Origin of the sequence: Streptomyces viridifaciens (assembly GCF_001888885.2) — a bacterium.
Taxonomy (GTDB): Bacteria; Actinomycetota; Actinomycetes; order Streptomycetales; family Streptomycetaceae; genus Kitasatospora; species Kitasatospora aureofaciens.
On the sequence record NZ_CP090840.1, the window covers coordinates 1209888 to 1439016 of the forward strand.

Below are 229129 nucleotides of genomic sequence, written 5' to 3' on the forward strand. Positions count from 1 at the left end.
GGGGGCGGTGCGGGTCCGGTGGCCCCGTGCGGGGGCCGGGGCGTACGGGTCAGGACGCGCCGTGGAAGGCGCGGACCCGGTCGATGACCCGGTCCTGGTCGGTCGGGGTCAGCGCGGTGTAGGTGGGCAGGTAGAGGCCGTCGGCGGCGAACCGGGTGGCGTTGAGGCCGGGCCAGGCCGGGTCGAGGTAACCGGGCTGGCGGCTCATCGGCTGGAAGAACAGCCGGGTCTCGATGCCTTCGGCGGCGAGGAACTCGCGCAGCTCGGCGCGGCGTTCGGTACGCAGGTCGTACATCCACAGCACGTCCCGGGGCGGCATCAGGGTGAGGCCGGGGACGTCCTTGAGGCCCTGGTCGTAGCGGCGCTCGATCTCCCGGCGGGCCGCGAGGATCTCGTCCAGCCGCTCGGTCTGGGCGAGCGCGACGGCGGCCTGCATGGCCGTCATCCGGAAGTTGTAGGCGAGCTTCTTGTGCAGGAAGCTGTGGTCGGTGGTGAACGCCATGGCCCGCAGGTGGGCCAGTTGACCGGCCAGGCGGGGGTCGTCGGTGAGGCAGATGCCGCCCTCCCCGGCCGTGATGATCTTGTTGGCGAACAGCGAGAAGCAGGCGATGTCGCCGGTCGGGCGGACGCCGTGGGCCTCGGCGGAGTCCTCGACCACCCGCAGGTTGTACTGGTGGGCGAGGTCCATGACCGCGGCCATGTCGCAGCGGCGGCCGTAGACGTGCACCGGCATGATCACCTTGGTGCGCGGGGTGATCCGCTCCTCGATCCGGGCGACGTCGATGTTCAGGTCGTCCGCGCAGTCGACGAAGACCGGGGTGGCGCCGGTGTAGGTGACCGCCCAGGCGGAGGCGATCATGGTGAACTCCGGCACGATCACCTCGTCCCCGGGGCCCACGCCGAGCGCGCGCAGCGCCAGGGTGAGCGCGGCCGTGCCCGAGGAGCAGGCGACGCCGTGGGCGGACCCGTTGTACTCGGCGAAGGCCTCCTCGAAGCGGCGGACGTACGGGCCCTGGGACGAGATCCAGCCGTCGCCGATCGTGCGGGTGACGTACTCCAGTTCCCGCCCGTCGAGGCTGGGGCGGGACACGGGGATGGTGAAGGGCATGGGTCCTCACTCTGGGACGTGACGTGACGTGGCGGGCCCCCGGCGTCGTTCGCGGCCGGGGGCGGGCCGGGGGCGCCGGGCGGGGCGGTCAGGCGAGGGCGGGCAGCCCGAGCAGCAGGTCGGCCGCGGCGGCCCGGCCGCCCGCCGTGCGCTGCGCGCTGCCGATGCTCTCGGCCCGCTCCCGGAAGGAGCGGTCGCCGAGCACCCGGGTGAGCTTGTCCACGACGTCGGCGGGGTCGAAGTCGCGCGGCCGGTCCAGGGTCAGGCTGATCCCGAAGTCCCGCCCGCGCACCGCCTGGTCGTAGCAGTCCACCCAGAGCGGCCGGACCACCAGCGGCTTCCCGAAGTACACGCCCTCGTGGAAGCCGTTGCCGCCGCCGTGGGTGAAGAACACGTCGACCTTGGGGTGGGCGAGCACGTCCAGCTGGGACGGCAGCCAGCTCTCCACCCGGAGGTTGCCGGGCAGTTCGGCGCTCGGCGGAAGCAGGTGCTGCTGCTCGGCGGGCAGCCGCCACAGCACCTGGTGCCGGCCGTCCAGCCGGCGGGCCACCTCCACCAGGTCCCGGACCTGTGGCGCGGTCAGCCGGGTGATGGTGCCGAAGCCCATGTAGACCACGGAGGACTGGGCATCCAGCCAGTCCATCACGCCGCTGCCGTCGTCGGTCGGCGAGGACTCCGGCAGTGGCGGCACCATCGCCCCGACCAGCCGTACCTTCTCGGGCAGTTCGAACGGGTAGTCCAGCTCCGGAACGGAGTTGCAGAGCACCAGCTCCGCGCGGTCGATCCGGGTCATCGGGCTGGGCTTTGGCAGGCCCAGCTCCTTGCGCAGCCGGGCGTCCTCGGAGAGCACCCTGCCCATCGCCGGGTTGAGGAAGAGCGCGAGCGTGCGGAGCTTGAAGAGCCGGTTGCGCAGCCGCTGGCCGGCGGACATCGGGTAGGGCAGGCCCGAGTGCGGGACGGGGAAGTCCTTCGGCGTGTAGGACGGCCCGAACGGGCTGTGCGAGGTCAGCACGTTGCTCGGCAGGAACGGGACGCTCAGCACGAAGGGGATTCCCCGGGCCAGCGCCAGGTCGACGGCGAAGGAGCTGACGCAGTCGATCACCATCAGGGCCGGGTCGCACTTGTCCACCACGGCGGCGAGCCGGCGGAACTTCTCGGCCTGGAGGTCGGGCCGGTAGGACTGGCGGATCACCGCGCGGTGCGCCTTGAACCGCGATTCCTGGGTCACCTGGCGGTACACGTCGTCGCTCCAGCTGACCGCCGACAGCTCGGAGAACACGTCGCCGAGGGAGGCGAACTCCACCGCCGACCGGTCGGCGAGGGCCGTCACCTCGGCGCGCCGCGGTTCGTCCGTGGCGAACCACAGGTCGGGCACGCCCCGCCGGGCCAGCTCACCGGCCAGCACCAGCAGGGGGTTGAGCAGGCCGCTCTCCGGAAGGCTGACAAACAGGATCGGCCGGCGCGCGGCGCTCGGCCGGGGCGGGGTGCTCATCGGACTCCCTCGGGGCGGGGTGGCGGCTGGGTCTGCACCCCACCTTGGTCCCATGCCCGGTTCCGGGAATTCCTTAGTTCTGACCGGGCCCGGCCGGGAGCGGGGGTTGATCATCCGCTTGTGTCCCGTTTTGGGCGGCGGGCGAGGGCGAGGACTCCGGCGCCTGCCACGAGCAATTCCCCCGACGGGTTCATCGGTTCGAACGCAGATGCGACCGCTGGCCGGATCGCCTCCGTTCCGGACCGGGATCGTTCGGTTGCTTGCCCACTTCTTGACGTGTCCCATATATTCTTGCTCAGAACTGGCCGGGTACGCTGATGCCCGGTCAGCCGCTTTAGTGGTTCGCTCTCCGGGGCCGCCTCGGAATATCGGGTCCGTCTGCGCTTCGGAGGTGCAGGAGTACGTGTCGTTCGCAGGGGGAATTCCGGCATCAGTCGTCGGTCCGGCGTCCGGGGGGACGGTGCCGGGAGTCCGGCGGGCGCGCTTCGGGAGATCCGGTGGGCGGCGGTCCCCTGTCGTGAAACCGGTCCGCCGGGGCTGACGACACCTGTACCTGCAGCTCTGAGCTGCGGAGAAACCGACTTCACCGACCATTACCGCCCTGTGGAGGGGCGGCGGTCCGTCCCAGCCCGACCTGTCCCAGGCCGGGGCCCGACCGGTGTCGCGCCTGTCGTGGCCGGCCGGTAACCCGGCCGATTCCTGGATTTCGCGCACAGTTCCATGTGCGGATGCGGGTCACCCGTACGAAGACCCGGGTAGTTCGAACACTTATCCATCCGCACTTTCGCCTCGAAGGGAACGGACTTTCCGTGGTGATTTCTCAGTCTGTCCAGCCGAATTCCGCCCGGACCGTCACACCCGAGCGGGATCAAGTCGGCGGCGCGGCGGCGCGGCACCAGCAGTCGGTCGGTCAGGCCGGCCTGACCATGGCCCAGCTCGACCGGGCCCTCACCATCCGCCAGGCCAACGAGGCCTTCTTCTGGCAGTTCGGCCGCTCCTCGGCCGACCTCTGCGGCCGGACCTTCAGCGAGCTCGTCCACCCGAGCGTCCAGCAGCCGCTGCTGCGCCAGTTCTCCGGGCTGATCGAGGGCCGGCGCGACCGCTTCGCCACCGACGTCATCGCGGTCGGTCCGGGGGACGAGACCTTCACGGTGCCGCTCACCGCCGTCATGGTGCGCGGCGGCCTGCCCGACGAGTCCTCGATCCTGGTCATGATGCCGGACGGTCGTCCGGAGCAGGGCGGGTCCGAGGTGGTGGCGGGCCGGAAGAAGCTGCTGAGCGACGTCGACGCCAGGATCCTCGAGGGCATAGCGGCGGGGATATCCACCGTCCCGCTGGCCGCCCGGCTCTACCTGAGCCGCCAGGGGGTCGAGTACCACGTCACCTGCCTGCTGCGGAAGTTGCGGGTCCCGAACCGCGCCGCGCTGGTCTCCCGGGCGTACTCCATGGGCGTCCTCAAGGTCGGTGTCTGGCCGCCCAAGGTGGTCGAGAGCTTCGTGAAGTAGCCGCGGCTGCCGTCCGCGCAGGCAGGCCGACCGCCCCAGCCCGGAGAGGCTCTTCCGCACACCGGAAACCTCGTCCGGCACCACGGCCGTGTCGTGCGTCGCCCACCGGCGGCCCAGCAGGCCGCGGACGTCCCCCACCGGCGGCGCAGCACCCCGCAGACGCCCCCCACCCGTAGATGCTCCTCCGATTCACCCGGCCCCGCCCCGCGGAAGGCCCGGAGCCGACCGGACGAACACGTCCACGGGCCGGGTCCTGATGCGGTTCCGGGACGGGCGTGGGAGGTTGGGTGTTCGGGGGCGGACGACCGTGCAGGGCGGCCGCCCGAGACGCGGCGCTCCAGTGGACGCCGTGCCGTCGAACCCGTTCGGAGGTGCCCGATGACCGTGCCGATGGGAGTCGAGGAGGAGTTCCACATCGTCGATGTGGAGACCCGAATGCTGGCGGCACGGGCTCACGAGGTGCTGGACGGCTTACCGGACCGCGGCTTCACGACCGAGTTCCTCCAGTCGGCCGTCGAGACCAACAGCGGTGTGCACACCTCGCTGGACTCCCTCCACGCCGACCTGGCCCGGTCCCGGCGCACGCTGGTCGACGCGGCCGCCCCGCTGGGCCTGGCCGTGGTCGCAGCCGGCACGGCGCCGCTCGCCCGGATGGGGTCGGTGGACGTCACTTCGGACCCGCGGTACCTGCGCATGGCCGAGGAGTACCGCACCGTGGCCGACGAGCAGCTGATCTGCGGCGTGCAGTTCCACGTGGACGTGCCCGACCGCGACACGGCCGTCCGCGCGATGTGCCTCGTCTCGCCCTGGCTGCCGACCCTGCTGGCGCTGTCCGCCAGCTCACCCTTCTGCCTCGGCGCGGACACGGGCTACGCCAGTTGGCGCACCATGCTGTGGCAGCGCTGGCCCACCAGCGGTCCGGCCGGCTGCTTCGGTTCGGCAGCGGCCTACGACGCGGCCGTGGCCCGGTTGATCCGCTCCGGGGTGATCACCGACGCCGGGATGGTCTACTACGACATCCGGCCCTCCGCGCACCAGCCGACCCTGGAGCTGCGGGTGTGCGACGCCTGCCCCCGGGTGGAAACGGCAGTGATGATCGCGGGGCTGTTCCGCGCGCTGGTGGTCGACGCCTGCGAGACGGTGCGGCGGTTCAGCGGCTGTCCGCACTCCCTCCAGCCCTGGCTGCGCGCCATGACCTGGCGGGCCGCCCGCTCCGGGCTGGACGGCCGACTGGTCGATCCGGTCACCGGCCTGGAGCGGCCTGCCTGCGCCGTGGTCCGGTCGCTGCTGGCGCGGTTGCGGCCGGCCCTGGAGGAGTTCGGCGACTGGGAGACCGTCTCCGCACTGGCCGAGCAGACGCTGGGGCTGGGCGATGTCGCTCACCGGCTCCGGCGGGTCGCCGCCGACGGCGGCTTGACCGCGGCCGTCGACTTCCTGATCGCCCGGACCCGGGCGAACCCGGCCGTGATCGGCCCCCGCGCGCGGATCGACGGCAGGAGCCTGTCCGCGCGCTGCCGGAGGACCCGGGCCGCTCGGCTCGCGGCGCACCGATCCGGCGCACTGCTGCGCCGCACGAGCCGGATCCGCGGCCGGACGGACCGGACGCCGGCCGCGGACGGCCAGTCGTACGCGGGCAACGGCGACCCGACGACCGCCACCGTCCTCCCGGCGCCGCTCGAACGGAGGTGAGGCGGCATGTGCGGGCTGAGCGGAGAGATCCGTTTCGACGGCGGGCGTCCCGACCTGGCCGCCGTGGAGCGCATGACCGACCGGCTGGCGGCCCGCGGGCCCGACGGCCGCGGATTGTGGTCGCAGGGCGCCATGGCGCTCGGCCATCGCCGTCTGAAGATCATCGACCTGTCGGAGCGCGGCGCCCAGCCGATGACCGACCCGGAGAGCGGCCTCACCGTCGTCTTCAACGGCTGCGTCTACAACTACCGGGCGCTGCGGCAGGAGTTGGAGGACCTCGGTCACCGCTTCTTCTCCACCTCCGACACCGAGGTGCTGCTCAAGGCGTACCGGCAGTGGGGCACGGCCTGTGTGCGACGACTGTTCGGCATGTTCGCCTTCGCCGTGGCCGAGGCGGACACCGGTCGGCTGGTGCTCGGCCGCGACCGCCTCGGGATCAAACCCCTCTACCTGGCGCGGCGGCCGGGCCGGCTGCGCTTCGCCTCCTCGCTGCCCGCCCTGCTCGCGGGCGGCGGGGTGGACACCTCCATCGACCCGGCCGCACTGCACCAGTACCTGACCCTGCACGGGACGGTGGCGGCGCCGCGCACCGTGCTCAGCGGCGTCCGCAAGCTTCCGCCCGCCACCGTGCGGGTCGTGGAGCCGGACGGCGGGCAGCACGACGAGTGCTACTGGCAGCCGTCCTACAGCCGTCGGCCGGAGCACGCGGGCATGGACGCCGCCGACTGGCGCGATGCCGTGCTCGACGCCCTGCGCACCGCCGTCCGCCGCCGCACGGTGGCGGACGTACCGATCGGGGTGCTGCTCTCCGGTGGCCTGGACTCCAGCCTGATCGTGGCGCTGCTCGCCGAAGCCGGCCAGGACGACCAGGCCACCTTCAGTGTGGGGTTCGAGGCGGAACGCGGCGAGCAGGGCGACGAGTTCGCCTACTCGGACCTGGTGGCCCGGGAGTTCGCCACCGACCACCACCAGATCATGGTCCCCTCGGACCGGGTGCGGGGGGCGCTGGACCGGGCGGTGGCCGCCATGAGCGAGCCCATGGTCAGCCATGACGTGGTCGCCTTCCACCTGCTGTCGGAAGAGGTCTCCAAACACGTCAGCGTCGTGCAGAGCGGGCAGGGCGCCGACGAGGTGTTCGCCGGATACCGCTGGCACCCCGCCCTGGCGGCCGTGCCGCGCGAACGGGAGCCCGAGACCTTCGCCAAGGTGTTCTTCGACCGGTCGCACGCCGAGCTGGGGCGGATGCTCCAGCCGGAGGTGCTGGTCGACCACGACGCCTCCGGCGAACTGGTGCGGGCGAACATGGCACCCCCAGGGGCGGAGACCGCCCTGGACGCCGCCATCCGGCTGGACACCCACGTGCTGATGGTCGACGATCCGGTCAAGCGGGTCGACAACATGACCATGGACTGGGGGCTGGAGGCACGCGTGCCGTTCCTGGACCACGAACTGGTCGAGCTGGCCGCCGCCTGCCCGCCGCAGTTAAAGCTCGCCCACGGCGGCAAGGGAGTCCTCAAGGACGCCGCCCGCAAGCTCCTGCCCCCCGAGGTCATCGACCGGCCCAAGGGCTACTTCCCGGTGCCGGCGATCCGCCGGATGGCTCCGCCGGTGCTGGGCCGGATCGAGCAGGTCCTGTCGGCCCCCGAGGCCCGGGCCCGGGGGATCTTCCAGGAGGCCTATCTGGCCGGGCTGCTCGCCGCCCCGGACGCCCACCGCACGGCGCGCGGGGCGAACGCGCTGTGGCAGGTGGCCCTGCTGGAGATGTGGCTGCAGTCCCACGGGATCAACTGAACGGGAGGCGTAACCGTGGTGGACCAGCGCTCCGATCCCGTGGCCCCGCCGCCGGCGGCCCCCCAGGCCGTGGTCCTCCCGGACGCCCACGACAACCGGGAGGGCCACAGCCCGGTGACCGCCCACGGGTGCTGGTACCCGTCGGCGGACCCCACCGGCGGGCGGGTGGCCTTCATCTGCAACCGCGGCGGCGTACCGCAGTTGTGGACCGGAGCGGCCGACGGCGACGACGTGCACCTGCTCGACACCGGCACCGACCCGGTCATCGAGGTCTCGTGGTCCCCGGACGGCCGCTGGATCGCCTACACCACCGCCCCCGGCGGGGGCGAGCACACCCGGGTGCTCTGCGTCCGGCCGGACGGCGGCGACCGCCGGATCCTGGCCGGTGCGTTGGCGGGCAGCACCGCCTACCTCGGTCGCTGGACCCGGGACGGTTCGGCCATCGCCATCACCACGACGGACCCGCTGGTCGGCCTGCCCGCCACCGAGCCCGGCACCACCGCACCCGCCGAGCCCTACCAGGAAGTCCCCCCGGGCGAGTGGATCAGCCGCGACGGGCGCGCCGTGCTGCTCGGCGGCGCCCACCACGGCGAGGTCGGGACGGTGCTGCTGGACACCGGCCTGCCGGGGGCGGTACCGACGGTGTTGCGTCCGCCGAGGCCGGCCCCCTACGAAATCGCCCCCGAGCCGCATCTCACCGGCGGGGGCCTGGCCGCCTACCTGGCCGATCCGAGCGGCGTGCGGCCCCCAGAACTCCTCGCCACCGAACCGGCGGGCGCCACCCTGCGGGTGTGCGACACCACCTCGGACGGCCGGCTCGTGCTGCTGCTGCGAGGGCCGCGCGGCCGGCGCGAGGCCGTGGTGCTGCGGACCGACAGCGGCGAGACGGCCTGCACCGTGCCGGTGGCCGACGGGGACCCCTGGATCGGCCGGTTCTCGCCAGACGGCCGGACGCTCTATCTGCGCAGCGACGCCGACCGTGAGTTCGCGGCCCTGGTCACCGCCGAGCTCGGGCCGGACGGCCACTGCCGACATCGTCAGGTGATCGCCCAACGGGACTGCGTCGACCTGGAGTTGCTGTCCGTCCGGGACGACGGCCGGAGCGCCGTGCTGGCCTGGAACGTGCGTGGCCGCAGCGAGCTGGAGGTCGTCTCCCTGCCCGCCTCGCGGCGGCGCCGGACCGGCGCCGGCATCGGGGCGGAGGTGGACGGCTCACCGCCCGAACCCGCCCCGCGTCCGCTGCCCCTGCCGCACGAGGTGGTGACCCGGATCAGCCCGGCGGGCCCGGTGGGCTTGGCGCTGGCCGTCTCCGGTTCGGTCCGCCGCCCCGGCGTCTGGCACGCGGCCGACGGCGGGTCGCCCGTCCGCACACCGTGGTCCTCGCGGGACGAGGACGCCGTCGCACCCGGCCGCCCGCCGCCGCAGCGGCCCGAGCACCTGCGCGTGCGGGCCCGTGACGGGCTGGAGTTGGGCGGCTGGTACTACCGCGCACCCGGCGGCGGCCCCGACCTGCACGCGCCGTGCGTCGTCCATCTGCACGGCGGGCCGGAGCAGCAGGAGCGACCGGTCTTCGATCCGCTCTACCACGAGCTGCTGGGCCACGGCCTGGACGTCTTCGCACCCGACGTGCGCGGCTCGCTGGGCGCGGGCCGCTCCTTCGTCAACGCCGACCTCGGCGCCGGGCGGTTCGCGGCGATCGACGACGTCGCGGACTGCGCGGCGCACGTGGTCGCCCTCGGACTCGCCGACCCCCGCCGGCTGGCCGTGATGGGCCACTCCTACGGCGGCTACCTCACGCTGGCCTCCCTGGTCTGGCATCCGGAGCTGTTCCGCACCGGTGTCTCCGTGTGCGGCATGTCGGACTTCCTGACGTTCTTCGCCGGCACCGAGCCGTGGATCGCCCGATCGGCCGCCGCCAAGTACGGCCATCCCGAACGCGACCGGGACCTCCTGCACGCGCTCTCCCCGATGAGCCGGATCGACGCCCTCCGGGTGCCGCTGCTGGCCGTTCACGGTGAGCACGACACCAACGTGCCGCCGGGCGAGTCCGAGCAGATGGTCCTGGCGGCCCGCCAGCGGGGGATCCCCGCCGAACTGCTGGTGCTGCCCAACGAGGGCCACGAGTTCAGGAACACCCGAAACCGGGTCCTGTTCCGCCGTACCGCGGCCGCCTGGATCGAACGCCACCTTGCCGACTGAGCGGTGCGCGGTCCCGCGGGTCGGGCAGGAGGTATGTGGTCGCACACCGATCCGCGCCATCGCGCACGGCCGACGTACCGTCAGGCCATGACCGACCTGGCCGTGCCCAAGCCCGGTGGCGGGGAGCGGCCGCACGCACCGGCCGGGTCGTACCCGGTTCACCTCTCGGTCGTCGGGCCGGTGGAATCCGCGGCTGACAGCCCGACTTCGAGAACGCGGGTGTTCAGCGGGGGCGGTACATCCGGTGGCGGACGTACAGCACGATGCAGGTGATCGCGCCGACCGCGCACACCGGCAGTCCCAGGCCGACCGCCATGGTCACGCCTTCGCTGACGTTCTGAGCGTCCTCGTCGGCGTGGCTGACGAGGTAGGAGACCATGGAGACGCCCACGGCCAGGAAGACCACCGCTCCGGCCAGGAACCAGCCGCCGGCCCGGTCCTGCCACTCGTCCCCCTGCAGCCGCCGCGCGTGGGGGCTGTGCGCCAGCACCGCGCGGCCCAGGCCGGACGCCCCGGGGGTGTGCCCGTCGATGTGCAGGCGTGTGCCGCCGTCGAGGACGAGGCGGCAGCGGTAGTCGTTGCCCAGCCGACGGGCGAGGCCGTGGATCCTCGGGGTGCCGGGGATCGTGATCGAGACGACCTGGCTCCACTCCCAGCCCCGCACGCCGCGCCGCGAGCCGTGGACGAGGCCGCGCTCGTGGACCTCGAAGTACTCGCCCGGTCCGCCCCGCACCGCGCGCCAGGCCTGCGTCACGGCGACGAAGAGCGCGCCGAGGGACAGGCCGATCACCAGACCGATCGCCCGGCCGCCGCCCGAGTGGCCGTCGTCCGCGCTGAACAGCGCCCACAGCCCGAGCCAGCCGGTGGGCACCGCCAGCAGCAGTGCCCACATGGCGTTCTGCCACCGTGCACCGGTGTTCACCCGGTGCCTGCTGAGCACCGCGCCGAACAGCTCCGTCATCTCCGTCTCGCCGGTCATCCACACAGTGAAGCACCACCGTTGCCGCCGCTCAAGGGCGGGCGCCCACAGCCAGATCGGCTACGTCGCGCGCGAACGCGGCCGCGCGGAAAGTACGTTGGGACCGCAGGAGCGTCATCGACGCCGGACGGACCCGCGCGCACCACGCCGACGCGGTCAACTCGCTTACGGGACAGGCGAGATGCCTGTCGACGGGCCGTTCGCCACCGCTGCGCCGCACGCGTTCGCCCGGGGAGCGCCTGACCCGCCGGTAGGCGCAGCACCGCGCCACCGTACGTCGTGGCGTTCGACCGCGGGTTGCCGTCCCCCGTCGTCGCGGCCAGGCGATCCGAGGGCGCCGGCGAGGTGGCCGGGCAAACCGCTCAGCTGAAATGTGGTCATTCGTGTGGCGGAGTGCCGCGTGCGTCGGCTTGCGGAAACGGGCCGCGCCCGCTTGTCTGACGCAACGTCAACCGACATGTCCGCTGTCGACCAGCGTGTTCGCAGGCGGGCTGCTACTTCGGGAGTTGTTGTGCGTTCACGAATCCTCGCTGTCGCGGCCGCAGCCGCTGCTCTCGTCGTGGTCCAGCCGGGCCCTGCCGGCGCCGCGGGCGACCCCAGCACGACGGAGACGTTCACCGTCACGTCCGGCGCACTGACGCTGACGGTACCGGCCAGTGCCAACCTCGGTTCGGGAGCGCCCGGTACCGTCATCAGCGCGCCGATCGGCCCCTGCACCGTCACCGACGATCGCGCCCTCCTGTCGGCCTCCTGGACGGTGACCGCGGCGGAGACGGACTTCGTGAACGGTACGGCGACGATTCCCGCCACCAACGCCACCTACACGGTCGGGTCGGTGACGACGACCGGTACCATCACCGTCACTCCCACGAACGTGACGCTGAGCAACACCGCGCAGACGGTGCTCACCGGGACCGCCGGTGTCGGAGACAACACCGCGAGCTGGGACCCGACGATCTCCGTCAACGTGCCCGCCGGTGCCGTCGGCGGGACCTACACCGGAACGCTGACCCAGTCCGTTGCCTGATGGAATGAAGGGGGCACGCCGGTACGGGGTCCTGCTGCTGGTGCTGGCCTTCGTCCAGGCGGCCGGGGTGATGCCGGCAGCGGGGCACGGGGCGCCCGGGGTGTCCTCCCCGCAGGACCCGGTTGCGGGCAGGACCATCGGTGTCAAGCTGCTCGACGCTCCGGAGAGCCGCCGTGCCGATCCCAGGGCGCAGGCCTACATCGTCGACCACGTCGCGCCCGGCGCGACCATCGAGCGGCGGGTGGAGGTCACCAACAAGTCGTCCGCGCCGATGCACGTCAGCGTCTACGCCGCGGCGGCCACCATCGCGAACGGCAGGTACACCTTCGCGCCGCAGCGCACGTCCAACGAGCTGACCGGCTGGACGTCGTTCGACACGGCGGACCTCGAGCTGGCAGCCTCCGAAACGGCGCAGGTTCGCACCACCATCCGGGTGCCCGGGGACGCCGCCGCCGGGGAGCGGTACGGCGTCATCTGGGCGCAGACGGAGACCCCCACGGACCGCTCGCACACTCTGACGTTCCAGGGCCGGGTGGGCGTCCGCATGTACGTCGACGTCGGTCCCGGGGGTGAGCCACCCTCGGACTTCAGGATCGAGCGGCTCTCTCCGGCGCGAGCCGGCGACGGGCGGGAGGAGGCTCGCGCCCGGATCCACAACACGGGCAGCCGCGCCCTGGACATCAGCGGGGCGCTCTCCCTCGTCCACGGGCCGGGCGGACGGCGCGCTGGACCGTTCCCGGTCGAGCCGGGCACCACACTGGCTCCGGGCGACGTCGCGGAGGCGGTCGTCCCGTTGGATGAACGGCTGCCGGGCCCGTGGACCGTGGAACTCACGCTCAGGAGCGGCCTGGTCGAGCACACCATGCGTGCCACCACCACCTTCCCGACGACTCCGGGCAGCGTCGGAGAAGTCGCCACGTCGGCCGCCCAGCAGGGGCGCTTCCCCGCCCCTGTGGTCGCCGGGCTCTCGGCCCTCGCCCTCGCCGCTCTGTGCGTCCTGCTCTCCGCGTTCCGCCGGCGCCGCCGGTGACCACTCCGATCGGGCCCCGCCCCCGCAGCGGGCTGACCATATGCGCGGGCCCGCTTCCGAAGCAGTGAGGGACATTCATGTCCCGGTGAGTACCCATGGCGTGTTGTCGGCGGTTTGGAAACGGAGATGTCGGTGTTCAGGCACGGGAGAGGGCGGGCTGGAGCAAGCCGCGGCACGGGAGGTACGGGCGGCATGTTCGGGTCGTGGTTGAGGGCGCGGGCCCGCAGGGCGGGGTCGGTCATGATGGCCGGGGTGGCCGTCCTGGCGGTCGTGCTGGCCGCAGCCTGGACCGCCACGGTTCAGGGCGCCTCCGTCGCCCAGGTCAACGACGGCATGGTGCCGGCGATCGGCACCGGCATCACCACCGGACTCACCCGACCCGGTGGCACCGCCACCGCCGACCGCGCCGCCGCCGGCACCGGCAGTACCGGTCTCGCCTTCACAGTCGTTCCGGTCCCACCCTCCCTGACCGTCGCCAAGAGCCACGTGCACACCTTCGTCCGGGGCGAGGACGGCGTCTACACCATCACCGTGGGCAACGCCACCGCGGCCGGCCCGACCGATGGCACCGCGGTCACCGTCCACGACGTCCTTCCCGCGGGTCTCCGCGCCGAGAGGATCACCGGCAGCGGATGGAACTGCATCCTGGCCACCCTCACCTGTACCCGCAGCGACGTCCTGCCTGCCGGGCACAGCTACCCGCCCGTCATCCTGAAGGCCGACGTCGCCTGCGACGCCCCCGCACAGGTCACCAACACGGCCACCGTCACCGGAGGCGGTGACACCACCACCCACACCGCCACCGACCCCACCGCGATCAACAAGCACCACGAGCACGACGGTGACGGCGGCAGCGGGTACGACGGTGACAGCGGCGGCGGCCACGACGGGCACCATGACCACTGCGATCGCCACGACCACTGACTACCGGCGCCCGGACCCCGACCTGTGAGGGGCACGGGGGCACGGGGCCGCCTCGCGGGGTGGGCACGGCCCGGGAGCACGGGACTGTCGCACGAGACAGCCCCCCGGTGCCGGTCCGCAGCGCCCCGGGGCCGGCTCGGCCTCCGCTCACCCGGACCGGTGGTGTCCGGGTGAGCGGAGAAGAAGTGGGCGGCTTGTCGATGGCCGAGTCGATGGACGTCCTGACACGGCGGCCTTGAAGTCCTCCACCCGCTGCGCCCCCCGCAGAGGAGGTCAGTCTCGGCCGTCGCCGTGCTCGTCGTCCGGCCATGTGCGGGTGTCGCGCGGCGGCACGTACGGCTCCTCGCCGGGTGGCATGCCGCCCTCGATGGCGCGCTCGCGGGCGAGCTCGGCGTCGAACTCCAGCCCGAGCAGGATCGCCAGGTTGGACAGCCACAGCCACACCAGGAACACGATCACCCCGGCGAGCGTGCCGTACGTCTTGTTGTAGGAGCCGAAATTGGCCACGTACGCGGCGAACCCGCCGGACAGGAGCAGCCACAGCAGCACTGCCAGCACGCTGCCCGGGGAGACCCAGCGAAAGCCGCGGCCTCGCACGTTCGGCGCGGCCCAGTACAGCACTGCGATCATGAGCGACACCAGCGCCACCAGCACCGGCCACTTCGCGATCGACCACACGGTTACGGCGGTGTGCCCCAGACCGATCACGTCACCGGCGCGCTGGGCCAGCGGGCCGGTGAACACCACGATCACCGCGCTGGCCGTCAGGAGGATCATCATCAGCAGGGTCAGGCCGACCCGCAGCGGTGTGGTCTTCCACATCGGCCGGCCCTCGCGGATGTCGTACACGACGTTGCCCGCGCGGATGAACGCCGCGATGTATCCGGACGCCGACCACAGGGAGCCGGCCAGGCCCACCACCGCCAGCACCCCGCCGGTGCCGCGGCTGGCCTGCAGCTGGGTGACCGCGGTGTGCAGGATGTCGCGTGCCGGCCCGGGCGCGAGCTGTTGCAGGTTGTCCAGGACCGCATGGGTGGCGGAGGTGCCGAGCAGGCCGAGCACCGACACCAGCACCAGCAGCGCCGGGAACGTCGCCAGCACGCCGTAGTACGTCAGCGCGGCGGCCCGGTCCGACAACTCGTCGTCGAGGAACTCCCGCCACGTGCGCCTGAGCACTCCGAGCCAGCCCCGGCCCGGTACCTGCGTCGGTGCGTCCGGGCCCTGGTCCGTGGCCTCCTGCGGGCCGCGGACAGGCCCACCGTCATGTTCGCCGTGTGCTCTTCGGAACCATCCCATGGTGGGCGTGTTCCCACCGTCTCCCGCTCACACGCGCCCTGCCGTAATGAGCTCCGGCCTCGCTGCACGGCGCCGCAACGATGCTGCCCGAGGTGGGTCCGAAGGACCAGCGGTTGCCCTCGGCATCGCGCACGGCGAAGTCGCGGGAGCCGTAGCCGGTCTCGTGCAGCGCGGTGACGACTTCCGTGCCGACGACCTCGGTGCGAGACCGAGGGCCCCGGGAAGGGTGGCCATGGGTCGCCGTCCGTCGCTGGATCGCCGGTCCTGGCCGCGCTGTCGTGCCAGGTCTGGATGCGGGCCCGCCGGGGGCGGTGCATGGGGTACGGGTCAGCGGGCGATCGAGATCGCGAAGGGCGCGAATCCGCTGGACCGGATGACGTGCGGGACGAAGAGGATCGCGGCCTCCGTGGCGCGGGCGGTCTGGATCCGGCCGAGATCAGTGATCCACTCCTTGCGCCAGCCGAGGTCGGTGAGCAGTTCACCGACGGTCTGCTTGGCCTGCGGGTCGTCGCCGGAGAGGAACGCGGTTGGCGCCTGGGTGAGAGTGGCCGGCGCGGTCATCACCGGGAAGAGCATGGTGTTGAGGGTCTTGACGACGCGGGTTTCGGGGAGCGCGTCCTGGAGTTGCTCGGCGAGGCTCGAGCCGGGGTAGATCAGGCCGGCGGGCAGTCCGTCCGGTCCGTCGGTGGTGGCGTTGGAGACGTCGACGAGGATCTTGTCGCGCAGTTCCTCGCGCAGGGCGGCGAGCCGCTCCAGCGAGCCGGCTCCCGGGGTGGCGTTGATGACGATCCGGGCTGCCCGGGCGGCGTCGGCGGCGGCGCCCGGCGCGCGGTCCGCCACGGTCAGCTCATGCCCTGCCCGGGTGAGGGCTGTGGCCAGGTTGCCGCCGACACGGCCGTTTCCGAGGACTGCGATCGTGGTCATGGCGAGGTGGTCCTTTTCGTGAGTGCGGGTGGGTTGTGGTGCGCGGTCAGCGGGAGAGCGTGGCGACGGCCGTGGCGTGGACACCGGGCGCGGCGGCCAGGAAGCTCTCGCTCTGCGGGGTCCAGGGGCGGCCCTGGGCGTCGGAGACCTGTCCGCCGGCCTCGGTGACGAGCAGCGCCCCGGGCAACAGGTCCGCGCGGGCACCGGCGAACTGCCAGAAGGCGTCGATCCGGCCGGCGGCCACGTTGGTCAGGTGCAGGGTCGCGGGCACGGCCGTGCGGACGACGAGCGCGTCGAAGAGCATCGCGGTGATCGAGGAGCCGACGCGCCGCACGACCTTCTCGTCCTCGTCGGGGCGGGCCTGGCTGGTGGCCACGATGCTCAGGCCGAGGTCCGCGGTGGGGGAGACGCGCAGCGGTCGGCCGTCGAGGTGGGCGCCCCCGCCGGCGAGCGCGGTGTAGGTCTCGCCGGTCAGCGGCAGGTGGACCGCGGTGAGCACCGGCTGGTTCTCACGTACGAGGGTGGCGGTCACCGCCCACTCCGGCAGGGCGTGCAGGTGGTTGACGTTGCCCTCGGCCGGATCCACGACCCACCACTCGCCGGGCGGCAGCGCCCCGCGGTCCAGTTCGTCCTCCACCCAGCCGGCGTCCGGGCGCAGGCGTGTGAGGCGGGGGCCCAGGATGTCGAGGGCCGTCTCGTCGTTGACGGCGAGCGCGTGCAGCAGTTCTTCACGGCTCTGGTAGCGGACCACCTCGCCGAAGCGCTCGCGAAGCGCGGAGCCGGCCGCGCGCACGGCGATCGCGGTCTGGTCCAGCAGGTCCGCGTCGGAGGTGGCGACGTCAGTGGTCCGAGGCGTTTCGGGCATGATGAACTCCATTGTGAGTAAAGGGTGTTGGGGCCGTTCGGGCTGAAGTGTGCGCTCTGTTCGGTGCGCTGGTCTCGAAGGTATCCAGCCCGTTGATTAACTTCAAATGCATGTAAAGCACGCCTAGGATTACTCACATGCAATTGGATTTGAATCTGCTGGCCGCGCTCGACGCGCTGCTGGAGGAGGGCAGTGTGGCCGGGGCGGCCGCGCGCCTGCATGTCACCGCCCCCGCGATGAGCCGGAGCCTGGGCCGGATCCGGCGCACCACCGGGGACCAGATCCTGGTGCGCACCGGCCGGACAATGACCCCGACGCCGTACGCGATCGCCGTCCGGGAACGGGTGCACGAGCTGCTGCACCAGGTCCAAGGAGTGCTGGCGCCGAGCCGTGAACTCGATCTGGCAACGTTGGAGCGCACCTTCACACTCCGCTGGCACGATTCCCTGGTTGCCTTGAGCGGCCCCGCACTGCTCTCGGCCGTGCATGAGGAAGCGCCGGGCGTGCGATTGCGCTTCGTCGCGGAATCGAGCGTCGACACCCCCGAGCTGCGGCGCGCCGAGGTCGATCTGGAGGCGAACGCCAACCGGCCGAGCGCACCGGACATCCGTGCCGAGAACGTGGGCGAGACCCGCCTCGTCATCGTCGTGAGGCAGGGACACCCCCTCACCCGCCGCCGGACCGTCACCGTAGAGCGGTACGCCGCCGCTGAGCACGTCACCGTCTCGCGACGTGGAAACCTCGGCAATGTCGTCGACGACGCCCTCGCCCGGCTCGGCCTCACCCGCCGCGTGGTGGCGAGCGCGCCCACGGAAGCGGCCGCTCTGGAGTTCGCGCGCGGCTCCGATCTCCTGATCAGCGTCCCCGAAGCCACCACGCGCTCCGCCGTCGCCGACCTCGGCCTGGTCGTGCTCCCCCTGCCACTCGAACTGCCGTCGGCACCGGTGTACCTGTCGTGGCATCAGCGCTACGACACCGATCCCGCCCACGCCTGGCTGCGCGGGCTGGCGCGAACCGCGCTGGCCATGGGTGGAGCGTCGTCGTAGTCGGCGCCGGGCGGCCGTGCAGGCGCCGTCGGCACCGACCACCAGGTCGAAGTCCTCAGCGGTGCCGTCACCGAAGAGCAGCCGACAGGTGCCGTCCGCCAGGGGGGTGACGCCGCTGACGGCGCTGTCCCACCGCACAGTTCCCTCGGTGGGCAGCCCCCCGCACTGCGGCGACTACGCCGTCCTCCCTGTGAACGATCTTGTCGCTGCCAATCACAGGCTCAGCAGCAGGTCCCGGACTGTGTCGGGCTGGGACAGGAACGGGTGGTGGCCGGCGTCGAGTTCGACAACGCTGCTGGCTCGGCGGGCGAACTCGCGCTGCAGGCGTGGCGGGGTGCCCCGGTCCTGGGCGCAGACGAGGTAGGTCGAGGGCACCTGATGCCATGCGGCCGCCCGGACCGGCTGCCCGGTCACCTGCACGCTCTGCCGGGCGAGGTGGTCCGCCGCCTGCGCCTGGATCTCGGGGTCGCAGTCCTGCAGGAAGGTGTCCACGAGTAGCCCGGAGCGAACCCCGAAGGTGCCGGCGCCGGAGTCGACGTCGAGGAACGGGGCGGGGCTGCCGTCCCCGAACTCCGACAGGCTCTGCCCGACCTCGGGCAGGTAGCTGGAGATCAGCACCAGGTGGCGGACCGCCCCGACGCCCGCGGCGGCTTCCGCAGTGATGATGCCACCGTAGCTGTGGGCGACCACAACAGTGGGTTCATCGCCGTCCAGCAGCACCTGCCGCACCGCCGCGACGTCCTCGGCAAGCCCCGGACCGCCGCGGCCCCCGGGAAGGCCCGCCTCACCACAGCTCGGCAGCGCCGGCGCCACGCTCCGCATCCCTCGCTCCCGCAGCAACTCGGCAGTGCGATGCCACCACCACGACCCGTCCCGCACGCACGCCCCGTGCACGAACACGACCCTCACCGCTGCCTCCAGGACCGCCTTGGCTGCCTTTCGACCAACCATAGGAGTGGCCGCCGTCGCGGCAGGGACCCGAGGACCATTCACGGCATTTGCGGTCCGAGCCATCTCATGTGCGGTCCTCGGCCGAGGCACCGGGCCATCCGCTGACGGACTGCCCGTTCCGACAGCCGGCGGGGACGACGCCCGGGTACTCACACACGCGGGGCCCGGGCCGTCGTTCTCCCGAGTCGGCACCGAAGCGCCGAGGACCGTGCTGGTGTCCCGCAGGTCCTCGGGCAAGGTCCGCACGAGAGGCGCTGCTCTGGCGCACGGAGGTGACGGCCTCAGGGCGCGACCGGCTCCGGCCGGTAGGCGCGGTCGATGTTGTCCTCGACCCATGAGCGGAGTGCGTTGAGCGGGATCGCGGCGCTCCGGCCGAGCGCGGTGAGGGAGTACTCGACGTGCAGCGGGACGGCGGGGTAGACGGTGCGGTCGAGGATGCCGAAGTCCTCCAGGCGGCGCAGGGTCTGGGTCAGCACCTTGGGGCTGACGCCCTGGAGCTTGCGCTGGAGTTCGCCGAAGCGCTGGGGGCCGTCTTCGAGGGCGCCGATGGCGAGGGCGGACCATTTGTTGGCGAGCAGGTCCAGCAGGGCGCGGCAGGGGCACTGGGCGGCGTAGACGTCGTGGTGCGAGTGCTGGCCGCTGGGGCATGTGGTCGTCATGATCACCATCCTCACCAGGTTACTTCCCGATGGGAAGTACTAGACCTTGAAGGTAACCATACCCACGGGGATAGCGTCGCCGACGTCGAGGGAGGGCCGCCGACGGCCCTCCGCAGAGTGCTCTTTCAGGAGATGACGCATGTCCGCAGACATGATGCGCGCGGTGGTCCAGGACGGTTTCGGCGGGCCGGAGGTGCTGCGGATCGAGCGGGTGCCGCGCCCGGTGCCGCTGCCGACCGAGGTGCTGGTGCGGGTGCACGCGGCCGGGATCAACCCGGTGGACTGGAAGACCCGCGGCGGCACCGGCATGGCCGGCCTGCTGGGCGAGCCGCCGTTCACCCTCGGCTGGGACGTGTCCGGTGTGGTGGAGGAGGTCGGCTTCGGTGTGACCACGCTGAAGGCCGGCGACGAGGTGTACGGAATGCCGTGGTTCCCGCGCGTCGCCAATGCCTACGCCGAGTACGTGACCGCCCCGGCCCGCCAGTGGGCCCGCAAGCCGGCCACCATCGACCACGTGCACGCCGCTGCCGTACCCCTGGCCGCGCTGACGGCCTGGCAGGCCGTGGTCGACACCGCCCAGGTGCAGGCCGGCCAGCGTGTCCTGATCACCGCCGCCGCCGGTGGCGTCGGCCACTTCGCGGTCCAGTTCGCCCGCCACCTGGGCGCCCACGTGATCGCCACCGCCAGCGCCGCCCGCCACCCCTGGCTCAAGGAACTCGGCGCCGGCGAGAGCATCGACTACACCACGACCCGCTTCGAGGACGCCGTCGCGGACGTCGACGTCGTCATCGACCTCGTGGGCGACGCCCACGACCAGACCAGCACCCGCTCGCTGAAGGTCCTGCGCCCCGGCGGCCTGCTGGTCGCGATCCCGGCCGGCGTCTCCGCGGAGCTGGCGCAGGCGGCTGAGGCGACGGGCGTGCGGGTGACCCCGTTCCTGGTGGAGCCGGACGGTACGGCGCTGGCCGCGATCGCCGGCCTGATCGACGCCGGCGAGGTCGCTGTCGAGGTGGAGGAGACCTTCCCACTGGAGCAGGCCGGTACGGCCCACGCCCGCGGCGAGGCCGGCCGCACCCGCGGCAAGCTCGTCCTGACCGTTACCAACTGACCATCACCACAAGAAGTTCGGAGCAGGCCGTGTACTACGAGATCCGCCGCTACCAGGTCCGGGCCGGACGCCGCGAGGAGTGGGTGTGCTACATGGAGGACGTGGTCATCCCGTTCCAGGCCTCGCTGGGCATGGACGTGACCGCCTCCTTCGTCGACGCCCAGGACGAGGACGGCTACGTCTGGATCCGCCGCTTCGAGGACGAGGCCCAGAGCGAGGCCCTGTACGCGGCGGTCTACCAGCACGACCGCTGGAAGAACGAGATCGGTCCGGTCGTCCACGGCCTTCTGATTCCGGAGAAGTCCGTCGTCACCCGCGTGATCCCCACCCCGGCCTCACCGCTGCGGTGACCGGCCCCCGGCCGTCGCAGCGTCACCAACACCGCCCAGTCCCTGAGGAAACCTCCCATGAGCACTGACATCCTCCAGAAGTCAGCCCCCGCCTCCACGATCACCCGAGCAGCCGCCGGCGCGCTCATCGCGGCGGTGCACACCGCCGCTGCCCGGATCGGTTTCACGGCCGCCGTCGCCGTCACCGACCCGGGCGGACACCTGAAAGCGTTCGACCGCGCCGACGACGCGCTCTTCCTCACGGCCGAGGTCGCGCTCGACAAGGCCTGGACCGCGGCCTCCTTCCAGACCCCCACCCACACGTGGAACGACCACCTCGCCAACCCGCGGCTCTCGCCGCTCGCCGGACACCCGCGCCTGATGGCGGTCGGCGGCGGCTACCCGATCGTCGAGAACGGCCGGTGCCTCGGGGGACTCGGTATCTCCGGCGGCAGCTACGAGCAGGACCAGCAGGCCGCCGAGGAGGCCCTGACCGCCCTCGGGTTCGAGCTGCAGACTGCGATCGTGGCCTGAGCGGGTTCTCCCGTGCCCACGACGGAAGACCCCTGCTTCTGCTTCGCTAGCGTGGCCGCCCGGTCGAGGGATCTGCCCGAACTGCGGGCGTCACACGGGATCGTGACCGCGCCGTAGACGCCCTACGGCTCGCCGGCGGTGACGGCCGGCACCTCGGAGGAGCTCGACGCCGGAGCGGAGAGCGCCCTTTCGGCGCGGACGCAGGGCGAGTTGGCCGCCCTGGTGGCCGACCCGGCGAACTGGTCATCGTCGGCGGACCCGGCATCGTGATGCAGTCGAGGAGGCCGTGGCGCCAGGCGGGGAGGAAGGTGCGGGTCCAGTGGTCGGTGGGGATCCTGGTCGGTGGCCGGGGGGGTGGAGGCTGCCGCGAGGGTGTGCGGCGATGCCGTGCCGGCGCAGGGCGCCGGCTGCCGTCGGATCAAAACGTGTCGCTCCGGGCTGCAGTGGGTGGTTACGCTCGCGCGATGGAGTTGGACGAGGCGCTGGAGCCGTTGCGCCGGGTGCTGCTGGAGCGACGTACCGACGGTTGTCCGGAGTCGGTCGCCCAGGCGGTGGAGGCTGCCTGGGCGGCGCTGGCCGGCGGGGCGGACACCCCGAGTCTGTGGGAGCTCGGCGTGCTGTCCGACGGGGAGGTCCTGGAGACGCGCCGGCTGCTGGCCGAGGTGGAGCAGGAACTCTGGCCTGCGCTGCGGCTGCCCACCACCCTTGAGGGCCGCGACCTGGCGCTTGCCCGGTACTGCCTCAGGGACCTGGTGGACGGCCGTCTCGATCCGCTGGCAGCGGCCGAGCGGATCGGCTTTGAGCTGTGCTCCGCCGATGACCCCGGCTCGCCACTGTGGCCGGTCCGCGGATGGCTGTACCGCGCGGAGGACCAACAGGAGCACCGCGGCGGGCTGACGAAGGAATTGGTGGCCGAACTGCACGACCTGGCCGCCGGGCTGCTGGCCGGCCCGCTGTCCTGACGGCCGGGCTCCGACCGCGGCCGCCCACCATGCCGTCTCGCCGCCGCCCCGGGCGCCGTCCCCGTGCGGGGACGGGGTGTGGGTGGGGGCCGTCAGGCCGACCGTCCAGGAGGTGACGTGCCGCCTCGGGGGAGGCCACGGCGGTCAGGCTGCGCCCGGCGGTGTCGAACTGACGGCACATCGGTCGCCACGGTCCGGTTGCCTCGACGGCAACCCCAGGACGGGGCACGGGACGTACCGGTGGGGGCAGCGGGGCTGGAGGCCGCCGCCGGGCAGAACAGCGCGAATCCACTTCCCCCGACGCCGCCCGCGCGGGCGACGCTGCGGGAACCGCCCCGAATACCGCATCTCTGGAACGGCCGCTCTGCCGGGCACCAACGGCCCGGGCGTTCCGTCCAGGCCGCCGACGTCGCGCTCGGTCCGGCCGCGGGCAAGTCCGGTCATCAGCCGAAGCCTCGGCCGGCCCAGCTTCGGGGAGTCCTTGGAGAAGACGCCCCGGAACAGCGCGGTCTCGCCTGATCCCGGCGGCCGACCTTGTTCGCGGCTCGGCGTCCACCTGTCGGGCTGCGGCGGTAACTGCTGACACCTGGGGCCCGGGGCTGCCGGGCCATCGGGTACGGTCACGGTTTCACGTCCGCTCAGTTCCGGTGACGGCCCGTCCGGATCGCCACCAGGCGAGCGGCGAGTCCCACCCGAACCGTGTACAACCCCTAGGGAGCTTCCTCGTGCACCAACTCCTGCGCCGGAGCCTTCCGGCCCTCGCCGCCCTCGGCATAGCCGTCGGCGCTCCGCTGCTCACCGCCGGCGCCGCCCAGGCCCAGGCCGAGCACGGGTGCGGCACCGTCGGCGTCCAGTTCTCCGTCGACGGCGGCAAGGGCTGGATCTCCGACGGCCGGATGTCCCAGCCGCACGGCGTCATCCAGGTCCGCCTGGCCGGCGACGTCGTGGAGGGCTGCGACTACCGGATCTCGCTGGCCTCCTACGACACCGAGGGGCCGACCTGGGCCACCTCGGGCAAGCAGACCTTCCTCGGCTGGGCGACCACGACGCTGCGCAGCGGGAACCGCCAGGCGACCCTGGACGTCTCCGCCCACCTGCCGAAGTGCTACGGCCAGATCGACCTGTACAACGGCGACAAGAAGTTCGACGGCGTCGCCAACCCCGCGCCGAGGTACCCGGACGGCGTCTACTCGGACAACCTGATCTCGGCCTGGAACGGCGGCAAGGCCTGCGTGCCGACCCCGACCGGCACGCCGACCGTCCCGGTGCCGACCTCCTCGGCGTCGCCCACGGCCACCGCGACCCCGCACCCGACCGGGACGCCCACCGCCACGACGACGCCTTCGGCCACCGCCACCGCCTCGCCCTCCACCACCGCCAAGCCGTCGGGGCCGGCCACCACCGGGACGCCGTCCAGCGGCACCCCGTCGACCACCCCGGCCGTGCCGGCGCCGTCCGCCCCGGCGGACACGACCGGCCCGGTCGGCAAGCCGACCGCCAATCCGGTCTCGACCACGCCGGACAGCACCCTGGCCAGCACGGGTGGCAACAGCAGCCAGATGATCGTCTACGGCGCTGGTGGGGCCGCGCTGCTCGCCGTCGGCGGAGGCGCGCTGGTGATCGCCCGCCGTCGGGGCGCCCGCCGCTGACGCGGCACCGCTGAGGTACCCAGGACGCCCGCGGGTCCCGAACCCGCGGGCGTCCGTCGTGTGCGGCTACGAACCGTGGGGGTTTCCCACGCCCGTGCCCCGTTCGGATGAATCCCCGGGAAGGGGCACCGTCCGCCCCCGGCACCGGGCGAAGATGTCACCGCACCCGCACCCGCACCCGCACCCGCACCCGCACCCGCACCCGAGCAGCGGGCCCGCGTGCTCCCGCACACACCCATTGCTCCGCGCCTGCGCGGGCACGCACCACGAGGCAGGGGACCACGATGGCGAACGGCACCGTCCTGCTGGCACTGCGCAACGACCCCCTCGCCGCCGGCGTGAGCGCCGAACAGATGCGCCGGATCGGCAAGGAACTGGAAGACCGCGGCCTGGAGTTGCGCTGGGCCGGTGACAGCAGGGACGCCACGGCGACGCTTCAGATCGAGGCCGGTCTGGCCGCCGCGGTCGTGGCGTGGGGCCTGCCGCGCCCGCCCGGTGACAGTGGGGACGCCGGTGCCTCGGAGAGCGGGGTCGAACTGCCCACCGGTGGGGCCGAGGTGCTGGACCGCATCCGGCACCGGTTCAAGGACCTGCCGGTCTTCCTGCTCATGGCGGACGGCTCCGACCATGACCTGGAGCACCTTCCGCTGTGGGTCGCCGAGGCCGTCATCGGCTACATCTGGCCGCTGGAGGACACGCCCCCTTTCATCGCCGGACGGGTCGCGGCTGCTGCCGCCGCCTACCAGCGCGATGTCCTGCCGCCGTTCTTCAGCGCCCTGCGGCACTTCGACGACGCCCACGAGTACTCCTGGCACACCCCGGCGCACTCCGGCGGCGTGGCCTTCCTCAAGTCGGCGGCCGGCCGCGCCTTCTTCGACTACTACGGCGAGCGGCTGCTGCGCACCGACCTGTCCATCTCGGTCGGTGAGCTCGGGTCCCTCTACGAGCACTCCGGCCCGATCGGCGAGGCCGAACGCAACGCGGCCCGGGTCTTCGGCGCGGAGCGCACCTACTTCGTCCTGCACGGCGACTCCACCTGCAACCGCATGGTCGGCCACTACAGCGTCACCTCGGACGAGATCGCCCTGGTCGACCGCAACTGCCACAAGTCCGTCCTGCACGGCCTGGTCGTCACCGGCGCCCGGCCGGTCTACCTGGTGCCCACCCGCAACGGCTACGGCCTCGCCGGACCGCTGCCCCCCGCCGCCATCGACGCCGAGGCCGTCGCGGCCCGGATCGCCGCCAATCCGCTGACCGCCGACGCCCTCTCACCGCAGCCGCAGTACGCCGTCATCACCAACTCCACCTACGACGGCCTGTGCTACGACACCCTCGCCACGGCTCGGGCCCTCTCGCCCAGCACGCCGCGCCTGCACTTCGACGAGGCGTGGATCGCCTACGCCCGCTTCCACCCGCTCTACCGGGGCCGGTACGGCATGGCCGTCGGCCCGGACACCTTCCCGGAGCCGCAGCGGCCGACCGTCTTCGCCACCCACTCCACGCACAAGTTGCTCGCCGCCCTCTCGCAGTGCGCCATGGTCCATGTCCGCCCCTCGCCCCGCGCGCCCGTCGAGCACCACCGCTTCAACGAGGCGTTCATGATGCACGGCACCACCTCGGCGTTCTACCCCGCCATCGCCTCCCTCGACGTGGCGACCGCCATGATGGACGGGCCCCAGGGCCGCTGGCTCATCGACGAGGTCGTCACCGAGGCCGTCCGATTCCGCCAGGCCGTCGTGCGCACCGGGCGCCGGATCGCCACCGCCGGCGACCGGCCCGGCTGGTTCTTCGGCATCTGGCAGCCCGAGACGGTCACCGAACCCGACACCGGCACCACCATGGCGTTCGCCGACGCACCGGTGTCCCTGCTCGTCACCGAGCCCTCATGCTGGCAACTCGAACCGGGCGCCGCCTGGCACGGCTTCGACGGTCTGACCGACGGCTACAGCCTCCTCGACCCGATCAAGGTGACCATCACCTGCCCGGGCGTCACCGCCACCGGCCGGACCGAGCCCTGGGGAATCCCGGCGCGCATCCTGACCGAGTACCTGGCCGACCGCGGCATCGTCGTGGAGAAGACCGACAGCTACAGCACCCTCGTCCTCTTCTCCATGGGCATCACCAAGGGCAAGTGGGGCACGCTCATGGACGGCCTGATGGACTTCAAGGCCCTCTACGACGAGGACGCCCCGCTCCACCAGGTGCTGCCCGACCTCACCCGGAACCACCCCCGCCACTACCGGGACATCGGCCTGCGCGAGCTGTGCGCTCGGATGCACCGCCACCTCACCGACGGCGCGTTCGTCCAGTCCCTCGACGAGGCCTTCCGGAACCTGCCCACCCCGGTCCACCCGCCCCGGCACTGCTACCAGCAACTCGTCCGCGGGGGCACCGAACGCGTCCGCCTCGCCGACGCCGCCGGACGGACCGCCGCCGCGATGGTCACCGTCACCCCGCCCGGCATCCCGGTCCTCATGCCCGGGGAATCACTCGGCGCCCACGACGGCCCGCTGCTGCGCTACCTCACCGCCCTTGAGTCCTTCGACCGTGCCTTCCCCGGCTTCGGCAGCGAGGCCCACGGCGTCGTCACCGATCCCGACACCGGCGACTACCTCATCGAATGCCTGATCCCCGCCACCCGACCGCAGCCCTGAGGAGCCCCGGTCATGACGACATCACCGTCCGTGGCCTGGCCCGACGTTGTTTCGACATGCAGGGTGGAGGAGTGACAGCACCAACCAGCAGTCTGCGCGACCACCTCGGGTACTGGCTTCGCCGTCTCTCCGATGAGGTCCACGGCCGCTTCGAGAAGCAACTGGCCGAGCACGGCGTGACCGTCTCCCAGTGGGCGGTCCTGATCACCGTCTACCGCAGCGACGCCACCACCACCCGCGAGGTGGCCCGCTAGGGGTGCCGTTAACGAACGTGTCACCAGCCCCAAACGGTGGCTGATTGACCCCGTGAGCTGTGGGTTCATGTGTTGGTACGGGCGCGCTCCAAGACGCGGTACATCGTCGGCCGGCTGACGGAGAACAGCTCCGCGAGGTCGGCGATGGTGTGCTCGCCGGCCTGGTGGAGCTGGACAAGGTGGGCCTGCTGCCGGGAGCTGAGCTTGGGCTGCTTGCCCTTGAGCTTGCCCTTCGCTCGGGCGACGGCCATGCCTTCTCGGGTTCGCATACGCAGGAGGTCGACCTCGAACTCGGCGAAGGTGGCGAGGATGTTGAAGGCCCTGTGCTCCCGAAGCTGCCGCGAAGTGACAAGTAGCGCTCAGTAGCCGGGGCCGAAAAGGATCACGGTCTGCACTTCGGCTAGACCCCAGCACTAAACGGGCTGCAGGTCAGCGTCGCAGACAGAGTTCCTACAGGTTGAGCGCTGCGCGACCTCGCTGTTATCGAGATCGTTTCTGGCTGTTACGGTCCTGCCATGAATCGCCGTGGTCGTGCCCTGGAGCTGCTGCGTCAACACGGCCCTGTTCTCGTATAGCTACGGCAAACGGACATGTAGCGCAGGGTGATGCTCGCGGCTGGACCGGGCGCGAGGGCCGGTGTCAGTTCCGGAGTCGGCTGCATGTGTCCTGTCGCAGTGCAGCTGACAGATCGTGGGCCGCTGACCTGCTGGGTTGCCATGTCGTTTGAGAACGCCGCAGGCCGGTGTTCTCAAACGACATGGCCTTCACGGAAGCGCGCTGGTGGTGGGCGAGGGCAGCTCAGCCGTCTCGCTCTTCGGTAAGGCTGCCCGTGGCCGTCCGGAGACGGTGCCGGGCCGCTTCCAGACGTTCGGCGTAGTCGGCGGCGAAGTTTCCAGGGAGCGCTTTGTCCAGTGTTCCCACGATCTTGTGGATCGGGGCCCAGGCGGCCGGATCGACGACCAGGCGGCTGAGATCTGTCATCCGTACTCGCTCCAGCCAGTCCGAGAGGACCAGGCCTCGTCGGGGGCGAGCTTGATCGTGATGTCGCTGTCCTCCATGACCGGAATCTAATTAGTCGCGCTTGGGCCAGATCGGGCCCTGGTCGGTCCAGATGACGCCCTTGTTGCGGCACAGGCAGAAGGGGTGGCCGATCGGGTCGGTGTAGACCTGCCAGCCGTAGCCGTTGGGGCCGATGAAGCCCTGCCTTAGCGTCGCGCCGAGGTCGAGGACGCGGCGCTGCTCGGACTCGATCTCGTCCACTTCGAAGTCGAGGTGGAACTGCTTGGGGTGCTCGCTGTCGGGCCACTGCGGAGCGCGGTAGTCGTCCACCCGGATGAATGCCAGCTCGATCTCGCCGAACTGGATGCCAGCCCAGTCCTCGGAGCTGCCTTCCTTGAGCGGACGGCCCGTCACCTCGGAGTAGAAAGCAGCCAGCTTCATCGTGTCCGGGCAGTCGATAATGAAATCGGTGAGTCGCAGCATCCCGCGATCTTGTCACAAGCTCACACCACCGCGACCCCCAGCACTCACGTACATGCCGAAAGCGGCCGTGACAGGTGCAGTGAGAACGAGACCCGCGAAGTGAGATCAAACCCCACGAACGAAGCAAACGCCGCCGCTCAGCACGCACCGCAGTGAGAATCCGACAGAACGAACGAGAACGGGTGGGAATCCGACACCTTCAACGCGACAGGACAGCATGGATGACGGCCCTGCACTCCCGAAGCTGCCACGAAGTGACAAGTAGCTTTCAGTAGTCGATCTGACGTACTGCTGATTTAGTCGGGTCATATTGAGACCACGTCTTCGGTGGCGATGGGTACCAGGGTTGGGCTGTTCGTGGCGGGGATGTACTCGACAGTGCTCCGTGGTTTTCGGTGGGAACGGGCACCGTTTCGGCGAGTTCGGGAGCCACTGATCGGGTGACCTGCCGGTTGGGGTGGAGTGTCCGGGGGATGCCACCGCAGGAGTGTCGATAGCTTGTGGGTGCGGGCCCTGGGGCTGCCTCCCTGACAAGATGCGGCCCGGGGCTCGCACCTGGCCGTGCCCCGGGGCCGGATGCCGTAGAGCAGTCCGAAGCGGGGCCAGGACAGCCATGCGGGCTTCTCAATGCCTTTGTCAAAGCAGTTGGATGGTCCCGACGCTTCAGCGGGCGGGCCGGGCGCTCGGTCGTGGGCCCTGCTTCCCAGTCCATTCGAGCTTGCCCGGCTGAGTCGATGTCGCTGGTCCCGGTTAACCTCACGGCAGGCCACAGCATTCGTGGTGGCGATGACGCGGCGGCCTGACGCCCGAACCCGATGAGGAGAGCCGGTGCGCGACTATCTCGCTGAGGTCTTCGCCATGCTCGGCCCTGGCGAACAGCGCTTCACCAGCCCCGATGCATGGGCCGAGTTGGAAGCCGAGATCGGCACTGACTTCCCCGAGGACTACAAGGCGGTTGTTGATGCCTACGCCCCGATGCAGATCAACGGGCACCTGTATCTCTCGCATCCGGCTACCGAGCGCTGGAACCTCGGGAAGGAGATCCGCGAGACTTCCCAGGTCTGGGCCGGGCTCGACTGGGACCGGGAGCACTGGCTGGAGCCGGAGGAGAACATCCGCGTCGTCCTCAACCTGCAGGAGGTGAGGTTTGGGACGAAGGACGGCCTGATCCCGATCACCAACACCGATCGCGGCGAATACATCTTCCTGGCCCCGCTGCCCGACCGCACGGGACACCGGATCTGTGCGGTGGAACACGACGGATCCTGGTACGAGTACCGAATGAGCTTCTCCGAGTGGCTCTACCGCTATCTGGTCGGCGAGGACATGGTCGGCCCGAACAGCTCCGCCTTCTACCCCGGCCCGGTGCTGCTCGAACCGCTGCCGATGTCACCCGATGACCGCCCCGCGCCGATGTACGGCCCAGAGCGCGGCATGTGACTGACACAAGAGCCTCGGCCTGACGACGAACGCCCGCTGAAGCGCTCATTCACAATGCTGAAGCGTCACTTCGGTGCCGGGAAGAGAGATTCCTGGGTGGTCTGGAAGCGGTAGGACTCGGTGCCGGTCTGGATGAGGGTGCAGCGGAAGGTGATCCGGTCGGCGATGGCCGCGCAGAGGCGGGCGTCCCCGAAGGTCTTGTCCCACTCGGTGAACGGGGAGTTCGTGGCGACCGCGGTAGCCTTGCACTCCTCGCGTTCGGTGAAGATCTGGAACAGCAGCTTGGCACCTTTGCGGTCCATACTTCGAGGTCGACGCCGGCGGCTGGGTGACCCGACAGGTCGAGCTCCAGGGTTCCGAGCTGACCCCGATCGCGGCTGCGTCCCTGGAGCACTGCATCCACGTCGTCACCGGTCGGCCTGCCTCTGCGACAGGGCAATGCGGCGCCGTACGAGATCGACATCCATGATCTTCACGGTGAGAGCGTCGCCGACCTCGATGACGTCCTGCGGCGATTGATCCAGCTCGTCGGTGTGCACGAGCCCCTCGAAGCCGTCCTCTCGGTCTTCGATGCGGACGAAGACACCGAACGGCACGATCTTGGTGACCAGCCCTGTGACCACCTGGCCGATCCTCTGCGCTACCTGCGGCCATGGGTCTTCCTGCACTGCTCGAAGAGACAGCGGCACTCGCTCCCAGACCATGTCGACGTCGAGGACCTCAGCTGTGACCTCCTGGCCGACGCTGACGACGTCGGACGGGTGGTTGATCGGACGCCAGGACAGCTCCGGAATGTTGATCATCGCGGTGAAGCCGCCGATGTCCACGAAGGTGACGCCGAAACTGGCGATGGACGTCACCGTGCCGGTGACGACCTGGCCGCGCCGCAGGGTCTTCAAGAACGCCCAGTCCCGGTCGCTGGGTGTCGGCTCGGTCTGCCAGCGCGCGCGGAGTACCCCGTCGCTGTCGGGCAGTACAGCGGTGAACAGCGGGAGATCTTCACCGGCATACATGGATACGACGCCGGCAGCACTCGCGCTGGCAAGCTGGGAGGTCACGTCCTCGAACTGGGTCTCGTCCACGACCGTGCTGGTGATCTGCCCGTCTTCCTTCTCCCAGATGATCTCCACTAGGCCTTCGTCGGGCAGGGCGGCCACGGCCGTGTCGACGTCGGTGAGCAGGTCCGGCCAGACGGACAACTGTGCGCGTGGGGTCAGCTGGGAGCGCACGGTCTTGATGTTGTCGCGGCTCAGGCGGTGCCATCGGGAGGCGTTGAGGGCGAAGGTCTCCTCCAGGAACGTGGCGCGGTGGGCGCTGACGGTCCAGCCAAGGCGGGCCCAGAAGTCGGCGTCGGCCGGGCGCTGCACGTATGCGGGGTCGTCGGGGGCGAAGTCGTACGGCGATGTGTCCAGGCGTTGCGTGAACAGGCCGAGTGCTCGGGTGCGGGTCAGCGCGGCTTCGCAGGGCTGGCTGCTGCTGAGGTAGAGGTACTGGTCCCAGCCGACGTGCACTGTGAACTCTCCCTCCGCTTCCAAGCGGCACCAGGCGCCGTTGTCGCGGAGCATCGCTCGGACGAGTTCCAAGCCGACACCTATCGGCACCAGTGCCCCGTCGTGGAACCCGGCGGGGCCGGCGGGGAAGAGGCCGGCCAGGCCGTAGCCGTCGACCGGTGGCTCCAGGCCGAAGTGGACGAAGCCTCCGAGCTGCGGCTCGCGGATGGCCAGCTGGTCGACGCCGCTGTCCTCGGCGAAGGCGGCGGCGGCCTGCAAGTAGGCGTCTTCGACCGGCCCGTGGTCGCTGGTCGTGTCCTCAGTGCCGGCGTAGTGGCCGTGCTGGTCGCGGTCGGCGGGGTCGTACTTGGTGACCTGATAGACGTAGGGCAGCACGTCACTGCCCACCGGGAGTCGACGGCGTGGCTGCGTTCTGGTGGCGTTCAAGGACGCGGTAGACCGTGGCGCGGCTGACGGAGAAGAGCTCGGCGAGGTCGGCGATGGTGTGTTCGCCGGACTGGTGCTGCTGGACCAGGTGGCTCTGCTGGCGGGCGGTGAGCTTGGGCTGCTTCCCCTTGAGCTTGCCCTTGGCCCGCGCCACCGCCATGCCTTCACGGGTACGCATGCGCAGGAGATCGACCTCGAACTCGGCGAAGGTGGCCAGGATGTTGAAGAACATCTTGCCCATCGGGTCGGCGGGGTCGTAGAGCGTGCCGCCGAGCGAGAGCTTGACGCCGCGGGCGGTGAGGGAGTCGCCGATGTCGCGGGCGTCGGGTACCGAGCGCGCAAGGCGGTCGAGCTTGGGGACGACGAGGGTGTCGCCGGCGCGGACCGCCGCGAGGGCCTGGGCCAGGCCGGGCCGGTCGCGGTTCGTTCCGGTCAGCCCGTGGTCCAGGTAGATCCGGTCCTCCGGGACGTCCAGTCCGATCAGGATCCCGCGCTGGGCGGTGAGGTCCTGCTTGTCCAGACTGCATCTCGCGTAGCCGACGCGTTCGTTCATGCCGAGAGCGTACGGTAAGCCCCCGCTCAGCATACAGATCACCGGACACCCTAAATGAGACGCCGTCCGCGCAGGTAGGTCTCTCTCGCCAGGCAAGATCATAATTGTTCGCTGAGGGTTCCTCTAACGGACACCACCATCGTCAGGTTCCGTACCCCCGTCACCGCGGATGGCTGCCAGGATCTGGGCCGCACGCATGCGGGCGGAGCTGTCGAGGGTGATGTCATCGGCGAGCCGGGCGAGAAGTTGGGCAGCGCGGTCCTGGTGTCCGTCTACCTTGGCCAGGGCCTTGGCCGCCCATACTCGGTCCGCACCGTCGAGGCTGGTGTCGACGGCGAAGGCGATCAGCCGGTCGGCGCCCTCCTCCCGGTACTCGTCCAACTCGGTCATCTCCTTGGCCGCCCATATGCGGTCCCCACTGTCGAGGCTGATGTCGCCGGAGAGCCGGGCGAAGAGCTGGCCGGCGTGGTCCTGGTGTCCGTCTGCCTTGGCCAGGGCCTTGGCCGCCCATACGCGGGCGGAGCTGTCGAGAGTGCTGTCGTGGGCGAGCCGGGCGAGAAGTTGGGTGGCGCGGTCCGCGCACCCGTCCACCCCGGCCAGGCTCTCGGCTGCCTGTACACGGTCGACGCCGCCGAGGGTGGTGTCGTCAACGAAGGCGATCAGCCGGGCGGCGCCTTCCTCCCGGTACCCCTCCACCTTAGCCAGGCTCTCAGTCGCTGATAGGCGGTGGAAGCTGTCGAGGGTGGTGTCGTTAGCGAAGGCGATCAGCCGGGCGGCGCCCTCCTCCCGGTACCCCTCCACCACGGCCAGGCTCTCGGCCGCGAGCACACGGTCGACGCCGTCGAGGGTGGTGTCGTCGGCGAGCCGGCCAAAGAGCCGGGCAGCACGATCCCCAAACCCGTCCAGCTTCGCAAGGCATGTGGCCACCAACTCGAGCGAGTGGCTATCGAGGGTGGTGTCGTTGGCGAAGGCGATCAGCCGGTCGGCGCCCTCCTCCCGGTACCCCTCCACCACGGCCAGGAGACCGGCTGCGCGCACGCGGTCGGTACTGTCGAGGGTGGTGTCGTTGGCGAGGGCGATCAGCCGGTCGGCACCATCCTTCTGGCACCCGTCCACTTGAGCCAGGGCACCAGCTGCCTGTACACGGTCGATGTTGCTGAGTGTGTTGTTCTTCGTGAAGGCGATCAGTCGGCTCACACCCTCCTTCCGGTGCCCGTCCACGTTGGCCAGGCACAGGGCCGCCATTACGCGAGAAGAACCGAAGAGGAAGTCGAGGGCGGCTCCGAGGGTGGTGTCGTCGGCGAGCCGGGCGAGGAGTCGGGCAGCACGGTCCCGCTGCCCGTCGATCTTGGCCAGACGCTCGGCCGCCGAGACGCGGTAGTTGCCGTGGAGGGTCTTGTTCTGGGCGAAACGCGTGAGTTGTCTTGCGGTGGGGGCAGGGAGGAGGTTGGTCCTCAAGTCCACTTGATCCAGCAGGAAGCGGAGGGCGTGGTCTCCCGCCTCGCGGGTGAGCTCGTCGATCCTGTCGACGGTCTCGGTGGCGATGCCGTCGTCGGTGGCGAGAAGGCCGTCGAGAAGGAACCCTAGGTAGGACGGTTCGGTGGCTGGAGTGCGGGGCTTTCGTCCGGGCGGGAAGAGCTCGTCGAGGAGTTTGGCACGGGCGTGTGCGTCGCGGGTGGCGTGCCGGGCGGCGTGGAATTCGAGGAAGGTTCGATGAGGGAACTCCAGGCCGTTCGCGCGGTGGACGAGCAGACCGGTGTGCAGGAGAAGGTCATCCAAGAAGGCCTCCCACAGCGCCTGGCGGACCTTGGAGGGGCGTCGGACGGCCTCGTGCGCTGACAGCGCCTCGGCCGCGGGGGCCAGAGTGCCTGTGAGCCATTGGTGTGCCAGGTAGTCGATTAGCTTGGGCAGCTGTTTGTGGACCTGCCTCGCGGCAGCTTCTGCCTCCTCGCCCGCCAGCGGACTCTGGACGTGCTCCACGAGGCGCGCGAGCGCTTCTTCATGGCTCTTCGCGACCTTCTTCGGCTTGTTGTTCTCGTAGAGGAGGTCGGTGAATTCCTCGTACACCGCCGTGCGAGCGTTGGGGAGCGGGCGTTCGGGTCTCTCAAGGTGGAGCTGGCAGAGCATGAGCGCCATCAAAGGTGTGCGGGCCAGCTCGATCAGGGAGGCGGCGCGGAGCGCGTCGGTGAACTGACGGGCACGGCGGGCGGCTTCCTGCGGCCACCGGGTGCTGAAGTGCTTCTCGGCGTAGTTATGCAGGTCATCGACGGTGAAGGGCTGCAGCTCGTAGCGGGGCGCCGTGCCACCGAGGACATCGACTTCGTTCTCGTTCAGGGGGCGGGTTGCCACGACGCACCGGTACAGCGGCGGGTCTGCCGCAGCGGCGGCGTTGGCCAGCTTCTCGAGCACGGCGCGGCGCTCGTCCGCGTTGGGGAGCTCGTCCAGGCCGTCGACGAGCAACTGCCAGTGCGTCCCGGGGCACGGCTTTTGAAGGAAGCGGGCCGGGGTGAGTCCCGGCCCGTACCGGGCGAGCTTTCCGGTAGCGGCGGCGAGCGCATCGGCCACCTGCGTCTCCTCGCCGGCGAGGAGACGCGCGTTTACCAACACCGGGACTGCTGGCAAAGACCTCCCCACAGCCTTCGGGTTGTCGAGCCACCGATGGGCCGCATCACGCAGCCAGGCGCGCAGCAGTGTGGACTTGCCGCTTCCCGGGCCGGAGATGACCACGCACACTGGATCGGACTTCCGGAACACCGCGCCGGGTTTCGCCGCAGCAGCAAGCCCGTTTCCCGTAGGGGCGGCATCGTCGCCGCCGGGACCGGCGTGCTCATCCAAGGCCGGCATCGGGCGGATCCCCTGATCCACATAGACGTGGGCCAAGGAGGGTAGACTCGTGCGGCCGAGATATGGATCTTGCTGCTCTGCGAACTTGCGGGCGGCTTCGAGATAACCGAGCACGTCGTCGTCCAAGCCGGTCTTGCGCTGAGCCTCCCGGCAGAGGTTCGCCCAGTGCGCGCGGAGTCTCGACCGCTCGGACGGCCTTGTGAGCTGCCCGGTCCAGTCCAGCATCACCTCCACCACGTCCCACAGATCGTCGACGTCATTCGGCACGCTGAGCTTCTTCGAGCTACTCCCTCTCTGCCGGGGGAACCAGCCGTTGACCCTCGACGTGCTCAGGGGGCCGCGCTCGACCTTGTGCCGACGGATGTTGGCCTCGACGACCACGGCCTTTTGGTCCTTGCCCCTCTCGAGCAGCTTGGCCTGGAGCAGGTTGAGTTGTTCCGCCAGAGCCTCAGGTCCTGTCAGCTCATCCGTCACGCTGGCTTCCTCTCTCTTCTTGCTCGGGCGCTGCTTGCGATCCGGTGCGATCCGGCAGACCTCCACCGGCCGCGCCGTGGCCTGGGGTTTTGTGGCCGGAAATCCGGCGGTCCGGAATCCATGGCCGCGCCCTTGAAGGTCCCGCGATCGTTCTCGTGGCCGCTCCGTCCGGGCTGCCGAGGCCACTTGGGGAAGGACCGACAAACATGAACATCGCCGCCTGGGCCGCCGCGCTGGTGCCCGTCGCCGTCATGCTGCTTGCGGCCGCTGCTGCCGTAACGATCGTGATGGTCGCGCTCAAGGGCACGGCCCCGCGCGACCGCGCCACGGTGCTGAAGGCCGTGGCCGAGGTGATCCGCGCGGTACGCGGGAGCCGTAAGTGACGGGCCGCCATCCCAGTTCACCCGGCCTGTACCGGCACTGGGGCAGAGCCCAGAGCAAGCCGCGTGGCGAGGTCGAGGCGGACCTCACCGTAGGGCCGCACATGGGACCAGAACAGCGGGGTGAGGCCCCGGCGGTCAGCCGGGCCGAGCAACTCGGCCCAGGCCGGCTCGGCCAGGACGTCCTGGAGCATCAACGTGTTGACGTACACCAGGGACGCCTGGAGGATCCGCAGGCACAGCGCGGCCATCTCGACCTCTTCGCGGCGGTTGGTCGAGATCTCGCCGCCCTTTCCGTAGTAGATCACCGCGTTCGCCCGGTTCCAGGCCTCCACCACGTTCAGGCCCTCCTCGATCTCGCGCTGCAGGGCGCGGTCGCGCAGGTAGCGGGCGACGAAGATGGTCTTCTGGGCGCGTCCGATCTCCAGCATGGCCTGGTAGGCGGGGTGGGAGGCTGCCCGGGTGAAGCGGGAGAGGATCGCCTCGGTGGAGGCGGTGCCGGTGCGGATCGCGGTGGCGTACTTGATGACCTGGTCGTAGTTGGCGTCGATGACGTCCCAACGGATCGGGCGGGTGAGGGCGGCCTGGAGGTTCGGGTAGGCGCCCGGCTCGCTGGCGACGGGCCGGTAGAGCTTCACCCGGTTGATCTGCTTGATGCGCGGCAGCAAGTCGACGTTCAGCAGCCTGGTCACCGCGAACCCGATCTCGGACTGGCCATGGCTGTCGACGTAGTTGCCCTCCACGCTCATCGTGGTGCCGTGCCGGATCGCGCCCTCGACCATCGCCGCGACCTCCGACGCGGAGGCCCGCAGCGTCTGGGAGTGCACCACCACCGAGCCACGCTCGACGTGCCAGTACACCAGCACACCGCGCCCGCCGTAGCGCGAGTGCCACTCGGTGAACAGGTTCTGGTCCCAGGAGCGAAAGTGCGTGGAGTCCGAGGCCACCGCGGTCGACCCGGCGCCCCACAGGTCACTGTCTCGGGCGGCGAAGGTGGCGTTGGCGATCTCGACGGCGATCTGCCGGGCCGCCTCCAAGGTCAGGTAACGGCGCCGGGTGTAGCGGATCTCCTCCTCGCTGTGGCCGTGCGCGCCGCCGGCCACCGACCGGATTCCCGTGTTCGTCCCATAGGCGTGGATCGCCAGCATCAGCCGCTCGGCCAGTACCTCCTCCGGCAGGTTCCCGCTGCCCGCCACCGAGGTGACCGCCTTGAGGCAGCCGGTCCGCAGGATCGCCTCCTTGAGCATGTCGATCAGCGGGACGGCGGTCCAGCGGCGGCCGACCTCGGCCTTGATCCGGCGCAGGTTGCGCGGCTCCTCCTGGGCCTCCGGGGCGGTGAACTTGATCGACCCCGACGCCCGTTCCTTGATCTCCACCCAGTCCAGGCCAGGCAGGGCCACATCCAGCGTGGTCAGGGCCTCGGTCATCTCCCGCCGCAGCTGGCCGATGAACTCACCCGCGTCCAACGGCTTGCGCAGCTCCCGGTAGTGCTCGACACGGCGGGCCTCGAAGTCGCTGGGCAGGTCCTCGTCCGGGTTGCGCCACCGGCCGGCACCGACCACCCACACCTTCTTGCAGCGCAGTTGCTCGCGCAGGGCCTGGAAGGTGGCGACCTCGTAGATCATCCGTACCACCCGGCGCCGACCCCGCTTGTCGGCCCGGTAGACCAGTTCGGCCCACTGCCCCTTGGTGCCCCGGTGCTCGGGGGCTGTCTCGCCGAGCGGGTAGTAGGTGGTGTTCCCAGCCTTCGCGTACCGGGCCACCAGGTCGAGCGCGTCGATCACCGGCCGGTAGGCGGTGTTGTTCGAGCGGAACTCCAGCACGCCCAGCAGCTCGATCAGACCCTTGCGGTAGTGGTTGGTGTAGGACGCCTTCAGCGTCGTCTGCACCGTGCGCCGGTACACCGGCCCCTTCGTCCGGTACTCGTGCACCAGCTCCTTGAGCGTCTGCTCGCCCCCGCGCACGGCCGGGAAGACCACCTCGCGGACCTCGCCGCCCGGCTCCGCCAGCGACGCCTCGGCGATCTGGAACAGCAGGTTCTCCTTGCCCGACACCCGCTTGAAGGCGTTGATCAGCTCGTTGGTCACCTTCTGCTCCGCGCGGGCGCCGATCCGGTGCACCGTGGCGATCAACAGGTCCACCAGGCAGTCCGTCACCTCGCGCTCCCGCTCCACCAGCAGCGCGGCCAGCAGCGTCAGCGCGGACTCCGGCGAGCGCCGCCGCAGGTGGGAAGGGGACTCGACCACCGCCCGCTGCCGCCAGGACGCGAAAACCTTCGGCGCCACGTCCACGAACAGCCCGGACGGCAGGCCGATCGCCCGGATCGCCCTCAGCTTGCGGATCTCCTGCAGCATCGACTCCAGGCTCACGTTGCCCGGCATCGCCTTCACCAGAGCCAGGACCGACTCCCCGTCCTGATCGTCCCCCTCGGTGCCCTCGGTCGCGTCCGGGGCGGTAGCCACCAGGGCGAGCACCTTCTCCCGCGCCTCAGCCGGCAGCCGGGCCGCCACCGTCGTGAACCAGGTCTCCTCGGCGGTATGCAGCGCGGAGCGGACCATCCGTGTGATCCGCTCCGGCGCCGGCGGCTCGATGAACTCCTCCCGGCACAGCTTCAGCAGCTCCTCGCGTACCCGATCCGCGTTCCGCTCGGCGTGCGCGACGTTCGACGCCAGCCAGGCCGTCAGCTTCTCGGCGTCCTGCACGGAGCACGCCCGAAAGCCAAGGTGCTCGCGGATCTGCGACCGGTGGTACTCGATCGTGCTGCCAGACCACTGGTAGGAGTCGAAGTCGGCGGCCGACACCCGCATCTGCCGGGCGACGAAGCCCACCACCTCATCCGGGAAGTCCACCCGGCCTCTGGGGAACCGGCCGTGCCGGGTGTAGAACTTCAGCAACAGCGCGAAGCCCAGGCGCGTTCCGCCCCGCTTCCCCGCCACGAGCTCCAGCTCGTCATCGAGCACCGTCCAGTGCTCCACCAACTCGTCCATACCGACCGGCTGCCGCCCCATGGCCCCGCATCATGCCGGACAGGCCCAGGTCAGGGCGGCCGAACGGTCAAAGATCACCCGCGTTTGGGGCTGGTGACACGTTCGTTAACGGCACCCCCGCTACCTCGACATCGACGTCGGCGCGGTCTCCCGCCTGGTCGACCGCCTGGTGGCCAAGGGCCTGATGGCCCGCGAAAGCGACCCCAACTCCCGGCGCATCCTGCGCCTGACCCTCACCGACGCCGGCCTCGACCTCACGCCGCGCCTGGCGGAGATCGCCGACCGCAACGACGCCCACTTCTTCGCCCACCTCGACCCGACCCGGCGCCTCCAACTGGAGGACTGGATCCGCCGCCTGGTCGGCGACACCCACCCCGAAACCCCTGCCTCCGGAAGGGCCCCGTCATGAACGCCACTCCGGCCACGGCCCGTTCGATGACCAAGGCCGTGAGCATCCGGCGCCCCGTCGCCGAGGTCTTCGCCTTCCTTGCTGATCCCGCGAACTGGCCCGCTTGGGCCGTTGTCAACGTCAAGGCCGTGGAGCCCACCGACGACCCCGACTGGTGGCTGATGACCACTCCGCGCGGCCCCGCCAGGCTCCGTATCCGCGGCAACGCCGAACTCGGCATCCTCGACCATGACTACGTCGAGGACCAGGCGTCCTGGCAGGCCCCCGCCCGCGTCGTCGCCAACGGCACGGGCGCCGAATTCGTGATCACCTTCTTCCAGCCGCCCACCTTCACCGACGCCTTCTTCGACGAGCAGATCGCTCTCGTCGACACCGAACTGGCCACCCTCAAGCGCATCCTGGAAACCGGTGCGTGAGCCTGTCCCGAAGTCGGAAGGTCCGGGCCGGTTGAAGACCTGAAGGAGGCGCACGGCTTGGACTTTCAAAGTATTTGCTTTGAAAACCCAAGTGGTGGCGTTATGCTGACATGCCGTGATCACTCACAGGGACGACGGATACGAACTCTCAGTGGACCCGGACCGCCTCGATGTCGTTCTGGTCCACCACTGGCTCTCGACCGACGCGTTCTGGGCGCTGGGCCGTAGCCGGGAGACGGTCGAGCAATCCGTGCGCGCTTCACTGAACTTCGCCGTCTACGAGACAGCCGGTGGCGCTCAGGTCGCTTACGCCCGTGTCGTCACGGACTGGACGACGTTCGCTTGGCTGTGCGATGTCTACGTGGCGCCGGCACACCGCGGCAAGGGCCTCGGCACCTGGATGGCCGGCGCTGTTCGTGACCACCTTGCCCCTTACAGACTCAAACGAGTCCTGCTCACCACACTCGACGCGCACCACGTCTACGCGAAGGCCGGCTTCGAACCGTTCCCGAACCCTGAACGCCTGATGATCCTGAACCCGGCACCATGACGGAACCAGCTGGCCTCAGGCCGCCCGACCGCTGGTCACCCATGGTCACCGGACCCCCGGTCAGACCCGCCCCTGGCTGGACCTCGCGGCCTGATCGGCCAGTGCGCGGCCGACGGGCGCAAAAGCGTGGGAATCCGTCGGCCGCGCTGCGCGCCCGAGCAGCGGCCGACACACAAGAGCAGCTACTGACCTGGCTGGTCCGCCTGCCCGTCGGCGGGCTCCGCCCCCCTGACGCCGACCCGTGCTGACGCGCCCGGCCCGGTCGCCGCACGGGGGCGGTGACCGGGCCGGGGTTGGAGTGTGTGCAGCGGGGAGGGTCAGCTGATGCTCAGGTCGTCTGCATAGTACGTCCCCTGCGAGTACCAGCCGTGGACGTAGAGGGTGATGCTCGTGGTGTCGGCGCCGGTGGTGAACGGGACGGTGAGCTGCTGCCAGCCCCCGTTGGTGGAGGCCCAGGTGGAGGCGTCGGTGCTACCAGTCCCGCTGACGCCGAGGTAGGCGTAGCTGCCGTTGACCCAGCCGGACAGCTTGTACGACGTGTTGGGCCTGACCGTGACGGTCTGTTGGCATTGCGCGGTATCACTGCCGCTCGGCGTCGCGGACAGCGCGTACGAGCCGCTGTGCACGGTCGTCCCCTGGACGGACCCGGTACCGGCAGAGCAGGTCCACGGAGAGAGGGAGCCGGATTCGAAGCCGCCGTTGCCCACGGCGGTGCCGGATCCCGTCGCGGTGGGACTCGGGGTGGGCGAGGAGGACGGCGAGGACGACGGCGAGGACGACGGGGAGCTGGACGGGGAACCGGACTGGGAACCCGTCGGTGAGGGAGAAGGCGCCGGGCAGCTCCCGGCCGAGCCGTTGGTGTCGTTGACCGCCGCGTTGAAGAGCGTGGTCGCCGGGTCCAGGTCGTAGAGCGAGAACATCATCGTCCCGCCGAGGCCGTTGCAGTGCAGGTAGTCGGCCTTGGCCTGGATGGACTGGGCGCTCTCGCCGCTCCAGAAGTTGCTGCCGTCGTAGAAGTACGACGCTTTCGCGGTGTCGTCCCAGAAGGTGTCGGCGGAGTTGTCGACGACCCCGGAGAGCTCCTTGTACATCCGGATGCCTGCCACGTTGCCGGAGTCGGCCGCGCCGGGGGCGGGGCCGGTCGCGTTCTGGAACAGCCCGTGGTCGCTCCCGGCCGGCACGCCGGTCCAACCGCGGTAGTAGAACGGTATGCCCATGTTCAGCTTCTTCGCGGGGAAGCCGCCGGGGATGCCGTACTGCGAGTCGCCGGCCGTGAACGCCTTGATCGTCTCGTCCACCGAGTACTTGGCGGTGCCCGGTTTGACCGGGGCCATCGGATCGTTCGGCCCCGAGTACAGCGGGGACTGATGGTTGGTCGGGCCGCTGGGCTCCCAACCGCCGTGCATGTCATAGGTCATGGGGTCGCCGAAGGTGAGGTACTGGCCGATCTTGTCGGTTTCGACGTTAGCGATCTTGTCCTGACCGGCCGGCAGCGCCGCGGTGAGGGCGTAGGTCTTCCCGTCACTCGAACCCTGGGCGTCGAGTTCGGAGCGGAACTCCCCGAGCAGTGCCGTGTAGTTCTGCTTGTCGGAGGCACTGGCGTGGTTGCCGGTGTGACCGCCGCCGCCCGGGTACTCCCAGTCGATGTCGAAGCCGTCGAAGATGCCCTTCGCGGTGCCCGGGCCGCCGTAGCCGCCCTGGGAGGGCAGGTCGCCCTTGATGAACATGTCGATGCAGGAGGAGACCAGCTTCTTGCGCGCGAGGCGTCGGTGCCCGCGGCGTCCGAGAAGTACTTGGAGTAGGTCCAGCCACCGATCGACAGCAGCACCTTGAGGTTCGGGTACTTCTTCTTGAGCTCCTGCAACTGGTGGAAGTTGCCGACGACCGGCAGGGTGGAGGTGTCGGCGGTGCCGTCGACGCTGATGGCCGAGCCGAAGGACTTCTGGTAGTCAGCGAAGGCATCGCCCGCGCCGTCGCCCGCGTTGGGGTTGCTCTCGTCCTGCGAGGCGGCCGAGTTGGCCTCGAAGCAGGTGAGGTTGGTCGGGTCGATGTTCTCGAAGTCGTAGATCAGGTAGTCGAGCTTGCCCGCGATGCCCTCGGTGTCGACGTTCTTGGGGTAGAAGGCGTTCTGGTAGATCGACCACTGGTCGAAGTAGGCGACCTTCGTGCCGCCGCTGGTGGCCGGGGCGCCGGTGGTGTTGGTCGAGCTGGCGGAAGCGTGGGGGGTGCCGAACAGGGTGGCCGACAGGCTGAGCAGTACCGCTGCCGCCGATGCCGTCCAGGCCAGGCGTTTCGCACCGTGCATGGGGAATCTCCTCCCGTGGTGAGGGCAGGCTGCTAGGCCAGCGAGTGGACGTGGTTGCCGACCGTGTTGGCGATCCCGCCGCCGTTCTTGGCGTCCCAGTTGGTCGACCAGGTCATGGCGCCGCCGATACCGGGCCAGGTGCTGTCGGGCTTGAAGGAGCCGCAGTTGGTCCCGGAGGCCAGGCAGTCCAGCGCATTGTCGACCACGCTCGGGTCGACGTAGCCGCTCCCGGCCGCGCTGGTCGAGGCGGGGATGCCAAGACCGACCTGGCTGGGATTCAGGCCGCCCTTGAGCTGGATGCAGGCCAGGGCGGTGAGGAAGTCCTCGGTGCCCTCCGAGTAGACCTTGCCGTCGCAGCCGTTCATAGAACCCGAGTTGTAGTACTGCATGTTGACGATGGTGAGGATGTCCTTCACGTTCAGCGCCAGCTTGAAGTACTCGTTGCCGGTCGACTGCATGTCGATGGTCTGCGGCGCCATGGTGAGGACGAAGCCGCTGCCCACCTTGCCGGCCAGCGTGTGCAGACCCTGCGCCAGGTAGGTCGCGTTGAGTCCGTTCTCGAAGTCGATGTCGACGCCGTCGAAGCCGTACTGCTGGATCAACGAGTAGGCGCTGTCGGCGAAGTTGGTGGCGGAGGCGGAGTCGTTGACCGTGATGGTGCCGTTCTGGCCGCCGATCGAGAGGATCACCTTCTTGCCGGCCTGGTGCTTGGCGGCTATGTCGGCCTTGAACTGGGCGTCGGTGTAGCCGCCGAGCTTGCTCGCAAGGGTGCTGTCCAGCGTGAAGCCGATGCCGCCGGGCGTAGAAGTGGCGTCGGCGAAGGAGACAGCGATGATGTCGTACGCGTTGGGGACATCGCTGATCTTCTGGTCGGTGGCGCCGTTGTCGAAGTCCTGCCAGTAGCCGGTCAGCACGTGCTTGGGCAGACCGCCTCCCCCGCCGCCGCCGGTGGGGGTCGGCGACGGTGAGGAACTCGGCGAGGTGCTGGACGAGGAACTCGCGCTGGAACTCGGGGTGGGCCCGGCCGCACCGGTCAGCACGATGTCGTCGGCGCCGTAGGCGCCCTGCCCGTACCAGCCGTGGGTGTAGATGGTGACGCTGGTGGTCGACGCTCCGGTGGTGAAGGACGTGCTGAGCTGGTTCCAGGCGGAGTTGCTGGACCAGGTGCTGGGATCGGTCCCGCCGGTGCCGCTGGCACCGAGGTAGACGTAGGACCCCTGCACCCAGGCGCTGAGCGTGTACGACGAGTTGGGCTGCACGCTGACGGTCTGGGCGCACTGTGCCGTGTCGTTGCCGGTGGGCGTGGCCTGCAGCGCGTAGGAGCCCGTGTGGACCGGGCTGGTCACCACGGCGGCCGTGCCCGGCGAGCAGGACCAGTTGGACAGGTCGCCGCGCTCGAAGCCGCCGTTGGTGACCAGGTTGGCGGCGGCGGCCTGCGCTCCGGAGTCGAGGGTGGCCAGGCCGGCGCAGCCGAGGCCGACAGCGGCGGCAATGGCCACCAGGGACCGGGCGGCGCCAGGGCGCCGCCGGTGGCGTGTGTGTTCCATGGATGCTCTCCAAGGGGGCCGGGCGGCGCCCCGTCGTTGGGTGGGGAGCGCCGCAGGGCGGTGGGGGATCGATCGCCGAGGGCGGTCGGGCAGTGGAAGGGGCGGTGCGGTGGGGGAGCGCCGCCCGGGTCAGGGCGCATCTGAGGCTGTGGGTTGTGCCGGGTTGGGCTTCGTTCTTCCTGCTCCGGAGCTGGGCCCCTGCGAGCCATGAACAAGGTGGTACAGACCAATCCAGCTGTCAAGCAGTGCCAGGAGCGTGGCTGAGCGGGTCAATCCGCCCTCCATTCGCCGAACCCCGCGTCGCGCGGGCGGCTGCGTCCCCGGCCACCCGGCGATCAGGCGGCCGGCGTGCGGGAAGCGCGCAGGGGACCGCCGGCACCGCAGATGAGAGCCGACCCCGATGGTGAGAAGGTCGCGGTGCGCTCGTCCGGCCGCCCGTAGAGGGGCGCCGCCTCCGGCAGAACGAAAGACCGCGGTCTGAATGCCTGACGATCCATCAGTCGTCCATTCGTGACGCACCGCCGTCAGTGCGCGACGAGACGCTTCCGGATGGCCGCGGCCTCTGAGGGGGCTGTCGCGTCCAAGGCCTCGGCCGCCGCGGACCAGCAGGCCCGTGCGCGGTCCCGCTGCCCTGACGTGTCCAGCGCGGCACCCAGCCGGGCGAAGGCCTGCCCCGTGCCGTACGGGTCCCCGAGCCGGCGGCGGATCTCCAAGCCCTGCTCGGCGCAGTCGACCGCCTGCCGGAGTTCGCCCTGCCGTCGGTACGCCTCCGCCAGGTCCAGCAGGGCCAGCGCCTCGCGGTAGAGATTGCCCTGCATCCGGGCCAGGTCGCGGCTCTCGAACTGGAGGGCGATCGCCTCGTCGAGCCGGCCCTGCTCGCAGCGGACCAGCCCGAGGATGTTCAGGGGAGCCGAAGCCAGTTCGGCCGACGCACCGGCGCGGTGGAAGGCGATGCTCTCCAGGCAGTGCGCTGATGCCTCCTCCCGGGCACCCCGTCTGAGGTGGAGCAGGCCGAGGTTGTCGAGCGTGATGGCCGCGTCGAGCTCGCTGCCCCGGGCACGCTGGACGGCGAGCGCACGCTCCAGGCAGTCCGCGGCCTCCTGATGACGGCCCGTCTCGATGTAGACGACACCCAGGTTGTTCAGCGCCCGCCCCTGCCGCAGCTCATCCCCCGTCCGTCCGAACAGCTCGACACTGAGCCGCAGTTCGGCTACGGCCTGGGCAAAACGGTGCCGAGTTGAGGCCAGGGTGCCGAGCTCCAGGTGGCCGATCGCCGCAGCGCGGGCCCAGCAGTCACTGTCGCCCGCCGCCTCAACGGTGGCGGTGGCAAGCAGCTCCCAGTCCGTCCAGTGGCCACGCCGCTGCAGGAACGCGCGTAGTCTGGTGGTGAGTTCAGCCAACTGATCGGGCCGGACCGCACCGTGACCGGCAGCCTGCAGGGCCACTGAGACGATCGCTGCCCGCTCTGACTCCAGCCAGCGCAGTGCAGCTGACGGTCCGACGAACCGCTGGAGCGCTGGGCCCGCGGCCGACGCCTCGCAACCGGCCTCCCTCTGATGGCCGGGGCGCAGCAACTCGTCCGCGTCGACCACCGCGGTCAGGTGAGCATCCACCACTCGGGCAAGTGACTGTGCAATGTCCGCAGGGGTCTCGGTGGCGCCGCTGACCTCTTGAGCGAACAACCTCAACAGATCGTGGTACCGGTAGCGGTGGGCATCCTGCGCCGCACCGTACTGCAGGAGGTGGAAGTCGCAGAGCAGCTCCAGAAGGTCCTCGGCCCGCTCCTCGGTCAGGTCGAGCGCGGCGGCTGCCGTGCCGAGCCCGAGGTCAGGCGCCGCCAGGCAGCTCAACAGGCGGAACGCGCGGGCCGCTTCGGCCCCGACCGGAGTGTGCAACAGGCTGTCGTAGCTCACCTGGAAGCTCGCGGTCACGGCCAGTCCGCCGGCCCGCAGCTCGCCCAGCCGGTGCTCCTCGCGGAGCAGCCGACCGGCGAGCCGCCGCAGCGCCCCGGCGGGACGCCCGCCGGCCCGGGCTCCGACCACGCGCAGCGCCAGCGGCAATCCCGCACAGATCTCGACCAGTCGGGTGGCGGCATCGAGGTCGGCCGCGACCGTCTCGGCTCCGACGATCTTCTCCAGCAACCGGAGCGATTCGGCGTCGTCCAAGGTCGCCAGGGACAGCGTGCGGGCGACCGGGAGGTCTGCGAGCCGGGAGCGGCTGGTGACGAGCACTGTGCAGGTCGGCGAACCGGGCAACAGCGGCTTGACCTGTGCTGCGTCACGCGCGTCGTCCAGCACGACGAGCAGCCGGCGTCCGGAGGTGACCGTGCGGTACAGAGCCGTGCGCTGTTCCAGGTTGGCCGGGATCCGCTCGGCGGGAACACCGAGGTCCGCCAGTACTCGTTCCAGCATCTCGGCAGGCGGATGCGGACGATCGCGCAGGCCGCCCATGTGCAGATGGAGCTGGCCGTCCGGGAACCCCTCGCGCAGGCGATGAGCCACGTGAACGGCAAGGGTGCTCTTCCCGACACCGCCGGGGCCGGTGATCACCACCACCGGGACAGCCGACCCGCTCTGGTGCTCCTCGGCAGCGACGGCGTCGGGCAGCGTGTCGACGACCTCGCGGACGGCTGCCACCTCTGCCGCTCTCCCGGTGAAGTCAACTATGTCCGGCGGGAGCTGGGCAGGCACGTCACGAGTCCGGATCGGTTGGACGACCGGACGCAGGTCCAGCGCCGGATCCGCGTCGAGGATCGCGCGCTGCAGCCGGCGAAGCGCCGGACTCGGCTCGATGCCGGACCGCTCGGTCAGCGTCCGCCAGGTGTCCTGGAACACCGCGAGCGCCTCGGCACTGCGCCCGGAACGGTGAAGGGCCAGCATCAGCAGCTCGCGGACGCGTTCGCGGTGCGGGTGGGCGGCGGCGAGCGCGGACAGCTCGGCCGCCACCTCCTGGTGGAGCCCCTGGTCCAGGGCGACTTCACAGCGGTCCTCCTGCGCGGCGAGTCGCAGGTCGCCCAGGCGGCGGCGGTGGACCTCGGCGTAGGCGCCGGGCAGCCCTTCCAGCGGGGTGCCGCGCCACAGTTCGAGCGCCCGGCCGAGCGCGGCGGAGCAGCCCCGCAGATCGCCCCGCTCCCGCGCGCCTCTCGCCCGGACCAGCAGCTCCTCGAACACGCGCAGGTCCAACTGCTCGCGGGCAATCATCATTCCGTACGAAGTCCCGCGCGACACCAGTTCGTTGGCAGGGGAACGGCGGGCGCGAGCCGGTTCGAGGACTTTGCGCAGCCGCGCCACGTAGGTCGCGACCAGCCCGGACGCTCCGGCCGGCGGGCGGCTCCCCCAGACCGCGTCGATGATCTCCTCGCGCGCCAGCAGGCGGTTGTCGTTGAGCAGCAGGACAGCGAGCACGGCCCGCTGCTTGGCGGGCCCGAGCTCGAGCTCGGCCTGTTGGCGATGGGCCCGCACCGGTCCGAGAAGCCGGTACCGCACCAGCGCTTCGCCGCCTGTCCCAACCATCCTGCACTCCTCACCGGCCGGGTGTGAGGGGAAGCGTAGGGGATGGCTGGCGGACACCCCAACCTATCCGCCGGCTCGCAACGGCACCGCCACCCCGCGGTACCGGGATCCTGTGGCCGAGCCTTGCTGGTTCCTGCTGGGCAGTCAGTGGGCCTGGGCAGCGACGCCCATGTCGGGCGGCGGGACGCATGACGCGCGCAGATTCCCCTGACGCTCGTGAGAGACGGCTCGGGTGGGGTCCGTGTGCCCACGGAACGGCGGTAGTGTCCATGCCGCCGTCACGGCCTGGGAATCGTTACATCACTCGCCTGGGCCCCTTCCTGCGAGGGCACCTGGCGCGCCTGGAGCGGTGTATGACCCGCGCCCTGGAGAACGCCGTCCGCCGGGGCGAGGTCAGGGCTTCGCCGGATGCGGAGGGTGTCGCCAAATTGCTGGTTGCGGCGAGCTGCTGGGCAAGTGCCGGGACTTCCTGGCGGAGATCGAGGCGGAGACCGCCGGTGAGCACTTCACCTGCGCCGAGCAGGAGGAGAACGACGTGCCGTGCCCCGGGGCGCGGGCGCGCTACCTGGCCAACGAGACCCTGCGCGTTGGCCAGGTAGCGCGAAGGATCAGGCCGCTGTGGCGAGTGCCCGGGTGGGCCGCGTCTGCTCGTAGGTGTGACCGACCCGCAGGAGCACGGGCTCGCCGAGGGGCCGGCCGATCAGCTGCATGCCGATGGGCAGGCCCCCCGCGTCATGGCCGACCGGAACGGTCAGGGCGGGCATTCCGGTGATGTTGGCGGGGGCGCAGAGGCGCACGTAGGCGTCGGAGACGCTCTCGGCCGTGCCGTCGGGCCACGTGACCGTCTCCTCGTCGGCTCCGACTGCGGTCATCGGTACGCTCGGGGCGGCGATCACGTCGACCTCCTCCAGCATCCGTGCCCACTCGGCGCGCATGAGCGTGCGGGAGCGTTGAGCGCGTAGGTAGTCCCCCGCGCTCATCAACTCGCTCGCCTCCAGCAGGATGCGGACGTCGTCCTGGTACAGCTCGGGGACCGTGCGCAGGCTGCCTTCGTGGTAGGCGCCGGCCTCCGGCACCATCAGGCCCCACTGGGTGGCCTGGATGTAGCGGGTCATCGGGATGTCGACCTCGACGAGCTGGGCGCCCAGGGCTTCCAGCTGCCCGACGGCGTGCCGGACGGCGGTCTCCACCTGCGGGTGGACGTGGTCGAAGTAGTAGGTGCGCGGCACACCGATGCGCAGCCCCGTCAGGTCCGTGCCGACGCCGGGCCGGTAGTCCGTGGCGGGCACGGACAGCGAGGCGGGGTCGCGCGGGTCGTGTCCGGCCAGCGCGGTCAGGACCAGGGCGGCGTCCTCGACGGTGCGGGTGAGCGGGCCGACGTGGTCCAGCGACCAGGACAGGGAGGTGACGCCGTGCCTGGGGACGAGACCGTAGGTCGGCTTGAGGCCGACGACCCCGTTGAGCGCGGCGGGGACCCGGATCGACCCGCCGGTGTCGGTGCCCAGGGCGAAGGTGGCGGTGCCCGAGGCGACGGCGACCGCGGAGCCGCCGCTGGAGCCGCCGGCGACCCGGGTGCGGTCCCAGGCGTTGCGGGTCTGCGGGGTGGTCAGGCCGAACGCGAACTCGTGGGTGTGGGTCTTGCCGAGCAGGACGGCGCCGGCCGCGCCCAGGCGCGCGGCGACCGTGCTGTCCGCCGTCGCGCGATGGTCGGCACGAACCCGGGAGCTGGCCGTGGTGGCCATCCCGCCGACGTCGATCAGGTCCTTGAGCGCCATCGGGATGCCGTGCAGCGGTCCCCGGTAACGGCCGTGCGCCGCTTCGTGCTCGGCTTCGCCCGCCGCCCGGCGCGCCCGCTCGGCGGTGACGGTGACGTAGGCGCCGAGGTGCGGCTCCACCTCCTCGATGCGGTCGAGGACGGAGTCGACCAGTTCGACGGGGGACAGGCGCCGGGCCCGGATCGCGTCCGCGGCGGCGGCGAGGGACAGCTCATACGGCTGCATCGTGGTGCTCCTCTGCGGCGCGGTAGGCGGCGGCGGGCGGGACGTCCGCGAAGTCCAGTTCGCGCAGGACGGCGACGACGCTGTGGATGTGGTCGGCGACCGCGGCCACCGCGGCGTGGCGCTCGGCGGGCAGCACGAGTCCGGCGCGGGCGGCCCAACGGGCGGCCTCCGGCGGTGTGAGTTCGGCGGCGGACATGGATGTTCTCCCTTTCGGTGGAGGTTGGAGTGGCGGAGCCACCGACGCCCTGAAGGCCAGGGATTCGTCAGACAGCTGCAGACGCCACGGCAGTTCGGCGGCACGTGCGGGAGCGCCGAGCGGGGCAGGTCGCGGGGTCAGGCCGCAGCCGTCGGCATCACGCTGCCGTGCTCCGCGAGCAGCCGGTAGCGGCCGTTCTCCCGGCGGACGGTGCCGGCCGTGGGCTGCGGGAAGTGGGTGCCCAGGAGCAGCGCGTCGGTGTCCGCCAGGGCGTCGAGCAGCCGGGCGCGGGTGCGGACCGCCTGGGCGGGGTCGATGTCGACGCAGCTGTGCACGTGGGGGTGGGACAGCTGCACGGGGTGGTGGATGCTGTCGCCGGTGATCAGCGCCCGGCGGTCGCTGCCGCGCAGTTCCACGGCGACCTGCCCCGGGGTGTGGCCCGGGGCCGGGACCAGGAGGACGCCCGGCGCCACCTCGTGCCCCTGCTCGGGCACGTCCACGAGGTCGTACTGCCCGTTGTCGCGGACGGGGTGGACGGAGTCGCGGAACATCTGGCTGCGGGCCTCGTCCAGGTCGGTGGCGGCCCAGTGGTCCCATTCGGTGCGGCTGGTGAGGTAGCGGGCGTTGGGAAAGGTGGGGACCCAATCGCCGCCGACGAGGCGGGTGTTCCAGCCGACGTGGTCGGTGTGCAGGTGCGTGGTGATCACCAGGTCCACGGACTCGGGCGGGAAGCCGGCCGCCGCCAGCCGCTCCAGGAAGTCGGTGTCGAGACCGTTCCAGGCCGGGTTGGCGCGGTTCTTGCCATTGCCGATGCCGGTGTCCACGACGATCCGCAGCCCGCCGGCCTCCACCGCGAAGCTGTGGCTCGCCAGGCGGGGGGCGTCGGCGTCGGCGAAGTCGGGGCGCAGCCATGCGGCCTCGTCCAGCACCTCCTTGGTGGCGGCCGGCAGCAGCCAGGGGCCGGTCTGCCGCGGCAGTTCGATCTCGTCGACGCGGTGGACGGCGATGTCGCCGAGGCTCCATCCCGTACTGGTCGAGGAGGTGGTCGGACGGGTCGTGCTGGTGCTCATCTCTGAGTCCTTGCGTGCTGGTTGGGTCGAGTTTGAGATCGGTCAGGCGGTACGCGGCCGACGCACGGCGCGGGTGAGGCCGATAAGGGCCAGCAGGACGACGGTCGCGGCGTAGAGCGAGACGGCCTTCTGCAGGCCGTACAGGTTGGTCAGCAGGCCGGCGAGGACGGCGGGGATGCTCATGGCCAGGTAGCTGAGGACGTAGTAGGCGGCGAGCGTGCCGGCGCGTTCGCCCGGGGCGGCCGGGGGCAGCAGCAGGCGCAGGGCGCCCTGGGTGACGGCGCCGAAGCCCGCGCCCGCCACTGCGGTGCCGGCGAACAGCGCGGGCAGGCTGTGCAGTTGGGGGCTGCTCAGGGTCAGCAGGGCTCCCGGGATCAGGAGCGCGGTGCCGGCGAGGCTCACGGTGCGGGCGGGCAGCGCCCGGGCGGTGTGGCCGGCGATGCCGGCCGCGGCCGTGAGGGTGAAGAAGACCAGGCCGCCGGTCGCGCGGGCGGCGTGCGGGTCGATGAGTCGGGCGAGCGAGGGGCCGAGGGAGGAGTAGAAGCCACCCAGTGCCCAGGCGGCGACGATGCCGGGCGCGGCGAGCACCATGACCGGCCGGGAGGCGGGGGCGACGGTGATCGCGGGGCGCAGTGAGCGCCAGGCGCCGGGGTGGGGGCGGGCGGTCTCGGGGGTGAGCAGGACCGCGGCGGCCTGTGCGGTGAAGAGCAGGAGCAGCGGCAGGTAGACGGTGTGGGTGGGGGCGGGGGCGTACTGCACGAGGGCGGTGGCCGCCAGCACCCCGACCGCCATGCCGGCCACGGGGGTGATGCCGTTGGCGACCGTTGCCCGGCCAGGGCGGTCGGGGTCCTCGAAGTCGAGCAGGGCGGCTCCGGCGGCGCTGGTGGCCACGCCGGTGGCCAGGCCCTGCAGGATCCGGGCGGCGATCAGCGCCGGCACCCCCTGAGCGGTGGCGAAGACGGTCATCGCGACGGCTTCGGCCAGCAGCGCCCCGGCGAGGACCGGGCGCCGGCCGAGGTGGTCCGAGAGCGTTCCCGCGGTCAGCAGTGCCACCAGCAGGGCGAGCGCGTAGGCGCTGAACACGACGGTCAGCGTCATGGCCGAGAAGTGCCACGCGGCCTGGTAAAGCGCGTAGAGCGGGGTCGGCGCGCTGGAGGCGGCCAACAGGCCGACCAGGACCGAGGCGTGCAGTCGGAAGGCACCGCGGCGGCCCAGCGCGTTCAGGCGGCGGCGGGACGGCAGGACGGTGACGCTGAGCATGGAGCACCTCTCATGCCTAAAGGCAAACGCTTTGCGTTAGGAAGGGTAGGCCCCACGCCATTCAAAACGCAAACCTTTAGCTTTTGGGTGCCGAGGGAGCGGAATCCCCGCCGAGCGCCGCCGCCACCAGGTGGCCGGTGTAGCCCTCCGACAGGTCGGAGGGGCGGAACAGGATCCGGTACATCAGGGGGGCGACGACGACGTCCAGCAGGGTCTCCACGCCGGGCACGGCCTCCCCGCGCCCGGCCGCGCGCACCCCGATGGCCTTCAACTGCTCGGCGGCGTAGTCGGAGCAGCGGGCCGCGTTGCCCTGCTCGGGGTCGCCCAGCAGGGCGTCGCGGATGTAGGTACGGCCCGCCGCCGAGGACATCTCGTCGGCGAACTGCGCCGCCCATGCCTCCAGGTCCGCCCGCAGGCTGCCGTGGTCGGCCGGCAGGGCGTCGGGGCGCAGCCGCTCGACGGCCACGTCGGACAGCAGTTCCCGCAGGTCCCCCCAGCGCCGGTAGACGGTGGACGGCGTGACTCCCGCGCGGGCGGCGATCAGCGGCACGGTGAGCGCATCCCGCCCCAGTTCCGCCTCCAGATCTCGGACGGCCTGGTGCACGGACTGCTGGACGCGGGCGCTGCGCCCGCCGGGGCGTGTGGTGGCTCGGGCACTCATGAACCCAGCTTAACGCGAAGGAGTTGCGTCTGGTTCGACCAGGCGCCGGAGCTCCGGTTGAGGCCCTCGCAGGGCCACCCGCCAGCACGGCACCGCCCGACAGTCGGACCTCCGCGATCGGCGCTGTACAGCTCACCTGTTGCCCTCGCACAGCGGACAACGGAGGCCGCCCCGGGCGGCGGTAGCCAAGCCCGCCAGAGGCCCACAACTGTCGGACGAACCGGCTTCAGCGGACGACGCCGTGTTCCCAGGCCCAGGCTGCGATCTCCACACGGTTGCGGGCCGGCAGTTTGTCCTGGATCCGGCTGAGGTGGCTCTTGACGCTGCTGAGCGAGAGAGTCAGCTGTGCGGCGATCTCGTTGTTCGTGTGCCCGCGGGCGACCCGGCTCACGACCTTGAGTTCCTGGGGAGTGAGCCGTCGTGCGGCGGCGGCCGCGGTCTCAGCGCGTGACGGTTTGCTCAGGTGTTCCAGGAGCCGAACGGTGACGGACGGCGAGATGAGGGAGTCACCTTTGACAGCGGCATGCACTGCTTCGATCAGCAGCCGGGGGCCGGAGTTCTTGACCACGAAGCCACTGGCACCGGCGCGGAGCGCTCCGTAGACGTACTCGTCCATGTCGAACGTCGTGACGATGACGATCTTCGTACCGTCCGTCGCGGCTCCCTGTGCCTGGCGCAGGCGCCTGGTCGCCTCCAGGCCGTCCAGTTTCGGCATGCGGATGTCCATCAAGCAGACGTCCGGCCGCAGCCGGTGAACTGCCTCGACCGCCTCCGCGCCGTCGGAGGCCTCCCCGATCACGGAGATGTCGTCTTGCCCCTCCAGGATGAGGCGGAAGCCCATCCGCACCATCTCCTGATCGTCGGCGATCACCACAGAGACGCTCACTACGGGTCCCCACTCCCTCACTTCATGGGTATCGACGCAGCCAGCTCCCAGCCGCCCTCCGGCATGGGGCCGCTGCTGAGCTCACCGCCCAGCTCGACCACCCGCTCCGACAGGCCGACCATGCCGAAACCGCTGGGGCGGAACCACACCCGGCCGCGTTGCTGACCGCTCGCGTTGTCACGTACGCGGACGACCAGTCGGTCTCCGTCGGTTCCCAGCTTGACATGCACGGTGGTCGCGGTGTGGGCGTGCTTGCGGATGTTGGTCAGGCCCTCCTGGACCAGTCGTTCGACGGACTTGGCGAGTTGCGGCGACCAGACGGCACCGTCCACGTCGTCGGCTATGTCCAGCCAGGCGTGCTGGCCGGTGCCGCTGAACTGGTGGACGAGATCCTCGATCCTCGTCATGGCGGGGGTGACGGGTGCCTCCGCCACGGCTCCGTCCGCGTCGCGCAGGAGTCGGACCATGCGGCTCATCGCCACCAGCCCTTCCTGGCCGGTCCGCTCGATGTTGGCGAACAGCTTGCGTGCCGTGGCCGGGTCACGTTCCGCGGTGGGTTCACCAGCCTGAGCCTGGACGACCATGGCCGTGACGTAGTGGGCCACGTGATCGTGCAAGTCGCGGGCGAGGTCCAGGCGTTCTGCCTGGCGTACGTTCTCCGCGGCGGTCCTGCGTCTGCCGTCCTCGGCTCGCAGGTAGCCGCCCAGCAGCACGAAACCCACCGGCAGCAGGGTGAACAGGCCGTTGATGTCATTGAGCACCGGCAGATCCGACAGTGTTGGAGCGCGGCCCTCGATCCGTACGACCGCCACGAAGAGCGGGACCACCGACAACATGAGCGGCACAGGTCGTCCATACCGGCAGGAAAGGCACAGCAGCACCAGAAGGCCGAGGAGTTCGGCCCACCCGGGGGTGCGCTGGAGCACGGTGCCCTTCACCAGGGACGTGGTCAGCAACGAGACGGTCGCCACGACGACGCACAGCGCGCCTGCCGTCCACTGCCGTCCGAACCGGTACAGCCGCAACTGCGCGGCGGCGGCGCCCAGCGCCATGACCCCGCTGGCGATCACCGCCAGCCCGACGTAGCTGAAGCTCACCACGGATGCGTCGAGAAGCACGAGCAGCGCGCTCAGACACAATGCGGCGACCGTCCCGGGGGAGGGGCGCGGGAAAGAGCGGGGCATGGCGACGAGTTTAGACGCCCGTTCGCCGGCCCTCGGAACGGAGCAGGCCGATACGTACTTTCGGCCGATGCCGCCAGCTCGAATACCGTCTTTCGACGGCATCGCGACCCGTCGGCCGCTCCCACAATGATGCGTGTCCAGGCAGAAGATCCTCCCGTCACCAGGAGTCGCTGTGAAGTTTCCCGCGTTCCGTACGCATGTCAGGTCCCTGTTGGCGGCCGGATCCGTGGTTGTGGCAGCCGTGTCGCTCACCGGCTGCGGTGTGTTCGGCCACAGCTGGGACGTGAAGCTGGAGGTGACAGGTCCCGGCAGCGCCGACGTCGGCTACAGCTTCTCCGGTGACACCAGCGGGAAGACGGCGCTCAATCAGAAGCTGCCCTGGAACAAGGCCCAGAACGTCGGCTTCGGCTTCAACGATCTGGCCGTCAAGAACGCGAAACCCGGCACCGTCTGCCGTATCTACGTCGACGGCGAGCTCAAGGTCGAGCAGAACAAGCCCAACGCCGAGGGCGCCCTGTCGTGCTTCATCCAACTGAAGGGCTGATCCGATGTCTTTGACGAGTGTGGCCGCTCGCACGGCGGTCCGTGCGACCGGCGTCACCAAGGTGTACGGGGCGGAAAAGCCCGGCACCACCGCGGCGGTCGGCGTTCAAGCACTGCGCGGAGTCGACCTGGAGATCGACAAGGGAAGCTTCCTGGCCGTCATGGGACCTTCCGGATCCGGGAAGTCCACCCTGATGCACTGCCTTGCCGGCCTGGACCGTCCGTCCTCCGGCACGATCATCCTGGAGGACACCGAGATCACCGCACTGTCCGAACGACAGCGCACGGACCTGCGTCGCGACCGCATCGGCTTCGTCTTCCAGCAGTACCACCTGCTGCCAGAGTTGAACGGCTCCGAGAACATTCTGCTACCGCTGGATATAGCAGGCCGCCGCCCTGACCAGGACTGGCTGGACACGCTCGTGAGCGCCCTTCAGATCGGTGATCAACTCTCGCGCCGCCCCTCGGAGTTGTCCGGCGGACAGCAGCAGCGCATCGGCATCGCTCGCGCGCTGGCGGCCCGTCCCGCAGTCGTCTTCGCGGACGAGCCCACCGGCAATCTGGACGCCGGCTCCGGCCGGCACGTATTGGAGTTCCTGCGCTACTCCACCCGCGAGTTCGGGCAGACGGTGGTGATGGTCACGCACGACCCGGTGGCGGCCTCCTATTCCGACCGCGTCGTGCTGCTGCTGGACGGTCGCATCAGCGGCAGGGTCGACGGACCCACCCCCGAGTCCGTACTCGACGCGCTCCAGAACCCCGGCAAGCGGTGAGGGCGTTGAGGGCATCGGGGCTGACCAAGGCGGCGATACGGCAGATCGCGGCCAGGCCGTCACGGCTGCTGCTCACCGGCTGCACACTGATGGTGACGGCTTTCTTCCTGGCCGGTTCGATCGTCTTCACCGACACCCTGAAGCGGCAGTTGGCCGACGACCTCTCGCCGGTCGCCGCGGGCACGGCCGTGGTGGTCGGCACGGACGGCACCCAGCCGCTCGACGACAAGAGGGTCGAGGAACTCAAGAACGTACCGGGGGTGGCCGACGTCCAACCCGTGGCCACCGGCAGCGTGCTTCTGAAAGGCGCGGGCCGTGACCCCTACCCGCTGATCGGCACGGCGCTCACGGGGCCGCAGTCCGTCATCCGCCCGTTGCAGGGCACGCTTCCGGACGGGCCCGGTGAGGTCGTGCTCACCCGGATGCTGGCCGACCTCCCAGGCATGGGAGTCGGCAGCCGGATCACACTCGTTCCGCAGGCCGGCGTCGGCTCGGCGACGTCCCGGGACGCTCCTGCCCGAACGGTGACCGTGACGGTCTCGGGCGTCGTCCAGGCCCCGTCGGCCATGGGAACCGCCGTGCTCACCACGCCCACCAACGCCCGCTCGTGGCTGGGCACCGACGGCTGGCAGCAGACGCTGCTCCGCGTCCCGGACCGCCCCGCTGCCGACGTGGCGTCCACGGTCCAGGCCGAGCTGGGCAGAGGCTTCTCCGTACGCACCGCATCCAAACTGCGCGCGGAGAGCGGACCCAAGTGGTTCACCACCGTGTCCACCCTGCTCACGATCTTCGTCGCAGTGGCCCTGCTCGCCGGAACCCTGATCGTCTCCACGACGTACCGGGTGCTGCTCGTGCGGGACCAGACACGGCTGGCCCTGCTGCGCTGCGTGGGCGCACGGCCGGGGCAGGTCATGCGGTCCGTGCTGCTACAGGCCGCGGGTTCCGGGCTGATCGCCGGTGCGGTCGGAACGGTCGCGGCGATCTGCTGCGCCTTCGCGATCACCGGAATCACAGCTCTGCCCGGTCCCGCGATCTCGGCACCCTCACTGTCCGCAGGTGTGCTCGTTTCCGTGCTGGCCGCCCTGCTCGCGGCGATGCCGGCGGCGAGAGCCGCAACGCGCGTCGCACCGGTCGCCGCCCTGTCCGTGGCGGCCACCCGCCACGCACCGGACCGCATCGGCCGCACGCGCGCGCTGATCGGAGTGCTCTGCCTGGTCTGCGCGCTCCTGCTCATCGCCCTCGCGGGGCTCGGCGGCGCGGGCGGTGCCGTGGCGGCGGTCGGCTCAGTCGTCTCCGCGGTCGCTCTGTTCGGTTGCCTCCTCGCGCTCGGGCCGGCACTGCTGCGCCGCGCGACACTCGCCCTTCAACAGCCCGTGCGGGCGGTCGCGGGGCTGGACGGTGCCCTGGCAGTGCGCAACCTGGGCCGTGCCGCGCGCCGGACCGCGGCCTGCGCGACGGTCCTCACCCTGGGCTTCACCATGGTCGCCGCGGTGCTCGTGACACTGGCCTCGGTGGAGAAGGGCACGGACCGGCGGCTACGGGAGCGCGACCCGGTCGACGTCGTGCTCGACGCGTCGCGCACCGGCCCGTCGGCGCTCACCCCTGCCGTGGTGAAGGCGGTGGCGGCACAGCCCGAGACCGACGCGGTGGTGCCCGTCACCCGGGCGGACGGCGTCGCCCTCGGCGGCAACGGTCGCCACCAGGAGACGGAGATCCGAGGCCTTGATCCTGCCGCGATCCCCGCACTGCTGGCCGACAGCCAACGTGACTCCCACGGCGGAGACCTGCGGGGTGGCCAGGCAGCCATCTCCACGTCCGTGGCGCAGTCGCTCGGGGTCCGTCCCGGCGACCGGATCTCGCTGCGCGTGTCCGGCGGCGGGGAGTCCAGCGCCGAAGTGGCCCTGATCCATCCGGACGACGCCTACATGCTGGGCGGTGTCGCCGTCCTGCCGGGGGACTTCGCCCAACTGGCGCCTCTCGCCCCTGTACGGTCCTTGTACATCACCGCCGTCCACCGAGACAACCCGCTGTCGCTGCGCGCTCCGTTGGACAGGGCGCTGCCGTCGAACGCTTCGCTCCACCTGTCCTATCCGGGCGAAGACCGGGCCTCTCTGCGACAGTTGATCGGTCAGCTGCGGATCACGGCACTGGGGCTGGTCGGCATCACCGTGCTGGTATCGCTCGTAGGCGTGGCGATCACCCTGACCCTGTCCTCGATGGAACGCGAAAGAGAGAACGGTGTCCTGCGAGCGGTGGGTTTGCGCGGCTCACGCCTGCGCTCCGTGACGGCTTGGGAAGCCGGACTGCTCGGCTTGTACGCGGCCGTCCTCGGCGTCACGCTGGGCTCGCTCTACGGCCGGATGATGCTCGGTGCGCTGCCCGGTCTCAGCAGCCCCACGATCCCGTACGGGCAGTTGACGGCGACGTTGGTGGGGGCCCTGGCCCTCGTGCTGGGCGCGTCTGTGATCCCGGCCCTGCGTTCAGCGGCGGTCTCGCCCATGACGGCCCTGCGCGCGGACTGAGAACTCCTAACGCAAGGCAGTTCGCAAGCGTCGCCAGCAGATCAGCGAGCAGGCGAGTTTGAGGAATGCCTCGTGGATGTCGTCGCGAGCCTCCCGGCGGATGCGTAGGCGGCCGAAGCAGTGCAGCAGTGCAGTCTGTTCCACGACCCACCGCTTGGTTCCGAGTCCGGAGCCATGGGCGGTGCCGCGGCGGCGATGACGGGTTTGATGCCCTTCGCCCAGAGGTAGCAGTCGTGGTCATGGCCGCGGTCGGCGTAGACCTCTTTAGGCCGCCTGCGGGGCCGTCCGCGTTTGCCGCGGATCGGTGGGATCGCTGCGAGCAGGGGTATCAGCTGGGTGACGTCGTTACGGTTGCCGCCGGTCAGGGTCACGGCCAGCGGGATGCCGGTGGCGTCGCAGATCACGTGGTGCTTGGAGCGCGGCCCGCCCCGGCCGACCGGGCTCCGGCCGGTTTTTGGCCGCCCTTGAGCGCCCGCACATGGGAGCTCTCGATCAGGAGAAGGCGCCGGGCCGGCCAGGGTGGTGAGCACGCCGTCGAGGCAGGCCTTGACGGCGTCCCGATCCGGCCACGAGGAGGCCGGCAGGAATCCTCGGGTTCGCGGCAACCCTTTGCGGAGTCTGTGGCAACAAGAGGACGGATCCGGCCCGTTCCGGTGCCGGGATCCGCTCCCACCTCGTGCACGGTTCGCAAGGAGAACGTCAACCTATGAGCAAATCCCCCCGCAGTGGCCGCCGCGGACGTCACCGCCGTCGCCTGAGCGCCACCGCTCTGCTGCTCGCCGTACCCCTCGGCGTCGGGTCGTACTTCGTGCTCGTACACGGGGATTCCCAGGCCGCGACGGTCGACGGCGACGCGTACTACCGGCTGGTCTCGGTGCGCAGCGGCAAGGTGCTGGACGTCAACGGCTTCTCCACTGCCGACGGCACCCGTATCCAGCAGTGGACCGACCAGAACACCGCCAACCAGCAGTGGCGGCTGAAGCCGACCGGGGACGGCTACTACGAGCTGGTGAACCGCAACAGCGGCAAGGTGCTGGGCATCGTGGGCGACTCGACGAACCAGGGCGCCGTCGCCGAGCAGCAGACGGACCGCTCCGCCCCCTCCCAGCAGTGGCGGATCGGCGACGTGAGCGGGTCCGACGCGGTCACCTTCACCTCCCGCAAGAACGGTCAGGTCCTGGACGTCACGGGCAACTCCACGAACCAGGGCGCGCAGGTCATCCAGTGGCCCGGCTGGGGCGGTGCCAACCAGCAGTGGAAGCTGGTGAAGGTCCCCGGCACGGCGGTGCCCGGATCCGCGACCGGCGGCTCCCAGGGCTCCGGCTCGTACGTGTGGAAGAACGCCCCGGTGGCGGGCGGCGGTTACGTCACCGGCCTGGTCTTCAACCAGAAGGAGAAGGGCCTGCTGTACGCGCGCACCGACATGGGCGGCGCCTACCGCTGGGACACCGGCGCCGAGCAGTGGATACCGCTCACCGACTGGGTCGGCCAGAAGGACTGGAACCTGCTGGGCATCGAGTCGCTGGCCACCGACCCGGTCGACCCGGACCGGCTCTACCTCGCGGCCGGCACCTACACCAACGACTGGGCCGGCAACGGTGCGATCCTGCGCTCCACCGACCGCGGCCGCACCTTCCAGCGCACCGACCTGCCGTTCAAGCTGGGCGGCAACGAGGACGGCCGCGGGGCGGGCGAGCGCCTGGTGATCGACCCCGCGAACCACGACAACCTGCTGCTGGGCACCCGTAAGAACGGCCTGTGGCGCAGCACCGACGCCGGCGTGACGTGGAGCCAGGTCTCCTCGTTCCCGGTCAAGGACGGGGCGAGCTTCGGCACCGGCGTCTCCTTCGTGACCTACGGCCCGGCCGGCAGCAACGCGGTCTACGTCGGCGTCGCCGACAAGTCCGTCAACCTGTACCGCTCCACCGACGGTGGCAACTCCTGGCAGGCCGTCTCCGGGCAGCCCACCGGCCAGATGCCGCAGCACGGCGTGCTCTCCGGTGACGGCTCGCTGTACCTGACGTACACCAACGCCCCCGGGCCCAACGGCGTGACGGCGGGTTCGGTGTGGAAGTACAACACCTCCGGCGGCGGGTGGAAGAACGTCTCGCCGTCCCAGGGCGGCTACGGGTTCGCCGGTCTGGCCGTCGACCCGCAGAAGCCGTCCACGGTGATGGTCACCACGCTGGACCGCTGGTGGCCGCAGGACGAGGTCTACCGCAGCACTGACGGCGGTGCGACCTGGAAGACCCAGTCCGACAAGTCGGTGCGGGATCCCTCCATCGCCCCGTACCTCGGCACCGGCATCGGGCACTGGATGACCGCCCTGAGCATCGACCCGTTCGACTCCGGGCACGTGATGTACGGCACCGGCAACGGCATCTGGGCCAGCAAGGACGCCAACGCGACCGACAACGGCGGCACCAGCCACTGGACCATCGGAGCCCGCGGGCTGGAGGAGACCGCACTGTACGACGCGGTCTCCCCGCCCGGTCCCGCCGCCCTCATCACCGCGATGGGCGACCAGGGCGGCTTCGTGTACGACGACCTGACGAAGGAGCCGACCGGGCGGCTGGTCAACCCGACGATCTACAACAGCACCTCGGTCGACTACGCCCAGTCCAACCCCTCCCTGGTGGTCCGGGTCGGCCGGGGCGGCGAGCAGGACGGCGCCCTGTCCACCGACGGCGGCCACACCTGGAACGGTTTCAAGGGCGAGCCCGTGCCCAGCGCGGACAGCGGCCACATCGCCATCGCGGCGGACGGCTCCAGCATCGTGTGGACCGAGGCCGGCCAGGCCCCGTACCGCTCCACCGACCGGGGCGCGAGCTGGTCGAAGGTCAACGGACTGGGCAAGGACGCGCTGGTGATCGCCGACCGGTCCTCGGCCACCACCTACTACTCGCTGAACAACGGCACGCTCTACGCCAGCACAGACGGCGGCGCGAGCTTCGGTGCCCGCGCCACCAGCCTGCCCTCCGGCAAGCTCACCGCCGTCCCCGGCGTCGCGGGCGACCTGTGGCTCGCCACCGGCCAGGGCGTGCTGCACTCCACCGACGGCGGGCGCAGCTTTACCAAGCTCTCCTCGGTGCAGTCCGGCACCGCCGTCGGCTTCGGCAAGGCCGCACCGGGCACCTCATACCAGGCGCTGTACCTGATCGGCACGGTCAAGGATGTCGCCGGCGTCTTCCGCTCCACCGACCAGGGCGCCAGCTGGGTGCGGATCAACGACGACGCCCACCAGTGGGGCGGCTTCGCCGGACAGGGCATCATCACCGGCGACCCCGACACCTACGGTCGCGTCTACATCGGCACCAACGGACGCGGTCTCCAGTACGGCGACCCGTCCTGACACCACCGACCGTGCGGCGCCGCCGACCCTTGCTCAGGTTCTAGTAGTACTTCGTTAGGTCTGAAGTGGTTCGGTGTGCCCTCCTGACCGAATACACCAAACACCGCTGCAAGGTAGCTGGCGGCTTGTCCGGCTGGGGCGGGTCTGGTTGCTCGGCGGCGGCGCGTGCTGGCGTCCCGGGCCGACGGCTCGTCTAGCGGTCCACTACCGACAGCAACACGTCCACGAGACGGTCGGCGGCGTCCGGCCGGCCCGTGCTCGGCGGCCCGTCGCGCGATGTCCGCGCGGCGGGCCGGGTCCGTCAGCAGCGGACCGATCGCGTCCTGGAGTGTGTCGGGAGCGGGCCGGCCGAGCAGGGCCACTGCCGCGCCGGCATCCGCCAGGTGACGGGCGTTGTGCTCCTGCTCGTTCCCGGCCGAGGTGGCGAGCGGGATGAACACCGCGGCCCGCCCCAGGGCGGTCAGCTCGGCCAGCGTCCCCGCGCCGCTGCGGGAGATGACCACGTCGGCGAGGGCGAGCACGTCCGGCAGCTCTGGGCCGACGAAACCGGTCACCAGGTACCGGGAGCGCAGGTGCTCCGGCAGCACCGCCGCCCGCTCCCGAAGCCGCTCCTCGTGGCTGGGACCGCACTGGTGGACCACGTTGGCGTGGCCGAGGAGCCACGGCAGGATCTCGCTCGCCAGCTCGTTGATCTGCTGGGAGCCCTGCGCGCCGCCGGTGACGTGCACGGTCGGCCGGGAACGGTCGAAGCCCCACAGACCGAGCGCGTGGATCGCCTTGTCGCCTTGGCCGGTCAGCACCTCGGGACGTACCGGGTTGCCGGTCACCACAGCGGTAGCGCGGGCGGCCTCGGGCAGGAACTGGAGCGTCGACTCCGAGGAGACGGCGACCCGGGTCGCCATCCGGGCCAGGGCCCGGTTGCCCAGACCGAGCCTGACGGTCTGCTCGTGGACCACCAGCCTGTTCCGCGCGATCGGTTGACACGACGCAGTGACGGCTTCCGGCCATGTTCGGTCGCGGAGGTCGGTTCATCGCGTCCGCCCAGCAACGATGGCGAGACGGGGCGTTGCTGCAGGCAGGTGGGGCCTGCGATCCAGCTCTCGCAGTCGCTTCGGCTTGCTGTTCCCATGGGAACAGCAAGGGGCGGCCAAGCGGGCAGATGCGGGTCCAAGCGGGGAGGAACGGGGACCGTTCGTCAAGGCCACGAGATCGCCGCAGGTCAGAGCATGTATCGGTGGCGGGTCAGGAACCGGTGATGGCGGGGACGGGTGGCGGGTCGGTCGGGAGCGTGACGCCGGTGCACGGGTACTGCTGGGCGAACGCCTTCGCCAGCTTGAGCACGATCCGGGCGTCGGCCTGGCGCACCTCGGCGGGTGGCGGTGCGGGCGGGAAGCTGGGGTTGCCGGCCGCGTCGATGGAGATCCGGGCGTAGCCGATGGCGGACTGCCCGGTGTAGGGGTCGCGGAAGCCGCACGGGATGGCCAGGTCGAGTGAGTAGCCCTCGGCCGCTTGCCAGGCGGTGTTTCCGCTGCCGAAGGAGAGCGGCCGCACCGCGCCGCGGCTCGCGTCCAGCGCGCGGGCCTGGGTCAGCTGGCTTTCCGTGTGGAGTGCGATGGTGGGACCGTTGCCCAGGTAGGTCGGTGCCGAGCCGCCGTGCCAGGCCAGCTCGCAGTGGTAGCCGGCGCCGCCGGCCGACTGCCCCGGTTGCAGTGTGGGGGTGGTGGTCGCGGCGGTCAGGGTGCCGTTTCCGCCGCCCGCCAGGGGGCGGAGGTCGTCGGCGTCCAGCACCCCCCAGCAGGCCTGAGCGGGCAGGTGGGTGACGGGCTGCCAGGGCTGGCGGACCAGCAGCGTGACGCCGACGGCGACCAGCACCGCCGCCGCCGCGATGCCGGCCCGCGCCCGGAACCGCCTCCGACCGGGCCGGAGCCCGGTGGACGCGCCGCTCACTTGCCCGCCTGGTGGTAGGAGCTGTCCACGGCCAGTCCGCTGTTGTAGGCCTGCTGGGCCTGGGTGGCGGCGTTCAGGGCGCTGCTCCCGTTCGGGTCGAGACCGGCGTTGCCGAGCGCCTGCTGGACCGCCTGACCGACCGCCTTGTGGCCCTGGTCGACGAGCGCGATGTTCGCGGTGATGCTCGTCTGGGTGCTGTCGTGCTGGTACTGCGCGCCGATGTTCGTGATCATGTTGCTGACCTGGTCGTTCGCGATGTCACCGAGGATCGGGACCTTGCCGACCACGCTCCCGAGCGTCTGGCTGTAGATCGTGTTGGCGATGCCGGTGTTGGTGGTGATCGACTGGTTGTAGGCGGCGTCCGCCGCCCAACCGGCCTGCGAGACCGCGTTGGCGCGCGCGTTGCTGAGGATGCCGCTGACCGTGCCGGTCTGGGCGGCGACACGGTTGAGGTTGGCGCCGAGCTGGTCGGGGGTCTGCCCCGGTTGGTGCACCTGGGTCTCCAGCTGGGCGGCCAGGTAGCCGTTCTGGGCCTGCTGGAGGGTGCCGTAGGCGCCCGGGTCCCGGGCCAGGGTGTCCAGCAGGTGGTTGGCGTTGTCGGCGTTGAGGTTCGCCGGGGTGCCGAAGACGCTGAGCTGGTTGCCGACCGGCGCGTTGACGGCCTGGTTGACGTCGCCGATGTAGGAGGCGGTCATGTTCGCCACACTGCCGTTCATGCTGGAGAGCGGGCCCTGCAGCAGGCTCGGGTCCTTGCCGAAGGTGTTGACCACCTGGTTCATCACGTCGTCGGTGGCGGCGGTGTGCGGCGGCAGCTGGGTGCCGTTCGGCGCGTCCCACGGGACGCCCGTGGTGGCGGCCTGGAGCGCGTGGCCCAGCGCCGTCGGCTCGTAGGTGAGGGTCGCCTTGTAGTTGGGGTCCGTGATGCTGGTGTCGGTCAGGATCGGGTTCTTGCTGCCGTCGGTGAGGAAGCTCAGGTAGTCGTTGGGCGCCGTGTGGCCGGTCGGGGCGCCGCTGGCGTTGTAGAGCGTCTCCGGGTTGCGGAAGAAGTCCGTCGCCGCCGCCGGGCTGTGCCCCAGCGCCTCCAGCACGCCCGTCATGGGGTTGAAGCCGGTGCCGTTGCCGAGGAAGTTGGTCTTCAGGACGCCGTTCGACATGGGCTGCGGTCCGGCCTGCAGCCACATCTCGGGGTTCTGCCGCGTCAGCTGGGTGACGTGCTCCGCGATCGGGTCCAGGAAGTGCGGGTCGTAGTTCCCCGTCTGCAGGATGCTGGCCAGGAACTGGTAACCGTAGGGCTGCAGGCTCAACGGCCCGGAGCTGACCACCTGGATCCGCTGGGCGCCCGCCGCGCGCAGCTGGGTCTCCCACTGGTCGGAGAGGTGCGGCTGGTTCCGGGTGTTGGTCGCGCTGGCCAGCGCGGTGCCCAGTTGGCCCTGCAGGTCCTTCAGGATGGCGAGGCGGGCCGGATCCGGCGGCTGGGCCCGGCTGGACAGCACGGAGAGCTGGCCCCAGAACTTCAGCGTCTCCTGCGGGCCGAGGTCGTTGTAGAAGGCCGTGGCGAACGACGGGTCGTTGCCGTGCGCCTTCAGCAGCGCGTTCAGCTGGGTGAGCTGGGTGTTGGAGAGGTTGTTGCCCTGGGCGGCGAGGGCTGCCGCCTGGGCCGCCTCCTGCTCCGAGATCCCGCCGACCGGCGTCGCGTTGAACGACTGCTGGTTGGTGCCGGTGTCGGCGGCCAGCGCGGCCGCCGCGGCCTGGTCGGCCTCGGTGGCCTGCTGCAGCACGGAGGTGAGCCGGGCGCTGATCGCTTTCGCCGCCTCATCCATGGACTGCTGGTACTCCTGGCGGATCCCGGCGTTGCGCGGGAGGTTCGCCGGGATGCTCCAGGTGACCTGGCTGCCGTCGGCGGAGATGGTCAGGCCCTGGGTCTGTGCGTCCGTCTGGATCTGGCGCAGCGTGTTCTGGAAGGAGACGAACTGGTCATGGGCGGAGCGCAGCGCCTTGGCGAGCGCGCTGGTCTCCTCGAACGCCGCGTCGATCTGGGTGCGCGCCTGGTTGAGCTGGCCCGCGGCGGCCTGTGAGGCGGGACCGGACCAACCGCTGGCGGCCAGTGGGGTGACCACCCCGCTCTGGAAGTCGGATTCGTACTCCCACCTGCGGACCAGTTGTTCGACGTCGGTGGCGACCGTGTCCAGCGCCGAGAGGTTGGTGTTGGCGAGTTCGTCGTACGTGACCATGGCGGTTTTCCGCTTCCCCGTTCCCCGTTGGTCTTTCGCGTGCTGAGGCCGTGCCGTGCCGTGCTGATGCCGTGCCGTGCTGGTGCCTTGCCGTGTCAGCTTCCCAGGGCCCGGAGGTGACCCCGGTTGGCGTTCTCGGTGCCGGTGTAGCCGTTGGCGTTGTCCTGCAGGCTCTGTCCGATGTTGATCAGGTTCCCGCCGAGGGTGAGGAACTGCAGCTCCCAGGTCTGGTGCGCCGTGGTGATCGCACCGCCGATCGCCCAGCCGGTCATCGCCGTCGCCGCGGCGAACATGGCGTTGCCGGCCGGGTTCTGGCAGTCGGCGGTCATCTTGCTGCCCAGCTGGGAGGCGTTCTGCCCGGCGGTCCGCAACGCGTCGGGGTGCACCACCAGTTGCTGCCCGCTCGCGCCGGCGGGCGCCGTCGCGCTCCCGCCGGTGGTGATCGGGGCCGGCGTGCCGGCGAGGTCCGGGAACTGCTTCAGCGCCTCGGGCGTGAGATTCCCGGAGCTGTCGTACATCCACGGATTCAGCTCGCGGTTGAGATCCCGGTCGGCCATGGTCTCGCTCTCCCCCTGCCCCTGTCGGACACCGGGGTCGTCCTGGGAGTACCTGTCACCGGTGCCCGTCCTGTGGACACGGGACGATACCCCGCCGAAGGGCACGTCCACAGCCCCTGGAAGGTAAGGGAATTCCGGAGGTTCGGGGTGCGACTCCCGACGCCGGCGGCGGTCGTGGTCAGCCGGCCCGTCACCGCCCGGCCGGCGGCAGGGATCCTGGCTCCTGCGCACCCGCCGGTACAGCGCAGGTCGGATGCCGTGGGGACAGACGTACGGGCCCCGCGTCCGATGAACGAGGCTGCGGGGCCCGGTACGGTCCACAGGACCAGGCGGGTCCGGCCGTGGTCAGCAGCCGGACCCGCCCCGGACGACCACAACAACGCGCAGATGGTCCTGGAGGAGCGTGAGCGAGAGGTGCAGCGCCTGCAGGCAGGTGTTGCGGAGCGGGAACACCTGCCTGAACAGGCCAAACGCAAACTGCGTGACCCTTCGCCGGAGAGCGACCCAACGGTGAGCTCGTATGCGGCAGAGCCGGTCACGGTGGACAGACCGCAGTCACGATGGTGGCGCCGGAGGTAGAACGTCAGGGGCCCGGCCACCGCCGTTCCCCGGCGAGACGGTCCGCCAGGGCCGTCGGTCCGCCTCCACAGCGCCCGGCGTCTCACCGAAGGTCGACCGCCTCTCCGAAAGGCCGCAGCCTGGTTGACGCTGCCGGTCCGCGACGGCCTGGCGGTGCGGCGATGCTGGTGCGCCAGCGATCCGGGCCGCCGCCTCTGTGTGACCGTACGGTTACCCATCGCTATGATGGCGATCATGTTCATTCTTGAGCTGACCTACACCGCGCCGCTCGACCGCATCGAAGCGGCCCACCCCGAGCACGTTGCCTGGCTCGACTCGCACTACGAATCCGGCGTCTTCATCGCATCGGGCCCCAAGGACCCCCGCGATGGCGCGGTCATCGTGGCGGTCGGTGCCGACCGTGCGCAGATCGAGGACATCGCCAAGGGCGACCCGTACTCGGTGGCGGGGCTGGCCGAGTACACCATCACGAACTTCCGCGCGATGAGGACGTCGCCGGCGCTGGAGGAGTACAGGCACCAACGGCCGGCGTGACGGGACGCTCCGGGTCTCAGCGACTGCTGCTGCCAGGCACGAGCAGGCTGGTGACCTCGGCGATCGCCACGACCTGAACCGGTCACCGCTCCCGGCGGACGGCAAGCAGGGCCGCGTCGTCCGTCAACCCGGAGCCGACGTACGCCCGCACGTCCAGGAGCAGCTCGTCCAGCAGGGCGTCCGGCTCCCCGTGCGGCAGGGCGGCCAGGCGCTGGGCGAGCGGGTAGAACCGGTTCGCGGTGTCACGGGCCTCGGACACGCCATCCGTGTAGAGCAGCAGCAGATCGCGGCGTTCGAAGGCGATCGACCTGGCGTGGTAGTCCCCGCCGACCAGGCCGAGCAGCGCCAGCGGGGGCGCCTCGACGGGCGGCTCCACCGTGCTGACCTGACCGTCATGGCAGAGCAGTGGCGGCGGGTGCCCGCAGTTGACCACGACTGCCGGTCCCGGTGCGTCGGGGATGCTGACCAGAACCGCCGTGACGAACTCCTCGCTCGCCGGACGACGAACGAGCGCCGAGTCCAGCCGTCCGGCCACCTTCGCCAGATCCGGTTCGGCCCGCGCGGCCTCACGGAACACCCCCAGCACGTCGGCCGCGGTCTCCACCGCGGCCAGGCCCTTGCCGCACACGTCGCCGAGGAACAACCGCACCCCGTACGGGGTCGGCATCACCTCGTACAGGTCCCCGCCGATCCGTGCCTCGGCCTCCGCCGCCACATAGCGCACCGCGACCACCAGCGGCCCCATCCGCCGGGGCACCAGGCGCAGCAGGGCGCGCTGCGCGGCCTCGGCGACCGTGCGGACCCTGGCCAGCTCCCGCTCCTGGGCCGTCACCACCACGACGTTGGCGCAGCTGAAGAAGGTGACCACGACCACTGTGGCCGCTGCGGTCGCCATCACGACCGCGGGCACGTCGGCGTCGTAGGCCGCCAGGCCGACGACGATCGCGCAGGCGACCGCCCCGGCCGCCAGCGGGACCGAGGCCCGGCGGACGCCCACACCGGCCAGTACGGGGAGGGCGGCGAGCATCGGGGCGAAGGTGACATCGGGCCCGCTGGCGAGATCCAGCGCCACCGCGACCGCGACCAGCACATAGCCACCGATCGTGACCCCGTGCGACCACCTGGCCAGGAACCGCGGCGAACGCCACGCCCTCGTTCTCGGGACATCGGCCACCGGACTGCCCTTCTGTCCTGCTCCTCCCCACAGCTGCGTCGGTTCCCCCATTCCACAGTTAAGCGCCTCTCCTCTCCTGGATCGACCGGTAGTGCCACATCGACACCCCGGGCCGCCCGATGCGGCCCGTGCGGAGCTGGACGAGTGCGACGTACGTGGCGCGTGGACGCGGTGCCGGCGCAAGGCCGCGGTCGTCAGCCCTCGGAGGGCAGTGCCTGCTCGGTCCAGATGGTCTTGCCGTCCTCGGTGTAGCGGGTGCCCCAGCGCTCGGTGAGCTGGGCGATGATGTACAGGCCGCGCCCGCCCTCGTCGTCCCGGGCGGCCTGGCGCAGGTGCGGCGAGGTGTGGCCGGTGTCGGAGACCTCGCAGATCAGGCTGCGGTCCCGGATCAGCCGGACCCGGACCGGCCCGGGGGCGTACCGGATCGTGTTGGTGACCAGCTCGCTGACGATCAGCTCGGTGGTGAACACGAGCTCCGCCAGGCCCCATTCGTTCAGCCGCCCGGTGACCAGGCGCCGCGCCTGGGCGACCGCCGCCGGGTCGGGCGCCAGCTCCCAGTCGGTGACCTGCCCCGCGTCGAGCCGGCGGGTGCGCACCAGCAGCAGGACGGCATCGTCGTCCACCGGCCCGGGCAGCAGGGTCGCCAGCGCCTCGTCGCACAGGCTCTCCAGCGGCCGGTGGAACCCGGCCAGCGTCTCGGCGAGCCCGCGCCGACCGTCGACGGCCTCCACCAGGCCGTCCGTGTACAGGGCGATCAGGCTGCCGGCCGGCAGGTCCAGCGCGGCGCGCTGGAACGGCGGGCCACCCAGCCCCAGCGGCCGCCCGGCCGGCAGCTCCGCGTAGCGGACGCCGCCCGCCGGGTCGGCCACGACGGGCGGCGCGTGGCCCGCCCGGGCCAGGCTGCACCGGCCGTCGACCGGGTCGTACACCGCGTACAAGCAGGTCACGCCGCCGCGCGGGCTGTCCGGGCCGCCCTCCTCGCGCACCACGTCGTCCAGGCGGGCGAGCAGCTCCTCCGGATCCAGGTCCAGCCGGGCCAGCACCCGGACGCCGACCCGCAGCCGGCCCATCGCGGCGGCGGCCCGCAGGCCGTGGCCGAGCACCTCGCCGACCACCAGGCCGACCCGGCTACCGGACAGCGGGATGACGTCGTACCAGTCCCCGCCCACCCCGGAGCGGGTGTCGGCCGGCAGGTAGCGGCTGGCCGACTCGACCGCGCTCAGCGCCGGCAGCCGATGCGGCAGCAGGCTGCGTTGCAGCCGCAGCGCCGCGGTGTGCTCCCGGGTGACCACCGGCATCAGCGCCACGCCGACCAGCAGCGCGCCCAGCCCCAGTACGGTCACCCCGCCGACCCGGCCGAGCAGCGGCAGCCGCACGGAGGTCGCGCCGTAGTCGGGGGCGGCGTAGACGTTGAAGGCGGCGTAGCAGAACAGGAACAGCATGATCAGCCCGCCGATCCCGGGCAGCACGCCCTTGAACAGCAGGTCCCGGCGACTGCGGGTGAGCACCCGGCGGTAGTACCAGACGCAGGCGAAGCCGGTCAGGCCGTAGTAGAAGGCGATCGCCAGGCCCACCGAGCCGATGGAGTCGGCCAGCACGTTATGGCTGACCGAGGTGAGCACCACCAGGAAGGCGATCGACACCAGCCCCATGCCGACGGTCGACCAGGTCGGGGTCAGGAACCGGCGGTGCAGCCGGGCGAAGCCGGCCGGCACGGTCTTGTGCGCGGCCATCGAGAAGACGGTGCGGGCGGACGGCAGGATGGTGGTCTGGGTGGAGGCGACCGCCGAGATCAGCACCATCAGGATCAGCAGTTTGGTGAGCGCGTGGCCGAGCCCGCCGGTGCCGAACACCGCCCCGCCCAGGCCGGAGAGCACGTCTCCGGAGTTGTCCGGGTTGGCCAGCCCGATGCCCGTGGTACCGACCCCGGCGAAGGCCTGCGCCGAGGTGGCGACCAGACCGTAGATGACCAGCAGCAGCACGGTGGACAGCACGGCGGCCCGCCCGGGGGTGTGCCGGCTGTCCGCGGTCTCCTCGTTGACGGTGAGCGCGGTGTCCCACCCCCAGTAGATGAACACCGCGGCGAGCACCCCGCTGGTCAGCGCCTGAGGAGAGGGGATGTTCAGCGGATTGAACCAGGAGGCGGAGACGTGCGTCGCGGTCGGCGGGCCGCCGGTGTAGACCCTGACCAGGGCGGTGACGGCGAGCAGCAGCAGGACCGCGACCTCGAGGCAGAGCAGCCAGCGCTGCATGGCCGCCGACACCTCGATGCCCACGTAGCAGACCGCCGTCATCAGGGCGATCCAGACCATCCCGGCCACGGTGGTCCACACCCGGCTGGTCGCCAGCGACTCCAGCCCGACCAGCCGGAAGCCGTAGATGCCGGCGATCTCGGCCAGGTTCGCCATCACGATCACGTCGGCGGCGATCAGTCCCCAGCCGCCCATCCAGCCGGCCCGCGGGCCGAACGCGCGGGTGGCCCAGGTGAAGGTCGTCCCGCAGTCGGCGTCGACGGCGTTCAGCTCCCGGTAGGCGTACGCGATCAGCAGCATCGGCACGAACGCCAACATCGTGATGATGGGGGCCTGCAGTCCCACCCCGGCCACGATCACTCCGAGCGTGGCCGCCAGGCTGTACGCCGGCGCGGTCGAGGAGATCCCGATCGCCACCGACGAGAACAGCCCCAGGGCGCCCGACCTGAGCCCCTTCTCACCGGCGCCGGGCCCGGGTGCGAGCGGCGTGGCGAACTCGGTGGGGCTAGGGGAGCTCTTCACACCAGTTACAACTCCGCGTCTCGCGGCTGCAAGCCTTGCGATCACCATTCTCCCCGCCCGCCGGAAGGGCCGCCAGACGGGCCCGCCCCCAGCGACCGGGCGTGATCCGGAAGACCTGCCGGCCGATGAGGAGCAGGGGTGTATCAGCGCTGTTCCTCCGGGCGCCCCTCGACCTCCCAGCGGGTGTGGAAGGTCCCGTCCCGGTCGACCCGGCGGTAGGTGTGTGCGCCGAAGAAGTCCCGCTGTCCCTGCACCAGTGCGGCCGGAAGACGCTCCGCCCGCAGGCTGTCGTAGTAGGCGAGCGCGGTTGCGAAGCCGGGGGCGGGCACCCCCAGTTGGGCCGCCACCGAGACGACCCGTCGCCAAGCCGACTGCGCGGAGCCGAGCGCCTCCAGGAAGTGCGCGTCGGTCAGCAGCGTGGGACGCTCCCGCTCCGCCTCGTACGCAGCCCGGATCCGGTCCAGGAACCGAGCCCTGATGATGCAACCGCCGCGCCAGATCGCGGCCATCTCACCGGGGTCGATATGCCAGGAGTACTCCACGCTGCCCGCCTGGATCTGGTCGAAGCCCTGGGCGTAGGCCACCATCTTGGAGGCGTAGAGGGCCTGCTCGACGTCGTCCGCGAACCGGTCCGCCGCCGCACTGTCGAGCCACGTCTCGGTGGGGCCGGGCAGCCCCCGTCCGGCCTGCCGGAGCGGCACGCTGCCGGACAGCGCCCGGGCGAAGACCGCCTCGGCGATCCCGCTCACGGGCACGCCGAGCTCCAGCGCGCTCTGGACCGTCCAGCGGCCGGTGCCCTTCTGCTCGGCCTGGTCCAGCGCGACGTCGACGAAGGGCTTCCCGGTCGCCGCATCGGTGTGGGCGAGGATCTCGGCGGTGATCTCGATCAGGTAGGACTCCAGGCGCCCGGCGTTCCAGGTCCGGAAGACCTCGGCGATTGCGTCGGGCTGCAGTCCCGCTCCGTGCCGCAGCAGGTCGTACGCCTCGGCGATGAGCTGCATGTCTGCGTATTCGATCCCATTGTGGACCATCTTGACGAAGTGTCCGGCGCCGTCCGGTCCGACATGGGTGCAGCAGGGCTTGCCGTCGACCTTGGCCGCGATGTCCTCCAGCAACGGCCCCAGGAGCCGGTAGGCCTCCGGTGTGCCGCCGGGCATGATGCTCGGCCCCTCCAGCGCGCCCTGCTCGCCACCGGAGATCCCGCTGCCCACGAAGTGCAGTCCGCGTTCCCGCAGGGCCGCCTCCCGCCTCCTGGTGTCGAGGAAGTGCGCGTTCCCGCCGTCCACCAGCACGTCGCCCTCGTCGAGCAGCGGCACCAGCTCGTCGATGACCGCGTCGGTCGGCGCCCCGGCCTTGACCATGATCACGATCAGACGGGGGCGTTCCAGGGCCGCGACGAACTCCTCCGTGGTCCCCGCGGCCACGAACTCGCCCTCGTGCCCGAACTCCTCCAGCAGCGCCGTGGTCCGCGCCTGCGTGCGGTTGTGCACAGCCACGCGGTATCCGTGGCGGGCGAAGTTCCTGGCCAGGTTGCGGCCCATCACGGCTAGTCCGGTGACGCCGATCCGGGCAGGCGACTGCTCGGTCATGGCGGGCATCTCCAAAGGTCTCGGGGGCCTGGGGCTGTCGGGATCGAAGACGTCGGGTGCCGGGTACGCCCGTCGCCCTGTCCCTACTCCGCGGAGAGTGCGAGGACCTCGTCTTCGGGAAGCTCGACGTACGCCTGCCCCTCCACCTCGATATCCGATCCGGCGAAGCTGTTGAAGAGGATCTTCTCGCCGACCTTGACGTCCACCGGGTGCGGCTTGCCGCTCTCGAGCTGTCGGCCGGGCCCTACCGCCACCACCTCACCCTTCCGCCTCGCCGGGTCCTGCGGGGTCGAGCCCCCGATCGGCTTGACGATCAGGTGATCGTGCTTCGGGTGGAAGTCGGGCATGGCATGGTCCTCTCACGTAGGCACCCGCAGCGCAGCCGGGGTGGTCCCCCACACATCGATTCTGCTGAGGTTCGAGGTTTCCGCACCCGGACGGCAGCGGGGCACGGGGGAGCGGGACCCGTCCCGAGCGCGGGCCAGGAGCAGGGCCGGCGCTGCCGATCCGCGTCCGCATCACCGGTCGCTCGGAGTCCGTGCGGTGTGGCGGCCCTGTTGCCCGTCCGCCATCGCGGTCCCGTGCTCCTCGCCCGGCCGCTGCGGATGGCGGGGCGGGGGAGTTGCCGGGCGAGGTGTACTCCGTTCGGGTTTGGCTCGGCGATCCATACGGGCTCTGATCACGCCGACAGGGTGGGCGATTCACGTATCCGAGTGTGACGTGGGACTCAGGTCCGGGAAGATCGTCTGCACTCGGAGCAGCGGCGGCGATGCGGTCCGCGACCGACAAATCGGACAAACCTCGACATATGGAGTGAGCCCACTCACGCCGAAAAAGGTCCACGACGGGCGATAGTGGTCGCTCCCGGCGCCGCCCGCTACCCAGATCGCGACATTTGCCCAGCTCAGCATCGTGGCGACCGCGCAACCCGCCCGTGCGCGTCGAGGTCGGCCAATCCCCGAATACGACGGCGGATCGTAACAGGGGGGTCTTGTCGGCGGCCGATCCCACCTGGCAACAATTGCTGCATCGCCACACCGGCTCCTGTCTCGCCGGTGAACGGCCTACTGCCGAGTCACGCCCCGTGACCGTCATGGCCCCTGTCCGGCCACGGTCCAGGACGGGACGCGACTCGGCCCAACCCGATTGAGGTCTTGCTCTACATGCCCGCTTTCAAGCTCCGTATGCGTACCTCCGCCGCGATCCTGGCCGGCGCCGCCGGTGTGACCGCCCTGGGCGCCGCCGTGGTCCCCGCCGTCGCCTCGGCCGCGGACGCCTCCCCGCAGGCCGTCGCCGCCCGGATCGTCCCCGCGGACCAGCTGGCCTCCTTCAGCCAGGTCGTGTCGCACGAGTCGGGATGGAACGTGACGGCGACCAACCCGAGCTCGGGTTCGTACGGGCTGGGCCAGGCCCTGCCGGCCTCCAAGATGGCCTCGGCGGGCGCGGACTGGAAGACCAACCCCGCCACCCAGATCAAGTGGACGCTGGACTACATGAACACCCGCTACGGCAGCCCCAACGCCGCCTGGGCGTTCTGGCAGACCCACCACTGGTACTGAGCCACCCCTCGGCCGCCGGCACCGCGGCCGAGACCTTGACCACCCTCCCCCTCACCCCGGGGGCCGGACAGGGACCACTGGGATGACCCGAGAGGGCCCGCGCCCGCGCGATCCGCGTGGCACGGGCCCTCTCGTGGTCGTGTAGGCCCTTCGAGTGGATCCTGAGCGGTTGGGGTCGAGCCGGGCCTGGGCGATCTCGGCGACCGATCGGCTTCGATCGCTGGAAGGAAGATCTGCCACTGTAGTAATAGTCCAATGATCCGACTTTGAGGGGTGGGGCATGTCGACCGGCAGAAATAACGCCCGCGCCCCATGTCGTGCGCATACCATTCGACGGTGATCAAGGATACCGATCCTCTGGAGAATTCGCAGGCTGCTGATGTCGCCGAGAGTTCTCTGTCGAGTCGACGCGATCTGCTCAGAACCACGGTTGCGGCAGTCGGTGCCGTAGGTTTCGCCGGCGCACTTGCGGACGGGCATGCCTACGCCGTCAATTCTCCGTCCGGGCCGGGTGCTCTTCGAAACGGTCGGCGCCACCCGCATCCTTCACGGCCGCCGGGAGGCGCGCTCGATCCGTCATCCGTACCCAAGTACAGAACGCCACTCTTTCTTCTCGAGGCAATGCCCAGCGAGGGCCGGGACTCCTACCGCATCGCGATCCGTCAGTTCCGACAGCAAATGCTGCCGCTCGGGATGCCGGCCACCACGGTCTGGGGTTACGGGGCTGTGGGCCACCCGCAATCGTTTCATACGCCGGGCCCGACCATTGAAGCCCGTGTGGATCGGCCGATCTCCGTGACATGGGTCAACGACCTCGTCACCTCGCGCGGCTTCCACCTGCCCCATCTATGCGCTGTGGATCCCACATTGCATTGGGCGAATCCTCCTGGCGGAATGGCCGGACGTGATTCGCGGCCCACCTTCTCGACCACTCCGGGGCCGTACACGGGACCAGTCCCCATCGTGACCCATCTGCACGGTGGGTACAGCCGAGAAGAGAGTGACGGATACCCCGAAGCCTGGTACCTGCCGGCATCTCGTGATATTCCTCGTGACTATGCTCGCGTAGGTACCTATTACGATCGGTTCGCCGAGCAGTTCCGTGACCGTTACGGCGTCCGCTGGCGCCCCGGGTCGGCAACGTTCGCGTACGGCAATGATCAGCGTCCCGCAACTCTCTGGTACCACGATCACACCCTGGGCATGACTCGGGTGAATGTCTACGCGGGCCTTGCCGGTTTCTACCTGTTGCGAGGTGGACCTGCTGATCTCCCCCTGGGAGTGCTTCCTGGGTCGGCATCGGCTCGGGACGGGGCACACGGTGCCCACCCCTACGAAATCCCCCTGGTGGTTCAGGACAAGTCCTTCAACTCGGACGGGTCGGTGTTCTTCCCCAGCAGTCGCGGAGACTTCGGGGACACCCCGCCGGACGGTCCATGGATCCCCTACACCGATATTTCGCCCATCTGGAACCCGGAGTTCTTCGGGACCACGATGGTCGTCAACGGGAACACCTGGCCGGTCCTCAACGTGGAACCGCGGCGGTACCGCCTGCGCATCCTCAACGCGAGCAACGCCCGTACTCTCATCTTGAAGATCGTGGCTGACGCCACTGCCCCCCGCCCGGTCAGCCCTGAATTGCCCATCTGGCAGATCGGGAACGACCAGGGATTCCTGCCAGCCCCGATCCGGTTGGATCAACTCCTCTTGGCCCCCGCAGAGCGTGCCGACGTGGTGGTCGACTTCACCGGCACCCCAGTTGGCACCGGGCTCTACCTGATCAACGAAGGCCCGGACGAGGCGTACAGCGGCGGAACGCCGGTGACCGACTTCACGCCGGCGAATATCACGACCACAGGGCAGGTCATGAAATTCGCTGTCGTTTCCCTCGCCTCCACCGACACCAGTGTCCCGCCGTCGCAGATCGTGCTCCCTCCGGTGCCGGCGCTTCCCGAGAGCCGGACGGTCCGGAAGCTGTCACTCAACGAAGAGGACTCCGCGTACTTCACCGGCGCGCCCACGATGGACACACTCGGCACAGTCGCGCCAAGTGGCTCAGCCACCCCGCTCCTCTGGTCGGACCCGGTTACCGAGACGCCGGTGAAGGGCGACACCGAGATCTGGGAACTGTACAACTTCACCAGCGACGCCCACCCCATCCACATCCATCAGATCGGATTCCAGGTCCTCGGCCGCCGGGCAATCACGGGCGGCGAACTGTCACCCCCACAGCCGGGGGAAGCCGGATACAAGGACACCGTGATCGCATTGCCAAGCTATGTCACCCGAGTCAAGGTTCGGTTTGGCATTGCGGGACGGTACGTCTGGCACTGTCACATTGTGGACCATGAGGACAATGAAATGATGCGGCCGTTGCAAGTACTTGATCAGCGCAGCCCTTGAGGTCTTTTCAGCGGTGATCACTCGGCGGCGGCTCGGTCGCCCCCGCCCCCACTGCTTGGCGATTGCCGGCCGGCATCGACCCGGCCTCGCTCGGCGCCCTTCGCGCGGCCCAGGACGCCGCCCGCGCCTCCGCACGCGAGGCCGCCGTTGGCGGTGGGCTGGCGTCCGTAATCCGGTTACGTTGGTAGAGCACCTGGTCAAAGGGGGGTAACAAGCCGTAACCCACCGGGGACGCTGCATGACTGGCCTGACCGTCATCCTGCTGCTCGTGGTCCTGGCCACGGCAGTGGCGACCGGTGCCCGGCGCTGGCGCCTGCCCGCTCCCTCGCTCCTCGTCATCGCCGGTCTGGTCGCCGGGCTCATACCTTGGGTTCCCGAGGTCCGCCTGCCGCCTCACGTGATCAGCGTGTTGGTGCTGCCGCCACTGCTCTACGCCTCGGCCGGGGAAATCTCTGTCCGCGACCTGCGCAGCGTGTGGCGGCCCGTGACCGGCCTGGTCTTCGGTCTGGTCCTGGCCTCGGCCGTCGCCGTCGGGTACGTCGCCCGAGCGATCACCCCGCTCACCACCGCGACCGCGTTCATCCTCGGCGCCGTCCTGGCCAGCACCGACCCCGTGGCCGTTACCGCACTCGGCCGCCGCCTGTCCCTCCCACCGCGTGTGCAGGCCATGGTGCAGGCGGAAAGCCTGTTCAACGACGCCACGTCGCTGGTCCTGTACAAGGTCGCCGTGGCGACTGCGGTTTCCGGCAGCGCCATCACCGTGTCCGGGACCATCGAGCAGTTCCTGATCCTCGCGGGCGGAGGAGCCCTCATCGGCGCGGCGGTCGCCGCAGTGGTGACCCTCATCCGCAGACGGACCGAGGACCCCGTGCTGGAGACCGTCATCGCTCTGGTCACTCCGTACGCCTCGTACGTCATCGCGGAGGACTCGCACGCCTCCGGCGTGACCGCCGTCATCGTGGCCGGGGTCGTCCTCGGCAGCACCGGCCACAAGCTCAGCAACGCCCCCGTCCGTCTCCAGATCCACGCCGTCTACGACACCGTGACCTTCCTGCTGGAGAGCGTCGTCTTCGCCCTCATCGGTCTCGAGCTCCCCTCCGCCGTCCGTCACCTCACGCACGACGAGCACGGCTGGCCGCTGTGGGTGCCGGTGATCGCCTTCACCGTGCTGGCGATCCGCCTGCTGTGGATCTTCCCGCTGTCCGCCCTGATCCACTACCGGCACAAGGAGGGCGACAGCCGCCTCTCCTGGCGCGTTCCGGCCGTCCTGTCCTGGGCGGGCACCCGAGGCGTCATGCCGCTGGCCGCCGCGCTCTCCATCCCCCTGGTCACCAACACGGGGGCACCGCTGCCGCACCGGGCGCTCATCCTCACGCTCACCACCGGGACCGTCGCGCTCACCGTCATCGTCCAGGGCTTCACCCTCGCTCCTGTCGTCCGCCGCTCGGGCATCGCCCTGGAACCGGAGCACACCGCCCGCGAGGAGGCCCGGACCCGCCGACGCATCGCCCACACCGCTCTCGAAGAGCTCAAACAACTCGGCGATCTGGATGAGCTCGCCGAACTGGGCACCGCCGCCGAGACCGCCCTCAAACAGGCGCGTCGCGATCTGGAAGCGCGCATCCACCAAGCGGAAGACGCCCACTACAGCGACCCGGACGCCCGTCCCGCCGACGCCTACCGCGAGATACGCCGGACACTCATCGGCATCGAGGAGGCCGAGCTCCAGCGCCTCTACGAAGCGAACATGATCAGCAACACCACCCGGCGCCGGATCCAGCGCGAACTCGACCTCGAGGAAGCCAGCCTCCGTGCCCGCGACTGACGGGACTGTGCTGCACAGGCGGTGCCCGCATCCGGATCGGGCGGAGCTTCAACACGCGGCTCCACCCTTTGTGGAGGACGCCACGGATCGGTGGATCGGCGGGACTGGCGCCCAGCCCACGGTCGAGGACGCGCACCCCGCGGACTCGCTGGACCGCGCGCGGGCACCGACGCGGTGATCAACTGCGCAGGAGTAGGAGGGCGGTGTCGTCGCCCTGGTTGCCGGACGGGTGGGCTCGGTCGAGGAGCGCGTCGGCGATGCCGTCGAGGGTGTGGCCGGCGTGTGAGAGGGCCGTCACGAGTTCGGTGATGTTGGTGTCGTGGTCGGTGCCGGGGGTTTCGATGAGTCCGTCGGTGTACAGGGCGAGGACGGTGGCGGGGGGCAGGGCGACTTCGGTGGTGGGGTAGGACGCTGCGGGGTCCACGCCCAGCAGGGGCCCTGGCGGTACGTCGAGGATCTCGGTGTGCAGGTCGGGGCGGCGCAGCAGGGGCGGGTGGTGTCCGGCGGTGGCCAGCCGGGTGCTGTGGTGGGCGAGGTCGAGATGCGCGTACAGGCAGCTGGTGAGCAGGTCGGGGTCGAGGTCGGTCAGTAGTCGGTTGGTGCGGGCGAGGACCTCGCCGGGGGTGGCGCCTGCGATGGCGTAGGCGTGGACCGCGGTGCGGACCTGCCCCATCAGTCCGGCGGCGCTGACGTTGTGGCCTTGGACATCGCCGATGACCGCGGCGGCCTCGGTGGTCGTCAGGCGGATGAGGTCGTAGAAGTCGCCGCCGATGTCCACGCCGTGGCTGGCGGGCAGGTAGCGCGCGGCCACGTCGAGGCCGGGGATCTTCGGCAGGGTGTGGGGCAGCAGGCGCGCCTGGAGTCCGTGGGCGAGCTGGTGTTCGGCGTCGTACTGCCGTGCTCGGCCGAGGGCTTGTGCTATCAGGGCGCCGAGGGAGGTGAGGAGGGTGCGCTCGTCGGAGGTGAAGGGGTGCGGCTGCTGGTAGCCGAGCACGCAGGTCCCGATGGGGTGCCCGGAGACGATCAGCGGCAGGAACGCCCACGCGGCCATGCCGCCGTCGATGGCTGGGCTTGCTGGGTAGGCCGCGTGGAATTCGTCCCGGGTGGGGAAGAAGGACGGGACCCCGGCGGTCAGACCCAGCACGCTTGGGGTGTTCGCCGTCAAGGGCGTGTGGTTGAGGGAGTCCAGCAACTCGGGGGCGAAGCCGCAGTGGCCGACGACGTGGACCCGTCCGGCCTCGGGGACCAGCAGCAGGAAGCCCTGAGCGCGGAAGGGGACCATGAGGTGGTCCGCCACCAGGTCGACGATGTCGCGGACGGTCGCCGCTTCCGCCAGGGTGCCGGCCAGGCGTACCAGATGACGCATCGCGTCCAAACGGTCCGGCCCGGCGCCGCCATCAGTCGGTGCCGTCGCGGGGGGCGCGTTGTCGGTTGCGCTGATGCGCACGCTGAGGCCAGTGCGGTCAGGGTAGAGCTGGAACAGCAGGCGCCTGTCGGGTGGCCGTACCGCTGTGAACGAGGTCGGCAGTTGGCTGATGGCCGCGTCCTGAAGCCGATGCTCGTAGGCCGGATCATCCAGCCACGGCAGCGCCTCCCGCAGCCGGGTGCCGAGCAGGTGCGGGATGCTGGCGCCCAGCAGGTCGGCGGCGGTGGGGTCGACGAAGGTGATCCTCCCATTCGGGTCGAGGGAGCACGCGCCGTCAGGCAGGCGAGAGAGGAACGCGGCCGGGGGGTTGGCCGAGGCGGGGTTTGTCAAGGTGATGAACCGGGGCTCGGGTGCGGGGCGGAGGGGGTGTCCAGCGTCGGCGGCATCGTGCAGCACCTGCGCGATGCGGTCGCTGGCAGCGGTGAGCGTGCGGCGCTCGCAGGCGCTGAGCTCAGGCGACCGCTCAGGGGGCATCAGTACCGCAAGTGCGCCCCAGGCAGTGTGCCCGCTGGCGATCGGGACGATGGCGTGGGCCCGCGGGTACGGTAGGAACAGGGCGACGTGCGGATAGCGGCGTGCCAGGTCTTCGCTGGAGCTGATCCACACCAGGTGGCGTTCGCGCACCGCTTCAAGCACCGGATCCGGTGTCGCGGTGGCCAGCCGCATGTGCCGCAGCGGGCTGAAGAACTCCGGGGGAATCCCGGCCGTCACCTCAAGGCTCAGCACCTCGCCGCCGCGCTCCAGCAGCACGATCGCCCCTGAAGACGCGCCGAGGCTCCCCACCGCCCCGGTGAGCGTCTGGTCCAGTAGATCCTGGACGCCACCTTGTTCCAGGTCCTCGCCATCCGCCATGGCGGTATCCACTTCGCGAAGAAGACCGCGTGCATCTCCATGCTATGAGGAGGGCCGTGGCAGGTGCCCGCTCGGAATCATGACGGTGTAGCCGAGTGGCGCCGGTCTTGTTGTGCCAGTCGGTTCAACGCCGCTTGTCCGGTCTGGTGGATGCCCTCGCCGGGCGGCCTGATGCCCCCGCGATCGGGAAGGACTCAAACAGAGGCAGAGGCAAAGGGAGGTTGCTGCGATGTCCGGAGCGCCGGAACAGCACGAGTCCGTCCGGTATCTGCCGATCGCGGAGCACGGCCTGATCGGGGATCTGCGCACGGTGGCGTTGGTGGGCACCGACGGCACCATCGACTGGTACTGCTGCCCCTCTTTCGACTCCCCGAGTGTCTTCGCGGCCATCCTGGACGCGGATCGGGGCGGGGCGTTCGAGCTGGCTGCCGCCGTTCCGGCCAGTACCAAGCAGTTCTACTTCCCGGACACCAATGTGCTGATCACCCGGTTCTTCACCGAGGACGGGCTGGGGGAGATCCAGGACTTCATGCCCGTGGCGGACCCCGGCGAGGCTGATCGCCCCAGGCTGGTCCGGCGGGTGGTGTGCGTGCGCGGAAAGATCCCGTTCCGGGCCCGGGTGGCCCCCCGGTTCGGCTATGGCGCCGACCCGCACACCGTGCGGATGCTGGACCAGGCCGCCGTGTTCGCCTCCGAGGCACTGTCGCTGACGCTGACCGCCACGGTGCCGCTGGAGTGCGACGAGAAGGACGTGTGGACGCAGTTCGAACTCTCCCAGGGCGATACCGCGGTCTTCGCCCTGGAGCAGGCCGGCGGTCAGGCGCTCCCGGGCCGCTGCCCGCACGCCGAGGCCGAGCGGGAGTTCACCGCCACGGTCGCCTTCTGGCGGCGCTGGCTGCACCAGTCCCGCTACCACGGCCGATGGCGGGAGATGGTGCACCGCTCCGCCCTCACCCTCAAGCTGCTCACCTACGCCCCCACCGGCGCGATCGTGGCAGCGCCCACCACCAGCCTGCCCGAGCAGATCGGCGGCGGCCGCAACTGGGACTACCGCTACGTGTGGGTGCGCGACGCCGCGTTCGCCGTCTACGCCCTGCTCAGGCTCGGCTTCGCCGAGGAGGCCGAGGCGTTCATGGGCTTCCTCACCCGGCACATCGAGCGGCGCGGCGGCGGACCCTCCGGGCCGCTGCAGGTCATGTACGGCATCGACGGACGCTCCGAGTTGCCCGAAGGCGAGCTGCCCCACCTGGAGGGCTACCGTGGCTCGGCGCCTGTGCGAGTCGGAAACGGCGCCGCCACGCAGCTGCAGCTCGACATCTACGGCGCCCTGCTCGACTCCGTCTACCTGTACGACAAATGGTGCCGGCCCATCTCCAGCGGCCATTGGCGTGGGGTGTGCGCCCTGGTGGACTGGGTCTGCGAGCACTGGGACCAGCCGGACGAGGGCGTGTGGGAGACCCGTGGCGGACGCAAGAAGTTCCTCTACTCCCACCTGATGTGCTGGGTGGCCATCGACCGGGCCATCCGCATCGCCCGGCGCCGCAGCTTTCCCGCCGAGCTCGGCCGCTGGGGCCCGGTCCGGGACGAGATCTACTGGCGGATCATGGACAAGGGCTGGTCGCCCACCCGGCAGGCGTTCGTCCAGCACGAGGACGGCGACGTACTGGACGCCGCGGTGCTGATGATGCCGCTGACCAAGTTCATCTCCCCCAACGACCCCGTATGGCTGTCCACCCTCGACACCCTCGGCGAGGAACTGGTGTCCGACTCCCTGGTCTGGCGCTACGACCCCAAGGCCAGCCCGGACGGCCTCGAAGGCGAGGAAGGCACCTTCTCGATCTGCTCCTTCTGGTACGTCGAGGCCCTCACCCGCGCCGGACGCCTGAACGATGCCCGCCTGGCCTTCGAGAAGATGCTCACCTACGCCAACCACCTCGGCCTGTACGCCGAAGAGATCAGCCACACCGGAGAGCAGCAAGGCAACTTCCCCCAGGCGTTCACCCACCTCGCCCTCATCAGCGCCGCCTTCAACCTCGACCGCACCCTGGGCTGACCGCCCCGCTCCGCTCCGCACCGAGGCGCCTTGGGCCGGCAGCGGGGGAAGGCTCTCCCAACTCCCTGTCGCCAGGCTCCTGGCCGACGCCGGACGCACCGAGGATGCTGTCGCCGTCCTCGACCGGCACGTCCCGGCCCACCGCCACGACCTGGCCGGCTACCCCATCGACCTGCCTGTTCCACCGGCCCGGTCCACCTGCCAGCGGCCAGCAGAGCCGACCTACCGACCCGAGGTGCCGACCGCCCACAGGCCAAGATCAAGATTTGCGGTGGGGGTACTGGGTTCACCATGAGACCGGGTACAGGTTTCATGGCACCGTCCTCCTGCGGTGCCCTACCGTCGTGCCATGACGATTCCAGCTGGACTGAGACGCACGGTCCTCCGGGCACGGCGGGACACCGGTTTCCTTGCCGCTGGTGTGCCGCCGCACCTGGCGCTGGTGCCCGTGTGGGCCTGGGCGGCGACGACTACCGCCAGGACGGGGAACTGGCTCCTCACGGTTCCCACGTCGGCCGCCCTCGTCCTGCTCGGCACCCCGGTACTGACGGCCGTTCAGCGGGCCCGCTACCGGGTACTCATCGGTGTGGACGTCCCCCGGCTCACCCCCACCGCGCCGGAGAAACGGACGTGGGCCTCGACCGCCCGGTGGCTCGCGGCGACGCGGCCTTGGCGCAAGATCGGCTACCACCTCGTGCTGGGCCCGCTGCTCGCGATGCTGGAGCTGCTGGTGCTCGTGCTGACGGCGGCGGGCCTGGCAGGCGCCACCGTCTACGCCTGGGCATGGGCGCTGCCAACCGGAATCCGCCAGGACTGGTTCGGCAACCTGACCCAGCGGCCGGTTTACACAGCGGCCGGACTCCTCCTCCTGTGCGCCCTGCCCTGGACCGCGCGGGCAGTAGTCCGGGCAGAGGCGTGGCTGGCGTTGGGCCTGCTCGGGCCCAGCCGGGCGCAGCGGCTCCAGGAGCGGGTCGATCAGCTGGCCGTGAGCCGGACCGACCTGATCGAGGCCGTCGACGCGGAGCGCCGCCGGATCGAGCGCGACCTGCACGACGGAACCCAGCAGCGGTTGGTGTCTCTCGCGGTCAACCTGGGTCTGGCCATTGCCACCCGCCCGGACCTGCCTGACGCCCGCGAGGTGATCGCGAGAGCGCACCTGGAGGCGAAGGAGGCGATCGCCGAACTCAATGACCTGGTGCGGGGCCTGCACCCGGCCGTGCTCGAAGACCGAGGTCTGGACGCGGCGTTGTCCGGGCTGGCCGCCCGCACGCCCCTGCCGGTGCGGCTGCGGGTCGATCTGGAGGAGCGGGTGGCGCCCAGCGTGGAGTCGGTCGCGTACTTCGTGATCTCGGAGGCGCTGACCAATGCGACGAAGCACGCCAGCGCGATGCGTGCAGAGGTCATCGTCCGTCGGGTGGGCGGGGTGCTTCGCGTGCGCGTTACCGACGACGGGCTGGGCGGTGCCGACGCCGCCGGCGGCACGGGGCTGAGCTGGCTGGCCAAGCGGGTCGGCTCCCTCGACGGGGCCTTCCACGTCAGCAGCCCCGTTGGGGGACCCACCACCATCACCGCGGAGCTGCCGTGCGCGCGGTGATCGCCGAGGACTCGGTGCTGTTGCGGGTCGGCCTGACCAAGGTGCTGGAGATGGGCGGGTTCCAGGTCCCCGCCGAAGTCGGCGATGCGGAAGGACTGTTGGCGGCGGTGGCGGAGCACCGGCCCGAACTCGCCCTGATCGACGTCCGGATGCCGCCGGACTTCACCGACGAGGGGGTGCGAGCGGCGATGGAGATCCGCCGGCGCTGGCCGGGGACGGCGGTGGTGCTGCTCTCGCAGTACGTGGAGGAGCGTTACGCGGCTGACCTGCTGTCCGCGAACACCAGCGGTGTGGGCTACCTGCTCAAGCAGCGGGTCGCCGATGTCGCCGACTTCGTGGCGGCGGTGCGGCGGGTGGCGGACGGGGGCACGGCTCTGGACCCGCAGGTCGTCGCCCAGCTGCTGCTGCGCCGCGACAACGACCCGCTCGCACGGCTGACCCCCCGCGAACGGGAGGTGCTCGGCCTGATGGCCGAGGGGCGCTCCAATGCCGGCATCGCGCAGGCGCTGGTGGTCAGTGAGAGCGCCGTGGCCAAGCACATCAACAACATCTTCGCCAAGCTCGACCTGCCCGTGGTCGACGCGGACCACCGCCGTGTCCTGGCCGTGCTGCGGTTCCTCGGAGCGTCCCGGGCCTGACCGGCTGTTCCCGCCGGCCCGGGGCGATCGCCGGTGGTCGGTGCGTTCCGGTATCGAGGGCACCATCAACGAGTGCGTCCACGGACACGGCATGCGCCGCTGCCGCTACCGAGGTCCCCCGAAGGCCCACCTGGTGATCAGTCCGGACGGCCCCTGCGGAGCGCAATCGATCAGCATTCCAACTGGTTCTGGCGGGGGCAGGGTCGGATCTCCCCGCAGTGCCGCCGGATGCGGAAGGTGTACGTAGCACCACCATCAAGTCGGATAGGAGTGCTACTGCCTCGGGCGCGCGTGAACGACATGCTGATGTTGTGCCCGAGGGGCGTGCACGGGAGGGAGTCAGGTGTCATGGCGAGCACTCAGTTGACCGGCGTTCATTCGCTCCGTCCGGTCCGCGTGGACGCCGGTCCGGGCTCCGGCGTCCCGCTGATCCTTCCGAAGGCCGCGGCCGCTTCGACGCTCCCCCTGCTGCTTCGCCGGGCGGCCACGGTCCTCACCGTGCTCGGGATGGCGATGATTCCCTGGCTGGTCTTCCTGCACACCGGGCTGCCGGCCACCGCTCAGGCCTCGCACTGGGCCTGGACGTGGACGGGTCTGGACAGCTCTGAGGCGCTCGGCCTGCTCGCCACCGGACTGCTCCTCAGGCGCGGCGACTGCCGGGCCTGCCTGACCTCCGCCGCGACCTCGGCCCTGCTGCTGGTCGACGCCTGGTTCGACGCCATGACGGCTGCCCCGGGTTCGGACTTCGAGCTGGCGGTGCTGATGGCGGTCTTCGCCGAGTTGCCGCTGGCGATGGCCTGCGCGGTTCTCGCGACCCGGACCTTCCCTCGGCCGGGCCGCTGAGCGGATCGCGGTCCGGTCCGTTTCGGGAAGTCCCCGGTCTGCCGCAACGGCGGTCCACGGGCGGTTCCTTCGGCCCGCTCGGGCCGACTGCCGACGAAGTCGGCGCTGACGCAAGCGGATCGCACGCAAACACAACTGATCGTCCATCAGGAACGCTTCGGTGGCCAAATCCAACATTAATGGAGGAATGATGATGAATTCGCGGGCATTGATGGGCGCGGGCGCTGCCGCCGCCGTCGCCACTTGGTGGTTCACCGACTCCGCGCCGTACCCGTACTCCCAGCGCTGGCTGCTCGACCTGCCGCTGCCGTTCCTGACTCTGAAGCGTCTGGACCACGTGCTGCAGGCCCGGGAGGGCGAGAGGATCCTGGAGATAGGCCCCGGAACCGGCCTGCAGTCGCTGCACGTCGCACCGCAGCTGGGACCGAACGGCCAGCTGGACATCGTGGACATCCAGCAGGAGATGCTCGACCACGTGGGCCGCCGGGCCAAGGAGCAGGGCGTCGACAACATCGTGCCGAGCTGCGCCGACGCACATGAACTTCTCTTTGCGGACAACTCGTTCGATGCGGCTTACCTGGTGACGGCGCTGGGCGAGATCCCGGATCCGGCGCGTACGCTGGCCGAACTGCGCCGGGTGCTGAAGCCGTTCGGGCGGCTGGTGGTCGGCGAGTTCTTCGACCGGCATCAGATCCGGCCGTCCTCGCTGATCAGCCTGGCGGAGGGGGCCGGGCTGCGGGTCGCCCGGCTGTACGGTCCGCCGTTCGCGTACTACGCGGTGCTGCGGCCGATCGACGCCTGACGCCGCTCGGGCGGTTCCCGCCCGAGCCGAACCGTAGACCGGACGGCCGTAGCCGTAGCCCGTAGCCGTAGGCAGTGTCGTCAAAGGGTCAGGCCCGTGTGAGGAGTGAGGCGAGGGTGGCTGCGGCTCGGGAGGAGACGGCGGTTTTGGCGAAGTGGCCGTACCAAGCTCTCGGCGCCCCGAAGGTCAGGAGGGCTGGTGGGCCGGGGAGTCCGGGTGGGGCCGCATCAACAGCAGGTCCTCGCCCCAGGCGTCCAGCACCGCCGCGTGGCCGGCGGCCCGGGCAGCCGCCTCCACCTGGGTGAAGAGCCGCTGCTGCGACGCCACTTCGCCGGTCGCGGTGATCCGGGCGACGGTGTCCAGCAGGGCGGCGCTCTCCCAGCCGGGCAGCGGGAACCGGTCCAGCTCCCAGGCCAGGTACTTGTTGTAGGGGCGCGGGCGGCGCTCCAGGGCGAAGAGCAGGTCGAGCAGGAATCCGACGCTGGCGGCCGCGTCGAGGTGGCCGGCGAGCGGGTTGCCGTCGCGGTGGTTCTTGACCGAGCGGTAGAGCGCGTTGGCGTAGGCGTCCAGCAGGGCGGCGCCCGACTGGAAGGCCTCCTCGGCGCCGAGCCGTCCCATCGCGGCGACGATCCGGGTGACCTCCCCGTCGCGGCGGTCGACCAGCACCTGGGAGCGGGCGATGGCGTACTGCTCCCAGGCGGCGGGCCGGCGGAACCGTTCGAGGGTGGAGACGACCAGGTCGAGCCGCGCGGGTTGCTCTCCTCGACGCCGAGTTCGGCGCGGGTCAGGCCCCGGGCGCCGATCCGCTGCTCGGCGGAGCGGATCAGCAGCGTGCCGATCCCGCAGGACTGCAGGGCCGGATGGACGCCGAGTTGCCAGAGAGTGCCGGCACCGGGCCTGACCGTGTAGTCGATGCCGCCGACCGCCACCGGGAGCCCGACCGGCGTGCACACCGCCAGGTAGTCGATCTCGCCCGCCTCGGCGCGGCGGATCTGGTGGACGAGCTCGCGTACGTGCCTGGGTGAGCCGGCCCAGGTGCAGGCCGGCAGGTCCGCGTCGGTGAGACCGCGCACCGACAGGTGCAGCCTGATCTCGGTCATCGCCGCATCCCTTCGACCCAACAGCGGCCGTTTCCCATTTCAGCAGGCTGGTCCCGGTGCCGTCCAAGGGGTTTCGGACCGGTCCCGATGTCAGCCGGTGATGTCCGTGCGCGGGGCGCCAGCCCGGTTCGACCGTCGGCTCGGGTCAGGTAGGCCGGGGCGCGGAGTCGCTCGGGCGGCCCCCCGCCTCGCTCGGCACCCAGGCCGTCCGTGCCACGAGTCCCGGCATCCCCCCGTGCCGTCTCGGGGTCGGACGGCCTCGGGGCGGCTGGAGTCAGGGCAGAATCCCGGCCGCATCCCCCGATTCCCCTCTCGCGCGGCCCGCACCCGAGAAGGATGCCTTTCAGGGGGACTGTCCCCTGGACGGGGGCGTTTGCGCGGTGACCGTGCGGCGTCGGTGTCGTGGGGCCCGTAGCGTCGGCATCATGGCGATCGAGGACACGACGGCGGTGATGGTGGGGGTGCGGTTGGTGGACGAGGTGTTCGCCGCGTTGGACGCGGTGAGCGCGGCCCGCACCCCTTTCGAACGGGGGCTGCTGGGGGCCTACCGGTGGGCCGTGGGTGCCCAGGTGGGCGCGCCGGTCACCGCGAACGCCGCCGTCGGCGCGTACGGGCCGTGCAGGGCGCAGCTGCTCGCCGAGTGCCAGGCCGCGCAGGTGCACATTCGGCAGGGTACGGGCCTGGCAGGGGAGACGGAACGGGCACTGGGCGTCTACATGGCGCTGGCATGGTTGTGCGGTCATCACGACGACCTGCCCTGAACCGGCCCACCGTCGATCGCCCTGTCGATCTGGGCCGCCCTGCACGGGCTCGTGACGCTGGAACTGGCGGGGGCTCTCGACGCCGCCACGGCCGAGGCCGCGTTCCACTCGACGGTTCACTCCACGCTGCGCGGATGGACGACCCCGGCGGTGTTCCGCGTTCCTCGCGAAGCCGAACTCGCTTCCTGACGGGATCGGGCCCGTGTCCGGGTTCTCTCGTTACCGGACGGGACCCCGGGTGGCGCCGGACACGGTCGGCCTCGACCGACGCCTCCACCGGCCCGAGCGGCCCGTGCGCGGCCGGCGACTCCAGGGTGGTCGCGATGACCGGTGCGGCGTCGTCGTACTCGCGCCGGCCGTCGCCGCCGTTGTCGTGCAGCCGGACGGTCCACCAGCGCATGGTGCCGGTCCCCGGCCGGCGGGGTGGTTGTCACGTCATGGCCCGGGCGAGGCGGAGCAGGCCGGCGCGCATCCGCTGTTCGCCGAGTTCCGGCAGGAGGGCGGCGACGTGCTCGGCTCCCAGGGCGGCGAGCAGGGCGTGGGCGGTGTCGTCGGGGTCGGGTGTGCCGGCGAGCAGGATCGCCACGTGGCGGTGCCGCCGCCGCCTGACCTTCGTCCTCGTGACGGGTGGCGCGGCCCGCCCTGAGGCCCTCCCGGACGCCCGGGAGGGCCGTGGCCGGCTGCCGGGAGCGCGCCGCCCGCCGGCGTCGAAGCGTGGTCGCCGCCGAACGCGGTTTCTGGATATCGGTGAGGCCTCTCCGGAGTGTTGGAGAGGCCTCACCTGGTCATGCAGTCAGATCCGTGCCGGACTCCGTCCGCCGGGTTCGAGGCGGCCGGGGGCGCCGGTCGGAGGTCGGTCAGCGGCAGGCTTCCCGGCCCTGCTTTCCCGAAGCCATTTCGCCGTGTCGCCGTGTCGCCGGTTCTACGGTGCGTTCGCGTCGGTCATGGTGTCGTCGAGGCCGTACGGGACGCGTGGTGCCGCGTGCCGGTGACGATGAGCGAAACGTTCTGCCCACCGAAGCCGAAGGAGTTGCTGAGCACGGCCTCCTGGGGGACGTCTCGTCGCTCTGCGACGACATCGAGATCGATGTCGGGACCGACGCCGGCCTCGGTGAGGTTGCGGGTCGGTGGAATGACACCGTGCTCCACGCTGAGGACGGCGATGAGTGCTTCGATCGCGCCGGCTGCGCCGAAGAGATGACCGAGCGCGGCCTTGGGGGCTGTCACGGTGGCGTGGCCGAAGACCTCCCTGATCGCGCGTGCCTCGGCGGCGTCGCCGACCGGAGTTCCGGTGGCGTGGGCGTTGATGTGGCTGATCCGCTCGGGAGCCAGACCGGCTTGCGCGAGGGCCTTGCGCATGGCGGAGATCTGACCGGAGCCGTCGGGAGCGGGCGCCGTGATGTGGTGGGCGTCGGCGGCGATGCCGGCGCCCGCGAGCACCGCGTGGACGCGCGCGCCTCGGGCGCTGGCATGCTCGGCGCTTTCGAGCACCATGACAGCGGCGCCTTCGCTGAGGACGAATCCGCTGCGGTCCGCGGCGAACGGTCGTGACGCTGAGGCGGGTTCGGCGGTGTGCCTCGACAGTGCTTGTGCCTGGGCGAAGCTGGCGACGGTGATCGGGGTGGTTGCGGCCTCGGCCCCGCCCGCGATGACCACGTCCGCCTCGCCGGCACGGATGAGCCTGGCCCCCAGAGCGATCGCCTCGGCACCGGAGGAGCACGCCGAGACGGGCGTGTAGGCCCCGGCCCGTGCGCCGTATTCGATGCTGATCAGCGCTGCCGCCGCATTGGGCATGAGCATCGGGACCGTGCGTGGCGAGACGCGCCGCGTCCCGGCCGCTTCCAGTACGTCGTCCTCCTTCAGCAGCGTTCCTATCCCGCCGATGCCCGTGCCGATCGCCGAGGCGAGCCGGTCCGGGTCCACCTCTGGGGTGCCGGCGTCGGCCCAGGCTTCGGCCGCCGCGATGAAGGCCGCCTGCTGCGAGCGGTCGAGCCGCCTGGCCTGTACCGGCAGCAGCAACTCGGCGGGGTCGATCGCCATCGTCCCCGCGACGGTGTCGGGAAGACGGACGTCCTCGTGGCCGCGCAGGACGCCCCCGCGGATGCCCGACTCGCCGGCAAGCAGGGCCTCCCAGGTGGACGCCACGTCTGCCCCGAGTGGTGTGATCGCGCCGAGTCCGGTCACGACGACTTCAGTCCGGTGCATGCCCCTCAACCTTTCTTGTATGCGATACAAGCGAACGGCCCTGTTGTATCACATACAATTTCGCTGTGGAGAAGAAGCGAACCGAAGATCGATCAACGTCGGCTCGGTCGCGTGACCGAGGTCGCGCGACGAGGCGTCGCCTGATCGAGGCAACTGCACGGCTCTGCAAGGAACGGCCCGGCGCCGAAGTGAGCGTCGCGGAGATCGCGAACGCGGCAGGCGTCTTCCCCAACCAGGTCACCTACCACTTCGGCTCCAAGGACTCGCTCCTCGTGCACGCCGCCTTTCTCGGCTTGCTGCACGACGCCCGACGGATCGAACGCATCGGTCGCCAAGCCCCCGACGCGGCGGCATTTCGGCGCAACATCGCCCGCGCCGTACTGGCCATGCCCTCGCTCCCGTCGGTCACGCGAGCGCTCGCCGCCGGGATCTCCAGACCCGAACTCGCCTCCGTGGTCGACCAGCACCTCCAGTTGCTGTTCCGGCAATCCGAGCGTTTCGTGAGCCAGCTCATCGACAGTCGCGGCTGGAGGACCCGTCGACCGCTCAACGTGGAAGCCAGGACGTTCTGGAGCACCGCGCTCGGCGCAGTGCTGCTCGTCCGCGCCGGGGCACATGGCACCGCCGACGACCTCGACCTCGCCGGAGCACTGACCATCCACGACGAACCCGATCCCGGTGACGTAGCCGGTACCAGGCGCTCGATGTAGGAGTCCTTGCTCTCGCGGTGGAGCGGAGCGACGGTCCGGGGCAGCGGCCGCAGCCGCGACGGGGGCAGGGCCGCCGTCATGCCGCGTCGTCCTCGGAGCCGTCCACTCCCGGAGTGGGCGGCTCGAACCGGGTGTCGTGGTCGACGGGGATGCTGTCCAGACAAACCGAGGACTTCGCCCACCGCACCCGGCTTCCCGCATCCGCCGTCGAGACCCTCGCCGGCGCAGGCGCGTTCACGAGCCTGGGGTTGACCCGTCGCCAGGCCCCATGGGGCGCCGGGATGGTCTCCCGGACCGCGACGGACATGCTGCCAGGCACCGCCCCGGGCATCGACGCCCCCGACCTGCCCGACATGCCCCCCGTCGAGGAGACCCTTGCCGACCTTTGGGCGACCGGTACCTCGGTCTCGCCCACCCCGCCCAACACGTCCGCGAACAGCTCCGGCACGTCGGCGCCCGGTGTCGCTGCCGATCCACGTCCGCGTCACCGGCAGCCCGCAGCCGCGGATCGCGAACCGCCACCAGACCCAGGTCAGCCGAGTTCCGCCGACCCGGTGAGTCGGAGTTTGCGCTGGGCCCGTTGGTAGAAGGTGGTGTGGCCGAGTCGTACGACGCGTGCCGCGCCGGGCAGCATCGTCACCTCGACGACGTCGCCCGGCGAGACGTGGCCGACCAGGAGGCCGTCGGCCTCGACGGCGAGATCACCGCTCTGCGGCTGCACCTCCAGGGCGAGCACCTCCCCGCTGGAAAGGAAGACGGACCGGTTGAACGCGGCGTGCGGAGCTACGGGCGTGACCAGCAGCCCCTCGGCGTTCGGAGAGACGATCGGGCCGCCGGCGGAGAAGCTGTAGGCAGTGGAACCGGTCGGCGTGGCAACGACGACCGCGTCTGCGGTGTACGCCACGAAGGGCTGGTTCTGGACCATCACCGCGACGGCTGCGGACCTGTGCCCGGGGCTGCGAAGGAGCACCACGTCGTTGAGTGCCGTCTCCCCGGCATCGCCGAACCGGGCGTGGACGCCGGAGCGGGCTTCCACGGTGAACCGGCGGTCGTCGATGGCGTCGAGTGCGGCGGGAAGCTCCGGCATGTCGACCTCGGCGAGGAACCCCAGGCGTCCGACGTTCACCCCCAGCACGGGCGCGTGGCCACCGACCACGAGCCGCATCGCGCGCAGCATCGTGCCGTCTCCGCCGAGGCTGATCACCAGGTCTGCGCTCGCGGCCATCTCGTCGGCCTCGACCGGTACGGCCTCGCAGCCGATCCGTGCCACCTCCGCCGCCAGCCCCAGGACCTTCGCGCCCCGGGCCCGGCTCCACCGGACGACCGCGTCCACGATGGGCGCGCACGTGCGCTCAGGGTGGAGCACCAGCCCCACTGTGCCGATGAAACCCATCCGGAGCACCTCGATGTCGGTCGGCCCGCCGTCACCCTCTCCCAGTCACGCACAGCCGATCACCACCTTCAAGTCACCGCCACCCCCCGGTGAGCCGGCAGCTCGTCCGGACCCCGCCGGAAATCCTCCCGCTCCGGCTCCAACACCCGGGTGCGCACGAACGCCGCGATCACCGCCGGATCTCGCCGCGTGGAGAACTGCAGCGGCCGCGCCGATCGCCGCCGCCAGGGCGGCCGCGGCGGCCACCCGTCACAATCCTCCGCGCGCGACACCATGACGCAGGTCACGTCAGGCGCAGAACCCGTGCGCAGCATCGGGCGTCTGGCTCATGTGAGATCACGCAGGAGAGCACTGGACGAGTTGGACGAGGAACGCCTCGTCCGGCTGGTGACCAGAGGTGACCGCGGGGCGTTCGACGAGTTGTACCGGCGCACGTCGCCGTGGCTGGCGGTGCGGTTGCGCCGTCGCTGCGCGGACGAGCAGATCGTCGCCGAGGTCATGCAGGAGACCTATCTGGCGGTGTGGCGCGCGGCCGGCGCGTTCGCCGGGAGCGCGGTCGGCGGGACGGCCGTCGGGTGGCTGTGGACGATCGCGGCGCGCCGCCTGGTCGACGCGTTCCGGCGCCGGGCCCACCACGCCGAACCGCCGGTCGCCGCTGCCGAACGGGCGGTGGTGCCCGCGGCGGAGGACGAGGCGCTCGCCAAGGCCGTCGGCGGCGAGGTCGGCGACGCCCTGCGGCGACTGGCGCCGGAACTCCGAGCGGTACTGCAGGCCACGGTGCTCGACGGACTCTCCGTCCGGGAGACCGCCGTCCTGCTCAGATTGCCCGAAGGCACGGTCAAGACCCGCGCCCGCCGGGCCCGAATCGCGATGCGGGAGGCACTGAGATGAGCGGGGAACACGCGTCGAGGCGGTTGATCGACGACTACGCACGTGGTGACGCGACGATGGCCGCGGACACAGTATGGGCGCTCGAAGCCCACCTGGAAACGTGCGCGCCGTGCCGAAGCCACCTGGCGGCCGGTGTGGCCACCGAGGCGCCCGGCATCGCCACGCTCCTCGACACCGTCCGGGACGCTCTCGAACCGCAACTGGACGCGGCCGTCCCGGCACCCTCAAGGCGACACCGCCCGAGGTGGGTGGCGGCCTGGCTGACACCGGCCATGGCCCCCTGGCTGGCCATGACCGTCGCCGTCACCCTGATGGCACTGCTGCTGGACGCGGTCGCGCCGCCGACGTTCTCCGGCGACACCTCTCCGGTGTCGGCGATCGCACCCCTGCTACCGCTGTGCGGCGTCGCCGCATCGTGGTCGCGCGGCCTGGACCCGGCGCACGAACTGACGGCCTCGACCGCCCGAGCCGGCCTGCCCCTGCTCCTGCGGCGCACCACGGCGGTTCTCGTGGTGGTCCTGCCCGGGCTCCTGGTGGGGGGATGGCTGACCGGAACCATGACGGCCGCGCAGTGGCTGCTGCCCTCGCTGGCCTTCACCTCCACCGCACTGGCGCTGGGCAGCGTGGTCGGCGTGACCCGCGCCGCCACGGGGCTGGCGCTCGCGTGGGGCGTCGTCGTGGCACCCGCGTGGGTCACCGGCCACCTCCCCGTTGTCCTGCGGCTTGTCCTCCAGCCCGACCGACTGCCCGTGTGGGGGCTGCTCCTCGCGCTCGGCACCGGTGCCGTCATCGCCCGCAGAAACGCGTACTCAACGCTGTGAAACCATCGTCGACCCTCGAAAGGGACCACCGTATGACGCCCACCACGAGCGCGGCCGACACCGCGCCGAAAACCTACGCCTGGGAGATCCACGCCAGCGGCCTGAGAGTACGCGTCGGACGCAAGAAGACGGCCGTCGACGGACTCGACCTCTCCCTGGGCACCGGCACCCACGGCCTCCTGGGACCCAACGGAGCAGGAAAAACCACCCTGATCCGGACTCTGGCCACCGTGCTGCGCCCCACCGAGGGCGACCTGGAGCTGCTCGGCACCCGCGTGGGCGCGATGGTCGACCACCGGTCTCTGCGACGTCAAATCGGCTACCTGCCACAGGAGTTCGGCTACTACAAGCGCTTCACGGTGCGCGAGTTCGTCGAGTACATGGCCTGGTTGAAGGAGGTGCCGAAAGCAGCCGTCCCCGCGGCCGTCCAGCGGGCCGTGGAACGGGTGGGCCTGGCGGACCGCGCCGACCACCGGATGAAGACCCTGTCCGGGGGCATGGTGCGGCGGGCCGGCATCGCCCAGGCCATCGTCAACGATCCCGCGGTGCTGCTGCTGGACGAGCCGACAGTCGGCCTGGACCCGGCGCAGCGGCTGCGCTTTCGCGAGCTGTTGCAGGAACTGGGCCGCGACACCTGTGTGGTCGTTTCCACCCACCTGGTCGAGGACGTCGCGGCCGCCTGCTCCGACGTGGTGCTCCTCGCCGAGGGTCGCCTCGTCTTCCAGGGCACGCCGGACGACCTGGCGGCGGCGGGCGGCCCCGAGCATCCGGGCGACAGCCCCCTGGAGCGCGGCTACTCGGCTCTGCTCCAGGGCTGCGAGCAGCCGGGAGGCACCTGGTGAACGGACTGCGTGTCGAACTGAAGCGCTCCCTCGCCCCGTGGCCAGGCCTCGTCGTCCTGGGAGGCAGTCTGGCGGTCTTCTGCCTGATCGACGGGATCTGGTGGCAGGGCGACGCGGGATGGACGGCCCAGTGGACCTCCATGGCCCTGTGGACCCGGTCCCTGCTGGCCTTCTGGTGGCCGCTCGTGGTGGGCACGGGGGCGGTGTACGGGCTGCGCGACTCCCGCTCGCGGATGACCGAACTGCTGACGACCACGCCGCTGCCGCCCTGGCGCCGTGCGGCGCTGCCGGCCGGCGCGACGGCAATCGTGCTGGCGTCGGGCTTCGGTCTCCTCGTCCTCGTGGGCGCGGTCCAGGTGGCCCTCGGCGCCACCACCTACACGAGTCTCGGCTGGCTGCCGGTCTCGCTGGTGGCGGCGCTGTCCCTCGTCGCGGGGGCTGTGTTCGGCATGGGCGTCGCACGGGCCGTTCCCTCCGTGCTCACCCCGCCGGCCCTGACGGTGTTCCTCTTGCTGGCGACCCTTCTCCTGCGGCCCAGCAACGAGGGGCTACTGCCGTCGAGCAGCGCGCCGAACCGGCTCGCCCTGCTGTCCCCGGCGACCTCGGAGCCGCGGGAGGTGCTGCTGACCCTGTCCGGCTCCGTGCACCTCGGCCAGACGCTCTGGCTGCTCGGCCTGCTCGCCACCGGTTTCGCCCTGCTGTCGGCCGCGACCCGCCGGGCCCGACTCCTCGCGGTGGCCCCCGTCCTGGTCGGCGCGGCGCTCGCCCTGGTGATCCTCCCGGCCACGGCACGCGACACCTACGTGGTCGACAAGGCCGCCGCCACCTCGGTCTGCGACGGACCGGTGTGCGTGACTCAGGCCAACCGCTCACACCTGCCCGAACTCGCGCCGCGCGGCAGGGACGCGCTGCGCGTGCTGCACGACGCCCTGGGCGACCAGGCGCCCACCTCGGTGCGGGAGGACACCCGGCTGCACGCGCTCGGCGACGACCGCCAGGCTTCCGGCGACGCGGTGCTGGTCGACTTCGACGACCCGCTGATCGCCCGTGCGACGGGGGCGGAACTGACCCGACTCCTGGTCGCCCAGGGACTGGCACCGAACTGCGCACCGCGCACCACGTGGGAGGGCCGGGGGCAGCTCGACATCCCCGTCCAGAGCATCGTCGCGAGCTGGGCCCTCGGCGACCGCCGGTTCGAAGCGCTGCAGAGGCCGGACACCTACGCGTACTCGCCACGTACCTGGGCGGACGCCGACGCCGCCTGGAAGCGGCTGACGGCGATGTCACCGGCCGACCAGCGCTCGCGGATCGCCGAGGTGCACACTGCCGCTCTCTCCTGCACGGGGTACCACGAGCTTTCGATGCTGGCGGGGGAGACGCCGCGATGAGGTGGCTGACCTTGTACGCGCGTTCACGGCGGGTGCCCACCTCGGCCGCCGCGGTCACGCTCGTCGCGCTGGCAGCGTGGGCCCTCAACCACAACGGCGCTGGCCCGATGGACCTCGGGATCGCGGTCCTGATCCTGACCGCGAACGTGACGGCCGCTTCCGTCGGGCTCGGTGGGCCGGACGTCGCACTGGAGCGCACGGCCGCGATCCGGTGGGCGCCCCGGCGGGCGGCGCACGCGCTGCTGGCCGGCGCGGTCGCAGGGGCGGCGCTGCTGGCGACCCAGGCGGCGGGAGCCGAGCTCGCCCCCGCCGCGCTCGTCGTCCGGGACAGTGCGGGCCTGATCGGCCTGGCCGCGCTCGGGGCGGTGCTGTTCGGGGCACACTTCGCATGGACCCTGCCGATCGGCTGGCTCGCCGTCACCCTCCTCGTCCCGGTTCCGCCCGGCATCGCGGGAGAGGTGGGCGGCTGGATGATCATTTCCCCCGCCACGACGGCGTCCGCCACGACCGCGTGGGCCCTGCTGGCGACCGGCACCGTGCTGTACGCCGCAGCAGGACCGAGACGGTAACGGACGTGCCCGGTACTCGGGGGTGGGATTCCCCCGGGCGACCCGGCCGAGAAGCCGGCGTCATGATTTCGCGAATGGACCGGTGGTGACAAAGCGGTGGAGTTGGTGGGCGAAGCTCTGCGCCTCCTCGGGCGGCCAGGAGGCGAGGGACGCTTCGATGATCGTGACGAGGCGCTGCCGGGTGATCTGCACCGCCTGCTGTCCGGTTTCGGTCAGGGCGAGCAGGATGGCGCGGCGGTCGTCGGGGTCGGGTTCGCGGCACAGCAGACCGGCTTCCTCCAGGCGGGTGGCGCGGCGGGTGACGCCGGAGCGGTCGAGGCCGATCTCGCCCGCGAGGTCGGCTGCGCTGCAAGGGCCCGTCCGGGCGAGCCCACTGAGAACGGGGTAGGTGGTCTCGTCCACCGCCTCGCCCAAGTTGCCCGTCAGGCGCGCGTACAGCCGTGCTCGGGCGCCTCGTCTGAGCAGGGCTCCAAGAGCGTCGGCGATCTCGTGTCCCACATCGTCAGGCATGACCCGAAGAATAGCGTGCGCGACGCACGCAATCTGTAGTACGGTGCATATGCGTGCTCGAAGCACGCACTTCCTGTCGAATCACGAACCCCGAGGGACCGTCATGACCACCGCCAGCACCCGTACCGACGCCCGCTCCGCCCTGACCGACCTGCTCCTCACCCCGGGCCTCGACCTCGACGAGGCCGCCGACCGGCACTTCGCCCCCGACTACCGCCAGCGCACCGACGGGGAGTGGGCGGACCGCACCGAGTTCCTGGCCCACATCGCCCACCTGCGCACGGTCGTGGCCGGTGGCTCGGTCGAGGTGCACGACGAACTCTCGTCCGGTGACCGCTACGCCGACCGCCACACGATGGAGGTCATCAAGACCGACGGCTCCACCGTCCGCATGGAGGTCTACCTCTTCGCCGAGTTCGCCCCCGACGGCCGCTTCCGCCGCATCGAGGAGACCACCCTCATGCTCGAAGGCGCAGACGCCGACCGGAACCTCGGCAGCGCCCGCTGAGCCGCACTGCCCACCTGACGCCACGAGGCGCGCCGCCTGTCCCAGCACATCGGCGCGCCTCCGGCGCCGCGCATCGTCCCAGGAGTGAGAGGAAGTGCTTGTCATGCTCGACGTGCTCATCGCCGGGGCCGGCCCGGTGGGGCTCTGGCTCGCCGCGGAACTGCGCCTGCACGGGGTGGAGGTGACCGTCGTGGAGCGCCGGGCGGCACCGGACGGACGGTCGCGCGCGGTCGGCATGCAGGCCGGTACGCTGGACACCTTCGCCACCCGCGGCCTCGCGGAGCGGTTCATCGAACGCGGTACGCCGGTGTCGACCGGTCACTTCGGCGCGGCGACCACCCGGCTGGACTTCTCCACGGTCGGGGCGGTGCACCCGTTCATGCTGGCGCTCGGCCAGTCCGTCACCGAACAGCTCCTGGAGGAGCACGCGGTCGCCGTGGGCGCCCGGGTGCTTCGCGGGGAGGAGGTCGTCTCGCTCACCCAGGGGCCGGACGCTGTCGAGGTGGTGATCCGGGCCGGCGGCACCCACCGGACCGTACGGGCCCGCTGGGTGGTGGGCTGCGACGGTACCCGCAGCGCGGTGCGCCAGGCGGCCGGCATCGACTTCCCCGGCCAGGACACCACCATGACCGGGTGGCTCGCCGACGTCGAACTCGACGATCCGCCCTCCGCGCCGCTCGCCGCCACCGGGCCGGCCGGTTCGTTCCTGGTGGCCCCGATCGGCGACGGCGTCCACCGGCTGGCGGGCCTGTCCACGGCCACCGTGCACCACGGCACCGGCGAACCGCTGACGCTGGAGGAGGTGCGCGAGCAGGCCCGCGCGCTACTGGGACGGGACCTGGGCATCCGCAACCCCCGGTGGCTGTCGCGCTACGGCAACGCCACCCGGCAGGCAGCGCGGTACCGGGCCGGACGGGTGCTGCTGGCCGGGGACGCGGCGCACATGTTCTTCCCGGCGGGCGGGCAGGGTATGAACCTCGGCATCCAGGACGCCACCAACCTGGGCTGGAAGCTGGCCGCCACCCTCCAGGGCCGGGCACCCGACGGACTGCTCGACAGCTACGACACGGAGCGCCGGCCGGCCGCCCGCGCCGTCATCGACAACACCCGCGCTCAACTCGCGCTGTTCGCCGCGGCGAGCCCGGAACAGATCGCGCTGCGCGAGGTATGGTCCGCCGCGCTGGCCGAACCGCAGACCAACCGCCAGTGGGCCCGCAGGATCGCCGGCTTCGACGACCCTGTCCCCGCCGACACCGCATCCGCCGCGCACCCGCTGGATGGCACGCGACTGGCCGGCCTCGTCCTGGACGCGGCCGGCGCACCCACCGCCCACCCGCTGATGCGCCACGGCCGACCGCTGCTGCTCGACCTCGACGGGACGCGGACGCCGTGTTCCGCGCCCGGCCTCGACCAACGGACGGTAGCCGTCAATGCCGAGGATTCACATCCGGTCTGGCGGGACGTCACCGCAGTCCTGATCCGACCGGACGCCCGGATCGCCTGGGCCGGCACCGACACCGACCCGCAGCGCCGCGCCTCGGACTGCCGCGCGGCCCTGCGCACCCTGTGCCGCTGAACGCCGCTCGGTGAGCCCACCCGCCGGCTCCGCCCGGCGTCCCCCGGGCACTGATCACGCCGGATCGGCGCCCGGCGCCTGGCCGCGCGGGGTGTCGTTCTGCATGAATGATCACGAGACAGACGCGGGGTGCCGGTTGCTGAGACACGCTCCTGGCCTGGCGGGTGCCACCCGCCACCGGCACTTTCGAGCCACGCTCACCGACGTCCACCCGGCGGCCGCCGCCGTACGCGCACCCGTCGCCCGTCCTGGAGGCTTTCATTCACACGGCCCACTCCGAGTGCGGCAGGTACTGGCACTGACGACGATGACACTGGGTGGCAGCGTGCGATGCGTCCTCAGGGCCGGTAAGCGGTTCACGTGCTCGGTGGTTCCTGGTTGAAGAGCGCTTGCGGACGGTTCCCCGGCCCCGAGCCGCCGCAGTCGCCAGTTCTACGGACAGCGCCGGCGTCCCGGCCCCAGCTGTGGGCGGCCCGACGTGCCCAGCACCGCCCGCCGCCGTCCGAGAGACCCGAAGGCCCATGTGTCGACGAGTGCGACGGGGTGAAGGAGGGATTGTGGCAGCTCTGGCCCGGATGCCGTTGGAGGGCGGGGGTTGCGTCCTGATCGAGGCCCCGGCGGGGCTGGGAGGGCCGGTGAAGGCCGGTCGTGTCGGCGATGCCATCCATGAGCTGCCGGAGAGTCTGCAGGGGGCTCTGCAGCCGGTCACCGAGGCGGCGCGGGCCACCCTCGACGAGCTGCGCAAGGCCTGCCCCGACGAGATCACGGTGGCGTTCGGCGTCGACCTCGCGGTCGAGGCCGGGGCCGTGATCACCAAGGCCGGTGCCACCGGTCATCTGATGGTGACCATGACGTGGAACAGGAATGCGGCCGGCCACCCGGGCGTGGGCGAGAGTCCGGGGTGACCGGTGGACATCGCTGGCAACGGGTCGGAGGGCGACCGTGCGCCGGGGCTGCCTTCCGCCGTGGCCCAGGTTCTCGGAGCGGGCGGTGAGGTGGTCGGGGCGGGTTTCCTGGTGGCCGATGGCCTCCTGGTCACCTGCGCGCACGTGGTGGTCGCCGCCGGAAGTGGGCCCGGTGAGCCGGTGCGGCTCGTCTTCCCGCACGCGGACGGTGCGCCGCGGGTGGACGGCCGGGTCCTGGACGATGCCTGGCGTGCCCCGGGAGGCGACGACGTCGCCGTCGTGCGCCTGAACGGGAGCACTGCGGGTACGGAGCCGTTGCCGTTGGGCTCTGCGGAGGGGTGCCGGAGCCACCGGGTGCGGTCGTTCGGGTTCCCCGCGCAGGCTCCGCCGGGCGGGCACTTCGGCTTCGGGATGGCCGGTGATCTGCTGCCGCCCGGTGCGGGCAGGGGCGCGCTGCTGCAGTTGACCGAGGCCAACGACCTGACCACCGGGTTCAGTGGCGGCCCGGTCCTGGACGAGGTGACCGGCCTGGTCATCGGTATGGTCACCGAGATCACCGCCCCCGACGCCTTCGAGCGGGGGCAGGGCATCGCCTATGCCACCCCGACCCGGACACTGCGGGAGATCCGGCCCGACCTGGCCGAGCGGGACGTGTGCCCCTACCGGGGACTGGAGCCGTTCACCGCGGAGCAGGCCCGGTGGTTCGAGGGCCGCAGGGACGCGGTGCGGCAGGTGCTGGCGAACCTGGCCCGGCACAGGCGGCTGACGCTGCTGCTCGGGCCCTCCGGATCGGGCAAGTCGTCCCTGATCCAGGCCGGCGTCCTACCCGCCCTCGCTGCGGGTGAACTACCGGGCAGCGAAAGGTGGTTGTCCGTGCTCGTCAGACCCAGGCAGGATCTGACGGCCGAACTGGAACACGCCGGACTTGTCGGGGCCGCCACCGACGGGATCGCCGCCGCCGTCATCCGCAGACTCGCGGCCGACCCCGGCTGCCAACGCGTCATCCTGATCATCGACCAGTTCGAGGAGTTCCTCGCCCAGCCGACCGACGGCCGACGGCCGGACCACCGCCCGGCCATCGCGGACCAGCTCACCTCGGCGGTCGACTCGATCGCCCGGCTCCAGGTGATCCTGGTCATGCGCGATGACTTCTACCATCAACTCGCCGCCCTGGCACCGAAGTTGCTGCATGCCTCGATGCCCGGGCTCCTCAACGTGCCGGGCAGCCTGAGCCAGGACGACCTGCGCGACATCATCACCCTGCCCGCCCAGGACGTGGGCGCCCGCTTCCAGCCCGGACTGCCCGAGCAGATCGTCACCGACGTCCTGGCCACCACCCCCGACGGGACCGCCACCCGCCAGGCTCCCGTCACCGTGCTGCCCCTGCTGGAGCTGGCCCTCAGCCAGCTCTGGCAAGGCCGCCGGGACGGCTACCTCACCCACGACGCCTACCGGCGCATCGGCGCGGTCACCGGAAGCCTGACCACCTGGTGCGACACCGCCCTCGACCAGCTACCCCCCGGCCACCGGTCCATCGCACGGCGGATCCTGACCTCCCTGGTTCGCCCGGCCGACCCGAGCCACCAGATTCCGGCCATCCGGGCACAGGTGCCCCTGCGGGAGCTGCGCGAGCTGGCAGCCGACCCCGACGCCGTTCCCGGCAGCGAGCGAGCCATCGATGCCGTCCTCGCCGCCCTCACCGGCCACCGGATCATCACCACCTACACGCCTGCGGCCGTAGGATCCGACGCCCCGGCCGGGCAGCCGGTGGCCGAGCTCATCCATGACGCGCTCATCCGCGACTGGGGCACGCTACGCGAGTGGGTCAACCAGGACCACCGCTTCCAGGAGTGGCTCGAACACATCCGGGAACGGCGAGCCCGCTGGGCCCAGCAGAAGGACCCCGGTGACCTGCTCGGCGGGACGGCGCTCGCGGAAGGCCTCGAATGGTCCCGGCACCGCCGCCTACCGAGCGGGATCGCCGCTTTCCTCACCGCCAGCAGGCAGCGCCAGCAGGCCGCCATCCGGCGCAGCAGGCGCCTCAACGCGGTCCTGGCCGGGGTCCTCGTCCTCGCACTCGCCGCTGCGGGATACGCGGTCCGGCAGCAGCGGACGGCCGTCGCCGAACGGCAGACGGCCCTCTCCCGGCAGCTCGCCCTCCAGGCCGGCACCCTCATCAGCACCGACCCCGACCTCGCCTCGCTACTGGCCGTCCAGGCGTACCGCACCGGCCAGACTCCCGAATCCGTCGAGAGCCTGGACAACGCCGCGTCCCTCCCACTGCGGCGACGCCTGTCCGGTCACACCGACTCGGTCTACTCGGTGGCGTTCAGCCCCGACGGCCACACCCTGGCAACCGGCAGCGGTGACAGGTCCGTTCGGCTGTGGGACGCGGCCACTGGCACTGTCCGAGCCACCCTCACCGGCCACACCGGCGAGGTGCGCTCGGTGGCGTTCAGTCCGGACGGTCACACGCTCGCAACCGCCGGTACGGACAGGTCCGTTCGGCTGTGGGACGCGGCCACCGGCACTGTCCGAGCCACCCTCACCGGCCACACCGGCGAGGTGCGCTCGGTGGCGTTCAGTCCGGACGGTCACACGCTCGCAACCGCCGGCGCCGACGGGACAGTTCGGCTGTGGGGCGCGGCCACCGGCACTGTCCGCACCACCCTCACCGGCCACACCGGAGAGATCAATTCGGTGGTGTTCAGCCCGGACGGCCACACCCTGGCAACCGCCGGCGCCGACGGGACAGTTCGGCTGTGGGGCGCGGCCAGCGGCACTGTCCGAGCCACCCTCACCGGCCACGCCAACGAGGTCTACGCGGTGGCGTTCAGTCCCGACGGCCGCACCCTGGCGACCGGCAGCCGCGACTACACGGCACGGCTGTGGGACGTGGTCACCGGAACGACCCGCTTGACCCTGACCGGCCACAGTGACGCGGTGGTCTCGGCGGCGTTCAGTCCCGATGGCCGCACCCTGGCAACCGGCAGCGCCGACAACACCGTACTGATGTGGGACGTGGCCACCGGCGCCACCCGCACACCTCTGACCGGCCACACCGGAGAGGTGTACTCGGTGGCGTTCAGTCCCGACGGGAAGACCCTCGCGTCCGGCAGCGGCGACAGGACCGCGCGGCTGTGGGATGTGGGTACCCGCTCGATGCTGACGGGCCACACCGGACCGGTCTGGTCGGTGGCGTTCAGCCCCGATGGCCGCACCCTGGCAACCGGCAGCGGCGACAAGACCGCGAAGCTGTGGGACGTGGCCACCGGCAGGAGCCTCACCACCCTGACCGGCCACACTGGCGAGGTGTGGTCGGTGGCGTTCAGTCCTGACGGCCGCACCCTCGCGACCGGCAGCGGCGACCGGACCGTGAAGCTGTGGGACGTGGCCACCGGCAGGAGCCTCACCACCCTGACCGGCCACACCGACATGGTGATGTCGGTGGCGTTCAGCCCGGACGGGAAGACCCTCGCCACCGCCAGCCGCGACCACACCGTGAAGCTGTGGGACGTGGCCACCGGCGCGGCCCGTGCCACCCTGACCGGCCACACCAACACGGTGTTCTCGGTGGCGTTCGGTCCTGACGGCCACACCCTGGCAACCGGCAGCGCGGACCGGACCGTTCGGCTCTGGGAGGCGGCCACCGGCAGGAGCCTCAGGACGCTGACCGGCCACACCGGCGAGGTGTGGTCGGTGGCGTTCAGCCCCGACGGGAAAGCCCTCGCCACCGCCAGCGGCGACAACACCGCACGGCTGTGGGACGTGGCCACCGGCAGGAGCCTCACCACCCTGACCGGCCACACCAACACGGTGTTCTCGGCGGCGTTCAGTCCCGACGGGCAGACCCTCGTCACCGCCAGCCGCGACCACACCGTGAGACTGTGGGACGTGGCCACCGGCGCGGCCCGTGCCACCCTGACCGGCCACACCGACATGGTGTTGTCAGCGGTGTTCAGCCCCGATGGAAGAACCATCGCCACCGGTAGCTACGACGACACCGCTCGGCTGCGGACCATCGTCCTCCCCCGACCCGCCGCAGCGATCGATCGGATCTGCCGGGCCGTCAGCCGAGGTCTGACCCAGGAGGAGCGGGCGGCGTACCTGCCGGGCGAGTCAGCCGGTCCGGTATGTCCGCCCGGCTGAACCCGGGGGTCGGAGCGCGACCGCCGGTGGCCTCCGGGGCCGGCGGCGGGTGGCGGGCAGGGTGTGCAGGGGCCGCAGCCGGTGGAGGGCGTGGGCAGGGCGGACCGAACCGCCCCTGGCCCGAGGGGAAGTCCGTTACGCTCCGTACCTGGCATGGCGGTTCGTTGTCGCACTGTCCTGGGCGCCGGCGCGCGCGATCCCTGCCGTATCCGCGCCCGTGCGGCGAGGAGGTGACGGACCGTATTCGTCCGCGACTCCTTCCGCCTACCCACGGTGGTCGGCTCCGCCGGTGCTGGTGTCACCGCGAGGCGGAGCGGGCGAACCCGAGGTTCGATGGAAGGGGCGTCCCGGGGTGCCACCGGCCCGCGTTCGGTCGAGCGGCATCCGCAGGGGAAGTCCCGTGCTCAGACAACCGGACGCCATGGGAGGAGCCAGGCCATGGAGAGCCACGAGGACGTCCTGAACGGCGGGCGATGCCTGTACCCGAGCTCGCGACGGCCGGGCCCACCCGCGGCCTCGTCGCCCGCAACGGCGCCGAGCGCCCGGACACGCCCGGCGCCGGGCCGGCTGCCGAGGAGGAGACGCGGCAGGCTGGTAGCGACCCTCACCGCCGTCCTGACCGGCACTGTCATGGTGATCGGCACGCTTCCGTCGAGTGCCGTCACCACCGCTGTCCCGGCCTACCAGCAGCAGCTGGGCAACGACTGCGAGGCGACCTCCCTGCGCATGGTGCTGGCCGCACGGGGAGTGCAGGTGTCCGACCAGGACGTGCTCGGACACATCGGCATCGACCTGGCACATCCCAAGGCGGGGGTCTCGGGGCCGCTGTCCGGGGACCCGTTCCAGGCCTTCGTGGGGAGCCCCAACGGCTCGGAAGGGGCCGGTACCGGCTTCGGCGTGTACTACCCACCGGTCGCCCGGGCCGCGCAGTCCTACGGCATGTCCGTGGCGGCAGCCGGACAGGGCATCTCCCCCGCCCAGCTGGGCAGTGCGGTCGCCGCGGGACACCTCGCCATCGTCTGGGTCGACTACAACTGGCGTGACGTCGCGGCGGGCTCGTACACCGCGTACGACGGCCGTGTGGTGCCCTACGCCGGCCCGTCCGAGCACACCGTCGTCGTGACCGCGGTCAGCAACGGGCAGTATCTGATCAACGACCCGGCCCGTGGGCAGCTGCAGATCAGCGCGGCGGCCTTCGCGGCCGGGTACGCCAGTTACGGCGACATGGCGGTCATCATCCAGTGACCGCTCCGCCCCGCCCGGCTGCTCGAAGCGGGGCCTGATCGAAGCCGACACCACGCCGACGCCTTCTTCGCGTCCAAGAATTACAAGGAGCTGGTGAACCCGGACGAGAGCGCACCCTGCCGACACCGGCTGGCCGCAGGTGCACTCCCGTCGCCACAGCTCCAGGCCGAGCGGGAGACGGCTGTCGGTGAGGACGGTCAGCAGGGTGTCGTGGCCGGGCCCCGCGTTCAGTTCCAGCGCCCACTGCCACCGGCGGCGTCCGCGCTCGGCGGTGACGGGGGCGAGGCTCAGGCGCGCACCGGAGGCCGCGGCACGACCATGCAGTGCCGTGGCCATCCGCAGCAGCCCGCTGGATCCGCGGCGGCTGGCCGCGATCGACGTCGACGCCCCCCGACGGTGACGTGCCGGCCCTGAGTCCGGTCTGACGAGCTCAGCCCGGCCTTGTGGCGCGTGCACCGCAGGGCGGAGCATCGGCGACCGGCGACACCTGACGCGCCACCCACCGCTGCCCCACGGCGAGCACCACACCGGCACAGGCGCTGCCCAGGAGGGCGCCCGCCAGGACGTCGCCCGGATAGTGGACGCCGGTGTGGACCCGGGAGTAGCCGACAGTACAGGCGAGCAGGGTGAGCGGGGTGGCGGCGGCGGGCAGGAGCGTGCCCACCGCGGTGGCCAGGGCGAAGGCCGAGGCGGTGTGGCCGGAGGGGAAGGAGGCCGAGACCGGCATCGGCACGTGCCGGTTGACCACCACCCGCGCCGCCTCGCGGTCGGGGCGGGGGCGGCGGACCAGGTGCTTGCCGAGGACGTTCGCGGTGAAGGAGGCGACGGCGACGGAGGCCGCGCCGGCCTGTCCGGCGCGGCGCCACCGGCCGGGGCCCAGGGTGAGGGCCGCCGCGATGGAGAGGTTGATCTTCGAGTGGTCGGCGGCCCGGGAGAGCGCCCGCAGGCCCGCGTCGAGGGTGGGCGTGTCGGTCGCCGCGACGGCGGCGTACACCGCGCCGTCGAGCGCGGCGAGGTCGTGCAGGACCGGGCCGGCGACGCGGCCGACGAGACGGCCGGTGACTCGGCCGGTGACGCGGCCGGTCATGAGTGGCCGCCCGTCCGGGACGGGCCCGTACGGCCCAGGGCGAGCCGGGTGACGTCCCGCCAGTCCAACCGGTGGGCACGGGCCTGCTGGGCCGGGTCCGCGCCGGGGCGGTCGCGGGGGACGCGCACCCGCAGGGCGCGGTGCCGCAGCGTGCAGACGACCGGGGTCGGCAGGGTAAGCGCCTCGCCGTCGACGGCGACGGGGATCTCGGGGGCGTCGGCGTGCACGGTGACCTGGCGCGCCGACAGCAGCTTCAGCCCGCCGGCCCGCTCGCCCAGCAGGGCGAGTTCGGCCGCCTGGGCGGCGGTGTCGACGCGGATGCCGAGGACGCCCAGTACGCCGCCGTCCAGGCGTGGGCGGCGGCCGAGGTCGACGGGGTCGGGCGCGGCGTACGGGTTGTTGCTGACCAGCAGGGCCTGCGGCGCCTCGATGCGGTGGCCGTCGGCCTGGGCGGTCAGCCGGGTGCCGCCGTCGCCCACCAGCAGGTCGGGAAGGGTGTCCATGACGGTGGCGGCCTTGGCGTCGCGGTACTGGGGGCTCTGCACGATCTGGGCGTAGGCGCCGAAGGAGACGGTGTTGACGAAGGTCCGGTCGCCCACCCGGCCCAGGTCGACGGCGAGTTCGACGCCGTCGCGCAGGGCGTCCAGGCAGGTGGCGGGGTCGGCACGGTCGAGGCCGAGGTCCATCGCGAAGTGGTTGCGGGTGCCGGCGGAGACGACCAGGAACGGCAGGTCGTGCTCGGCGGCGACGGCCGCGACCAGTGCCTGGGTGCCGTCGCCCCCGGCGACGCCGAGCAGGTCGGCGCCCTCGGCGACGGCCTCCCGGGCGAGCTCGGCGACGTCCTGCCGCAGCGAGGGGTCGGAGGTGTCGAGCAGCACCACCCGGGCGCCCAGTTCCTCGGCTCGGCGGACGAGGTCGAAGCGTTCGACCTTCCCGCCGCCGGACCGCGGGTTCATGATCAGCACCGGTCGGCGCGGCGGCGGGGCCTCCCGCACCGGCATCGGCCGGGCCGGCCGGCCCGCCCGCAGCGCGGCACGGGCACAGCCGAGCCCGACCAGCCACAGGGCCAGGCCGATCACCGCGAGCAGCAGCACCTCGGCGCCGTAGGCCAGCACGACGACACCGGTTGGCGCCGCGACGGCCAGCGCCGCGCCGGCGATCCGTGGCAGGGCCCGGCGGGTGATCGCCCACCAGGCTCCGACGGCCATCAGCACCAGCCCGACGAATTCGGCGAGCAGCACCAGCAGCCCGTGCGGGCCGGTGAGGATGAGCACCAGCACCGCCGCCAGTGCGCACAGCAGTGCGAGCCGCGCGAGCAGTCGCGGCCGGCGCCGGTCCACCACTTCGCTCATCAGCGCACCCTCGTCCGCTCATTCCCTCCGGTCAACCCCTCCGGACGACCGGCTGACCCCTCCGGTTCACCCACCGTAACCGGAGGGGCTGTCCGGGGCGCGCCGAACGGGGCGCAGTGGTCAACGGGCGGCTCGGCACGGCCGGTTCGGGAAGTGTGGCGGGGCCGCCCGGCCGGCCAGAATGTCCAAAACACTTCCGGGGCGAGTGCGCCCCACGGTTCGATCAACGAATCCGGGGCCTCCCCCCCCAGAAGCCGTAGACATGCACGAAGAATCTGCGTCCCCAATGGTCAGCAGCGCATCGCGTACGACAGCGCCGGGGAGATCGGTGATCCACTGCCGACCACTGGTTGATCACGACATCACACAGGCCCTAGCCCGGTACGCGCGCCATCGATGTGATGGTCAGCGGTCCCAGCGGGGTCTCGCCGAGCGTGGTGAAGTCGAAGTGGCGGTACAGGGGGACGTTCGCCGGGTCCGCCGTGGTCAGGTGGACTGCTCCCGGCGTCGTCAGGACGTGGTCCAGGAGGGTGCGGCCCGCTCCACGGCCGGTGAGGTCCGGGCGGACTCCGATGAACTCCAGGGTCCAGGCCCCCGCGGGGGCCCCGCCCTCGGTGGCGTCCAGATAACGCAGGGTCCGGCCGAGGGCGCGCGGCCCGCTGCTCAGCAGGGTCCGGGCCGCCCAGAGCGCGCGGGCGCCGGCGGACGGGGTCCCGCCCGGCGGGGTCAGGACGGCTGCCGCCAGGAGCCGTCCGTCGGTGTCCACCAGAGCCGTACGGCGGGCCCCGGCGAGGCCGGCGTGGGTGTGCAGGGTGGCGTGGAACCAGCGAGAGCGGGCGGCGTGCGCGCCGCCGCAGATCCAGGAGACGGCCGGCTCCCGGGCGAACGCGGCGGCCAGCAGATCGGCGCAGTCGGCCGGGTCGGGGTCGGTGTCGATCCGGCGGGAGGCCGCGGCAGCGGGGTCCTCAGACATCCCGACCCCGCTCCAGGGGCGCCTCGGGCACGAGGTGGCAGACGAGCAGTTTGAGAAAGAACAGTGGTGCGAACCAGGCAAGCGTGGCCGGCACCGGCAGCCAGAACAGGTTGACCAGGACGGCTGCCATCAACACCGCCATCGCCACGGGCCGTTTGAGGTGGACGGGCGCGAACTCCACCGCCACCGCCCCGCCGAGGAGCAGCGCGGCATTCGCCGAGGTCCAGGCGAGGTCGCCGGAGAGGACGTACAGCCCCATCGCGGCGAGGTGGATCAGGTGCGCCGAGACGAACAACAGCCGGGCGCGCCGCGCCGCGGGGTCGGCCCGGTGGTACCAACGCTTCGCGGCGTTGGTGGCGTTGGTCAGGACCCCGCCGATCAGGTCGAGCCCGGCCAGGGCGACCACGACGAGTTGCCCTGTCGACCAGTCGCGTGCGGCTCCCGAGCGCCACAGTCCGGCGGCCAGCAGCAGGGCACAGCCGAGGAGGCCAATGGTCTCCACCGCGGACTCGGAGCGGGACTTGCCCGGACCCATGAACCGTTCCAGGCGGCCGGCGAGGCCGGACGGGGTGGCCGGTATCTCCCAGGAGATCCTCAGGTCAGTGCGCATCGTTCGGCTCCTGTCCGGGGGCCGGGGTCGCCGCTGCACCCCACAGGCCGCGCAGGAGGCGCCACAGCTGGTCCGGGGGGGCACCCTCCGGGAGGCCTTCGAGGGATCCGCTCGTCATCAGGGCCACGGCCCAGGCGTCCGCGGCCCGGACCACGGCGGCGGTCACCGACACCATCAGAGCGTGGTCCACATCGGTACGGATCATCCCGAGCCGACGGCCGTCCGTGACCAGGGCGCCGAACCAGTCGAGCCACAGGCTTCCGTCGCTGCGCCCAATGGCAGCGTCGGCGAGGGCCAGGTCCTCGGGGTGGTCCCTCAGGTGGGCGGCGAGGGCGGCGCATCCAGCGGTGAACCGGGCGCCGAAGTCCTCCTCGTCGCGAGCAGGGTCCCAGGGTCCGAGGGCGTCCAGCAGCCGGTCGAGGACTCCGTCGAGGACCGCGGTGAGCAGGTCCTCCCGGCCGTCGAAGTAGTGGTACGCGGCGGTCTTGGAGACTTCTGCCGCCTCGATGATCTTGTTGTAGGAGGCGCCTTCGGCGCCGTGCTCGGCGAAGTGCCGACGCGCGACTCCCAGGATGTGCTCCCGGCGTTCGGCGGGCAGGCGGTCGAAACGGGGAAGAGGCATGAACACATGATACGCACCAGCAGGGTGTACCGCCAGTGCACCCCGCTGGTTTATGGAGGCGGCCGCAGTTCCGCGCGCTCTCCCTGCCTGGTCATGGCCGGGGTGGGGCGCCGCTTGGAGCCGGCGTAGCGGGGGTGGTGCGGGGGAGTCGTGTGGCGGTGGCGAGGCCGATGAGGGCGGCAAGGGCGAGAGTGGCCATGGCCGCGGCGTAGGCGTGTTGGGTGAGGTTGGCGACCAGGATCGTGCCGGCAACGGCGGTGCCGAACGAAGAGCCGAGGTTGGAGATGCTCCGGGACAGGCCCGAGATCTCGCCCTGCTGGTCCTCGGGGAAGGCGGACTGCACGACGTTCACGGACGGGGTGAGCATGACGCCGAGGCCCAACCCGATCAGGAGCAGGCCGGGGGCGAACGCCCAGGCGGTGGGGCTTCCGGCGACCAGGCCGATCAGCACACCGATGTCGGCGATGGCAAGGACGAACCCGGTGATGATCAGGTGCGCTGCGGGAGGCGTTTGGCGGGGCGTTCGGCGGCGAGCGAGGAGGCGAGTATGCCGAGGGTGGCGGCGGTGAAGATGACGCCGGTCTGGATGGCGTCGTAGCCGCGCACGACCTGCAGGTAGGTGGCGACGGTGAACGAGGTGCCCATGAGGAGCAGCCATTGGGCGTTCTGGGTGACCAGGCCGAGGTTGGACGTGCGGGTGCGGAAGACGGTGGTGGACAGCAGGGGTTCGGTGCCGGCGCGCTCTTCTCGGCGGATCCAGTGCAGGAACCAGGCGAGGACGAGGGCGCCGGCGGCGATCAGGCCGAGGGTGAGCCACAGGTTGTTGTCGGCGGCGAGGATGCCCATGACGATCAGGATCAGTCCGCCGGCGCCGATCCAGGCGCCTTTGGATACGGCGGGTGTTGTACCAGCCGTCGATGTAGGCGAACAGTGCGAGGTCGGCGTCTACTGGTGTACGTCGCCGACCGGATCGCGAAGGGTCGGCCAGCGCTCCTACGAGTGGCTGTGTCGGGTCAGGCGCCCTGCCGGATCCGGCACTGGGTGCAGGTCCAGCATCATGTCAAGGGACAGAGAGCCGTCCGCCTCAGTGAAGAAGCCAACCGGTTGGAAGCCGTTCTTCTCGTAGTAGCGGATGGCACGAGGATTGTCGGCGCGGACGCCGCCCCACAGGATGATCCTCGTCCTGCCGAGCAGTCGTGCAACTTCCGTGATGAGCGGGGAGACGAGCGTCCCGACGCCTCGGCCCTGGTAGTCGTCAGCCAGAGTGGGGCCGAAGCGGCAGTCGGTCGTCCTGGCGAGGTGGATGCCCGCGTCCTGGTAGCGCGCGATGTCCTCGGGAGTCAGATCGAGGCTGAATTCGAGCAGGCCGACGATCCTGCTGGACGGTGCTTCCTCGAGCACCAGCCTGAGCTTGTCGTAGCGTGCGATCGCGTCACACAGCTCCTGGGCGGTCGCGACGTCATACCCGTCGAACGTGCTGAACCGCCTCGATTCGGAGGACAGGGCCTCGAGGAACCCGGCCAAGCGCCCTGTGTCGGCGTGTGCCAGGGGCCGGAAGATGATATCCGGACCGCCATGAGCCTTCAGACGGTGCGTCAGGCATTGGGGATTCTCAGCAATCTCCGTCAGCGTAAGCACCCCAGCAGCCTCTCTCCGTACCAGCTCCGGTGAGACGAACCTACCGGCTGCCGAGGGTCAGGAGGAACGGTTAATGCTTGCTGGGACGGCACCGTGATCCACAACTCTTGACAATTACTCGTCCTGGTCGGCCGCCGGGCCGTCCCGCGGCGCCCGGCTCGGCGGCCCTAACCGTCGTGCCGCGGTCGCCCTTGCTCCCAGCCGCCCGCCCGCGCCCTCCCGGGCGGGCACGCTACCGGCCGCTACCCGTCCCACTCCCGCCGCTGCGCCCTGTTCGCCGTCCCGGTCGGTCTTCAGACCGGCCCCGCAGCGCCCTGGCCGGCTGTCCTCCCGCCGGGGTGGTTCGGGTGGCGGCCCGATATGACCGGAGCGGGGCCCGAGGAGTCGACCGTCCTGTCACGGCCCACGCCTGCCATGATCGCCGTCATGACGATACGCATCGCACCGGCCGCGGTGGCCGATTTCCATCAGGTCCTGACCGATCACGCCCGCTACTGGGGCGAACGCGACCTTCGGTCGCTGCATCTCCTGGCGCTGGTGCAGGAGTTCGGCTCCACCTGCTTGGTCGCCCGCGCCGAGGACGGAATCCGCGGGTACGTCTTCGGGTTCGTCACCCCGGAGGGCACCGGCTACGTGCATCTGATCGCCACCCGGGACGATGCCCGTGGTACGGGTCTGGGGCGTCGTCTGTACGTGGCTTTCGCCGAAGCAGCGGAACGTCGCGGTGCACGGAAGTTGAAGGCGATCACGTCGGTCGGGAACACTGGCTCGGTCGCCTTCCACCGCAGTCTCGGCTTCGATGCGGAGATCATCGACGACTACGACGGCCTCGGCCGGGCCATGGTCGTCTTCCACCGGGATCTGCCGCTCGACACCTCGCGGCCCTGACCGACCGGCCGTGACCGGTCATCGCCGCGGCGGGGCCGCGTCTCAGAGCGGCCCGAGTGGCCGGTCGGCCTCGGGGATGCCGCCTGGCGGCAGGTGCGGGTGGCACGGAGGCGTCAGGCCGGTCGGGCGCTCCGGTCGGGGCGCCCGGTCGAGGAGATGCCGGACCTGGTCCGCGACGATCCCCGGTTGTTCGGCCTGGATGAAGTGACCCGAGTCGACCGTTTCGAACCAGCTGTCCGGCAGCGCCTCGGCCCAACGCCGCTGGTGCTCGACGAGGGCGGCGTGGTGCTGTTCCCGGTCCCTGACGGGGCGGGATGCCGAGAGCGGGACGGTCCGGCACGCCGGCAGCCCGCGCAGCCGTGGCCCCAGCCGCTCGACGGCGCGGCGCGCGACCAAGCCGCCCATGCTGTGCGCGACGAGCACGACCTGGCCGGGGACGACGCCTCGACCAGCGCGACCAGGTCCGCGGCCATGTCGTCGACGCTCGGGTGCACCGTTGTCCGCCCGCTGCGGCCGAAGCCGGCGCGTTCGTAGGCCACCAGTCGCCTTCGTGTGCCCCCTCGAGGGGCCTTGTCAGGTGCGCGGTGTATGGAGGGCGAGGATCGCCATGTCGTCGTGGCCGTTGCTGGGGTGATGGTCGGCCAGGGCGTCGACGAAGTCGTGAAGGGGCAGAGCGGCGTGTTCGGTGACGAGGGCGGCGAGGCGCTCCAGTCCCGTCTCGACTGGGTGTTTCGGGTGTTCGATGAGCCCGTCGGTGTAGAAGATCACCGTGGCGCCCGCCGGCATGGTGTGGGTGTGGTCGTTGCGGGGCTGGGTGACGTCGACGCCGAGGGGGAGGTCGGGGTCGGCGTGCAGGTAGCGGGCTTGATGGTCGGGGGTGAGCAGCAGGGGTGGGGGGTGGCCTGCGGTGCTCCAGCGCAGTGTCCAGGTGCCTTGCTGGGCGGGTTCGATGCGGGCCAGGCAGGCGGTGGTGACGTGCTGGTCGGTGATCGCTTCGAGGGCCTGGTCGAGGTGGGCGAGGACGGTGCTGGGTGGGGTGCGCTGGTCGTAGAGCAGGGCGCGCAGCATGTTGCGGATCTGGGCCATGGCGGCGGCGGCTTGGAGGTCGTGGCCGACGACGTCGCCGATGACGGTTCACGGTCTCGACCACGGGCCGCAGTGCGTCCCGGTCGGCCAGATGCTGAGGGTCGTGGCACTGCTCGGCCGTGCCTTCAGCGCGGTGGAGATGATGGCCGTCCTCCAGCGCCCAGCCACCGAGCTGCTGACGCCGGTGGCAGAGGCGATCGCGGCGGGCGTGTTGGAGGAGCGCGGTGATCTGCTGGCGTTCCGGCACGACCTGATCCGCCGAGTCGTGGTGCAGAGCTACTCACAGGCCGTCCGCACCGCTCTGCACCGGCAGATCGGCGTCGCACTGGCTGCGATGAACGCTCCCGTCGAGCGTGTCGCCGAGCATCTGCTGGAGGCTGCGCAACTCGGTGAGAGCGATCAGCTGCCCCCACGGAGGCCCTGCATGACGACAACCGATCACTCTCACGCTCCGCACCACAACTTCGTGGTCGCGCTGCTCAACGAGCTGTTCGGCATCCAGGCCCGCGGCGGCTGCTCGTGCGCAGGTCCGTACGGGCACCGTCTGCTGGGGATCGGCGAAGAGCATTCGGGGGCACTGCGCGACGAGATCGTCATGCGCGGCCGCGAAGGCATCAAGCCCGGCTGGACGCGAGTCAGTTTCCCGTACTTCATGTCCGACACCGTCCGGGACTTCATCATCGAGGCAGTCGATCTCATAGCCACGGAGGGCCACCGCCTGCTCCCCGACTACCGCTTCACCCCCGGCTCCGGCCTCTGGCGCCACCGACTCGCCCGACGGAACTCTCGTTGAGCCTGGCCGACCTCCACTTCGACGCCCCGGACGGCCCCTGCTGGAAGCGCGCCAACTCACAGATCCACCATGGCGAGGAGTCTCTGGCGGGCCACCTCGCCCACGCACGTCGCCTCGTCGCCGAACGTCCCGAACGCATTGCCGAAGGCCGTATCGACCTGCCCGAGGACTTCGAGGCCCTCCGCCACTTCACCATTGCCGAGGCCTGCTTGCGGGCACACCCCGGCGGCACCGATTCGTGAACCGGCGCCCGGCTGAGGCGTCGCCGGCCGCTCATCCGGGCCGGTGGACGGCACGTCAGGCCACGCACCGCTCGATGCCCCAGAGCGCCCCAGAGCGTGCCCAGCCGGCACCGCCCATCTGCGCGCCCTCCTCACCAGCGTGAGCTCCGACGAGCACGAGCTGTGGTGGAGCCCCCTGTGGGGCCGCCGCAAGCGGTTCGCCTGGGTGGACATCACGAACCTGGAGGTGGTGAAGAAGAACGAGCGCGCCAACGCCCCGGACATCGTACGGATCACGCGCCGGGTCCACGGCGTGTGCGTCCTGCCGGTGCTGATCGGCCTTCCGGGCAGCCGGCGGGACCCCGATGTCGAGGCCAAGGCCGCCGACCTGGCCACCGCCTGGCGCACCGCCACGGAAGCGGCCACGAAGTAGGAGCGCACTCCCGGACGCGAGCGGGCGCCGGCCACCACCGCGTGGCCGGCGCCCGCCGATCGACGTGGTGCCGGCCGACCGCCTTGTCCGGACCGCCGCGCGGAGTTCAGGCGACGGTGCCGCGCCGGCGGCGGCGGAAGGCGAAGGCGCCGCCCGCGAGCGCCAGGGCTGCGCCCGAACCGGCGACGAGCACGGGTGTCGAGGAGGGGGCGTTCTCCGTCTTCTTCGCGGCGCCGTAGCCGCTGGACATGCCCGTGGTGTCGTACGCCGAGCCGGGCAGCTTGTCGGCGTAGCGGGCCTCGAGCAGCTTCTGGTAGGCGCTCAGCGAGACCGACGACTGGCCGTTCAGGCCTTGCCGCGCCTGGTCGTTGAGCGGTTCGACCGTGGTGAGTCTCAGCTGGTACCAGCCGCGGATCTGCGGCTCGGCGAACACCAGGGTCCCGACCGTGGCCCTGCCCGCGTACGTGGCGTCGCTGTCGCCCTCGCGCACGGCCGCCAGGTGCCATCCGCCGCCCTGGGTGGGGGCGAGCATGACGGTGGCGTTCCGGCCGTTGACCGGGGCGCTCAGCGCGGAGACCAGATGAGTCAGCCTGACCGCCTCGGTGGGGATCGGCGGGGACGTCCCCGCGGCGAAGCCGGGGGTGATCTCGTTCAGCGCCAACGGGTCCTTGACGGTGAACGCCGGCATGCCCTCGCAGGGGTCGGCCTTGTCGGGGATCGGCTGCGGTGTCCCGACCCCGTCGCCCTGGGGCACCGGAACGCTGAGGAAGCGGCAGACGGTGTTGTGGACGTCGGCCGACCTCACCAGGTCGAGGGCGGCCTGGTAGTCCGGGATGTCAGCCGGGAGCGGGTCCATGGGCGCGGCCGCGTGGGCGGGGCCGTTGGCGGACAGCAGCGCGGATGCGCTCAGCACCAGGGCGGTGGTCAGGCGGGAGAGGCGGGAGGCCGCCCGCTTGCTGGACGTTCTTTCGTGCATGCCGCCTGCCTTAACGGAAGATGCCGATCCGGGAGTGGGTCCACTTGAACGAGCTGTTGCTGACGTAGTCGCTGTAGTTCCACCACGTGTAGGTGGCGGTGTCCGGCCACGGGTCGGCGACGGCGATGGTGTTGTTCGACGTGTCGAAGCCGTAGACGACGTTCATGTGGCCCCCGCCGGACGTCCACCCGATGCGGGCGGCGACCGGCCGGGCCGCCTTGACTTCGGTGTAGACCTGGTTGAACGTGGCCGCGCTGTTCAGGCCCGAGCCGGGGTGGGTCATGCCGAGGCTGCTCCAGCCCCTGGCCATGTCGTCGAGCGTGGCGGGCTGGTTGTTGCAGCCGTAGTAGGGGTTGGCCCGGGCGCAGAAGTCCGTCTGCGTGCTGCCGTAGCCCTGGAACTTGGCGATCGTCAGCCCGGAGGCCACCCAGCACCACTGGGTCTTCTCCTGCTTGTACATGCCGATGGTGTCCTGCCCCGCCTCGGCGTGGGCCGGGCTCCCTGCGGCGGCGAACAACCCCGAAACCGTCAGCGCGACGGCCATCGTCGTGGCCGCGAACGTGGATCTGCCCATCTTTTTCCTGCCTTCCCGCGCGAGTGCGATGCGTGCCGGGGATTTGGCAGAGCTATGACAGCACGAATTGGCAGTGTCACACATGGTGTGTATGGAAACTGCACCTACACGGGTGAATCGTCCATCGTCATATTTACAGGGGTCGGCGCCGTCATGGACCTCGTCGAGGAGAACAGGCGCGCTGCCGGAGCTGATGGGCCGCAAGAAGGTGGGACAGGCCGAGATCGACACCGGGCTGCTGTCCGGCTCGTGGAGGCGGCTGGTGCTCTCCGCGCCGCACCTGGAGCCGGGCGAGGTGGACTGGAAGGCGTACACGTTCTGCGTGCTGGAGCAGGCCCACCGGCTGTTGCGGCGCAAGGAGGTGTTCGCCAAGAACTCCTCGAAGTGGGGCGACCCGCGGGCCAGCTGCTGGCCGGCCAGGCGTGGGAGGCGGCGAAGCCGACCGTGCTGGCCTTGCTCGGCCTGCCCGAGGACGCGGGCTGAGCTGCCCCGAGTTTCGTGGGGTCCGCGATCGTGTGATCAAGCGGTCTGCGGGACTTCCTCCAGGCTCGCCCAGTACGCCTGCTCGTATTCGTCGGGCGGCGTGTAGTCCAGGGCGGAGTGAAGTCGTTCACCGTTGTACCACGTGACCCACTGGAATACGGCTCGCTCGACCTCGTCGAAGTCCCGCCACGTCACCTGACGTTCGATCAGTTCGGCTCTGAACGTGCCGTTCAGGGACCAGGCCCAGGCCCGCATCGCCCCGGCCCCGAGGCCGGCCGACATCGACGGTCAGACCGACCAGGTCGGGGAACAGCGCCTGGCGCACTGCGACCGGCACGTGCGGACCGTGCTGGCGTGCGGCCTGTGCGTGCCGCTGCTGGACCAGCCCGCCCTGCCCGAGGCCCCCAAGCGATCGAGGCCTGGATGATCGTGGACCACTCCGAGGGCACCCGAGCTCGCTGAACGCCGAGCTCACCACGACAGGCTGCACCGCCCGCACCCCAACGACCGGGTCCGGTCCCGCCGTGGGTGAAGAATGCGACGGCGGAGCCGCTGCTCCCGGACCCCGCGCCGTGCAGTCCTGCTGGCGGCCACCACGAACTCGTCCTGTTTACGGGTGGTACTTCTCGGCGACGGTCTGGGCGAGGCCCAACGAGGAGTCCAAGGTGACGCGGACGGTGACGGCGCCGGTCTTCGCGGCCGTCTCCAGCTGGTCGGTGGTGCAGTTCGTGGTGCCGTAGCCCTGGCTGTCCATGGTCACGGTGCTGCCGGCGCGGGAGCAGATCGCGGCCGCGCCGAGGACCTTGGTGGCGTTGCTGAGCATGAACGCCTGATCGGCGCCGCCGTTGTCGGGCTTGACCATCAGCTTGCCGGGCGCGAGGTAGCTCAACTTGCCCACGAGCGTCCGCTGGTGGCCCGTGTCGGACCCGCCGCTCCCACCGGAGGTCGAGGAGGAACCCTGGCCGTTCGCCACGGACGCGGTGGCGGTGGGCCGGCCGCCGGAGTGCGCGGAACTCGTGGCAACCGGCACGCTGGAGGCGGAGGCGGAGGCGGAGGCGGAGGGGGCGTCGGAGGAGGTCGCGTCTTCGGGTCCGCACGCTGTCAGCGCCAACCCCGCGACGACGAGCACCGCAGCCGACAGTCCCCAACGAGCGTTCTTGATAAGCATGTTGTCCCTCTTTCACTCTCGACGCTGACCCACCGGAACGGTGGCGGTGCGGGTGGCCCCGCCCCTTCCCGAGGCGGCCTCCCCGCTGACACGGCGATCCTCACACGGGCCGTCCACACACGTCAGCGCCTGTTACAGGCCCGTGGCGCAACCCGCACGCGTCACAACAATCGCCACAAGAGCATCGCCGCTGAGCCGACCCACACCGCCCGGCAGCCCCAGGGCAGTCTCGTGCATCGCCACGGCACATTGGCTTCCACCTTCGCCGGCACGGCTGACCGTCGTCCGCGCCGGCGGCTTGCCTGTGGCCAAGGCGGTGTGCAGCTCACGGTGGCCCGTCGACCCCGACCGCATCGCCGGCCGGCCGCCGGTGCGGGTCGTCAGAGGCTCTTCGCGCTGGAGCGTTCAGTACGACATGCGGTTGGTCGTCGCCGGCGCGCTGGGTGGCGTCACCGGTGACGCTACCCAGCGCCGTTCGACATGCCGCGGCTGGGCGTGGTCGGGCGTGGCGCTGGCCGCGGCTCAGGCGGTTCGCTGAGGGCGTTGGTCGATGGCGATGCGCAGCCGGGGCCGGTCGGGTTCCGGGGCTTCGGCGGTGGCGGTGACCAGCTGGGTCGTGCGGACCTGGTGGGCGATGGCCGTGTAGTGGGCCAGGGCCAAGGCCCGGCCTTGGTCCTGAAGCCGCCCCGTGACCGGCCCAGCCCCGTGGTCCGCAGGCTCGTCACCGACGCCGCCCGGCGGCTCCTTCTGGGCGGCCCCGTCACGCCGCGCTCCCGCGGCGTGCTGGTGGGGCCGGCAGATGGTGGAGTCGACGTTCACCTCCCCAGACGATCATTCACGCCGCATCCGCCCGCGCCTGCAGACCGGCCAGGCCTGCTGCCAGACACCTTGCCGTTGCCAGCGGCGGAACAGCCCGTAGATCGTCTGCCAGGGGCCGCACTCCGGCGGAACGTCCCGCCACGGGGCGCCCGTCCGCACCCGCCACCGAATGCCGTCGATCAGCCTGCGGCGAGACCTTGCCGGCCGCCCCACACCACCGGCCGGCAACAACGGCTCCAGCCCGGCCCACTGCTCATCAGCGGGATCCCCAAGCCCCACAGCGAAGATCATCGAGGCTGTGAGGCCCGAGGACCATCAGTTCCAGAACACGGCCTAGCCGGCCGGCTTCCAGAGGGTGAGCAGGAAGCCGTACGCCGGAGGGTCGAACGGCTGACCGGTCGGCTTCACGTCGGTGATCTTGAGCATCGCGAGATTGCCCTTGTCGGTGACGGTGCAGAGCACGTCGCCCTTCTTCAGGGGCTTCTGGTCGATCAGCACCGAGTTGCTGAGCTCCGCGGGCAGCGGGGCGGTGTCCACCGCCTGACGGCACTGCTCCGGTGACGTCCCCGGGCTCTTGGCCATGGGGGTGCGGAAGTGCATCAGCTGAAGGAGGTACCAGAACTCGGCTTCGTGGTCGCTGACATCCCCGCTCGGCACGACCTTGGGCGTGTCCAGATCGACGGTGATGATCGCGCCGACCACCGGCGGGCCGATGAGCAGCGGGCGGTCGACGAAGACCGGCTCGTAGCCACGTTTGGGAGTCGCGGTGGCCGACGCGGTGGCGGACGCCGTGGCCGGCGGGGCGTCGGCAGGCTGCTTGCCGGGGGTCGCGGGCCCGGCCGCAGGGGCGGGCGCGTTCGTCGGCGACGTGCCGGCGGCCACGGCGGTCCCGGACTTGTCGTCGCCGCCGGACAGGATCCAGGTCGTACCGGCGGCCACCACGGTCAGCGCCGCCGCGAGGGCAACGGCCAGCGGAGCCCGGCGGCGCGGCGGCCGGGCCGCCGCCGGGGCTTCCGGCGGGGGCGCGGTCTGCGTGGGCGCGCCGTGCATGTCACCGCCGGGAGGCCCCGACACCTGCGTGGGGACGTACGTGGCCGCACCCCTGCCGTCCCCCGCCGCCACAGCCGTGGGCGCCGCCAGCAACCGGTCCATCGCGCGCTCGCGCTCGGCGACGGCCGCCGCGAGCGGGGCCGGCAGCCAGCCGTCGCGCGGCTGCAGGGCGGCCCCGAACGCGCGCTCGCACAGCTCCGCCAGCTCGGTCGGCGTCGGCCGGGCCGCCGGATCGGCGGCGAGCGTACGTTCCAGCAGCGGCCGCAACTGCTCCGGATATCCCGTCAGATCCGGTGGCCGCAGCTCGGTGTTGGCGATCTGGGTGGCCACCGTCAGCGCGCCACCCGAGCCGTACGGGTGCCGGCCGGTGGCCGCGACGGCGGCGATCAGACCGAGCGAGAAGACGTCGGCGGCCGGAGTGACCTCGGCCCCCGTGCCGTGCTCGGGCGACATGAACTGCGGGGTACCGATGAAGCCGCCGCTCCGGGTGAGCTGGGTGGCCTCGGCGGCGCGCGCGATCCCGAAGTCGATCACCCAGGGGCCGCTCACGCCGAGCAGGATGTTGGCGGGCTTGAGGTCACGATGGACGACCCCGGCCGCGTGCACGGACGCCAACCCCTGTGCCACGCACCCGACGAGCTGCAGCGCCACGGGCACGGGCAGCGGGCCGTACGCCGCCAGCGCCTCGTCCAGCGGCACTCCGGGCACGTACGCGCTCGCCAGCCACGGCTGCTCCCCGCTCGCGTCGTGGTCCAGCACCGGCACCAGGTGGTAGCCCCGCACCTGCTGCGCCGCGCGCACCTCGTGCTGGAAGCGCCGGCGGAACTCCGCGTCCCCCGCGAACTCCCGGCGGATCACCTTCAGCGCGACCGGCTGGTTCCCGCGCGTGCACGACAGGTACACCGACCCCATGCCGCCCTCGCCGATCCTGGCGAGCAGCCGGTACCCGGCGATCTCCCGCGGTTCATCCGCCCCGAGCGCACTCAGCGCACCAATGTTCCCACTGATGGGACCCACCCCCGATCATGTTCAAGATCAACAATAACCGCAGGCCACTCGACGGGATCACCCGGGCGCGGGCGGTCAGCGTGCCCTGCGCCCGGCGGCCGTCACGTCTCCCGGCCGTCGGTACGCCAGTTCTCGGTGTGCAGGCCCCGGAAGTGACCGAAGTTCTCCCGCCGACACTTCTCCAATACGCCCTGATTGCCCAGGTACTCGTTGCATCCGTCGTCGCGGCGGCAGTGGGTGTCCGCCAGGGGCACGGGGGGATCTCATGCGATTCGCCCCACGTGTGGCCGCAGCCCGGTGGGCACCCGGCGACCCTGCCACACCCGACCACCGGGATACACCTGGATCACCGATCCCGGCGAGTCGTCCGGAACGCATGTAGGGACCAAGCCTGTCCCGACCTCCCGCTGCACCTGGCACCCAGCAGCATCCCGATCCCGCCGGACACGCACCCGCAGGCCTTCGGCAGCCGCTTCCACCTGTCCCCGCCGGGGTGCTCACCTGCGCTGTGCAGGGCCTGAAGGCGGCTTCCTCGCAGCCGGCACCGGCGTGCACTCGCTCGCGCGGGTCAGTGTGCGGTCCGGTTGCCGGGCCGGATCTGGCGGGCGGGAGCAGACTCGGTGTGCCCGCAGATTTGCTGCCGCTCCTTGACCACGCCCTGCTCAAGGCTGTGTCGGCGATGCCGACACAGCCTGCGTCCGGGGCGCCGTGTGGTGCTCGGCCAGGGTCGGCTGTTCACTCCGGCACCGTGGCCTCGCTCAGGTGCCCCGCGCCGTGGGGCGCCCGGGAGATGTCACCGCAGTGCGCTGCGCGTGGCCCGGCTCCTGCCGGGCGCCTACGTCGAGGGATATGCGCTGGCCGGCGACGGCACGGTTCAGGCGCACGCGTGGTGTTCGGCCAGCGACGGCACCGTGCTGGACCCCGCGCGGGACAGCGCGGCGCTGGCGTACCTGGGGGTGCCGATGTCCTGGGGGTTCGTCCGCGCGTTCCAGCAGCGCACGCTCACCAAGACGTGGTTTCGGGGGGTTCTGGACCAGGCTGTGCAGGCTCGTGATGCCGAGCGCATATTGCGCAGCGGGGTGCCGCTGCACGGCGTGCTCGACTGCGGCCACGTCCCGCCAGCCGTCGAGGACGCCTGGTCACGGCCAGCCTCGTTGCCGGGCTTCCGGTCCGTACGCGGTGCTGGGCCGACAAGCGCCGCCGCCTGTCTGACCTGACTCCCGACCGGCTCGCCGCCGGTGGCCCGCGCGTTCCCGCTGCCCTGCTGCCGCTCAGCCCACCTGCGGATCTTCCGCTGCTGACGTCGGGTCGGCGTAGCCCGGGCTGCATCCGCAGCCGGGTGGCGGCACTGTGGAACCGGGCGGCCGGCCGAACCCCCGAGCGGTCCGGCCGCCCGGTCGGTGGTTCGGGGGGGGCGGGGCCGCCGGGGGGAGAGGGGGAGCGGTGACATTCACCGCCGTGCACGCGCAGCGGGGCCGGCTGGACGCGACCCGGGACGACATGGGATGCGGCTGGGCGTGGACAGCGGTCCACCGCGTACGACCGCGGGTCCCGCTCGGGTGCCCGGAGTGCGGTCACGGGGTGCACGCCAATGTCTCGCCCACGGGGATGCGGTTCTTCTCCCACGACCGCGGCGCCCCCACCTGCGCGCTGGCGCAGGAGAGCATGGAGCACCACCTGACCAAGCTCCAGCTCGCGCACGCGATTCCTCGGCTCCCAGCGGACACTGCCGCCCAGCTGATCGAGGTCGCTCGTGGCGATCGTCTCGGTGCTGCACCCGGTCTTCAGTTCGATCACCGCGTGCCGATCGTCGCTGAGCGCCCACAAGTTGTCCGGGCCGGTCGGGTGCAAGAAGCGGCCTACGGCGGGGGCGAGGCGGGTATTCCCCGCCGGGGAGCGTGGAGTCCGGTGAACGGGGGGCGGGATGGACGCGGGGGGTTCCGGCCGACGATTCGGCCCGCAGGAGGTCTGGACGGGACTGGCCTCGATCGTGCTGCTGGTCGGCGGGCTGGCGGTGTCAGCCCTGTGCTCGCCGCCCGGCGAGTACAGCTGTGACAACTCCAACTACCCGACCACCGGGTGCACGCGCATCCGGCACGAGCCGGCCCCGACGGGCTCGACCGTCCGGTGCCCGACCGACTGGTGGGAGTACCGCAGCCTCGGCCGGGAGGCCGCAGCGGGCTGTGCGATGACCCGGCCGAGACGGTCAGCGGCGCGGACAGCGGTTCCCGGTCCTCGAACGAGAAGGGCGCGGCGCCGGTGGTCGAACGAGAGCTCCGCCCGCCGGCCGGGCGCGATCTCCGCTTCGATCTCCAGGAAGTCCTCGAACGCGCTGCTCACGATGGCGTCCGGCCAGTGGCGCCGGACAGCTCGGACGGGATAACGGCCTCAAACCGGGTACGGACAGGGACCGCAGCTCCATCCAGCCCTCTTGCTCCGAGCGCCCCCGGAACCCGTCGAATTTCGGTTCAGCCGCATGCCCCGCCGGCAAGTCGGAACGCTCCACCGGCGCGGTCAGCATCGGCTCTGGCAACACCACGTCATGGCAGCCACCGCCACCTGGCGAGGCACCCTTCCATGTCTGGAGAACCGTCGACGTCGACTTCGACGACACCGTCCTGCGGAACACCGTCACCGACCCGCTGCCCGACCCGCCCCGCCGGCGCCAGCGTCGGCGGGGCAGACCGGCGCCCCGGCCACGGCCTGCACATCGTCCAGCAGGTCTCGATTGCGTGGGAACACCAGTCCCACGGGCCGGGGCCAGGACGTCTGCTCAGCAGCACGGGGCTGCCCGGCCCCGGCCTTGTGATCAACTACCGGGTTTCTGCTTCGTGCTTGAGGTTGGTGACCCAGTTGTGCAGGGAGTTGTCCAGGGCGGCCTGCAGGGCGGCTTGGTTCGCGGTGACGGGTTCCCCGGTCCAGGACTCCTCGGTGTGGACGAGGACGCCCTCGCGGGTGGGGGTGAAGGTCCAGACGTGGACGGCGGTGATGCCCTGGGCCGGGCCGCCCCACGCGAGGCGCCTGCCGTGGTCGACCTGCCGGACGGTGGAGGTGATGTCGAGCCCTTCGGTGCTCCAGCGGAACCTCGAGCCGGGGCGCAGCTGACCGGGGGTGTCCTTGACGACGGTTTCTACGTTGGGCTGCCAGGCGGGCCACTTCTCGACGTCGGTCTGGATGTTCCAGACGGTGTGCAGCGGGGCGTGGATGAGGATGTCGGCGCGGGTGATGACCGGGGCGTGTTCGTCGATCTGCACGTCGGTGCGGTGGGCGGCCACTGCGGTGGGCGTCTGGTCGGTGGTGAGGGCGGACGCGGCGGTGGAGGCAGTGAGGAGTAGTGCGAGGGTGAGGGCGGTGGTAGTGGCTGCGGCGGGTGCGCGCATGGCAGTGCTCTTTCCTTGAAGTGGTCTGGCGGATCCCGGGGGGCGGGCGTCCCCGGGATCCGGCTCGGGTGGAGTCAGAGGGTGCTGTCGGGAATCCAGGAGCCGTGGATTCCGGCGGTGACGCGGCGGGGGAGGTGGACGGTGGCGACCTTGTCGAGGCGGGCGGCGTTCAGGACGAGCAGCTGCGAGGCGTCCTGCTTGAGGTCCGAGACGACGGTGAGCAGGTAGCCGTCGTCCTCCCGGGTCCCGCCGGCCGCGGCGACGAACACCGCTTCGCTGGGCAGCCGGGCGTCGCCGGCCTGGTGGATGCGCCGCTCACCCGTGGCACGGTCGTACTTGACGACGCCGTAGCCGCCGAAGCCGTCCTGGTCGGGGAAGGAGATCGCGTACTGGTAGCGGTTCTCGATGCCGAGGAAGTCCTCGTTGAGGGTGGGGAACTCGATGGCGAGGTCGTCGACCACCCGCTCGTCGACCCGGCCGGTCGCCAGGTCGAGGACCCAGCGGCGGTTGTAGGAACGGGCGTTGGGCTCGCTGCCGCGGCCGGGCGCGCCGACCCACCAGTTCCAGGAGAGCTGGAAGCCCTCGCGGTCGACGGTGGGGCCCTCCAGCACGATGCGGCCCTTGGCGTCCTCGTAGGCGTTGGCGACGTGGAGCATGTTGCCGGGTTCGATCGGGAACCATCGGATCGCGGCGGCGCCCTGCGCTCCGCGTGGCATGACGCCGATCCGGGCCGGCTGCTCGTCCTGCCAGGAGTAGGGGATGCCGGAGTGCTCGGTGGGGTCGAAGGTGACGGTGCCCTCCACGAAGACCACGTGGTGGCGAGTGATCGCGAAGTCGTGCTTGAGCGCGGCGCTGGCACCGGGGATCTCCGCGCTGTGCGTGATCTGCCCCTTGGCATCGGTGACGTAGTACACCAGGTAGGGCGGGAAGGGCGAGGAGCCGAAGAAGTGCAGCTCGCCGGTGACCGGGTCGCTCTTGGGGTGCGCGGTCATCGCGCTGCGCAGCTTGCCGTCGAAGTCGTAGGCGCCGACGGTGTCCAGGTCGGGCGTGAGTTCGAAGGGGAGGTTCGCCTCGCAGAGGGCGAGCAGCCGGCCGGCGTGCTCGATGACGTGGGTGCCGGCGGTGGAGGCGGTCAGGTCCGGGCCGTGCTCGGTCATGTAGGGGGCGCCGTCCAGCGCGGGGGTGCGTACCCAGCGGTTGCGGTACCACTCCGCGCGGCCCTCGCGCAGCCGGATGCCGTGCACCATGCCGCTGCCCTTGAACCAGTGGGCGGGGGTGACGCCCGGCTTCGGGTTATGGCTGTTGCGGATCAGACGGCCGGTCAGCTCCGGCGGCAGGGTGCCTTCGACGGTCAGGTCGGTGGCGGTCAGTTCGTCGGCGACGGGGGTGTAGTGGCCGGTCAGATAGGGCTTGGCGGTCATGCTCGTGGTCCTCGTGTCTCCAGTGTGAAAAAGGGGAAGGTGGCGGGGTCAGGAGAGCTTCTCGGCGCGGTTCTTGAGGCAGGTGAGCCAGTCCTCCAGGGAGGTGCGCAGGGCGGCGGCGAGCTGGTCGGTGGCGGCGTCGACGGGCGCGCCGCTCCAGGACTCCTCGGTGCGGACGACGACACGGTCACCGCTCTGTTCGAAGGTCCACACGTGGACGCCTTCGATCCCGTGGGCCGGGCCGCCCCAGACGATCCGGGCGCCGGGCACCAGCTCGTGGACGGTGGAGGTGATCTCCATCCCGTGGGTGCGCCAGGTGAACGAGGTGCCCTCGGTGAGCGGGCCCTGCAGGCGGGCCTGGTCGATGTCGGGGTTCCAGACCGGCCAGTTGTCGATGCCGGTGTGCAGGGACCAGACACGCTCCAGGGGGGCGTTGATCTCGGTGGACAGGCGGACGATGACGGGTGCGCTCTCGTCGATGGTGGGCACGGGTGTTTCCTCTCGGCGGTCAGTGCGAACGGTTGATGTGGGTAGGGAGGTGAAGTGAGGGGGGTGCCGGGCAGTCAGCGGCGGCCGGGGACGGCGGGCTCCTCGGTGGGCGTGCGGCGCGGCCGGTCAGCGGTGGGTGTGAGGCGCACCCACAGGGCGGCGAGCAGGGCGGTGCCGGCCAGGACGGCGGCGCCCAGGGCGAAGGCGGTGCGGTAGCCGGCGGTCAGCGCCTCCAGGGGCGGCTGGTGGCTGCTGGCGCGGGAGGTGACGGATCCGGCGACGGTCGCCAGGACGGCGAGCCCGACGGCGCCTCCGACCTGCCGGGTGGTGTTGACCAGGCCGCCCGCCAGGCCCGCGTCCGGTCCGTCGACGCCTGCCACGGACAGGCTGGTGAGCTGGACGAAGGCGACGCTCAGACCGAGTCCGACCAGGACGCTCGGGCCGAGCACATCGGTGAGGAAGGTGCCGTCCGCGCCGATCCGGGACAGCCACAGCATCCCGGCCGCCTCGGTCAGCAGCGCCGAGACCAGCGCGGCGCGGCCGCCGGTCCGGCGGACCAGGGCGGGGGCGAGGGCTGCGCCGAGCATGTTCGCGAAGGCGAGGGGGAGTTGCCCCAACCCGGTGGTCAGCGGGTCCTCGCCGAGGACCTGCTGCTGGTAGAGCGGCAGGAAGAAGAACAACGCGATCCACACGGAGCCGAACAGGCCCGTCAGCAGGTTCCCGAGCGTCACCTCGCGGGCGGCGAACAGCCGCGGCGGTACCAGAGGGGAGGCGCTGGTGCGCTCGACCCGCCAGAACACCACCGCGAGCACGGCGGTGGCGCCGAACGCGGCCAGTACCCAGGGGTCCGTCCAGCCCGAGCGGCGGGCCGTGGTCAGGCCCCACACCAGGGCGGTCAGGGCCAGGGCGCTCATGGCGGTCCCGGCCCAGTCAAACCTGGTCCGTTCCGCCCGGCTCGCTGCGGGGACGCATGCGGCCGTCGCCGCCAGCACCGCGAAGCTGCCGATCGCCACCGTGCGGAAGATCCACGGCCAGCCCCACGCCTGGGTCAGCAGCCCACCGAGCACCACCCCCGCCGCACCGCCCGCACCGGACACCGCACCCCAGACCGCCAGCGCCCGGCCGCGGGCCGGGCCCGGCGCATACAGGCCCACCGCGAGGGCAAGGGCCGCCGGGGCGACGGCCGCCGCCCCCGCCCCCTGGACGGCCCGCGCGGCGATCAGCACACCGGGCGAGGTGGCCAGCGCGGCGATGGCGGAGGCGGCCCCGAAGGTCCCCAACCCGGCCAGCAGGACGCGGCGCCGTCCCAGCAGGTCGGCGGCCCGACCACCGGCCAGCAGCAGCGCCCCGAACGCCAGGCCGTAGGCGTTGACCACCCACGTGGTGGCGGAGTCGGAGAGGCCGACGCCATCCCTGATCTGCGGCAGGGCGACGTTCACGATCGAGGTGGCGAGCATGACGGTGGACTGGGCGGCGGCCAGCACCGCAAGGACGGCGCCGCGCGGCGGACTGGGCATGGGAACTCCGTGAACTGGGCCGTGGGAAACAGCCGGTGGGAGGGGAACGGCGCGGCGGCGTCAGCGCGCGGCGCGCTCGGCGGCGGACTTCAGGTGCAGCAGCCACTGCGCAAGCGACCGGTCCAGGGCCCGGGTGACGGCGTCGGCGTCGGCCTGCACGGGCGCACCGTCCCAGGACTCCTCCGTGACGACGAAGGTCGCCCTGGACGAAGGCGTGAACGTCCACTCGTGGACGGCGGTGATGCCCTGCGAGAGGCCACCCCAAAGAATCGACCGGGGCGCGTCCACCGCGTACACGGTGGAGGTGACGTCCACGCCGCCGGTGCGCCAGTGGAACACCGCGCCCGGAGTCAGCGGAGTCAGGGCGCGGGCCACCGCGATGTCCGGCTGCCAGGTCGGCCAGCCGGGCACGTACGTCAGCAGCGCCCAGACGGCAGGGGCCGGGGCCCGGATCGGCAGCTCACGGCGGGCGACTACCGGGGCGGCCCGGTCGATGCCCGAGGGCGTGTTCTTCATGCCCCCGAGTCTGGTCCGCCCCACCCCGCGCCCTCATCGGCGAAAGTCACCTAGGCGACTGCCTAGGTGAGCCGGCCGGGGCTTAGGCGTCCCGGCCGAGCACGTCGGCGAGTTGGCGGCGCGAAGTGACGTCGAGCTTGCGGAACACACTGCGCAGATGGGCGTCGATGGTGCGCGGGCTCAGGAACAGCCGATCGGCGACCTCCCGGGAGGTCGCGCCGGTCGCCACCAGGCGTGCGATGTTCAGCTCCTGACCAGTCAACAGCTCCACCGCGCCGAGCCCGGCCGGCCGGGCCTGCTCCCCGGCGGCGGCCAGCTCCACCCGGGCCCGCTCGGCGAACCCCTCCGCGCCCACCGCGGTGAACAGCTCATGAGCGGTGCGCAGCGCCTCACGGGCCTGCCCGCGGCGGCCGTCCCGGCGCAGCCACGCGCCCTGGTGCAGCAGGGCCCGGCCGCGCCACACCCGCAGGCCGGCGGCGTCCAACCGGGCCACTGCCTCGGCGTGGAGTTCCGCCGGGTCGTCCGACAGCAGGGCGGCGAGGGCCGCGCGCACGCCCAGCGCCCAGTCGGTGCCCGCCGCGGACGCGTGCCGCGACAGCCGTGCGAACGCCTCCTGGGCAGTGTCCTGCTCGCCGCACCGGACGGCCGCCTCGACGAGCTCGGGCAGGGCGAGGCTGGACGTTCCCAGGTCTCCGTCCGCCACGGCCAGCCGCGCAGAGGCCAGGGCCGCGCGGTGGTCTGCGACGCCGTTGGCGTGTAGCGCCGCCGCCGCGTGGACGGTCGCCGTCAGCATGCCCTTGCGCCGGGCATGCGACTCGGCCAGCACCCGGTCGAACAGGGGCCGCGCCTCAGCGTCCACCCCGCGCACCGCGGCCGCGAACAGCCGACCGTACCAGTGCGGCGGGACGCCGGTCACCTCGGCTATGCCGTCGGCCTCGCTGTTCAACGCCGCCGCATCGAGGAGGTCACCGCGCTGCGCGGCGGCCATCGCCTGCATCCACAAGCCCACCGGCAGGACCATCAGCGTTCCACCGGCGCGCGCGGAGTCAACGGCCCGACCGGCGAGCCGGTCCTCCAAGGCGACGTCCCACAACTCGACGGCGAGCAAGGCGGCCAGCGACAGCCGGCCCGCCCACAACGGGTCGGCCACGTCGGACAGCATCCCGAGCAGCACCGGCACCACCGCGAGGTCGCCGTCGAGGTAGCCGACGAGGGCGTCCAGCAACTCGTCCGCAGTCGAGCGTTCACCGGCCGGTGCGGGCGCCCGCCGGGCCGCCGCCAGGGCGTCTCGCGCCGCAGGGGAGGACCTGCCCACCACCAGACCCGCCTGAAGGGCGTCCAGCAGGTGCGTCCGCGCCCGGCCGGGATCGAGGTCGGCCGCCGCCACCAGGTGGCCGACCGCGTCCGCCGCACCGTCGCCGAAGAACGCCGCACGGCCGCGCAAAAGTTCGGCCTGCACCCGTCCAGTGGCGTCGATCGGGCCGCCCTCGGCCGCCTCGACCAGCGTCAGCGCGCTCTCGAACGAGCCGGCCTCCATCGCAGCCCGCGCGGCGGCGAGACTGCGTTCGGCCCGCAGCCGCGGTTCGGCCGTCAGCCCCGTGGCCTGCTCCAAGAACGCCGCCTCGGCAGCGGCCCCGCCCCGGCGCCGCGCCCGCTCCGCGCAGCGCAGCAGATCGGCCGCTACCTCCTCATCCGGCCGGGACAGCGACTGCGCCCGGTGCCACGAACGCCGATCGGGCGCCGTCAGTGGATCGGTGACCTGTGCGAGCGCCCCGTGCACCCGGCGGCGCTCCGCCGGTGAAGCCGCCGTGTACACCGCCGAGCGCACCAACGGATGCCGGAACCTCGACTGCCCGCCCAACTCGATCAACTCGCTCGCCTCGGCCTCCGGCCCCGCTTGTGGCCCCACCCCCAGCAGATCGGCCGCCCGCCACAACAGGCCAGGGTCACCCAGCGGTTCGGCGGCCGCCACCAGCAGCAGAACCCGGGCGTCCTCGGAGAGCCGGGACACCTGCTGCTGATAACTCTGCTCGATCCGGCTGGCCGGGGAGACCGGCGTCGGCAGCCCGAAACCGCCCGCCAGCACGGCGGGCCCGAGCCGGCGCGGCAACTCCAGCAACGCCAGCGGGTTACCGCGCGCCTCGGCCAGAATCCGCTCCCGCACCTGGTCGTCCACGGGACCGAGCAGACTGGACGCCAGCAGCCGACGCGCCACCTGATCGGACAACCGGGGCAGCGTCAGCACTGGCAGCCCCTCCAACTCCGCGATGACGTGCGCGTCACGCACCCCGAACACGAACGCCACCGACTCGTTCGCCACTCGCCGCGCCACGAAGGCCAGTGCCTGGGCCGACGCCCGATCCAGCCACTGCGCATCGTCCACCACGCACACCACGGACTGCTCCCGGGCAGCATCCGACAGCAGCCCCAACAGGGCCAAACCGACGGCGAAACGACTCGGCGTGCCTCCCTCGCCCAGCCCCAGCGCCACCGCCAGCGCGTTCCGCTGCGCGGCGGGCAACCCCCCGATCCGCTCGTGCAGTGGGCGGGTCAACTGGTGCACGGCGGCGTACGCGAAGTCAGCCTCGAACTCAGCCCCGTTCACCCACAGCAGCCGCACACCCGACAATCCGTCAGTGACATGGCGCAGCAACGTCGTCTTGCCGATGCCCGCCTCACCACGCACGACCGCCGCCCCGCCCCGACCTGCCCGCGCACCGGCCAACAGGTCGACGAGGACAGCACGTGCAGCAGGCGGTATGTACTCAGAGACGGTCGCAGAAGCCACCCCGGAATCATGCCATGCCACTTGACCTTGGCTTTTTCTCTCAGCCCGTACGACGGCCCAGGTGCCCGCTTCCAGGGCGTGGGCGAGGACCAGCAGTGCCAGGCGGGCGTTGCTGTCCGGGTAGGGGTGGATGAAGGCGATGTGGAGGTACGCCCTTGCCGCGCGGGCGGGCAGGGGGACCGAGGGGTCGGCGCTCTGGCGCAGGCAGGCGGCGAAGTCCTGCCAGGTGCGGGGCGTGAGCCCGTATCGTTCCCGGCCGCCCTTGGCGAAGGTGTCGCCCTGAGGCAGATGCACCTCGTTCACACCGAGGACCAGGTTCTGCCAGCCGGCGAAAAGGGTCGGAGTGAGCGGCTCTCCCCGTGAGGCTGCGGCGCGGGACAGGGTCATTGCGGCGAGCAGCCGGTCGGCGCGGTCCGGGGCGCGGCGGCGGACCGGACCGTCGAACCAGGCGGCGATCAGCCCAGCCGGCGCAGCGCCCCGTGCAGCCGACGGGCGTCGCGCAGCCGCTGCTCGTACGTGGCGCCGAGCGCCAGCTGCAGGACCCCGGCCGCGGCCAGCGGCACCCAGCGAGGGAGCAGACCGAGCACCTGCACCACCGTGGGGGCGAGTTCGTGCCCCGCCACCAGCACCAGCACCCCGCCGCCCAGCACCAGCGGGCACTGCAGCCGCAGCCGCACCCCCAGCACCGTCACCACCAGCGCCGCGACGCCAAGCAGCAGCGGCCGCAGCCAGTACCCGTCCAGGAACAGCGCCCACAGGCTGGGCAGTAGCCCGACCGCCAGCCCCGGACCGTACACCGGCCAGGAGCCGAGGCCCTCCTCCGCGAACCGCCCGCGCCGCAGATGGCCGAAGACCAGGGCGGCCACCGCCAGGCTCAGGCTGTACGCCTCGGGTGCGTGGACGTCCGCCAGCGCCAACCAGAGCCAGGAGGCCGCGATCAGCAGCGCGACCCCGACCGCCGGGGCGCTGCGCCGCCGGTCCGCCCGCAGGCCGACACCGAGCGCGGCGGCCCCGGTCACCGCCAGCTCGAAGGAGAGCCGCCCCGGCACGTCCGCGCTCAGCAGCAGCACGAGCGCCGCCATGCCGTAGCCCGCGAACTCCACGGCGGCAGGGACGGCCGAGTCCGTACGCGCCGCGAGCCTCGCCGCCACCGGCGCGGTGGCGAGGGCGACCGCGAGCACCGCCAGCAGGTGATCCGGCCGCTCCAGACCCGCCGTGACGGCGACCGCCGCCGCCTCCCGGCCCAGCGCGGCCACCGCCAGCACGGCGGTGACGGCCGGTGCCGGACGCCCCCGGACGGTCAGTGCGACGGTGAGCCCCGCCGCCAGAGCCAGGACGACGATCGTGGATGGGCGGTTGGCGAGCGCCCACAGCAGCGCCAGCGTGCCCGAGAGGATCACGCCGGCGATGAGCGCCGGCCGCACCGGGAGGAACCAACCGCCCACCAGAGCCGGCGCGGTGACGAACCCGACCGCCATCACGGGCGACAGCCCGAACGCCACCGGCAGCAGCGCCAGCGCGAAGGACGCGACGGCCGACAAGGCCGCCTCCGCCCCGGCGGTCGCGGACCCCCTCAGCCCGAGGAGGTGTACCGCCACCCCGGCGGCCACCAGCAGCCACAGCGCGGTGAGCGCGGCGGCCGGGGTCGACTGGCTCCCCTGTACCGCCCGGGTGCCCTCCCAGGCCGCCTGCCAGTGCGCGGCGGGCTCGACCACCCCGGGGAACAGCTGCGCCAGCGAGGCCGCCGAGGTGACGAGCAGCACCGCGCCCGCCACCGTCAGCAGCCCGACCGGGACCACCCGGCTGTCGAGCGGGCGCCGCCGCAGCCGGGCGGCGCCCGCCACCGCGAGCAGCACCGCCGGGACGGCGAAGCCCACCGCGCCCCAGCCGCCCGGGAGCAGCGCGGCGAGCGTCCCGCCGCCCGCGGCCACCGCCGCCGCGCCCGCCGCCTGGGCGGCGATCCGGCGGCCGGTCAGGCCGAGGCCGGGAAAACCGTTCGGACGGGAGACCGCCAGGGCGACCAGCGCCAGCAGCCCCAGCGGCAGCCAGGCGCCGAGCGAGGCACCGACCCGGTCGTCACCCTCCACCGGCGACAGGCCGAGACCGGAATCCAGCGAGACCTTCAGCGCGACCTGTTTACCTCAAGTCGCTGAGGCCATGGCGCCGTTTCATCACGCCAGGTCACCCGACCCACTGTCAGGCCTGCAGCCCGCCACCCCGGCGCCCGATCAGTTACTTCCGCAGCCGCCTCATCGAGATCAATCACTCGTTCCATGGACGGATCATGGCCCATACCCAGTGCCCTCACCGGCGCCCGCGGCCTTGGTCGCTTCGGTCGCTGCCGCCCCAGCGGCCAGGGTCGTCCCCAGCCACCTCGCCGACGCCTGGACGGCGAACTGGCCGTTGCTCGGTCCGCCGGCCCTGTGCTCGTTGCCCGCCGCCAATGGGCTGAGCAGTTCCGCATCGGTATCCCTGTCCAATGCCCCGGGGTACGGCTGGAGGACGTGGACGCTTATCCCCTCAGATGACTGTTCAGCCAAGCGAGGACAGGCCGCCGTTCCGCGTGCGCGACCACCAGATCACCCGCTGCGCCGACCAGTCGCTCACCGGGGTGAAGCCGCCCACACCGGCAACCGAGTCGTGGATGCGCTGACCGTCCACGCGGCCGCCATGGACCATCTGGCCTTCCGGTTCGCCCTGATCGAGACGGTATCGAGCCCTACCGGCTGGCCGCCACCGAAGCCGAGCACCAGCCTGGCCGCTGAGGCGCAGGGCCGGCAGCGGAAAACAGGCTGCCGATGTGACGCGATGTCACGGCTGTCCGCCGAGCCCGAGCTTCTTCACCCCGAACGGGGAGAAGATCATATGGGCGGCCCAGCCGTGGTGGATGAGAGCGATCTGGGAAGGTACTGGCGTCACCGGATAGATGGCCTCGCCCCGTGACCAGTTCGCGAGCAGGCCCTCGGTGGTGTCGACGGCGGAGATGACCATCGTCACCTGAAGATTCCCGTCGCCCCATGTGTTCCACAGGGCCCACCCTTCGGGCCGGGCCTCGACCCCGAGGCGGGCGCACGCCTCCTCATAGGTCTCCTCCATGCCGTCCGGCATCGCCCCGGGACGCAGAATCACCACGCCCGCGAGCTTCAGCTCGGGGCGATCCGCCTCATCGTCGAGGCAGCCGTCCCCTGGAAAGTGGTAGTGACGAAGCCCCCGGGCCAGCGCGTTCACCGCCCGCTGCAAGCGCGTCGCGTCCTCTGCTTCGGGCTGATACGAGAGCCAGCCTTCGGCCGAGGCAGCGCCTGCGACCACGTTGGCGAGCCGTTCTATCTCTCGCAGGTGGTCGAGTTCGGAGAGTTCAGGTCGTGTCATGGTGGTCAGTCTTGCAGCGGCGCATTGGCCGGGGCATCCCAGTTCCATGCGCCTTGGGCGCGAAACCGGGCCTTCGCCGGCCGGGCTGAACCCGTCAGGAGGCTCTCGGACCTGGCCGTGCGGGAGAGCGCGCTGCATATCAGGCGCGCGCAGAACAACCCTGAGCGAACCTTCCTGTCTTTCAACGGCAAGAGCAGCCATTGCATCGCCTCATCGACCGTGCCGAGCAGGACGAGACCGCAAGGTCGCGATAGCCACCTGCAACGAGGTCTGGTGCGACTACTCCGGTTCCCACTGGGGAGAACATCTGCCGACACCATCGACACGCGTGAGTGCTCTCAGTTCTCGTCGACATGTGACCCGCGATCTACAACGAACCGCTGCCAGCACTCGCCAACAAGTGCTCTTCATCCTCACCTCCACAGCCAGCAGCCCAACGAGCGAACCCGTCAGCCGTCACTCCGACCCGGTTTGGCCACCGCCGCCTCGCAGCTTGCTCGGTGGCACGCCGTACGCGGAGCGGAAGGCCCGGCTCAGGTCTGCCGGGTGTCGGAATCCCCAGCGGAGGGCGATGGCACCGATCGTCCGGTGGCGCTGACTCGGATCGGTGAGGTCGGCGCGGCACCGTTCGAGCCGGCGACGGCGGATCGTCGCGCCAACCGTCTCGGGCCGGCTCCGGAAGACCTGGTGCAGGGTGCGCACCGAGATGTGGTGGTGAGCGGCGATCGCGGCGGGGTCCAGCTCCGGGTCTGCGAGGTTGTGGTCGATGAACGCGTCGACACGCGCGAGAAGTACCTGCTCGCGGGTCTCCACGGGCAGCAGGTCGTCCGCGTCCAGCAAACCAGCGAGGTAGGCGGCGGCCAGGTCGACGCCGATGGCTCCCGTCCGGCGCAGCTCCGCGGGCCCGCCGTGGCCGACGGAGCTCAGGAAGCCGGACAGGAACTGCCCGAGTAGCCAGCCGGCGGGTGAACGGGTGGCGAGGGACGCACCCAGGAGCCGGTTCATCCGGTCTCCGGGCAGCGGCAGGGAGGTCCTGGGCAGCACCATCAACGCGACCCGATGCCGGCGGTGGTCCCGGGAGAAGAAGTCGGCTGCCATCGGATAGGACGTGGAACACAGGGCGAGGCTGCCGGAGGTCAGGTGGACCGTGCTGCGGGACTGCTCCAGTTGGATCGGGCTGCCCTGAACCAGGATCAAGAGGTACTGCTCCGGGTCCAGCCGCCGGATCTGCGTGGGCGTGCGTGTGGCGGTCAGCGGGGTAAAGCTGAACTCCGCCACGCGCATGCCGGGCAGCTCCGCCATCCGGGCCTTGCCCGCGAAGTCGCTCGTGTGCTCGTTGCGGAGCTCCACGGGCATGACGTCGCTCTCCATCATGCACCGCCACCAGTCCAGCCGGTCCCGTGCCGGCACTGCGTCGGTGGACAGCGACACCACGGGACCGCCGTGTTCGGTTGTCAAGGCCACACAGAGATAGTGGGCCAGCCACTCCACCATGGACAGGCCATTGTCGGCCAGAACGGGCCGTCAGCTGCGCTCGGTGACAAGGAAGTCCGCACTGTTTGCCAACGACGGGTGAGCTCGGGCGAGGCCACGATGACTCCAGCACACGGGTACTTCACGGACAGTTCCCGACCACGAGAGGTGACACCGTGCCGGAGCACTACGTACAGCGACCTGTTGCGCCGAGGAGGATCATCGCCGCGCTAGTCCTGACCCTCCTTGCCTTGGTGGGCGCGACGAGCACCGCCACCGCCCAGGCCCCCGCGACTTCCAGCTTCACCGCCCAGGCTTACGCCCTTGGGCTTACCCCCGTCCAAGCGACGAGCCTTCAAGCCCGGGTCGACACCTACCTCGCCCGGACCGGCGGCACCCAGGTCGCGGCTGACAGGATCCTGCTGCCCGGCGGCGGGGAACTGCGGCTGGCCCTACCCGGGGAACGACAACCCCGCGACCTCGCCGCCAGCGGAAACGCACCGCTCGCCTCCCTTGCCTGCCCGTACACCTGGGTGTGCGCGTACAGCGCCCCCTACTACGAGGGCGACGTCCTGATGCTCTACACCTGCAACAAGCTGAACCCCGTGCCGTGGTACGGGACCGGTTCCTGGATCAACAACCAGCGGTCCGACCTGCATGCCAAGTTCTACGACCACGGTGGCAACCTGGGTTGGACCTCACCCGGCGGCTACAGCTCGGATCCCACCGCACCGTGGGACTGGGTCGGCTACCTCAGCCCCTGCTGAGCACGCACTACCCCGGCTCGGTCCGGCTCGACGGGCCGAGCCGGGGTAGGTGCCACGCCCCGTCGTGGCCCAAACGATCCTGTCGGCCGCTACCCAAAGTGCGGGCCTCGCCTGGCGGTCCGGCCCGGCCGGGCAGTGGGCCGATCCTGGCCGGCGGCTGTTCGGGGACGGCTTGAGCAGGGGGGCCGTCCCGCGACACCGACGTCATGTCCATGACGTTTCGTCAGTTCGTTCCTGAGGGGGATCAGTGACAGGGATTGTCGAGATCGCGGTGGGGTGGCTGGCCGCTTGGGCCACTCGCAAGGTCCGGCGGGTGGCGGGGCGGGCCGATGCCGAGTTCGACCACGCCACGGACACGGCCATGGACCACCTGCACGAGGTGATCGGCCGCAAACTCGGCCAGGACCGGGCGCTGGCCAAGGTCGACGAGGAGGTCGAAGCCGGCACGGAGGAACTCACCCCCAGCACCCGGCAGTGGCTCCAGCTCGCATTGCAGGACGCCATCGACAACGACCCCGAGTTCGCCAAGCTGCTGCAAGAAGCGGTGGGCCGCCTGCAAGCGGAGGAGGACGAGCCGGGCAACGCCGACGGCACCACGCTGAGCGGCAACACCTTCTCGGGACCGACCGCGATCCAGACCGGCGCGCACGGCACACAGACCAACACCTTCCGGTAGCGGCATGAGGGGCTCGCATTCGCAGCCACCGGAGCAGGGCGCGGTGGCCGGGAACACCTTCGACGGCCCGGCCGCCGCCCAGACCGGCCACGGCGGCACCCAGGTCAACCACTTCCACGCCTCACGCCCCACCAAGAGGCGGCGTACCGTCGTGGTCTTGTCCATCGTCGGGGCCGTGGCCGTGCTCGTCGGCGCCGTGCTGGCGGTCAGGCTCGCCGGTACGGGCTCCGCCGCGCTGGCTGCTTCGCCGAACGGACTGTCCCTGCCGTCCGATCTGAATTTGCCGTCCTCGTCCTTGCCCGGATCCCCGGGCACCGCGGCGGTGACGCCTTCGGGCGAGGTCGCGAGCCCGTTGTCCGCTTCGGGCCCGGCGGCGCCTGTCCCGACGTCGGGGCGGACCGCGCCCTCGTCCCCGGCCGGCGGCGTGCCCCCGGCAGCGGCGGCCGTACCGGATGGCCCCACCGTGGCCGCGACCGGCGCCCACCTGTACCGGATCACGCCGGGCCATACGGCCGTCGAGGAGTACACCGGCAAGGACGGCGCGTGGGCGAAGGTCCGCGGCGCCGCCAGCGGCATCTTCACCAGCGCGACGACGCTGTACGCGACGGACCCGGCTTCCAGTGACATCGAGCAGTACGACCGTGGGCGCGGCACGTGGACGCGGATCGGGAATCCGGGGAGCGGTTTCGCCGCCACCGGTGACCACCTGTACGGGCTGAGCGTCGATCACCACGGCGTCTTCGAGTACACCGGCGCCGGGGACGGCTGGAGGCAGGTCCGCGGTGCGACCGACCGCATCTTCACCAGCGCGACGACGCTGTACGCAACGGACCCGGCCTCCGGTGACATCGAGCAGTACGACCGTGGGCGCGGCACGTGGACACGGATCGGGAATCCGGGGAGCGGCTTCGCCGCCACCGGTGACCACCTGTACGGGCTGAGCGTCGATCACCACGGCGTCTTCGAGTACACCGGCGCCGGGGGCGGCTGGACTCAGGTCCGCGGTGCGACCGACCGCGTCTTCACCAGCCGCACCACCCTCTACGCGACCGACCTGACCACCGGCGACATCGAGCAGTACGACCGTGGACGCGGCACCTGGACCCGCATCGGCGGCCCCGGCGCCACCTTCGCCGCCACCGACGACCATCTCTACGGCGTCAGCCCCGACCACTCCGGCGTTTTCGAGTACACCGGCGCCAACGGCGCCTGGACCGAGATCGGCGGCCCGGTCGCTCCCTGACACCGGTCACCGGCACGGCCTGAACACGTGAGCGGAGCCCGCAGCCCTCGACGTGCGCCCGGACCGGCGGAAGATGCCGCCGCCCGGTCCAGGCCGCAGCGCGTGCGGCGGCCACCACCGCAGGTGGTGGGTGAACCGGTGACAGGCGGTCAGACCAAGGGGCGCGTGGCTGGAGCCGGACCGGAACCGCTCCTACCGGCGCCTGCTCGCCTACGTCGTCGCTGGCGGAACCCTCGACGGCCCCGCCGACCGCACCGGTCTCGGCGACGACCCCATGTTCCGGCCCGGCGCGTGGCTGCGCACGCAGGACAAGGCACGCACCGACCGGAAGTTGAGCGAGCAGCAGACTGCACCCTGGTGCTTTACCGGCACGACGGCGGCGAGCTCATAATGCCCGCCGGCCACGTGAGCGCTCCGCTGCGCCACATTGCCGAGAGACCTTCCGGCTGTGGCGGGTACGCGGCGAGGTGCGGATGGACCTGGAGACCACCGCCCGGCTGTACGACGCGGCGGCGGTGAACAGCAGGACCGGTCCGCGGCGGCTGGGGGCCGGGGCGGGGGCAGGGTGGGTGGTGTGCGGGGGCTGGGGTGCGGTGGGTTCGTCCTTGGCGAGGAAGGTCAGGTGGAAGCCGAGGAGGAGGTGGGAGAGGACCGCGGCGGTCACCCAAGTCACCCGCCCACAACCAGCGTGAGCACCCCGACGAAGTCGCTCCTGCCGGCCCGTCAGCCCTGGCGGCCGGGCAGCATCGCCAGAGCCTGCGAGCGCTGTGCGACGAGATCGTCGTAGGTACCCTCGCGCTCGGCCCAGCGGTGCCCGAGGACGCCCTTGACGAGGATTTCGCGCGGGGTGGGGTCCTGGGAGAGCAGGTCCATGACCTCGGTGGCGAAGTCGTCGAGCGGCAGCGCGTGCGGGTTCACCTTCTCCTGGCCCGCCGTGGCGACGGCCGGGGGGACCAGCTCGACGACACCGACGCCGGTGCCGTCGAGCTGCGCGCGCAGTGCCTCGGAGTAGGCGTGCACCCCGGCCTTCGATGCGGCGTAGCTGGGCATGGGTGGGAAGGGCAGGAAGGCGATGCCGGAGGTGACGGTGACGAAGGTGCCGGCGCCCCGCCGGATCAGGTGCGGGGTGAAGGCGTCGACGACCCGGATGGTGCCGAGCAGGTTGGTGTCGACCGTCGTCGCCGCCGCCTCGAAGTGCGCGGGGTCGCGCAGGTCCTCCAGCAGCATGACGCCGGACATCGTCACCACGGTGTCCAGCTCGGGGTAGCGGGCGAGCGCGGCGTCGCGGGCGGAAGCGACGGAGGCACTGCTGGTCACGTCGATGCTGATCGTGCCGAAGCCTTCTTCGGCCAGTTCCGTGAGTGCCTGCGGGTTGCGGCCGCCGATGGCCACGGTGCTGCCCGCCGCAGCGAACCGCCGGGCCAGCTCTCGCCCGATGCCCGAGGTTTCGCCGACGACGAGAACGGTGCGGTTGGAGAGATCCACAAGATCTTCTCTTCGATCCAGGGCGCCGCCGGGGTTCAGGCCCGCGGCGCCGACAGGTGGTGCTCCCGTCTCTTTCAAGGCGGTGCTCTCGCAGTCTTGACGGCAGGAGCCCGGCGCGGCAGGGCCCCGGTCTTCCCTGGTCCTGACAGGGCCCCCTCTGGGACACGCGCGCAGCACTACGGTGTCGGTATGAAGGATGAGGGTTCCGGCAACCAGCTCGGCAGCTACCTCCGTGCCCGCCGTGAGCTGGTCTCCCCGGCACAGGCGGGACTGCCGCCAGGCGGCAACCGCCGCGTTCCCGGCCTGCGCCGTGAGGAAGTCGCCCTGCTCGCCGGACTCAGTCCCGACTACTACCTGCGCCTGGAACGCGGCCGGGACAAGAAGCCCTCACCGCAGGTCCTCGAATCACTCGCGCGCATCCCCCAGCTCGATGACGTCGAACGGACGTATCTGCTCGGCCTCGCGGCGGCACGCCCCAGCGCGCCGCGTCGCAAGCGGCCCGAGCACGTACCGGCACGGGTGCACGAGCTGCTCGCCCACCTGCAGATCCCCGCGTTCGTAGAAGGGCGCGCGTTCGACGTCCTGGCCTCCAATCCCATGGCGGTCGCGCTCTCCCCACGCCTGCGGCCCGGCCAGAACCGGCTTCGTTCCCTCCTCCTCGATCCCGAGGAACGAGCCTTCCACCAGGACTGGACCAAAGCCACCGCCGATTTCGTCGCCGCCCTGCGCACCACCATCGGCGACGACACCGACAACGTCCGGTTCGTCGAACTCGTCGGAGAACTCGCACTGTCCAGCCAGCGGTTCCGCACCCTGTGGGCCCGCCACGACGTCCGCACCCTCGACGGGGGCACGACAACGGTCCACCACCCCGTCGTCGGCGAGCTACGCCTGCACCGCGACAAACTCCCCGTCGACGACGTCATTTTCGTCGTCTACTACCCCGACAAGGACAGCGACAGCGAGGAGAAACTGCGGCTCCTCGCCTCGCTCGCACACACCGAGCCCGCCCGCACAGCACACGACAGAACAGCGCACTCCCGGCGCCCGAAGACACCCTGACATGATCGCGCTCACCGACGACCTTGGCGAAGGCGTCGCCCTGAGGCAGACGCACCTCGTTCACACCGAGGACCAGCTGTGATTGCGGCGAGAAGCCGGTCGGCGCGGTCCGGGGCGCGGCGGCGGACCGGACCGTCGAACCAGGCGGCGATCAGCCCAGCCGGCGCAGCGCCCCGTGCAGCCGACGGGCGTCGCGCAGCCGCTGCTCGTACGTGGCGCCGAGGCGCCGTGGAGAAGGCGGCCTGGGCAGTTCAGCGGCACACCCGCGACCCTTGGCGAGGCCGGGCCCGACCGGCGGGCCCGGCCCGGTTCAGAGCTTGTGGGTGAATTCGCTCGCGGGACTGGTGGGCGAGGTGGCCACGCCGACCGTCACGGTGACGTTCACCGTGTCGACCCCCCGGGGCACCTTGGCAGTGAGCTTGGTGTCGGAGACGAAGCCGACGTGCTCGGAGACGGCGCCGTTGAACTTGACGACGGCGTCCTTGGTGAAGCCCGAACCGCTGATGGTGACCGTGGTCAGGGCCGACCCGACGTTCGGATGCACCTTGCTGACCACCACGGGCGCCGGCCCACCGTAGGCGAACTGCGCGAGTGGGCAGGCAGCGGAGGTGCCCAGCCGGTGGGTCACCTGGACGTCGACGAGGCCTACCCCGTCCGGCACCTTGGCGGTGATCTGGGTGCCGGCCGGGTTGACCGTGACGGTGCCCGGGTCGCAGGCGATGGGGCCGAAGTCGATGTGGTTGCCGAGCTTGACCGGGCTGAAACCGGTGCCGGTGATGACCACCGAGGATCCGCTGTTGCCGAAGGTGGGCGTCATGCCGTGGACCACCGGCGCGGCGGGCGGGATGGGCGCTCCGACCAGCGTCAGGTAGAGGGGGTCGCTGTGCTGGTACGCGACCTGGCCCAGGAAGTCGGCGACCGTGCTCCTGACCAGGTCCCCGTCGTAGAACTGGTACGTCGTATTCAGGGACACGGTCGTGCCCGGCTGGACGTACTCGTAGTTCTTCTTGAGCTCGTTGATCTTCTCGATCAGCCCCGTCACCACGGGGTTCGCCTTCGGCCCCGGGTCGGGGTACCACTTCTTGGCACTGTCGAGGCTGTTCCAGGCGAGCGGCACCATGTCGTAGAAGTTGACCACGTGATCGTTGATGACCCACGGCACGCTGTTGACGAAGGTGGCGAAGCTCTGCAGGCCGGCAGTGGGAGCCGCGAAGGTAACGAGCCCGAACTGCGGGATCTTCTTCCAGCTCTGCGCCTGCGCCCGCAGGTACGGTGCGAGCATGGTCGCGATGCAGCCGCCCAGGCTGTGGCCGGTGACGAAGACCGTCGGCGGGCTCGGCGCGGCTTCGACGAGGGCCTTGAGTGCCTGCACCAGCGTCGTGCCCGGGCTGCCGAAGGCACTCTCCGGCACTGACTCGCCCAGCACCTCGCCGACCTCCGACAATGACGGCGAGTGCATTGTGGCGACCTGCGTGAACGCCGCCATGGCCCCCTTCGACACCGCGATCGCCTGCGAACCGGCCGGGGTGAACGGGACGACCGTGCCGACGTCGAGGTCCTCCAGGATGTCGGGAAGACTGCCGATCGTCCCGCGGCTGACCACCGCGAACTGGTTGGATTTGTCGATGGTCCGGGCGATGTACGCCATGTTGGCGTTGTCTGGGCTCAGCGCCAGCCAGGCCACCTCCCAGACGCCCTTGGTCGCCAGTGTGGTGATCCTCAACTGCTGGTTGATGCCCATGACGGCGCGTGCCGTCTGCTCCGTCCGGGTCTCCCCGGACGGCCGGGGTGTCGCTGAGGTGGCCGCCAGCGCGGACAGGGTCATGCATACCTGATGAACCACCGACAACGATGGCTGTTCAGTCGTCATGAATTGGATCGTATTCGACCCGTTCTCTCGGGCGACGAACTGACACACCATCAACTCACTCGACCGAACGAGGTTTCCTTGACCTCACCGAGCGCCACCGCCGGGTGTGTCCAGCCAACGGCTCTTGCAAGATTTTCGTAGCCGGTGATCGATTCAACTCGTCTGTAGTGTCGCTCGGTTGGCGGTGGGGTGCTGTCCGGGTGCGTTGTCATGGTGGGGGACCTGCTGCCGCGGCTGGCCGCGGTGCAGGTCGAGCGCGTGCAGGCCAGTGGGGATCTACTGAGGATCACTGCCCGGACCAGGGATGACTTGCAGGCGGCGCGTCCGTTGTGCGGGCAGTCGTCGGACTGGGTGCACTCTCGATACGAGCGGCATGTCGCGGACGAGGCGGTGGGCGGTCGGGCGGTCGTGATCGACTTATCGGTGCGCGTTCACCGCCTACCGCGAGCTTCCGCACCAGGGTCCGCGACAACGACCCGGCCCTCGCCGACCAGGAGCCGGCCGACCGGACGGTGCATTGGTGGCGCCGTACCTGGCCCGGTCACACCCGCGCCGGGTACCCGCCGGTCGCGCTGGTCGTCACCGGCGCCGGACCCGTCGCGCTGGCCAACCGGCAGCAGGCCGTCGCGGACCTGTCCGCCGACTGCTGGCGCGGCCGGTGGTGCAGGGAGGTCCGTGACTACAACGACGGCTGGCGAGAGTGGTCAGTGGCTGTTGTTGTTCCGATCTTGAACGGTGTCGCTCGAACGAGAGTCTCAGTATCGGGTGACCACGGTGGGTGCCGGACATGAGAGGCCGCGTACATGGTCGTCTCGACACAGATCGTCGCTTGAGACTCGCCGTGGTCCCCAAAGACGGAGTGTCGCCCCTACCCGGATCGTCGACGCGCGAGATGGATGATGATGTCGGCGGCGATCTCGACTGTCTCGGAAAGGACCCGCGTGATCGCGCCGTACGCCTGCTGTCGCTTCGGTTGGGGCAGTTGGAGATAGGCCGAGACCGTCGACAGGTAGCCGACGTAGTCAGGAGCGCTCGTCGTCAGGCGCCGTTTGATGACGGCTTGCTGAATGTCGAGGAAGAACGGAGACTGCTGCAGCTTCGTGCCCGGCCACTGCATTTCCTCATCAGGATCAGTCCCGTCGGGAGATGGAACCGCGTCGCTTTCCAGGAACGGCGCCCTCTCCGCACGCACAGACTCCGCAACAGCTGGGCCAACCGGCTGAACCTGGCCACCGAATGAGGCGAACAGCTCTCATTGAACCGCCCTCTGAACGCCTTCCCGTGCCGGTGCGCCCTCAGCCCCCAGCGCTCCCAACAACCACAGCCCGCCCGCTGCGCGCCGACCAGGGATGAACGACGGCCGCGCTGGCGCAGCCAGCGCGGCCTTTCCGACCCGCTGGCAAGCCCGGTGAGAATCGCCACCGCGACCCGTTGTCCCGGGCCCGAATCACTCCGGCAGCACTTCCGGTGCCGCTTCCGGTCGCCCCTCTCCTTGATGGGGCATCAACGCAGGTCAGAGTCAGACCCCTTATCCAGGCCGCCCAGAAACGCCGACAACCCTTCTGTCGCCTGGCGCGGCTCCATCAGGGTCTCGCTCCGGGCCACTCAGGCCCTTCGCCCAACCCCCGAACTGTCCGTCGTTGGAACCGAGATGCCAGTGGGGCTGGACATAGTGGCACGGCGTTGGACAGCCGGGACACCGTTCGGCTGTGCCATGCGGGGTGCGCTGGTTGCGCCTCCCGTGGCCAGCCGGCAGTCTGCAACCTGCGTGGCCGTGGTGATGGTGAGCGCCCGGCGACGGCCGAACGCCCATCCGGGCCCCGCCGGGCCGGGACATCCGCAGCGCGGACAGAGACGCTCTCTCGTGGAGAAGCGGACAGAGAGTCACAGCCCGGCCATCTCGGTGTCCCCGTCGTAGTCGACCGGCGCGGGGCCGCCGGTCGTGCTCCGTCGCGCGTCCAGGAGCTTCTTGCCCTTGCGGCTGATGGCCTTGCGAAGGTTGTCGCCGTTCTCGCCGGTGTACAGGAACTGCGACATGCTCGGCACGTCGTAGCCGTGGTTTTCCCGCAACTCGGCTATTTTCAACTGCAGTTCGTCGGGCGCCTTGATGGGATTGAGGTCGGGCCCGGTCCCTGCGTCGTGGCGCTGCTTCCAGTCCTGGCACCAGGAGTTTCGGGGCAGGAGCCGCTCGATGACAGCCGTGAGTGCGGCCTTGCCGTCATCGTCGATCTTTCCGCCCTTGATGAACTGCTTGTCCTCTGCCGCCGTCTTCACCCGCTTTCGTGGCCGGCTCTCGATCTTGCTGGACCTCGTCGGCACGTGCCGCTGGGGGCCCTCCTTGAGGTGCTTGGCGATCATGCTGCCGAACTTCTCCGGATGCCTCCCGACCACGCCGCCCAGGTACTCGTACGTCATGCCCTGCTGCGTGTGGTACTGCCCGGCGAGGTCCAGCGCCCGGTGCCAGTCGGCCTCGGTGGGGGCCCGACGGTCGGAGCCGAGGTTCCACAAGTCGTGGAGTTCCCGGGCCTGTTCCGGGGACAGGGTCTCGCCGGTGCGGCGCCAGGTGCTCTGTGCCGCGCCCGTGCCGATGCCGATGTGGGCCGTCTCCTGCTCCCAGGTCCGCTCCAGCCTCCGCTCAGGGATCCGCCGGTACGGCATGTCCTCCGGGCCGTCCTCCGCGTCACTGTTCGGGGGCGTGTTGTCGGCCTGCCGGGACGCGTACTTTCCAGGCACCCGGAGCGTGGGACCGCCCCGTCGTTCCTCGGCCCCCTCGGGCGCCCCCTCGTTCCATCCCGCCGGGGTGCTCGTGACCTCCTCCTCGACCATGTGCCGGATGAACCCGAGGTAGTGCTCGTCGATCATGTGCCGGTGGTGCTCGTACAGGCTGTTCACGGAACTCTGGAAAAAATGCCCGTAGTTGGGGTTGAAGCTCAACTGCCCGAATCCCAGCCGCTCCCTGTAGTACATGAGCGCCGCGGCGCAGCCCATGCAGGGGCGGTACTTGCCGCTGATTGCCAGGGGGCCGCGCACATCGTGCTGCGGGCGGATACCGGCGGCGCTCAGGGCCAGGAGGAGCTTCTGTTCGGCGTGGACAGACCTGTCCGGCCTCCCTTGTTTCGCCCCGCCGGGCCCGCTGCCGAAGCGGAGCAGGAACACCCTGCCCTCGTGGGCGGTATCGGTGAGCATCTCCCGCAGGTTCTCGCTGTGCAGATCCAGGACGATGACCGGCTGGCTCAGCTTGGCGTGAAGGGCCTGCGCCGCGGGATCGTTGCCACGGCCCTGTTCGCCACCGGGTGTGCCGCGCTGTCCGTCGATGATCGCCTTGTTCTTGCGCCGGTAGCTCGCCAGCTTCTCACCCACGTTCCGCTGCTCGTGATTGCGCAGGCCCTTGGAGCGACCTTCCTCGCTCTGCTCGATCGCCAGCAGCTGCTCGACAGTCGGGGCAGCTCCCGCCTCCTCGCTGCCGACCTGCACGAGGGTGTCGACCGACGCGTCGAAGTTCGACGCGAAGACCAGGCGGTCGTTGATCAGCATGCCCTGGACCTCGCGGTCGTCGCCCTCTTCCTCGACCTCCGGGTCCTGCACCCTGGCCCGCTCCTGGGCACCCTTCATGCTGTCGAAGAGGAGGACGCTGGTCTCGGTGAGCGTCTGCTGGGCTTCCTGACCCTCCTTGGAACGGGGAAACCGCATGTCCATCTCGGCGTGCGCCCGCCCCTGCCGCAGGCCGCCGTACTCCTTCATGAGCGGTTCGTCGGCCCCCTCGGGGACCTTCTTGATCTGGTTCTTGATCTCCTTCATGATCTCGCCCGGAGCCCTGCCCGCCGACGAACTCCCCGCGCCCGAACCGTCCTGGGGCATCCGCTGGACGACCGGCCCGGGGAAGGCCCCAGACCGGATCATCTGCACGACGGCCGTGTTGCCCACCGACCTTTGCATGGCCAGGAGAGTCATGGGGGCGCCCGGTACGGATATCGGGACACCGGTCGGCCGACTGTCCTGCCCCCGACCGCGGTCCTGCTGCTCCTCGCCCCGTACCGCCACCTGCCGCTGCCGCTGCCGCATGCGTCCTAACCTCCTGATCCAGCGGGTAACCACCACGATCTCCCGGTTGTGGTGCGCGGTACATGTCCGACGGGCTGCATCCAGGGGCAGAGATCCTTGCCCACGCGGCCTCCCTACAGGGTCAGGAACGAGCGGCGTACGCGAGGAACTCGTCCCAGGCGGTGAGGGAGAGGGAGAGCTGCCCTCGCTGCCTGTCCTTGGAGTCGAGGATGTGGATGGTGCGGGGAGAGGCGGCGACTTCTACGGTGGACCTGGAGGTCGCCGCCTCGCGATGGCGACCTCCAGTGCATTCTCACAGCCGCAGCGCTCGACCTCGCCCGGCACGGCCTACCAGGCCCACGCCCAGGGTCTCCAGCCGGCCGATCTCTCCGGGCTAGCCTGTCCTGCCTCGCCTTCTGATTGTTCAGCCAGGTGCCCAGCGACGTCCGGTCCTCCCTGCGCGTGCGCGGCACCCTCGCGTGCCCTTCCCGCTCGACGAACGCCGCGAGCGCGGCCGGGCCCTGGCCAAACCGGTCGGTCCAGGGCCCCGGCAGGCGGGCGAACCGCTCTCGGCGGCCATCCGGCGGGCCTCGGTGGCCTCGACCTCGATCTCCAGCAGCCGTTCCAGCGCGGCGGTCACCGACATTCGCTCGCTACGGGCCTGGTCCAGGACCTGGTTCAGCGCCTCGGCGACGGTCGGGTTCTCCTCGTCGGCCAGGTGCAGGTCCGCCATCGCCGAGCGCACCCCGGATGCCGCGGTGCCGACCAGGACGATCAGCAGTCGCGGGAAGGACCGCCGGCGCCGCTCCCATGCCCGGCCCCGGCCCTCCGGCCCTGGCTGCTCCCACAGGGCGGCGCAGGCCGCCAGCTGCGCCGCGGTCTCCTCGGGGCCGACTCCGGGGCGGTGGCGTTCGACGAAGGCCCGCTGCCGCTGCCGCTCGTCGCCGGTGCCGGCGGTGTACGCGAGCTCGGCGGCGGGTCGGTACACCACGCCGCCGGCGGGCAGCTCCGGGCCGGGGAGGAGGTCGAGCGGTCCGCAGGCCTCGCCGCGGGCGCGGGCGTCGGCGACGAAGGCGGCGTGGAACCGGCCGACGTCGAGCAGGTGCTCGCGCCCGTGCCGCACGGCGAGCTGCTCGCCGTCCAGCGTCTGGGCGGTCGGGCGACGGGCCGCTTCCGGCGCCGCGCCGACCGCACGTGGACACCTCACGGTGCCAAGCGGTCAAGCCGACGCCTCGTACCGGCCGGTGTAGCCTTCGGCCTGTTCGATTCCAAGTGGGGGTGGGCCCGTGGTTGACGTGACACGAGTGATGGAGTCCTTGGCCGAGCAAGGTGTGACGGTCCTGTTCAAGGCTGATGCCGAGCCGATCACCCCGTCCGAGATCGCGGTCCCGAGCGGGTAGTCGTGGGCAACCGGGCCGAACAGCGCCTCGTCGTCCATGGAAGCGATCAGCTCGGCCGCCTCGATCCCGGCCATCGCCACCCGTAGCCGGTCCGTCTCCTTCCCCGCCCACAGCCGCGGCGTGGCCGTCATGAACACCCTGCGGTCACACGGAATCCGGGCATTGTCAGGATCGCCGCCCACGGCCGCCCAGCCTTGGAGACTGCTTTCCGGCCGAGAGGCTCACCGCCCTGCTGCGGCCGGAGGCCATCGCGGGCAGCGGGGTGCCCGTGGCCTGATGGGCGCAACTCAGCCTGGCCGGATGCCCTGCCCGTCGGCAGCTGCAGCAAGGATGGTGAAGCCGCCCACGACGGCGTACGTTTCCTGACGGCCCGGACCCCGGGGTGAAGGCCACACGCGGTGCCCCGGTCAGTGTGGGCCGGGCCACAGCGCGGAGGCGTCGTCGCGCTGCTCGTCCGGCAGCCGGACCGGCCTGACGGGCACCGTGTGCGTCGCGCCGCCGCGGGTGACGGTCCACCGGCAGCTGCTGCCGGTGTAGCTCAGGGCGACCAGCACGAAGGCGTCGTCCGCGTAGAGTTCGACGTACTCACCGACCGTCAGGATACGCAACCGCCTCGGCTCGTCGGGAAGTTCGGTGGACGCGAGGACCGCGTCACCAGGCCCCTGGACCCCGAGCCGGCCGTCCGCCCACCGGACGGTCAGCGCCGGGGCGCCGTCGACGCCCGTCCGCAGCACGACCTCGGTCGGTCCGGCGACCGCCACGTCCCCCACCGCGTGCAGCACCGCCTGCTCACCCGGCTCGTCCAGCCAGCCGTCCAGTCCGGGCCACCATGTCAACCGCGGCGCCCCGTCGTCCGCCCGGGTCAGGGCCTTCGGCTGGGCGAGCATGCCCCGGCAGGTGGCGCCGGAGTCCTGGAGCCCGACCCGGCGAGGCACAGTGTGCAGCACGACCCGGGCGCCGTCCGGCGCGGTGACGACCCGGGGCGCGTACGCCAAGGGCGGCCCGAGCGGACCGCGTCGTACCCACGGGCCGTCCAGGTGCGGCGCGGTCCAGGCTTCGATGTGGCGGGTGGCGCCGATGGAGCCGAGCAGCAGCCAGCCATCTTCCAGCCGTTCCAGGACCGGGCACTCAAACTCGTCGACGTCACCGGGCGACAGCAGGGGCGGGTGCACCTGCCAGTGTTCGAGGTCGTCGGAGGTGGCCAGTCCGACGCAGCCGCCGCGTTCGAACGGCAGGGCGGCGTCGCTGGCACAGACCACCATGACCCAGCCGGTGCCGTCGTCGTCGCGCACCACGAACGGGTCGCGCCAGGCCATGCCTTCGCCGGTCCGGTACCAGCGCGGATCGGCACGGACCACCGGTTCGGTGCCGTGCCGCCGCCAGCCGGTGCCGTCCGCCCGGTCCGAACGCGCCAGGCCGACCGACTGCAACGGGCCGCCGGAGGGCAGGGTAGTCACGCCGGTGTAGAACATGGCCGTGCCGTTCCCGTCCGGGACCGGGTGCATGGTCCACACCGCGTGCTCGTCGAAGCGGCCGGGCAGCCCCACCCCGAAGGCGCCGCCCTGCGGCCGCCAGTGCACGAGGTCGGGGGAGGTGGCCCTGCCGTAGGAGGTCTCCGCCTTGATGGCGTCGAACGGGTCCGTCCACGGCCCCTGCAGGTGGAGGACGGTGTAGCCGTCGTCCCCAGGGAGGACCGCGAAGTCGTTGAGGCATAGGCCGGGAGGTGCGTAGCGCAAGGACAGCTCCTGTCGTGCCGGCGGAACAAACGTGTGCGTCAGGGCGTGCTCCGTCTCCCCGCCCCTGGCGAAGTCGCCTTAGTACAACCGAACGCAAACGCTTGCGCAAGTGCGTTGGGCGGCTTACGGTTCGGTGACCCGATCGACAGCCGAGAGGAGCCGCAACGTGGCGGCCAGCATTATCGATGTGGCGCGGGCGGTGGGCGTCTCCCCCTCTACCGTCTCCCGCGCGCTGCGCGGACGGGACGGGGTATCCGACGAACTGCGCGTCAGGATCATTGCTGTGGCCGCAGACCTCGGCTACACGGCCTCGCGCAACGCATCGAGCCTGGCCAGCGGCCGTACGTGCAGCATCGGCGTCCTGGCGCCGTACGTCGGCCGGTGGTTCTTCGGCACCGTCGTGGACGCCGCCGAGCGGGTGTTCAGCGCCGCCGGGTATGACCTGCTGCTGTACAACCTCGGCTCCGTGGACAGCCGCAAGCGGTTCTTCGCCGAACTGCCCGTCCGCAAGCGGGTGGACGCGATTCTCTCGCTGCTCATCCCGACCGGGGACGAGGCCGAGCGCCTGCGGTCCCTCGGTATCCCGCTGGCGATCACCGTCGGTGGCCCTCGACCGGGCTTCACCACCGTGGGCATCGACGACCGGGCCGGCGCCGAACTCGCCACCCGCCATCTCGTCAACCTCGGCCACCGCCGAATCGGTCGGATCGGCACCCAGCCCTCCGCTCCGCTGTACTGGACCACCCCCGACCTGCGCCGCCGCGGTTACCTCGACGTGCTCGTCGACGCGGGCATCCCGCACGACCCGGACCTGGAGGCGGACGGGGAGTACACCGTCGAGGGCGGCGAACGCGCCATGACCCGGCTCCTCACCGCCGTTCGGCCGCCGACCGCCGTGTTCGCGGAATCCGACGAGATGGCCATGGGCGCGCTGCGCGCCCTGCGGGCGCACCGGCTGCGCGTCCCGGAGGACATCGCCATCGTCGGCTTTGACGACCACGAGCTCGCCGACGTAGTCGGGCTGACTACCGTCGCCCAGCCCGTCGCTGAGCACGGGACCCAGGCCGCCAGCCTCCTGCTCCGCCTCCTGCGGGACGACACCGACGTCCCGGATCACGTCGAACTGCCCACCCACCTGATCGTCCGCAACTCCACGGCTCCCCACCGCGGTTCCCTTCACGGAGACATCGAATGACCGACAGCCGCCACGTCCGTCTGGGCCTGCTACTCGCCCTACCAGCCGTCGCCCTGACCGCCTGCGGCGGCACGGGCAGCACGGCCGCCACCTCGGCCGGCGACGGCACCGGCACCATCACCATCTGGGCGCACCAGGGTCAGGACAGCGAGAACACCGTGCTGCAGAACGCGGTCAACTCCTTCAACGGCTCACAGAGCGCCATCAAGGCCACGCTTAAGTTCGTCCCGGAGAAGGACTACACCAAGACGCTGACCGCCACCAGCGCCTCTGCCCTCCCGGACATCGTGGAGTTCGACGGTCCGATGATGTCGAGCTTCGTCTACAACAAGAAGCTCAGCCCCATCTCCGACTACGTCTTGCCCGCGACCGTCGCCAACGCCACCGCCGCCGTCAAGGCCCAGGGCACCCTGGACGGGAAGCTCTACGGCCTCGGCATGTACGACTCCGGCCTCGGCATCTACGCCAACAAGAAGCTGCTGGACGCGGCCGGGGTCAAGTACCCCACCAGCGTGCTCGATGACTGGACCGCCGCCGACTTCACCGCCGCGGTGCAGAAACTCGCTGCCGCCAATCCCAGCCACAAAGCGCTCGACCTCAAGGAGGACTACGGCCTGGCCACCGAGTGGGGCACCTACGGCATGTCCCCGATCGTCTGGTCCGCCGGTGGTGCCCTGGTCAAGCAGGGCAAGGCGGCCGGCGCCCTCGACAGCCCGGCCGTGGTGGACGCCTTCCGGACCTTCCAGTCCTGGAAGCCGTACGTGGACGCCGACACCGACGGAAACGCCTTTGTCAACGGCCGCGTCGCGCTCAGCTGGGTCGGCCACTGGGCCTACCCCGCTTACAGCAAGGCCCTCGGCTCCGACCTGACGGTGCTGCCGCTCCCGGACTTCGGCAATGGCGCCAAGACCGGCCAGGGCTCCTGGGCCTGGGGCATCAGCTCCGGCTCCCAGCACGCCAAGGCGGCCGGCAAGTTTCTGGACTACCTGCTCGACGACACCAACGTCACCGCCATGACCACCGCCGACGGCGCCGTCCCCGCCACCAAAACCGCGCTGGCGGCCAGCCCGCTGTACCGGACCGGCGGCCCGCTCCACCTGTTCGCCCAGGAACTCGCCGAACCCTGCGGTGACACCGACATCACCAAGTCCTGCGTCGCCGTCACCCGGCCCCTCACCGCCGGATACCCGGTCATCACCGCCCAGTTCAGCCAGGCGCTGAACGACATCTACGGCGGCGCCGACCCGCAGACCTCGCTCGCCAAGGCCGCCCGGGCGATCGACCAGGACTTCTCCGACAACGATGGATACTCGCTCACCAAGTGACCGCGGCCGGGTGGCCGGCCGGCCGCGCTCGCCGGCCCGCCGGCCACCCGCCGGGAACAGGACCCCGCCCATGTCCACCGCCGTCAGCCCCTCGCCCACCCCGGCGCCATCCCCAGCCGCCGCCCGGCCGACCACCCAGCGCCGCCGCAGCCGGGACTGGGTGCACGCCCTGCTGATGACCGCCCCCGCGCTGGCCGGACTGATAGCCTTCGTCGCCGTCCCGTTCGGCTACGCCGTCGTGCTCTCCCTCCACAAAGCCCGGCTCGGCTCCGACCGGCCACCGGCCTTCGTCGGCCTGGAGCAGTACCGCCGGATCCTCACCGACCCCGACCTGTCCGGCCGGTTCCTGCACGCCCTGCTCAACAATCTCACCTTCGCCTTGGCCGTGGTCCCGCTGCAGACCGGCCTCGCGCTCGCCCTCGCGGTGCTGCTCAACCGCAAGCTCCGGGCCATCGGGCTGTTCCGCGCGGTGTTCTTCCTGCCGGTGGTCTTCCCGATGGCCCTGGTGGCGGTGATCTGGCGGCTCATCCTTGCCCGTAGCGACCAGGGCATCCTCAACTCACTGCTTCACCAGCTGAGCTTCGGCCACTGGGGTTCCTTCGACTGGCTGGGCTCGCCGCTCACCGCGATGGCCTCCGTCGTCGTGCTCTCGGTGTGGCAGGGCGTCGGCTTCCAGATGGTCATCCTGCTGGCGGGGTTGCAGGCCATCCCGGACGAACGGTACGAGGCCGCGCAACTCGACCGGGCCTCCCGCTGGCAGCAGTTCCGGCACGTGACACTGCCCGGCATCCGCACCACCCTGATCTTCGTCGCCCTGCTCACCTCGGTGCTGTCCTTCCGGGTGTTCGACCAGGTCTACATCCTGGTCCGCGGCGGCGGGCTGAACGAGAACGCCACCCGGACCGTCATGTACGAAGCGGTCACCACGGCCTTCGACCAGAACAACATCGGCCGCGCCTCGGCCATCACGGTGGTCTTCTTCCTGATCGTCCTGGTGCTGACTCTGGTCCAGCGCCGAGTCGCCCGAGGGGACGACGCATGAACCGCACCATCCGGCGGATCGCCGACCATACCGTCCTCGGCCTGCTCGCCCTGGTCTTCGCCCTGCCCGTCCTCTATCTGGTGATCGGCAGTCTCAAGCCGTCCGACCAGGTACTCGCCGGCCTGTCCGGCTTCCTGCCCACCAACCTGTCCCTGCACAACTACGCCGCCGTCCTGCACAGCCTGTCCTCGGACAGCACCGGCCACTTCTGGCGGTTCATGGGCGTGTCGCTGCTCGTCGCCGCCACCGTGGTGGCCGGCGGCCTGGTAGTGAACTCGATGGCCGCCTACGCGCTGTCCCGGCTGGAGTGGGGCGGGCGGAAGCTGCTGTTCACCCTGGTCCTGCTGTTGATGCTGATACCGTTCGAGTCGGTGGCCGTGCCGCTGTTCTACCTCTTCGACACGCAGCGGAACACGGTGTGGATCCAGGCCGCGCCGTTCATCGCCAACGCGTTCTCGGTCTACCAGTTCCACACCTTCTTCCAGGCCATCCCCGTCAGCATCGAGGAAGCGGCCCGGATCGACGGCGCCGGACCATGGCGAATCCTGTTCCGGATCATCTACCCCATGAGCAAACCGGCCTTCGCCTCGGTCGCGATCCTCACCTTCCTTACTCAATGGGGCTCGTTCCTTTGGCCGGTGCTCATGGTCGACGATCCCTCCGTACGGCCCTTGCCCCTGGAAATCAGTGTCTTTCAGGGCCAGCAGCCGCCGGACTGGGGGCAGATCCTGGCGTTCGGCGTGCTGCTCGTGCTCCCAGTGGTCGTGGTGTTCGCCTTCTTCCAGCGGTGGTTTGTCCAGGGCGTGGCCGGCTCGGCCGTCAAGGAATGAGAAGCGCGGCATGAGAGGAGAGGTCAGAGAGATGCCCCTGCGACCGATTACCGTCCTCGGGGAGTCTGCGGCCGACGCCTTCCCCGGCGACAGCACCCCCGACGGCGGCCTTGCCCTGCGGGTGCTGCCCGGCGGCGGCCCCGCGAACACCGCCGTCGCCCTCGCCAGGCTGGGCACCCCCACCCGCTTCCTCGGGCGGATCTCGACCGACCCGTTCGGCCAGCTGTTCCGCGCCCGCCTCGCCGCGTCCGGCGTCGATCTGACCGGCTGCGTCAACACCGCCGAGCCCAGCACGCTCGCCGTCGCCACGCTCGACGAACAGGCCCAGGCCACCTGGACCTTCTACGCCGAGGGCACCGCCGACTGGCAGTGGACCACCGACGAACTCACCGCCACCCGCACCACGGAAACAGCTTGCCTGCACACCGGCTCGCTCGCCCTGGTCCGCGACCCCGGCGGCCAGCGGATCGAGCAGCACCTCGCCTGGGTCCGGGAACACGCCACCGTTTCCATCGACCCCAACGTCCGCCCGCTCCTTGTCCCGCCCGCCGACTACCGGGAACGCCTGGACCAGTGGTGCGCCCTCGCCGACATCCTGCGCCTCAGCGAGGAGGATCTCGCCGTACTGCTGCCCGGAGCAAGCCCGGCCGACGCTTGCCACCGCTGGCACGAGGCCGGCGCGCGGCTGGTCGTGGTCACCCTCGGGGAACGCGGCGCGTACGCCTCCCTCGACGGTCACCCGGTCACCGTACCGGCGCCGCCCACCTCGGTAGTCGACACCGTCGGGGCCGGCGACTCGTTCACCGCCGGCCTGCTCCACCGGCTCAACCAACTCGACCTGCTCGGCAGTCGGCTGGACTCCCTGACCCAGAACGCCGTGGCCGACGCCTGCCGTTTCGCCGTCCGGGTCGCGGCCCTCACCTGCTCGGTCGTGGGTGCCAACCCGCCCTCGGCGGAAAGCCTTCGGTGACTCACCAGGCTGCTATCGCGCCACCATCACCAGGTCCGCCACTGGACCGCCTGGCACCGGCACGTCACCCTTGCCATGCTCGCGCTCGCCTTCCTCGCCGCCCTCGCAGCCGACGCGACACCGGCCAGGCCCGCCGACCCGAACCGCTCCGCCCGCAGCACCGACCCGATCGACCTGACCGTCCCCGAGATCCGTCACCTGCTCAGCTTGACTCTGCCGGGTCGTGGGCCGCATCACCGAGCTGCGCGCCCACCGCGCCCAGGCCGACCCCACGGTGCGGCCGCCGAGAGCGGAACGGTGGGCGAGCAGCCGCCGGCGGTGGTGGGGTCGCCGATCAAGTGGCTGCGGATCGACGCGAAGCGGCACACGGCGCGGGTCCTCCAGACGGTGAAGCTGCGCGCGTTCAACCCCCGGGCGACCGAGTGGCAGCGCATGCACGCCGTCGCCGCCAGGTTCCACCTCGAGCACGGCCACCTCGAACCACCGACAAGACCATCCACGGCGAGCTGATCTCCTGGCTCGACCGACAGCGCTACCTGAACGGCCAAGGCCTGCTCGATGCCGCCCGGGTCTCGGAGCTGGACGCGCTCGGCATGATCCGCCGCCGGGCAGCCGGGATGACCCTGGAGAACACCGCGGCGCCGGGACCGGCGAGGCGCGGGTAAGGATGGTCCGCCAGCTCGCGCTCGACCTGATCCACCAGTTCGCGGTGGCCTCACTCAAGACCGGCTTTACGGGTAGCGTCGCGGCCGCCGCCTGCCCATGGCGAGCGCGTGCACCTGGTGCGGCTCAGAGCCAGCCGCGGTGCGCTGCCTTGATCCCGGCTTCGAAGCGGCTGCTGGCGTCGAGGCGTTCCATGATCGAGGACATGTGGCGCCCGACGGTGCGGGAGGAGATGCCGAGGCGTTGGCCCGCGGCGTCGTCGGTGAGGCCGGAGCCGAGCAGGCGCAGGAGTTCGCGTTCGGTGGCGGTGAGGCCCGTGCGGGGGTCTTCGGTGTGGGTGGCGCCGAGGGGGACGGCGGTGTGCCAGGCCTGTTCGAAGAGGTCGAGCAGCGCGGCGAGGATGCCGGGTTCGGTCACGTACAGGGCGCCCTTGCGGTTGTCCGCGGGGTCGATGGGGACGAGTGCCTGGCTGCGGTCGATGATCACCATGCGTGGCGGGATGGTGGCGGCGGTGCGGACCTCGCCTCCTCGGCTGAGCAGCCAGTGGGCGTAGGTGGCGACGTGGGGTTGGTTGCGGGTGGAGTCCTGGTAGAGGGTCCGCAAGGTGATGCCGCGGGAGAGGGCCGCGGCGTCGGTGAGTCGGCCGGCGGCGAGGTCCTCGGGCCGCTGGTTGCCGGGTTGGCTGCCGAGTGCTTCGGTGGTGGCGCTGTGGCCCATGCGTTCGAGCCTGGCCTGGATGGCGTCCATGCCGAGAAGGCGTTCGCCGTGGGTCGTTCGGTGTTCGGCGCGCTCCGCGACCATGCGTGTGACGGCTGCCCGTGATGCCGCCAACTTCGCCTGCCGGTCGGCGATTTCGGCTTCCTGCCGGGCGAGGGCGTCGGTCAGGGCGATGTCGGGGCTGATTGCGCGTAGCTGCCCGGGACGTTCGGCGGAGACTCGTACGAGGGTGAGTCGGGCCAGTTCTTCGAGGTGGTCGTGCACCTGGACGGCGGTCTGGCCGCAGTGTGCGGCGATCTCGTCCACTCCGTAGGAGGGGTGGTCGAGCATCGTCTGGTAGGTCGCGGTCGCTCCGGTCGTGAGCCCCAGTACTTCAAGCATTGAATCCCCCCGGATCGCTGGCCGCCTGCTTCTTGGCTGACCGGGTCGATTCAAACAGTCGCGCGACGCTCCTTTCAAGATCGAATTCATGCCGTTAGCGGCGATTTGAGCGGCAATGGCGGCATGAGGTGCTCGTCACGCCGCTCGCGATCTGACGCGTACACGACGTCATGTCCGGATCCCGCCAGGCCGATTGGCGACATCCGGAAGGCCTTCCGGCGGTGCCGGCGAGCGGCGAGGCTAGTGATCGCCGCCAGGGAAACAGCCCGAACGGCAGCCGAACGGAGCGTCAACCGCGGGACGCCCGGACCGGCTCGGCACGCCTCTCCAACCAGCAGTGAAGGAATCCGTCATGATCCGCTCCCGTATCGCCCAGGCCACCGCGGTCGTCGCCGTCGCGTTCACCGCGCTCCTGATCGCCCCCGCCGCCTCCGCCGTGACCGCAGGGACGCCGCATGCCTCGTCCCCTGCCGCCTCCTCCGACAGCATCTCGTGGGGCGGAGTCGTCACTCCGGCCAGCATCTCCTGGGGCGGCTGAGCCCTCGATGGAGATCGTCTACGCCAGCCTGAGACGCCGCCAACCCGGCGATACGGCGGCAGAGGTGAACGAGGCCGCCGAGACCGTGGACGCCCTGTGGGCACACGCCGAACCCGGCGACGGACTCCAGCACGCCAGCGCACTGCCCGCCTCTGACCGGATCGACCTCCTGCTCTACCTGCTCACCCGGGACGCGCCCGGTCAGCCCGACGCCGTCAGCCGCGCCCACCACCTGATCTGCCGCAGCCACCGCACCTCGCCCCTGCTGCACCGCTGCTATCTGCCTCCGGAGCCACCGGAGTCCCCGGACCACGTCGTCGGCTGAGCGCGGCGCCCTCACGCCAGCCGAGGCGCCCGCTGCCCGGCGGGCCCAGCCCCTGCACCGTCCGCACCGTCCGCACCGTCCGCTCGGCTTGCAGCCTGCATCCCCTGCCGATGGGCCATGGGTGCGGCAGGTCCCGGCACGCCCGCCTGCCCGGCCGGTAAGCGCGCCGACGTCAGCCCACCGAACCGCCCGCCAGCCGCTTCACCACGCCCTCGCTCGTTCCGCCTGACCTATCAGGAGTTCATCTCGTGGCCACCAAGTCGCCGACCCTCGCCCGTACCGCCCGCGCCACGGCACCCGCCGGCGTCACCTCGCCTGCGTCCGGTCAGCGTCGCCGGCTCCGCGCCGCTCGTACGGCACTGGCCATCGGCGTGGCGGCGGGCTCGCTCGCCCTCGGGGCAGCGGGGCCGGCGCAGGCCGCCTCCGTGGCGACCTGGGAGAAGGTCGCGCAGTGCGAGAGCACCAGCAACTGGAGCATCAACACCCACAACGGCTACTACGGAGGCCTGCAGATCTCGCTCTACAACTGGCGCTACTACGGCGGCACGGCCTACGCTCCGCGGCCCGACCTCGCGACCGAGAAGCAGCAGATCCTGATCGCCGAGAAGATCCTCGCCGACCAGGGGGCGCGCGCCTGGACCTGCTCGCCCGGCACCGGCCTGGCCACGGACCACAGCAACCCCTACCCCGACCCCGACCCGACCCCGGCGCCGCCGGCGAAGAACAACCGGGTGATCGAGGCGGTCGAGGGCGGCACCTTGCACGAGGTCTACACCGACAGCGCCGGAAGCTGGCGCGACAACGCCGTCCCGGGCGTTCAGGGCGGGATCGACGCCGTCGCGTTCTCCTACAACGCGGCCGGCCAGCGGGTGGTCGAAGCCGTGGAGAACGGCGCCCTGCACGAGATCTACTCCGACCCGGACGGTACCTGGCACGACAACGCCGTTCCCGGCGTCGGTGGCGGGATCACGGCGCTCGGATTCGCCTACAACCCCTCCGGCCAGCGCGTGATCGAGGCGGTGGAGAACGGCGCCCTGCACGAGATCTACTCCGACCCGGACGGCACTTGGCACGACAACGCCGTCGCCGGCGTCGGTGGCGGGATCAGCGCGGTCTCCGTCCAGGTCAAGCCCGACAGCACCCGCGTGATCGAGGCGGTGGAGAACGGCGCGCTGCACGAGATCTACAGCGCCCCGGACGGTACCTGGCACGACAACGCCGTTCCCGGCGTCGGTGGCGGGATCACGGCGCTCGGATTCGCCTACAACCCCTCCGGCCAGCGCGTGATCGAGGCGGTGGAGAACGGCGCCCTGCACGAGATCTACTCCGACCCGGACGGCACTTGGCACGACAACGCCGTCGCCGGCGTCGGTGGCGGGATCAGCGCGGTCTCCGTCCAGGTCAAGCCCGACAGCACCCGCGTGATCGAGGCGGTGGAGAACGGCGCGCTGCACGAGATCTACAGCGCCCCGGACGGCACCTGGCACGACAACGCCATCCCCGGCCAGGCCGGCAACGCCACGGCCCTCTCGTTCAACCTGGCCTGACACCCGCGCGGCACCTGCGTGCCCCGGCCTCGAATTCTTTCCCAACATTCTTACCTGGAACAGGACTTCACCATGCCCAAGAAGACTTCGCGCCGCCTCCTCGCCACCGCCGTCGCCGCCGGCACCCTGGTGCCCGCCCTGATGCTCGGCGCCCAGTCCGCGTCCGCCAGCGTGGGCTCGACGATCGTCGGCATCGCCGCCAACAACATCGGCAAGGGGGCCTGCGACACCAACAGCGCGGGCGGCACCGGCTTCTACTCCAGTTGCAGCGGCGGTCCGGAAGCCTGGTGCGCGGACTTCGCCAAGTGGGTCTGGTCACAGGACGGCGTGGACGTCTCCGGCCTGACGCCGGCAGCCGGCAGCTTCGGCCAGTACAACGGCGGCCTGCACAGCACCCCGCACGTCGGCGACGCCGTGCTCTTCAACTACAACGGCGCCGGCTACGCCGACCACGTCGCGCTCGTCACGGCCGTCAACGCCGACGGCACGATCAACGACATCGGTGGCAACCAGGGCGGTGTGCGTGGCAACTGGTCCGCCACCTCGCACGTCACGGCCAACACCCACTTCAACGGCACGGTCGGCAGCTACCTCGGTGGGCAGCGGATCAGCGGCTATGTCTCGCCCATCGGCGGCCGTGACGCCTCCACCCCGCCGCCGCCCCCGGCGCCGCCGACCAAGAACAACCGCGTGATCGAGACCGTCGAGGGCGGCGCGCTGCACGAGGTCTACACCGACGCGGCCGGCTGGCACGACAACGCCGTCCCGGGCATCCCGGGCAACATCAATGCCCTCGGCTTCTCCTACGACTCCACGGGAGCCCGCGTGGTCGAGGCCGCCGAGGACGGCGTGCTGCACGAGATCTACACCGACCCGGCCGGCGGGTGGCACGACAACACCGTCCCCGGCATCGGCACCGGCATCAGCGCACTCGCCTTCTCCTACAGCCCCCAGGGCAACCGCGTGATCGAGGCGGTGGAGAACGGCGCCCTGCACGAGATCTACTCCGACACGGACGGTACCTGGCACGACAGCGCCGTTCCCGGCGTCGGTGGCGGGATCACGGCGCTCGGATTCGCCTACAACCCCTCCGGCCAGCGCGTGATCGAGGCGGTGGAGAACGGCGCACTGCACGAGATCTACTCCGACCCGGACGGCACTTGGCACGACAACGCCGTCGCCGGCGTCGGTGGCGGGATCAGCGCGGTCTCCGTCCAGGTCAAGCCCGACAGCACCCGCGTGATCGAAGCCGTGGAGAACGGCGCGCTGCACGAGATCTACTCCGCCCCGGACGGTACCTGGCACGACAACGCCGTCCCCGGCGTCGGCGGCGGCATCAGCGCACTCGCCGTGCGCGTCAAGGCGGACGGAAGCCGTGTGATCGAGGCCGTCGAGAACGGTGCCCTGCACGAGATCTACAGCGCCCCGGACGGCACCTGGTACGACAACGCCATCCCCGGCCAGGCCGGCAACGCCACGGCCCTCTCGCTCGACCTGCGCAGCTGATACTCAGTCGGCGAGACCGCGTGCCCGGTACGGACTCCCGTACCGGGCACGCCGACCTGTTCCGGCACCGGAATACCGGGCCGAGGGTGCCCCTCGAGGCGTTCGGCGAGCTTCTCAACCGCGTCCGGATCGCCGGGGCGCAGTTCGGCCTCTTCCAGCCCCTCCGGCGTTCGCGCAGTTACTGGTTCTCCAGGGTGAGCCGGTTGACCGTCCTGATGACGGCGGCGCGTCCGGCGTGGCAGTCCTCGTAGTCGAGGCGTCGGCGGATGCTGGGACGATCGGCCCGTCGTCCTGCACGCCGACCTCGCCGATAGCCCCGCGCCCGAGCCCACGGCGTCCTGCGGAAAACCGCAGGACGGCCGGGTGGACGACCGCATGGCGGGCCGCACAGCCGCTGCCTAGCGTGAACCGCATGATCGCAACGCCGCCCCAAGCCCCGCTGCTCGCCGCCGCCTTCACCGTCTCGGACACCAACACCGCCGAGCCCGCCGGCGGCATCGCCGGATGGGCCGTCGACACCATGGACGCCCTCGGCGCCGCCGGCGCCGGGCTGACCAACCTCGTCGACACCGTCCTGCCGTTCGTCCCCAGCGAGATCGTCCTGCCCGTGGCCGGATTCGCCGCAGGCCAGGGCCGATTGAACCTGGCGGCCGTCATCGTCTGGACCACGGTCGGCTCCGTCGCCGGATCCTGGATCGTCTACGCCGCCGGCGCCCTCCTGGGCCGCGAGCGCACCCGCGCCCTCGCCGCCCGCATCCCCCTCGTAAGCGCGCACGAGATCGACCGCGCCGAGGCGTGGTTCGCCCGCCGCGGGCGCACCGCCGTGCTGCTCGCCCGCATGGTGCCGGTGGTGCGCAGCCTCATCTCGATCCCCGCCGGGATCCAGCGCATGCCCTTCGCCGCCTTCACAGCCCTGACCGCCCTGGGCAGCCTGATCTGGAACACCGCCTTCGTCCTGCTGGGATACTGGCTCGGCGACAACTGGCAGATGGTGGAGGAGTACGGGGGATGGGTGTCCAAGGCGGTCGTGGCGCTCGCACTCCTGGCCGCCGCCCGGTGGTTCGCGGTACGCCTGCGCCGCCGCCCGGGCGCTCGGCACCGGGCGTGAGGGCCGCCCGCGCCGCGGCCGGCATCGCCCTGGGCGCCCTCACGGCGCTCGCCACCCCCGCCCTCCTGGCCACGGCCGCCCTCACCCGCTGCGCCCGCCTGCCGCTGCGCCTGGCCGCACTGGAGCAGCGGCGCGTGTCCGCCCTGCTCGGCGGCCCCGAGCCTGCCCCCGAGGGCGTCGAAGCTCGCCGGGCCGCCGCCTACCTGTGGTGCCGCGTGCCCGTGGGCCTGGCCGGCGGCGGCGCACTGCTCCTGCTCGCGGCGGGCGCCTGGACGGCCGCCTCCGGTCTGGCGCGCTGGCTGGCCGGGCACGACGCCGACGGGATGGGCCCCAGCTGGCCCGTCGCCGGATACCTGCTCACCGCCGGACTGCTGCTGCTCTTCCTCGACCTGGCCGGGCTGGCCGCCGTCGCCGACCTGGAGCGGCGCCTGGCCCACCGCTTCCTCGGCCCCGACGAACTGGCCCTGATGCGCCGCCGGATCGACGAACTCGCCGCCTCCCGCTGGGGGATCGTCGAGGCCGTGGACGCCGAGCGGCGCCGCATCGAACGCGACCTGCACGACGGGCTGCAGCAGCGCCTCATCGTCGTGGCGATGCTCCTGGGCCGCGGACGCCGCAAGAACTCCGAGGAGCTCTACCGCCAGGCGCAGGCCGAGGCGGAACAGGCCCTGGAGGAACTGCGGCAAGTCGCCTGGCGGGCCTACCCCGCCTCGCTGGACCAGCTGGGACTGCGCGAGGCCCTGGCCGTGGACGCCGAACGCTCGCCCATCCCCGTGCACATCAGCGGCGATCTGGCCCGGCGCCCCGCCCCCGCCGTCGAGACCGCCGCCTACTTCGCGGTGCGCGAGGCCCTCACCAACGCGGCCAAGCACGCCGGCGCCACCCGGATCGAGGTGGCGATCGGCCAGGACACCAGCCTGGTACGGGTGTCGGTGCACGACGACGGACGCGGCGGCGCCGACCCCACCGGCCCCGGACTGTCCGGCCTGCAACGCCGCATCGCCGCCCTCGACGGACGCCTGCGCGTGGACAGCCCGCCCGGCGGCCCCACCCACGTCGTCGCGGAGCTGCCGTGCGCCTGATGATCGCCGAGGACTCCGCCCTGCTGCGCGTGGGCCTGGAGCGCCTGCTGCTCGACGAGGGCCACGAGGTCAGTGCCGCGGTCGGCGACGCCGACGCCCTGCTGGCCGCGGTCGCCGCCGAGCCCCCCGACGTCGTCGTGATCGACGTGCGGATGCCGCCGAGCCACACCGACGAAGGACTGCGGGCCGCGCTGCGGCTTCGCTACGAGCACCCGGCGGTGGGGGTGCTGGTGCTGTCCCAGTACGTCGAACAGCGGTACGCCGCCGAACTGCTGGCCGCCGACACCCGGGGCGTGGGGTACCTGCTGAAGGACCGGGTCGCCCGGGTGGAGGAGTTCCTGTCCGCGCTGGAGCGGGTGCACGGCGGCGACACGGTCTTCGACCCGGAGGTGGTGCGCCGCCTGTTGGCCCGCACCCGCCACACCGACGACCTCGAACTGCTGACGGAGCGCGAGCGCACCGTGCTGACCCTGATGGCCCAGGGATGCACCAACGCGGCCATCGCCCAGCAGCTGTTCGTCTCGCGCAGCGCGGTGGAGAAGCACGTCAACGCGGTGTTCGACAAGCTTCGGCTGCCCCGCGACGAAGGCAGCAACCGGAGGGTACTGGCGGTGCTGCGCTTCCTGGGCAGCTGACGCTCAGGCGGCGTAGGCGTGCCGGAACACCTTCACCGCGCCGTCGGCGACTTCGGCCGCCACGGCGGGTCGGGCCGCAGGCCGTCGGCCGCGGGCCGGGCGGGACCGGGGTCGGTGAACGGCACCTCCTCTGCTTGCACGTCGGCAACCCCGTCAATATGCCGGTGCAGGCACCCGTGACGGTCCGTGGGGACTGGGAGAAGCTGCTGCCCGAGATGGCGCAGGCGCGGGCCGTCGTCGAGATTCCGGGCCTGCCCGACGCCCTGTCGGCCGCCGCGGCGATCGACTGGTCGATCGAAGGGACGCCGATCGGTGACCGCCCGAAGACCGAGGAGTGCCCCGAGGGCCTAGCACCCAACACGATGGCGCGCATCCGGGCCGGGATCGATCGCTTCTGGCCGGCACCCGACGGCCGGGCCGACGCCGGACAGGGCGCGCTGTTCGGCGACGTCCTCGCCGGCGGCCGCGCGACCCCGCTGCTCGTGCCGACCGGAGGTACCTGGCGGACCGGCGCTGGCCGCACGATGTCTTCGGGCACCGGTAGTTGTAGCTCGCCCGGTTCCGGCCCATGTCCTTGCCCGGCTGGTTGAACACCTGCATCGAGTCGACCCACTCCGCGCAGCCGGGGGCAGAACGCCTTCGGCCGGAGCCACTTGTCCGAGTCGGGGTGGCGGCCCGAGGCTCTTGTGCCAGTACGCGATGAAACCCCGTTCCCTTCGATGGGGAGCTCCGACGTCGGAGGCACGTAGTACCTGCCAGCGTGCATCCATCCCCGCGGAGGCGAGGTCAGCGAGTACGGCGCTGAGTGCCCGCAGATGATGTTCATCTCCGGCGTCACCCAGACACCACGGGCAGGGCTCCACGTCGCCATCGGTATTCGAGCGAGCGGGGGTCGAGAGCAGGCCTCGGACATTTTCCAGAATCACCAGGCAGGGCTTGAGAGTTGATATGGCTCGGGCGATGGTGTGCCACAGGCCCGAGCGGGTGCCCTCGGCCAGTCCGGCCCGGGTTCCCGCCACCGAGACGTCGGTGCACGGGAACCCGGCGACGAGGACGCAGACCGGCTCGACGGTGCTGAAGTCGACCTGGGTGATATCACCCAGGTTGGGGACGCCGGGCCAGTGGTGCTCCAGGATGGCCGCGGCGCCGGGGGCCGGGTCCGAGTGCCAGGCGATCTGGCCGCCGAGGACGGACTGCACGCCCAGGTCGAGGCCGCCGTAGCCCGAGCACAGTGAACCGATGCGAAGACCGGTCACCGCGTCTTCCTGGGCGCGATCAAGGCGGCCGGGTTGTCGACGCGGGCGACCTCGACCAGGGTGGCGCCGGCCATCGACCGACGCGTGGTGGCCGAGCGCAGGCGCGCTGCGGCGGTGCGAAGGGTGCTGCGGGAGGGGGCGCTCGGCCCGTTCGGCGGCCTGGCGCAGGCCGTCGGCTGCGCGGTCGAGTACGGGTTCGGCCTGGCGCAGGGAGCGGGGGTGGGCGCGGGGGTGGGCGGTGTAGGTGTCGCCGGTGACGTTGTTGCGCCACAGGTTGCCGGCGAGCGTGAGAGGTGCCGGTCGGCCTCGGTGAGGGCGAAAGCTGCGTCCCGCAGAGCGGTGCACCTGGCTACGCCACCGACTCGGGTATTCGATGCGCAAGGGTCGGGTCGGAGTGGGAGGTCGGGCCCGCCGACTTCCCACTCCCCCACCGCGGGGAGGCCTGGACGGCGGAGCGCGAGGGGCGCTCCGCCGTCGGTAACGGCCGGGTCAGGTGCAGTCGGTGCCGCCCGGGCCGCCGAAGAAGAAGTACTCGTTCCACGGATCGGGAGCATTGCCGACCGCGATGGTGAAGCAGTTCGGCGATGTCTGGACGCCGGTCAGCTTCGCCGACTGGGCTGTGTTGTCGGTCGCGAAGTAGTAGATGTCGCGCTGGTAGGCGGCGAACTGCCAGCCGGCGTCGGCGAACGCGCCACTGCCCATCGGCGGCCACGCCACGTTGTTCACCACCTCGCCGCCGTAGTCGATGTCCTGAGCGTTGGTCGCGAGCGGGCCGCTGCCGAACAGCGAGCCCGGGTAGTAGCCGACCGCGTTGCTCGCCTGGGTGCCGCCCAGGTAGAGCCACCAGTTCCCGCCCGAGAGGTAGTAGGACACCTCGAGCTCGTACTGCGCGCCGCCCGAGACGCTCACCGGGGAGATCGTGCCGCCGAGAGCCCAGGCGCTGTTCGTCTGGACGAACGCCGAGCAGTCGAGGTTGTAACACCCGGTGTTCTGGTAACCGTCGGCCGTCCAGTAGATGAAGAGGACCGGCTGGGTGGTGCCGTACTTCCCCGGGTAGACCTGGTAGCCGCACTCGACGGTCTGCACGGGTGAGCCGCCGGCGTACCAGTGCTGGGAGAGCGAGAAGACCTCCGACCCGACGTTGGGGTCCCAGACGTTGATGAAGTCGTGACCGCCGAGGTTGTCGACCCCCTGGAAGGCGTGCGCGTACTTGTGGGTGCCCGCGGCGGCCTCAGGAGGGCTCAGTCGGGGGTGGCGGCCTTTCCCCTGCGGATACTTCCGGTGGAAGTTCTGCACGCCGCCGCTCCTCGCCACCTCCTCCAGGGTGACGCGGCGCATCGCGATCGTGCCGGGCGGGCACGACATGGCGTGGCCGAACTTGTCCAGCCGGTCGGACCGCAGCTGCGGCTGGATCGGCGTGCCCTGACCGGCGCCCCGTGGCCCGGCCGCGTCCGGGGCGTCGGGGGGCTCGGGCGGAACACTGAAGGCGCCTCTGAGGGCGGGCTGGCTGGCGATCGGGACACAGTCGAAGACCTGCCCGTTGTCGTCGACGAAACTGTGAGTGACCTCGACACCTGCGTAGAGGTTCCTGACGTGTTCTGCCGCCGCGGAGAACTCCTCCGCGTTGGTCGTACCCGCCACCGCCCGGAGCACGAAGTCCTCGTGCCGGGCCGAGGCGAGGGAGTCCATGAACTTGGCGAAGCTGGGGAAGGCCCGGTCGTCCTGCGGCGCCATGGTCGGTTCTCCTTTGGTCGCTGCGCGTGGTGTTCGAATTACGGTTCCTCTGCCTCCACGCTAGGTCCGGATCCGGCCAGTGTCCTGCCAGGGATTGGGAGTTGTGGACCATGCAATTGAACCCTCAAACACGCCGGACGTGACGCCTGGACCAGCCCCTCGCCTTCCCCATCGCCCCATCCTCCCCAGCCCGGTGACGACCGGATGCGGCGTCTCGCCGACAGCGCGGGTCGCTGTGAGGTCGGCGGCCAGCAGGACGATGTCGGCCGGACCCGGCGGACCGGCGGGGCTCGGTCCGCCGGGTCCGGGCGGGACTTCGGTGCTGGCCGGGCCGGTCGTCAGTGCGACCAGTACGGGTCGTCCGTGGTCGGGGGTGCCACGTTCAGCTGGCGCGTGTAGGTGTCCACCTTCTGGCCCGGGATGGCGGGGTTCTTGCCGTACACCTCGGTGCCCGCGAACTGGACGCCGTCCAGGGAGGCCTGCGAGCTCACGCCCGGGGTGTCCATTTCCAGGGTGACGAAGACGCCGCCGGGCGAGGTGGCGGAGATCTGGCGCTCTTCGGTGACGAAGGTGCCGGTGTTGGCGCCGGCGAAGTTCTGGAACGGGCCCACCCTGTAGCCGTGCGCCTTCCAGTACTGGGCGAGCTGGTCGGCGAGGATCTTTACTTCGACCGGTGGATCTGGGCCTTGAGCGACCACGTGCGGTAAACGGTAGAGGTCGGCCTCGGCTCGCCGTCCCAGTGGTCCTCGGCGCGGACCACGTAGTACCAGCCGTCGGAGTGTGTGACCTGCGGGGTGATGGCGCCGGCGGCGCCTTCGGGAGCGTTCGGGGTGCTGTCCCTGGCCTTCCCGGCGTCCGTCCCGGGCTTGTCGTGCCGGGCGATCGGGCTGTGGCCGTGGTCGAAGAGCCACACCCCGGTCGTGACCGTGCTGATCAGGAGAAGGGGGAGTACCGTGTCGTGGGTGACCGGCCACCTGAGGGTCGTGGAACGGTCGCTGGTCTGCATCTGCATCGTCCCCCGTGTCAGCGCCGGTCTTCTTGCCGGCCTTGATCGCGAGGCTACGGGCGGGCGGCCCGGCAGGCCTGAGCACTGGTACTCAGATCCGGGCCCAGGCGGTGCGCAGTTCCGTCACCGGCAGTTGCTTCGGTGACCGGCGGCGTGGGCCTGGCAGGGCGCTGCGGTCTTCTTCGTCGTTGTCAGCGCCAGGGCCGGTGGTGCGGTCCACCGGCCCTCTGTGACGCCAGGTCAGTCCGTTGTCACTCGGCCTGCGCCAGTGCGCGCACGTCATGCCAGTCACGTTCGATTACCGCCATCCGTTGGTCCCTCCACGTGGAGGGGGGTACCGCACGGTGGTTGCGGAGTTCTCGTACGAGCAGCATGGCCCGGTTCAGGGTGAAGGCGGCGCGGACGGACTGGGGTCCGGCGGCCACCAGTTCCTCAATCTGTGGACGGGCTTTCGGGGTGGCTGCCAGGACGATCCAGAGCACCGCCAGGTCGTGTCCTGGGAGGTAGTGTCCCGCGTGCTCCCAGTCGATCACTGTGACCCGTCCGTCGGGCCTGACGACGAAGTTGGTCGGCAAGGGGTCTCCGTGGCCTGGCACGAGGTCGGTGCCGGCCCGGTGGAACAGGTCGGTCAGGGCCTGGTGTTCCTGCGGGGTGGTCAGGCCCTGGCGGTGGTCTCGGTCCAGGCGTGCGAGGTAGTCGAGGGTGCGGGTGAACGCTCCTGTGGGGGGACTCCATCGGCTGAGGTCGCTCATGGCCGTCAGCATGGCGGTGACGTGGGCGGGGTCCAGTGCTTGTGGTGGGCACCGGTCGCGGCCCGGGGCGGGCGAATGGCCTGGGACGTGCTCGATGACCAGCACGTGGTGCCGGTCGTCCACGGCGATGAGGCCGGGGACCGGCACTGGCGGTGGTGTCTCGGCGAAGGCCCGGTAGGCCTCGATCTCCGCGCTGAACTTCTCGACCCAGAGTGGTTCTCGGGTGGTCAGCAGCTTCGCGACGGCCGGTCCGTCCTCGCAGTCCCCCGCGATGAGCAGGGACTTGTCTGTTCGGGAGAGGAATGCCGTGGGGCGGAAGTCCGGTCGTAGCCGGATGACCGGTGCGGCGGCGCCGGTGAGTTCGTCGGGCACGGAGCTCCTTGCTGTTCCAGGCGCGGAGCCGCCGGGTGTTCTGGGCCGGCTCCACGCGCAGCGGGGCGGTTTCCCCGGTGCGCTCTGAGAACCCCCTGGCGGTGCCGCCTGGTTCCCGTGCCGGCTGCTGGATCGAGCAGTGCGTCGATGCTCTGAACAGAGGGCATGCGGACCCCTGTCCCGGATCGCACGCGGCCTGACCCCGTCAACGCGGATCCAGCTCGCGGTGCAACGCCGCCACGTTCCCGCCCGCTCGGAAAGCCGGGCCCGCAACTCGTCCGTGACTGCGAACCCGCCACGACGCGGTACCGCCTCCAGACGACCCGGCTCCGGACCGTTGGGACGTGCGCGAGAGCAGCCCGTGCCGCTGACGCTCTGCTGAACGTCTCCTCCACGCTCGGCTGGATGCCGAAGCCGGACCTTGCCGTCTACAGCGCCACCAAGGCATACACCACCGCCCTCACCGAGGCGCTCTGGGCGGCGCACCGCGCCGACGGCGTCCGGGTGCTGGCCTCCTGCCCCGGGGTGACGCGCACCGAATGCCAGCCGCACGAGGACGTGCCCGCCCGCTCTGGTCCGGACACCCGAGCAGGTCGTCGCCGCCGCCCTGCGGGCGCTGCGCCGGGGCACAGGGCCGACGGCCGTTCCGGGAGCGGCCGACCGCCTCTTCGTCCTCGACGCCCGTCTCTTGCCCCGCCGTCGGACGCCGGCCCTGTTCGCGCAGCAGGACGCGAAGGCGCGCCGACGGTGCGGGTGGCTCCCTTGAACGGCCTATCGGGGTGCTCGACCGCGTGGTGCGCGAGGCCGACGGCGCGGGGCCGCGCAGGTCAGCGGTCGCACTCCGGGCAGCACCGCGCGGCGAGCTGGGGCGAATGCCAGGGCTGCCCGAGGGCCGTGGCTCGTAGTGGGAGTGCCAACTGAGTCGGCCTGGTCGTCGAAAGGGCTGAGGCAACAGCGCGCTGGCGCGCCGTGTTGGAGGCGGCGGCCGTACAGGCCGCCGCGTGGCTGACCAGCCCCGAGCGCCGGGAAGCCCGCCGCGGAGCCATCCTGAGCGGTCGCCGCAAGGCCGCGCCGGGTGACCGGGCCGTCCCCCGGCGCGGCCGGAGGAAGAAGCCCGTGTTCCACCCGCCCCAGCCCGGCCGCGGCGCGTCTCCCGCTCCCGCTTTTTCTGGGGCCTGCGCCTTTACCTGGTCTGCATGCCGACGGGCATGCCGATCATGTGGGCGCTGGCCAACCCGAAGATTGGCGAGCCGGATGTCTTGGCCGCGATGCTCGAGGTCGACACCGAACTGGTCTCGCGGCGGGAGGGCATCCTGCTCATGTCGGACAAGGGCTTCGCCTCGAAGGCGTTCGAGAAGGACCTCGCCGAGCTCGGCGTCACGTTGCTGCGGCCCTCGCTCAAGCGCGAGAAGAAGCGCTACGCGTGCCGGACCGGAGGCGCCCGCGGCACAGGCCCCCGCCCGGCCCAGCCGCACGCCCCGAGTCGATGCTCAAGAAGGTCCGCCAGCTGATCGAGTCGGTCAACGACACCCCCAAGGGCAGCTCGACCTGGAACAACACGGCGGACGGACCTTCGAGGACGTTGCCATCCTCGTCGCTCAGCGCGTCCTAGCTGTATTGACCACGAGCGTTGTTAACAGTGGGCGGCGGAGACGTGACCAAGGTTGGAGGCGCGTTATGGGCAAGGGGGAGTCAGCCGGTGCCGTGTGGTCGCCCACCGGCTCATCTCGTGGACGCCGCTTCATCGCACGATCTCTCCTCGGAAGGTTCAACCTGCACGAGGGCACCTGACGCGCGATCAGGCATGCGGCGCGCCACCGTCCGCCGCCAGGCGCGTGAGCCACTCACGCAGCAGCCGCTGCTCGGCGTCGCTCAGGACATCGGCGTCGTCGGGGAGGGCGGCGCACAGCGCGCGGGCCGCTGCGGCGGGACCGGACTCCGCGGCGGGGACCGCCGGCTCGGCGCGGGTGACGGCCGCGACCATGGACTCGCGCAGGACGGTCAACAGCGCCGGATTGCGGCGGTCCGCGGGAGTGGAATGCCAGGTGATGACCGCGCCCTGGCCGGTTGCCTGGATGATCTGGGCGGCCAGCTCCTCGTCGACCCGCAGCCACCCCCCGGCCGCCAGCCGACGCACCCGCCCATGGAGGATCTCCAGGCCCGCGCGGTGTGCTACGTCCGATCCCCGGCCGGTGGCCCGGTTCATCACCGCGAACAACTCGGGGCGGGAGACCCCGAACTCGACCACCATGTCCCAGCCGCGGCGCAGCTCCTCCACGGGGTCCTGCGGGTCGGGGTCGAGCTGCGTGCGCTTTCTCTCCAGGAACTGCGCGTAGCCGTGCTCGGCGACGGCCTCGAGGAGCCCGTCCTTGTCGCCGAAGAGGCGGTAGATCGCCGGCGGCTGCATCCCGGCCGCGGCGGCGACCGCGCGGGTGCTCACCGCGTCAGGGCCGCCGTTTTCCAGCAGCTCGACGGCCGCCTCGACGATGCGGCGCCGAGGGCTGTCGGTGGAGTCGCGCGTAGCCATGAACCGATGATACCGAGGATTTGGTTCCACCGGAATTTCCAGTGTTACCGTTGAAGTGATTCCACTGGAACCAGTGTCGGGAGTACCCCATGATCATCGTGACCGGAGCCACCGGGAAGCTCGGCCGCCGCACCGTCGAGCGCCTCCTGGAGCGCGTTCCCGCCGACCGCGTCGGCGTCAGCGTCCGCGATCCCCGCAAGGCCCAGGACCTCGCCGACCGCGGCGTCCGCGTCCGGCAGGGCAGCTTCGACGACCCCGCCTCGCTCGTGCACTCCTTCGAGGGCGCCGAGCAACTGCTCCTCGTCTCCCTCGACCGCACGGGCCAGGAGTGCGTCGCCGGCCACCGCACCGCCATCGACGCCGCCGTGCAGGCCGGCGTCGGACGCATCCTCTACACCAGCCAGATGGGCGCCGCCCACGACGCCCGGTTCCAGGCATGCCGCGACCACGCCCAGACCGAGGACCTGCTGCGCGCCACCGGCCTGCCCTGGACCGCGCTGCGCAACGGCTTCTACGCCTCCAGCGCCCTGCAGTTCCTGGAGTCCGCCCGCCACGCCGGCGACATCGCACTCCCCGCCGACGGCCCCGTCGCCTGGACCGGCCACGACGACCTCGCCGAGGCCACCGCGGTGATCCTCGCCGAGGAGGCCCGCTTCGAGGGGCCCACCCCGCCGCTCACCGGCCCGGCGGCGCTCGACTTCGACACCGTCGCCGAGATCGCGTCCCAGACCACCGGACGGCCCTTCACCCGCACCGTCATCCCCGACGACGTCTTCCGCGAGCAGGTCCTGGCGCACGGCGCCCCGGCCCCGATCGCCGACCTCATGCTGAGCATCTTCGCCGCGGCGCGGAATGGCGAGTTCACCGCTGTCGACACGACGCTGGCCGAGCTGATCGGGCGAGAGCCCGCCACCTTCCGCACCCACCTGGAGCGTGCCTGGGCCGAATAGATCCAGTGGGGCGCGCAGACGGCCCCGGCCTGACTCGCCGCCCACAAAGGCTCGTCCGCTGTCGGCCGAGGACGTCGATCACCAGATCGGCGGCCTCGGGCACAAACTCAGACTCCGCATCAGATTCCGTACCATCCCAGAGGTTTCCCGTGCCCACCCCCATGCCCGGCTGGCCATCCACGGCAGACGGCTCCTCGTTGACCGGGTCCGCGCTTGGCAGGCCCATCGCCCACGTCGCCGACGAAACGGGCATCTCCCGCAGTCTGCGGGAACTGCTGTCCGACGTGGCCGTCGAGCGGTTGCGCCCGGATGCCCCGCCGGCCGACCACGGCAGCCTGCGGGCGGATCTGGAGGCGTGGGCGGCGCAGTTCGCCGAGGGGCGCCCTGCGCCTACTGCTGCCGCCCGCTGCCCCAGGCGAACGCGCCGGCACGCTCGCCGCCTACTACGTCCTCAGCTACCTGGCCATGAGCATCCCCGCCGTCCTCGCCGGCCTGCTGACCAACCTGTACGGCCTGCGGACCGCCGTCTCGCCCTACGCCTCGACCGTCGTCCTGCTGACCCTTATCGGCCTCACCCGCGCCATGCGGCAGCCGCGCACCGCCTGACCGCGCCCTGCCTTCCCGCACCGCCGCGCCCCCCGAAAGAACCCGCCGATGAGCACCGCCACCCCGCGTCAGGCCGCCTCCTCCAGCACGGGATGGGACCTCGGCGACACCGTCGTACGCCGCGTCGACATCGACTCCGCCCAGGCGATCCGCACCCGTGCCCGGCTGCTCGACGGGCTGGCGGACACCGACGCGCTGCTGCTGGGCACGCACTTCCCGCGGCCCAAGGCCGGCACCGTCCGCCGGGGGCAGGGCCGCTACCGGCTGCTCGCCGAGCCGGGCGTCGAGATCCCGGCCACCGCGGCCTGATCACGCGGCCGGTGCCGTCCGGCCGCCCCGTGCGGGCCGCCGACCAGCTGCAGCGCCTGCAGCCACCTAAAGCTAATCCTTGGCCGCTATGGCCTCGGTTGCTCCGTCACTCAAACCTCGACCGAGAAGGAGAACATCCATGTCCACCGTCGAACTCACACCCCCGGAGGCCGCCCGCTGGGCCGCCCGAGCCGGGCATGGCCATCGACACCGAAGCCATCACCACACGAGCGGTACTTCGGATTCGACAAGTGGCAACTTCTGCATCTGCCCGGCGGGGACACCTGGACGGGGACGACATTCACCCCGGGCTTCCTTTGGCTCGACGCCGTAGCCTTCCATCCGCGGAGGTGGACCAGGATCGTGAACCTGGTCGTGCGCTCCGCGAGCGTACCGATCGCGGACCGGTCCGTCCCGATGATCAGATCGCCTTCCCAGTGGCCCGCGACGGCCCGGTCCTCGGCCTCGGCGGGACGCTCGCTGATCACCACGTCGGGCGTGACGTGACCGGCCGCCTTCTGGCGGGCGCGCGAGCGCGGAACCCGAAGGGCACGCCCGGTCCGCGGGCACGTGACCAGCTCACGCTCGAGCGCGCCGCGGCCCTGGACGTAGAGGGCCTGGTAGATCGCCTCGTGCGAGATCCGCATGGATTCGTCGTCCGGATAGTCGACCCGCAACCGCTTCGCCATCTGCTCCGGACTCCACGCCGTCGCCCAACGCCGGTCCTGACGGCGGGGCTTGTTCCGCCCCTTCCACTTCTGCGTCACCGGACCCGGCACCAGCCTTCCGTCGGGAGCCTGGATCAAGCTGGCCAAGCGGTCCTGCACGTACGCGCGCAGCCGCTCGTCGGCCGCGAGCTTCGCGGTCTTCGGCCGACCTGCCGCCAGCTCGGCCTTCCACTGCGCGATCGAGGCCCGGTAGTCGAGCCGCCCGCACCTCGTTGCCGCGTTGCGCCGCAGCTCGCGAGAGATCGTCGACGGCGAGCGCCCCAGCCTGCGGGCGATCTCCCTCACGCCGGCGCCCTGAGCCCTTAGGCAACGGCGAGTGCGGCGGCCGCCCGCATGCCGTTGGCGCACATGCCGCTCACCACACCCACGCCGGCGGCGACGGGAGGCCCGTCGGCGCGGAACAGGCAGATGGCCTCCCGGACATGGTCCCCCTGCGGGAAGTTCGCCCAGGGACTTCGTCGAGCAGGAATCTGTTCTTGGCCTCGGTCCTGACCACAGCCGCCACCGCGCGCACGTCGAACGGCCCGTCCGCGAACGAGGACAGCTCCGCCCCGGATGGCAACTCGGTGCGCTTGTCGGTAGGCCCCCACGCGGCGTCATCTTCCAACGCACCACGACCTGGAAGGAGTCCACCGACCCCGAGTACGACGCCAAGCTCGACCGGATCGAGCACGTCCTGGACCGCTCTCCGGGCCGGGCGTTCGCGTTTCACAGTTCACCACACCACGGCTCAGTGCTCTGGCAGTTGGTCACCTCGACAGTTTCGCGGGGCGCTCCGGGTAGGCCGCGCCGACGTACCGCGTGGCGGTCGCGTGGGTGATCCCGAAGAGCTGAGCTTGAGGGGTCACCGGTGGCGAAGACTTCGTCGAGCTCGTGGGCCTGACGTGTCTGCTGGCCCTGTCCTTGCCCGCAATGGACGGCCCACGCAACGCCGTGAGCTCGCTGCCCCGGGCCTTGGCCGCGGTGCTCGTGTCGCCGGGGCGCTGCGGTCGTTGAACACCGGGCGGGCGTTCCGACCAGGACGCGCCCGCCGGTGCCCTGCACCGCCCGGTACGTACACCCCCCACGGCACCGGGCCTGTATGGCACCGCTGCCCGGGTCGGCAGGCTGGACGGGCCGGCCGACCCGGGCAGGTAGGGACATCTCCGAAGTCCCGTGCGATCATCAGCGCGACGGGCATTCTGGACGCCGTGGCCATTGACAGCCACCCGTCCTGAAATCGCCTCGTCCAGCGCGAGTCCTTCACCGCCCCCAGGGCCGATGTTCTGCCGACCCCGCCCCGTATCGTGAACGACCTGGCCCGCGACCTCCGCCAGGCCGCTGACGCCGTCCGCGCTCTGCCCGAGCGCCGGGCGCCGATGTGACGCTGGTCGCCTACACCGCGGTGGTGTGCACCGCCTCCACCGCCCGCGTCGGCACCCAGCAGGCATAGCGCAGTAGACGCTGCAGCGACCCGGGCCGCGTATGGTCCGCTTGCTCGGCCGTCTGCCAGCAGTTCTTCCGCTCCACGCCCGACAGCAGCCCGAGCAGGTAGGAGCAGGCTGACGCGCGGGGCTCAACCCGCCGGAACCGGCCCGCGAACCGGGCCATGCACTGGTCGGACATCGCCCGCCAACGGGCAGGGTCTGGGCTGTGCCGTGCAGCCACCGCACGATCCTCAAGAGTCGACACAACCCCCCAGGATCATGCGATGGCCGTGCCCGTTCCCCGCCGGGTCCGCGACAAGATCGCGAACCCGACTGAGGTGTCAGGAGCGATCGAACAGGGTGACTACGCTCTGCGGTGCTTCCCGGCCGAAGAAGATCTCCAGATTCTGCGCCGAGCGGCTGGCGGCGTCGCCACTCCGCAGGAACAGCCGCTCTTCGTAGGCGGTGAGCGCGACCTCGATGTCGGGTTGCTCAACCAGCTTGCTCGCCAGGTCCGCGCCGTCGTACATGGCGAGGTTCGCACCCTCGCCGGCGAAGGGCGACATCAGATGCGCGGCGTCGCCGACGAGCGTCACACCGGGCACTCTGTCCCACTTGAGCCCGACGGGCAGGGCGTAGATGGGTCGGAGCCACGGTTCCACGTCGCTCTGTGTCACGAAGGCGGTGAGCAGCGGCGACCAGCCATCGAACTCGTCGGCAAGTTGACGGAGGCCAGCGGACGGGTCGCCGAAGTCGATCGACCTCATCCACTCCTCGGGCTTGTTCAGCGCCACGTATCCGCGCACGTGTCCGTCGGCGTAGCGATGCGCGATGATGCCTTTGCCCGGCGCGACCGCCATCAGCGTGCCGCTGCCGATCGCGGCCACGCTCGCCCGACAGCCCTGGCCGCCCGAGGCGAGGGCGATCTCGATGAAGCAGGTTCCGCTGTAGACGGGCTTGGCGGGGGTGAGCAGCGGACGCACCTTCGACCAGGCACCGTCCGCGCCGATGACGATGTCGGCGCGCGTGGCGGAACCTTGCGCGAAGGTGAGGTCGTAGCCGCCCTCCACACGGTGCCGGATCGAGGCGAGCTTGTGACCCCACCTGATCGTCCCGGGTGCCAGCGAGTGGATGAGCAGGCGCCGCAGTTCGCCACGATCCACCTCTGGACGGGCCGAACCGGGGTCCGCAGGCATGTCGAAAAGCATCGTGCCGTGGCGGTCCACCACGCGCTTGGCATCCTCGCCCGGGCGGACCAGAGTGAGGAACTCGTCGAACAAACCGGCTGCGCGAAGCGCGACCTGTCCGGTTTCTACCTGGATGTCGAGCAGGCCGCCTTGCGCACGGGTCTTCGCCGAAGCCTCGCCCTCGTAGATCGTCGCGGCGACGCCGTGAGCCTGAAGCACCCGCGCGAGCGTCAGCCCGCCCAGTCCTGCTCCGACAATGGCGATGGTCTTCTGCATGCTGCGCTCCTCTGTTGCGCCGACACGCGCCGGCGGTGGTCAGCGCCAAAAGCGGACGGGATGCCCGATCTCGGCAGGGAGACGCTCACCGATCAGAACCATCTGTATCGATGTACGTGCGATGTCCGGCGGGTGGACCGCGGAACATCGTTTTTCGCGACCTCGTGACTGTAACTCAGCATCCGCTTCGCGGTGACCGGGACCGCTCACGCTGCGACCAGGTTGGTTTCCCGGGCGCCGTCCGCGCTCGTGCGGCTGTAGTAGAGCAGGCCGTCCGGGCGCACGGTGCCCTCGCGGCCCTCGGCGAAGCGGTGGGTGATCTCGGGGATGAAGTCGAACGGCCCGTAGGCGTCGCCCCGGCGGCGGGCGTCGGCCAGGAACACCAGGTGGGTTCGCATGACGGCGAGCTGGTGCCACAGCGTGGACATGAAGGCGCCTGACGCCGTGCGGTCGGGTGTAGGTCGCTCGCCTGCGCGGTCGGGGTTCGCGGTCAACGACACTGTCAAGCCATACCGCTGGACCTACGAAGGCGCCCCACTCAAGGCCGTATGACCAACGCCCCTCAACGAACCTCCGCGGAGCAGCACTAGTCAGGCGTAGGAGTAGCCGAGGATCGTGGTGCTGTTGACGTCTGAGGCGGTGCTCGTCCATGGATCGAGCACGGCGTCCTTCCCGGTGAGGCTGGGCTTCCCGGTGTGGTTGAGCTGCCAACCGTCCCAGATGTGGTCGACGTTGGCATGCAGCAGCCAGAAGATCGGGTCGTGTGCGGATTCCATGATGTCGCTGATGGTCCCGTTGCACCAGTTGTGTACCTGGTTGTGGGCGTCTGTCTCCAGGTGGCTGGTGAACGGGTTGTAGCGGGGGCGAGCCAGCAGGCCGTCGATGATGGCCTGGGTCGGCAGGGAGCCGCCGGCTGCGCCGGGCGTGTCGCGAACGACGTTCGGCGGTCGCCATACCCAGTCGGGCCGGGCGTGGTCGTTGGCGTAGTCCCAGTACGGCACCGTCAGCGCGGGTTGGACGCTGCGCAGCAGGTCCTCCAGCTCCAGGAGATACCTGCGGTGCCAGGGCAGGAAACGCTGGGTTCCTACTGGGCCGCTCATCGAGTGCATGCGGTGGCTCATGTCGGCGTGCACGGCAGCCAGCTGCTCGTACGCCCCTGAGGCGTGAACCTGCTGGAGGGCTCGGTTGAAGCGGTCGCGGCCGGCCTGGTCGAGGTTGCGGTGGTCGATCCGCACGCGGGTGAGACTGCTTGCGAGCTGCATCACAAAGTTCCGGGCGACCTCGGCGGGGACTTGCTCCGGGATGGTGCCGTTCGGTTCCGGCTGGAACGAGGCGACGTGGCGGTCGAAGCGTACGGCCGCGGCCTCCGGGTCGAGCGTCGGCTGCAGGCCCCAGCTGTCTTGGAGTCGGCGCAGCTCGGCACGATCGGGGAACCTGCCACCGAAGGGCCGTTCGGCGGTGGTGGTCTGGTCGATGGTCATGTGACGGTGATCCTCTGGATGAGTGGCTGGTGCTTCCACGGTCCCTCGGAGCGGGCCCGCTGATGTGGGGAGACGCGAGAACCGGATCCCCGTTCATCCCAGCAGATCAGCAGGAATGAGGCGTAACGGGCACTCGTTGGCGCCCGTTGACGGCGACGAGGGTGCCCTTCTCCGGCGAGAGCGCGTCGTCGTTCACCGAGCCCTCGAACACCACGTGCGCGGAGCACGCGACCGGGGCCGTGTCGCGCTGTACACCGGCGCCGGGGGCGGCTGGACTCAGGTCCGCGGTGCGACCGACCGCGTCTTCACCAGCCGCACCACCCTCTACGCGACCGACCTGACCACCGGCGACATCGAGCAGTACGACCGTGGACGCGGCACCTGGACCCGCATCGGCGGCCCCGGCGCCACCTTCGCCGCCACCGACGACCATCTCTACGGCGTCAGCCCCGACCACTCCGGCGTTTTCGAGTACACCGGCGCCAACGGCGCCTGGACCGAGATCGGCGGCCCGGTCGCTCCCTGACACCGGTCACCGGCACGGCCTGAACACGTGAGCGGAGCCCCCAGCCCTCGACGTGCGCCCGGACCGGCGGAAGATGCCGCCGCCCGGTCCAGGCCGCAGCGTGTCCGGCGTGGTGGGTGAACATGCGCAGGTGGCCCTGTACCGCTGGAGCGATGTCGCCTGGCCCGCAGGACAGTCACCGGTGAGCGCAACGCTGCCGACGCTGACGGCCGCACTCGCGGAACCGGTGGAGAGCGACCACCGGCGGAGCACGGCGCCTGCTCGCGCGCGAACATGAGGTGTTGGAGTACCTGGCGGTGGCGGCCGGCGCGGCCAAGGCGAGCGCCCGGTGGGACGGGGACCGCTACCTGCTGCCCGCCGCGACGTACCGGATGGCGGCTGACGTCGTCGACGCGCTCGGCGCTCTGGTGCCGGAGAACGACCGAGGCGGGGTGGCGGTGCCGGCACGGAAGCTGAAGGCGTGGTGGGACGGGGCGCCGATCCGCAGGACGGCGCCAGGAGGTCGTCATGGAGGTCGCCGCCGGTGTCGCCCGCGACACCGGCGGCCTGTGGCGCCATCCAGTGCGCCCGCACCGGTAGGCATCCGCCAGCTCCACGCCTGCCGCTTTCGTTCGCCGGTTTGTTCTGATCACACCCCGGACAGCTCTGCTCGTAAAAGCACGGGATCAGTGAGTTCAGTACTGGATGGAATGGCTGCGGAGGTAGGAAAGCGCGTCCCAACCGGTGGAAAGCGGGGGGCCGGCCTTCGGTCGGTCGGTATTGAAGTATTCGGAGAACGTGGACGGGGCGGTAGACGTCAACAGGGTGATCGTGCGGTTCCAATTGCCACCGTCGACGTTCCTCCACAGGTCGAGCAGCGAACCGGTCACGTTGCCCTCGACCTGGTCTCCGGTACCCCAGCCTGATGAGTAAGCGAAGGACATCTCGGTGCCGTTCGGCCACACGTAGCGGTAGTCACCCAGGAGGTAGGCAGCGACGGCGTCGGCGAAGCCCTCGACCCATGCACACGTACCACTGCCAGCGCGATTGTAGATGTACTGGGAAGTGCAGATGGTGTAGCTCGGGAAGCCGTTGAACAAACGATTCATGAAGAAGTGACCGGACTCATGGAGGACGGTGTGCTCGGAGTCGGGGTCGGCGGCGGAGAGATGGATGGTGTGGCTGCCGATGTCGTAGTACGGACCGTCCGTCGAAGTGTCGGTCCACTGGATGTTGAGCTCGGTGCAGTGGTTTCCGTCTGTCTCGTGAGAGGACCAGCAGATGCTGGCGGGGTTGTCGCGGTTCCACCACAGAAGGTTGACGGTGTCGAAGGCGTGCCAGGCCCGGGCAGTGTCGGAGGAAGGCTTGATCACGCCAAGCGAAGCGCTGGAGGAGACGTTGTGCAGGGTCTGGGAGTCCAGCGTGTAAGTCGCGCCTCGGGTGTCGTTGACCCTCCACAACTTCGTACTTTCGGCATTGAACCGCACCCACATGCTGCTCATCGACGTCGTCGTGGGCGTGTGGCAGAGCTTGAAGCCTCCGTCGCCCGCCGTGTACTGGAAGTCGGCAGTGAGCCGGTGCGGGGAGTCGGTGGGCTTCTCATTCCCCCACAGCTCGACGTTCGCGCTACGGACCGGTTTGGTCATCGTCGGCTTCGACGTTCCCGCGTCGGCCGACTGGTAGTCGTACAGGAGATTTCCGCTCAAGCAGACAGGAGCCCCGACCGCCGCCGCGCTGGTGGCTGACAGCGGGACTGCGGCCATACCGGCGAGAACGGCCGCGCCGAAGGCGGCGAAGCGACGCGACAATTTCTTTCCTATGCCCATGGGCTTCCTTTCAGAAAAACAAATAGGGAAGGGCCCCTGTCGGCCCCGGAAATGACGTCCCGTAGGATGATACTGACTGCATCGTCGATGTGGATCACGCGAAGGCGCCCGCCGGCGCACGGCGAATCTGGCCTGGCCGACGGTGAGATTCCTGCTGGCGACGTCGGAACAGCAGGGGCAGACACGAAGGTCGACGGGTAGCCGTCCGACACCGGCCTTCGAACAGCTGCCGCTGCTGGCCGAAGGCCGTGGCCCCGCTATCCTCCCTGGGTCAGCGATCAACACCGGGGGGAACTTATGCGGCAGCGCCGCGCTCTGCTTGCCAGCGCCGTCCTGGCGACCGTACTCACCAGCGGCTGCGGCTCGGGCGGCAGCGCCACGGGCGGGGCGGCTGACACAACCGGGACGCCCCCTACTGCTGCGCCGACCGGGACGGCCACCGCAGCTGCTCCGCCCGCGAGTTCCGCGTCGACGGGCTCGGTGACCACGAGCGCCGGGGCCGGGAAGCTGCCGGACGGGTACGACCCTAACCGGGACGCCGCGTCCGATCTGCAGGCGGCGCTTGCCCTGTCGGCCGGCGATCAGCGGCCGGTGCTGATCGACTTCGGGGCCAACTGGTGCCCCGACTGCAAGGTGCTCGACAAGCTGTTCCGCTCCGAGCAGGTCGCCCCGCTACTGCGGGACGACTACCGGGTGGTGGCCGTGGACGTGGGCAGATTCGACCACAACCTCGACCTGGCCGCCCAGTACGTCGACCTCCAGCGCAGCGGCATTCCCGCGCTGGTGGTGCTCTCCCCGGACGGCGCGGTGCGCACCGCGAGCAACGACGGCGCGTTCTCCAACGCCCGCAGCATGACTGCGAACACGGTCGCCGCCTACCTCAAGCGCTGGTCGCAGAAGTGAGTCCGGCTGGGCGGCCCCGTGCAGGGTCTGCGGTCGCAACGCTGCTGCTGCTCGGGGCGGCGGGCTGCGCCGCGGATCCGGCGCCGGCGGCCACCCCCGCCGCCAGCTACAGCGGCGGCGGGGTCACAGTCGCCGTGCGGCTTGAGGCCGGGGAGGGCGGGCGGCAACTGCTCAGCGCCACCTTCACCCCCGAGCAGGCCGGGTTCCACCTGTACAGCGTTGACCTGCCGGCCGGCGGGGTGGACGGGCTCGGCCTGCCGACCCGGCTGACGGTGCGCGGCGGCCTGGCCCCGGACGGCGTCGCCCAGGCAGACCGTCCGCTGCGCACGGTCAGCCCCTTGGGCCTCGGCATGGAACTGCCGGTCTACCCGGACGGCGCGGTCACCGTCACTCTCCCGGTCCGCCGATCCGACGGGGGGCCGGCTGAGGCGGTGGTGAGCTTTGGCGCGTGCAGCGAGCAGCGCTGCCTCATCCCCGTTACCGACCAGGTCATCCCCCTCGGTCCAATCGGCTGACACGGGCGGTCAGCCCAGCCGGTTCGCCGTGTGGGGTAAATGCCGATGAAGGGTGCGTGCTCGGCTGGACGCCAAGCGGACCGTACCGCCGTACCCGGTTCAGCGTCGTCGGAGCTCTTCTCGGGTGGCTCCGGTCAGTGGGGCACCCGGTTGTCGGTCGCCAGCACGTCGCCGGGCACCGTCGAGCCCACCTGGCGCCGCAGCGCGCCGATCGCCGGATCCGAGATGGAGACCGTGAGCCGGTAGTGCGGCTGGCCGGTGATGGTGTTGTGCGAGTCGGTCGGCGCCACCAGGAACTGCTGGAGGGTGAAGCCGTCGACGCCCGGGCACAGGGCCACGGCGGGGAGGGTGACCTGTACGGAGGCGCCGTTCTCGGGTGCGACGTGGACGGTGCCGCCCGCGTCGGACGGGGCGTCTTCGTCGGGTGTGAGCGGGAGCCCGTGGGCCCCGGCGACCAGGCCGTCCGGGCCCTCGATCTCCACTGCCACGCCCTGCGGGCCGAGCGGTGTGGAGAGGTCCAGCCCACGGTCGCCGGCGCCGGGGCCCGGGCCGAGCCCCAGACTGATGGTGAAGTGCCCGGGGTCCTTCTGCGAGGTTCGTGAGAACCCGTAGGAGCTGAGGACGAGTTGCGGTCCCGGCGGCGGGGCGTCCGACCGCGCTCCGGCGGCGAAGGTGAAGGACGCGGGCGCCGGCTCGAAGTGGTGGAAGCCCTTGGTGCCGCACCTGGTGCCGTCGGAGACCCCGCCGCCGGGTAGCGCGACGTCCGCGGCCGGCCCGGCAGATACGGGCACGGCCCGCGGCTTGCGCGCCGCAAGGCTGTCCCCGTTCAGCAGACCGGCCGGGTCCACCCCGACCGCGACGGCCAGCAGCGCCGCGAAAGCGCTGGCCGCGATCAGCGCGGTGCGCCGGCGTCCGGGCCGGGTCCACCGTGAGCGGGCCGTGCCGGGGGTCGCCCCGGGCGCCCAGCGGCGGCCACCCGGCTCCTGCCGCCACTGCGCGGTGAGCATCCGGGTCCGGGCGGTCGGCTCCTTGACGGCGGCGTCCTTGATGAACCGCTCGTCCACGACGAGTCCCTCGAACGGGTCGGGTGTCGCCCGGCCCGGCGCTATGGGCTCCGGCTCATGGGAAGGGGGCTGGCTGGGTTCCTCGGCGGGCCCTTCGGCGGCCGTCGGGTGGGCTGTGGTCGGGGGTTCGACGATGGACTCGGGGAGGCCGAGGGAGTTGTAGGTGTAGTCTACCGCGGTCAGTCCGAGCACCCACCGGAGACGAGGGGGTCCTGGCGGGCGCCGGCCTCACGGTGCTGCTCGTGAACGGACATGACGGCGAGTGAGGGCACCGGCAGCCAGGCGAGCACACGCCGCCGTTCACCGCTCCGGCGTTCCGCGCGGTCGTCGCAGCTGCCATGCTTCTCGGCCTCGAAGCGGCTGGGGGTGCTGGCGGTCAGACCGAGTGGAGTCTGACCGGGAAGCAGGCCCGGCAGTCGGGGTTGGGGAACAACCCGCCGGCGAACATGTGGCGGTTGGCGAAGTAGACCTCGTCCCACAGGTGCGCGGAGTACTCCAGGAAGCGGACAGGCTCGGGAGCGGACAGGCCCCCGTCGGCCAGGACGGGGTAGGGGAAGCGGTGTCTGGCCGCCAGGGGCCGTGGGTCGCAACCGCCGTTCACGGCGACGGCGGGGTTGAGCCAGATCTTCATCAGGCCGTCGGCGAAGCCCTCGGTGTGCAGGAACCGGCGTCCGTCCGCGAGCCAGCGAAGTTCATCGACCAGCAGGTTCTGGGGCCGCTCCAACTCCTCCGCAGCGGACGCGACTTCGAGGCGCACCGCTCCGTCACCGTCGAGGTGCACTGCGAGGTAGCTCAAGGTGTTCGTCGGGTGGAAATCGGTGCGGCGGGAGCGGAACTGTCGGCCGTCGGCGGTTCGCTCGGCGCGGATCTTGCGCTGGTAGGCGTAGTAGGCGGCGCGCACCCCGGGGCCGTTGATGGTGGCGGGGCCGCACTGGCAGGTGGAGGTCACGGTGACCAGTGTGCCCAGTTGCACCGGCGACAGCCGCGACCGCGCCGGTGCGGGATGCAACTCGGCGCGTGGGAGGTCCTGCTCGCCGGCCGCGCCGTCCGTGTGTCGGAGAGCGAAACCCGGAGCCTTGCCGTTCGCGTGTCTCAGGACGCGGGGCGGGATGCGCTGAGGCCTGGCATCGGCACTGGCATCGGGCGGCCGTCCCACTTCGTCATCCCAACGCTGGGCTGCCAGCGCAGTTTGCGGATCCCCACCGTCTCCAGGATGGCAGGGGCACCCGCGTCGACCTGGCGGGGCTTGTGGAACAGCGCGTTGTATTCAACGCCGTCGACCCGGTTGCGGCAGTACTGACCTGGCTCGACTCGGCACTTGGGGCAGCCGATCTCGACGCAGGCCCAGTAGGCGCGGGCTCTGGCAGCAGTGGTGTCGTCCATGCGCGTGATGATGGCGCGCTCGGCTGGCTGCTGGTGCGTTTTTGCGGGAATCCGCTTCTTCGGGTGACGGAATGTGCTTCGTGTCGACGGAGGCCCGGACCGGTAGGCACGGTCGGCGCGCGGGAGCTGGTGCCCCCACCACGCGGCGCGGTGACGGCACAATGCGGAGTGCCGCTGTCGAGTTCCCATGTGGAGTGTGCTGTGCCGGTCGCATCCCCTGATCGCCGATCCGATGCGCCCACGGCGCCCTCACCGGCCGACACCGCACGGGCGAGCCGGTGGACGTCGATGCCGGAGAAGGTGTTCTCCACCGCGCTGCAGAAGAGCGTGCAGCTCGGACGGCAGGATCCCGAGCTCGTGGACGAGGCAGTACGCCGCGCCGAGGCAGGGTCCGTGCCGGTCCTGGGTGGGGCTGGCCGGAGGCGGCGATCAGGTGGTGTGCTGATCTCGTATACGCCCGACTACTTCGAGGACGGGGGCTCCGACGCGGGCAGCAGGCGGCCGGTGGCCCCCTGGACCGCCGTCCCTGGGGGTCACCGGTGCTGCGGGGAAGGGCCGGTCAGACGCAGACCCCGACCGGCGCCTTGGGACCGCACCAGTTGATGCGCAGGGCGTTGATCGCGTTGTTGGCCGAGTCGTAGACGAAGGTCAGCGGGCCGACGGGCATCGCCAGGTGGTCGCCGGTGGTGGTGATCGCGCCCTTGGCGACGGTGCCGGAGACACTGTCGATCCTGCCGCTCGCCGAACTGTCCGAGGGGCCGCTCCGGCCGGTGCGCATCTCCATCGTGAACGACCCGTCAGCGTTGACCGTCATCTGGTTGCCGTGGCCGCCCCAGGTCCCCGTGAACAGGGTGAAGTCGGGTGGACCCGCTGGTGCGGAGCTCGAAGGGTCCGCCTCCGTTGCGGGGAGTTGTTCCGAGGGCGCGGAGTCGCAGCCGGCCGCACCGACGGCCAGCACCGCTGCGACCGCGAGTACCGCAGGTGCGGTCCGGGCTCTGAGACCGGCGGTCCGGTGGGTCTTCATGCTTGTCTCCAGGACGACTCTTGTGAGCACCGCCGGTCGGCGCGCTCAGCCCTTGTTCCGGCACAGGTCGGTGTGAGCGACATCGGGGACGTACTGGTTCCACTCCGCAGTTGTCGCCGTGTCGCCGATGGTCCGGCACAGCCGTGCGATGACCGCCTCGGGATCGCTGGTCCACAGGCGGGGCTCGCCATCGTCCGTGACGGTGACGATCAGTCGGCCGACGCCCGGTCCGCGGGGTGGGCCGACCGCGGCGGAGGCGTCGAGGTCGGGGAAGTCGATCTCCCTCGGTTGGTCGTAGCGTCCGAGCGGTGTGGGATTGCCCGGGTCGCTCACGTCCCACATGCGGACGGTTCCGGCGTTGTCGATACCGACGAGGAAAGCGCCGTCCGCGCTGTAGTTCAGGGTCATCACGCCGGCTCCGCTGCCGGGCAGCGAGGCGATTCGCGTCGCCCGGCCGTTCGGTGCGATGCGCCAGAACGCCACGCTCCCGTCCGTCCCGCCCACGGCCAGCACCGAGCCCTTCGGAGCGAACCGAGTGGCTGTCACGATGCCGATCTGGTCGGCGGTCCCGGTGAGCAGCTTCGGGTCGGCCGGGTCGCGAACGTCCCAGACTCCCGGCTTTGCGGGGCCCGGCCTGCTCGAGTCCTGGATGTCGGGGAAGCTGCCGACCGCCAGCAGGGTCCCGTCGGCGCTGAGGGTCGGGTGTCCGCCGGGGACGTCGTCTCCGCGAAGGGTGGCGAGGAGGACGGGCCGCGAGCTGTCGGAGGCGTTGATCAGCCAGACGACGGCTTGCTCGTCGTCCCGAGCCACCAGCGTCCGCCCGTCCGGACCGAACGCGACTTCCACGGCCTTGGGGGAGGCACCCGCACCGGACAGGTCGACCGAACCCTGCTCCACCGGATGCTTCGGATCGGTCACGTCCAGCAGAGTGACCGCCTTCTTCTTGCCGATCGCGAGGGTGTGGCCGGCCAGGGCCACGCGGTAGTCGTCCTTGTCGCTGTCGTGCTCCCACACGACGCGCGGGTGCGCCCGGTCGGCGACGTCCCAGAGACGCACGTTGCCGGTGCCCGCCGTGGCCATGGTCGAGCCCTCGGGGGACAGTGCCACGGATTCCGCGGCCGGCACGTTGGGCATGAGGGTGAGCGCGGCCGGGAGACGCAGATTCGCCGTGCTCCACAGTTTCACCTTGTCATCCAGGGAGCGCGCGTTGCCGTGGGAGCTCGTGTCCAGGGTGACGAGCGTGCTGCCGTCGGGACTGAAGGCCACCTCGGTGCCTCCGCTGCCGTCAGTCGGCGTCGGGAGCGCGACCGGGGACCCGGGGTAGGTGAGATCCCAGAGCCGGATCGGATTGGCGTCCTTGAGGCTGCCCCCGGCCAGGAATCGCCCGTTCGGCGAGAACGCGACGGCGGTCATCCGCCCCGCGTCGTCGATGGTGGCGATCGTCGCCGGGTGGACCGGATCGCGCGTCCCCCACAGGTGCACCTTCTGGTCGGTGCCGGTCGTGGCCAGCAGGTGACCTGACGGTGCGAAGGCGACGGCGCGCATTTGTCCGGTGCCCGGGATCGTGGTGGCGTGGGTGGGGGCGGTCGGGTGCGTGACGTCCCAGAGGCTGGTCGAGCCGTCGGCGTTCGACCCGGCCAGTTGCTGTCCGTCCGGGCTGACGGCCAGTCCGGTCACCGTGTCGGTCCCGCCGTCGAAGGTTGCCAGTGGGGTGGCGGATCCGTTCAGTGCTGGGTCCCACAGCCGGACGGTGTGGTCGTCCCCGCCGGCAGCTAGCAGGCGGCCGTCGGGACTGAAGACGGTGGCCTCGATCGGCTTGGCCGCGCCGGGCAGCGTGCGGGTGCGCGCGGGGTGGCCCGGGTCGGCGATGTTCCACACCTCCAGACCGCCGACGCTGGTTCCCACGGCGAGGGCGGTGCCGTCCGGGCGGAACGTCATGGCCGTCACGCCCACGGTCGGCAGCGTCGCCGTGAACCGATGCTCGGAGCGGCTCCACAGGCGGGCCTGGCCGTCGGCGACGACGGCGATCACAGTGTTGCTGACGGCCACATGCAGGATGCCGGGCACAGCGATCGTCCCGGGCACGCGGAATCCGGCGGTCAAGGCGTCGAAGGCCTCGGGGGTCGGGGCGGTGCGGAACGCCGCGATGCGTTCCTGTTTGGCGATGTTCGGCTGAAGCTGGTCGAGCAGGAACGCCTGCGCGGCCAGGCCCCGCGACATGGCCTGGGCGCGTTCGCGGACGGTGTTGCGGTGCTCGTTGAAGGCCGCGCCCGCACCGGTGGCACTGACGGCGACCAGGGCCAGGGCGACCGCGAGGCGTCCGGTGCGGTACCTGCGCGCGTACCGGTCGGCCTGACGCAGCGTCCGGGCGAACCTGACGTCGCCGGGCTCTGGCGCCTTGGCGACGTCGAGCCGGTTCGCCTCGGGCACCACCAGGCGCAGGCCGTCGCGGCGCGCGGCCAGCAGTTTGGCGTCCAGATCACCGATCCTGACTAGGTATTCGCTGCCGTCGAGGGCGCCGGTGACCGCCGTCCGGGGCCGCAGCCCGCGGGCGAATCCGCGCAGCCCGGCCAGGCCGGGCCGTCCGGTCGGCGAGTGGCGCAGCAGTTCGCGCAGGCCCAACGCGAAGGCCAGGCCGAGTGAGGGGCCTTCGAGTCGGGTCGGGGCGGCCTGGCCGTCGGACAGCACGATGCGCCACAGCACGCAGCGCCGCTCGCGCCGCTCCCCCGCCAGCCGCCAGGCGTGGCCGAGCGCGGTGGCGAAGTCGCCATTGGGGCTGCGTACGCCGGTCATCGTCCGCGGATCGGGGTACAACCCGGGTGGGCCGGCGGGGAATTCGCGGAGTTCCAGGACGCCGGTCACGCCCTCCGGTCCGGCGGACGGCCCGTCCGCCCCGGCCGAGCGGGCGAAGACCACGGCCACCCGGACGGCCCGTCGGCCGCGCGGTTCGACTCCTGTCAGCAGCAGGGCGGCGATCGTGAGCACGCTCTCGGCGGCTGGGCTCGGCAGGCCCGGCCCGGCGGTGGCCCGCAGCTGCCGGAGCCGGTCCAGTGCGGCGCTCAGTGTGCCGGCCAGCCGTGGCGTGAGAGCGCTGAGCCCGCTGCCGGAGGGGTGCGACGGTCCGGGGGCGGCGTCGGCGCAGAGCAGGCCGCTGCGGTCCCAGCCTGCGGTCAGTCCCAGCAGCTCCGTGTCGTGCTCCGCCATCCGGTCCACGGGCGCGGCCAGGATCCGGGCCAGCAGCAGCGGGTGGTCGACCGAGCCGACGGACGCGGCACCCGGGTCCGGGGCCGTCGTGTTCAGCCAGTCGCGCAGCTCCGCGGAGCGCGGGCCGTACAGCCACCCCGGGTCCCAGCGCACCGCCTCGCTGCAGCAGCTCCACCACAGCGGCGGATCGCCCAGCAGCACCTGCCGGACTGCGGCCTGCGGGCTGGCCGCACCGTTCAGCAGGCTCTCCAGCGCGGGCCGGGCCCGCGGCGGCTTTCCTCCTGCAGTCACCCGAGCTCCCGGTCGATGACGGCGCGCAGGCTGTCGTCCGCGAGCAGCTCCCGGACCTGCCGCCAGGCCTCGCGGGTCGCCTCGTTGACGGCGGCCCGGACGGACGCGGCGACCTGCTCGGCGTCAAGGGAGCTCTCCGGGCCGACCGGGTGGGCGTCCGAGGCTGTCAAGGTCGACCCGGCGTCGAAGCCCGGAAGCCGGACGTAGGCAGCGGGCGGCCCGAACCGCCCCCGCACCACCGGGACGAGCAGCAGGTGCCCGATGCCGTCCGGGTCGGTGTAGCCGACCGCGGTCATCAGCGGCCGGTCGGCGCCAGCAGTGTCCACGATCAGCTCCAACCGGTGGTCGGGGTCGGCGACGCCGGGCCCACGGACCAGGAACCTGGCGCTGCCGTCCGGGGACGAGGCCTCGATCAGCACCGAGTCACCGCTGGCGGCGGCCAGGCCGCCAGCCTGTGGGAGCTGGGGCAGCGCGAACCATCCCGGAGCCAGCGCGACGGCCCGCGGCCGGTCCGGCGGCGCGGGCCGCGGCTGGGGGAGGACGACAGGAGCCGGGGCCGCCGTACGGCCGCGCGCGGGCCGCAGCTCCACCCCCGTGAACGAGGCCCATACCCGCTGGCCCAGGGAGTGGCCGTTCCGGCCATGTCCCGGAGGCGGCGGGGAGTACGGCAGCGTGCGGCCGGTGAAGGACCGCCAGGACCGCGCGAGCACCGAGCCGGTAGTCATTCCGCCTCCCCGCTCCGCGGCCTGGCGGCTTCGGTGTCGTTCGGCGGTGGTGTGTCCGCCTCGCCGCTGTCCGGCCCCCGCAGCGCCTCGGTGGGTGTGGCCGCCCGCCCGACCTGGGCAAGCAGCGCCGGAGCCGAGGCCCCGACGGCGTACACGCCGGTGATCTGGACGTGCAACAGCCACCCGGCCGCGCCGCCCAGTAGCACGCGCAGGAGCGCCGCGATCGAGTCCGCGAGCGGATCGACGAATACGACCAGCCGGGGAAGCGGCGCCGCCGTGGCCCGCGCCGCATGCCGTGCCTGCTGCCAGGTTTTCAGACGCCCGTAGGTCACGACCGCCTCGGCGATCAGCCCGCCGCCGGCGCCACAGGCCGCAGCCTCCCACCACCCCAACATCGACCAACCCCCATCACCGGCCTGCCCCGAGGGCCCGGGATCTCCTCGGGCTGACGCCGGATCGGTCGGCCAATCACATTGCGGAAAAAAGCAGTTGACGCCCAGCCTAGGCCGCGACACAGTCGGCCGCAGGACTGTTCGCTGGCCGTTGCAGACTCGAAATCGTTCGGGTCAGTTCTGTGCGCCGGCGCGGCCGGGGCGGTGGCCGGGGCGGGCGCCGGGTCAGCTTTGGGAGGACCATCGCCTAGTACTGCAACCGCACTTGATCACGGTTGACTTGGCGGGTGATTGATCTTGGGGTGGGGCAGGTCGAGGAGTGGAAGGCGGCACTGGCGGGGTTGCATGCCCGCTTCGCGGCGCGTTTCACCAGGTCGGAGCCGCGGGGGCGGGCACTGGAGTACATGGCCGGGCTGATCGCCCCGCTGGAGCGCAAGAACGGCTGGTCACTGGCGGAACGAGCCGGCGAGGACTGCCCGGACGGGATGCAGCGGCTGCTGAACTCGGCCGACTGGGACGCCGATACCGTCCGCGATGACGTACGGGACTTCGTCGTCGAGACCATCGGCGACAGCAACGCGGTGCTGATCGGCGACGACACCGGCTTCCTGAAGAAGGGCATCCGCTCGGCCGGCGTCCAGCGGCAGTACACCGGCACCGCCGGCCGTACCGAGAACTGCCAGATCGGCACCTTCCTGGCCTACGCCTCCACCAAGGGGCGGGCGTTGATCGACCGCGAGCTGTATCTGCCCGCCTCCTGGACCGATGACCGGGCGCGCTGCCGGGCCGCCGGAATCGAGGACGACGTGCCGTTCGCCACGAAGATCGAGCACTTCCGGGCCATGCTCCAGCGCGCCCTCGACGCGAAGGTCCCTTTCGCCTGGGTGACCGCCGACGAGGCATACGGCCAGGTCAAGACCCTGCGATTCTGGTTGGAGGAACGCAGGGTCGCCCACGTGCCGGCCACCAAGGTCAACGACACCGTCATCACCACGGGCGGCGCGGACGCCCGCGTGGACCAGCTCATCGCCGCCCTGCCCCGTCAGGCCTGGAAGCGGCTGGGCGCCGGGCCCGGCGCCCACGGCCAGCGGATCTACGACTGGGCCCGCGTGCCAATCCGCATCTACCGGGAGAACGGCTTCGGCCACTGGGTCCTGGCCCGACGCAGCGTCAGCGACCCGACGGAGATCGCCCACTACGTCTGCTACGGCCCCGCCGACACCCGACTGACGGACCTCGCCCGGATCGCCGGGGCGAGGTGGCAAGTGGAAGAGTGCTTCCAGACCGCGAAGAACGAGTGCGGCCTGGATCACTACCAAGTCCGTCGCTACCAGGCCTGGTACCGGCACATCACCCTGTCCATGGCCGCCCTCGCCTGCCTGACCGCCATCCGCGCACACGAGCTGGCAAAGGGGGCTCCAGACCCGACCGCAGCGGCCTGATACCCCTGTCCGTCCCGGAGATCCGCCGCCTCATCGGCCTGCTTCTCCATCCTCTCCACCTCACCGCGGCCCACCATCTGCGCTGGTCGTACTGGCGACGCCGCAGCCAGGCCCGCGCCCGCCACAGCCACTACAAACGTCGGGGTCACACCCCATAACTGCGGTTGCAGTACTAATTCATTTGGCAGCCTGACCTGCGCAAACAATAATGAACATCGCCAATTTCGAAACAACTGAGAAGGAACCAGAGCTGTGCGAGTGACGGGGAGGGGCATCGCGGCGGCGGCCGCAGGAGCGGCGCTCACGATGGTTTTGGCGGGCTGCGGCGGGGAGTCCCACAGCAGCGCGACTGGGGCGAGCCCGGCCGGGGACAAGGCCGCGAACAAGCGGACCGACGCTCCGACCGTGCTGATGGCCGCGGCCAAGAAGACTGCGGAACAGGCCTCGTACCGGACGATCCAGACGGGGGAGGGCGGCTCCGAAAAGTCCGAGATGCTCTTCCAGCAGCAGCCGTACGCCTCGTCCATCACGTCGTCGGGGAAGAAGAGCGCGGACAACCCCACCGGCGTCAACCAGGTGATCGTCACGGGCGACGCGGCCTACATAAAGTCGGACCAGATCCCGGGCAAGAGCTGGTACCGCATGGACAAGCCGGCGAGCAGCGGCCCCTCCAATGCGCGGGCGGCGGGGTCCATCAACGAGGTCGCGGGCGCGCTCGCCGCCACCGGGTCCACCTCGTGGGTCGGCGAGGAGCAGGTGGGCGGGCGAGCGGCCGACCACTACCGCGGCACGGTGGTCTTCGAGGAGCTGGCCCGCTACACCGGGCCCGCCATCAAGGACGAAGTGCGCGACTACTACGTCCAGTTGGCCAAGCGGCGGGGCGAAACCTCAGCGGTCCTCGACATGTGGGTCGGCAAGGACGATCTCGTCCTAAAGTCGCAGCAGGTCACCACCGGCAGCAAGGGCCAGGCCCAGGTCTTCGAGGAGTACTCCGACTTCGGCACCGTCCCGGCCATCACGGCACCCCCGGCCGAAACCGTCGGCACCTGGGACGAGTTCATCGCCGGCACGGCGAAGCGTTAGGTCCTCTCTCTTCCCCCGACTCGGCCCACTGCAACGCGCAAACAGGCAGCTCAACGGTGCCGAAAGCACATAAAGAGACACTGCGACTAAGCAGGGACAACCTGCCAGTACGCCCTTTCGGGGTCGGGGTCGACGAACGCCTCGAGGCCGGAGTACCAGGTGATCCAATCAGCGACTTCCGGCAGGAAGTGCCTCGGTCGGGCGGTGTACTTATGGGGGTCTCTCAGTTTTGTCCGTTGTCCGGCCCGCAGCACTTCACCCAGGTGGGTGTGCTGGCGCGTCTGGAACGCGGCGAACTCGCGGTCTCGATCGTTCTTCTCGTCCTGCCCTACCGTCTACGCGGCACGAGTCCGGCTTCGAAGGCGGTGATCGCCAGGTGGACGCGGTCCCGAGCTTCGAGCTTGGCGAACAGCCGCGCGACATGCGTCTTCGCCGTCGCCGTGCTGATCACCAGCCGCTCGGCTATCTCAGCGTTCGACAGGCCCTGTCCGACCAGTGCGGACTTGTCCGGGCGATCACGTGCGAAGCCAGATGACGAGGGCTGCCGCGGTGACGGTGCCGAGGTAGACGTAGCCGCGCTTGTCGTAACGGGTCGCGACCGCACGGGAGTTCTTCAGCTTGTCGATGGCCCTCTCGACGGTGTTGCGTTTCTTGTACCGGTCCTCGTCGAAGCCTGGTGGCCGACCGCCGCGTGATCCCTTGCGCAGGCGGGCGGCCTGGCTGTCGGTCTTCTCCGGGATCGTGTGCCGGATGCCGCGTCTGCGCAGAAAGTCGCGGCATGGGCCGTTGCTGTAGGCCTTGTCGGCGGCCAGGCTGTCGGGTTTCTTGCGGGGCCTGCCCCGACCGATCCGCGGGACTCGGATCTTCTCCAGCACGGCTATGAACTGGGTGCAGTCCGCCCTCTGCCCTGGTGTGACGACCAGGGACAGCGGGCGGCAGCAGCCGTCCGCGCTCAGGTGGACCTTGCTGGTGAACCCGCCCCGCGAGCGGCCCAGGCCCTCACCTCCAGCACCACCTCCACCAGGCGGGCGACAAGGCTCTGCCACGGCGTCTCGTCGTGGTGTTCCCCTGGCCCATCCCCCTTTGAGGAAAGGGCTGGTGGCGGATCGGTGAGAGCACTCGATCGAGGGGCGGCCCCATGAAGTCCGTGCCTGATGGCTATCAGCCCACTCAACGCAGCCTCTGAGCAGGCAAACGTCAAAGTCCTGCGGGGATACTAGCCGGCGGTGCCGGTCGGGCCACCAACCAGATCGTGTCGCCCTGATCCACCGGTGGCCCGTCGAGCTCCGAGGAGCGCGACGGGCCACCGAGCCGACCATGCCAGGAGGTGACGGTCCTGCCTAGAGGTGGCCGGCCGCTGCGGGGCTACCGGTCAGTGCCAGGGTGCTGTCCAGCTGTTGCCAGGTTCCGGACGGTCCGGTGCCGATCCGGTACCACTGCCACAGGGTGTTGTCGGTGGCACGGGCGTAGACGTTGACCCGGGCACCCACCTGCGTCGCGGTCGGCGCACCGGCCACGGCGCGGCCGAGGTCGTACCAGGAGGACGACCAGCCGGCTGCGGCGGTCCAGCTGAGCTGGCCGACACTGTTGGTGGGCGCCAGGGCGGCGAACACCTCGATCTGGCCGGGGCCGCCGCTGACCGCTGTCGGCGACGAGGAGAGCGTGCCGCCGTGGCTGGTCCAGCCCGTCCACTCACCGTTGACGTAGCTCTTCTGCCACAGCGCGTTGTCGGTGCCGCGGGCGAAGACGTCGATCCGGTTGAGCGAGGCCACCGCGGCGGGGGCGCCGACGATGGTGGTCGAGTCGGGTGCGTCCAGGTACGCCCAACTGCTCGTCCAGTTGACGCCGTAGTAGTAGGCCGGGAGGTCGTTCGCGCCGGGCGTCTGCTGGAAGGTCTTCTGGTACACCTTGCCGTCCGTGCCGCGGACGAACACGTCGATGCGGTCACGTCCGAGGCTCGCCGCGGTGGGGCTGGCCGTGATGGTGCCGCCGAGGCTGGTCCAGCTGCCCCAGGCTCCGTTCTTGTAGGTGTTCTGCCACAGTGCGTTGTCCGCGCCCCAGACGAAGACGTCGGTGCCGCCCGGGCTGGAGACGACGGCGGGCTCGCCCTTGATCGATCCGGGGCCGGTGCTGCCGGCGGTGCCCAGCGCCAGGGTCTGCCAGGCCGACCAGGTGCTGCCGTTCCAGGTCTTCTGGCTCACACCGGACGCGGTCGGCGCGAGGACCGTCTCCGGCTGCTGCTCGGTGGCGCCGGTGAGCTTGAGCATCACGGACTGGTGGGGGGCCAGGGTGAAGTTCTGGGCGCCGGTCGAGCTGACGGTGCCCAGGTTCGCGCCGGTGTAGAGGTTCTGCACCGAGGCGGTGCCGTTCAGGCCGAGGTTCTGCGTGGTGAACGAGTAGTTCTGCGGGGTGCTGCTGCGGTTCACCAGCAGGACGGCCCGGGTGCCGGAGGCCGCCAGCTGCTTGGACCAGACCTGGACGCTGCCGTTGTCCAGGACCTTCTGCCCCTGGTGGACGGCGCTGTCCTGGTCGACGGCGATCACGGACTCGTTGCCGACGATGGCCGCGGTCGCCGCGGTCAGGTTGGTGGTGTCGGTGGCCAGCACGAGCGGCGCGCCCTGGATGGCCCACATCCCGAAGTATGACTGCTGCTCGTCCGGGGTGAGACCCCAGAGGGCGCCGGAGGTGCCGTGGGTCTGCTGCTGCCCAGTGCTCGGGTTGTCGCCGAAGCCGGGCCCGATCAGCAGGTAGTCCGGATCGTTGTACTGGCCGGCGGCTTCGTTGCTGGGGTGGTCGTTCAGGTCGAAACTCTCGGAGACCTGATCCCAGTTGATCCAGGTCGCGCCGCCGTTGGACGTCGTCCCGTAGCCGGCGCTGCCCGTGATGTCGCGCCCGTTCCGCCAGGTGCGCGCCGCCGAGCCACCCCACGCCCACGGGCCGTCCGGAGCGCCCGCTCCCCACTCGCAGATCTCCAGCGCCAGCGGGTGTGCCACCCCGGTGGAGGTCTTCGCGTTGGCCGTCAGGCTGCCCCAGGCCTTGTAGTCCGCCATGACCGTGCTGTAGCCGGACGGGATGCCGCCGCAGTGGTCGACCTTCACCCAGTCGAAGCCCCAGTCCGCGAACGTGGTCACGTCCTTGGCCTCGTTGCCGCCGCTGCCGTGCTGGCCGCCGCAGCCGGTGGCGCCGGTGTCGGTGTACATGCCCGCCTGCATGCCGAGGGCGTGCACGTAGTCGGTGAGGTCCTTCATGGTGTTCAACGCGCGCGCGGGGACGGTGGTGCCGTTGGACAGCGTGACCGCCTTGGTCTGGGCGCCGGTCAGGAAGCCGGGCCTGGGGACCATGACGCCGTTGGCGTCGCGCCCGGTGCCGTTCTGGGTCCACCAGCCGCCGTCGAGGCTGACGTCGCGGTAGCCGAGGTCGGCGAGACTCTTGTGGCGGCCGGAGCCGTTGAGCCCGAGGTTCGCGTTCGGCGTCGCGAGTCCGGCCGCCTGGTCGGCGATGTTCTGGGCGGAGTAGTCGTTGTTGTAGAAGTACCAGGAGTTCCAGCCCATCGGCGGCGTCGTCGCGCCGTTCGCGCCGGGCGGGACCACCGCCTCGGCAGGGGTCGGAACGCCGACAGCCGTGACCGTCAGTGTTCCGGCGATGATCATCGTGGCACTCAGCGCCGTGGCGAGGCGCCGCCGGCGCGGGCGGGCGGACGGTACGGACGACCGCGCGGAACCGACCGCCGTCGGGTCCGGAAGGCCCGACGGTGCGGAGGGGAGGGACATCGAGAGCTCCTAGGTGGGGAGATCACGCGGGGTGGGGGAGGTGAGCGGTGGTGCTGTCGGCCCGCCCTTCGAACGAAGGGCGGGCCGCTTCGGGGGGCCTCGGGGCTAAGCGGGCAGGCCGACGGCGCGTTCGCGGGCGCGGCGCTGCTGGATCACGACGGCGGCGACCAGCAGGGCGCCCTGGGCGACGTTCTGCCAGAAGGCGTTGATGCCCTGCACGGTGAGGCCGTTCTGGAGGGCTCCCAGCAGGGCGACGGCCAGCAGGGTGCCGCCGACGCCGCCCTTGCCGCCCTTGAGGGCGCAGCCGCCGAGGGCGGCGGCGGTGATGGCCTGGAGTTCGAGGCCTTCGCTGCCGGAGACGGGCTGGCCGGAGCCGGTGCGGGCGGTGAGCAGGACGCCGGCGAGGGCGGCGACCATGCCGCTGAGTGCGTAGACGGCGATCAGGTACTTGTTGAGGTTGATGCCGGCCAGGCGGGCGGCGGTGTCGTTGCCGCCGAGGGCGTAGATGTTGCGGCCGATGTCGGTGTACCTGAGCAGGACGTGGACGGCGGCCGCGACGAGCAGCAGCAGCCAGACCATGACCGGAAGGCCGGCGATCTTGCCCCGACTCAGGAAGACGAACAGGCTGTCGTTGAGGACGTAGCCCTGCGCGGAGCCGTTGGAGATGAGCTGGGCGACGCCCTTGTAGGCGGCGAGGCCGGCGAGGGTGGCGATGGTCGGATTGACCCGGCCGTAGATGATGACGACACCGTTGAAGATGCCGATCCCGGCGCCGATGGCGACGGCGGCGCCGATCCCGAGGAGGGAGTTGGAGCCGGTCGAGGTGAAGACCATGGCACTGGTGACGGAGGCCAGGCCGGCCTGGGAGCCGACGGAGATGTCGAGGCCACCGCAGATGATCACGATGGTCTGGACGACCGCGAGCAGGCCGGAGATGGTGGCGGCCTCGGCGATGACCTGGATGTTGTTCCAGCTCAGGTAGTTGGGGTTGAGCCACCCGAACACGGCGAGCACCAGGGCCATGGCGCCGATCAGGCCCAGGTTCTGGCCGCCCGTTCGGGCCAGCCAGTTGCGGGCGTCGGTGGCCGGCGTCGGTCGGCCGCCGCTCTGATCGAGCTCTCGGTCGACGGAGAGGGCAGTCGTCATCGGGTGCCTCCGGGGGCCGGGTCGGTTTCGGCGCGAGGTGCCGTGGCGGTCTCGTGCGGAAGGTCGGGGGTGAGGTCGTCGGCCATGGCGAGGGCGAGGATGGCCTCTTCGGTGGCCTCGGTGTGGTCGAGCCGGCCGGTGATGCGGCCGTTCTGCATGACGAGGATGCGGTCGGCCAGGCCGAGGACCTCGGGGAGTTCGGAGGAGATCACCAGGATCGCGGTGCCCTCGCGGGCGAGGTCGGCGATGATCTGGTAGATCTCGGCCTTGGCGCCGATGTCCACGCCGCGGGTGGGTTCGTCGAGGATCAGCAGGGCGGGTTTGCGGGCGAGCCAGCGGGCCAGGACGACCTTCTGCTGGTTGCCGCCGGACAGGGTTCGGACCTCCGCCTCGATGGAGGGGGCACGCACCCGCAGCCGGTCCGCGTACTCCTGGGCGAGGGCCTTCTCCTGGTTCCGGTCGACGAACCGCCAACGGCGCAGCCTGCCGAGGCTGACGAGCGAGGTGTTGTCGCGGATGGTGCGCTGGAGGAACAGGGCCTGGGCCTTGCGCTCCTCCGGAGCGAGGCCGATTCCGGCGCGGATCGCGTCGGCCGGGCCGCGCAGGCGGATGCGGTCGCCATCGATCCGGACGGTTCCGGATCGTAGGGGGGTGTCGCCGGCCAGGGCGAGGGCGAGTTCGGAGCGGCCGGCGCCGATGAGGCCGGCCAGGGCGACGACCTCGCCGGCTCGGACCTGGAGGCTGATGTCGTGCACGTCGTCGGTGCTGAGGCCGTCGACCTCCAGCACCACGCGGTCACCGGCCACGTGCTGGCGCGCGAAGAGGCTGGACAGGTCACGGCCGACCATGAGGCGCACGAGTTCGCCCTCGCTGGTGGCCCTGGCGTCGACGGTGCCTGCGACGGTGCCGTCGCGCAGGACGGCGATCCGGTCGGCGAGCCGGAAGATCTCCTTCATGCGGTGGGAGACGTAGATGACGGCGATGCCCGCGTCGCGCAGCCGGCCGATGAGGGCGAACAGGGCGTCGACCTCGTGGTCGGAGAGCGAGGAGGTGGGCTCGTCGAAGGCGATGGCCCGTGGCGCGGTGTCGCCGGTCAGGGCCCGCATGATCTCGACCAGCTGCCTCTGCGCGGCCGTGAGTTCGGAGCCGAGCAGGTCGGGATCGAGGACCTTGTCGAAGCCGAGGCGTTCGAGGTCGGCGGTGATCCGGCGGCGCAGTTCGGCACGGTCGAGCCGTCGGCCCGGGCGTCGCGGCAGGGAGCCGGCGTAGACGTTCTCGGCGACGGAGACGTGCGGGATGATCTCCGGTTCCTGCGGGATGATCCGGATGCCGGCGCGCCGCGCGTCGGTCGGCGAGTCAAGGTCGATGACCTGACCGTCCAGCCTGATCCGGCCCGCAGTGGGCTGGTGGTCACCGGTGAGAATGCGCAGGAGGGTGGACTTTCCGGCGCCGTTCTCGCCCATGAGGGCGGTCACCTGGCCGGGGGGGAAGCGCAGGGTGACGTCTCGCAGAGCTTGGACGGGGCCGAACCGCTTGGTGATCGATTCGGCCGCCAGCCCGGGCCGGGCCGTTGCGGTGCTGGGGATGTTCATCCGGCTCAGCTGCACTTCACGCCGGCGGACTGCCAGGTGGAGGCGTCGACCATCGTGGTCGGGGCGAACGCCTCGGCGGGCATCGGCTTGCCGTTCTTGAGGTTGTCGTACATGGTCTGCACGGCGAGGGCGCCGATGTCGCTGCCGTTGATGAACAGCGAGGCCTTCATGCCCGACGGTGCGCCCGGGCCCCAGTCCTTGCAGGCGAGGTAGGCGCCCAGGCCGACGCCGATGATGTTGTCGGGGCCGACGCCCGCGTTCTGCAGGGCCGTCACGCCGCCCTGCACGTTCTCGTCGTTACAGCCCCAGACCACCCAGTGCTTAACGCCCGGGTTGGCGGTGATGGTCGCCGCGACCTTGTCCTGCGCACCGGTCGGGGTGTTGTCGGTGGCCACGTCGATGGTCTGCACGCTCGCGCCGGCGCCGATGTTGAAGGCTTCCTTGGCTGCCTTCACACGGTCGCCGCAGACGGTGACGTCCTGCTTCGAGGCGGAGATGACACGGGTGTCGGCGGCGTTCCAGCCCGCCTTCTTGAAGTCCTCGGCGGCCCGCTTGCCGACCTCGGTGCCCATCTGCTGGCCGGAGAAGCCGATCCGCGGGACCAGGTTGGCCTTGTCGCAGTTGGCCGGAGTGGGGCTGTTGGTGCAGACCTGGTCGTCGGAGGTGAGCAGAGCCACCTTGGCGTCCCGCGCGGTCTGCACCACCTGCGGACCCACCGCGGGGTCGGGAACCACGACGATCAGGCCGTTGGTCTTCTGCGCGATCGCGGACTGGACCTCGCTGACCGTCTTGTTCGCGTCGCTGCCCAGGTTGACGACCTTAAGGTCGACGCCGAGTTCGGCGGCCTTGGCCTTGGCACCGTTGGCCTCGTCGATGAAGTACTGCTGGTCGCCCTGCTTCTGCAGGTAGGTGAGGGAGACCTTCCCGGTGACCGGAGCGACCGAGGCCGGGCCGGCGCCGCTCGACGAGGTCTGACCGGTCGAACAGGCCGTCAGGCCGAGAACGACAGCCGCGCCCAGGACGGCGGCCGCACCACGGGTGCGCGTAGTGATCAACTGGAGCTCCTACCAGGGTGGGGGTGTTCAGGAAGCCGACTGGCGTTACGGGTGTGTGATCCGGGAGCTGCGGCGGCTTCCGCCCCGCGCTGCCTGCTTGCCTGTCGTCCTGGGCTCGAATCCTGGGACCGGCTGACCAGGACTGTCAAGATATTTGCATAATTAATCAGAAGCGCTACGGTGGCGCCGTGACTGAGCAGACCTGTCGAAGATTCCAGGGCCGTGTCGCCCTGGTCACCGGTGCCGCCAGCGGCATCGGCGCCGCCACCGCGCGGCGGCTGGCCGCCGAGGGCGCGGCCGTCATCGCCGTCGACATCGCCGATTCGGCCGGCCACGCCGTGGTCGAGGCCATCACCGCCGAGGGTGGCCAGGCCGAGTACCGGCACGGCGACGTGACCAGCGCCGCGGTGTGGGACGGGCTGGCCGCGCACGTGCGCAGCCGCTACGGACGGCTGGACGTGCTGCACAGCAACGCCTACGCGGTGGTGGTCAAGCCCGCCCACGAGCTGACCGAGGTCGAGTGGGACACCCAGCTCGCGGTCACCCTCAAGGCGTCCTGGCTGGCGGTCCGCGCGTTCGCCGGGACCCTGCGGGACAGCGAGGGCTCGGTGGTGCTCACCTCCTCGGTGCACGCACTGGTCGGGCTGCCGGGGCACCCCGCGTATGCCGCCGCCAAGGGCGCACTGTGCGCGATGGGCCGTCAACTCGCCGTCGAGTACGGCCCGCAGGTACGGGTCAACACCGTCGTGCCCGGGCCGATCATGACCGCGGCCTGGGACCGGGTGGACGAGGTCGGGCGGGCCGACAGCGTCGCCGAGACGGTGGCCAAGCGCTTCGGCCGGCCCGACGAGGTCGCAGCGGCCGTGGCCTTCCTCGCCTCCTCGGACGCCTCCTACGTCACCGGGGCGAACCTGGTGGTGGACGGCGGCTGGTCCGTCGTCAAGGCTTCGTCATGAACACGCACCCGATCGGCGCGCGGGCCACCGGCCCGCGCAGAACAACGGAAGGGGGACCGCCGTGAACAACCCGGTACGAGGCCTGCACAGGCAAGCCGTCGAGGTGATCGGCGAGCAGATCGTCCGTGGCACGTACGCCCCAGGCGACTCGCTCCACCCCGACCGGATCGAGCAGGAACTCGGGGTCAGCAAGACCGTCGTGCGCGAGGCGCTACGGGTCCTGGCGTCCAAGGGGCTGATCGACTCCCGCCAGAAGCGCGGCACCTTCGTGCGACCGCGCGCCGACTGGAACCTGCTGGACAGCGACCTGCTGCGCTGGCAGGGCCGGGGCATCCCCGACGAGACCTTCCTCGACAACCTCGGCGAGGTCCGCGGCATCGTCGAGCCGGCCGGGGCCCGGCTGGCCGCCGAACGCCGCGACGAGGCGGACCTCGCCGCGCTGGAGGACGCCCTCGACCAGATGGCGGCCGCAGGCAGTGACGCCCACGCCGCGGTCGAGGCCGACCTCGCGTTCCACCGGGCGCTGCTGGCCGCCGCCCACAACGAACTCCTCACCCGTATGGAGGTCGTGATCGAGGCCGGCCTGAGGGTGCGCGACCACATCGTGCACGGCGCCGACCACAGCGCCGACGCCGTCCCCGCCCACCGGGCCGTCCTGGACGCCGTCCGCGCCCAGGACGCCGAAGCGGCCGCCCGCGCCGTCGAGGAACTGCTCGCCCAGGCAGCCGCCGACCTCCACCAGCTGACCGTCGACGCCGACCGGGGAGACACCGGATGAAGATCACATCACTGGAGACGTTCCTCGTCGCTCCGCGCTGGCTGTTCCTGCGCATCGCCACGGACGAGGGGATCACCGGCTGGGGCGAACCCGTCGTGGAGGGCCGCGCCGAGACCGTCCAGGCCGCCGTCCACGAACTCGCCGACTACCTGGTCGGACAGGACCCGCTGCGCATCGAGCACCACTGGCAGACCCTCACCAAGGGCGGCTTCTACCGGGGCGGCCCGGTGCTCTCCAGCGCGGTCGCCGGCATCGACCAGGCCCTGTGGGACATCGCCGGTAAGACCTACGGCGTCCCCGTCCACCAGCTGCTCGGCGGCCACGTCCGCGACCGGGTGCGGGTGTACGCCTGGATCGGCGGTGACAGCCCGGCCCATGTCGCCGAACTCGCCCAGGCCCAGGTCGACGCCGGCTTCACCGCCGTCAAGATGAACGGCTCCGCGCAGCTGCGCCCCATCGACACCCCCGCGCAGACCCGGGCCGTCATCGACCGGGTGGCCGCCGTGCGCGAGGTCCTCGGCGAGGAGCGCGACGTGGCGATCGACTTCCACGGCCGGATGTCCACCGCCATGTCCCGGAGGGTGCTGCCCCTGCTGGAGCCCCTGCACCCGCTGTTCGTCGAGGAGCCCGTCCTCCCCGAACACTCCCGCGACCTGCGCCGGCTGGTGGACTCGACATCCGTTCCACTGGCCGTAGGCGAACGGCTGTACTCCCGCTCGGACTTCCGCGACGTGCTCGCCACCGGCATCGCCGTCGCCCAGCCCGACCCCTCGCACGCCGGCGGCATCTCCGAGGTCCGGCGCATCGCGGCCCTGGCCGAGGTCCACGACGTCACGATGGCCCCGCACTGCCCGCTCGGCCCGATCGCCCTCGCCGCCAGCCTCCAACTCGCTTTCTCCATACCGAACTTCCTCATCCAGGAACAGAGCCTCGGGATCCACTACAACCGCGGCAACGATCTGCTGGACTACCTGCTGGACCCCGAGCCGTTCCGCTTCACCGACGGCCACGCCGTCCGACCCACGGGCTCCGGCCTGGGTATCGAGATCGACGAGGCCGCCGTGCGCCGCGCTGCCGAGACCGGCCACCGCTGGCGCAACCCCGTCTGGCACCACACGGACGGGTCGTTCGCGGAATGGTGAGCGACCTGCCCATCGCCATCCGCACCGATCCGGCCCACGGCGGCCGATGGACCTCGCTGCGCGCCGGCGAACGCGAATGGCTCTGGCATCGCCGCGACACGGCACGCGCCACCGTCCGCCCCGGCGACACCTTCATCGACGCCGGCGGCCTGGAAGAGTGCATCCCGACCGTGCGCGGCACTCCCGACCATGGCGACGCCTGGTCCCGGCCCTGGCAGCGCCACGGCGACGCAGAATCCCTGCACTGCCCCGACTTCGTCCTGAGCCGACGCATCGACAGCGGACCGACGGGGCTGCGCATCGGCTACGAACTGCGCGCCGACCCGGGCTACCGGTTCCTGTGGGCAGCCCACGCCCTGCTCGACGTCACCCCCGAGGCCCGGCTGGCCGCACCCGACGCCACGCCGACCCGGCTCTTTCCCGAGGCGGCCGAGCTGCTGGCCCAGCCCTGGCCGGACGGCGCCCACCACGTCACCGGACCGTGGCCGGCCCCGTACGGCCTACGCCTGGACCGGCTCGGCCCCGACGACGGCACCGCGGTCGGTGCGATCCTCACCGACTGCGCCAGCGTGACGGTCACCGACGGCCCCGACACGCTCACCTTCTCCCTGCACGCCGACGCCGACATCCCGGTCTCCACCGCCCTCTGGCGTAACCTGCGCGGCTTCCCCGCGTCGGCCCCCTACCGCAGCATCGGGGTCGAGCCGATGCTCGGCTCCGTCTTCGACCTCGCCGAGGCCGGCCCGGGAGACGCCGCACAGGTGCCACCCAGCGGGGTACTGCGCTGGCACCTCGACATCACCGCGACCGGCACCCGAACCGACTGACCGACAGAGGCCCTCCCCATGCACCTGACCGAACTGCCGTACCGGACCCTGGCCATCGTGCGCGGCAGCAACCGCGACGCGGCACTGCGCACCGTGCTCGTGCTCGCCGAAGAGGGCATCACCGCCGCCGAGGTGTCGCTGACCACCCCCGACGCACTGTGGGTGATCGAGCAGGCCCGCCGCGAACTCGGCCCGCACGCCACACTCGGCGCCGGCACCGTGCTGACCGGCGAGGACGCCGCCCGCGCCGCCGACGCCGGCGCGAGCTTCCTCGTCACTCCCGGATTCAGTGAGGACCTGCGCCGCAGGACTTCGGAACTTCCTTGGCTGATCGGCGCACTGACACCCAGCGAGGTGATCTCCGCGAACGAGAACGGCGCTCTCGCCGTCAAGCTCTTCCCCGCCTCCTTGGGCGGCCCCGGCTACCTGAGGGCCTTGCGCGACCCCTTCCCCGGCGTGCCGTTCATCCCCGTCGGCGGGGTCGACGCCGCCCTGGCGCTCACCTACCTCGCAGCCGGCGCGGTCGCCGTGGGCGTCGGCTCACCACTGATCGGCGACGCCGCCAGCGGCGGCGACCTGAACGCCCTCCGGGCGCGCGCCGCCGGTTGGCGCACCGCCCTGACCGAGGAGATCGCGGCATGACCAGCTCACCACCGCTCGACGTCGTCACCGTCGGCGAGACCATGGCCGCCCTACGGGCCACCGGCCCGGTCAGGCTCGGCGCACCGATGCGGCTCTCCGTCGCGGGGGCGGAGGCCAACGTCGCCATCGGCCTGGCCAGGCTCGGACACCGCACCGGCTGGGTCGGCCGCGTCGGCGACGACGAGTTCGGCGCGCTCGTCCTGCGCACGCTGCGCGCGGAGCAGGTCGACGTCAGCCATGCCCGGGTCGACACCGAAGGCCGGCCCACGGGTCTGCTGGCCCGCGAGGACCGCATCGCCGATCTGGTCAGCGTCACCTACTACCGCTCGGGATCGGCCGGCTCGACCCTCCGGCCCTCGGACGTCCTGCCCGCCCTGAACCCCGGTGTTCGCATCCTGCACCTGACCGGGATCACCCCCGCGCTGAGCTCCGAGGCGGCAGAAGCCGTCCATGCGGCGGCGGCCAGGGCCGGCGAACTCGGCATCACCGTCTGCCTCGACGTCAACTACCGTGCGCGCCTGTGGTCGCCGGCCGAGGCCCGTGATGCCCTGCTGCCTCTGGCTCGGCTCGCCGACGTACTGGTCGCCTCCGCCGACGAACTGGACCTGGTCGGCGAGGATTCGTCCCTGCCCGAGGGCGAAGCGATCGACGCACTCCTCGCCCAGGGGTGTGGCGAGGTGGTCATCACGCGGGGCGGCGACGGCGCGAGCGCCACCACCGCCCAGGGCACCGTCAGCATGATCGCGCGCCGGGTGCCCGTCGTCGATGTCGTCGGCGCCGGCGACGCGTTCGTCGCGGGCTACCTCTCCGGTCTGCTCGACGGGCTCGACGTCGAAGGGCGCCTCCACCGGGCCACCACCACCGGCGCCTTCGCCGTCACCTCGCGCGGCGACTGGGAGGGCCTGCCCACCCGACGTGACCTCACGCTCCTCGACCAACCCGCCGGCACCACCTTGCGCTAGCCCTCCCGGAGAGCCCGATGTCCTTCTCAAGCAAGTCGCCCGACCAGGTCGAAGTCTGGGCCGCCGGCGACCACGAACTCGCCGAAGGCGCCCGCTGGATCGACGGCCGGCTCGTCTACGTCGACATCCTCGCCGGTCGCCTCCTCGAAGTTCCCGACCTCACAGGGCCGCGAACCCCGCGCGAGATCGCCCGCCTCGACGTCCCGCTCGGCGCCGTCGCGCCGGTCGGTGGCCGGCCCGGGCACTGGATCGCCGCCGCCGGCACGGGCATCGCCCTGCTCGGCCCCCACGGGGGCCTGGACTGGCTCGCCCGCCCCGAAGACCGGTCCGCCGTCCGCACCAGGATGAACGACGGCGTCTGCGACCCGCACGGCCGCTTCTGGGCCGGCAGCATGCCCTACGACGGCACCGTAGGTGCCGGATCGCTCTACCGCACCGACCACGACGGCTCCGTGCACCGCGTCCTCGACGGCATGACGATCGTCAACGGCCCCGCCTTCAACAGCACGGGCGACCTCCTCTACGTCGCCGACAGCGCGGCCGGCGTCATCCACCGCTACGCCCTCGACCCCGACGGCAACCCGACCGACCACGCGGAGTTCGCCCGCACGGCGGCCGGCGGCTCCCCCGACGGCATGACCGTGGACACCGACGGCTGCCTCTGGGTGGCGATCTGGGGCCACGGCGCCGTCCACCGCTTCCACCCCGACGGCACCCATCTGACGACCCTGCGCCTGCCCGCCCGCCAACCCACCTCCGTCTGCCTCACCCCGACCGGCGGCCACCTGCTGATCACCACCGCCCGCCACGGCCTCGACCACCCGGCCGGTCTGGACGGATCCGTGCTCCGCGCTCCGGTCGCCGCCGCTGCCCCGCCCGCCCACGCCTACCGGCAGGAGTAGCCGCAGCCGACCGGCAGGACGGGGCCCCGCGGCATCGGTGTCGAACGGCCGACCGCGTCCTCGGCCCCCGCCTGGACCACCCCGCCGTCACCCACCTGCTCGAACAGCACGGCTCCCCGGCCGCCCTGCGCAAAGCCGGCCGACGAAGGCTCGTGACCCTGATACGGCCCAAGGCCCCGCGCATGGCCGAACGCCTGGTCGACGAGATCTTCGACGCGCTCGACGAACAGACCGTCGTCGTCCCGGGCACCACCCTGGACATGGTGGTGCCCTCCCCGGCCCGCTCGCTCGCCACCCTCCACGGGCAGCGCCGAGCCGTCGAAGCCCAGATCGCGAACGCTGGAGGCTCACCCTCTTTCCAAGGTCCTGACCTCGATGCCCGGAGTCGGGGTCAGGACCGCCGCCACCCTGCTGCTCACCCTCGGCGACGGCACCAGCTTCCCCACCGCCACCCACCTGGCCTCCTACGCCGGCCTCGCCCCGGCGACCAAGTCCTCCGGGTCCTCCATCCACGGCGAACACGCCCCCAGGACCGGCAACCGGCTTCTCAAACGAGCCATGTTCCTCTCCGCGTTCGCGGCCCTGCACGACCCCGACTCCCGCGCCTACTACGACCGGCAGCGAGACCGCGGCAAGACCCACACCCAGGCACCCCTCCGCCTCGCCCGCCAACGCATCAGCGTCCTGTTCGCCATGCTCCGAGACGGCACCCTCTACGAGACCCGCACCCCCGAATCCGCGCCAGCATGACCCGCGCAGCCCTGACGAAGGACATAGAGGCACCCCCCGCCCCGCTCGGCCCTGCCCTGCCCCGCTGCGCCCTGCCCTGCCCCCCGCTCGGCGGGTGCTGCGTCGCCTCGGTGCCCCTGCGCCGCCCGCCGTGCCGCCGCCGCAGGTTCGGCCGGCATCTCCTCGGGTGGCGCCGCAGCCGCTTGACATCCCTACGCCGTGGGGTGTCCGACTTGCGTCGGAGGCCCTTTCCGGCCTTTCGCAGCCGCTCGGATTCACTGGGCGGTGAATCCGGTTCGGCGATCCGTTAACGGGGTCAGTCCATGGTCGGCCAGTCCCAGCCGAGCTGGAGGAACATGCCGAGGCGGTCGCTCACGGCGCGGATCTCGGCGATTCGGCCGGCGCGGACGGTGAAGATCCAGATCTGCTCGACGTCGCAGCGGCGGTTGGTCGGCTCGGGCATCCGGGCGTGGTAGCCCGTGTGCACACCGGCCACTCGCAGCCGGGCAACGACCTCGTCGTCCTCGGCGATGAGCTGCTCGATGTGGAAGCCGTCGCCCGCGGCCTCGGTGCTGAAGGCGGCCAGCTGGAGGCGGAAGCCCTCGATGGCGGCGCCGGGGGCGTCTTCCTCACCGAAGATGATCTTGTTGTGGTCGATGACCGACGGGGAGAGCAGCTGCACCCAGCCCTCGCCGGAGCGGTCGTTGAGCGCGGCGACGAAGTCGCGGATGACCTGCTTGTTGATGGTGGTCGACATCGTGGTTCCCCCTGCGGCGGCTTGGTTCTTACGGTGTAAGTTTCGCTGGAGACGAGTGTTCTCTTATGCTGTAAGAAAGTCAAGCCGGTACGGGGAGGCGGAGGAGCGGAGATGGCGAAGCATCAGGCGGCTCGGCGCGGCCGGGGCGAGCGGGTCGGGCTGAGCAGGCAGCAGATCCTCGACGCGGCGCTCGGCCTGGTCGACCGGGACGGGCTCAAGGGCCTGACGATGCGTTCGCTCGGCCAGGAGCTGGGCGTGGAGGCGATGACCCTCTACCACTACGTGCCCAACAAGGACGCCCTGCTGGACGGCCTGGTGGAGCAGGTGTTCACGGCGGCGACCCCCGCCATGGACGGCTCGGCCGACTGGCGCACGGCCCTGCACGCGTACGCCACCGCCCTGCGCGAGGGTCTGCTACGGCACCCGGCCGTACTCCCGCTCGCCACCTCCCGGCCCGCCGTCACGCCGGCGACCCTCGACGACCTCGAGGCTCTCCTGCGCCTGCTCACGGCCGGCGGTTTTCCGCTCGGCCGCGCCCTGCACGCGCTCAACTCCCTTGCCGTGTTCGTGATCGGCCACGCGACGGCGGAGGCCCAGATCGTGGTCGGAGCCGAGGAGGCCGGTGGCGCTGACTGGTTGGCCGCGCTCGAGGCCGAGCGGTACCCGCTGCTGATCCGCGCCGCGATCGAGGGGGTCGGCGCGGACGACGCCGAGCGGTTCGCCTTCGCGCTCGATGCCCTGCTGCTCGGCTTCGACGCGCTGCGCTCGGGCTGAGGCGGGGCCGGCGTCACTGGATCGCCATCCAGGGCCGTCTGTCCCTCCGGGTGCTCAGGGCCGACCGCACGCCGACGCCGACCTCCAGAACGCGCTGCGCCGTGAGCGCCACCGGCAGGCTGCCACCGCCGCCTGGGCCGGCTCGTACAGCCGCACCGTCGGGCACGCGCTCGGCCGTTCCCCACGCTGCTCGTACTGGCGCGTGTTCAGCCGTCCGCCTACTCGGGGCCGTCCGGCTGTCCCTGCTGGTCAGACATCGCACGGCCGAACTCACCACCTCCGCTTACCTGGGTTCCCGTCTGGCGGCGGTTGCGTGGATGGGTTGGGGTTCCCGGCGTACGCCCGCTCACGTTGGTCGGCTCCCGCGCGGGCGTCACCCGTTCGGCCGTGTATCCGTTTCGCGTAGAGCCTCTACCTTGGCGGTGGCACATCCCACTGGCATCTGTGGAGGCATCATGCCAGCACTGCGTACCGGCCTTGCCGCTCTCACCGCCGCCGTGCTCATGGGCGCTACGACCGTGGCGGTCCAGACCAGCGTCACCGCGGCTGAGGCGGTGCCTGCGCCGGCCCGGGGAATCGCCCACCTCAACACGGTGGTCAACCTGCCGCCCGGTGTTTGGACCGACACCCCGCTGGAGGTCACCCTTCCCCGGGCCGGGACCTACGAACTCGACGCGAACGTCCGCGGCCGTCTGGCGGGCGTTCCCCCGGTCAACACCTTCATCACCGCCCGGCTGTGGGACGTGACGTCGGGTACCGCCGTTGCGGAGAGCGAGCGGCTCGTCTACCAGGTCATCGACCTGAACCCCGGCAACGCGCAGGCCGGCGGCAACGCGACCGCACCGATCAGCGAGCTGATCCGGGTGAACAAGCCGACCACGATCCGGCTGCAGGGCACCCGATCCGACGCGGTCGGAACTGCGCTCGTCGCCCAGATCTACGACGACAACGCCGGCCACACGTCGCTGCGCTTCGACCGGGTCGGCCCCTGAGGTTCGAACGGGCCGGGGAGACTGGCGCGGACCGGCACCTGATCAGGACGCCCCACTGACCCGCCGCCCCGCCTGCCAACGCCAGAGGCCGCCACCCCCGCAGGGATGGCGGCCTCACGTGCTTTCCCAGGGCCGCGGCAGCCTACCGCTGGGCGTGGCAGTCGCCGCTGCCCCGGCCGGGGGGTCGGTTCGTGGTGCGGCATGGGGGCCGGGACGGGGATTCGGACCGCGGTTCGATTCGGCCTCCCGCCACCCGTCCCGCTTGCTGCCTGTCTGTGCTGCTCATCTGGGGTAACGGGCCGAACTCACCACCTCGACCTACCTTCCCGGGCCCCTAGGTCCCTGCTCCCACGGGACCGGGACCGGGACCGGGACCGCGCCGCCCGCGGGCGGCGGCCCGATCACCGCGCCGAGCCGGTCCAGCATCGCCTCGATGTCCACGTCCGCTCCCGTCGGCCGCCTGTTCCCGCCGGCGGGTATCCGCTTCCGGGGACAGCGAAGGCTGGAGAGCCCGGCCCTGCAGGGTGCTGTCACCTGAGCTGCGGAGGGCTTCCGTGCCCAGGCCTACAACGCCAAAGGCACCGTCGACCGGACCCGCTACAAAGCCACCGTCAGCATCGACATCCTGACCACGCCAGACCCGTGACAGCTCTTCGAACGCTCTATCCACACGGCAGTGGATCTAGCCTGCCAGCGGGGGATTCTGCGGGGCGGGCGAGGGCGGGCGCTCGAAGAAGGTCTCCAACGAGACCGTCGCCTGGGTCCCGCTGACGCCGTCGATCGCGTACAGGCGGCGCAGCACGTCCTGCAGTTGTTCGGTGGTGGCGGTGCGCACCTTCACGAAGACCGAGGCGCTGCCCGCGATGATGTAGGCCTCCTCGATCTCCGGGATCGCGGCGAAGGCCGCCGCGGAGTCACCGATCCAGGCCGAGGACTCGACCATCACGAAGGCCAGCACCCCGAGCCCGAGCGCTCCGGGGTCGACCTCGACGGTCGTGCGGCGGATCACCCCGCGATCGCGCAGCTTGCGAACTCTCTCGTGGGTGGCGCCGGCCGAGAGGCCCACGGCCTTGCCGAGGGCTGCATAGGACAGTCCCGCGTCCTGCTGGAGCAGGGTGAGCAGCCGGCGGTCGATGTCGTCCAGGTTCTCCGTTGCCATGGTCCAACCATATGAGGTTCTGTCATACTCGAAAAGCTTCGAACAAATTTCGGAGACTGATGGCAAGGGGTGGACTATGTCTGGTGAGATCAAGTACGGGCTGTACCAGATCCTGGACGAGCGTTTCCGCACCGGCAAGTGCGCCAACGGCGACCTCCGACTGGAGCAGCTGTACGGGGACTGCCGGTGGGCGGAGGGGCCGGTCTACCTGCCCGCCTGGCGCCAGCTGATCTGGAGCGACATTCCCAATGACCGGATGCTGCGCTGGGACGAGGCCACCGGTACGGTCGGCGTCTTCCGCTCCCCGGCTGGGAACAGCAACGGCAACACCCTGGACCGGGAGGGCCGGCTGATCACCTGCGAGCAGGGCAACCGCCGGGTCACCCGCACCGAACACGACGGGTCGATCACCGTGCTGGCCGACCGCTACCAGGGCAAGCGGCTCAACTCGCCCAACGACGCCGTGGTGCACTCCGACGGGTCGATCTGGTTCTCCGACCCGGACTTCGGCATCACCAGCGACTACGAGGGCCACCGCGACGTCGCCGAGATCGGGGCCTGCAACGTCTACCGGATCGACCCGGGCGACGCCACTGTCCGCAAGGTGGCGGACGGGTTCGTCGGGCCCAACGGGCTGGTCTTCTCCGCCGACGAGCAGCAGCTGTACGTGTCGGACAGCCGCGCCCGTCAGATCCGGGTCTTCGACGTCCGGGAGGACGGCACGCTCTCCGACGGGAAGGTCTTCGCGCAGGCGCCGAAGACCAGCTTCGACAACATCCGGTTCGACGACGGCGGCCGGCTCTGGGCGGCGGCCTTCGACGAGGGGGTGCACTGCTACGACCCGGACGGCACCCTGATCGGCCGCATCCTGGTGCCCGGGCAGGTCTCCAACCTGACCTTCGGCGGGCCGAAGAACAACCGGCTCTTCATCACCGCCGGCACCTCGGTCTACTCGCTGGTGATGGCGGTGACGGGGACCCACCGGGCGCGGTACCAGCGGTAGTGAAAGTGGGTAGTGGCCCGCCGGGCGTCCTCGGCGAAGGTGGCGTCTCGCACGTGGTGGATCTCGACTGGGGCGGCGTCTGCCTGTCGCACCGTCAGGTCGGTGGAACGAACACTTCGCCTGACGACGCAGCCGGGCTACTTCGGCACTGTCGGTGCGGGGGTTTGGACGTTCTCTCCCTGGCGGATCTGGCAATGGAAGAGACCATCAAGCTGTGCCAACCGCTGCTGAAGCTGCACCGGAAGCCGCCAATGCTGCTCCGAGCGGGGCTGGTGCTGGCGGGACACCACAGAGGGTACTTGCGGCAGGCACGGCTGGCAGACCTGGCCAGAGACCCCGAGAGCGGCATCGTGGTATCCCGGAGGCGAAGGACCGCCCTGTCAGCCGGCTTCGTGCTGGCCGGGCTCCGGCTCCGGCTGCACGACGTCCTCGGCGCACTGTGGTGGCCGGTGGACTGGGTGATCTCCAGCGAGTCCCCACCGGGGCGGCGGTGGCCGCTTCCACCGGAGCCTTCGTCGTCTACTTTATGGCGACCGGCGGCCTGCACGAGCTGCTGACAACCGGAATCCAGACCTGCCCGGCTTCCGCGGCAATCCTCTACGGCCTGACCCGGCGGCTGCGCCGGATCCGCGGTCCAGAACTCGCGCCGCCGCCGCCGCGGCGCGACCACCAGGGGGTAGGGCCGATTCGGCCCCGGGCCGCTCGGACCATCGGCCGGAAGCCGGCCGCCGCCGCGGCCACGACCGAAGCGCACGTGGCCGCAGCGGCGCTGAGCAAGACGGCCACGGGACCCACCCCGTGGCCGTGCAAGAAGTCACCCGCCCAGAACAGAGGACGGTGTGCCCGCGCCGCACTCACCGCCGGGCCAGTCGGCGCCAATTCGTTCGGCTACACCTCGGTGATCGGGCTGCCGGACCTCGGACCGGCCGCCGCAGCCGAGTACGGCTGGACCTGCATCGCCTCCTGATGGTGGACGAGCCCGGAACCCACTATGCCGATGTGGTGTCGACCCTGGCCGCCGTCTGCCCGGTGATCATCACGGCCTGGCACAAGCGTCTGCCGGCCCGCGCCGTGGACCGCCTCGCTGCGCACCTGCGCCGGTCCGGGACCAGGGCTGATGCGTTCTCAGCTGGCGGGATAGGCCGGCCAATCGGCTCGGTCAGGCGGTCAGCGCTGCCAGCTCCGCGTTGGCGCGCTCGGTGACCAGGGCGAGGACGCGGCCGGCGGCGGCCAGGTCCTCGGCGGGTATCGCGCCCCAGACGCGGGCGCTGATGGGGGCGGTCTCCGCGCTGACGGCGGCGAGCAGCTCGCGCCCCGCCTCCGTGGGGCGAAGGTGCGCGCCGTCCGCGACGAGCAGCTGCTCGGCCAGCAGCTCCTCGACAGTGGCGCGGATCTCGGCCGGATCGGCCTTGAGGGAGCCCCGGACCTGGGCGACGAGATCGTCTGGCGTCTGCGGGGCGTCGGCGGTAACGGCGGCGCGCAGGGCGACCTGCTGCTGGAACGTGGCGCCATGCCGGGCCAGGACCTGTTCCAGGACACCGCGGGCGGCGTAGTGGGCCAGGGCGAGGCCGCGGGCGTCGGCGACGGGTGCGGTGACGATGGGTGCGGTGGTGGATGCGGCGGTGGTCACGGTGTTGTCCCCTGAGTGGTCTCGTCGTTCGGTAGGGATGGAGCGAGAGGTGCGTCGAGCAGGGTCGTCAGCTCGTCGGTGAACGCGCACGTTCGCGGGGCGTCGAGGCCGCCGAGCGGCTCCAGCAGTTGCTGAAGCAGCTCCTGGACCACCGCGATGGCCTGCCGCGTGACGGCCTGGCCCTGCTCGGAGAGGGCGAGCTGTACGGCGCGCGGGTCGCGGGGATCGCGGGTGCGCTCGATCAGCCCGGCCGACTCCAGGGCGCGCGCCAGCTTCGAGACGTACAGCGCCTCCAGCCCGGTGTGGTCGGCGAGTCGGCGCTGACTGGGCCGCTCCCCGGCGCGCTGCATGCCGTGCAACGACGCGACCAGCGAGTACTGCGCGTGGGTGAGGCCCAGCGGAGCGACCGCGCGATCGACCGCGACGCGCCACTTGTTGGCGAGCCGCCACACCAGGAAGCCGGGCGTGGGGCCCGGTGAACCTTTGCTCATGGCAAATAGATTACATGGCTACTATGTCTATGGCTACTATTTCTGGGTGGCGTTCAACGGCGACGCTGGCTTCCAGGGAACGGCGTTCACAGCAGTGCCCCAGGGCTGATGCGTTTTCAGCATGTGATCTTGAGGAGCGCGGTGGCGTGGTCGGGGCGTGACCGGTAGTGGTCGGCTGCGGCGGCGATGTTGGTCCAGCCGGCTTGGCGCATCAGTCCGATGTCGAGGTTGCGCAGGGTGGCCATGGCGCTGGCGCGCTTCCGGTGCGGACCCTGGAGGCGTCCTCGGCGAAGGTCACGTCTCTCACGTGGTGCAGGGCTTCCACGGACCAGTGGCCTTGGACGAGCGCGGCCAGGCGGGCGGGGTCGGCGTGGCCGGGTGTGAGACTGGTGACGGCGTAGACCGTCTTCGGCCGGACCTTGCCGGTCTTGGTGTTGACGCGGCGTTGGTTGATCTCGATGGCCTGGACGGCGTGCGGGAACAGCAGTCCGGCTTCGACGGTGCACACCTTCAGTCGCCGTACCTCGCGCCGTCCGTGCCCGGCGGTGCGGGTGCGGTCCAGCAGCGGCATCTGGCGCCAGGGCAGGCGGCGCAGTTGCCGGCGCAGCTTCTTCTAGTTGCCCTTGACGACCAGGAGGTAGTGCCCGCCAGCGGCGACGATCTTCTTCGCGGTCTTGCGCTGGGTGTGCATCGCGTCGGCGGTGACGACCACGCCGCGCAGGTCGAAGCAGGCCAGCAGTGGAGCCATGGCCGGGATCTCATTGCTCCTGGCGGCCACCTGGCGCTGGGCGCGATGACGGTCTGGCCGGCGTGGAGGGTGGCGGCCAGCAGGTGGACCGCCGTCTTGCTGTCGGTGCGCGCGCCGCGCACCGACTTGCCGTCCACCGCCAGCCCGATCAGGGCTTCGTCCTCCTCAACGGGGTCGGCGGCGTGGCGGGCGAGCCAGGTGCCGACGGCGTCGTCCAGGACGTCGCCGTCGATGCGGGCCAGTAGTCGGCCGAGCGTGGAGGCGTTGGGCGCGGCGCGGGCAAGGCCGAGTCCGGCGCGGACCTGCGGGTCGGCGTCGGCGGCGTACCTGGCGATCTGCGCGAGGGAGCGGGCTCCGCCGAGCACCGCCGTCAGGCACAGGGCAAGCAGCGCGCCGATGCGGTAGCGGCGCCCGCGCACGCGGCGGGGATCGGGCACGGCGGCCAGCACCGCGGCACCCGTCAGCGACCGCGACGCCGGCCGCGACCTGCTCCAGCGCCTTCGCACCCGGCACCGCGCCATCACCCTGGTATGGGCCGACGGCGGCTACACCGGCTGGCTGGTCGAATTCGCTCCACAGTCCTCGCGATCGCCCTGACCATCGTCAAGCGCCCCGACGACGCCCGCGGGTTCGCGACTTCATGTCACAGGCCGGTTTGGCGACAATCTTTCCGGCTTTGGTCTCCCGCAGATCGGCCTCGTTCATCTGGGTCATGAAGCGGCCGCCGCACGTGGGCGCGGCCGGCCCGGTCGCGCGGACGCGGACAGACCGGCGCGCCGGGCGCTGCCGGTTCGGCGGCGCCCGGCGCGCGGGTTTTCGGGCGTGCTCGGTCGGGGCGCTCCCGGTCAAGGGCGCCGCCGCGGGCCCCGCTCAGGGGGCGGGCGCCCGCGTGCCGGTGCCGGGCACGGCCGCTGTCCGGACTAGGAGTTCTGCAGTGCCTTCAGCAGGGCGACGCCGTCGAATACGCCCCAGCCGGTGACGGCGTCGTACCCGCTCCGCACCGGGTAGCCCACCGCCGGCGGGTGGGAGGCGTTGTCATGGCCCCTGGCGATGTCGCGGCAGGCAGTCTGGGCGAGCGGGTGGCCGTTGGTGCCGCTCTGGTAGAGCAGCGGCGTCAGGAAGCGCTGCTGCTTGTCCTTCGGCAGCAAGGCGTTGACGCGGGCGATCAGGGACGCGCACACGGGAGCGGAGGCGCTGGTGCCGCCGTTGGGCGAGGGCTGGCCCAGGAGCGTCAGGTCGTACCCGGGTGGGCCGGCCAGGGCGGCCACGTCCGGCACGATGCGCCCCTTGATGCTGCCCTGGTTCAGGGAGTCCACCTGGACCTGCTGCTGCCACTTCGGGCGCGGGACGATGGTGCTGACGCCTCCGCCGCTCGAGCCGGTGCCACCGGGGGTGTTGGTCCGGTGACCGGGCGCCTGCCACCAGGACACCTCCTGGCCGGAGGTGTCGATCATCGTGCCGCCGACGCTCAGGACGAATGCGCTGACGCTCGGGAAGTCGGCATGGGCGCGCCCGTCCGCCACCCCGTCCCCGCAGCCGTCGTCGCCGGAGGCGATGCAGATCGTGATGCCGAGGTCCGCCGCACCCTCGAGGCGCTTGTCGATCTCGGCGAAGGCGAGCCGCGCCAGGTCGAGTGCGTCCTCCGGCAGGCCCCAGCTGAGTGTGAGGCACACCGGCCGGTCCGCGATGACCCGGTCGAACAGGTCGATCCAGCCCTTCTGGGTGAACGGGGCGAAGTAGACCGAGATGTCGGCCGCCGGGCAGAGACCGGCGACGATCTGCACGTCCATCATCACTTCGGGCAGACCCTCTGCCGCGTCCTTCATCTGCTGGGGAGACAGCTGCTTGAGGGCCTGGAGGGTCCGCGGCGGGTTGTAGCCCAGGGGCACCACGGTGACCTGGGGGGTCGGCCGGTTGTGCGCGGTGCAGTAGGCCTCCAGATCGTCCTGGAAGTAGCCGCCGGGGAACTCGCCGATGCCGATCTTCTGTCCCTCCCCCTGGCCGGCCGGGAAGTTGTACTGGTTCTCGATGTCACCCGGTGTGAACGACCCCGTGAAGCCCGAGCCCTTGGCGGCGGCCCGCCGGGCCACCCGCCGCTCGTCCAGCCCGAAGACGCCGGTCACGATTCCGTCGAGCTCGGCCGGGATCTTCAGCTCGCCCTCGCGGCCGCGGAACTCGCCCTGCTCGGCACTGCGGTAGACGCCGAGGCCCGCGTGGAAGGCGGCGTTCATGGCGGACACCGGACCGCTCGCCTCGATGCTGCCCGGCTGGAGCCTGACGTCGTCGACGGCGAGGCCGTACCGTTCGAGCACGGCCTTCGTCTTCTCGGCGTCCTGGCGCCGCTCGTCCGGGATCCCGTCGGTGGCCACCTTCCCGCGCAGGGAGATGGTCACTTTCACCGGTGCCTTGGGGTCCGCGTCCCGCACCCGGGTCGCATCGGCCTTGGCCGGGCGCTGGCTTCCCGCCAGAGCCACGTGCTGCTCACTCATCGTCGTCTCCTCGTTGCCGGCAGGCTCCGAGCGAGCCGCCGGTCTGGTGCCTGTACCGCGCTCGCACCGCGCCTCGACAACCGGGCCCAGCAGGGAACCTCGTCCGCGGCGCAACGAGCAGGGGCGCGCCATCCGTATCCGCACGACGCCGCGATCACATGCCGAAAGCGGCACCGGCCACCTGGACAGGGGCATCGCTTGCGCAGGATGGAGTACGTGCGGGACGGAGTACGTGCCGGGCCGCCGCACCGAAGGAGTGCGGCGCCGGCGGCCACCGCCGTCAGCGCCACGGCGCGGGCACGGCGGCGAGTGCCCCCCGACGCGGAGCCGCCGTCCCGGGGGCCGCCCCGCAGCGACGGCGAGCAGGCCGCCGCCGAAGCACCGCTTCTCCCCGGCGCGGCCATCGACGGCGTGGACGGAAACGGCCCCAGCGACACGAGGGGCAGCGCTACGGTGTCTCCAGGAACGCCGGATACCCAGTGCGCTCGGCCTCCTCGATGCCGGGAATCAGCACCGCACCGCCAAGGCCCCGGCCCTGGAATTCGGGAGCGACGGCCACCGTGTTGAGGAACCAGGCCGGCTCCTGCGGCCGGTAGGGGGCAACAGCCTGCTCTGCGCATTCGTAGGCGGCTTGCCGGTCGCCGGTGAGCTCGCCGATCAACGGGCCGATCTCGGCGAACGCGGGCGACGGGTCCTGGTCGACGGAGAACTCCCACTGGAGTACTAGGGATGCCTCCTGGCCTCCTGTCGGTGTCCGGCTGGCTGCCCGTGCGTGGACGACTGCGCCGTCCCCTCGGGCCCGGTGGACCTGAGGGGACGGCGCAGTCGTCCCCAGGGGGAAGGGGCGGGGGAAGGGCCGGATCAGCCGTAGTAGTTGTGGATGTAGTAGATGACGTTGTTCCGGAAGTAGTGGCCCCCGACGTCGTAGAAGTTGCCGCCCCGGATGGTCACGCCCACACCGCCGGGCTCGGAGTCGAGGCGCGGGGCCGACGGGCTGGCGACGTTGTTGCCGCGGGGAACGCCCTGCGGGGCTGTCGCCTCGGCGGCGTACGTCAGGGTCTCGCAGGTCAGCACCTGGCCGGAGTTGGCGTCGCGCCAGCCGACCGCCATCAGGTTCTCGTGGCCGTTGTAGGCGATCGACGGGGCGGCGTTGGTGTTGGTGTTCCTGATCTGCTGCCAGTTGTTGTCCCACTGCCAGTACCGGTAGTAGAGGCCCTGGCGGTAGATCCGGTTGTCGGTGCCGCGGTGGAGCACGGTCAGCCGGCTGTCGGGCGAGGTCGCGGCGGCGGCCGCGGATTCCGTCCGGGCGCCGCCCGGCACCTCGGACCACGGGCTGAAGTTGCGGTTGATGCCCATGGTGGCCTGGTAGATGCGTTCGTTGGCTCCCACGGCGACGATGAACAGCAGGTCCGGCGAGGCCGCGATGGCCGGGCTCAGGTTGTTACGGACGGCCGAACCGGAGCCGCCGATGTTCTGGGTACGGAACTGGATGGGCGAACTCCAGTACCAGCGGCGGTGGTTGGGCTCGTTTGGATTGGCCAGGGTCTGGGCCCAGAGGTCGCCGTTCTGCCCGGTCTGGAAGAGCCAGAGCTCACCGCGGAACACGGTGATCGCGGGCGCGGCGTAGGTGACCCCGCCGATGCGGTTGAACGGGCCGCCGTCGACGTTGAACCAGAGGGCGTTGTCCTGGCCGCGGATGGCCTCGACGTTGCTGCCCCGGTAGTACGCCATCGCCGGGGAGTCGGGGGTGCTGGCGTTGTGGTCCGCCTCCTGCCAGGGCGTTACCGCGTCGGCCGGGGCCGTGCCCGCGAAGACGGCGGCGAACGCGGTGAGGAGGACGGCGACCAGGGTGGCGAGCCTGGCCGTGGCGCGGCGGTGCGGAGTGGTGTGGGGTGGCGCGGTCATGTCTGCTGTCCTTCCGGTCCGTGAGCCCCGGTGTGGCGGTCGCTCCGGAGTGATGACGTGGTGTGACTCGGGTCCGGCGACGCGCCACGCGCAGGGCACGGGCGGGCCCGGAGCGGGCGGCGCGGAGCCGCTCACGGGAGAGCCTGGCAGCAGTAGCGACCGCGTCACATCAGTCATCTGACTCAACCGTCGGTCCCGATGGACCGTTGATCGTCCGGCATCCCCGCAACTATGCCGCCCACCGCCCGCCCCGGCGCCACGGTCGAGCAGTCGACCTCCACCCTTCACGACCGGCACCCCGCGCCGCACGACCTTCGCGACCCGCACGGCGTCGGCCCACCATCTGGGCCGGCGGCCCGATGTAGAGGCAGGCCGCCGTTGCCACGCACAGCAGCATCAGCGTTCCGGTGGCGCGGTGGACCGTCCGCTCGGCGACGGTGAACCGCCCGCACCCGGCCGCCCACCCGTCGGAGCGCCGTTCAGGCCGTGTCGTGCTCGGCGGCGTCGTCGAGCCAGCCGTCGACGTCATAGCCGCGTTCCTCCCAGTAGCCGGGGATGACCCGGTCGGTGACCGATATGCCGGACAGCCATTTGGCGGACTTGTAGAAGTACATCGGCGCCACGCAGAGCCGGACCGGGCCGCCGTGCTCGTGGCTTATCGGGGCGTCTTGCCTCCGCAGGGCCACGAGCACGTCGGAGCGCCGGGCCTGCTCCAGCGTGAGGCTCTCCCCGCTCGTGCGCGGGCCAGCCGGGGCACGCCCGGATGGCGCGGGTCCTCAGACGGCGGCGGCGTTGATGGTGACGGGGATGTTGCCCCGGGTTGCCTTGGAGTAGGGGCAGATCCGGTGGGCGGCCTCGGCGAGGTCCTCGGCGGTGCGCTGGTCGACGCCGCCGAGACGCGGGGCCAGCGTGGCCAGGAGTGAGAACTCGCCGTCGTCGCCGTGGAGGAGGGTGACCTCGGCGGTGATCGAGGTGCTGGTCAGCCTGATCTTGCGCTGGGCGGCGGCGTGCCGGAGGGCGCCGAGGAAGCAGGCGGCCCAGCCCGCGGCGAAGAGCTGTTCCGGGTTGGTCGCGTCGCCGGCTCCGCCCAGTTCCTTGGGGATGGACAGGCGGTGTTCGAGCAGACCGTCGGTGGAGCGGGCGGTGCCGCCGTTGCGGCCCTCGCCGGTGACTTCGACCGTGGCGGTGTAGTTGACGGCCATAGCGGGTCTTCCTTTCGTGGATGTCCTGAACGGCTGTCCTCAGGCTCCCCTGCGGCGGCGCCCCGTCGAGCCCGTGCCGGACACTGGTCGCCCCGGGCCCGGGTACTGGCCAGGGTTCGGCACTGGCTCGAGGGGCTCGCGGTCCAGGGATCGTGATCGGTGGACGCCGACCGGCTTCCGTTGCGGCGAATGGAGCTGACGGGGATGGAATTCAAGATCGAGGTCGTCGTCGTCCCGGTTTCGGACGTGGACCGGGCCAAGGACTTTTACACGCGGATCGGGTTCCGCGAGGACGTCGACTTCTCCGGCCCCGGCGGCTTCCGGATCGTGCACCTGACCCCGCCCGGTTCGGTCGCGTCGCTCATCATCGGCAGCGGCGTGACCGACGCGGCGCCAGGATCCGAGCGAGGTGTGCACCTGATCGTGGACGACGTCGTCGCGGCCCGCGCCGAGTGGGCGGACGCCGGGGTCGAGGTCAGCGAGGTCTTCCACGACGCCGGCGGGGTCTTCCACCACGCCGGCACCGCCGAACGGGTCGCCGGCCCTCACCCGGGGCGGCAGTCGTACAGCTCGTTCACGTCGTTCGCCGGCCCGGACGGCAACACCTTCGTCCTCCAGGAGGTCACCGCGCGGCGCTCGACGGGATCTCTGCGGCCGTCCTCGCGTTCGTCGCCCGCCGGCTGGACGCCGAGTACGTGGCCCTGGTCTTCGCCGTGTCCACCTCGGCGTCGGTCCGCACGCCGACCAGCGCCGGACTCGTTGCCGGCCTGCCGGAACTACAGGTGGACGGGCTCCGCGACGACGATACCCGGGCCTTGCTCGACCCGGTGCTGCCCGGTCCGGTGCACCCCCGTGTGCGAGACGCGATCGTCGCCGAAGCACGCGGCGACCCGCTGGCGCTGAGGGAGCTGCCGCGCGGTGAGAGCGAAAACAGGAAGGGGTAGGGGGACATGACTGGGTTCCAGCGATGGGGCGTCACCATGACAATGGTGGGCCGCGAGGACGAGCAGGCGGAGCTCGAGGCGTTCGTGAAGTCCGCCACGGGCCAGGCTCTCGTCCTTCGGGGGGAGACGGGGGTCGGCAAGAGTTCGTTGTTGAGCCGCGCCGCCGCGCTGGCGGAGCAGGAGGGCCACGTCGTCATCCGGGCCGCCGGCGTCGAGGCGGAGTCCGAGCTGCCCTATGCCGGGCTGCACCAGTTCCTCCATCCGCTGCTCCCCGATGTCGCGCGGCTGGACGACGGGACCCGGGCGGTGTTCGACGCCGTGTTCGGCGGAGTGCGGGGCGATCCGCCGTCGGTCATGACGCTCGGCATCGCCGTTCTCACCCTGCTGTCGCTCTCCGCCGAACAGCGGCCGCTGCTGCTGGTCCTCGACGACGGGCAATGGCTGGACGACTCCAGTGCCGACGTCTGTGGCTTCGTGGGCCGGCGCCTGGCCGGCGGCCCGGTGAAGCTGCTGGTCGCGGTCCGCACCGACCTCACGTCGCGCTTCGACACCGCCGCACTGCCCGAACTGCCGATCACCGCCCTCACCGACGAGGACGCGGCACGCCTGCTGGACCACCGGTGCCCGGAGCTGAGCCGACAGGCCCGTCGAATCGTCCTGGAGCAGGCCCAGGGCAACCCGCTGGCCTTGGTGGAGCTGGCCGCCCACTTCGCCGGCCGGTCGCGCGACCTTCCGGCCGAAGACCTGATCGGTCAGCACGGTGTGCCGTTGCCCCGGCGGCTGCAACGGCTGTTCGGCACCCGCATCGCAGCCCTCGACGAGCGGGTGCGGACCGAGCTGCTGATGGGCGCGCTCGACGGCGCCGGGACCCCCAGCGGCACCGACGCCGTCCCCGGCACCCGTTACCGCATGCGCGACGCCGACGCGGCAGTGGCCGCCGGGTTGCTGGACATCGAGGTGGTCACCGGTGATTTCGTCTTCCGGCACCCGCTCGTGCGGTCCGCCGTCGTGCGGATGGCCACTCCCAACCAGCGCCGCGCCGCGCACCTGGCACTGGCACAGGTTCATCGGGAGAACCTCGAACGCCGGGCGACGCACCTGGCGGCGGCGACGGTCGATCCGGACGAGGAGGTCGCCGACATCCTGGAGGCGGCGGCCGAGTCGGCGACCCGGCGCGGCGGCGCGCTGGCAGCCGTGACCTGGCTGACCCGGGCCGCCGAGCTCAGCGAGAACCACACCGACCGGTCCCGGCGACTGACCGACGCGGCCTTCGTCGCCGGTCACGCCGCCCGCCTCGGCCAGGCGCACCGGCTGGTCCAGGCGAACCTCGCACCCGGTTCGACGGAGTCGCCGGCCTCGGTGCTGGCCGCGGCCTACCGGGCGCTCTACCAGGACGGGGACGTCCGCTCCACCCACCGACAGGTCTCTGCCGCGATCGAGACGCTGCGAGACGGCGGGACCGCCACCGCGTCAGCCGATGGCAAGACCCAGCCTGAGGAGGTCCTCACCCGGCTGGTGATCCTTCTCCTGGCGATCAGCCAGTTCAGCGGGGACCGCGCGGCCTGGGAGAGCACGCACGAACTCCTCGCCTCCATGGGCGACCTCGTCACCGAACACTCTCGTCTCTACAGCGGCACCTGGAGCGATGTGACCAGGCACGGAGCAGGCTGGGCTGGGCCGGTGCGACAGGCCGCCGCCAACCTGCCGGATCTGGAACCCTGGGACGTCACGCGGTTGGGCGCGGCCGCGTACCACCTCGACATCCTGAGCCACTACCGCCCCTACCTGCAGCGCGTCGTGGACCGCGAGCTGGAGACCGGAGCCGTGGCCACCGGCATGGTCATGCTGCACCAGATCATGCTCGACCAGATGGCGGTCGGCGAATGGGCCCAGGCTGAGGACACCGGACAGCGCGGCCTGGACCTGGCGACCGAGCACGGCCACCACCTGTTCGCCGCCCAGAGCCGCGCGTACCTGGCCCAGCTCGCGGCGCTGCGCGGACAGGTCGGGCGGGCGCGGGACCTGCAGGCCGAGGTGGACGCCTGGGCCCGTCCGCGCGGACTGGGGTTCTTGACCCAGGTCGCCGATTCCGCCGGCGCGACCGCCGCGCTGAGCTCCGGCGACTACGAGGCCGCGTACCTCTACGCCATCGGCATCACACAGCCGGGCACGTTCCGGCCCTACGCGTACCAGGCATCGCGCACCCTGCTCGATCTCGTTGAGGCCGCCCAGCACACCGGACGCGTCGAGCAGGCCCGGGCGCACGCCCTCGCCGCCCGCGACGCCGGCCTGCCGTCCGTTTCGCCCCGCCTGGGGCTGATCACCTACGGCGCGCTGGCGATGACCGCCGAGAACGAGCGGGAGGCCGCTGAGATGTTCACGCGGGCCGAAGCCCACCCGGACGCCGCCCGCTTCCCGTTCGAGCTGGCCCGGATCCGGCTGGCGCACGGCGTCCGGGTGCGCCACGTCCAGGGCCCGGCGGCGGCGCGGCAGTACCTCGTCCCGGCGGCCGAGGCGTTCGAGCGGCTGGGCGCGGCCGGCTGGACCGAACGGGCCCGGGCCGAGCTGCGCGCCACCGGGACCCCGCCCCGCGTCTCGACGCTGAACCTGGCCTCGCTGACCTGGCAGGAACGCCGCATCGCCGACCTGGCCGCGAGCGGCCTGACGAACAAGGAGATCGGCGAGCGGATGCACCTGTCGCCCCGCACCGTCAGCTCGCACCTGTACCGCATCTTCCCCAAGCTGGGCATCACGGCCCGGGCGGCGCTGCGCGACGCGCTGAGCCGGACTGACGCGGCTGCGAAGGTCTGATGCCCGCGTTCAGCCCTGTGCGGCCACGGCCTCGATGCCGTTGGCGGCCAACCAGGCGAGGACGTGGTCGGCGACCGAGCGCCAGCCGCTGTCGAACACCAGGGAATGCCCTCGATCGGCGAACTGCTTCAGGTCGGTCACGACGGAGGAGTCACCGTAGAGCTTGTAGACCGAGCGGGTCACGGCGTCCGGGACCATCCGGTCCTCCTGGCCGGACACGAGCAGGAGCGGTCCGCGCGCCGAATTCGCCGTGTTCACGACGGTGTCGGCCGGCCCGGCGGCGGTGCGATCGAGTCCGAGGTCCGCGAGCAGCCGGAGCGGGGCCGGGACGGCGTACCGGTCGAAGAGCTTCGCGGCCTCCTCCTCACCGACGGCGTTGGCGACGACGTGTCGGAACCGGGTGCGCGGCAGCGGCTCGAAGCACGGGTGCCGGGCCGAGTCGGCCGGCATCAGCGACCACGGCCGGGGCCGGCCGTGGTCCAGCGGCACACCGCGGGCCGGCAGCGGCGCGAGGGCGACGGCGGCGCGGCCGAGGTCGGCTCCGAGGAGGTGCTGGGCGATGAGGCCGCCGGCCGAATGCCCGATGAGGACGGGCGGGTTGTCGAAGGAACGCACGATCTTCTCGTAGTGGGCCGTGAGCGCGGCGAGCCCGAGGTCGCGCAGCGGGCCGGGATCACGGCGGGCCTGCTCGGCGGTGGGGGCCTCACCGGGCCAGCCCGGGACGCACACCGCGTAACCGTGCGAGGTGAACCGTTCGGCCCAGCCCTCCCAGGAGGATCTGTGGAACCACGCACCGTGGATGAGGACGACGGGGGTTTGCTTCACGGCCGGACCTTCCGATTGCACACACGACGCTCCGCCGGCATCGCGGCGCTCCTTCGAGGATCACCGAGCGGCCGCTCGGCAGAAACAGTCGAATGACTGAATGTGGCGGCCCGGCAGGTCCTTCGTGCGTCCGCGAGCGCCGTCGCGCGTCTCGACGTCATGTGACTGATGTGTCTGGCCGGTGGCCGAAGAACAGTGGAGGCATCAACGAGTCTCCGGGAAGGATCAGACATGATCAACAGGCGTACCTTCACCAAGGCAGTCGGTCTCGGCGTGGGGGCCACGGCCGTGTCGGTCGGCGCGGCATCGACCGCGCCCGCCGCCTTCGCCGCCGGTTCCGCCCGGCCCGGTCGCCCGGCCCCGGTCATCCCGGCTATCGCCCCGGGCACGCACACCACGTTCACCGAGCTGAAGCGGGTCCAGGCCGGCGTGCTCGACATCGGCTACGCCGAGGCCGGGCCGAAGCACGGACCCGTGGTCATCTGCCTGCACGGCTGGCCCTACGACATCCACAGCTTCGTCGACGTGGCGCCACTGCTGGCGGACGCCGGCTACCGGGTGATCGTGCCGTACCTGCGGGGCCACGGCACCACGAACTTCCTGTCTCCCACGACCGTCCGCACCGGGCAGCAGTCCGCGATCGCCCTCGACGTCATCGCCCTGATGGACGCCCTGAAGATCCACAAGGCCGTGCTGGCCGGATTCGACTGGGGCTCGCGGGCCGCCGGCACCGTCGCGGCGCTGTGGCCCGAGCGGGTCAAGGCCCTGGTGGCGGTGAGCGGTTACCTCATCGTCAACATCCCTTCGCAGCAGAACCCGCTGCCGCCGAAGGCCGAGCACACCTGGTGGTACCAGTACTACTTCGCCACCGACCGAGGCCGCGTCGCCATGGAGACCAAGCAGTACCGGCACGACCTGTGCCGACTGGTGTGGGACGAGGTCTCCCCGACCTGGAAGTTCGACGACGCCACCTTCGAGCGCACCGCCGCGGCGTTCGAGAACCCCGACTACGCCGCCATCGTGATCCACAACTACCGCTGGCGCCTCGGCCTGGCCGAGGGCGAGCGTCGCTACGACCGTTACGAGCAGCTGCTCGCGGCCCGGCCGGCCATCACGGTGCCGACCATCGCCCTGGATCCCGCCCTCGACCCGTTCCTGCCCACGACCGACGGTACCGGGTACCGGAAGTTCTTCACCGGCCGGTACGAGCACCGCGTGCTCCCCGGCATCGGCCACAACGCGCCGCAGGAGGCGCCGACGGCGTTCGCCCAGGCCGTGGTGGACGCCGACCACCTGTGACCCGCGACCGTGTCGACCACCTGGAGGTGCGGAAGTGAATGATCCGAACACCCACGAGCAAGCGGCGGCGATCCGCAAGGCCCGATTCGGCGCGCTCCCGGAACGCGTCGTCTTCGAGGACATGGTCGAAGAGAAGGCGGTGCTGCCGACGTATCCGGCGGCGGACACCCTTGACCCCGACGCGCTGGCGATCAGGTTCTCCTGCCTGGCAGCGGATCTGGGTCTCTGAGCGCAGCGGGCCAGGCATGACCCGGCACCGGATGATCGATGTGGGAGTGTTCGGGTCCGCCCCCAACCGGGGACGGACCCGAACGTGCTGCGCACCGATCTCAGACCCGCAACTGAGCCACACCCCGGCGCACCTTCCACACCAGCAAGCCGGCCTGGACGCGCTGCTCCGGTCCGTCCGGCACCGACAGGTAGTCGACCGCGGACGACACCGCGTCGAGCAGCGGATAGGCGACGAGCAGCGTGATCGCCGCAGCGCCGAGCGTGTCATGGGCGTGGGCGAAGGCCACGGCCCACACCGCCGCCAGGACTCCCCGTACGAGGTACAGCCTCAC

Annotated in this window: 197 protein-coding genes and 23 pseudogenes (1 of these 220 running past the window's edge); 102 read left to right on the plus strand and 118 right to left on the minus strand. The window is 71.2% G+C overall.

Annotated features, from left to right (window positions below):
- Positions 1-49 precede the first annotated feature (49 nt).
- Both BOQ63_RS05010 and BOQ63_RS05015 read right to left on the minus strand, forming a co-directional pair.
- Entirely contained in the window at positions 50-1108 is a 1059-nt protein-coding gene (locus BOQ63_RS05010) for a DegT/DnrJ/EryC1/StrS family aminotransferase (RefSeq protein WP_072653511.1), read from the minus strand.
- Positions 1109-1196: 88 nt separating this feature from the next.
- Positions 1197-2600, minus strand: a complete 1404-nt coding sequence (locus BOQ63_RS05015) for a glycosyltransferase (RefSeq protein WP_454130615.1) — start codon at positions 2598-2600, stop codon at positions 1197-1199.
- Between the two features lie 809 nt (positions 2601-3409).
- On the opposite strand from BOQ63_RS05015, the gene BOQ63_RS05020 reads away from it, so the two are divergent.
- The 4 genes from BOQ63_RS05020 to BOQ63_RS05035 all read left to right on the plus strand — a co-directional run bounded on the left by BOQ63_RS05020 (position 3410) and on the right by BOQ63_RS05035 (position 9784).
- Positions 3410-4105 (plus strand): LuxR C-terminal-related transcriptional regulator, encoded by a 696-nt coding sequence (locus BOQ63_RS05020; protein ID WP_370863306.1) that lies wholly within the window; start codon positions 3410-3412, stop codon positions 4103-4105.
- 378 nt (positions 4106-4483) lie between these two features.
- On the plus strand, positions 4484-5794 hold the full coding sequence (locus BOQ63_RS05025) for a carboxylate-amine ligase (RefSeq protein ID WP_072653512.1): 1311 nt from the start codon (positions 4484-4486) through the stop codon (positions 5792-5794).
- 6 nt (positions 5795-5800) lie between these two features.
- Positions 5801-7585 carry an N-acetylglutaminylglutamine amidotransferase gene (locus BOQ63_RS05030; protein ID WP_072653513.1) on the plus strand — a complete coding sequence of 595 codons (1785 nt, stop codon included), beginning with the start codon at positions 5801-5803 and terminating at the stop codon, positions 7583-7585.
- A gap of 15 nt (positions 7586-7600) precedes the next feature.
- Entirely contained in the window at positions 7601-9784 is a 2184-nt protein-coding gene (locus tag BOQ63_RS05035) for an alpha/beta fold hydrolase (protein ID WP_072653514.1), read from the plus strand.
- A 223-nt stretch (positions 9785-10007) separates the two neighbouring features.
- On the opposite strand, the gene BOQ63_RS05040 is transcribed toward BOQ63_RS05035, so the two are convergent.
- Complete coding sequence (locus BOQ63_RS05040) at positions 10008-10763, minus strand: hypothetical protein (protein WP_143174630.1); 756 nt, start codon at positions 10761-10763, stop codon at positions 10008-10010.
- A gap of 457 nt (positions 10764-11220) precedes the next feature.
- Here BOQ63_RS05040 and BOQ63_RS05045 point away from each other — a divergent pair, with 457 nt between their 5' ends.
- The 3 genes from BOQ63_RS05045 to BOQ63_RS05055 all read left to right on the plus strand — a co-directional run bounded on the left by BOQ63_RS05045 (position 11221) and on the right by BOQ63_RS05055 (position 13744).
- A complete protein-coding gene (locus tag BOQ63_RS05045) occupies positions 11221-11790 on the plus strand; it encodes a hypothetical protein (protein ID WP_209441939.1) in 570 nt (189 codons plus the stop codon).
- A 4-nt stretch (positions 11791-11794) separates the two neighbouring features.
- Positions 11795-12820 carry a peptidase gene (locus BOQ63_RS05050; protein WP_454130616.1) on the plus strand — a complete coding sequence of 342 codons (1026 nt, stop codon included), beginning with the start codon at positions 11795-11797 and terminating at the stop codon, positions 12818-12820.
- Positions 12821-13012: 192 nt separating this feature from the next.
- A complete protein-coding gene (locus tag BOQ63_RS05055) occupies positions 13013-13744 on the plus strand; it encodes a hypothetical protein (protein WP_454130617.1) in 732 nt (243 codons plus the stop codon).
- Between the two features lie 273 nt (positions 13745-14017).
- Here the strand turns inward: BOQ63_RS05055 and BOQ63_RS05060 are convergent, their stop codons facing one another.
- From BOQ63_RS05060 to BOQ63_RS05070, 3 genes are all read right to left on the minus strand, one after another.
- Positions 14018-15040: a YihY/virulence factor BrkB family protein gene (locus BOQ63_RS05060; protein WP_046385939.1), complete on the minus strand. Its 1023-nt coding sequence runs from the start codon at positions 15038-15040 to the stop codon at positions 14018-14020.
- Positions 15041-15367: 327 nt separating this feature from the next.
- A complete protein-coding gene (locus tag BOQ63_RS05065; protein WP_030557727.1) occupies positions 15368-15964 on the minus strand; it encodes an NADPH-dependent F420 reductase in 597 nt (198 codons plus the stop codon).
- A 46-nt stretch (positions 15965-16010) separates the two neighbouring features.
- Positions 16011-16829, minus strand: coding sequence for an inositol monophosphatase family protein (locus tag BOQ63_RS05070; protein WP_030557728.1), 819 nt, complete (start codon positions 16827-16829; stop codon positions 16011-16013).
- Positions 16830-16966: 137 nt separating this feature from the next.
- Between BOQ63_RS05070 and BOQ63_RS05075 the strand changes: the two genes are divergently transcribed.
- Positions 16967-17875 (plus strand): LysR family transcriptional regulator, encoded by a 909-nt coding sequence (locus BOQ63_RS05075; protein WP_072653517.1) that lies wholly within the window; start codon positions 16967-16969, stop codon positions 17873-17875.
- A gap of 213 nt (positions 17876-18088) precedes the next feature.
- On the opposite strand, the gene BOQ63_RS05080 is transcribed toward BOQ63_RS05075, so the two are convergent.
- Positions 18089-18784: an alpha/beta fold hydrolase gene (locus BOQ63_RS05080; RefSeq protein WP_072653518.1), complete on the minus strand. Its 696-nt coding sequence runs from the start codon at positions 18782-18784 to the stop codon at positions 18089-18091.
- 323 nt (positions 18785-19107) lie between these two features.
- Complete coding sequence (locus tag BOQ63_RS05085) at positions 19108-19485, minus strand: winged helix-turn-helix transcriptional regulator (protein ID WP_072653871.1); 378 nt, start codon at positions 19483-19485, stop codon at positions 19108-19110.
- A 139-nt stretch (positions 19486-19624) separates the two neighbouring features.
- Here BOQ63_RS05085 and BOQ63_RS05090 point away from each other — a divergent pair, with 139 nt between their 5' ends.
- The 7 genes from BOQ63_RS05090 to BOQ63_RS05120 all read left to right on the plus strand — a co-directional run bounded on the left by BOQ63_RS05090 (position 19625) and on the right by BOQ63_RS05120 (position 26975).
- Entirely contained in the window at positions 19625-20593 is a 969-nt protein-coding gene (locus tag BOQ63_RS05090) for an NADP-dependent oxidoreductase (RefSeq protein WP_072653519.1), read from the plus strand.
- Positions 20594-20622: 29 nt separating this feature from the next.
- Positions 20623-20943 (plus strand): NIPSNAP family protein, encoded by a 321-nt coding sequence (locus BOQ63_RS05095; protein ID WP_030557734.1) that lies wholly within the window; start codon positions 20623-20625, stop codon positions 20941-20943.
- Between the two features lie 57 nt (positions 20944-21000).
- Positions 21001-21456: a GlcG/HbpS family heme-binding protein gene (locus BOQ63_RS05100; protein WP_072653520.1), complete on the plus strand. Its 456-nt coding sequence runs from the start codon at positions 21001-21003 to the stop codon at positions 21454-21456.
- A gap of 464 nt (positions 21457-21920) precedes the next feature.
- On the plus strand, positions 21921-22418 hold the full coding sequence (locus tag BOQ63_RS05105) for a hypothetical protein (RefSeq protein WP_030557736.1): 498 nt from the start codon (positions 21921-21923) through the stop codon (positions 22416-22418).
- A 725-nt stretch (positions 22419-23143) separates the two neighbouring features.
- Positions 23144-24067 carry a hypothetical protein gene (locus BOQ63_RS05110; RefSeq protein ID WP_046385938.1) on the plus strand — a complete coding sequence of 308 codons (924 nt, stop codon included), beginning with the start codon at positions 23144-23146 and terminating at the stop codon, positions 24065-24067.
- A 284-nt stretch (positions 24068-24351) separates the two neighbouring features.
- Positions 24352-26721, plus strand: a complete 2370-nt coding sequence (locus tag BOQ63_RS05115; protein ID WP_072653521.1) for an Orn/Lys/Arg family decarboxylase — start codon at positions 24352-24354, stop codon at positions 26719-26721.
- A 71-nt stretch (positions 26722-26792) separates the two neighbouring features.
- The gene (locus BOQ63_RS05120; protein ID WP_072653522.1) at positions 26793-26975 is read left to right on the plus strand and encodes a MarR family winged helix-turn-helix transcriptional regulator; all 183 of its coding nucleotides are present in this window, start codon (positions 26793-26795) and stop codon (positions 26973-26975) included.
- 65 nt (positions 26976-27040) lie between these two features.
- On the opposite strand, the pseudogene BOQ63_RS05125 reads toward BOQ63_RS05120, so the two are convergent.
- The 3 genes and pseudogenes from BOQ63_RS05125 to BOQ63_RS05135 all read right to left on the minus strand — a co-directional run.
- Positions 27041-27292, minus strand: a pseudogene (locus tag BOQ63_RS05125) (helix-turn-helix domain-containing protein); the annotation flags it as partial.
- Positions 27293-27773: 481 nt separating this feature from the next.
- On the minus strand, positions 27774-27956 hold the full coding sequence (locus BOQ63_RS05130) for a hypothetical protein (protein WP_360329306.1): 183 nt from the start codon (positions 27954-27956) through the stop codon (positions 27774-27776).
- Between the two features lie 90 nt (positions 27957-28046).
- Complete coding sequence (locus BOQ63_RS05135) at positions 28047-28457, minus strand: VOC family protein (RefSeq protein ID WP_072653523.1); 411 nt, start codon at positions 28455-28457, stop codon at positions 28047-28049.
- A gap of 828 nt (positions 28458-29285) precedes the next feature.
- On the opposite strand from BOQ63_RS05135, the gene BOQ63_RS05140 reads away from it, so the two are divergent.
- Positions 29286-29897 (plus strand): SMI1/KNR4 family protein, encoded by a 612-nt coding sequence (locus BOQ63_RS05140; RefSeq protein ID WP_167395655.1) that lies wholly within the window; start codon positions 29286-29288, stop codon positions 29895-29897.
- A 65-nt stretch (positions 29898-29962) separates the two neighbouring features.
- Here the strand turns inward: BOQ63_RS05140 and BOQ63_RS05145 are convergent, their stop codons facing one another.
- From BOQ63_RS05145 to BOQ63_RS05160, 4 genes are all read right to left on the minus strand, one after another.
- On the minus strand, positions 29963-30199 hold the full coding sequence (locus tag BOQ63_RS05145; protein WP_072653524.1) for an ATP-binding protein: 237 nt from the start codon (positions 30197-30199) through the stop codon (positions 29963-29965).
- 105 nt (positions 30200-30304) lie between these two features.
- Positions 30305-31783, minus strand: coding sequence for a S1 RNA-binding domain-containing protein (locus tag BOQ63_RS05150; protein ID WP_072653525.1), 1479 nt, complete (start codon positions 31781-31783; stop codon positions 30305-30307).
- A 1-nt stretch (position 31784) separates the two neighbouring features.
- Positions 31785-32387 carry a recombinase family protein gene (locus tag BOQ63_RS05155; protein WP_072653526.1) on the minus strand — a complete coding sequence of 201 codons (603 nt, stop codon included), beginning with the start codon at positions 32385-32387 and terminating at the stop codon, positions 31785-31787.
- A gap of 123 nt (positions 32388-32510) precedes the next feature.
- A complete protein-coding gene (locus BOQ63_RS05160) occupies positions 32511-35705 on the minus strand; it encodes an NACHT domain-containing protein (RefSeq protein WP_454130618.1) in 3195 nt (1064 codons plus the stop codon).
- Positions 35706-35911: 206 nt separating this feature from the next.
- On the opposite strand from BOQ63_RS05160, the gene BOQ63_RS05165 reads away from it, so the two are divergent.
- Positions 35912-36088, plus strand: coding sequence for a hypothetical protein (locus BOQ63_RS05165; RefSeq protein ID WP_167395656.1), 177 nt, complete (start codon positions 35912-35914; stop codon positions 36086-36088).
- A gap of 17 nt (positions 36089-36105) precedes the next feature.
- On the opposite strand, the gene BOQ63_RS05170 is transcribed toward BOQ63_RS05165, so the two are convergent.
- A complete protein-coding gene (locus BOQ63_RS05170) occupies positions 36106-39093 on the minus strand; it encodes a Tn3 family transposase (protein ID WP_454130619.1) in 2988 nt (995 codons plus the stop codon).
- 109 nt (positions 39094-39202) lie between these two features.
- On the opposite strand from BOQ63_RS05170, the gene BOQ63_RS05175 reads away from it, so the two are divergent.
- The 3 genes from BOQ63_RS05175 (at position 39203) to BOQ63_RS05185 (ending at position 40447) form a co-directional block, all read left to right on the plus strand.
- Complete coding sequence (locus BOQ63_RS05175; RefSeq protein ID WP_079183412.1) at positions 39203-39481, plus strand: MarR family winged helix-turn-helix transcriptional regulator; 279 nt, start codon at positions 39203-39205, stop codon at positions 39479-39481.
- Positions 39478-39897: an SRPBCC family protein gene (locus BOQ63_RS05180; RefSeq protein WP_079183413.1), complete on the plus strand. Its 420-nt coding sequence runs from the start codon at positions 39478-39480 to the stop codon at positions 39895-39897. The genes BOQ63_RS05175 and BOQ63_RS05180 overlap by 4 nt, the downstream gene beginning before the upstream one ends.
- 115 nt (positions 39898-40012) lie before the next feature.
- A complete protein-coding gene (locus BOQ63_RS05185; protein ID WP_030557743.1) occupies positions 40013-40447 on the plus strand; it encodes a GNAT family N-acetyltransferase in 435 nt (144 codons plus the stop codon).
- 317 nt (positions 40448-40764) lie between these two features.
- Here the strand turns inward: BOQ63_RS05185 and BOQ63_RS05190 are convergent.
- The 10 genes and pseudogenes from BOQ63_RS05190 to BOQ63_RS05235 all read right to left on the minus strand — a co-directional run bounded on the left by BOQ63_RS05190 (position 40765) and on the right by BOQ63_RS05235 (position 55068).
- Positions 40765-42752 (minus strand): annotated as a pseudogene (locus tag BOQ63_RS05190) (glycosyl hydrolase family 18 protein).
- Positions 42753-42784: 32 nt separating this feature from the next.
- Positions 42785-44299, minus strand: coding sequence for a chitinase (locus BOQ63_RS05195; RefSeq protein ID WP_072653530.1), 1515 nt, complete (start codon positions 44297-44299; stop codon positions 42785-42787).
- A gap of 524 nt (positions 44300-44823) precedes the next feature.
- Positions 44824-47811 (minus strand): AfsR/SARP family transcriptional regulator, encoded by a 2988-nt coding sequence (locus BOQ63_RS05200; RefSeq protein WP_072653531.1) that lies wholly within the window; start codon positions 47809-47811, stop codon positions 44824-44826.
- Between the two features lie 608 nt (positions 47812-48419).
- Positions 48420-49811, minus strand: a complete 1392-nt coding sequence (locus BOQ63_RS05205; protein ID WP_072653532.1) for an amidase — start codon at positions 49809-49811, stop codon at positions 48420-48422.
- Complete coding sequence (locus BOQ63_RS05210) at positions 49798-50007, minus strand: hypothetical protein (protein WP_030557748.1); 210 nt, start codon at positions 50005-50007, stop codon at positions 49798-49800. The genes BOQ63_RS05205 and BOQ63_RS05210 overlap by 14 nt, the downstream gene beginning before the upstream one ends.
- A 137-nt stretch (positions 50008-50144) precedes the next feature.
- Positions 50145-51077 carry an MBL fold metallo-hydrolase gene (locus BOQ63_RS05215; protein ID WP_072653533.1) on the minus strand — a complete coding sequence of 311 codons (933 nt, stop codon included), beginning with the start codon at positions 51075-51077 and terminating at the stop codon, positions 50145-50147.
- A gap of 42 nt (positions 51078-51119) precedes the next feature.
- A complete protein-coding gene (locus BOQ63_RS05220) occupies positions 51120-52337 on the minus strand; it encodes an MFS transporter (protein ID WP_072653534.1) in 1218 nt (405 codons plus the stop codon).
- Between the two features lie 76 nt (positions 52338-52413).
- The gene (locus tag BOQ63_RS05225) at positions 52414-52998 is read right to left on the minus strand and encodes a TetR/AcrR family transcriptional regulator (RefSeq protein ID WP_030557752.1); all 585 of its coding nucleotides are present in this window, start codon (positions 52996-52998) and stop codon (positions 52414-52416) included.
- A gap of 226 nt (positions 52999-53224) precedes the next feature.
- Positions 53225-53872 carry a response regulator transcription factor gene (locus tag BOQ63_RS05230; protein ID WP_499503509.1) on the minus strand — a complete coding sequence of 216 codons (648 nt, stop codon included), beginning with the start codon at positions 53870-53872 and terminating at the stop codon, positions 53225-53227.
- Between the two features lie 29 nt (positions 53873-53901).
- Positions 53902-55068 carry a sensor histidine kinase gene (locus tag BOQ63_RS05235; protein WP_454130621.1) on the minus strand — a complete coding sequence of 389 codons (1167 nt, stop codon included), beginning with the start codon at positions 55066-55068 and terminating at the stop codon, positions 53902-53904.
- A 172-nt stretch (positions 55069-55240) separates the two neighbouring features.
- Between BOQ63_RS05235 and BOQ63_RS05240 the strand changes: the two genes are divergently transcribed.
- Genes BOQ63_RS05240 through BOQ63_RS05250 form a run of 3 tightly spaced genes read left to right on the plus strand, consistent with a single transcriptional unit; the run spans position 55241 to position 58906 of the window.
- The gene (locus BOQ63_RS05240) at positions 55241-55612 is read left to right on the plus strand and encodes a hypothetical protein (RefSeq protein WP_141763837.1); all 372 of its coding nucleotides are present in this window, start codon (positions 55241-55243) and stop codon (positions 55610-55612) included.
- Positions 55613-55616: 4 nt separating this feature from the next.
- On the plus strand, positions 55617-56384 hold the full coding sequence (locus BOQ63_RS05245) for an ABC transporter ATP-binding protein (protein ID WP_072653537.1): 768 nt from the start codon (positions 55617-55619) through the stop codon (positions 56382-56384).
- A gap of 5 nt (positions 56385-56389) precedes the next feature.
- Positions 56390-58906 (plus strand): FtsX-like permease family protein, encoded by a 2517-nt coding sequence (locus tag BOQ63_RS05250; RefSeq protein ID WP_072653538.1) that lies wholly within the window; start codon positions 56390-56392, stop codon positions 58904-58906.
- 6 nt (positions 58907-58912) lie between these two features.
- Here the strand turns inward: BOQ63_RS05250 and BOQ63_RS05255 are convergent.
- Positions 58913-59399 (minus strand): annotated as a pseudogene (locus BOQ63_RS05255) (transposase); the annotation flags it as partial.
- Positions 59400-59612: 213 nt separating this feature from the next.
- Between BOQ63_RS05255 and BOQ63_RS05260 the strand changes: the two are divergent.
- Entirely contained in the window at positions 59613-62258 is a 2646-nt protein-coding gene (locus tag BOQ63_RS05260) for an RICIN domain-containing protein (protein ID WP_072653539.1), read from the plus strand.
- 193 nt (positions 62259-62451) lie between these two features.
- Here BOQ63_RS05260 and BOQ63_RS05265 read toward each other — a convergent pair.
- From BOQ63_RS05265 to BOQ63_RS05280, 4 genes and pseudogenes are all read right to left on the minus strand, one after another.
- Positions 62452-63232, minus strand: a pseudogene (locus tag BOQ63_RS05265) (UDP-N-acetylglucosamine--N-acetylmuramyl-(pentapeptide) pyrophosphoryl-undecaprenol N-acetylglucosamine transferase); the annotation flags it as partial.
- 268 nt (positions 63233-63500) lie between these two features.
- Complete coding sequence (locus BOQ63_RS05270) at positions 63501-64205, minus strand: hypothetical protein (RefSeq protein WP_072653540.1); 705 nt, start codon at positions 64203-64205, stop codon at positions 63501-63503.
- Positions 64202-66436, minus strand: coding sequence for a hypothetical protein (locus tag BOQ63_RS05275; RefSeq protein ID WP_072653541.1), 2235 nt, complete (start codon positions 66434-66436; stop codon positions 64202-64204). Before BOQ63_RS05275 ends, BOQ63_RS05270 begins: the two co-directional genes overlap by 4 nt.
- Before the next feature lie 95 nt (positions 66437-66531).
- Positions 66532-66993, minus strand: coding sequence for a hypothetical protein (locus tag BOQ63_RS05280; RefSeq protein WP_030557767.1), 462 nt, complete (start codon positions 66991-66993; stop codon positions 66532-66534).
- An 813-nt stretch (positions 66994-67806) separates the two neighbouring features.
- On the opposite strand from BOQ63_RS05280, the gene BOQ63_RS05285 reads away from it, so the two are divergent.
- Positions 67807-68106, plus strand: a complete 300-nt coding sequence (locus tag BOQ63_RS05285; RefSeq protein WP_030557768.1) for a YciI family protein — start codon at positions 67807-67809, stop codon at positions 68104-68106.
- Positions 68107-68188: 82 nt separating this feature from the next.
- Here the strand turns inward: BOQ63_RS05285 and BOQ63_RS05290 are convergent, their stop codons facing one another.
- The 4 genes from BOQ63_RS05290 to BOQ63_RS05305 all read right to left on the minus strand — a co-directional run bounded on the left by BOQ63_RS05290 (position 68189) and on the right by BOQ63_RS05305 (position 73990).
- Entirely contained in the window at positions 68189-69196 is a 1008-nt protein-coding gene (locus BOQ63_RS05290) for a PP2C family protein-serine/threonine phosphatase (RefSeq protein WP_454130622.1), read from the minus strand.
- A 278-nt stretch (positions 69197-69474) separates the two neighbouring features.
- Positions 69475-72054: a SpoIIE family protein phosphatase gene (locus BOQ63_RS05295; protein ID WP_063737941.1), complete on the minus strand. Its 2580-nt coding sequence runs from the start codon at positions 72052-72054 to the stop codon at positions 69475-69477.
- Between the two features lie 143 nt (positions 72055-72197).
- Positions 72198-73643 (minus strand): NADP-dependent phosphogluconate dehydrogenase, encoded by a 1446-nt coding sequence (gene gnd, locus BOQ63_RS05300; protein ID WP_030557771.1) that lies wholly within the window; start codon positions 73641-73643, stop codon positions 72198-72200.
- Positions 73644-73726: 83 nt separating this feature from the next.
- Positions 73727-73990 carry a co-chaperone GroES gene (locus tag BOQ63_RS05305; RefSeq protein WP_030557773.1) on the minus strand — a complete coding sequence of 88 codons (264 nt, stop codon included), beginning with the start codon at positions 73988-73990 and terminating at the stop codon, positions 73727-73729.
- 816 nt (positions 73991-74806) lie between these two features.
- Here BOQ63_RS05305 and BOQ63_RS05310 point away from each other — a divergent pair.
- The 3 genes from BOQ63_RS05310 (at position 74807) to BOQ63_RS05320 (ending at position 79430) form a co-directional block, all read left to right on the plus strand.
- On the plus strand, positions 74807-75202 hold the full coding sequence (locus tag BOQ63_RS05310) for an aggregation-promoting factor C-terminal-like domain-containing protein (protein ID WP_030598418.1): 396 nt from the start codon (positions 74807-74809) through the stop codon (positions 75200-75202).
- A gap of 336 nt (positions 75203-75538) precedes the next feature.
- Complete coding sequence (locus tag BOQ63_RS05315; RefSeq protein WP_454130623.1) at positions 75539-77605, plus strand: multicopper oxidase family protein; 2067 nt, start codon at positions 75539-75541, stop codon at positions 77603-77605.
- A 238-nt stretch (positions 77606-77843) separates the two neighbouring features.
- On the plus strand, positions 77844-79430 hold the full coding sequence (locus BOQ63_RS05320; protein WP_030556933.1) for a Na+/H+ antiporter: 1587 nt from the start codon (positions 77844-77846) through the stop codon (positions 79428-79430).
- A gap of 178 nt (positions 79431-79608) precedes the next feature.
- On the opposite strand, the gene BOQ63_RS05325 is transcribed toward BOQ63_RS05320, so the two are convergent.
- Entirely contained in the window at positions 79609-81708 is a 2100-nt protein-coding gene (locus tag BOQ63_RS05325; RefSeq protein WP_030556937.1) for a SpoIIE family protein phosphatase, read from the minus strand.
- A 229-nt stretch (positions 81709-81937) separates the two neighbouring features.
- On the opposite strand from BOQ63_RS05325, the gene BOQ63_RS05330 reads away from it, so the two are divergent.
- The 5 genes from BOQ63_RS05330 to BOQ63_RS05350 all read left to right on the plus strand — a co-directional run bounded on the left by BOQ63_RS05330 (position 81938) and on the right by BOQ63_RS05350 (position 87638).
- On the plus strand, positions 81938-83761 hold the full coding sequence (locus tag BOQ63_RS05330) for a glycoside hydrolase family 15 protein (protein WP_072653543.1): 1824 nt from the start codon (positions 81938-81940) through the stop codon (positions 83759-83761).
- 349 nt (positions 83762-84110) lie between these two features.
- Positions 84111-85355 (plus strand): sensor histidine kinase, encoded by a 1245-nt coding sequence (locus BOQ63_RS05335; protein WP_030556941.1) that lies wholly within the window; start codon positions 84111-84113, stop codon positions 85353-85355.
- Complete coding sequence (locus BOQ63_RS05340; protein ID WP_030556943.1) at positions 85343-85993, plus strand: response regulator; 651 nt, start codon at positions 85343-85345, stop codon at positions 85991-85993. The genes BOQ63_RS05335 and BOQ63_RS05340 overlap by 13 nt, the downstream gene beginning before the upstream one ends.
- 396 nt (positions 85994-86389) lie before the next feature.
- The gene (locus BOQ63_RS05345) at positions 86390-86836 is read left to right on the plus strand and encodes a hypothetical protein (RefSeq protein ID WP_360329342.1); all 447 of its coding nucleotides are present in this window, start codon (positions 86390-86392) and stop codon (positions 86834-86836) included.
- A 160-nt stretch (positions 86837-86996) separates the two neighbouring features.
- Positions 86997-87638 (plus strand): class I SAM-dependent methyltransferase, encoded by a 642-nt coding sequence (locus tag BOQ63_RS05350; protein ID WP_079183416.1) that lies wholly within the window; start codon positions 86997-86999, stop codon positions 87636-87638.
- A 186-nt stretch (positions 87639-87824) separates the two neighbouring features.
- Here the strand turns inward: BOQ63_RS05350 and BOQ63_RS05355 are convergent, their stop codons facing one another.
- Together BOQ63_RS05355 and BOQ63_RS05360 are read right to left on the minus strand one after the other, a co-directional pair.
- Positions 87825-88304: a hypothetical protein gene (locus BOQ63_RS05355; protein WP_050366284.1), complete on the minus strand. Its 480-nt coding sequence runs from the start codon at positions 88302-88304 to the stop codon at positions 87825-87827.
- 80 nt (positions 88305-88384) lie between these two features.
- A pseudogene (locus tag BOQ63_RS05360) lies at positions 88385-88738 on the minus strand (GNAT family N-acetyltransferase); the annotation flags it as partial.
- A 425-nt stretch (positions 88739-89163) separates the two neighbouring features.
- On the opposite strand from BOQ63_RS05360, the gene BOQ63_RS05365 reads away from it, so the two are divergent.
- The gene (locus BOQ63_RS05365) at positions 89164-89499 is read left to right on the plus strand and encodes a hypothetical protein (protein WP_072653545.1); all 336 of its coding nucleotides are present in this window, start codon (positions 89164-89166) and stop codon (positions 89497-89499) included.
- A 12-nt stretch (positions 89500-89511) separates the two neighbouring features.
- Positions 89512-89688: pseudogene (locus BOQ63_RS05370) on the plus strand (TetR/AcrR family transcriptional regulator); the annotation flags it as partial.
- A 241-nt stretch (positions 89689-89929) separates the two neighbouring features.
- Here the strand turns inward: BOQ63_RS05370 and BOQ63_RS05375 are convergent.
- Positions 89930-90085 carry a hypothetical protein gene (locus BOQ63_RS05375; protein ID WP_232543194.1) on the minus strand — a complete coding sequence of 52 codons (156 nt, stop codon included), beginning with the start codon at positions 90083-90085 and terminating at the stop codon, positions 89930-89932.
- 356 nt (positions 90086-90441) lie between these two features.
- Complete coding sequence (locus BOQ63_RS05380; protein WP_072653546.1) at positions 90442-91704, minus strand: beta-ketoacyl-[acyl-carrier-protein] synthase family protein; 1263 nt, start codon at positions 91702-91704, stop codon at positions 90442-90444.
- A 65-nt stretch (positions 91705-91769) separates the two neighbouring features.
- On the opposite strand from BOQ63_RS05380, the gene BOQ63_RS05385 reads away from it, so the two are divergent.
- On the plus strand, positions 91770-92414 hold the full coding sequence (locus BOQ63_RS05385) for a TetR/AcrR family transcriptional regulator (RefSeq protein WP_046385564.1): 645 nt from the start codon (positions 91770-91772) through the stop codon (positions 92412-92414).
- Positions 92415-92946: 532 nt separating this feature from the next.
- Here BOQ63_RS05385 and BOQ63_RS05390 read toward each other — a convergent pair.
- Positions 92947-93798, minus strand: coding sequence for an NAD(+)/NADH kinase (locus BOQ63_RS05390; RefSeq protein WP_043388989.1), 852 nt, complete (start codon positions 93796-93798; stop codon positions 92947-92949).
- 396 nt (positions 93799-94194) lie between these two features.
- On the opposite strand from BOQ63_RS05390, the gene BOQ63_RS05395 reads away from it, so the two are divergent.
- The 5 genes from BOQ63_RS05395 to BOQ63_RS05415 are packed head-to-tail and all read left to right on the plus strand — an operon-like array spanning position 94195 to position 98318.
- Positions 94195-94698 (plus strand): RNA polymerase sigma factor, encoded by a 504-nt coding sequence (locus tag BOQ63_RS05395; RefSeq protein WP_454130754.1) that lies wholly within the window; start codon positions 94195-94197, stop codon positions 94696-94698.
- A complete protein-coding gene (locus BOQ63_RS05400) occupies positions 94695-95519 on the plus strand; it encodes a zf-HC2 domain-containing protein (protein ID WP_072653548.1) in 825 nt (274 codons plus the stop codon). Before BOQ63_RS05395 ends, BOQ63_RS05400 begins: the two co-directional genes overlap by 4 nt.
- A gap of 32 nt (positions 95520-95551) precedes the next feature.
- Positions 95552-96361, plus strand: coding sequence for an ABC transporter ATP-binding protein (locus tag BOQ63_RS05405; protein WP_072653549.1), 810 nt, complete (start codon positions 95552-95554; stop codon positions 96359-96361).
- Positions 96358-97749 (plus strand): hypothetical protein, encoded by a 1392-nt coding sequence (locus tag BOQ63_RS05410; RefSeq protein ID WP_072653550.1) that lies wholly within the window; start codon positions 96358-96360, stop codon positions 97747-97749. The genes BOQ63_RS05405 and BOQ63_RS05410 overlap by 4 nt, the downstream gene beginning before the upstream one ends.
- Positions 97746-98318, plus strand: a complete 573-nt coding sequence (locus BOQ63_RS05415; protein ID WP_072653551.1) for a hypothetical protein — start codon at positions 97746-97748, stop codon at positions 98316-98318. Before BOQ63_RS05410 ends, BOQ63_RS05415 begins: the two co-directional genes overlap by 4 nt.
- A gap of 60 nt (positions 98319-98378) precedes the next feature.
- On the opposite strand, the gene BOQ63_RS05420 is transcribed toward BOQ63_RS05415, so the two are convergent.
- Positions 98379-98828 (minus strand): MarR family winged helix-turn-helix transcriptional regulator, encoded by a 450-nt coding sequence (locus tag BOQ63_RS05420; protein ID WP_030556969.1) that lies wholly within the window; start codon positions 98826-98828, stop codon positions 98379-98381.
- A 103-nt stretch (positions 98829-98931) separates the two neighbouring features.
- On the opposite strand from BOQ63_RS05420, the gene BOQ63_RS05425 reads away from it, so the two are divergent.
- The 5 genes from BOQ63_RS05425 to BOQ63_RS05445 all read left to right on the plus strand — a co-directional run bounded on the left by BOQ63_RS05425 (position 98932) and on the right by BOQ63_RS05445 (position 107211).
- Complete coding sequence (locus BOQ63_RS05425) at positions 98932-99336, plus strand: nuclear transport factor 2 family protein (RefSeq protein WP_030556971.1); 405 nt, start codon at positions 98932-98934, stop codon at positions 99334-99336.
- Positions 99337-99439: 103 nt separating this feature from the next.
- Positions 99440-100912, plus strand: a complete 1473-nt coding sequence (locus tag BOQ63_RS05430) for an FAD-dependent monooxygenase (protein WP_072653552.1) — start codon at positions 99440-99442, stop codon at positions 100910-100912.
- Positions 100913-101469: 557 nt separating this feature from the next.
- Positions 101470-101817: a CU044_2847 family protein gene (locus BOQ63_RS05435; RefSeq protein ID WP_079183418.1), complete on the plus strand. Its 348-nt coding sequence runs from the start codon at positions 101470-101472 to the stop codon at positions 101815-101817.
- 60 nt (positions 101818-101877) lie between these two features.
- Entirely contained in the window at positions 101878-105966 is a 4089-nt protein-coding gene (locus tag BOQ63_RS05440) for an nSTAND1 domain-containing NTPase (protein WP_454130624.1), read from the plus strand.
- 630 nt (positions 105967-106596) lie between these two features.
- On the plus strand, positions 106597-107211 hold the full coding sequence (locus BOQ63_RS05445) for a C39 family peptidase (protein ID WP_030556980.1): 615 nt from the start codon (positions 106597-106599) through the stop codon (positions 107209-107211).
- Between the two features lie 430 nt (positions 107212-107641).
- Here the strand turns inward: BOQ63_RS05445 and BOQ63_RS05450 are convergent, their stop codons facing one another.
- The 7 genes and pseudogenes from BOQ63_RS05450 to BOQ63_RS05480 form a co-directional block, all read right to left on the minus strand.
- Positions 107642-108298 (minus strand): phosphatase PAP2 family protein, encoded by a 657-nt coding sequence (locus tag BOQ63_RS05450; RefSeq protein ID WP_360465091.1) that lies wholly within the window; start codon positions 108296-108298, stop codon positions 107642-107644.
- Complete coding sequence (locus BOQ63_RS05455) at positions 108295-109650, minus strand: diacylglycerol/lipid kinase family protein (protein ID WP_454130625.1); 1356 nt, start codon at positions 109648-109650, stop codon at positions 108295-108297. Before BOQ63_RS05455 ends, BOQ63_RS05450 begins: the two co-directional genes overlap by 4 nt.
- A 373-nt stretch (positions 109651-110023) precedes the next feature.
- Entirely contained in the window at positions 110024-110623 is a 600-nt protein-coding gene (locus BOQ63_RS05460; RefSeq protein ID WP_072653556.1) for a GNAT family N-acetyltransferase, read from the minus strand.
- The gene (locus tag BOQ63_RS05465) at positions 110616-111233 is read right to left on the minus strand and encodes a hypothetical protein (protein WP_030556988.1); all 618 of its coding nucleotides are present in this window, start codon (positions 111231-111233) and stop codon (positions 110616-110618) included. The genes BOQ63_RS05460 and BOQ63_RS05465 overlap by 8 nt, the downstream gene beginning before the upstream one ends.
- On the minus strand, positions 111223-111855 hold the full coding sequence (locus BOQ63_RS05470; RefSeq protein ID WP_046385563.1) for a TetR/AcrR family transcriptional regulator: 633 nt from the start codon (positions 111853-111855) through the stop codon (positions 111223-111225). Before BOQ63_RS05470 ends, BOQ63_RS05465 begins: the two co-directional genes overlap by 11 nt.
- 91 nt (positions 111856-111946) lie before the next feature.
- Positions 111947-112755: pseudogene (locus BOQ63_RS05475) on the minus strand (MFS transporter); the annotation flags it as partial.
- 93 nt (positions 112756-112848) lie between these two features.
- Complete coding sequence (locus tag BOQ63_RS05480; RefSeq protein ID WP_072653557.1) at positions 112849-113493, minus strand: GNAT family N-acetyltransferase; 645 nt, start codon at positions 113491-113493, stop codon at positions 112849-112851.
- A gap of 414 nt (positions 113494-113907) precedes the next feature.
- Between BOQ63_RS05480 and BOQ63_RS05485 the strand changes: the two genes are divergently transcribed.
- Positions 113908-114381: a GNAT family N-acetyltransferase gene (locus BOQ63_RS05485; RefSeq protein ID WP_094743047.1), complete on the plus strand. Its 474-nt coding sequence runs from the start codon at positions 113908-113910 to the stop codon at positions 114379-114381.
- 42 nt (positions 114382-114423) lie between these two features.
- Here the strand turns inward: BOQ63_RS05485 and BOQ63_RS05490 are convergent.
- Together BOQ63_RS05490 and BOQ63_RS05495 are read right to left on the minus strand one after the other, a co-directional pair.
- A pseudogene (locus BOQ63_RS05490) lies at positions 114424-114810 on the minus strand (alpha/beta fold hydrolase); the annotation flags it as partial.
- 144 nt (positions 114811-114954) lie between these two features.
- Positions 114955-115509, minus strand: coding sequence for a PP2C family protein-serine/threonine phosphatase (locus BOQ63_RS05495; protein WP_465398218.1), 555 nt, complete (start codon positions 115507-115509; stop codon positions 114955-114957).
- Between the two features lie 61 nt (positions 115510-115570).
- Between BOQ63_RS05495 and BOQ63_RS05500 the strand changes: the two genes are divergently transcribed.
- The 3 genes from BOQ63_RS05500 (at position 115571) to BOQ63_RS05510 (ending at position 116914) form a co-directional block, all read left to right on the plus strand.
- On the plus strand, positions 115571-116260 hold the full coding sequence (locus BOQ63_RS05500; protein ID WP_465398214.1) for a hypothetical protein: 690 nt from the start codon (positions 115571-115573) through the stop codon (positions 116258-116260).
- Positions 116257-116502 carry a hypothetical protein gene (locus BOQ63_RS05505; RefSeq protein ID WP_072653559.1) on the plus strand — a complete coding sequence of 82 codons (246 nt, stop codon included), beginning with the start codon at positions 116257-116259 and terminating at the stop codon, positions 116500-116502. The genes BOQ63_RS05500 and BOQ63_RS05505 overlap by 4 nt, the downstream gene beginning before the upstream one ends.
- 139 nt (positions 116503-116641) lie before the next feature.
- Positions 116642-116914: a hypothetical protein gene (locus tag BOQ63_RS05510; protein ID WP_167395657.1), complete on the plus strand. Its 273-nt coding sequence runs from the start codon at positions 116642-116644 to the stop codon at positions 116912-116914.
- 106 nt (positions 116915-117020) lie between these two features.
- Here BOQ63_RS05510 and BOQ63_RS05515 read toward each other — a convergent pair whose 3' ends face one another.
- Together BOQ63_RS05515 and BOQ63_RS05520 are read right to left on the minus strand one after the other, a co-directional pair.
- A complete protein-coding gene (locus BOQ63_RS05515) occupies positions 117021-117890 on the minus strand; it encodes a hypothetical protein (RefSeq protein ID WP_030557000.1) in 870 nt (289 codons plus the stop codon).
- 10 nt (positions 117891-117900) lie between these two features.
- On the minus strand, positions 117901-118464 hold the full coding sequence (locus BOQ63_RS05520) for a C39 family peptidase (RefSeq protein WP_072653560.1): 564 nt from the start codon (positions 118462-118464) through the stop codon (positions 117901-117903).
- A 178-nt stretch (positions 118465-118642) separates the two neighbouring features.
- Between BOQ63_RS05520 and BOQ63_RS05525 the strand changes: the two are divergent.
- Positions 118643-118944, plus strand: a pseudogene (locus tag BOQ63_RS05525) (hypothetical protein); the annotation flags it as partial.
- 39 nt (positions 118945-118983) lie between these two features.
- Here the strand turns inward: BOQ63_RS05525 and BOQ63_RS05530 are convergent.
- Complete coding sequence (locus tag BOQ63_RS05530) at positions 118984-119142, minus strand: integrase core domain-containing protein (protein ID WP_360329365.1); 159 nt, start codon at positions 119140-119142, stop codon at positions 118984-118986.
- A 28-nt stretch (positions 119143-119170) separates the two neighbouring features.
- On the opposite strand from BOQ63_RS05530, the gene BOQ63_RS05535 reads away from it, so the two are divergent.
- On the plus strand, positions 119171-119374 hold the full coding sequence (locus BOQ63_RS05535; RefSeq protein WP_072653561.1) for a hypothetical protein: 204 nt from the start codon (positions 119171-119173) through the stop codon (positions 119372-119374).
- Positions 119375-119557: 183 nt separating this feature from the next.
- Here BOQ63_RS05535 and BOQ63_RS05540 read toward each other — a convergent pair whose 3' ends face one another.
- The 4 genes and pseudogenes from BOQ63_RS05540 to BOQ63_RS05555 form a co-directional block, all read right to left on the minus strand.
- A complete protein-coding gene (locus tag BOQ63_RS05540; protein ID WP_072653562.1) occupies positions 119558-120115 on the minus strand; it encodes a hypothetical protein in 558 nt (185 codons plus the stop codon).
- A 668-nt stretch (positions 120116-120783) separates the two neighbouring features.
- Positions 120784-121225: pseudogene (locus BOQ63_RS05545) on the minus strand (IS5 family transposase); the annotation flags it as partial.
- Between the two features lie 42 nt (positions 121226-121267).
- On the minus strand, positions 121268-123001 hold the full coding sequence (locus BOQ63_RS05550) for a serine/threonine-protein kinase (RefSeq protein WP_454130637.1): 1734 nt from the start codon (positions 122999-123001) through the stop codon (positions 121268-121270).
- Between the two features lie 92 nt (positions 123002-123093).
- Positions 123094-123246: a hypothetical protein gene (locus BOQ63_RS05555; protein ID WP_167395658.1), complete on the minus strand. Its 153-nt coding sequence runs from the start codon at positions 123244-123246 to the stop codon at positions 123094-123096.
- A 558-nt stretch (positions 123247-123804) separates the two neighbouring features.
- Between BOQ63_RS05555 and BOQ63_RS05560 the strand changes: the two genes are divergently transcribed.
- A complete protein-coding gene (locus tag BOQ63_RS05560) occupies positions 123805-124209 on the plus strand; it encodes a hypothetical protein (protein WP_167395659.1) in 405 nt (134 codons plus the stop codon).
- A gap of 847 nt (positions 124210-125056) precedes the next feature.
- On the opposite strand, the gene BOQ63_RS05565 is transcribed toward BOQ63_RS05560, so the two are convergent.
- From BOQ63_RS05565 to BOQ63_RS05600, 8 genes are all read right to left on the minus strand, one after another.
- Positions 125057-125332: a hypothetical protein gene (locus tag BOQ63_RS05565; protein WP_072653564.1), complete on the minus strand. Its 276-nt coding sequence runs from the start codon at positions 125330-125332 to the stop codon at positions 125057-125059.
- 473 nt (positions 125333-125805) lie between these two features.
- Entirely contained in the window at positions 125806-126372 is a 567-nt protein-coding gene (locus tag BOQ63_RS05570) for an SRPBCC family protein (protein WP_072653565.1), read from the minus strand.
- A 74-nt stretch (positions 126373-126446) separates the two neighbouring features.
- Positions 126447-127793 carry a carotenoid oxygenase family protein gene (locus tag BOQ63_RS05575; RefSeq protein WP_072653566.1) on the minus strand — a complete coding sequence of 449 codons (1347 nt, stop codon included), beginning with the start codon at positions 127791-127793 and terminating at the stop codon, positions 126447-126449.
- Between the two features lie 48 nt (positions 127794-127841).
- On the minus strand, positions 127842-128282 hold the full coding sequence (locus tag BOQ63_RS05580; protein ID WP_030557016.1) for an SRPBCC family protein: 441 nt from the start codon (positions 128280-128282) through the stop codon (positions 127842-127844).
- Positions 128283-128356: 74 nt separating this feature from the next.
- Positions 128357-129799: an MFS transporter gene (locus BOQ63_RS05585; RefSeq protein ID WP_072653568.1), complete on the minus strand. Its 1443-nt coding sequence runs from the start codon at positions 129797-129799 to the stop codon at positions 128357-128359.
- 60 nt (positions 129800-129859) lie between these two features.
- Positions 129860-130315, minus strand: coding sequence for an SRPBCC family protein (locus tag BOQ63_RS05590; RefSeq protein ID WP_030557020.1), 456 nt, complete (start codon positions 130313-130315; stop codon positions 129860-129862).
- 82 nt (positions 130316-130397) lie between these two features.
- Entirely contained in the window at positions 130398-133406 is a 3009-nt protein-coding gene (locus BOQ63_RS05595) for an AAA family ATPase (protein WP_360465051.1), read from the minus strand.
- Between the two features lie 152 nt (positions 133407-133558).
- Positions 133559-135190: an SCO7613 C-terminal domain-containing membrane protein gene (locus BOQ63_RS05600; RefSeq protein WP_454130646.1), complete on the minus strand. Its 1632-nt coding sequence runs from the start codon at positions 135188-135190 to the stop codon at positions 133559-133561.
- Positions 135191-135627: 437 nt separating this feature from the next.
- Between BOQ63_RS05600 and BOQ63_RS05605 the strand changes: the two genes are divergently transcribed.
- Positions 135628-135756, plus strand: coding sequence for a hypothetical protein (locus BOQ63_RS05605; protein ID WP_465390836.1), 129 nt, complete (start codon positions 135628-135630; stop codon positions 135754-135756).
- A 158-nt stretch (positions 135757-135914) separates the two neighbouring features.
- Here BOQ63_RS05605 and BOQ63_RS05610 read toward each other — a convergent pair whose 3' ends face one another.
- Positions 135915-136472, minus strand: a complete 558-nt coding sequence (locus BOQ63_RS05610) for a hypothetical protein (protein WP_141763834.1) — start codon at positions 136470-136472, stop codon at positions 135915-135917.
- A gap of 456 nt (positions 136473-136928) precedes the next feature.
- Positions 136929-137936, minus strand: a complete 1008-nt coding sequence (locus BOQ63_RS05615; protein ID WP_232543188.1) for a helix-turn-helix domain-containing protein — start codon at positions 137934-137936, stop codon at positions 136929-136931.
- 260 nt (positions 137937-138196) lie between these two features.
- Between BOQ63_RS05615 and BOQ63_RS05620 the strand changes: the two genes are divergently transcribed.
- The 3 genes from BOQ63_RS05620 (at position 138197) to BOQ63_RS05630 (ending at position 140631) form a co-directional block, all read left to right on the plus strand.
- Positions 138197-138712: a hypothetical protein gene (locus BOQ63_RS05620; protein ID WP_051835620.1), complete on the plus strand. Its 516-nt coding sequence runs from the start codon at positions 138197-138199 to the stop codon at positions 138710-138712.
- A gap of 247 nt (positions 138713-138959) precedes the next feature.
- Complete coding sequence (locus tag BOQ63_RS05625; protein WP_030557029.1) at positions 138960-139388, plus strand: hypothetical protein; 429 nt, start codon at positions 138960-138962, stop codon at positions 139386-139388.
- 4 nt (positions 139389-139392) lie between these two features.
- On the plus strand, positions 139393-140631 hold the full coding sequence (locus BOQ63_RS05630) for a hypothetical protein (RefSeq protein WP_454130649.1): 1239 nt from the start codon (positions 139393-139395) through the stop codon (positions 140629-140631).
- A gap of 385 nt (positions 140632-141016) precedes the next feature.
- Here the strand turns inward: BOQ63_RS05630 and BOQ63_RS05635 are convergent, their stop codons facing one another.
- Both BOQ63_RS05635 and BOQ63_RS05640 read right to left on the minus strand, forming a co-directional pair.
- A complete protein-coding gene (locus tag BOQ63_RS05635; protein ID WP_143174635.1) occupies positions 141017-141295 on the minus strand; it encodes a hypothetical protein in 279 nt (92 codons plus the stop codon).
- A gap of 59 nt (positions 141296-141354) precedes the next feature.
- A complete protein-coding gene (locus tag BOQ63_RS05640) occupies positions 141355-142116 on the minus strand; it encodes an SDR family oxidoreductase (RefSeq protein WP_072653574.1) in 762 nt (253 codons plus the stop codon).
- 189 nt (positions 142117-142305) lie between these two features.
- On the opposite strand from BOQ63_RS05640, the gene BOQ63_RS05645 reads away from it, so the two are divergent.
- Positions 142306-143178, plus strand: a complete 873-nt coding sequence (locus BOQ63_RS05645; protein ID WP_072653575.1) for a helix-turn-helix transcriptional regulator — start codon at positions 142306-142308, stop codon at positions 143176-143178.
- A gap of 310 nt (positions 143179-143488) precedes the next feature.
- Here BOQ63_RS05645 and BOQ63_RS05650 read toward each other — a convergent pair whose 3' ends face one another.
- The 7 genes and pseudogenes from BOQ63_RS05650 to BOQ63_RS05680 all read right to left on the minus strand — a co-directional run bounded on the left by BOQ63_RS05650 (position 143489) and on the right by BOQ63_RS05680 (position 152225).
- Complete coding sequence (locus tag BOQ63_RS05650; protein ID WP_072653576.1) at positions 143489-145048, minus strand: IPT/TIG domain-containing protein; 1560 nt, start codon at positions 145046-145048, stop codon at positions 143489-143491.
- An 868-nt stretch (positions 145049-145916) separates the two neighbouring features.
- On the minus strand, positions 145917-146240 hold the full coding sequence (locus BOQ63_RS05655) for a hypothetical protein (RefSeq protein ID WP_143174636.1): 324 nt from the start codon (positions 146238-146240) through the stop codon (positions 145917-145919).
- 692 nt (positions 146241-146932) lie between these two features.
- Positions 146933-148972 (minus strand): hypothetical protein, encoded by a 2040-nt coding sequence (locus BOQ63_RS05660; protein ID WP_454130653.1) that lies wholly within the window; start codon positions 148970-148972, stop codon positions 146933-146935.
- A gap of 259 nt (positions 148973-149231) precedes the next feature.
- A pseudogene (locus tag BOQ63_RS05665) lies at positions 149232-149351 on the minus strand (DUF397 domain-containing protein); the annotation flags it as partial.
- A 274-nt stretch (positions 149352-149625) separates the two neighbouring features.
- Positions 149626-149901 (minus strand): annotated as a pseudogene (locus BOQ63_RS05670) (hypothetical protein); the annotation flags it as partial.
- Positions 149902-150308: 407 nt separating this feature from the next.
- Entirely contained in the window at positions 150309-150671 is a 363-nt protein-coding gene (locus BOQ63_RS05675) for a hypothetical protein (RefSeq protein ID WP_499503533.1), read from the minus strand.
- A gap of 225 nt (positions 150672-150896) precedes the next feature.
- The gene (locus tag BOQ63_RS05680; protein WP_030555805.1) at positions 150897-152225 is read right to left on the minus strand and encodes a glycoside hydrolase family protein; all 1329 of its coding nucleotides are present in this window, start codon (positions 152223-152225) and stop codon (positions 150897-150899) included.
- Positions 152226-152391: 166 nt separating this feature from the next.
- Here BOQ63_RS05680 and BOQ63_RS05685 point away from each other — a divergent pair, with 166 nt between their 5' ends.
- The 6 genes and pseudogenes from BOQ63_RS05685 to BOQ63_RS05710 all read left to right on the plus strand — a co-directional run.
- The gene (locus tag BOQ63_RS05685) at positions 152392-153420 is read left to right on the plus strand and encodes a LacI family DNA-binding transcriptional regulator (protein ID WP_072653580.1); all 1029 of its coding nucleotides are present in this window, start codon (positions 152392-152394) and stop codon (positions 153418-153420) included.
- On the plus strand, positions 153417-154745 hold the full coding sequence (locus BOQ63_RS05690; protein WP_072653581.1) for an extracellular solute-binding protein: 1329 nt from the start codon (positions 153417-153419) through the stop codon (positions 154743-154745). The genes BOQ63_RS05685 and BOQ63_RS05690 overlap by 4 nt, the downstream gene beginning before the upstream one ends.
- Before the next feature lie 70 nt (positions 154746-154815).
- A complete protein-coding gene (locus tag BOQ63_RS05695) occupies positions 154816-155787 on the plus strand; it encodes a carbohydrate ABC transporter permease (protein ID WP_030555811.1) in 972 nt (323 codons plus the stop codon).
- Positions 155784-156617 (plus strand): carbohydrate ABC transporter permease, encoded by an 834-nt coding sequence (locus BOQ63_RS05700; RefSeq protein ID WP_030555812.1) that lies wholly within the window; start codon positions 155784-155786, stop codon positions 156615-156617. Before BOQ63_RS05695 ends, BOQ63_RS05700 begins: the two co-directional genes overlap by 4 nt.
- Positions 156618-156648: 31 nt before the next feature.
- Positions 156649-157587, plus strand: coding sequence for a carbohydrate kinase family protein (locus BOQ63_RS05705; protein ID WP_072653583.1), 939 nt, complete (start codon positions 156649-156651; stop codon positions 157585-157587).
- A 24-nt stretch (positions 157588-157611) separates the two neighbouring features.
- Positions 157612-157803 (plus strand): annotated as a pseudogene (locus BOQ63_RS05710) (IS701 family transposase); the annotation flags it as partial.
- Positions 157804-158376: 573 nt separating this feature from the next.
- Here BOQ63_RS05710 and BOQ63_RS05715 read toward each other — a convergent pair.
- Positions 158377-159348 carry a helix-turn-helix transcriptional regulator gene (locus BOQ63_RS05715; protein ID WP_072653584.1) on the minus strand — a complete coding sequence of 324 codons (972 nt, stop codon included), beginning with the start codon at positions 159346-159348 and terminating at the stop codon, positions 158377-158379.
- Positions 159349-159700: 352 nt separating this feature from the next.
- Here BOQ63_RS05715 and BOQ63_RS05720 point away from each other — a divergent pair, with 352 nt between their 5' ends.
- The 9 genes from BOQ63_RS05720 to BOQ63_RS05760 all read left to right on the plus strand — a co-directional run bounded on the left by BOQ63_RS05720 (position 159701) and on the right by BOQ63_RS05760 (position 166679).
- Positions 159701-159886, plus strand: coding sequence for a hypothetical protein (locus tag BOQ63_RS05720; RefSeq protein WP_072653585.1), 186 nt, complete (start codon positions 159701-159703; stop codon positions 159884-159886).
- Positions 159887-159950: 64 nt separating this feature from the next.
- Positions 159951-160211 (plus strand): hypothetical protein, encoded by a 261-nt coding sequence (locus BOQ63_RS05725; RefSeq protein WP_143174638.1) that lies wholly within the window; start codon positions 159951-159953, stop codon positions 160209-160211.
- Positions 160212-160459: 248 nt separating this feature from the next.
- Positions 160460-161758: a transglycosylase family protein gene (locus BOQ63_RS05730; RefSeq protein WP_465398216.1), complete on the plus strand. Its 1299-nt coding sequence runs from the start codon at positions 160460-160462 to the stop codon at positions 161756-161758.
- A gap of 72 nt (positions 161759-161830) precedes the next feature.
- A complete protein-coding gene (locus BOQ63_RS05735) occupies positions 161831-163264 on the plus strand; it encodes a CHAP domain-containing protein (protein WP_072653588.1) in 1434 nt (477 codons plus the stop codon).
- A gap of 86 nt (positions 163265-163350) precedes the next feature.
- Entirely contained in the window at positions 163351-163515 is a 165-nt protein-coding gene (locus tag BOQ63_RS05740; RefSeq protein WP_167395660.1) for a hypothetical protein, read from the plus strand.
- 161 nt (positions 163516-163676) lie between these two features.
- The gene (locus BOQ63_RS05745; protein ID WP_046386424.1) at positions 163677-164372 is read left to right on the plus strand and encodes a DedA family protein; all 696 of its coding nucleotides are present in this window, start codon (positions 163677-163679) and stop codon (positions 164370-164372) included.
- Positions 164369-165454 (plus strand): sensor histidine kinase, encoded by a 1086-nt coding sequence (locus tag BOQ63_RS05750; protein ID WP_465398217.1) that lies wholly within the window; start codon positions 164369-164371, stop codon positions 165452-165454. The genes BOQ63_RS05745 and BOQ63_RS05750 overlap by 4 nt, the downstream gene beginning before the upstream one ends.
- A complete protein-coding gene (locus tag BOQ63_RS05755; protein ID WP_030555823.1) occupies positions 165445-166089 on the plus strand; it encodes a response regulator transcription factor in 645 nt (214 codons plus the stop codon). Before BOQ63_RS05750 ends, BOQ63_RS05755 begins: the two co-directional genes overlap by 10 nt.
- Before the next feature lie 134 nt (positions 166090-166223).
- Positions 166224-166679: a hypothetical protein gene (locus BOQ63_RS05760; protein WP_454130764.1), complete on the plus strand. Its 456-nt coding sequence runs from the start codon at positions 166224-166226 to the stop codon at positions 166677-166679.
- Between the two features lie 99 nt (positions 166680-166778).
- Here the strand turns inward: BOQ63_RS05760 and BOQ63_RS05765 are convergent.
- The 5 genes and pseudogenes from BOQ63_RS05765 to BOQ63_RS05785 form a co-directional block, all read right to left on the minus strand.
- A pseudogene (locus BOQ63_RS05765) lies at positions 166779-167768 on the minus strand (DNA cytosine methyltransferase); the annotation flags it as partial.
- Between the two features lie 66 nt (positions 167769-167834).
- Entirely contained in the window at positions 167835-169079 is a 1245-nt protein-coding gene (locus BOQ63_RS05770) for a neprosin family prolyl endopeptidase (protein WP_454130662.1), read from the minus strand.
- Positions 169080-169417: 338 nt separating this feature from the next.
- Positions 169418-169777 (minus strand): hypothetical protein, encoded by a 360-nt coding sequence (locus tag BOQ63_RS05775; RefSeq protein ID WP_143174639.1) that lies wholly within the window; start codon positions 169775-169777, stop codon positions 169418-169420.
- Positions 169741-170085 carry a hypothetical protein gene (locus tag BOQ63_RS05780; RefSeq protein ID WP_143174640.1) on the minus strand — a complete coding sequence of 115 codons (345 nt, stop codon included), beginning with the start codon at positions 170083-170085 and terminating at the stop codon, positions 169741-169743. The genes BOQ63_RS05775 and BOQ63_RS05780 overlap by 37 nt, the downstream gene beginning before the upstream one ends.
- Positions 170086-170336: 251 nt before the next feature.
- Positions 170337-171209: an aminoglycoside phosphotransferase family protein gene (locus BOQ63_RS05785; RefSeq protein ID WP_454130665.1), complete on the minus strand. Its 873-nt coding sequence runs from the start codon at positions 171207-171209 to the stop codon at positions 170337-170339.
- 405 nt (positions 171210-171614) lie between these two features.
- On the opposite strand from BOQ63_RS05785, the gene BOQ63_RS05790 reads away from it, so the two are divergent.
- Together BOQ63_RS05790 and BOQ63_RS05795 are read left to right on the plus strand one after the other, a co-directional pair.
- Positions 171615-172130: an SDR family NAD(P)-dependent oxidoreductase gene (locus BOQ63_RS05790; RefSeq protein ID WP_454130667.1), complete on the plus strand. Its 516-nt coding sequence runs from the start codon at positions 171615-171617 to the stop codon at positions 172128-172130.
- A 230-nt stretch (positions 172131-172360) separates the two neighbouring features.
- Positions 172361-172826: pseudogene (locus BOQ63_RS05795) on the plus strand (transposase); the annotation flags it as partial.
- A gap of 181 nt (positions 172827-173007) precedes the next feature.
- Here the strand turns inward: BOQ63_RS05795 and BOQ63_RS05800 are convergent.
- On the minus strand, positions 173008-173736 hold the full coding sequence (locus tag BOQ63_RS05800) for a TetR/AcrR family transcriptional regulator (protein WP_030555839.1): 729 nt from the start codon (positions 173734-173736) through the stop codon (positions 173008-173010).
- Between the two features lie 89 nt (positions 173737-173825).
- Between BOQ63_RS05800 and BOQ63_RS05805 the strand changes: the two genes are divergently transcribed.
- The 3 genes from BOQ63_RS05805 (at position 173826) to BOQ63_RS05815 (ending at position 175601) form a co-directional block, all read left to right on the plus strand.
- Positions 173826-174686, plus strand: a complete 861-nt coding sequence (locus BOQ63_RS05805) for an SDR family oxidoreductase (protein ID WP_072653595.1) — start codon at positions 173826-173828, stop codon at positions 174684-174686.
- A gap of 309 nt (positions 174687-174995) precedes the next feature.
- Positions 174996-175292 (plus strand): hypothetical protein, encoded by a 297-nt coding sequence (locus BOQ63_RS05810; RefSeq protein ID WP_072653596.1) that lies wholly within the window; start codon positions 174996-174998, stop codon positions 175290-175292.
- A gap of 48 nt (positions 175293-175340) precedes the next feature.
- On the plus strand, positions 175341-175601 hold the full coding sequence (locus tag BOQ63_RS05815) for an MBL fold metallo-hydrolase (RefSeq protein WP_072653597.1): 261 nt from the start codon (positions 175341-175343) through the stop codon (positions 175599-175601).
- 303 nt (positions 175602-175904) lie between these two features.
- Here BOQ63_RS05815 and BOQ63_RS05820 read toward each other — a convergent pair.
- A pseudogene (locus BOQ63_RS05820) lies at positions 175905-176635 on the minus strand (IS30 family transposase); the annotation flags it as partial.
- Between the two features lie 289 nt (positions 176636-176924).
- On the opposite strand from BOQ63_RS05820, the pseudogene BOQ63_RS05825 reads away from it, so the two are divergent.
- A pseudogene (locus tag BOQ63_RS05825) lies at positions 176925-177059 on the plus strand (IS630 family transposase); the annotation flags it as partial.
- Between the two features lie 689 nt (positions 177060-177748).
- Here BOQ63_RS05825 and BOQ63_RS05830 read toward each other — a convergent pair.
- The 4 genes and pseudogenes from BOQ63_RS05830 to BOQ63_RS05845 all read right to left on the minus strand — a co-directional run.
- Positions 177749-177919: pseudogene (locus tag BOQ63_RS05830) on the minus strand (IS701 family transposase); the annotation flags it as partial.
- Between the two features lie 157 nt (positions 177920-178076).
- Positions 178077-179198, minus strand: coding sequence for an FAD-dependent oxidoreductase (locus tag BOQ63_RS05835; protein WP_072653598.1), 1122 nt, complete (start codon positions 179196-179198; stop codon positions 178077-178079).
- Between the two features lie 206 nt (positions 179199-179404).
- Positions 179405-179626, minus strand: coding sequence for a hypothetical protein (locus BOQ63_RS05840; protein ID WP_072653599.1), 222 nt, complete (start codon positions 179624-179626; stop codon positions 179405-179407).
- A 162-nt stretch (positions 179627-179788) separates the two neighbouring features.
- Complete coding sequence (locus BOQ63_RS05845; RefSeq protein ID WP_030555859.1) at positions 179789-180679, minus strand: tyrosinase family protein; 891 nt, start codon at positions 180677-180679, stop codon at positions 179789-179791.
- Positions 180680-180893: 214 nt separating this feature from the next.
- Between BOQ63_RS05845 and BOQ63_RS05850 the strand changes: the two genes are divergently transcribed.
- Positions 180894-181205, plus strand: a complete 312-nt coding sequence (locus BOQ63_RS05850) for a hypothetical protein (protein ID WP_072653600.1) — start codon at positions 180894-180896, stop codon at positions 181203-181205.
- A 674-nt stretch (positions 181206-181879) separates the two neighbouring features.
- Here BOQ63_RS05850 and BOQ63_RS05855 read toward each other — a convergent pair.
- Positions 181880-183010 (minus strand): hypothetical protein, encoded by a 1131-nt coding sequence (locus BOQ63_RS05855; RefSeq protein ID WP_079183425.1) that lies wholly within the window; start codon positions 183008-183010, stop codon positions 181880-181882.
- A gap of 480 nt (positions 183011-183490) precedes the next feature.
- Here BOQ63_RS05855 and BOQ63_RS05860 point away from each other — a divergent pair, with 480 nt between their 5' ends.
- A complete protein-coding gene (locus BOQ63_RS05860) occupies positions 183491-183913 on the plus strand; it encodes a thioredoxin family protein (protein WP_072653601.1) in 423 nt (140 codons plus the stop codon).
- Positions 183910-184428, plus strand: a complete 519-nt coding sequence (locus tag BOQ63_RS05865; RefSeq protein ID WP_030555869.1) for a protein-disulfide reductase DsbD family protein — start codon at positions 183910-183912, stop codon at positions 184426-184428. Before BOQ63_RS05860 ends, BOQ63_RS05865 begins: the two co-directional genes overlap by 4 nt.
- A gap of 134 nt (positions 184429-184562) precedes the next feature.
- Here BOQ63_RS05865 and BOQ63_RS05870 read toward each other — a convergent pair whose 3' ends face one another.
- The 7 genes from BOQ63_RS05870 to BOQ63_RS05900 form a co-directional block, all read right to left on the minus strand.
- The gene (locus tag BOQ63_RS05870) at positions 184563-185684 is read right to left on the minus strand and encodes an SCO2583/SCO2584 N-terminal domain-containing protein (RefSeq protein ID WP_072653602.1); all 1122 of its coding nucleotides are present in this window, start codon (positions 185682-185684) and stop codon (positions 184563-184565) included.
- A gap of 184 nt (positions 185685-185868) precedes the next feature.
- Positions 185869-186441: a hypothetical protein gene (locus BOQ63_RS05875; RefSeq protein WP_143174641.1), complete on the minus strand. Its 573-nt coding sequence runs from the start codon at positions 186439-186441 to the stop codon at positions 185869-185871.
- Positions 186442-186584: 143 nt separating this feature from the next.
- A complete protein-coding gene (locus BOQ63_RS05880) occupies positions 186585-186875 on the minus strand; it encodes a zinc finger domain-containing protein (RefSeq protein WP_141763823.1) in 291 nt (96 codons plus the stop codon).
- Positions 186876-187434: 559 nt separating this feature from the next.
- Entirely contained in the window at positions 187435-187899 is a 465-nt protein-coding gene (locus tag BOQ63_RS05885; protein ID WP_030555873.1) for a hypothetical protein, read from the minus strand.
- A 45-nt stretch (positions 187900-187944) separates the two neighbouring features.
- The gene (locus BOQ63_RS05890; RefSeq protein WP_072653604.1) at positions 187945-191394 is read right to left on the minus strand and encodes a WD40 repeat domain-containing protein; all 3450 of its coding nucleotides are present in this window, start codon (positions 191392-191394) and stop codon (positions 187945-187947) included.
- On the minus strand, positions 191391-192119 hold the full coding sequence (locus BOQ63_RS05895; protein WP_072653605.1) for a hypothetical protein: 729 nt from the start codon (positions 192117-192119) through the stop codon (positions 191391-191393). The genes BOQ63_RS05890 and BOQ63_RS05895 overlap by 4 nt, the downstream gene beginning before the upstream one ends.
- Complete coding sequence (locus BOQ63_RS05900; protein ID WP_072653606.1) at positions 192116-192514, minus strand: hypothetical protein; 399 nt, start codon at positions 192512-192514, stop codon at positions 192116-192118. The genes BOQ63_RS05895 and BOQ63_RS05900 overlap by 4 nt, the downstream gene beginning before the upstream one ends.
- A 299-nt stretch (positions 192515-192813) precedes the next feature.
- Between BOQ63_RS05900 and BOQ63_RS05905 the strand changes: the two genes are divergently transcribed.
- Complete coding sequence (locus BOQ63_RS05905) at positions 192814-193953, plus strand: IS701 family transposase (protein ID WP_191093688.1); 1140 nt, start codon at positions 192814-192816, stop codon at positions 193951-193953.
- A gap of 252 nt (positions 193954-194205) precedes the next feature.
- Positions 194206-195036, plus strand: a complete 831-nt coding sequence (locus tag BOQ63_RS05910) for an SCO4651 family lipoprotein (protein WP_150476318.1) — start codon at positions 194206-194208, stop codon at positions 195034-195036.
- A 328-nt stretch (positions 195037-195364) separates the two neighbouring features.
- Here BOQ63_RS05910 and BOQ63_RS05915 read toward each other — a convergent pair.
- The 6 genes and pseudogenes from BOQ63_RS05915 to BOQ63_RS05940 form a co-directional block, all read right to left on the minus strand.
- Positions 195365-195535, minus strand: a pseudogene (locus BOQ63_RS05915) (response regulator transcription factor); the annotation flags it as partial.
- Positions 195536-195551: 16 nt separating this feature from the next.
- Positions 195552-196037 (minus strand): annotated as a pseudogene (locus tag BOQ63_RS05920) (IS5 family transposase); the annotation flags it as partial.
- Between the two features lie 339 nt (positions 196038-196376).
- Entirely contained in the window at positions 196377-198806 is a 2430-nt protein-coding gene (locus BOQ63_RS05925) for a DUF8189 domain-containing protein (RefSeq protein WP_072653611.1), read from the minus strand.
- A 105-nt stretch (positions 198807-198911) separates the two neighbouring features.
- Entirely contained in the window at positions 198912-199952 is a 1041-nt protein-coding gene (locus BOQ63_RS05930; protein ID WP_030555889.1) for an ABC transporter permease, read from the minus strand.
- A complete protein-coding gene (locus BOQ63_RS05935) occupies positions 199949-201544 on the minus strand; it encodes a sugar ABC transporter ATP-binding protein (protein WP_030555892.1) in 1596 nt (531 codons plus the stop codon). The genes BOQ63_RS05930 and BOQ63_RS05935 overlap by 4 nt, the downstream gene beginning before the upstream one ends.
- Before the next feature lie 5 nt (positions 201545-201549).
- Positions 201550-202599, minus strand: a complete 1050-nt coding sequence (locus tag BOQ63_RS05940) for a substrate-binding domain-containing protein (protein ID WP_094743029.1) — start codon at positions 202597-202599, stop codon at positions 201550-201552.
- A 188-nt stretch (positions 202600-202787) separates the two neighbouring features.
- On the opposite strand from BOQ63_RS05940, the gene BOQ63_RS05945 reads away from it, so the two are divergent.
- The 8 genes and pseudogenes from BOQ63_RS05945 to BOQ63_RS05980 form a co-directional block, all read left to right on the plus strand.
- Positions 202788-203555, plus strand: coding sequence for an SDR family NAD(P)-dependent oxidoreductase (locus BOQ63_RS05945; RefSeq protein ID WP_072653612.1), 768 nt, complete (start codon positions 202788-202790; stop codon positions 203553-203555).
- A gap of 61 nt (positions 203556-203616) precedes the next feature.
- Complete coding sequence (locus BOQ63_RS05950; RefSeq protein WP_072653613.1) at positions 203617-204333, plus strand: FadR/GntR family transcriptional regulator; 717 nt, start codon at positions 203617-203619, stop codon at positions 204331-204333.
- On the plus strand, positions 204330-205475 hold the full coding sequence (gene dgoD / locus BOQ63_RS05955) for a galactonate dehydratase (RefSeq protein WP_030555900.1): 1146 nt from the start codon (positions 204330-204332) through the stop codon (positions 205473-205475). The genes BOQ63_RS05950 and dgoD overlap by 4 nt, the downstream gene beginning before the upstream one ends.
- Complete coding sequence (locus BOQ63_RS05960; RefSeq protein WP_030555902.1) at positions 205469-206302, plus strand: hypothetical protein; 834 nt, start codon at positions 205469-205471, stop codon at positions 206300-206302. Before dgoD ends, BOQ63_RS05960 begins: the two co-directional genes overlap by 7 nt.
- 18 nt (positions 206303-206320) lie before the next feature.
- Positions 206321-206944 (plus strand): bifunctional 4-hydroxy-2-oxoglutarate aldolase/2-dehydro-3-deoxy-phosphogluconate aldolase, encoded by a 624-nt coding sequence (locus BOQ63_RS05965; protein ID WP_072653614.1) that lies wholly within the window; start codon positions 206321-206323, stop codon positions 206942-206944.
- A complete protein-coding gene (locus BOQ63_RS05970; RefSeq protein ID WP_030555906.1) occupies positions 206941-207906 on the plus strand; it encodes a sugar kinase in 966 nt (321 codons plus the stop codon). Before BOQ63_RS05965 ends, BOQ63_RS05970 begins: the two co-directional genes overlap by 4 nt.
- Before the next feature lie 17 nt (positions 207907-207923).
- Positions 207924-208808, plus strand: coding sequence for an SMP-30/gluconolactonase/LRE family protein (locus BOQ63_RS05975; RefSeq protein WP_030555908.1), 885 nt, complete (start codon positions 207924-207926; stop codon positions 208806-208808).
- Positions 208809-208858: 50 nt separating this feature from the next.
- A pseudogene (locus BOQ63_RS05980) lies at positions 208859-209558 on the plus strand (transposase); the annotation flags it as partial.
- 295 nt (positions 209559-209853) lie between these two features.
- On the opposite strand, the gene BOQ63_RS05985 reads toward BOQ63_RS05980, so the two are convergent.
- Entirely contained in the window at positions 209854-210294 is a 441-nt protein-coding gene (locus BOQ63_RS05985; RefSeq protein WP_030555911.1) for an ester cyclase, read from the minus strand.
- Between the two features lie 111 nt (positions 210295-210405).
- Here BOQ63_RS05985 and BOQ63_RS05990 point away from each other — a divergent pair, with 111 nt between their 5' ends.
- Positions 210406-211068 (plus strand): TetR/AcrR family transcriptional regulator C-terminal domain-containing protein, encoded by a 663-nt coding sequence (locus tag BOQ63_RS05990; RefSeq protein ID WP_072653615.1) that lies wholly within the window; start codon positions 210406-210408, stop codon positions 211066-211068.
- Positions 211069-211523: 455 nt separating this feature from the next.
- Positions 211524-212060, plus strand: coding sequence for a hypothetical protein (locus BOQ63_RS05995; RefSeq protein WP_072653616.1), 537 nt, complete (start codon positions 211524-211526; stop codon positions 212058-212060).
- Between the two features lie 682 nt (positions 212061-212742).
- On the opposite strand, the gene BOQ63_RS06000 is transcribed toward BOQ63_RS05995, so the two are convergent.
- Entirely contained in the window at positions 212743-213204 is a 462-nt protein-coding gene (locus BOQ63_RS06000; protein ID WP_072653878.1) for an Lrp/AsnC family transcriptional regulator, read from the minus strand.
- A gap of 91 nt (positions 213205-213295) precedes the next feature.
- Between BOQ63_RS06000 and BOQ63_RS06005 the strand changes: the two genes are divergently transcribed.
- The 3 genes from BOQ63_RS06005 to BOQ63_RS06015 all read left to right on the plus strand — a co-directional run bounded on the left by BOQ63_RS06005 (position 213296) and on the right by BOQ63_RS06015 (position 215425).
- Positions 213296-214222 (plus strand): SMP-30/gluconolactonase/LRE family protein, encoded by a 927-nt coding sequence (locus BOQ63_RS06005; RefSeq protein ID WP_030555920.1) that lies wholly within the window; start codon positions 213296-213298, stop codon positions 214220-214222.
- Between the two features lie 490 nt (positions 214223-214712).
- Positions 214713-215189 carry a hypothetical protein gene (locus BOQ63_RS06010; protein WP_143174643.1) on the plus strand — a complete coding sequence of 159 codons (477 nt, stop codon included), beginning with the start codon at positions 214713-214715 and terminating at the stop codon, positions 215187-215189.
- Positions 215189-215425 (plus strand): ImuA'/RecA-like NTPase, encoded by a 237-nt coding sequence (locus BOQ63_RS06015; protein ID WP_499503553.1) that lies wholly within the window; start codon positions 215189-215191, stop codon positions 215423-215425. The genes BOQ63_RS06010 and BOQ63_RS06015 overlap by 1 nt, the downstream gene beginning before the upstream one ends.
- Here BOQ63_RS06015 and BOQ63_RS06020 read toward each other — a convergent pair.
- The 5 genes from BOQ63_RS06020 to BOQ63_RS06040 form a co-directional block, all read right to left on the minus strand.
- Positions 215382-215852: a winged helix DNA-binding protein gene (locus tag BOQ63_RS06020; RefSeq protein WP_072653618.1), complete on the minus strand. Its 471-nt coding sequence runs from the start codon at positions 215850-215852 to the stop codon at positions 215382-215384. The two genes, BOQ63_RS06015 and BOQ63_RS06020, sit on opposite strands and share 44 nt — an antisense overlap.
- Positions 215849-216343 carry a MarR family winged helix-turn-helix transcriptional regulator gene (locus BOQ63_RS06025; protein ID WP_072653619.1) on the minus strand — a complete coding sequence of 165 codons (495 nt, stop codon included), beginning with the start codon at positions 216341-216343 and terminating at the stop codon, positions 215849-215851. Before BOQ63_RS06025 ends, BOQ63_RS06020 begins: the two co-directional genes overlap by 4 nt.
- A gap of 116 nt (positions 216344-216459) precedes the next feature.
- A complete protein-coding gene (locus tag BOQ63_RS06030) occupies positions 216460-216588 on the minus strand; it encodes a hypothetical protein (RefSeq protein ID WP_360332009.1) in 129 nt (42 codons plus the stop codon).
- Positions 216555-216914, minus strand: coding sequence for a hypothetical protein (locus tag BOQ63_RS06035; protein ID WP_079183428.1), 360 nt, complete (start codon positions 216912-216914; stop codon positions 216555-216557). Before BOQ63_RS06035 ends, BOQ63_RS06030 begins: the two co-directional genes overlap by 34 nt.
- Before the next feature lie 42 nt (positions 216915-216956).
- Positions 216957-217091: a hypothetical protein gene (locus BOQ63_RS06040; protein WP_318299396.1), complete on the minus strand. Its 135-nt coding sequence runs from the start codon at positions 217089-217091 to the stop codon at positions 216957-216959.
- 83 nt (positions 217092-217174) lie between these two features.
- On the opposite strand from BOQ63_RS06040, the gene BOQ63_RS06045 reads away from it, so the two are divergent.
- Entirely contained in the window at positions 217175-217336 is a 162-nt protein-coding gene (locus BOQ63_RS06045) for a hypothetical protein (protein ID WP_223886339.1), read from the plus strand.
- A 6-nt stretch (positions 217337-217342) separates the two neighbouring features.
- On the opposite strand, the pseudogene BOQ63_RS06050 reads toward BOQ63_RS06045, so the two are convergent.
- The 6 genes and pseudogenes from BOQ63_RS06050 to BOQ63_RS06075 form a co-directional block, all read right to left on the minus strand.
- Positions 217343-217612 (minus strand): annotated as a pseudogene (locus BOQ63_RS06050) (transposase family protein); the annotation flags it as partial.
- 399 nt (positions 217613-218011) lie between these two features.
- A complete protein-coding gene (locus tag BOQ63_RS06055; RefSeq protein ID WP_072653620.1) occupies positions 218012-219580 on the minus strand; it encodes a S53 family peptidase in 1569 nt (522 codons plus the stop codon).
- A gap of 448 nt (positions 219581-220028) precedes the next feature.
- Positions 220029-220241 (minus strand): GNAT family N-acetyltransferase, encoded by a 213-nt coding sequence (locus tag BOQ63_RS06060; protein WP_072653621.1) that lies wholly within the window; start codon positions 220239-220241, stop codon positions 220029-220031.
- 200 nt (positions 220242-220441) lie between these two features.
- Positions 220442-221485, minus strand: coding sequence for a PLL family lectin (locus tag BOQ63_RS06065; protein WP_030555929.1), 1044 nt, complete (start codon positions 221483-221485; stop codon positions 220442-220444).
- A 479-nt stretch (positions 221486-221964) separates the two neighbouring features.
- Positions 221965-222213, minus strand: a pseudogene (locus BOQ63_RS06070) (molybdopterin-dependent oxidoreductase); the annotation flags it as partial.
- Between the two features lie 48 nt (positions 222214-222261).
- On the minus strand, positions 222262-222687 hold the full coding sequence (locus BOQ63_RS06075) for an organic hydroperoxide resistance protein (protein WP_030555933.1): 426 nt from the start codon (positions 222685-222687) through the stop codon (positions 222262-222264).
- A 204-nt stretch (positions 222688-222891) separates the two neighbouring features.
- Between BOQ63_RS06075 and BOQ63_RS06080 the strand changes: the two genes are divergently transcribed.
- Both BOQ63_RS06080 and BOQ63_RS06085 read left to right on the plus strand, forming a co-directional pair.
- Positions 222892-223590, plus strand: coding sequence for a VOC family protein (locus tag BOQ63_RS06080; protein WP_454130680.1), 699 nt, complete (start codon positions 222892-222894; stop codon positions 223588-223590).
- A gap of 47 nt (positions 223591-223637) precedes the next feature.
- Positions 223638-226442 carry a helix-turn-helix transcriptional regulator gene (locus BOQ63_RS06085; protein ID WP_223886183.1) on the plus strand — a complete coding sequence of 935 codons (2805 nt, stop codon included), beginning with the start codon at positions 223638-223640 and terminating at the stop codon, positions 226440-226442.
- A gap of 9 nt (positions 226443-226451) precedes the next feature.
- Here the strand turns inward: BOQ63_RS06085 and BOQ63_RS06090 are convergent, their stop codons facing one another.
- Entirely contained in the window at positions 226452-227267 is an 816-nt protein-coding gene (locus BOQ63_RS06090) for an alpha/beta hydrolase (protein WP_072653623.1), read from the minus strand.
- A 231-nt stretch (positions 227268-227498) separates the two neighbouring features.
- Here BOQ63_RS06090 and BOQ63_RS06095 point away from each other — a divergent pair, with 231 nt between their 5' ends.
- Together BOQ63_RS06095 and BOQ63_RS06100 are read left to right on the plus strand one after the other, a co-directional pair.
- Positions 227499-228566, plus strand: a complete 1068-nt coding sequence (locus tag BOQ63_RS06095) for an alpha/beta fold hydrolase (RefSeq protein ID WP_030555941.1) — start codon at positions 227499-227501, stop codon at positions 228564-228566.
- 34 nt (positions 228567-228600) lie between these two features.
- Positions 228601-228795: a hypothetical protein gene (locus BOQ63_RS06100; protein WP_030555943.1), complete on the plus strand. Its 195-nt coding sequence runs from the start codon at positions 228601-228603 to the stop codon at positions 228793-228795.
- A 100-nt stretch (positions 228796-228895) separates the two neighbouring features.
- Here the strand turns inward: BOQ63_RS06100 and BOQ63_RS06105 are convergent, their stop codons facing one another.
- Positions 228896-229129 carry the 3' portion of a hypothetical protein gene (locus BOQ63_RS06105; RefSeq protein WP_191093632.1) on the minus strand. The gene runs 69 nt beyond the window's last position, so only the last 234 of its 303 coding nucleotides appear in the window; the start codon falls outside the window, past its right edge; it ends in the stop codon at positions 228896-228898.

Excerpts from the sequence above, each read along its gene's own strand:
- BOQ63_RS05705 (WP_072653583.1), top strand. The coding sequence starts at position 156,649 with ATGCCCCTGCGACCGATTACCGTCCTCGGGGAGTCTGCGGCCGACGCC.
- BOQ63_RS05045 (WP_209441939.1), top strand. The coding sequence starts at position 11,221 with ATGTCCGCTGTCGACCAGCGTGTTCGCAGGCGGGCTGCTACTTCGGGA.
- BOQ63_RS06075 (WP_030555933.1), bottom strand. The coding sequence starts at position 222,687 with ATGGCCGTCAACTACACCGCCACGGTCGAAGTCACCGGCGAGGGCCGC.
- BOQ63_RS05180 (WP_079183413.1), top strand. The coding sequence starts at position 39,478 with ATGAACGCCACTCCGGCCACGGCCCGTTCGATGACCAAGGCCGTGAGC.
- BOQ63_RS05780 (WP_143174640.1), bottom strand. The coding sequence starts at position 170,085 with ATGCAGACCAGCGACCGTTCCACGACCCTCAGGTGGCCGGTCACCCAC.
- BOQ63_RS05810 (WP_072653596.1), top strand. The coding sequence starts at position 174,996 with ATGCCCCGCCGGCCGACCACGGCAGCCTGCGGGCGGATCTGGAGGCGT.
- BOQ63_RS05630 (WP_454130649.1), top strand. The coding sequence starts at position 139,393 with ATGAGGGGCTCGCATTCGCAGCCACCGGAGCAGGGCGCGGTGGCCGGG.
- BOQ63_RS05700 (WP_030555812.1), top strand. The coding sequence starts at position 155,784 with ATGAACCGCACCATCCGGCGGATCGCCGACCATACCGTCCTCGGCCTG.
- BOQ63_RS05215 (WP_072653533.1), bottom strand. The coding sequence starts at position 51,077 with ATGAGCACCAGCACGACCCGTCCGACCACCTCCTCGACCAGTACGGGA.
- BOQ63_RS05400 (WP_072653548.1), top strand. The coding sequence starts at position 94,695 with ATGAGCGGGGAACACGCGTCGAGGCGGTTGATCGACGACTACGCACGT.
- BOQ63_RS05935 (WP_030555892.1), bottom strand. The coding sequence starts at position 201,544 with ATGAACATCCCCAGCACCGCAACGGCCCGGCCCGGGCTGGCGGCCGAA.
- BOQ63_RS05540 (WP_072653562.1), bottom strand. The coding sequence starts at position 120,115 with ATGCTTATCAAGAACGCTCGTTGGGGACTGTCGGCTGCGGTGCTCGTC.
- BOQ63_RS05135 (WP_072653523.1), bottom strand. The coding sequence starts at position 28,457 with ATGCTGCGACTCACCGATTTCATTATCGACTGCCCGGACACGATGAAG.
- BOQ63_RS05430 (WP_072653552.1), top strand. The coding sequence starts at position 99,440 with ATGCTCGACGTGCTCATCGCCGGGGCCGGCCCGGTGGGGCTCTGGCTC.
- BOQ63_RS05690 (WP_072653581.1), top strand. The coding sequence starts at position 153,417 with ATGACCGACAGCCGCCACGTCCGTCTGGGCCTGCTACTCGCCCTACCA.
- BOQ63_RS05805 (WP_072653595.1), top strand. The coding sequence starts at position 173,826 with ATGATCATCGTGACCGGAGCCACCGGGAAGCTCGGCCGCCGCACCGTC.
- BOQ63_RS05130 (WP_360329306.1), bottom strand. The coding sequence starts at position 27,956 with ATGACAGATCTCAGCCGCCTGGTCGTCGATCCGGCCGCCTGGGCCCCG.
- BOQ63_RS05155 (WP_072653526.1), bottom strand. The coding sequence starts at position 32,387 with ATGAACGAACGCGTCGGCTACGCGAGATGCAGTCTGGACAAGCAGGAC.
- BOQ63_RS05720 (WP_072653585.1), top strand. The coding sequence starts at position 159,701 with ATGATCCGCTCCCGTATCGCCCAGGCCACCGCGGTCGTCGCCGTCGCG.
- BOQ63_RS05085 (WP_072653871.1), bottom strand. The coding sequence starts at position 19,485 with ATGACGACCACATGCCCCAGCGGCCAGCACTCGCACCACGACGTCTAC.
- BOQ63_RS05835 (WP_072653598.1), bottom strand. The coding sequence starts at position 179,198 with ATGCAGAAGACCATCGCCATTGTCGGAGCAGGACTGGGCGGGCTGACG.
- BOQ63_RS05515 (WP_030557000.1), bottom strand. The coding sequence starts at position 117,890 with ATGCACGAAAGAACGTCCAGCAAGCGGGCGGCCTCCCGCCTCTCCCGC.
- BOQ63_RS05975 (WP_030555908.1), top strand. The coding sequence starts at position 207,924 with ATGTCCTTCTCAAGCAAGTCGCCCGACCAGGTCGAAGTCTGGGCCGCC.
- BOQ63_RS05585 (WP_072653568.1), bottom strand. The coding sequence starts at position 129,799 with ATGCCCAGTCCGCCGCGCGGCGCCGTCCTTGCGGTGCTGGCCGCCGCC.
- BOQ63_RS05970 (WP_030555906.1), top strand. The coding sequence starts at position 206,941 with ATGACCAGCTCACCACCGCTCGACGTCGTCACCGTCGGCGAGACCATG.
- BOQ63_RS05330 (WP_072653543.1), top strand. The coding sequence starts at position 81,938 with ATGTCCGGAGCGCCGGAACAGCACGAGTCCGTCCGGTATCTGCCGATC.
- BOQ63_RS05115 (WP_072653521.1), top strand. The coding sequence starts at position 24,352 with ATGGCGAACGGCACCGTCCTGCTGGCACTGCGCAACGACCCCCTCGCC.
- BOQ63_RS05280 (WP_030557767.1), bottom strand. The coding sequence starts at position 66,993 with ATGGCCGACCGGGATCTCAACCGCGAGCTGAATCCGTGGATGTACGAC.
- BOQ63_RS05195 (WP_072653530.1), bottom strand. The coding sequence starts at position 44,299 with ATGGAACACACACGCCACCGGCGGCGCCCTGGCGCCGCCCGGTCCCTG.
- BOQ63_RS05405 (WP_072653549.1), top strand. The coding sequence starts at position 95,552 with ATGACGCCCACCACGAGCGCGGCCGACACCGCGCCGAAAACCTACGCC.
- BOQ63_RS06040 (WP_318299396.1), bottom strand. The coding sequence starts at position 217,091 with ATGGCTCCACTGCTGGCCTGCTTCGACCTGCGCGGCGTGGTCGTCACC.
- BOQ63_RS05960 (WP_030555902.1), top strand. The coding sequence starts at position 205,469 with ATGGTGAGCGACCTGCCCATCGCCATCCGCACCGATCCGGCCCACGGC.
- BOQ63_RS05840 (WP_072653599.1), bottom strand. The coding sequence starts at position 179,626 with ATGTCCACGCTGTGGCACCAGCTCGCCGTCATGCGAACCCACCTGGTG.
- BOQ63_RS05610 (WP_141763834.1), bottom strand. The coding sequence starts at position 136,472 with ATGACACGACCTGAACTCTCCGAACTCGACCACCTGCGAGAGATAGAA.
- BOQ63_RS06085 (WP_223886183.1), top strand. The coding sequence starts at position 223,638 with ATGACTGGGTTCCAGCGATGGGGCGTCACCATGACAATGGTGGGCCGC.
- BOQ63_RS05170 (WP_454130619.1), bottom strand. The coding sequence starts at position 39,093 with ATGGGGCGGCAGCCGGTCGGTATGGACGAGTTGGTGGAGCACTGGACG.
- BOQ63_RS05275 (WP_072653541.1), bottom strand. The coding sequence starts at position 66,436 with ATGGTCACGTACGACGAACTCGCCAACACCAACCTCTCGGCGCTGGAC.
- BOQ63_RS05520 (WP_072653560.1), bottom strand. The coding sequence starts at position 118,464 with ATGGGCAGATCCACGTTCGCGGCCACGACGATGGCCGTCGCGCTGACG.
- BOQ63_RS05235 (WP_454130621.1), bottom strand. The coding sequence starts at position 55,068 with ATGCCCCGCTCTTTCCCGCGCCCCTCCCCCGGGACGGTCGCCGCATTG.
- BOQ63_RS05800 (WP_030555839.1), bottom strand. The coding sequence starts at position 173,736 with ATGGCTACGCGCGACTCCACCGACAGCCCTCGGCGCCGCATCGTCGAG.
- BOQ63_RS05790 (WP_454130667.1), top strand. The coding sequence starts at position 171,615 with ATGCCGAAGCCGGACCTTGCCGTCTACAGCGCCACCAAGGCATACACC.
- BOQ63_RS06095 (WP_030555941.1), top strand. The coding sequence starts at position 227,499 with ATGATCAACAGGCGTACCTTCACCAAGGCAGTCGGTCTCGGCGTGGGG.
- BOQ63_RS05460 (WP_072653556.1), bottom strand. The coding sequence starts at position 110,623 with ATGTCTGAGGACCCCGCTGCCGCGGCCTCCCGCCGGATCGACACCGAC.
- BOQ63_RS05695 (WP_030555811.1), top strand. The coding sequence starts at position 154,816 with ATGTCCACCGCCGTCAGCCCCTCGCCCACCCCGGCGCCATCCCCAGCC.
- BOQ63_RS05145 (WP_072653524.1), bottom strand. The coding sequence starts at position 30,199 with ATGGACCGCAAAGGTGCCAAGCTGCTGTTCCAGATCTTCACCGAACGC.
- BOQ63_RS05965 (WP_072653614.1), top strand. The coding sequence starts at position 206,321 with ATGCACCTGACCGAACTGCCGTACCGGACCCTGGCCATCGTGCGCGGC.
- BOQ63_RS05885 (WP_030555873.1), bottom strand. The coding sequence starts at position 187,899 with ATGAAGACCCACCGGACCGCCGGTCTCAGAGCCCGGACCGCACCTGCG.
- BOQ63_RS05995 (WP_072653616.1), top strand. The coding sequence starts at position 211,524 with ATGCCAGCACTGCGTACCGGCCTTGCCGCTCTCACCGCCGCCGTGCTC.
- BOQ63_RS05930 (WP_030555889.1), bottom strand. The coding sequence starts at position 199,952 with ATGACGACTGCCCTCTCCGTCGACCGAGAGCTCGATCAGAGCGGCGGC.
- BOQ63_RS05845 (WP_030555859.1), bottom strand. The coding sequence starts at position 180,679 with ATGACCATCGACCAGACCACCACCGCCGAACGGCCCTTCGGTGGCAGG.
- BOQ63_RS05015 (WP_454130615.1), bottom strand. The coding sequence starts at position 2,600 with ATGAGCACCCCGCCCCGGCCGAGCGCCGCGCGCCGGCCGATCCTGTTT.
- BOQ63_RS05855 (WP_079183425.1), bottom strand. The coding sequence starts at position 183,010 with ATGGGCATAGGAAAGAAATTGTCGCGTCGCTTCGCCGCCTTCGGCGCG.
- BOQ63_RS05210 (WP_030557748.1), bottom strand. The coding sequence starts at position 50,007 with ATGTCCGCCGCCGAACTCACACCGCCGGAGGCCGCCCGTTGGGCCGCC.
- BOQ63_RS05060 (WP_046385939.1), bottom strand. The coding sequence starts at position 15,040 with ATGGGATGGTTCCGAAGAGCACACGGCGAACATGACGGTGGGCCTGTC.
- BOQ63_RS05465 (WP_030556988.1), bottom strand. The coding sequence starts at position 111,233 with ATGCGCACTGACCTGAGGATCTCCTGGGAGATACCGGCCACCCCGTCC.
- BOQ63_RS05455 (WP_454130625.1), bottom strand. The coding sequence starts at position 109,650 with ATGAGCGAAGTGGTGGACCGGCGCCGGCCGCGACTGCTCGCGCGGCTC.
- BOQ63_RS05605 (WP_465390836.1), top strand. The coding sequence starts at position 135,628 with ATGACTGTTCAGCCAAGCGAGGACAGGCCGCCGTTCCGCGTGCGCGAC.
- BOQ63_RS05770 (WP_454130662.1), bottom strand. The coding sequence starts at position 169,079 with ATGGCGCCGCAGGACGACCGGGCCTTCCCCAGCTTCGCCAAGTTCATG.
- BOQ63_RS05815 (WP_072653597.1), top strand. The coding sequence starts at position 175,341 with ATGAGCACCGCCACCCCGCGTCAGGCCGCCTCCTCCAGCACGGGATGG.
- BOQ63_RS05055 (WP_454130617.1), top strand. The coding sequence starts at position 13,013 with ATGTTCGGGTCGTGGTTGAGGGCGCGGGCCCGCAGGGCGGGGTCGGTC.
- BOQ63_RS05320 (WP_030556933.1), top strand. The coding sequence starts at position 77,844 with ATGACTGGCCTGACCGTCATCCTGCTGCTCGTGGTCCTGGCCACGGCA.
- BOQ63_RS05425 (WP_030556971.1), top strand. The coding sequence starts at position 98,932 with ATGACCACCGCCAGCACCCGTACCGACGCCCGCTCCGCCCTGACCGAC.
- BOQ63_RS05745 (WP_046386424.1), top strand. The coding sequence starts at position 163,677 with ATGATCGCAACGCCGCCCCAAGCCCCGCTGCTCGCCGCCGCCTTCACC.
- BOQ63_RS05470 (WP_046385563.1), bottom strand. The coding sequence starts at position 111,855 with ATGCCTCTTCCCCGTTTCGACCGCCTGCCCGCCGAACGCCGGGAGCAC.
- BOQ63_RS05420 (WP_030556969.1), bottom strand. The coding sequence starts at position 98,828 with ATGCCTGACGATGTGGGACACGAGATCGCCGACGCTCTTGGAGCCCTG.
- BOQ63_RS05985 (WP_030555911.1), bottom strand. The coding sequence starts at position 210,294 with ATGTCGACCACCATCAACAAGCAGGTCATCCGCGACTTCGTCGCCGCG.
- BOQ63_RS05260 (WP_072653539.1), top strand. The coding sequence starts at position 59,613 with ATGAGCAAATCCCCCCGCAGTGGCCGCCGCGGACGTCACCGCCGTCGC.
- BOQ63_RS05050 (WP_454130616.1), top strand. The coding sequence starts at position 11,795 with ATGAAGGGGGCACGCCGGTACGGGGTCCTGCTGCTGGTGCTGGCCTTC.
- BOQ63_RS06015 (WP_499503553.1), top strand. The coding sequence starts at position 215,189 with ATGGTGGACGAGCCCGGAACCCACTATGCCGATGTGGTGTCGACCCTG.
- BOQ63_RS05025 (WP_072653512.1), top strand. The coding sequence starts at position 4,484 with ATGACCGTGCCGATGGGAGTCGAGGAGGAGTTCCACATCGTCGATGTG.
- BOQ63_RS06080 (WP_454130680.1), top strand. The coding sequence starts at position 222,892 with ATGGAATTCAAGATCGAGGTCGTCGTCGTCCCGGTTTCGGACGTGGAC.
- BOQ63_RS05650 (WP_072653576.1), bottom strand. The coding sequence starts at position 145,048 with ATGACGACTGAACAGCCATCGTTGTCGGTGGTTCATCAGGTATGCATG.
- BOQ63_RS06025 (WP_072653619.1), bottom strand. The coding sequence starts at position 216,343 with ATGAGCAAAGGTTCACCGGGCCCCACGCCCGGCTTCCTGGTGTGGCGG.
- BOQ63_RS05880 (WP_141763823.1), bottom strand. The coding sequence starts at position 186,875 with ATGGACGACACCACTGCTGCCAGAGCCCGCGCCTACTGGGCCTGCGTC.
- BOQ63_RS05485 (WP_094743047.1), top strand. The coding sequence starts at position 113,908 with ATGATCGCCGTCATGACGATACGCATCGCACCGGCCGCGGTGGCCGAT.
- BOQ63_RS05900 (WP_072653606.1), bottom strand. The coding sequence starts at position 192,514 with ATGTTGGGGTGGTGGGAGGCTGCGGCCTGTGGCGCCGGCGGCGGGCTG.
- BOQ63_RS05075 (WP_072653517.1), top strand. The coding sequence starts at position 16,967 with ATGCAATTGGATTTGAATCTGCTGGCCGCGCTCGACGCGCTGCTGGAG.
- BOQ63_RS05925 (WP_072653611.1), bottom strand. The coding sequence starts at position 198,806 with ATGTCCCTCCCCTCCGCACCGTCGGGCCTTCCGGACCCGACGGCGGTC.
- BOQ63_RS05220 (WP_072653534.1), bottom strand. The coding sequence starts at position 52,337 with ATGCTCAGCGTCACCGTCCTGCCGTCCCGCCGCCGCCTGAACGCGCTG.
- BOQ63_RS05030 (WP_072653513.1), top strand. The coding sequence starts at position 5,801 with ATGTGCGGGCTGAGCGGAGAGATCCGTTTCGACGGCGGGCGTCCCGAC.
- BOQ63_RS05365 (WP_072653545.1), top strand. The coding sequence starts at position 89,164 with ATGGCGATCGAGGACACGACGGCGGTGATGGTGGGGGTGCGGTTGGTG.
- BOQ63_RS05445 (WP_030556980.1), top strand. The coding sequence starts at position 106,597 with ATGGTGATCGGCACGCTTCCGTCGAGTGCCGTCACCACCGCTGTCCCG.
- BOQ63_RS05100 (WP_072653520.1), top strand. The coding sequence starts at position 21,001 with ATGAGCACTGACATCCTCCAGAAGTCAGCCCCCGCCTCCACGATCACC.
- BOQ63_RS05415 (WP_072653551.1), top strand. The coding sequence starts at position 97,746 with ATGAGGTGGCTGACCTTGTACGCGCGTTCACGGCGGGTGCCCACCTCG.
- BOQ63_RS05715 (WP_072653584.1), bottom strand. The coding sequence starts at position 159,348 with ATGCTTGAAGTACTGGGGCTCACGACCGGAGCGACCGCGACCTACCAG.
- BOQ63_RS05990 (WP_072653615.1), top strand. The coding sequence starts at position 210,406 with ATGGCGAAGCATCAGGCGGCTCGGCGCGGCCGGGGCGAGCGGGTCGGG.
- BOQ63_RS06035 (WP_079183428.1), bottom strand. The coding sequence starts at position 216,914 with ATGCCGCTGCTGGACCGCACCCGCACCGCCGGGCACGGACGGCGCGAG.
- BOQ63_RS06055 (WP_072653620.1), bottom strand. The coding sequence starts at position 219,580 with ATGAGTGAGCAGCACGTGGCTCTGGCGGGAAGCCAGCGCCCGGCCAAG.
- BOQ63_RS05450 (WP_360465091.1), bottom strand. The coding sequence starts at position 108,298 with ATGACCGGCCGCGTCACCGGCCGAGTCACCGGCCGTCTCGTCGGCCGC.
- BOQ63_RS05245 (WP_072653537.1), top strand. The coding sequence starts at position 55,617 with ATGTCTTTGACGAGTGTGGCCGCTCGCACGGCGGTCCGTGCGACCGGC.
- BOQ63_RS05105 (WP_030557736.1), top strand. The coding sequence starts at position 21,921 with ATGGAGTTGGACGAGGCGCTGGAGCCGTTGCGCCGGGTGCTGCTGGAG.
- BOQ63_RS05310 (WP_030598418.1), top strand. The coding sequence starts at position 74,807 with ATGCCCGCTTTCAAGCTCCGTATGCGTACCTCCGCCGCGATCCTGGCC.
- BOQ63_RS05165 (WP_167395656.1), top strand. The coding sequence starts at position 35,912 with ATGAACATCGCCGCCTGGGCCGCCGCGCTGGTGCCCGTCGCCGTCATG.
- BOQ63_RS05380 (WP_072653546.1), bottom strand. The coding sequence starts at position 91,704 with ATGCACCGGACTGAAGTCGTCGTGACCGGACTCGGCGCGATCACACCA.
- BOQ63_RS05570 (WP_072653565.1), bottom strand. The coding sequence starts at position 126,372 with ATGCGCGCACCCGCCGCAGCCACTACCACCGCCCTCACCCTCGCACTA.
- BOQ63_RS05895 (WP_072653605.1), bottom strand. The coding sequence starts at position 192,119 with ATGACTACCGGCTCGGTGCTCGCGCGGTCCTGGCGGTCCTTCACCGGC.
- BOQ63_RS05205 (WP_072653532.1), bottom strand. The coding sequence starts at position 49,811 with ATGCAGCCGTATGAGCTGTCCCTCGCCGCCGCCGCGGACGCGATCCGG.
- BOQ63_RS05065 (WP_030557727.1), bottom strand. The coding sequence starts at position 15,964 with ATGACCACGATCGCAGTCCTCGGAAACGGCCGTGTCGGCGGCAACCTG.
- BOQ63_RS06065 (WP_030555929.1), bottom strand. The coding sequence starts at position 221,485 with ATGACCGCGCCACCCCACACCACTCCGCACCGCCGCGCCACGGCCAGG.
- BOQ63_RS05070 (WP_030557728.1), bottom strand. The coding sequence starts at position 16,829 with ATGCCCGAAACGCCTCGGACCACTGACGTCGCCACCTCCGACGCGGAC.
- BOQ63_RS05090 (WP_072653519.1), top strand. The coding sequence starts at position 19,625 with ATGTCCGCAGACATGATGCGCGCGGTGGTCCAGGACGGTTTCGGCGGG.
- BOQ63_RS05040 (WP_143174630.1), bottom strand. The coding sequence starts at position 10,763 with ATGACCGGCGAGACGGAGATGACGGAGCTGTTCGGCGCGGTGCTCAGC.
- BOQ63_RS05225 (WP_030557752.1), bottom strand. The coding sequence starts at position 52,998 with ATGAGTGCCCGAGCCACCACACGCCCCGGCGGGCGCAGCGCCCGCGTC.
- BOQ63_RS05285 (WP_030557768.1), top strand. The coding sequence starts at position 67,807 with ATGTTCATTCTTGAGCTGACCTACACCGCGCCGCTCGACCGCATCGAA.
- BOQ63_RS05200 (WP_072653531.1), bottom strand. The coding sequence starts at position 47,811 with ATGGTTGGGACAGGCGGCGAAGCGCTGGTGCGGTACCGGCTTCTCGGA.
- BOQ63_RS05735 (WP_072653588.1), top strand. The coding sequence starts at position 161,831 with ATGCCCAAGAAGACTTCGCGCCGCCTCCTCGCCACCGCCGTCGCCGCC.
- dgoD (WP_030555900.1), top strand. The coding sequence starts at position 204,330 with ATGAAGATCACATCACTGGAGACGTTCCTCGTCGCTCCGCGCTGGCTG.
- BOQ63_RS05010 (WP_072653511.1), bottom strand. The coding sequence starts at position 1,108 with ATGCCCTTCACCATCCCCGTGTCCCGCCCCAGCCTCGACGGGCGGGAA.
- BOQ63_RS05590 (WP_030557020.1), bottom strand. The coding sequence starts at position 130,315 with ATGAAGAACACGCCCTCGGGCATCGACCGGGCCGCCCCGGTAGTCGCC.
- BOQ63_RS06030 (WP_360332009.1), bottom strand. The coding sequence starts at position 216,588 with ATGGCCACCCTGCGCAACCTCGACATCGGACTGATGCGCCAAGCCGGC.
- BOQ63_RS05335 (WP_030556941.1), top strand. The coding sequence starts at position 84,111 with ATGACGATTCCAGCTGGACTGAGACGCACGGTCCTCCGGGCACGGCGG.
- gnd (WP_030557771.1), bottom strand. The coding sequence starts at position 73,643 with ATGACCGAGCAGTCGCCTGCCCGGATCGGCGTCACCGGACTAGCCGTG.
- BOQ63_RS05305 (WP_030557773.1), bottom strand. The coding sequence starts at position 73,990 with ATGCCCGACTTCCACCCGAAGCACGATCACCTGATCGTCAAGCCGATC.
- BOQ63_RS06005 (WP_030555920.1), top strand. The coding sequence starts at position 213,296 with ATGTCTGGTGAGATCAAGTACGGGCTGTACCAGATCCTGGACGAGCGT.
- BOQ63_RS05645 (WP_072653575.1), top strand. The coding sequence starts at position 142,306 with ATGAAGGATGAGGGTTCCGGCAACCAGCTCGGCAGCTACCTCCGTGCC.
- BOQ63_RS05325 (WP_030556937.1), bottom strand. The coding sequence starts at position 81,708 with ATGGCGGATGGCGAGGACCTGGAACAAGGTGGCGTCCAGGATCTACTG.
- BOQ63_RS05575 (WP_072653566.1), bottom strand. The coding sequence starts at position 127,793 with ATGACCGCCAAGCCCTATCTGACCGGCCACTACACCCCCGTCGCCGAC.